At 42.0% G+C, this 229583-nt stretch carries 223 protein-coding genes, 2 tRNA genes, 5 pseudogenes and 3 riboswitches (2 of these 233 cut by a window edge); of the genes and pseudogenes, 180 read left to right on the top strand and 50 right to left on the bottom strand.

Translation table 11 applies throughout. The annotated features are described in order from the left end of the window. From HMPREF9189_RS09050 to HMPREF9189_RS09035, 4 genes are all read left to right on the top strand, one after another. On the top strand, window positions 1-320 hold the 3' end of the coding sequence (locus HMPREF9189_RS09050) for an endonuclease MutS2 (protein ID WP_001092931.1). Its footprint begins 2017 nt before the window's first position; 320 of the gene's 2337 nt are visible here — the last part of the coding sequence; its start codon lies beyond the left edge, outside the window; it ends in the stop codon at window positions 318-320. Between the two features lie 168 nt (window positions 321-488). Then, window positions 489-577, top strand: a riboswitch (glycine riboswitch). An 89-nt stretch (window positions 578-666) separates the two neighbouring features. Further along, the gene (locus tag HMPREF9189_RS09045) at window positions 667-1989 is read left to right on the top strand and encodes a sodium:alanine symporter family protein (protein ID WP_000891454.1); all 1323 of its coding nucleotides are present in this window, start codon (window positions 667-669) and stop codon (window positions 1987-1989) included. Between the two features lie 130 nt (window positions 1990-2119). Next, complete coding sequence (locus HMPREF9189_RS09040; RefSeq protein WP_000206769.1) at window positions 2120-2668, top strand: carboxymuconolactone decarboxylase family protein; 549 nt, start codon at window positions 2120-2122, stop codon at window positions 2666-2668. 109 nt (window positions 2669-2777) lie between these two features. Then, window positions 2778-3677: a TDT family transporter gene (locus tag HMPREF9189_RS09035; RefSeq protein WP_000735945.1), complete on the top strand. Its 900-nt coding sequence runs from the start codon at window positions 2778-2780 to the stop codon at window positions 3675-3677. A 23-nt stretch (window positions 3678-3700) separates the two neighbouring features. Here the strand turns inward: HMPREF9189_RS09035 and serS are convergent, their stop codons facing one another. The 3 genes from serS to HMPREF9189_RS09020 all read right to left on the bottom strand — a co-directional run bounded on the left by serS (window position 3701) and on the right by HMPREF9189_RS09020 (window position 6927). Next, complete coding sequence (serS, locus tag HMPREF9189_RS09030; protein WP_000884211.1) at window positions 3701-4975, bottom strand: serine--tRNA ligase; 1275 nt, start codon at window positions 4973-4975, stop codon at window positions 3701-3703. 213 nt (window positions 4976-5188) lie between these two features. Further along, window positions 5189-5560, bottom strand: a complete 372-nt coding sequence (locus HMPREF9189_RS09025) for a DUF956 family protein (protein ID WP_000079373.1) — start codon at window positions 5558-5560, stop codon at window positions 5189-5191. A 2-nt stretch (window positions 5561-5562) separates the two neighbouring features. Further along, the gene (locus tag HMPREF9189_RS09020) at window positions 5563-6927 is read right to left on the bottom strand and encodes an aspartate kinase (protein ID WP_000864452.1); all 1365 of its coding nucleotides are present in this window, start codon (window positions 6925-6927) and stop codon (window positions 5563-5565) included. A 282-nt stretch (window positions 6928-7209) separates the two neighbouring features. On the opposite strand from HMPREF9189_RS09020, the gene HMPREF9189_RS09015 reads away from it, so the two are divergent. From HMPREF9189_RS09015 to HMPREF9189_RS08950, 15 genes are all read left to right on the top strand, one after another. Further along, a complete protein-coding gene (locus HMPREF9189_RS09015) occupies window positions 7210-7995 on the top strand; it encodes an enoyl-CoA hydratase (RefSeq protein ID WP_001015589.1) in 786 nt (261 codons plus the stop codon). A gap of 90 nt (window positions 7996-8085) precedes the next feature. Next, window positions 8086-8520, top strand: coding sequence for a MarR family winged helix-turn-helix transcriptional regulator (locus tag HMPREF9189_RS09010; RefSeq protein WP_000386336.1), 435 nt, complete (start codon window positions 8086-8088; stop codon window positions 8518-8520). Then, window positions 8520-9494, top strand: a complete 975-nt coding sequence (locus tag HMPREF9189_RS09005; protein ID WP_000852966.1) for a beta-ketoacyl-ACP synthase III — start codon at window positions 8520-8522, stop codon at window positions 9492-9494. The genes HMPREF9189_RS09010 and HMPREF9189_RS09005 overlap by 1 nt, the downstream gene beginning before the upstream one ends. A 56-nt stretch (window positions 9495-9550) precedes the next feature. Next, complete coding sequence (locus HMPREF9189_RS09000; RefSeq protein ID WP_000257840.1) at window positions 9551-9775, top strand: acyl carrier protein; 225 nt, start codon at window positions 9551-9553, stop codon at window positions 9773-9775. 117 nt (window positions 9776-9892) lie between these two features. Beyond that, complete coding sequence (gene fabK / locus HMPREF9189_RS08995) at window positions 9893-10867, top strand: enoyl-[acyl-carrier-protein] reductase FabK (protein WP_000857448.1); 975 nt, start codon at window positions 9893-9895, stop codon at window positions 10865-10867. Then, a complete protein-coding gene (gene fabD / locus HMPREF9189_RS08990; RefSeq protein WP_000167616.1) occupies window positions 10860-11780 on the top strand; it encodes an ACP S-malonyltransferase in 921 nt (306 codons plus the stop codon). The genes fabK and fabD overlap by 8 nt, the downstream gene beginning before the upstream one ends. Before the next feature lie 44 nt (window positions 11781-11824). Continuing rightward, complete coding sequence (gene fabG, locus HMPREF9189_RS08985) at window positions 11825-12556, top strand: 3-oxoacyl-[acyl-carrier-protein] reductase (protein ID WP_001176204.1); 732 nt, start codon at window positions 11825-11827, stop codon at window positions 12554-12556. A gap of 28 nt (window positions 12557-12584) precedes the next feature. Beyond that, window positions 12585-13820, top strand: coding sequence for a beta-ketoacyl-ACP synthase II (fabF, locus tag HMPREF9189_RS08980; protein ID WP_000774048.1), 1236 nt, complete (start codon window positions 12585-12587; stop codon window positions 13818-13820). A 2-nt stretch (window positions 13821-13822) separates the two neighbouring features. Then, window positions 13823-14311, top strand: a complete 489-nt coding sequence (gene accB / locus HMPREF9189_RS08975) for an acetyl-CoA carboxylase biotin carboxyl carrier protein (RefSeq protein ID WP_001052307.1) — start codon at window positions 13823-13825, stop codon at window positions 14309-14311. Then, window positions 14308-14730 carry a 3-hydroxyacyl-ACP dehydratase FabZ gene (gene fabZ, locus HMPREF9189_RS08970; RefSeq protein WP_000565511.1) on the top strand — a complete coding sequence of 141 codons (423 nt, stop codon included), beginning with the start codon at window positions 14308-14310 and terminating at the stop codon, window positions 14728-14730. The genes accB and fabZ overlap by 4 nt, the downstream gene beginning before the upstream one ends. Before the next feature lie 11 nt (window positions 14731-14741). Beyond that, on the top strand, window positions 14742-16109 hold the full coding sequence (accC, locus tag HMPREF9189_RS08965) for an acetyl-CoA carboxylase biotin carboxylase subunit (protein WP_000488663.1): 1368 nt from the start codon (window positions 14742-14744) through the stop codon (window positions 16107-16109). A gap of 35 nt (window positions 16110-16144) precedes the next feature. Next, the gene (gene accD / locus HMPREF9189_RS08960) at window positions 16145-17011 is read left to right on the top strand and encodes an acetyl-CoA carboxylase, carboxyltransferase subunit beta (RefSeq protein WP_001173374.1); all 867 of its coding nucleotides are present in this window, start codon (window positions 16145-16147) and stop codon (window positions 17009-17011) included. Continuing rightward, window positions 17008-17775, top strand: coding sequence for an acetyl-CoA carboxylase carboxyl transferase subunit alpha (locus tag HMPREF9189_RS08955; protein WP_001017377.1), 768 nt, complete (start codon window positions 17008-17010; stop codon window positions 17773-17775). Before accD ends, HMPREF9189_RS08955 begins: the two co-directional genes overlap by 4 nt. Window positions 17776-17929: 154 nt before the next feature. Beyond that, entirely contained in the window at window positions 17930-18115 is a 186-nt protein-coding gene (gene briC / locus HMPREF9189_RS0102210) for a biofilm-regulating peptide BriC (protein WP_025168549.1), read from the top strand. Between the two features lie 18 nt (window positions 18116-18133). Then, window positions 18134-18856: a CPBP family intramembrane glutamic endopeptidase gene (locus HMPREF9189_RS08950; RefSeq protein WP_009755420.1), complete on the top strand. Its 723-nt coding sequence runs from the start codon at window positions 18134-18136 to the stop codon at window positions 18854-18856. Window positions 18857-18904: 48 nt separating this feature from the next. Here HMPREF9189_RS08950 and nusB read toward each other — a convergent pair whose 3' ends face one another. The 9 genes from nusB to gatC all read right to left on the bottom strand — a co-directional run bounded on the left by nusB (window position 18905) and on the right by gatC (window position 26231). Further along, the gene (nusB, locus tag HMPREF9189_RS08945) at window positions 18905-19327 is read right to left on the bottom strand and encodes a transcription antitermination factor NusB (protein WP_000203646.1); all 423 of its coding nucleotides are present in this window, start codon (window positions 19325-19327) and stop codon (window positions 18905-18907) included. Then, window positions 19320-19709, bottom strand: a complete 390-nt coding sequence (locus HMPREF9189_RS08940; protein ID WP_000510583.1) for an Asp23/Gls24 family envelope stress response protein — start codon at window positions 19707-19709, stop codon at window positions 19320-19322. The genes nusB and HMPREF9189_RS08940 overlap by 8 nt, the downstream gene beginning before the upstream one ends. 21 nt (window positions 19710-19730) lie before the next feature. Then, window positions 19731-20291, bottom strand: a complete 561-nt coding sequence (gene efp, locus HMPREF9189_RS08935) for an elongation factor P (protein WP_000568633.1) — start codon at window positions 20289-20291, stop codon at window positions 19731-19733. Between the two features lie 81 nt (window positions 20292-20372). Continuing rightward, window positions 20373-21500, bottom strand: a complete 1128-nt coding sequence (locus tag HMPREF9189_RS08930) for an SPFH domain-containing protein (RefSeq protein WP_000505814.1) — start codon at window positions 21498-21500, stop codon at window positions 20373-20375. 8 nt (window positions 21501-21508) lie between these two features. After that, window positions 21509-22465: a zinc-ribbon domain-containing transport protein gene (locus tag HMPREF9189_RS0102205; RefSeq protein ID WP_009729833.1), complete on the bottom strand. Its 957-nt coding sequence runs from the start codon at window positions 22463-22465 to the stop codon at window positions 21509-21511. Window positions 22466-22564: 99 nt separating this feature from the next. Beyond that, entirely contained in the window at window positions 22565-22960 is a 396-nt protein-coding gene (locus tag HMPREF9189_RS08925; protein WP_001031994.1) for a hypothetical protein, read from the bottom strand. A 57-nt stretch (window positions 22961-23017) separates the two neighbouring features. Then, a complete protein-coding gene (gene gatB / locus HMPREF9189_RS08920) occupies window positions 23018-24463 on the bottom strand; it encodes an Asp-tRNA(Asn)/Glu-tRNA(Gln) amidotransferase subunit GatB (RefSeq protein WP_001008633.1) in 1446 nt (481 codons plus the stop codon). Then, a complete protein-coding gene (gene gatA / locus HMPREF9189_RS08915; protein WP_000143683.1) occupies window positions 24463-25929 on the bottom strand; it encodes an Asp-tRNA(Asn)/Glu-tRNA(Gln) amidotransferase subunit GatA in 1467 nt (488 codons plus the stop codon). The genes gatB and gatA overlap by 1 nt, the downstream gene beginning before the upstream one ends. Beyond that, window positions 25929-26231: an Asp-tRNA(Asn)/Glu-tRNA(Gln) amidotransferase subunit GatC gene (gene gatC / locus HMPREF9189_RS0102200; protein WP_000705438.1), complete on the bottom strand. Its 303-nt coding sequence runs from the start codon at window positions 26229-26231 to the stop codon at window positions 25929-25931. Before gatC ends, gatA begins: the two co-directional genes overlap by 1 nt. 165 nt (window positions 26232-26396) lie before the next feature. Between gatC and HMPREF9189_RS08910 the strand changes: the two genes are divergently transcribed. Next, on the top strand, window positions 26397-27089 hold the full coding sequence (locus HMPREF9189_RS08910; protein ID WP_000468958.1) for a TIGR02206 family membrane protein: 693 nt from the start codon (window positions 26397-26399) through the stop codon (window positions 27087-27089). Window positions 27090-27235: 146 nt separating this feature from the next. Beyond that, the gene (locus HMPREF9189_RS08905) at window positions 27236-28780 is read left to right on the top strand and encodes a peptide chain release factor 3 (protein WP_000174857.1); all 1545 of its coding nucleotides are present in this window, start codon (window positions 27236-27238) and stop codon (window positions 28778-28780) included. Window positions 28781-29080: 300 nt separating this feature from the next. Here the strand turns inward: HMPREF9189_RS08905 and HMPREF9189_RS08900 are convergent, their stop codons facing one another. Both HMPREF9189_RS08900 and sstT read right to left on the bottom strand, forming a co-directional pair. Next, a complete protein-coding gene (locus tag HMPREF9189_RS08900) occupies window positions 29081-30034 on the bottom strand; it encodes an aromatic acid exporter family protein (RefSeq protein ID WP_000029014.1) in 954 nt (317 codons plus the stop codon). A gap of 49 nt (window positions 30035-30083) precedes the next feature. Then, complete coding sequence (sstT, locus tag HMPREF9189_RS08895) at window positions 30084-31295, bottom strand: serine/threonine transporter SstT (protein ID WP_000821323.1); 1212 nt, start codon at window positions 31293-31295, stop codon at window positions 30084-30086. A 150-nt stretch (window positions 31296-31445) separates the two neighbouring features. Here sstT and HMPREF9189_RS08890 point away from each other — a divergent pair, with 150 nt between their 5' ends. From HMPREF9189_RS08890 to HMPREF9189_RS08785, 23 genes are all read left to right on the top strand, one after another. Next, window positions 31446-32006 (top strand): mechanosensitive ion channel family protein, encoded by a 561-nt coding sequence (locus tag HMPREF9189_RS08890; protein ID WP_001150568.1) that lies wholly within the window; start codon window positions 31446-31448, stop codon window positions 32004-32006. Between the two features lie 57 nt (window positions 32007-32063). Further along, on the top strand, window positions 32064-32972 hold the full coding sequence (locus HMPREF9189_RS08885) for a magnesium transporter CorA family protein (protein ID WP_000899718.1): 909 nt from the start codon (window positions 32064-32066) through the stop codon (window positions 32970-32972). Between the two features lie 14 nt (window positions 32973-32986). Next, entirely contained in the window at window positions 32987-33514 is a 528-nt protein-coding gene (locus tag HMPREF9189_RS08880) for a YqeG family HAD IIIA-type phosphatase (RefSeq protein WP_000963744.1), read from the top strand. A gap of 2 nt (window positions 33515-33516) precedes the next feature. Continuing rightward, window positions 33517-34623 (top strand): ribosome biogenesis GTPase YqeH, encoded by a 1107-nt coding sequence (yqeH, locus tag HMPREF9189_RS08875; protein WP_000391189.1) that lies wholly within the window; start codon window positions 33517-33519, stop codon window positions 34621-34623. 215 nt (window positions 34624-34838) lie between these two features. Further along, on the top strand, window positions 34839-35150 hold the full coding sequence (gene yhbY, locus HMPREF9189_RS08870; protein WP_000060169.1) for a ribosome assembly RNA-binding protein YhbY: 312 nt from the start codon (window positions 34839-34841) through the stop codon (window positions 35148-35150). A gap of 52 nt (window positions 35151-35202) precedes the next feature. Next, window positions 35203-35832: a nicotinate-nucleotide adenylyltransferase gene (locus HMPREF9189_RS08865; protein WP_000963698.1), complete on the top strand. Its 630-nt coding sequence runs from the start codon at window positions 35203-35205 to the stop codon at window positions 35830-35832. Then, on the top strand, window positions 35832-36425 hold the full coding sequence (yqeK, locus tag HMPREF9189_RS08860) for a bis(5'-nucleosyl)-tetraphosphatase (symmetrical) YqeK (protein ID WP_000331246.1): 594 nt from the start codon (window positions 35832-35834) through the stop codon (window positions 36423-36425). The genes HMPREF9189_RS08865 and yqeK overlap by 1 nt, the downstream gene beginning before the upstream one ends. Beyond that, the gene (gene rsfS, locus HMPREF9189_RS08855; RefSeq protein ID WP_001003014.1) at window positions 36426-36779 is read left to right on the top strand and encodes a ribosome silencing factor; all 354 of its coding nucleotides are present in this window, start codon (window positions 36426-36428) and stop codon (window positions 36777-36779) included. Window positions 36780-37088: 309 nt separating this feature from the next. Then, complete coding sequence (locus HMPREF9189_RS08850) at window positions 37089-37829, top strand: class I SAM-dependent methyltransferase (RefSeq protein ID WP_000257055.1); 741 nt, start codon at window positions 37089-37091, stop codon at window positions 37827-37829. A gap of 38 nt (window positions 37830-37867) precedes the next feature. Continuing rightward, window positions 37868-38854, top strand: a complete 987-nt coding sequence (locus tag HMPREF9189_RS12340; RefSeq protein ID WP_025168526.1) for a hypothetical protein — start codon at window positions 37868-37870, stop codon at window positions 38852-38854. 22 nt (window positions 38855-38876) lie between these two features. Next, on the top strand, window positions 38877-39974 hold the full coding sequence (locus HMPREF9189_RS08845; RefSeq protein WP_000156362.1) for a nucleotidyltransferase: 1098 nt from the start codon (window positions 38877-38879) through the stop codon (window positions 39972-39974). 203 nt (window positions 39975-40177) lie between these two features. Beyond that, window positions 40178-41791, top strand: a complete 1614-nt coding sequence (locus tag HMPREF9189_RS08840) for a ribonuclease Y (RefSeq protein ID WP_000404964.1) — start codon at window positions 40178-40180, stop codon at window positions 41789-41791. A gap of 129 nt (window positions 41792-41920) precedes the next feature. Continuing rightward, window positions 41921-42547: a guanylate kinase gene (gene gmk / locus HMPREF9189_RS08835; protein ID WP_000775041.1), complete on the top strand. Its 627-nt coding sequence runs from the start codon at window positions 41921-41923 to the stop codon at window positions 42545-42547. A 24-nt stretch (window positions 42548-42571) separates the two neighbouring features. Continuing rightward, the gene (rpoZ, locus tag HMPREF9189_RS08830) at window positions 42572-42886 is read left to right on the top strand and encodes a DNA-directed RNA polymerase subunit omega (protein ID WP_002875802.1); all 315 of its coding nucleotides are present in this window, start codon (window positions 42572-42574) and stop codon (window positions 42884-42886) included. A gap of 65 nt (window positions 42887-42951) precedes the next feature. After that, window positions 42952-45348, top strand: coding sequence for a primosomal protein N' (locus HMPREF9189_RS08825; protein ID WP_001262249.1), 2397 nt, complete (start codon window positions 42952-42954; stop codon window positions 45346-45348). Between the two features lie 12 nt (window positions 45349-45360). Further along, entirely contained in the window at window positions 45361-46296 is a 936-nt protein-coding gene (gene fmt / locus HMPREF9189_RS08820) for a methionyl-tRNA formyltransferase (RefSeq protein WP_000163666.1), read from the top strand. Next, window positions 46289-47602, top strand: a complete 1314-nt coding sequence (gene rsmB / locus HMPREF9189_RS08815; protein ID WP_009755415.1) for a 16S rRNA (cytosine(967)-C(5))-methyltransferase RsmB — start codon at window positions 46289-46291, stop codon at window positions 47600-47602. The genes fmt and rsmB overlap by 8 nt, the downstream gene beginning before the upstream one ends. A 15-nt stretch (window positions 47603-47617) precedes the next feature. Then, complete coding sequence (locus tag HMPREF9189_RS08810) at window positions 47618-48358, top strand: Stp1/IreP family PP2C-type Ser/Thr phosphatase (protein WP_000401531.1); 741 nt, start codon at window positions 47618-47620, stop codon at window positions 48356-48358. Further along, entirely contained in the window at window positions 48355-50235 is a 1881-nt protein-coding gene (gene pknB, locus HMPREF9189_RS08805) for a Stk1 family PASTA domain-containing Ser/Thr kinase (RefSeq protein WP_000614518.1), read from the top strand. The genes HMPREF9189_RS08810 and pknB overlap by 4 nt, the downstream gene beginning before the upstream one ends. An 85-nt stretch (window positions 50236-50320) precedes the next feature. Further along, window positions 50321-51079, top strand: coding sequence for a threonine/serine exporter family protein (locus tag HMPREF9189_RS08800; protein ID WP_000344546.1), 759 nt, complete (start codon window positions 50321-50323; stop codon window positions 51077-51079). Window position 51080: 1 nt separating this feature from the next. Then, window positions 51081-51536 (top strand): threonine/serine exporter family protein, encoded by a 456-nt coding sequence (locus HMPREF9189_RS08795; RefSeq protein ID WP_000176910.1) that lies wholly within the window; start codon window positions 51081-51083, stop codon window positions 51534-51536. 118 nt (window positions 51537-51654) lie between these two features. Continuing rightward, complete coding sequence (locus HMPREF9189_RS08790; protein WP_025168525.1) at window positions 51655-52827, top strand: hydroxymethylglutaryl-CoA synthase; 1173 nt, start codon at window positions 51655-51657, stop codon at window positions 52825-52827. Beyond that, a complete protein-coding gene (locus HMPREF9189_RS08785) occupies window positions 52827-54101 on the top strand; it encodes a hydroxymethylglutaryl-CoA reductase, degradative (protein ID WP_000831269.1) in 1275 nt (424 codons plus the stop codon). The genes HMPREF9189_RS08790 and HMPREF9189_RS08785 overlap by 1 nt, the downstream gene beginning before the upstream one ends. A 34-nt stretch (window positions 54102-54135) precedes the next feature. On the opposite strand, the gene HMPREF9189_RS08780 is transcribed toward HMPREF9189_RS08785, so the two are convergent. Together HMPREF9189_RS08780 and HMPREF9189_RS08775 are read right to left on the bottom strand one after the other, a co-directional pair. Beyond that, on the bottom strand, window positions 54136-55101 hold the full coding sequence (locus HMPREF9189_RS08780; protein ID WP_000225982.1) for a LacI family DNA-binding transcriptional regulator: 966 nt from the start codon (window positions 55099-55101) through the stop codon (window positions 54136-54138). Beyond that, window positions 55082-56536 carry a sucrose-6-phosphate hydrolase gene (locus HMPREF9189_RS08775; RefSeq protein WP_000455330.1) on the bottom strand — a complete coding sequence of 485 codons (1455 nt, stop codon included), beginning with the start codon at window positions 56534-56536 and terminating at the stop codon, window positions 55082-55084. The genes HMPREF9189_RS08780 and HMPREF9189_RS08775 overlap by 20 nt, the downstream gene beginning before the upstream one ends. Before the next feature lie 376 nt (window positions 56537-56912). On the opposite strand from HMPREF9189_RS08775, the gene HMPREF9189_RS08770 reads away from it, so the two are divergent. After that, window positions 56913-58850 carry a sucrose-specific PTS transporter subunit IIBC gene (locus HMPREF9189_RS08770; protein ID WP_000386626.1) on the top strand — a complete coding sequence of 646 codons (1938 nt, stop codon included), beginning with the start codon at window positions 56913-56915 and terminating at the stop codon, window positions 58848-58850. Window positions 58851-58998: 148 nt separating this feature from the next. Continuing rightward, complete coding sequence (scrK, locus tag HMPREF9189_RS08765; protein WP_000164291.1) at window positions 58999-59886, top strand: fructokinase ScrK; 888 nt, start codon at window positions 58999-59001, stop codon at window positions 59884-59886. A 322-nt stretch (window positions 59887-60208) separates the two neighbouring features. On the opposite strand, the gene HMPREF9189_RS08760 is transcribed toward scrK, so the two are convergent. After that, window positions 60209-60826, bottom strand: a complete 618-nt coding sequence (locus tag HMPREF9189_RS08760; protein WP_000076172.1) for a TVP38/TMEM64 family protein — start codon at window positions 60824-60826, stop codon at window positions 60209-60211. A 232-nt stretch (window positions 60827-61058) separates the two neighbouring features. Between HMPREF9189_RS08760 and HMPREF9189_RS08755 the strand changes: the two genes are divergently transcribed. The 20 genes and pseudogenes from HMPREF9189_RS08755 (at window position 61059) to dtd (ending at window position 86231) form a co-directional block, all read left to right on the top strand. Continuing rightward, on the top strand, window positions 61059-64121 hold the full coding sequence (locus HMPREF9189_RS08755) for a type I restriction endonuclease (protein WP_001129120.1): 3063 nt from the start codon (window positions 61059-61061) through the stop codon (window positions 64119-64121). Next, the gene (locus tag HMPREF9189_RS08750) at window positions 64121-65725 is read left to right on the top strand and encodes a class I SAM-dependent DNA methyltransferase (protein ID WP_001006416.1); all 1605 of its coding nucleotides are present in this window, start codon (window positions 64121-64123) and stop codon (window positions 65723-65725) included. The genes HMPREF9189_RS08755 and HMPREF9189_RS08750 overlap by 1 nt, the downstream gene beginning before the upstream one ends. Beyond that, a complete protein-coding gene (locus HMPREF9189_RS08745; RefSeq protein ID WP_000005891.1) occupies window positions 65718-66944 on the top strand; it encodes a restriction endonuclease subunit S in 1227 nt (408 codons plus the stop codon). Before HMPREF9189_RS08750 ends, HMPREF9189_RS08745 begins: the two co-directional genes overlap by 8 nt. 116 nt (window positions 66945-67060) lie before the next feature. Beyond that, window positions 67061-68473 carry a hypothetical protein gene (locus HMPREF9189_RS08740; protein WP_001175898.1) on the top strand — a complete coding sequence of 471 codons (1413 nt, stop codon included), beginning with the start codon at window positions 67061-67063 and terminating at the stop codon, window positions 68471-68473. Between the two features lie 124 nt (window positions 68474-68597). Then, entirely contained in the window at window positions 68598-68936 is a 339-nt protein-coding gene (locus tag HMPREF9189_RS08735) for a type II toxin-antitoxin system RelE/ParE family toxin (protein ID WP_000767873.1), read from the top strand. Next, on the top strand, window positions 68929-70014 hold the full coding sequence (locus HMPREF9189_RS08730) for a HigA family addiction module antitoxin (RefSeq protein WP_000066248.1): 1086 nt from the start codon (window positions 68929-68931) through the stop codon (window positions 70012-70014). Before HMPREF9189_RS08735 ends, HMPREF9189_RS08730 begins: the two co-directional genes overlap by 8 nt. A gap of 152 nt (window positions 70015-70166) precedes the next feature. Further along, entirely contained in the window at window positions 70167-70571 is a 405-nt protein-coding gene (locus HMPREF9189_RS08725; RefSeq protein WP_000438474.1) for a YbgA family protein, read from the top strand. After that, window positions 70555-70917: a TIGR02328 family protein gene (locus HMPREF9189_RS08720; protein WP_001241794.1), complete on the top strand. Its 363-nt coding sequence runs from the start codon at window positions 70555-70557 to the stop codon at window positions 70915-70917. The genes HMPREF9189_RS08725 and HMPREF9189_RS08720 overlap by 17 nt, the downstream gene beginning before the upstream one ends. Window positions 70918-71160: 243 nt before the next feature. Beyond that, entirely contained in the window at window positions 71161-73410 is a 2250-nt protein-coding gene (metE, locus tag HMPREF9189_RS08715) for a 5-methyltetrahydropteroyltriglutamate--homocysteine S-methyltransferase (RefSeq protein WP_000108234.1), read from the top strand. A 92-nt stretch (window positions 73411-73502) separates the two neighbouring features. Next, entirely contained in the window at window positions 73503-74369 is an 867-nt protein-coding gene (gene metF / locus HMPREF9189_RS08710) for a methylenetetrahydrofolate reductase [NAD(P)H] (RefSeq protein WP_000089958.1), read from the top strand. A 654-nt stretch (window positions 74370-75023) separates the two neighbouring features. Next, window positions 75024-77237 (top strand): polyribonucleotide nucleotidyltransferase, encoded by a 2214-nt coding sequence (gene pnp / locus HMPREF9189_RS08705; RefSeq protein ID WP_000166419.1) that lies wholly within the window; start codon window positions 75024-75026, stop codon window positions 77235-77237. 15 nt (window positions 77238-77252) lie between these two features. Further along, window positions 77253-77870, top strand: a complete 618-nt coding sequence (gene cysE, locus HMPREF9189_RS08700; RefSeq protein ID WP_000539967.1) for a serine O-acetyltransferase — start codon at window positions 77253-77255, stop codon at window positions 77868-77870. 11 nt (window positions 77871-77881) lie between these two features. Beyond that, window positions 77882-78748 carry a GNAT family N-acetyltransferase gene (locus HMPREF9189_RS08695; protein ID WP_000613616.1) on the top strand — a complete coding sequence of 289 codons (867 nt, stop codon included), beginning with the start codon at window positions 77882-77884 and terminating at the stop codon, window positions 78746-78748. 4 nt (window positions 78749-78752) lie between these two features. Next, window positions 78753-79515: pseudogene (locus HMPREF9189_RS08690) on the top strand (nucleoside phosphorylase). A 43-nt stretch (window positions 79516-79558) separates the two neighbouring features. Then, window positions 79559-80902 carry a cysteine--tRNA ligase gene (gene cysS, locus HMPREF9189_RS08685; RefSeq protein WP_000591102.1) on the top strand — a complete coding sequence of 448 codons (1344 nt, stop codon included), beginning with the start codon at window positions 79559-79561 and terminating at the stop codon, window positions 80900-80902. Next, window positions 80895-81281 carry a Mini-ribonuclease 3 gene (locus HMPREF9189_RS08680; protein ID WP_000567907.1) on the top strand — a complete coding sequence of 129 codons (387 nt, stop codon included), beginning with the start codon at window positions 80895-80897 and terminating at the stop codon, window positions 81279-81281. The genes cysS and HMPREF9189_RS08680 overlap by 8 nt, the downstream gene beginning before the upstream one ends. 2 nt (window positions 81282-81283) lie before the next feature. Next, entirely contained in the window at window positions 81284-82153 is an 870-nt protein-coding gene (locus HMPREF9189_RS08675) for a helix-turn-helix domain-containing protein (RefSeq protein WP_000879849.1), read from the top strand. A 113-nt stretch (window positions 82154-82266) separates the two neighbouring features. Continuing rightward, a complete protein-coding gene (locus HMPREF9189_RS08670) occupies window positions 82267-83397 on the top strand; it encodes an ABC transporter ATP-binding protein (RefSeq protein ID WP_000229942.1) in 1131 nt (376 codons plus the stop codon). 144 nt (window positions 83398-83541) lie between these two features. Continuing rightward, complete coding sequence (locus HMPREF9189_RS08665; protein WP_001123783.1) at window positions 83542-85758, top strand: bifunctional (p)ppGpp synthetase/guanosine-3',5'-bis(diphosphate) 3'-pyrophosphohydrolase; 2217 nt, start codon at window positions 83542-83544, stop codon at window positions 85756-85758. Between the two features lie 29 nt (window positions 85759-85787). After that, a complete protein-coding gene (gene dtd / locus HMPREF9189_RS08660; protein WP_000691414.1) occupies window positions 85788-86231 on the top strand; it encodes a D-aminoacyl-tRNA deacylase in 444 nt (147 codons plus the stop codon). A 31-nt stretch (window positions 86232-86262) separates the two neighbouring features. Here dtd and HMPREF9189_RS12570 read toward each other — a convergent pair whose 3' ends face one another. The 6 genes from HMPREF9189_RS12570 to HMPREF9189_RS08630 all read right to left on the bottom strand — a co-directional run bounded on the left by HMPREF9189_RS12570 (window position 86263) and on the right by HMPREF9189_RS08630 (window position 90662). Beyond that, on the bottom strand, window positions 86263-86676 hold the full coding sequence (locus HMPREF9189_RS12570) for a hypothetical protein (RefSeq protein ID WP_009755410.1): 414 nt from the start codon (window positions 86674-86676) through the stop codon (window positions 86263-86265). Window positions 86677-86782: 106 nt separating this feature from the next. Further along, window positions 86783-87433, bottom strand: a complete 651-nt coding sequence (locus HMPREF9189_RS08650) for a metal-dependent transcriptional regulator (protein ID WP_000188545.1) — start codon at window positions 87431-87433, stop codon at window positions 86783-86785. An 83-nt stretch (window positions 87434-87516) separates the two neighbouring features. Next, window positions 87517-88011 (bottom strand): thiol peroxidase, encoded by a 495-nt coding sequence (gene tpx / locus HMPREF9189_RS08645; protein ID WP_000206533.1) that lies wholly within the window; start codon window positions 88009-88011, stop codon window positions 87517-87519. A gap of 121 nt (window positions 88012-88132) precedes the next feature. Beyond that, window positions 88133-89062: a metal ABC transporter substrate-binding protein gene (locus HMPREF9189_RS08640; RefSeq protein WP_000733090.1), complete on the bottom strand. Its 930-nt coding sequence runs from the start codon at window positions 89060-89062 to the stop codon at window positions 88133-88135. Window positions 89063-89094: 32 nt separating this feature from the next. Then, on the bottom strand, window positions 89095-89943 hold the full coding sequence (locus HMPREF9189_RS08635) for a metal ABC transporter permease (RefSeq protein WP_000559797.1): 849 nt from the start codon (window positions 89941-89943) through the stop codon (window positions 89095-89097). Further along, entirely contained in the window at window positions 89940-90662 is a 723-nt protein-coding gene (locus tag HMPREF9189_RS08630; protein ID WP_000618096.1) for a metal ABC transporter ATP-binding protein, read from the bottom strand. Before HMPREF9189_RS08630 ends, HMPREF9189_RS08635 begins: the two co-directional genes overlap by 4 nt. Window positions 90663-90840: 178 nt before the next feature. Here HMPREF9189_RS08630 and HMPREF9189_RS08625 point away from each other — a divergent pair, with 178 nt between their 5' ends. Further along, window positions 90841-92733 (top strand): M13 family metallopeptidase, encoded by a 1893-nt coding sequence (locus HMPREF9189_RS08625; protein WP_000199234.1) that lies wholly within the window; start codon window positions 90841-90843, stop codon window positions 92731-92733. Window positions 92734-92772: 39 nt separating this feature from the next. On the opposite strand, the gene HMPREF9189_RS08620 is transcribed toward HMPREF9189_RS08625, so the two are convergent. Together HMPREF9189_RS08620 and HMPREF9189_RS08615 are read right to left on the bottom strand one after the other, a co-directional pair. After that, on the bottom strand, window positions 92773-93402 hold the full coding sequence (locus tag HMPREF9189_RS08620; protein ID WP_000690833.1) for an MBL fold metallo-hydrolase: 630 nt from the start codon (window positions 93400-93402) through the stop codon (window positions 92773-92775). 63 nt (window positions 93403-93465) lie between these two features. Continuing rightward, window positions 93466-94560, bottom strand: coding sequence for a DUF2974 domain-containing protein (locus tag HMPREF9189_RS08615; RefSeq protein ID WP_001273840.1), 1095 nt, complete (start codon window positions 94558-94560; stop codon window positions 93466-93468). Between the two features lie 156 nt (window positions 94561-94716). Here HMPREF9189_RS08615 and HMPREF9189_RS08610 point away from each other — a divergent pair, with 156 nt between their 5' ends. The 4 genes and pseudogenes from HMPREF9189_RS08610 to HMPREF9189_RS08600 all read left to right on the top strand — a co-directional run bounded on the left by HMPREF9189_RS08610 (window position 94717) and on the right by HMPREF9189_RS08600 (window position 97908). Then, complete coding sequence (locus tag HMPREF9189_RS08610; RefSeq protein ID WP_000548975.1) at window positions 94717-95394, top strand: response regulator transcription factor; 678 nt, start codon at window positions 94717-94719, stop codon at window positions 95392-95394. Further along, complete coding sequence (locus tag HMPREF9189_RS08605) at window positions 95387-96361, top strand: sensor histidine kinase (protein WP_000887937.1); 975 nt, start codon at window positions 95387-95389, stop codon at window positions 96359-96361. The genes HMPREF9189_RS08610 and HMPREF9189_RS08605 overlap by 8 nt, the downstream gene beginning before the upstream one ends. Before the next feature lie 75 nt (window positions 96362-96436). Then, window positions 96437-96715, top strand: a pseudogene (locus HMPREF9189_RS12115) (ABC transporter permease); the annotation flags it as partial. 143 nt (window positions 96716-96858) lie between these two features. After that, complete coding sequence (locus tag HMPREF9189_RS08600) at window positions 96859-97908, top strand: DUF389 domain-containing protein (RefSeq protein ID WP_000147511.1); 1050 nt, start codon at window positions 96859-96861, stop codon at window positions 97906-97908. 212 nt (window positions 97909-98120) lie between these two features. On the opposite strand, the gene thrS is transcribed toward HMPREF9189_RS08600, so the two are convergent. From thrS to HMPREF9189_RS12440, 3 genes and pseudogenes are all read right to left on the bottom strand, one after another. Further along, a complete protein-coding gene (thrS, locus tag HMPREF9189_RS08595; RefSeq protein ID WP_000591034.1) occupies window positions 98121-100064 on the bottom strand; it encodes a threonine--tRNA ligase in 1944 nt (647 codons plus the stop codon). A 10-nt stretch (window positions 100065-100074) separates the two neighbouring features. Further along, window positions 100075-100700: pseudogene (locus HMPREF9189_RS08590) on the bottom strand (AAA family ATPase). A 262-nt stretch (window positions 100701-100962) separates the two neighbouring features. Continuing rightward, on the bottom strand, window positions 100963-101337 hold the full coding sequence (locus HMPREF9189_RS12440) for a hypothetical protein (RefSeq protein ID WP_001246985.1): 375 nt from the start codon (window positions 101335-101337) through the stop codon (window positions 100963-100965). A gap of 197 nt (window positions 101338-101534) precedes the next feature. On the opposite strand from HMPREF9189_RS12440, the gene HMPREF9189_RS08575 reads away from it, so the two are divergent. The 3 genes from HMPREF9189_RS08575 to HMPREF9189_RS08565 all read left to right on the top strand — a co-directional run bounded on the left by HMPREF9189_RS08575 (window position 101535) and on the right by HMPREF9189_RS08565 (window position 103977). Then, window positions 101535-102377, top strand: a complete 843-nt coding sequence (locus tag HMPREF9189_RS08575) for a metallophosphoesterase (RefSeq protein WP_000161101.1) — start codon at window positions 101535-101537, stop codon at window positions 102375-102377. 72 nt (window positions 102378-102449) lie between these two features. Further along, window positions 102450-102887, top strand: a complete 438-nt coding sequence (locus HMPREF9189_RS08570) for an Rrf2 family transcriptional regulator (protein WP_001167382.1) — start codon at window positions 102450-102452, stop codon at window positions 102885-102887. Between the two features lie 67 nt (window positions 102888-102954). Next, window positions 102955-103977, top strand: a complete 1023-nt coding sequence (locus HMPREF9189_RS08565; RefSeq protein ID WP_000273639.1) for a YdcF family protein — start codon at window positions 102955-102957, stop codon at window positions 103975-103977. Window positions 103978-104263: 286 nt separating this feature from the next. Here the strand turns inward: HMPREF9189_RS08565 and HMPREF9189_RS08560 are convergent, their stop codons facing one another. The 5 genes from HMPREF9189_RS08560 to HMPREF9189_RS08540 all read right to left on the bottom strand — a co-directional run bounded on the left by HMPREF9189_RS08560 (window position 104264) and on the right by HMPREF9189_RS08540 (window position 108099). Continuing rightward, window positions 104264-105046: a DUF4037 domain-containing protein gene (locus HMPREF9189_RS08560; RefSeq protein WP_000581070.1), complete on the bottom strand. Its 783-nt coding sequence runs from the start codon at window positions 105044-105046 to the stop codon at window positions 104264-104266. A 130-nt stretch (window positions 105047-105176) separates the two neighbouring features. Beyond that, window positions 105177-105836: an amino acid ABC transporter permease gene (locus HMPREF9189_RS08555; RefSeq protein ID WP_000443853.1), complete on the bottom strand. Its 660-nt coding sequence runs from the start codon at window positions 105834-105836 to the stop codon at window positions 105177-105179. 9 nt (window positions 105837-105845) lie between these two features. Further along, window positions 105846-106523 (bottom strand): amino acid ABC transporter permease, encoded by a 678-nt coding sequence (locus HMPREF9189_RS08550; protein ID WP_000131112.1) that lies wholly within the window; start codon window positions 106521-106523, stop codon window positions 105846-105848. A 12-nt stretch (window positions 106524-106535) separates the two neighbouring features. After that, the gene (locus tag HMPREF9189_RS08545) at window positions 106536-107330 is read right to left on the bottom strand and encodes a transporter substrate-binding domain-containing protein (protein ID WP_000726196.1); all 795 of its coding nucleotides are present in this window, start codon (window positions 107328-107330) and stop codon (window positions 106536-106538) included. Between the two features lie 10 nt (window positions 107331-107340). Then, window positions 107341-108099: an amino acid ABC transporter ATP-binding protein gene (locus HMPREF9189_RS08540; protein WP_001229575.1), complete on the bottom strand. Its 759-nt coding sequence runs from the start codon at window positions 108097-108099 to the stop codon at window positions 107341-107343. 176 nt (window positions 108100-108275) lie between these two features. On the opposite strand from HMPREF9189_RS08540, the gene recJ reads away from it, so the two are divergent. The 13 genes from recJ (at window position 108276) to brnQ (ending at window position 122693) form a co-directional block, all read left to right on the top strand. Beyond that, the gene (gene recJ, locus HMPREF9189_RS08535) at window positions 108276-110498 is read left to right on the top strand and encodes a single-stranded-DNA-specific exonuclease RecJ (protein ID WP_025168524.1); all 2223 of its coding nucleotides are present in this window, start codon (window positions 108276-108278) and stop codon (window positions 110496-110498) included. Between the two features lie 174 nt (window positions 110499-110672). Further along, on the top strand, window positions 110673-112334 hold the full coding sequence (locus tag HMPREF9189_RS08530) for a ribonuclease J (RefSeq protein WP_000065623.1): 1662 nt from the start codon (window positions 110673-110675) through the stop codon (window positions 112332-112334). A gap of 68 nt (window positions 112335-112402) precedes the next feature. After that, complete coding sequence (locus HMPREF9189_RS08525) at window positions 112403-113182, top strand: alpha/beta hydrolase family protein (protein WP_000290043.1); 780 nt, start codon at window positions 112403-112405, stop codon at window positions 113180-113182. Between the two features lie 104 nt (window positions 113183-113286). After that, a complete protein-coding gene (locus HMPREF9189_RS08520) occupies window positions 113287-113988 on the top strand; it encodes a M57 family metalloprotease (RefSeq protein ID WP_000498564.1) in 702 nt (233 codons plus the stop codon). A gap of 101 nt (window positions 113989-114089) precedes the next feature. Continuing rightward, window positions 114090-115913, top strand: coding sequence for an excinuclease ABC subunit UvrC (gene uvrC, locus HMPREF9189_RS08515; RefSeq protein WP_001061127.1), 1824 nt, complete (start codon window positions 114090-114092; stop codon window positions 115911-115913). A 24-nt stretch (window positions 115914-115937) separates the two neighbouring features. After that, the gene (locus HMPREF9189_RS08510; RefSeq protein WP_001079520.1) at window positions 115938-116543 is read left to right on the top strand and encodes a hypothetical protein; all 606 of its coding nucleotides are present in this window, start codon (window positions 115938-115940) and stop codon (window positions 116541-116543) included. Continuing rightward, window positions 116540-117385 (top strand): metallophosphoesterase, encoded by an 846-nt coding sequence (locus HMPREF9189_RS08505; protein WP_001015754.1) that lies wholly within the window; start codon window positions 116540-116542, stop codon window positions 117383-117385. The genes HMPREF9189_RS08510 and HMPREF9189_RS08505 overlap by 4 nt, the downstream gene beginning before the upstream one ends. A gap of 154 nt (window positions 117386-117539) precedes the next feature. Further along, window positions 117540-118064 carry a hypothetical protein gene (locus HMPREF9189_RS08500; protein ID WP_000720912.1) on the top strand — a complete coding sequence of 175 codons (525 nt, stop codon included), beginning with the start codon at window positions 117540-117542 and terminating at the stop codon, window positions 118062-118064. 185 nt (window positions 118065-118249) lie between these two features. Further along, window positions 118250-118855, top strand: a complete 606-nt coding sequence (locus HMPREF9189_RS08495) for a nitroreductase family protein (protein ID WP_000670154.1) — start codon at window positions 118250-118252, stop codon at window positions 118853-118855. A 12-nt stretch (window positions 118856-118867) separates the two neighbouring features. Then, window positions 118868-120268 carry a dipeptidase PepV gene (gene pepV, locus HMPREF9189_RS08490; RefSeq protein ID WP_000125269.1) on the top strand — a complete coding sequence of 467 codons (1401 nt, stop codon included), beginning with the start codon at window positions 118868-118870 and terminating at the stop codon, window positions 120266-120268. Window positions 120269-120321: 53 nt separating this feature from the next. Beyond that, window positions 120322-120912 carry a uracil-DNA glycosylase family protein gene (locus HMPREF9189_RS08485; protein ID WP_000078138.1) on the top strand — a complete coding sequence of 197 codons (591 nt, stop codon included), beginning with the start codon at window positions 120322-120324 and terminating at the stop codon, window positions 120910-120912. Next, window positions 120909-121196: a rhodanese-like domain-containing protein gene (locus HMPREF9189_RS08480; protein ID WP_000659136.1), complete on the top strand. Its 288-nt coding sequence runs from the start codon at window positions 120909-120911 to the stop codon at window positions 121194-121196. Before HMPREF9189_RS08485 ends, HMPREF9189_RS08480 begins: the two co-directional genes overlap by 4 nt. A 171-nt stretch (window positions 121197-121367) precedes the next feature. Beyond that, the gene (brnQ, locus tag HMPREF9189_RS08475; protein ID WP_001074571.1) at window positions 121368-122693 is read left to right on the top strand and encodes a branched-chain amino acid transport system II carrier protein; all 1326 of its coding nucleotides are present in this window, start codon (window positions 121368-121370) and stop codon (window positions 122691-122693) included. Window positions 122694-122752: 59 nt separating this feature from the next. Here brnQ and HMPREF9189_RS08470 read toward each other — a convergent pair whose 3' ends face one another. Continuing rightward, a complete protein-coding gene (locus HMPREF9189_RS08470; RefSeq protein WP_000844327.1) occupies window positions 122753-123292 on the bottom strand; it encodes a DUF1307 domain-containing protein in 540 nt (179 codons plus the stop codon). Window positions 123293-123431: 139 nt separating this feature from the next. On the opposite strand from HMPREF9189_RS08470, the gene HMPREF9189_RS08465 reads away from it, so the two are divergent. From HMPREF9189_RS08465 to HMPREF9189_RS08380, 18 genes are all read left to right on the top strand, one after another. Next, window positions 123432-124469, top strand: a complete 1038-nt coding sequence (locus HMPREF9189_RS08465) for a M42 family metallopeptidase (RefSeq protein WP_001077275.1) — start codon at window positions 123432-123434, stop codon at window positions 124467-124469. Window position 124470: 1 nt separating this feature from the next. Then, complete coding sequence (locus tag HMPREF9189_RS08460; protein WP_000335641.1) at window positions 124471-124932, top strand: HIT family protein; 462 nt, start codon at window positions 124471-124473, stop codon at window positions 124930-124932. Between the two features lie 15 nt (window positions 124933-124947). Continuing rightward, on the top strand, window positions 124948-125664 hold the full coding sequence (ldcB, locus tag HMPREF9189_RS08455; RefSeq protein WP_000747747.1) for an LD-carboxypeptidase LdcB/DacB: 717 nt from the start codon (window positions 124948-124950) through the stop codon (window positions 125662-125664). Between the two features lie 122 nt (window positions 125665-125786). Next, window positions 125787-126212: a 50S ribosomal protein L11 gene (gene rplK / locus HMPREF9189_RS08450; protein WP_001085808.1), complete on the top strand. Its 426-nt coding sequence runs from the start codon at window positions 125787-125789 to the stop codon at window positions 126210-126212. A gap of 206 nt (window positions 126213-126418) precedes the next feature. Next, complete coding sequence (gene rplA / locus HMPREF9189_RS08445) at window positions 126419-127108, top strand: 50S ribosomal protein L1 (protein WP_001085676.1); 690 nt, start codon at window positions 126419-126421, stop codon at window positions 127106-127108. 174 nt (window positions 127109-127282) lie between these two features. Then, on the top strand, window positions 127283-127795 hold the full coding sequence (locus HMPREF9189_RS08440) for an adenine phosphoribosyltransferase (protein WP_001049314.1): 513 nt from the start codon (window positions 127283-127285) through the stop codon (window positions 127793-127795). 186 nt (window positions 127796-127981) lie between these two features. Then, a complete protein-coding gene (metA, locus tag HMPREF9189_RS08435; protein ID WP_001122747.1) occupies window positions 127982-128926 on the top strand; it encodes a homoserine O-succinyltransferase in 945 nt (314 codons plus the stop codon). Window positions 128927-128934: 8 nt separating this feature from the next. Continuing rightward, entirely contained in the window at window positions 128935-129612 is a 678-nt protein-coding gene (locus HMPREF9189_RS08430; RefSeq protein ID WP_000220749.1) for a DnaD domain-containing protein, read from the top strand. Between the two features lie 96 nt (window positions 129613-129708). Then, window positions 129709-130467 carry a triose-phosphate isomerase gene (gene tpiA, locus HMPREF9189_RS08425; protein ID WP_000087901.1) on the top strand — a complete coding sequence of 253 codons (759 nt, stop codon included), beginning with the start codon at window positions 129709-129711 and terminating at the stop codon, window positions 130465-130467. Between the two features lie 179 nt (window positions 130468-130646). Further along, window positions 130647-132383, top strand: a complete 1737-nt coding sequence (locus HMPREF9189_RS08420) for an ABC transporter ATP-binding protein (RefSeq protein WP_000965833.1) — start codon at window positions 130647-130649, stop codon at window positions 132381-132383. An 8-nt stretch (window positions 132384-132391) separates the two neighbouring features. Continuing rightward, a complete protein-coding gene (locus HMPREF9189_RS08415; RefSeq protein ID WP_000857076.1) occupies window positions 132392-134173 on the top strand; it encodes an ABC transporter ATP-binding protein in 1782 nt (593 codons plus the stop codon). A gap of 149 nt (window positions 134174-134322) precedes the next feature. Then, entirely contained in the window at window positions 134323-134841 is a 519-nt protein-coding gene (locus tag HMPREF9189_RS08410) for a Dps family protein (protein ID WP_000229891.1), read from the top strand. A gap of 208 nt (window positions 134842-135049) precedes the next feature. Next, window positions 135050-135388, top strand: coding sequence for a zinc ribbon domain-containing protein YjdM (locus HMPREF9189_RS08405; protein WP_001061600.1), 339 nt, complete (start codon window positions 135050-135052; stop codon window positions 135386-135388). 2 nt (window positions 135389-135390) lie between these two features. Beyond that, window positions 135391-136014: a Pr6Pr family membrane protein gene (locus tag HMPREF9189_RS08400; protein ID WP_000775198.1), complete on the top strand. Its 624-nt coding sequence runs from the start codon at window positions 135391-135393 to the stop codon at window positions 136012-136014. 120 nt (window positions 136015-136134) lie between these two features. Beyond that, the gene (locus tag HMPREF9189_RS08395) at window positions 136135-137286 is read left to right on the top strand and encodes an MFS transporter (protein WP_000816266.1); all 1152 of its coding nucleotides are present in this window, start codon (window positions 136135-136137) and stop codon (window positions 137284-137286) included. A 99-nt stretch (window positions 137287-137385) separates the two neighbouring features. After that, complete coding sequence (gene truA / locus HMPREF9189_RS08390) at window positions 137386-138135, top strand: tRNA pseudouridine(38-40) synthase TruA (protein ID WP_000199149.1); 750 nt, start codon at window positions 137386-137388, stop codon at window positions 138133-138135. Then, window positions 138125-138898, top strand: coding sequence for a bifunctional hydroxymethylpyrimidine kinase/phosphomethylpyrimidine kinase (locus HMPREF9189_RS08385; RefSeq protein ID WP_000794792.1), 774 nt, complete (start codon window positions 138125-138127; stop codon window positions 138896-138898). The genes truA and HMPREF9189_RS08385 overlap by 11 nt, the downstream gene beginning before the upstream one ends. Beyond that, window positions 138876-139337, top strand: a complete 462-nt coding sequence (locus HMPREF9189_RS08380) for an ECF transporter S component (protein WP_000814991.1) — start codon at window positions 138876-138878, stop codon at window positions 139335-139337. The genes HMPREF9189_RS08385 and HMPREF9189_RS08380 overlap by 23 nt, the downstream gene beginning before the upstream one ends. A 208-nt stretch (window positions 139338-139545) precedes the next feature. On the opposite strand, the gene HMPREF9189_RS08370 is transcribed toward HMPREF9189_RS08380, so the two are convergent. From HMPREF9189_RS08370 to HMPREF9189_RS08355, 4 genes are all read right to left on the bottom strand, one after another. Continuing rightward, entirely contained in the window at window positions 139546-140628 is a 1083-nt protein-coding gene (locus HMPREF9189_RS08370; RefSeq protein ID WP_000040898.1) for a Xaa-Pro peptidase family protein, read from the bottom strand. A 127-nt stretch (window positions 140629-140755) separates the two neighbouring features. Next, the gene (gene gatD / locus HMPREF9189_RS08365; RefSeq protein ID WP_000263166.1) at window positions 140756-141538 is read right to left on the bottom strand and encodes a lipid II isoglutaminyl synthase subunit GatD; all 783 of its coding nucleotides are present in this window, start codon (window positions 141536-141538) and stop codon (window positions 140756-140758) included. Next, window positions 141538-142881 carry a lipid II isoglutaminyl synthase subunit MurT gene (murT, locus tag HMPREF9189_RS08360; RefSeq protein WP_000770022.1) on the bottom strand — a complete coding sequence of 448 codons (1344 nt, stop codon included), beginning with the start codon at window positions 142879-142881 and terminating at the stop codon, window positions 141538-141540. Before murT ends, gatD begins: the two co-directional genes overlap by 1 nt. A 98-nt stretch (window positions 142882-142979) precedes the next feature. Further along, the gene (locus HMPREF9189_RS08355; protein WP_000958903.1) at window positions 142980-144296 is read right to left on the bottom strand and encodes an FAD-containing oxidoreductase; all 1317 of its coding nucleotides are present in this window, start codon (window positions 144294-144296) and stop codon (window positions 142980-142982) included. Window positions 144297-144645: 349 nt separating this feature from the next. Here HMPREF9189_RS08355 and HMPREF9189_RS08350 point away from each other — a divergent pair, with 349 nt between their 5' ends. From HMPREF9189_RS08350 to HMPREF9189_RS08270, 18 genes and pseudogenes are all read left to right on the top strand, one after another. After that, entirely contained in the window at window positions 144646-146202 is a 1557-nt protein-coding gene (locus HMPREF9189_RS08350; RefSeq protein WP_000671065.1) for a DEAD/DEAH box helicase, read from the top strand. Between the two features lie 281 nt (window positions 146203-146483). Next, window positions 146484-147272, top strand: coding sequence for a GTP-sensing pleiotropic transcriptional regulator CodY (gene codY / locus HMPREF9189_RS08345; protein ID WP_000940727.1), 789 nt, complete (start codon window positions 146484-146486; stop codon window positions 147270-147272). Continuing rightward, a complete protein-coding gene (locus tag HMPREF9189_RS08340; RefSeq protein ID WP_001029644.1) occupies window positions 147272-147847 on the top strand; it encodes a cysteine hydrolase family protein in 576 nt (191 codons plus the stop codon). Before codY ends, HMPREF9189_RS08340 begins: the two co-directional genes overlap by 1 nt. Before the next feature lie 80 nt (window positions 147848-147927). Next, window positions 147928-148013: transfer RNA gene (locus HMPREF9189_RS08335), tRNA-Leu, on the top strand. 402 nt (window positions 148014-148415) lie between these two features. Next, window positions 148416-149693 (top strand): ABC transporter permease, encoded by a 1278-nt coding sequence (locus tag HMPREF9189_RS08330; RefSeq protein WP_001068263.1) that lies wholly within the window; start codon window positions 148416-148418, stop codon window positions 149691-149693. Window positions 149694-149705: 12 nt separating this feature from the next. After that, on the top strand, window positions 149706-150353 hold the full coding sequence (gene vex2, locus HMPREF9189_RS08325; RefSeq protein WP_000173736.1) for an ABC transporter ATP-binding subunit Vex2: 648 nt from the start codon (window positions 149706-149708) through the stop codon (window positions 150351-150353). 50 nt (window positions 150354-150403) lie between these two features. After that, window positions 150404-151783 (top strand): ABC transporter permease subunit Vex3, encoded by a 1380-nt coding sequence (gene vex3 / locus HMPREF9189_RS08320; protein ID WP_000903001.1) that lies wholly within the window; start codon window positions 150404-150406, stop codon window positions 151781-151783. Between the two features lie 142 nt (window positions 151784-151925). Next, complete coding sequence (gene vncR / locus HMPREF9189_RS08315; protein WP_000697932.1) at window positions 151926-152582, top strand: response regulator transcription factor VncR; 657 nt, start codon at window positions 151926-151928, stop codon at window positions 152580-152582. After that, window positions 152579-153907 (top strand): sensor histidine kinase VncS, encoded by a 1329-nt coding sequence (gene vncS, locus HMPREF9189_RS08310; RefSeq protein WP_000831383.1) that lies wholly within the window; start codon window positions 152579-152581, stop codon window positions 153905-153907. The genes vncR and vncS overlap by 4 nt, the downstream gene beginning before the upstream one ends. A 138-nt stretch (window positions 153908-154045) precedes the next feature. Continuing rightward, window positions 154046-154927, top strand: a complete 882-nt coding sequence (locus HMPREF9189_RS08305; protein ID WP_001019007.1) for a class II fructose-bisphosphate aldolase — start codon at window positions 154046-154048, stop codon at window positions 154925-154927. 232 nt (window positions 154928-155159) lie between these two features. After that, on the top strand, window positions 155160-157382 hold the full coding sequence (locus HMPREF9189_RS12640) for an N-acetylmuramoyl-L-alanine amidase family protein (RefSeq protein ID WP_000654315.1): 2223 nt from the start codon (window positions 155160-155162) through the stop codon (window positions 157380-157382). A 396-nt stretch (window positions 157383-157778) separates the two neighbouring features. After that, the gene (locus HMPREF9189_RS08295) at window positions 157779-158771 is read left to right on the top strand and encodes an ATP-binding cassette domain-containing protein (protein ID WP_001240782.1); all 993 of its coding nucleotides are present in this window, start codon (window positions 157779-157781) and stop codon (window positions 158769-158771) included. 1 nt (window position 158772) lies between these two features. Beyond that, window positions 158773-159591 (top strand): ABC-2 family transporter protein, encoded by an 819-nt coding sequence (locus HMPREF9189_RS08290; RefSeq protein WP_000240151.1) that lies wholly within the window; start codon window positions 158773-158775, stop codon window positions 159589-159591. 1 nt (window position 159592) lies between these two features. Beyond that, a complete protein-coding gene (locus HMPREF9189_RS08285; RefSeq protein ID WP_000760728.1) occupies window positions 159593-160378 on the top strand; it encodes an ABC transporter permease in 786 nt (261 codons plus the stop codon). Continuing rightward, window positions 160374-160445, top strand: a pseudogene (locus HMPREF9189_RS12320) (GNAT family N-acetyltransferase); the annotation flags it as partial. The gene HMPREF9189_RS08285 and the pseudogene HMPREF9189_RS12320, both read left to right, overlap by 5 nt. A 49-nt stretch (window positions 160446-160494) precedes the next feature. After that, window positions 160495-160567: transfer RNA gene (locus HMPREF9189_RS08280), tRNA-Thr, on the top strand. 294 nt (window positions 160568-160861) lie between these two features. After that, window positions 160862-161761, top strand: a complete 900-nt coding sequence (locus HMPREF9189_RS08275; RefSeq protein WP_001034433.1) for a DUF6287 domain-containing protein — start codon at window positions 160862-160864, stop codon at window positions 161759-161761. A gap of 227 nt (window positions 161762-161988) precedes the next feature. Further along, window positions 161989-162306 carry a hypothetical protein gene (locus HMPREF9189_RS08270; protein WP_000734664.1) on the top strand — a complete coding sequence of 106 codons (318 nt, stop codon included), beginning with the start codon at window positions 161989-161991 and terminating at the stop codon, window positions 162304-162306. Window positions 162307-162336: 30 nt separating this feature from the next. Here HMPREF9189_RS08270 and HMPREF9189_RS08265 read toward each other — a convergent pair whose 3' ends face one another. Then, window positions 162337-164136 carry an N-acetylmuramoyl-L-alanine amidase gene (locus tag HMPREF9189_RS08265; RefSeq protein WP_000722527.1) on the bottom strand — a complete coding sequence of 600 codons (1800 nt, stop codon included), beginning with the start codon at window positions 164134-164136 and terminating at the stop codon, window positions 162337-162339. Between the two features lie 39 nt (window positions 164137-164175). After that, window positions 164176-165084, bottom strand: coding sequence for a LysR family transcriptional regulator (locus HMPREF9189_RS08260; RefSeq protein ID WP_001222588.1), 909 nt, complete (start codon window positions 165082-165084; stop codon window positions 164176-164178). Between the two features lie 41 nt (window positions 165085-165125). Between HMPREF9189_RS08260 and HMPREF9189_RS08255 the strand changes: the two genes are divergently transcribed. The 3 genes from HMPREF9189_RS08255 to HMPREF9189_RS08245 all read left to right on the top strand — a co-directional run bounded on the left by HMPREF9189_RS08255 (window position 165126) and on the right by HMPREF9189_RS08245 (window position 166122). Further along, entirely contained in the window at window positions 165126-165419 is a 294-nt protein-coding gene (locus tag HMPREF9189_RS08255; protein WP_000678349.1) for a YqgQ family protein, read from the top strand. Beyond that, a complete protein-coding gene (locus HMPREF9189_RS08250) occupies window positions 165416-165796 on the top strand; it encodes a rhodanese-like domain-containing protein (RefSeq protein WP_000158122.1) in 381 nt (126 codons plus the stop codon). The genes HMPREF9189_RS08255 and HMPREF9189_RS08250 overlap by 4 nt, the downstream gene beginning before the upstream one ends. An 86-nt stretch (window positions 165797-165882) precedes the next feature. Beyond that, window positions 165883-166122, top strand: a complete 240-nt coding sequence (locus HMPREF9189_RS08245; protein ID WP_001088137.1) for a hypothetical protein — start codon at window positions 165883-165885, stop codon at window positions 166120-166122. Window positions 166123-166162: 40 nt separating this feature from the next. Here the strand turns inward: HMPREF9189_RS08245 and HMPREF9189_RS08240 are convergent, their stop codons facing one another. Continuing rightward, the gene (locus tag HMPREF9189_RS08240) at window positions 166163-166888 is read right to left on the bottom strand and encodes a 16S rRNA pseudouridine(516) synthase (protein WP_001235071.1); all 726 of its coding nucleotides are present in this window, start codon (window positions 166886-166888) and stop codon (window positions 166163-166165) included. Window positions 166889-167048: 160 nt separating this feature from the next. On the opposite strand from HMPREF9189_RS08240, the gene typA reads away from it, so the two are divergent. From typA to thiE, 15 genes are all read left to right on the top strand, one after another. Then, on the top strand, window positions 167049-168890 hold the full coding sequence (typA, locus tag HMPREF9189_RS08235; protein ID WP_000164116.1) for a translational GTPase TypA: 1842 nt from the start codon (window positions 167049-167051) through the stop codon (window positions 168888-168890). Between the two features lie 19 nt (window positions 168891-168909). After that, entirely contained in the window at window positions 168910-169164 is a 255-nt protein-coding gene (locus tag HMPREF9189_RS08230; RefSeq protein WP_000262659.1) for a DUF3165 family protein, read from the top strand. A gap of 117 nt (window positions 169165-169281) precedes the next feature. Then, window positions 169282-170634: a UDP-N-acetylmuramoyl-L-alanine--D-glutamate ligase gene (gene murD / locus HMPREF9189_RS08225; protein ID WP_000863069.1), complete on the top strand. Its 1353-nt coding sequence runs from the start codon at window positions 169282-169284 to the stop codon at window positions 170632-170634. Between the two features lies 1 nt (window position 170635). After that, a complete protein-coding gene (locus tag HMPREF9189_RS08220; protein WP_000724794.1) occupies window positions 170636-171694 on the top strand; it encodes a UDP-N-acetylglucosamine--N-acetylmuramyl-(pentapeptide) pyrophosphoryl-undecaprenol N-acetylglucosamine transferase in 1059 nt (352 codons plus the stop codon). 9 nt (window positions 171695-171703) lie between these two features. Then, window positions 171704-172858 carry a cell division protein FtsQ/DivIB gene (locus tag HMPREF9189_RS08215; protein WP_000031186.1) on the top strand — a complete coding sequence of 385 codons (1155 nt, stop codon included), beginning with the start codon at window positions 171704-171706 and terminating at the stop codon, window positions 172856-172858. A gap of 246 nt (window positions 172859-173104) precedes the next feature. Next, window positions 173105-173806, top strand: a complete 702-nt coding sequence (pyrF, locus tag HMPREF9189_RS08210; protein ID WP_001206744.1) for an orotidine-5'-phosphate decarboxylase — start codon at window positions 173105-173107, stop codon at window positions 173804-173806. A gap of 32 nt (window positions 173807-173838) precedes the next feature. Continuing rightward, complete coding sequence (gene pyrE, locus HMPREF9189_RS08205) at window positions 173839-174471, top strand: orotate phosphoribosyltransferase (RefSeq protein ID WP_000170904.1); 633 nt, start codon at window positions 173839-173841, stop codon at window positions 174469-174471. 243 nt (window positions 174472-174714) lie between these two features. Then, window positions 174715-175851, top strand: coding sequence for an L-lactate oxidase (lctO, locus tag HMPREF9189_RS08200; protein WP_000120737.1), 1137 nt, complete (start codon window positions 174715-174717; stop codon window positions 175849-175851). A gap of 148 nt (window positions 175852-175999) precedes the next feature. Next, window positions 176000-176088, top strand: a riboswitch (TPP riboswitch). Window positions 176089-176246: 158 nt separating this feature from the next. Further along, window positions 176247-176807, top strand: a complete 561-nt coding sequence (locus HMPREF9189_RS08195) for an ECF transporter S component (protein ID WP_000915271.1) — start codon at window positions 176247-176249, stop codon at window positions 176805-176807. Continuing rightward, entirely contained in the window at window positions 176808-178196 is a 1389-nt protein-coding gene (locus tag HMPREF9189_RS08190) for an ATP-binding cassette domain-containing protein (RefSeq protein ID WP_000522140.1), read from the top strand. Between the two features lies 1 nt (window position 178197). Further along, window positions 178198-178848 carry an energy-coupling factor transporter transmembrane component T gene (locus tag HMPREF9189_RS08185; RefSeq protein WP_000598428.1) on the top strand — a complete coding sequence of 217 codons (651 nt, stop codon included), beginning with the start codon at window positions 178198-178200 and terminating at the stop codon, window positions 178846-178848. A gap of 10 nt (window positions 178849-178858) precedes the next feature. Next, entirely contained in the window at window positions 178859-179551 is a 693-nt protein-coding gene (gene tenA / locus HMPREF9189_RS08180) for a thiaminase II (RefSeq protein WP_000397225.1), read from the top strand. A gap of 3 nt (window positions 179552-179554) precedes the next feature. Beyond that, window positions 179555-180079, top strand: a complete 525-nt coding sequence (thiW, locus tag HMPREF9189_RS08175) for an energy coupling factor transporter S component ThiW (RefSeq protein WP_001244057.1) — start codon at window positions 179555-179557, stop codon at window positions 180077-180079. Then, on the top strand, window positions 180079-180882 hold the full coding sequence (locus tag HMPREF9189_RS08170; RefSeq protein WP_001170980.1) for a hydroxyethylthiazole kinase: 804 nt from the start codon (window positions 180079-180081) through the stop codon (window positions 180880-180882). Before thiW ends, HMPREF9189_RS08170 begins: the two co-directional genes overlap by 1 nt. Next, a complete protein-coding gene (gene thiE, locus HMPREF9189_RS08165) occupies window positions 180875-181507 on the top strand; it encodes a thiamine phosphate synthase (protein WP_001078564.1) in 633 nt (210 codons plus the stop codon). Before HMPREF9189_RS08170 ends, thiE begins: the two co-directional genes overlap by 8 nt. A 48-nt stretch (window positions 181508-181555) precedes the next feature. Here thiE and thiD read toward each other — a convergent pair whose 3' ends face one another. After that, complete coding sequence (gene thiD / locus HMPREF9189_RS08160; protein ID WP_000221720.1) at window positions 181556-182347, bottom strand: bifunctional hydroxymethylpyrimidine kinase/phosphomethylpyrimidine kinase; 792 nt, start codon at window positions 182345-182347, stop codon at window positions 181556-181558. Between the two features lie 84 nt (window positions 182348-182431). Continuing rightward, a riboswitch (TPP riboswitch) is annotated at window positions 182432-182530 on the bottom strand. A gap of 183 nt (window positions 182531-182713) precedes the next feature. On the opposite strand from thiD, the gene HMPREF9189_RS08155 reads away from it, so the two are divergent. From HMPREF9189_RS08155 to manA, 7 genes are all read left to right on the top strand, one after another. Beyond that, window positions 182714-183109, top strand: a complete 396-nt coding sequence (locus tag HMPREF9189_RS08155) for a CopY/TcrY family copper transport repressor (RefSeq protein WP_001167220.1) — start codon at window positions 182714-182716, stop codon at window positions 183107-183109. Between the two features lie 10 nt (window positions 183110-183119). Beyond that, on the top strand, window positions 183120-183491 hold the full coding sequence (locus HMPREF9189_RS08150; protein ID WP_000935060.1) for a cupredoxin domain-containing protein: 372 nt from the start codon (window positions 183120-183122) through the stop codon (window positions 183489-183491). Between the two features lie 9 nt (window positions 183492-183500). Then, window positions 183501-185723, top strand: a complete 2223-nt coding sequence (locus HMPREF9189_RS08145; protein WP_000136088.1) for a heavy metal translocating P-type ATPase — start codon at window positions 183501-183503, stop codon at window positions 185721-185723. Between the two features lie 326 nt (window positions 185724-186049). Continuing rightward, window positions 186050-187825 (top strand): pyruvate oxidase, encoded by a 1776-nt coding sequence (gene spxB, locus HMPREF9189_RS08135; protein WP_000191820.1) that lies wholly within the window; start codon window positions 186050-186052, stop codon window positions 187823-187825. 110 nt (window positions 187826-187935) lie between these two features. Further along, a complete protein-coding gene (locus HMPREF9189_RS08130; protein WP_001052665.1) occupies window positions 187936-188283 on the top strand; it encodes a VOC family protein in 348 nt (115 codons plus the stop codon). A gap of 217 nt (window positions 188284-188500) precedes the next feature. Beyond that, the gene (locus tag HMPREF9189_RS08125) at window positions 188501-188761 is read left to right on the top strand and encodes a SemiSWEET family transporter (RefSeq protein ID WP_001291473.1); all 261 of its coding nucleotides are present in this window, start codon (window positions 188501-188503) and stop codon (window positions 188759-188761) included. Window positions 188762-189018: 257 nt separating this feature from the next. Beyond that, window positions 189019-189963 carry a mannose-6-phosphate isomerase, class I gene (gene manA / locus HMPREF9189_RS08120; RefSeq protein ID WP_001294303.1) on the top strand — a complete coding sequence of 315 codons (945 nt, stop codon included), beginning with the start codon at window positions 189019-189021 and terminating at the stop codon, window positions 189961-189963. A 41-nt stretch (window positions 189964-190004) separates the two neighbouring features. Here the strand turns inward: manA and HMPREF9189_RS08115 are convergent. Beyond that, window positions 190005-191346, bottom strand: a pseudogene (locus tag HMPREF9189_RS08115) (sodium-dependent transporter). Window positions 191347-191703: 357 nt separating this feature from the next. Between HMPREF9189_RS08115 and HMPREF9189_RS08110 the strand changes: the two are divergent. Further along, a complete protein-coding gene (locus tag HMPREF9189_RS08110) occupies window positions 191704-192444 on the top strand; it encodes a MerR family transcriptional regulator (protein ID WP_000274786.1) in 741 nt (246 codons plus the stop codon). Window positions 192445-192472: 28 nt separating this feature from the next. Here the strand turns inward: HMPREF9189_RS08110 and HMPREF9189_RS08105 are convergent, their stop codons facing one another. From HMPREF9189_RS08105 to HMPREF9189_RS08095, 3 genes are read right to left on the bottom strand one after another with little or no spacing between them, the layout of a single operon-like run. Further along, complete coding sequence (locus HMPREF9189_RS08105; RefSeq protein ID WP_009755388.1) at window positions 192473-192928, bottom strand: 8-oxo-dGTP diphosphatase; 456 nt, start codon at window positions 192926-192928, stop codon at window positions 192473-192475. A gap of 19 nt (window positions 192929-192947) precedes the next feature. Continuing rightward, on the bottom strand, window positions 192948-194123 hold the full coding sequence (locus tag HMPREF9189_RS08100) for an NAD(P)/FAD-dependent oxidoreductase (protein WP_000680039.1): 1176 nt from the start codon (window positions 194121-194123) through the stop codon (window positions 192948-192950). Between the two features lie 57 nt (window positions 194124-194180). Further along, entirely contained in the window at window positions 194181-195026 is an 846-nt protein-coding gene (locus HMPREF9189_RS08095; RefSeq protein WP_000219956.1) for a DegV family protein, read from the bottom strand. A 124-nt stretch (window positions 195027-195150) separates the two neighbouring features. Between HMPREF9189_RS08095 and HMPREF9189_RS08090 the strand changes: the two genes are divergently transcribed. From HMPREF9189_RS08090 to metK, 21 genes are all read left to right on the top strand, one after another. Then, a complete protein-coding gene (locus HMPREF9189_RS08090) occupies window positions 195151-195708 on the top strand; it encodes a TetR/AcrR family transcriptional regulator (RefSeq protein ID WP_000003898.1) in 558 nt (185 codons plus the stop codon). 18 nt (window positions 195709-195726) lie between these two features. Beyond that, on the top strand, window positions 195727-196194 hold the full coding sequence (locus HMPREF9189_RS08085) for a cytidine/deoxycytidylate deaminase family protein (protein WP_000136990.1): 468 nt from the start codon (window positions 195727-195729) through the stop codon (window positions 196192-196194). Between the two features lie 88 nt (window positions 196195-196282). Beyond that, window positions 196283-196912 carry a uracil phosphoribosyltransferase gene (gene upp / locus HMPREF9189_RS08080; RefSeq protein WP_000515976.1) on the top strand — a complete coding sequence of 210 codons (630 nt, stop codon included), beginning with the start codon at window positions 196283-196285 and terminating at the stop codon, window positions 196910-196912. A gap of 173 nt (window positions 196913-197085) precedes the next feature. Next, a complete protein-coding gene (gene clpP, locus HMPREF9189_RS08075; RefSeq protein ID WP_000613469.1) occupies window positions 197086-197676 on the top strand; it encodes an ATP-dependent Clp protease proteolytic subunit ClpP in 591 nt (196 codons plus the stop codon). A 78-nt stretch (window positions 197677-197754) separates the two neighbouring features. Beyond that, entirely contained in the window at window positions 197755-198024 is a 270-nt protein-coding gene (locus HMPREF9189_RS08070; protein ID WP_000462108.1) for a YlbG family protein, read from the top strand. Window positions 198025-198112: 88 nt separating this feature from the next. Beyond that, window positions 198113-199273, top strand: coding sequence for an ABC transporter substrate-binding protein (locus HMPREF9189_RS08065; RefSeq protein WP_000726155.1), 1161 nt, complete (start codon window positions 198113-198115; stop codon window positions 199271-199273). A gap of 120 nt (window positions 199274-199393) precedes the next feature. After that, on the top strand, window positions 199394-200263 hold the full coding sequence (locus tag HMPREF9189_RS08060; protein WP_000941407.1) for a branched-chain amino acid ABC transporter permease: 870 nt from the start codon (window positions 199394-199396) through the stop codon (window positions 200261-200263). Between the two features lie 3 nt (window positions 200264-200266). Beyond that, the gene (locus HMPREF9189_RS08055) at window positions 200267-201223 is read left to right on the top strand and encodes a branched-chain amino acid ABC transporter permease (RefSeq protein ID WP_000856254.1); all 957 of its coding nucleotides are present in this window, start codon (window positions 200267-200269) and stop codon (window positions 201221-201223) included. Next, entirely contained in the window at window positions 201223-201987 is a 765-nt protein-coding gene (locus HMPREF9189_RS08050; RefSeq protein WP_001186021.1) for an ABC transporter ATP-binding protein, read from the top strand. Before HMPREF9189_RS08055 ends, HMPREF9189_RS08050 begins: the two co-directional genes overlap by 1 nt. After that, window positions 201987-202697, top strand: a complete 711-nt coding sequence (locus HMPREF9189_RS08045) for an ABC transporter ATP-binding protein (RefSeq protein ID WP_000062209.1) — start codon at window positions 201987-201989, stop codon at window positions 202695-202697. The genes HMPREF9189_RS08050 and HMPREF9189_RS08045 overlap by 1 nt, the downstream gene beginning before the upstream one ends. A 366-nt stretch (window positions 202698-203063) precedes the next feature. Next, entirely contained in the window at window positions 203064-204842 is a 1779-nt protein-coding gene (locus tag HMPREF9189_RS08040) for a phosphotransferase (RefSeq protein ID WP_000255711.1), read from the top strand. A 1-nt stretch (window position 204843) separates the two neighbouring features. Continuing rightward, window positions 204844-205029 (top strand): hypothetical protein, encoded by a 186-nt coding sequence (locus HMPREF9189_RS08035; RefSeq protein WP_000859101.1) that lies wholly within the window; start codon window positions 204844-204846, stop codon window positions 205027-205029. 1 nt (window position 205030) lies between these two features. Then, window positions 205031-206458: a cytosine permease gene (locus tag HMPREF9189_RS08030; protein ID WP_000041472.1), complete on the top strand. Its 1428-nt coding sequence runs from the start codon at window positions 205031-205033 to the stop codon at window positions 206456-206458. 162 nt (window positions 206459-206620) lie between these two features. Beyond that, window positions 206621-207277, top strand: a complete 657-nt coding sequence (locus HMPREF9189_RS08025; RefSeq protein ID WP_000268646.1) for a CBS domain-containing protein — start codon at window positions 206621-206623, stop codon at window positions 207275-207277. Window positions 207278-207386: 109 nt separating this feature from the next. Further along, a protein-coding gene (gene prfB, locus HMPREF9189_RS08020) for a peptide chain release factor 2 (protein WP_141553778.1) occupies window positions 207387-208482 on the top strand; the annotation gives its coding sequence in 2 pieces (ribosomal slippage) (window positions 207387-207458 and window positions 207460-208482; 1095 coding nt in all). Between the two features lie 17 nt (window positions 208483-208499). Next, on the top strand, window positions 208500-209192 hold the full coding sequence (gene ftsE, locus HMPREF9189_RS08015; protein ID WP_000022271.1) for a cell division ATP-binding protein FtsE: 693 nt from the start codon (window positions 208500-208502) through the stop codon (window positions 209190-209192). Further along, on the top strand, window positions 209185-210111 hold the full coding sequence (gene ftsX, locus HMPREF9189_RS08010) for a permease-like cell division protein FtsX (RefSeq protein ID WP_000625557.1): 927 nt from the start codon (window positions 209185-209187) through the stop codon (window positions 210109-210111). Before ftsE ends, ftsX begins: the two co-directional genes overlap by 8 nt. Before the next feature lie 217 nt (window positions 210112-210328). Continuing rightward, a complete protein-coding gene (locus tag HMPREF9189_RS08005; protein WP_000974084.1) occupies window positions 210329-212515 on the top strand; it encodes a PTS transporter subunit IIBC in 2187 nt (728 codons plus the stop codon). 51 nt (window positions 212516-212566) lie between these two features. Continuing rightward, a complete protein-coding gene (locus tag HMPREF9189_RS08000) occupies window positions 212567-213382 on the top strand; it encodes an endonuclease/exonuclease/phosphatase family protein (RefSeq protein WP_000670867.1) in 816 nt (271 codons plus the stop codon). A gap of 131 nt (window positions 213383-213513) precedes the next feature. After that, window positions 213514-214857 (top strand): DEAD/DEAH box helicase, encoded by a 1344-nt coding sequence (locus tag HMPREF9189_RS07995; RefSeq protein WP_000008638.1) that lies wholly within the window; start codon window positions 213514-213516, stop codon window positions 214855-214857. 344 nt (window positions 214858-215201) lie between these two features. After that, window positions 215202-216392: a methionine adenosyltransferase gene (gene metK, locus HMPREF9189_RS07990; protein ID WP_000003926.1), complete on the top strand. Its 1191-nt coding sequence runs from the start codon at window positions 215202-215204 to the stop codon at window positions 216390-216392. A gap of 72 nt (window positions 216393-216464) precedes the next feature. Here metK and HMPREF9189_RS07985 read toward each other — a convergent pair whose 3' ends face one another. From HMPREF9189_RS07985 to HMPREF9189_RS07970, 4 genes are all read right to left on the bottom strand, one after another. Continuing rightward, window positions 216465-216764 carry a DUF1827 family protein gene (locus HMPREF9189_RS07985; protein ID WP_000767203.1) on the bottom strand — a complete coding sequence of 100 codons (300 nt, stop codon included), beginning with the start codon at window positions 216762-216764 and terminating at the stop codon, window positions 216465-216467. Between the two features lie 58 nt (window positions 216765-216822). After that, complete coding sequence (locus tag HMPREF9189_RS07980) at window positions 216823-217275, bottom strand: NUDIX hydrolase (RefSeq protein WP_000431190.1); 453 nt, start codon at window positions 217273-217275, stop codon at window positions 216823-216825. Between the two features lie 131 nt (window positions 217276-217406). Beyond that, window positions 217407-219668 carry an ATP-dependent Clp protease ATP-binding subunit gene (locus tag HMPREF9189_RS07975; protein ID WP_000882485.1) on the bottom strand — a complete coding sequence of 754 codons (2262 nt, stop codon included), beginning with the start codon at window positions 219666-219668 and terminating at the stop codon, window positions 217407-217409. Between the two features lie 238 nt (window positions 219669-219906). After that, entirely contained in the window at window positions 219907-220137 is a 231-nt protein-coding gene (locus HMPREF9189_RS07970) for a DUF1797 family protein (protein ID WP_000443577.1), read from the bottom strand. A 191-nt stretch (window positions 220138-220328) separates the two neighbouring features. Here HMPREF9189_RS07970 and HMPREF9189_RS07965 point away from each other — a divergent pair, with 191 nt between their 5' ends. The 10 genes from HMPREF9189_RS07965 to HMPREF9189_RS07920 all read left to right on the top strand — a co-directional run. Further along, window positions 220329-221012: an amino acid ABC transporter permease gene (locus HMPREF9189_RS07965; RefSeq protein ID WP_002875953.1), complete on the top strand. Its 684-nt coding sequence runs from the start codon at window positions 220329-220331 to the stop codon at window positions 221010-221012. Beyond that, window positions 221012-221746, top strand: coding sequence for an amino acid ABC transporter ATP-binding protein (locus HMPREF9189_RS07960; protein WP_000140925.1), 735 nt, complete (start codon window positions 221012-221014; stop codon window positions 221744-221746). The genes HMPREF9189_RS07965 and HMPREF9189_RS07960 overlap by 1 nt, the downstream gene beginning before the upstream one ends. 33 nt (window positions 221747-221779) lie before the next feature. Further along, window positions 221780-222100, top strand: coding sequence for a TfoX/Sxy family protein (locus HMPREF9189_RS07955; protein WP_000168529.1), 321 nt, complete (start codon window positions 221780-221782; stop codon window positions 222098-222100). 149 nt (window positions 222101-222249) lie between these two features. After that, entirely contained in the window at window positions 222250-223107 is an 858-nt protein-coding gene (locus HMPREF9189_RS07950) for a bifunctional methylenetetrahydrofolate dehydrogenase/methenyltetrahydrofolate cyclohydrolase (RefSeq protein ID WP_000192092.1), read from the top strand. A gap of 4 nt (window positions 223108-223111) precedes the next feature. Beyond that, window positions 223112-223885, top strand: coding sequence for an HAD hydrolase family protein (locus tag HMPREF9189_RS07945; RefSeq protein ID WP_000673623.1), 774 nt, complete (start codon window positions 223112-223114; stop codon window positions 223883-223885). A gap of 56 nt (window positions 223886-223941) precedes the next feature. Beyond that, a complete protein-coding gene (locus HMPREF9189_RS07940; protein WP_000862999.1) occupies window positions 223942-224793 on the top strand; it encodes an NAD(P)H-hydrate dehydratase in 852 nt (283 codons plus the stop codon). Window positions 224794-224989: 196 nt separating this feature from the next. Continuing rightward, complete coding sequence (locus HMPREF9189_RS07935) at window positions 224990-227482, top strand: bifunctional DnaQ family exonuclease/ATP-dependent helicase (protein ID WP_000980487.1); 2493 nt, start codon at window positions 224990-224992, stop codon at window positions 227480-227482. Between the two features lie 5 nt (window positions 227483-227487). After that, on the top strand, window positions 227488-228711 hold the full coding sequence (locus HMPREF9189_RS07930) for an FtsW/RodA/SpoVE family cell cycle protein (protein ID WP_000830423.1): 1224 nt from the start codon (window positions 227488-227490) through the stop codon (window positions 228709-228711). Window positions 228712-228721: 10 nt separating this feature from the next. Continuing rightward, window positions 228722-229270 (top strand): DJ-1 family glyoxalase III, encoded by a 549-nt coding sequence (locus HMPREF9189_RS07925; protein WP_001140925.1) that lies wholly within the window; start codon window positions 228722-228724, stop codon window positions 229268-229270. An 89-nt stretch (window positions 229271-229359) separates the two neighbouring features. Then, a protein-coding gene (locus tag HMPREF9189_RS07920) for an HAD-IA family hydrolase (protein WP_007520338.1) crosses the window boundary here: on the top strand, window positions 229360-229583 show its 5' portion. It continues 340 nt past the right edge of the window; 224 of the gene's 564 nt are visible here — the first part of the coding sequence; it begins with the start codon at window positions 229360-229362; the stop codon falls past the right edge of the window.

Raw genomic sequence — 229583 nt, 5'->3', positions numbered from 1 at the left:
TTGTTCAGGCTCAGCAAGAAGCCCCAGTCAAGAAAAAACAAGTCAATGTCGTGAAACGTGCTTCTGGTCGTGGTCCGCAAGCCAGACTGGATCTCCGAGGTAAACGATACGAAGAGGCTATGAATGAGCTGGACGCCTTTATCGACCAAGCCCTGCTCAACAACATGGCGCAAGTCGATATCATCCATGGTATCGGAACGGGAGTCATCCGCGAGGGCGTCACCAAATACCTACAAAGAAACAAACATGTCAAGAGTTTCGGCTTTGCTCCACAAAATGCTGGAGGCAGTGGTGCCACCATTGTAACCTTTAAAGGATAGAGAGAAGAAGGATTCGCTCTTTCTGAAAAAAGAAATGAAAAGTCAAAAAGTTTCATAGAATATATTGACAAAGACTAACTTTTCTTGTAGAATAATAAAAAATAAAATACCAACACCGAATGAAGTTTAATAGAAGTGGAGAAAGGTTTGTTTTCCATGACTGTAAATGGACGGAACTCTGGAGAGACCGTAAAGGCACCGAAGGGGCAAGGCAGGCAACTGCTCAAACTCTCAGGTAAAAGGACAGAGCTAAGATAGACCGCTTTCGGCATTTATCTAAGCATTCCAGAGTACATGTATCTTGCATGTGCTCTTTCTTTTGGGGTTGAAAAGATAGGAGTAGGATATGTTAGAGTTGCTTAAAGCGCTTGATGCTTTTGTTTGGGGGCCTCCCCTCTTGATCTTATTGGTCGGAACGGGTATCTATTTGACCATCCGACTAGGCCTTTTGCAGGTTGTTCGTCTTCCTAAGGCCTTTCAGTTGATCTTTACCAAGGATAAGGGGCATGGCGATGTGTCGAGCTTTGCTGCTCTCTGTACGGCTCTAGCCGCCACCGTGGGTACGGGAAATATCATCGGAGTCGCGACAGCCATTAAGGTTGGGGGAGCAGGGGCCCTCTTTTGGATGTGGATGGCAGCCTTCTTTGGGATGGCAACCAAGTATGCTGAAGGCTTGCTGGCCATCAAATACCGCACCAAGGATGCAAATGGGGCTGTAGCTGGAGGACCCATGCACTACATTCTTTTGGGAATGGGAGAAAAGTGGCGTCCCCTTGCTATCTTCTTTGCCCTAGCTGGTGTATTGGTGGCGCTTCTAGGAATTGGTACCTTTACCCAAGTCAATTCGATTACAGAATCCATTCAAAATACGGCTCAAGTGGAACCAGCTATCACGACTCTGATTTTATCCATTTTTGTAGGGATTGCCGTCTTTGGTGGCCTCAAATCCATATCAAAAGTTTCGACAGCAGTTGTTCCATTTATGGCTATTGTCTATATTCTGGGAACTCTTACAGTTATTCTCTTTAATATCGAGAAAATCCCAGCCACGCTTGCCCTCATCTTTACTTCAGCCTTTAGTCCAGCTGCTGCGGTAGGTGGTTTTGCAGGTGCTAGTATTCGGATGGCTATCCAAAATGGTGTGGCGCGAGGAGTCTTCTCTAATGAATCTGGTCTTGGTTCAGCTCCCATTGCAGCTGCTGCAGCTAAGACAAATGAGCCTGTTGAGCAAGGCTTGATTTCTATGACAGGAACATTTATTGATACGTTGATTATCTGTACTCTGACAGGTTTAACCATCTTGGTAACTGGTGTTTGGAGTGGTGAATTGAATGGAGTTGCCTTGACCCAGTCAGCATTTTCTATGGTCTTTTCACACTTTGGATCTGCCCTCTTGACCATCTTCCTTGTACTCTTTGCCTTTACGACTATTCTCGGCTGGAACTACTACGGAGAACGCTGTTTTGAGTTTCTCTTTGGCGTTCGCTTTATCTGGCTCTATCGAGTGGTCTTTGTGCTCATGGTCTTGTTGGGAGGATTTATCGAGTTGGATATGGTCTGGATTATTGCAGATATCGTCAATGCCTTAATGGCTTTGCCAAACTTGATTGCCCTTTTGGTCTTGTCTCCAGTCGTTGTTGCTGAGACTAAGAAGTATTTTAAGAACTAATCCAATCACACTTTTAGTGTGATTTTTTCATTTCATAAACATTTCCTATCAAGGCAATTGAAAATATATATTATCCAAAGAAGAAATTCTATGATAGACTAAATGACAATAAAATGAAAAGAGGTTTCTTATGACAACATTTACCATCCATACAGTAGAATCAGCCCCAGCAGAAGTAAAAGAAGTTCTTGAAACAGTAGAAAAAGACAACAATGGCTATATTCCCAATCTGATCGGTCTCTTGGCCAATGCCCCTACCGCCCTTGAAGCCTACAGAACTGTCGGAGCCATCAACCGTCGCAATAGCCTAACCCCAGTTGAGAGAGAAGTGGTGCAAATCACGGCAGCTGTAACCAATGGTTGTGCTTTCTGCGTCGCAGGTCACACCGCTTTTTCGATCAAACAAATCCAAATGAATGATGATCTTCTCCAAGCTCTCCGCAACCGTACCCCAATCGAGACAGATCCTAAGCTAGATACTCTAGCCAAGTTTACCTTGGCGGTTATCAATACCAAAGGGCGTGTGGGAGATGAAGCCTTGGCTGAATTTTTGGAAACTGGCTACACGCAACAAAATGCCTTGGATGTGGTTCTCGGTGTTAGTCTTGCTAGCCTCTGCAACTATGCCAACAACCTAGCCAATACACCTATTAACCCAGAATTGCAACCGTATGCTTAATTCATATCTGAGAAAAAATGAAGTCTGAAATAATCGAACTTCATTTTTTAAGTCCTCATTTAAGCGCTTTTATGCTATACTAATAATAACATGATTATTGGAGGCTCGAATGAAAAAGCTCCCCTTGGTATTTTCTGGCTGTTTATTAGGTTTAGCAGGTGCAGGAAATCTGATTGCAGATACTTGGCCAGTTCTGTCGCATTTATTGAGTCTGATTGGTTTGGTGTTGTGGATTTTCTTTCTTATTCTTCATCTTTTTAATTGGGAAGAAACCAAGCAAGAATTGACCAAGCCCCCTCTTTTGTCTGGGATGGCCACTTTTCCCATGGCTGGGATGATTTTATCGACCTATGTCTTTCGCATATTTCATGCTCTTCCTTTGCTAGCACAAGGGATCTGGTGGTTTTCCTTTCTCTTGGATTTAGCTTTGATTGCTACTTTTACCATCAAATTTGCCTACCCAGGTCGAAAGACTAATGCGACTCCTAGCTGGACGGTGCTCTATGTGGGGATAGCTGTGGCAGCCTTGACCTATCCTCTGGTAGGCATTATCGAGATTGCCTATGCGACCTTGAGTTTTGGTTTTGTCTTGACCTTCTATCTCTATCCCCTTATTTATAGGGATTTAAAGAAAACTCCACTCCCAGCGGCCTTGCTTGGACAGGAAGGAATCTACTGTGCTCCCTTTTCTCTACTCCTGGCATCCCTAGTTCGAGTTGGAGGAACAGGCCTACCGACTTGGCTCTTGATCGTCATGATTTTGGCATCTCAGTCCTTCTTTTTCTTTGTTTTAACTCGCTTGCCTAATATTTTAAAACAAGGATTTCAACCAGCCTTCTCAGCCCTCACTTTTCCAACAATTATCACAGCTACTTCGCTCAAGATGGCTCAGGGAATTTTGAAACTTCCATTTCTGGATTATCTGGTGTTGGCTGAAACTGTTCTATGCCTAACTATTTTATTCTTTGTATTGGGTGCTTATCTGATTTGGTTACGAAAAAAGGTCTAGCTAGAAATAGCTAAACCTTATTTTTATGGTTTGATAACCTCAGCTCCACCCATATATGGACGAAGAACTTCTGGGATGGTCACAGAACCATCTGCGTTTTGGTAGTTTTCAAGAATTGCAGCCACTGTACGTCCAACTGCAAGTCCAGAACCGTTCAAAGTGTGAAGGAGTTTTACCTTGCCATCGGCTTCATCTCGGTAACGGATTTGAGCACGACGGGCTTGGAAATCTTCTGTATTTGAACAGCTTGAGATTTCACGGTAGGTATTTTGGGCTGGAATCCAAACTTCCAAGTCGTAAGTTTTGGCAGCTGAGAAGCCCATATCCCCAGTAGAGAGGGCAACGACACGGTATGGAAGATTGAGTTTTTGAAGAATATTTTCAGCGTTGGCTGTCATTTTTTCTAATTCTTCATAAGATTCTTCTGGTTTGGCAAATTTGACCATTTCAACCTTGTGGAATTGGTGCAGACGAATCAAACCACGAGTATCACGACCAGCAGAACCAGCCTCAGAACGGAATGATGGGCTCATAGCAGTGAAGTAGATTGGTAGGTCCTTTCCGTCAAGGATTTCATCGCGATAGTAGTTTGTCAAAGGCACTTCGGCGGTAGGAATAAGGACATAATTAGTGTCTTTCAATTCAAAAGTATCTTCCTTGAATTTTGGATATTGACCAGTACCAAACATAGAATCATGGTTAACCATGTATGGTGTGATGACTTCCGTATAGCCTTCCTTGCCATGCTCATCCAACATAAAGTTATAGATGGCACGTTCCAAACGAGCGCCAAGACCTTTATAGAAGAGGAAGCGAGCACCAGTAACTTTTGCTCCACGTTCCCAGTCAAGGATACCGAGGTCTTCACCCAGATCCCAGTGAGCTTTTGGTTCAAAGTCAAACTCGCGCGGAGTTCCCCAACGGCGAACTTCCACATTGTCATCCTCATCAGCTCCAACAGGAACGCTGTCAGCTGGGATGTTTGGAAGAGTAGTGGTAAATTCTGTCAATTTCGCATCGATTTCTGCCAATTCAGCATCCAAGGCTTTTACTTCAGCAGATAGGGTTTGCATAGCAGCAATCTTGTCATCTGCATTTTCCTTGTTACGCTTGGCTTGGGCAATCTCAGCTGAAACTGTGTTACGTTCTGCTTTGAAAGTTTCAACCTTGACCAAGATGTCACGACGTTTAGCATCGATTTCTTTCATCTCATTTAAGATAGCAGCATCTACACCACGTGTAGCCAATTTTTCTGCGACAGCATCAAAGTCTGTACGAATACGTTTAATATCTAACATAAGAACTCCTTTATGAAAAAAACACACCTGACAAAGCGTTGGAGTGGCAGGGCCACGGTTCCATCCAACTTCACAGGTGTGCACTTGATTGTGTATGTAATTGTTACTAACGGTAGAATTTCACCTATCCCTCCTATCTGCTCGCAGCACCCGCAGACTTTCTGAAAGAAGGAGATAACCTACTTATCCGTTGCTATGATTATACTAAAGTTTCTACTTTTTTGCAAATAGATTTTTGAATTTTTGACCAATGGTCTGGAGTAAAGTCGGAAGTTTCACAACCTTGTCATTGCCAAGTTTTTGCCGAGCGATTTTGAGAATAGCTCCAGAGTCTTTGGAAGCAAAGAGGAATTTTCCTCGATCAGTGAAGACTTCAAAGTGGCGACTGATTTTGCGACCAGTTACGTTGGCTCCAATTCGCTGAATACTGGACCAGGGAATTTGGATATATTGTTCGACATTGACATCAGGATAAAACTCTAAGGCTTGATCCCCGACTAGAAATTTTCCGACTTTTCCAGAGATGGAGAGATAGGATGTTCCAGTGGTTTGTAGGTCAATGACTTTATTGAGTGATTGGGCCATGATTAATCTTCCTTACTTTCATCGAAAAAGGCGTGGTAGAGAGCCTTGATAGCTGCCTTTTCTTGCTCTTTATTGACAACAAACATGATGGAAACTTCACTTGAGCCTTGGGACATCATCTGGATGTTGATCTTGTTTTCAGACAGAGCGCGTGTTGCAGTAGCAGTTACACCAATGTGGCTCTTCATCTTTTCTCCGACAATCATAATGATTGAAAGGTCGTGTTCAATTTCAGCATGGTCCACTTCGGCTTTTTGAACTAACTGACGCAGAATTTCTTCCTCCTTGATAGGAGTCAATTCACGGGAACGAAGGATGATTGAAAGATCGTCGATACCTGTTGGCATATGTTCCCAACCAATGTTAAGATCTTCAAGGATCTGAAGAATCTTACGACCGAATCCAACCTCGCGGTTCATAAGGTATTTTGACATGTTGATGCTGACGAATCCAGAATCACCAGCGATTCCAACGACTGGGAATTTATCGCTACTGTGTTTCAGAACGATACGAGTTCCTGGATGATCAGGATTGTTGGTATTCTTGATGACAAGAGGGATTTTTCCGCGGTAAGCAGGTAGAAGGGCTTCATCATGAAGAACAGAAAATCCAGCGTAAGCCAATTCACGCATTTCACGGAAGGTTAACTCAGGAATGGAGTGTGGTTGATGAATAATACCAGGGTGGGCAGCAAAGATACCGTCTACGTCTGTAAAGTTTTCATAGAGATCAGCCTTGACTCCAGCTGCGATAATGGAACCAGTAATATCTGAACCTCCACGTGAGAAGGTACAGATTTGATTTTCCTTAGTTACGCCAAAGAAACCAGGGATGACAAGGACTTCATTGCTATCAGCCAAGCCCTCAATCTTGTCATAACTAGATGGGATGATACGTGCGTTTCCTGGTTCACTTGTGACAATGATTCCAGCTTCTCTTGGATGAACATAGCGTGCGTCAATGCCGTTTTGGTTAAAGTAGGCTGCAATGAGTTTGGCATTGTTATTTTCTCCAGCCGCTAGGAAGGTATCATAGAGAAATTCATTGTCTTCTATAGGAAGAGTTACCAAGGCACGAATGCTTTTAGAAATCTTTTCTAAAACGGCAGGTTTTAGGCCTAGTTCACTAACCATAGCGGCATAACGATCAATGATCCAGCTTTGGCTAGCGTTGATATCATTTCCCACCACATAGTCGCGATAGTATTTAATCAAGGCATCGGTTACCTTGGTATCTTCAGCATTGCGTTTTCCGGGTGCAGAAACGACTACAAAACGGCGTTCATTATCACTTTTAACGATGTTTAAAACTTTTTCTAACTGACCAGCAGAGGCAAGCGAACTTCCACCAAATTTTATAACCTTCATAAGGACTCCTCAAGTAAGTATTTTATACGATTATAGCAGAAAGAGGGGCATTTTTCAATGAAGAAAATAGCTCCCTGTTATAATAGAAGTAAATGCTAACTTATTCTGAAAAGCGACAACAGCTTAAAAGTAAGAGAGTCAAATTTTATTTACATTCATAAACGGTGGGGAAATAATCAGCTGAGACACTTTCCTTTAGTTTTTCCTTGCCTCTTTATCTAAAAAAAGGTATACTTTGATGATAAAACAATTTTATTGCCTTATAAAAGAAAAGGAGAAGCTATGAATCATATCTTATATCAGATCGTAGATGATCTTGCTATCATCACTTTGAATCGTCCCGAAGTGGCAAATGGTTTCCATATCCCAATGTGTGAGGAAATTTTAGAAGCTTTGACCCTAGCAGAGCAGGATCAAGCTGTGCAGTTCATCTTGATTAATGCTAATGGGAAGGTTTTTTCAGTTGGGGGAGACTTGGTTGAGATGAAACGAGCAGTAGACGAAGATGATATCCCTTCTTTGAATAAGATTGCAGAATTAGTCAATACAATTTCTTTTAAAATCAAGCAAATTCCAAAACCTGTTTTGATGGAGGTAGATGGAGCGGTTGCTGGTGCTGCAGCAAATATGGCAGTAGCAGTCGATTTTTGTTTGGCGACTGACAAGGCAAAATTTATTCAAGCCTTTGTCGGAGTTGGCTTGGCGCCAGACGCTGGTGGGATTCATCTCTTGAGTCGTAGTATCGGGGTAACACGAGCTGCACAACTTGCCATGACAGGAGAAGCCTTAACTGCGGAAAAAGCGCAAGAATGGGGCGTGGTTTACCGTGTTTGTGAAGCTGATAAATTAGAAAAAACAAGAGAACAAGTTCTGAAAAAATTAAGACGAGGTTCAGCAAACTCATACGCAGCGATTAAAAAGTTAGTTTGGGAAAGTCAATTTAAAGATTGGCAAGATTATGCCGAATTGGAATTGAAACTACAAGAATCGTTATCTTTAACTGAAGATTTTAAAGAAGGGGTTCGAGCACATTCTGAAAGAAGAAGACCAAAATTTTCAGGAAAATAAAAAAATACTTGCACAAATCTTTGAAGTTTGTTATACTTTTTCTATCAAATGTTTTGATTGTGAAAGTTTTTTGAGGAGGAGGGAAAAAGTTTGGACTACCAACAAGTAAATGATTATTTAACATCTATTTTCAATAACGTCCTTGTGATTGAGGAGGTTAGCTTACGAGGTAGTCGATTCAAAGACATCTCCATCAAAGAAATGCACACGATTGATGTGATTGGGAAGTTCCCTGAGGCGACGCCTAGTAAGGTTTCCAAAGAACTGATGGTGACCCTGGGAACAGTTACGACGAGCTTGAATAACCTAGAAAGAAAGGGTTACATTGAGCGTATTCGTTCTGATCAAGACCGTCGTGTGGTCTATCTGCATTTGACAAAGAAAGGTCGTTTGGTTCACCGCCTTCACAAACGATTCCACAAGGCCATGGTTGAAAGAATCATTGACGGCATGAGTCCTGAGGAAAAAGAAGTTATGGGGAGAGGCTTGACGAACCTTTATCAATTTTTGGAGGATTTGAAATAATGGCCTTTGCTAAAATAAGCCAAGTTGCTCATTATGTTCCAGAGCAAGTGGTCACTAATCATGACTTGGCTCAAATCATGGATACAAGCGATGAGTGGATTTCAAGTCGGACAGGAATTAAACAGAGACATATCTCAAAAACTGAGTCTACAAGTGACTTGGCGACAGAAGTAGCTAAGAGCTTGTTGGCTAAAGGGAGCTTAACAGCGGATAAGATTGATTTTATCATTGTAGCGACGATTACTCCAGATTCGATGATGCCTTCTACGGCAGCTCGAGTTCAGGCGAATATCGGAGCGCATAGAGCTTTCGCCTTTGATCTGACAGCAGCTTGTAGTGGCTTTGTATTCGCTCTCTCAACTGCAGAAAAGTTTTTAAGTTCTGGACAGTTCAAAAAAGGGATTGTTATCGGGGCTGAAACCTTATCCAAGGCAGTTGATTGGTCAGATCGTTCGACAGCTGTTCTCTTTGGGGATGGTGCTGGTGGGGTTCTCTTGGAAGCGAGCGAAACACGTCACTTCCTTGTGGAAAGTCTCTATACGGATGGTTCTCGGAACGAGTGTTTGACCTATGGTCAAACGGTTTTGGCTTCGCCTTTCTCAGATCAAGAAGCAGTTCCTGCTTTTCTGAAGATGGATGGACGAGCAGTTTTCGATTTTGCAAATCGTGATGTTGCTAGATCGATCAAAGAAACCATTGAAAATGGTCCAATAGCAGCATCGGAATTGGATTATCTCTTACTTCATCAGGCAAATATCCGCATTTTGGATAAGATGGCTAAGAAAATCGGTGTAGACCGAAATAAGCTTCCTGCCAATATGATGGAGTATGGAAATACCAGTGCAGCAAGTATCCCGATTTTGCTCTCAGAGTGTGTGGAGAATGGCATGATTCGTTTAGATAGTAGCCAGACGATTCTCCTATCAGGCTTCGGCGGAGGTTTGACATGGGGCACACTCATTCTTACAATCTAGGTAATCATGTGGTAAACACATAGTTATAAAATTTTATATTTTAAAGGAGTCCTATCATGGCAGTATTTGAAAAAGTACAAGAAATTATCGTTGAAGAACTTGGAAAAGACGCATCAGAAGTAACACTTGAATCTACTTTTGATGATTTGGATGCAGATTCATTGGACTTGTTCCAAGTAATCTCTGAAATCGAAGATGCTTTTGATATCCAAATCGAAGCAGAAGATAACTTGAAAACAGTTGGTGACTTGGTTGCCTATGTTGAAGAGCAAACAAAATAATTAACATATTACTAGAAGGAGTAGGGGAGACCCACTCCCTCTTGTTTAGGTAATAGTTTGAAATTCAAATGATAAACTTATCGAACTATTACGTAAGCAAGGAATGATGGAGGCACTATGAAAACACGTATTACAGAATTATTGAACATTGATTATCCTATTTTTCAAGGAGGAATGGCCTGGGTTGCTGATGGTGACTTGGCTGGTGCGGTATCAAAAGCTGGTGGTTTGGGGATCATCGGTGGTGGAAATGCACCCAAAGAGGTCGTAAAGGCTAATATCGATAAAATCAAATCACTTACGGATAAACCTTTTGGTGTCAACATCATGCTCTTGTCACCTTTTGTAGAAGACATCGTTGATCTCGTGATTGAAGAAGGGGTTAAGGTGGTTACAACTGGTGCTGGAAATCCAAGTAAATACATGAACCGTTTCCATGATGCAGGAATTACAGTGATTCCAGTTGTTCCTAGTGTTGCTTTGGCAAAACGCATGGAAAAAATTGGTGCGGATGCCGTCATTGCAGAAGGTATGGAAGCTGGTGGACACATTGGTAAATTAACAACGATGACCTTGGTTCGCCAAGTTGCTGCAGCTGTTTCAATTCCAGTTATTGCTGCTGGTGGTATTGCAGATGGTGAAGGGGCAGCAGCTGGGTTTATGCTTGGCGCAGAAGCCGTTCAAGTAGGAACTCGTTTTGTAGTCGCCAAAGAGTCTAATGCTCATCCAAACTATAAAGCTAAAATTTTAAAAGCTCGTGATATTGATACAACGATTTCAGCACAACATTTTGGACACGCAGTTCGTGCCATTAAAAACCAGTTGACTCGTGATTTCGAGCAGGCTGAAAAGGATGCCTTTAAACAAGAAAATCCAGATTTAGAAATCTTTGAGCAAATGGGTGCAGGAGCTTTAGCTAAAGCTGTTGTCCATGGAGATGTAGAAGGCGGTTCAGTGATGGCCGGCCAGATTGCAGGTTTGATTTCTAAAGAAGAAACTGTTGAAGAAATCTTAAAAGATATCTACTACGGTGCAGCTGAAAAAATTCAAGAAGAAGCTGCTCGTTGGGCAGGAGTTACAAGAAATGACTAAAACAGCCTTTCTATTTGCGGGCCAAGGTGCTCAGTATATAGGGATGGGACGTGATCTCTATGACCACTATCCTATCGTCAAGGAAACAATTGACCAAGCTAGCCAAGTCTTAGGGTATGACCTTCGTGACTTGATTGACAATGATGAAGCAAAGTTAAATCAGACTCGCTACACGCAACCAGCTATTCTAGCTACATCCGTTGCTATTTACCGATTATTGAAAGAAAAAGGCTATCAGCCAGACATGGTGGCAGGACTGTCCCTCGGAGAATATTCGGCTCTTGTAGCAAGTGGTGCCTTGGACTTTGAGGATGCAGTTGCCTTGGTTGCTAAGCGTGGGGCTTATATGGAAGAGGCTGCACCAGCAGGCTCTGGAAAGATGGTTGCCGTTCTTAATACTCCAGTTGAAGTGATTGAGGAAGCTTGTGAAACAGCCTCTAAAGTTGGAGTAGTGACTCCAGCTAACTACAACACCCCAAGCCAAGTCGTTATAGGTGGTGAGGTGGCTGCGGTTGACCGCGCAGTTGAACTCTTGCAGGAAGCAGGAGCAAAACGATTGATTCCTTTAAATGTTTCTGGTCCTTTCCATACAGCCCTTCTTGAGCCAGCCAGTCAGCAACTAGCTGGAGCTCTTGAGGAAGTGAGTTTCTCTGATTTTACTTGTCCACTAGTCGGCAATACGGAGGCTACTGTTATGGAAAAAGATCGAATCCAAGAGCTCTTGACGCGTCAGGTCAAAGAACCTGTTCGTTTTTATGAAAGTATTGCTGTGATGCAGGATGCTGGGGTGACCAACTTTATTGAAATCGGTCCTGGTAAGGTCCTATCAGGATTTGTCAAAAAAATCGATAAAACTGCTCAGCTAGCTAACGTTGAAGATCAAACAAGCTTGGATGCTTTGCTAGGAAACTAGTGACCCCTTCTCCCAGAAAATACAACAGGAAACAGGAGAATAGAATGCAACTAAAAAATAAAAATATCTTTGTTACAGGTTCAAGTCGTGGTATCGGACTTGCCATTGCTCACAAATTTGCCAAACTAGGTGCGAATGTAGTTTTGAATAGTCGGGGAGCAATCTCAGAAGAATTGCTGGCTGAGTTTTCAAACTACGGCGTCAAAGTAGTACCGATCTCAGGTGATGTTTCAGACTTTGCAGATGTCAAACGTATGGTAGATCAAGCAATTGCAGAACTCGGTTCTGTCGATGTCTTGGTCAACAATGCTGGGATCACTCAAGATACGCTCATGCTCAAGATGACTGAAGAAGACTTTGAAAAGGTGATTAAGATCAACTTGACAGGTGCCTTCAACATGACTCAAGCTGTCTTGAAACAGATGATAAAGGCGCGTGAAGGTGCGATCATCAATATGTCCAGTGTGGTCGGTTTGATGGGAAATATCGGGCAGGCTAACTATGCAGCTTCTAAAGCAGGTTTGATTGGGTTTACCAAGTCAGTAGCACGTGAGGTTGCCAATCGCAATGTGCGAGTAAATGCTCTTGCACCAGGGATGATCGAATCGGATATGACTGCTGTTTTGTCTGATAAGGTCAAGGAAGCGACATTGGCCCAAATCCCAATGAAGTGTTTTGGTCAAGCAGAACATATCGCAGATGCTACAGTGTTCCTGGCTGGACAGGATTATTTGACTGGACAAGTTCTCGCTGTTGATGGCGGACTTAGCATGTAAAAAATAAGGAAAGATATAGGTAAGACAGATGAAACTAAATCGAGTTGTAGTAACAGGTTACGGATTGACCTCTCCTATCGGAAATACTCCAGAAGAATTTTGGAACAGTTTGCAAACTGGGAAAATTGGAATTGGAGAAATCACTAAGTTTGATCACAGCGAATTTGCTGTGCACAATGCGGCAGAAGTTCAAGATTTTCCATTTGATAAATACTTTGTCAAAAAAGATACCAACCGTTTTGATAACTATTCTTTGTATGCCTTGTATGCGGCTCAAGAAGCGGTGACAAATGCAAATCTTGATGTAGAAGCAATCGATAAAGATCGCTTTGGTGTCATTGTGGCTTCTGGTATTGGGGGAATTAAAGAAATCGAAGATCAGGTTATCCGTCTTCATGAAAAAGGTCCAAAACGCGTTAAACCAATGACACTTCCAAAAGCCTTGCCAAATATGGCTTCAGGAAATGTTGCTATGCGTTTCGGAGCAAACGGTATCTGTAAATCAATCAATACAGCCTGTGCCTCATCAAATGATGCCATTGGGGATGCCTTCCGTTCAATCAAGTTTGGTTTCCAAGATGTTATGTTAGTTGGTGGATCAGAAGCTTCTATCACTCCATTTGCCATTGCTGGTTTCCAAGCTTTGACTGCCCTATCAACTACAGAAGATCCAACTCGTGCTTCTATTCCATTTGACAAAGATCGTAATGGTTTTGTGATGGGAGAAGGTTCAGGGATGTTGGTTCTTGAAAGCCTTGAACATGCTGAAAAACGTGGTGCAACTATCTTGGCTGAAGTAGTTGGTTATGGAAATACCTGTGATGCTTACCATATGACTTCACCTCATCCAGAAGGTCAAGGTGCCATCAAGGCAATTAAATTGGCTTTGGAAGAGGCAGAAATTTCTCCAGAGCAAGTGGCTTATGTCAATGCCCACGGAACTTCAACTCCTGCTAATGAAAAAGGTGAAAGTGGTGCGATTGTAGCTGTTCTTGGTAAAGAAGTACCAGTATCTTCAACCAAGTCCTTTACAGGACACTTGCTTGGTGCTGCAGGGGCAGTAGAAGCCATCGCTACAATTGAAGCCATGCGTCATAACTATGTACCAATGACAGCTGGAACAAGTGAGTTGTCGGATTATATCGAAGCGAATGTCGTTTATGGACAAGGCTTGGAGCAAGAAATCCCTTATGCTATTTCAAACACTTTTGGTTTTGGTGGACACAATGCGGTTCTTGCTTTCAAACGTTGGGAGAATAAATAATTATGAATTTAAATGAAATCAAGGACTTGATGGCTCAATTTGACCAATCAAGTTTGAGAGAATTTTCTTATAAAAATGGAACGGACGAATTGCAGTTCAGTAAGAATGAAGCAAGAATGGCTTCTGGAGCACCAACTCAAGTTGCTCCAGTGTCAACTGCAGTAGCTGCAAGTCCAGTAGTTTCTGCCCCTTCAACTCCAGTAGAGAGTGAAGTGGAAGAAGCTCCAGCACCAGCTGAAACGACTGTTGCTCCAGAGGGTGATGTCGTTGAGAGTCCACTTGTAGGGGTGGCTTACTTGGCTGCTGGACCAGATAAACCTGCCTTTGTCACAGTTGGAGACAGTGTTAAAAAAGGTCAGACTTTGGTGATCATTGAAGCTATGAAAGTCATGAATGAAATCCCTGCACCTAAGGATGGTGTGGTGACAGAAATTCTCGTTTCAAATGAAGAAATGGTTGAGTTCGGTAAAGGATTGGTACGTATCAAATGATCGATATTCAAGGAATCAAAGAAGCTCTACCCCATCGTTACCCTATGCTCCTAGTGGATCGTGTCTTGGAAGTGAGCGAGGATACCATTGTTGCCATTAAAAATGTGACCATCAACGAACCTTTCTTCAATGGTCATTTTCCTCAATACCCAGTTATGCCAGGTGTTCTTATCATGGAAGCCTTGGCTCAGACTGCTGGTGTCTTGGAATTGTCCAAACCTGAAAATAAAGGGAAACTGGTCTTCTACGCTGGAATGGACAAGGTTAAGTTCAAGAAGCAAGTTGTACCAGGTGACCAATTAGTCATGACGGCTACTTTTGTTAAACGTCGTTGTACAATTGCTGTGGTTGAAGCAAAGGCTGAAGTAGATGGTAAGCTTGCAGCGAGTGGTACTCTTACCTTTGCAATTGGAAACTAAGGAGGTTCTCCATGTTTCGTAAAATTTTGATTGCCAACCGTGGTGAGATTGCGGTTCGCATTATTCGAGCTGCGCGTGAATTGGGCATTGCGACCGTAGCAGTTTATTCAACTGCTGATAAGGAAGCTCTTCACACACTCCTAGCGGATGAAGCTATCTGTATCGGACCTGGTAAGGCGACAGAGTCTTATCTCAATATCAATGCAATTTTGTCTGCTGCAGTCTTGACAGAAGCAGAAGCCATCCACCCAGGTTTTGGTTTTCTTAGCGAAAACTCCAAGTTTGCCACGATGTGTGATGAAGTGGGGATTAAGTTTATCGGCCCTTCTGGCGCTGTAATGGATACCATGGGTGATAAGATAAATGCGCGAGAGCAAATGATCAAGGCTGGGGTTCCAGTTATTCCAGGATCTGATGGTGAAGTTCATACGGCTGAAGAGGCCCTTGCAGTTGCAGAAAAAATTGGCTATCCTGTCATGCTTAAGGCATCGGCAGGTGGTGGTGGAAAGGGAATTCGTAAGGTTGAAAAGGCAGAAGACCTGGTCGCAGCCTTTGAGACAGCATCCAGTGAAGCCAAGGCCAACTTTGGAAACGGCGCTATGTATCTTGAGCGTGTGATTTATCCAGCTCGTCATATCGAAGTTCAGATTCTTGCAGATCAAGAGGGTCATGTTGTCCATCTTGGTGAACGGGACTGTTCACTTCAACGGAATAACCAAAAGGTCTTAGAAGAAAGCCCATCCATTGCGATCGGCAAAACCCTTCGTCATGAAATTGGTGCTGCAGCCGTTCGTGCAGCAGAGTCTGTAGGCTATGAAAATGCAGGGACGATTGAATTTCTTCTTGATGAAGCGAGTGGCAATTTCTACTTCATGGAAATGAATACTCGTGTGCAAGTTGAACACCCAGTCACAGAGTTTGTTTCAGGTGTTGATATCGTGAAGGAACAGATTCGCATTGCGGCCGGGCAACCCTTACCTTTCAAACAAGAAGATATCGTCCTACGAGGTCATGCTATCGAGTGCCGGATTAATGCAGAAAATCCAGCATTTAACTTTGCTCCAAGCCCAGGGAAAATTACCAATCTCTATCTACCAAGTGGTGGAGTTGGCTTGCGCGTGGACTCAGCAGTTTATCCAGGTTATACCATTCCCCCTTACTATGATAGTATGATTGCTAAAATCATTGTTCATGGGGAGAATCGTTTTGATGCTCTTATGAAGATGCAACGGGCACTTTATGAACTTGATATTGAAGGAGTGCAAACCAATGCAGACTTCCAGTTGGATCTGATTTCAGACCGCCGAGTTATCGCTGGTGACTACGATACTTCCTTCTTGATGGAAACTTTCTTGCCAAAATACCAAGAAAAAGAATAGACTTTCAAACAGTATGAGAACTAAAAGGGGGAGTTATGGCTCTATTTAGTAAAAAGGATAAGTATATTCGGATTAATCCTAACCGTTCCGTAAGGCAGAAACCACAAGCCAAGCCTGAGGTTCCGGATGAACTCTTTTCCCAGTGTCCTGGTTGTAAACACACCATTTACCAAAAGGATCTTGGGAGCGAACGAATTTGTCCCCATTGTAGCTATACTTTCCGTATTTCAGCTCAGGAACGCTTGGATTTGACGATTGATTCTGACAGCTTTGTGGAGATGTTTACAGGTATTGAAACTCAAGATCCATTAAACTTTCCTGGCTACCAGAAAAAACTTGCTACTATGCGTGAAAAGACAGGTTTGGATGAAGCCGTACTGACTGGTACAGCTAGCATCAAGGGACAAAAAGTTGCCCTTGGGATCATGGATTCAAACTTTATCATGGCTTCGATGGGAACCGTTGTGGGTGAAAAAATCACGCGCTTGTTTGAGTATGCAACGGTAGAAAACTTGCCAGTCGTTCTCTTCACAGCTTCTGGTGGAGCCCGTATGCAAGAAGGAATCATGAGTTTGATGCAGATGGCTAAAATTTCTGCGGCAGTTCAACGTCATTCCAAGGCAGGACTTTTTTACCTAACTATTTTAACCGATCCGACAACAGGTGGAGTGACAGCTTCTTTTGCTATGGAAGGTGATATTATCCTAGCGGAGCCTCAGAGTTTGGTTGGGTTTGCTGGGCGTCGTGTTATCGAAAATACAGTTCGTGAGACCTTGCCGGATGACTTCCAAAAGGCAGAATTTTTGCTTGAACATGGATTTGTTGATGCAATTGTTAAACGGAGAGAATTGCCTGAAACAATTGCTAAATTAGTAAGATTGCATGGAGGAAGTCGCGGATGAATATTGCAAAAATAGTCAGAGAGGCACGCGAGCAGAGTCGCTTGACCGCACTTGATTTTGCCAATGGAATCTTTGACGAGTTTATCGAATTGCATGGAGACCGCTCTTTCCGTGATGATGGTGCGGTCATCGGTGGAATTGGCTGGTTAGGTGAGCAAGCAGTAACCGTCGTTGGTATCCAAAAGGGGAAAAGTCTTCATGACAACCTCAAACGAAATTTCGGCCAACCACATCCAGAAGGCTATCGCAAGGCCTTGCGCTTGATGAAACAAGCAGAGAAGTTTGATCGTCCAGTTGTAACCTTTATCAATACGGCGGGTGCTTACCCTGGTGTAGGAGCCGAGGAACGTGGACAAGGTGAAGCAATTGCTCGAAACCTGATGGAAATGAGTGACCTCAAGGTTCCAATCATCGCGATTATTATCGGCGAAGGAGGATCTGGAGGTGCATTAGCACTAGCCGTAGCTGACCGTGTCTGGATGTTAGAGAACTCAATCTATGCAGTACTTAGCCCTGAAGGCTTTGCCTCTATCCTTTGGAAGGATGGGAGTCGTGCTATGGAAGCAGCGGAATTAATGAAAATCACTTCACACGAACTCCTAGAAATGGGAATCGTAGATAAGGTAATCTCAGAAGCAGGCCTCTCCAGTAAAGAGCTACAAGCTCGTGTTAAAAATGAATTGCGTGCAGAACTAGATAGGTTGCAAGAACTACCACTTGACCAACTTATTGAAGAACGTTACCAACGCTTTAGAAAATACTAAGAATGACTAAATGAGACTAGAAAGGTCTCATTTTTTATGGAAAAATGCAATTCAGGACGAAAAATTGTCAGATGAGGAGATGGACTATAAAATAGACAAAAAGATGTATACTGTAGATGTGAGCCTACAACAATATTTTAAGAAGGTACTTAATATGACAGGTACAGAAACATTTACAGTTCTTTCGTCTGAAGACTTAGAGCAAACTTCAGGTAGTCTTGCTGTTTGGGAGGATGGATATGGTAGATGCTTATATTATAGAGAATTTGCTTCCTATATGAGGCAAGGGGCACTTAATTCTTATAGAGATGCTTGGAAGTACGGCTTCCGAGCAGGATAATCTTTCAAAAAAAGTACGATGAGAAACACAAAGAAACTAAGACAATTTGGAATATTTTTGCTTATTATTTTACTATCTACCTATTTACCACAAACAATTGGATTGTATGTGACGATCATTTTAGGGTTAGGAGCTGATGTCTATTCTCTTATTTTAACAATGGGATTAGTGGGAAGTTTCCTTCTATTAATTTGGTGGTTAAAAAAGAAAAAGATGCTCTTTATCTTTGAGAAAAAGAGCTGGAACTGGTCATTTGTCTTCTACTTATTTGCAACTTATGTGGTTTATCAGATTCTCGGTAATTTTTGGACACGCTATGCTCATTTGATTAATCATAGGAATATTCATGATGAGTATTTTACCGTGATTCTTTCAAATGGACAACCAACTTTTCTATCTACAGTTCTTAGTTTTATCTTAACAGTAGTTATTGGTCCTATTTTGGAAGAGATGCTTGATCGTGGATATTTTATGAGCACCTTCTTTCCTAAATCAAAGTACTATTTAGATGTCATCTTATCAGGCCTTATCTTTGGGCTTAGTCATTTGATACTATCTCACAGAGACCCAATTAGTTTATTATATTATAGTCTGATTGGTTTCTTTTTCGCTCTTGTCTATCGTTCTACAGACAATCTTCGATTGACCATTCTCTGTCATAGTTTTTTCAACTTTCTTATTTATGTAAAACCCATCTGGATTTTTGTTTACAATTATATCTATTATCATTTTTTTAGATAGTGGAGGCAAAGAAAAAAGTGTTTGATATTTGTCAAACACTTTTTCTATTTACTGTTCTTCTGTTACAAACTGGCTGAGCAGTCCATTGATAAAACGGGCAGACTTTTGATCTGAGAAGTTCTTTGCAAGCTCGATAGCTTCATTAACAGCAACTAGCTGAGGGGTGTCAAATGAAGTGATTTCAAAGACTCCCAAGCGAAGGAGGTTTCTCTCCACGAGCGTTAAACGCTCAATGGTCCAACCTGCTTTTAAATGCTGTGTGATTTGCTTGTCTAGCTCTTCCTTTTTAGCTTGAACACCAGAAACGAGCCCTGTCAAAAAGGCTGGAAGTTGCACATCCGTATCTTCACGATCGTGTGTGTAGGCGAAACGACAGGCGGTTTCGACATCTGTACCGAACTCAAGGCTCATGAGAGCTTGAAAAGCGCATTTACGGAGCTCACGTCTAGATTCTAATAGTGGACTAGTCATTGAGGAAATCCTCATCAAACAAGTCTTTCAAGTCTGGTTTTGGTGTTTTATCTGGAACGATACCTGCAACGTGGATATTGATAGCAGCGAGTTCTACATCAGCCATATTGCGGACTGCATCTTTGACAGCTTTTTGGATAGCAACAGCTACCTTAGGAACTTTTACTCCGTACTCAAGGTAGAGGTAGATATCTGCTGTGAGTTCTTCGTCCACATTTTTAAGATAAACACCGCGGCCGAGCGAAAGTTTTGAAAGGGTGTCAGATACTGATTTGTTTGAAAAAGAGTGAACACCCTCTACTTTTGCTGTAGCAATAGCAATGATTTTTTCAAGTACACGTGGGGCGATAACGATTTCGCCAAGTTGTTCTTCAATTCCCATAGAATGACCTCTTTCTAGAGATTAGGCACGAGAAACGTAAGTTCCTTCTGCAGTGTTGATAACGAGTTTTTGTCCTGCTTCGATGAAGTCTGGCACGTTTACGACAAGTCCAGTTTCCATCGTTGCTGGCTTGCCAGAACCTGTAACAGTAGCACCTTTGATAGATGGTTGAGTTTCTGCAACTGTCAATTCGACAGTAGTAGGAACGGTAACACCAATCACTTCAGTTCCGTAGAATTGGATCTTCACTTCTGAGTTTTCAAGGATGTAAAGTAATTCGTTTTCAACGTTGACTACAGGGATTTCGTATTGGTCGTAAGTTTCTGTATTCATGAAGTAAGCAGTGTCATCCATTTTGTACAAGTATTGAGCTGGGACAGTCTCGATGATAGCTTGTTCAAATTTTTCCTCTGGACGGTAGCTTGTGTCAAATGTAGAACCAGTACGGACATCGCGCAATTTCATACGCATGATGGTGTTTCCTTTACCTGGTTTGTGGTGGCTAGCTTCCAAAACGCGGATCAATTTTCCGTCAGCTGCTTCAAAGGTCATACCAGCCTTTAATTTACTTGCTTCAATCATGTTTTTACCTCTTTAATAAAATAATTTACTCTTTATTGTACCATAAAAGACAACATTACTCAAATGTCAAAAGGAGCTTAATTAGTTGACTGGTACGATATTTCCATCTTCGTCTTTGGTAACGAGGACGTATTTTCCATCGACTTCGATGTAAAAATTCTTGCTGGCAGTTTGCCCAGTGTTTTGGGCCGGTGCTTGATTTTGGACTTGTTGGCTTAGTTGACCACCGAGAGTTTGGCCAAGATTCATACCCATAAACATGTTCATCCCATTGCCATTCCCTTCATTGGCAGCTGCAGCAATAAGTGCTTCGTTACGAGCACGGCGTTCTTCGATTTCAATCGTGTTGTACTTCATTGCCACGAGCTCACTATCAAGCTTGCGAACGATATCAAGACTTTCTTGGTCGTAGCTGAGGTCTTCAAGCAAGATATTAGTTGCTTCAATTCCGTAGAGGCCTGTCCAAACCTTGTTGACCTCTTGTTTAGCGAGTTCGTTAAAGGTGTCTTGGTTGGCATTGAGGGTATAGATATCTACCTTGTTTTCGTTGGTATACTTGGCAATGGCAATCGCGATTTTCGGTGCGATATTTTGACGGAGCGTTCCTTGAGCTACATCTTGGAGAGTAAATGGCTGTCCGTCAGTAATTTGACGGCTAACAGAACTTACGTAGAAGAGGACTGGGTCTGCTATTTTTACATCAAACAAGCCATAGAAACGGATGTTAAGCAGTTGTTGGTAACGTTCGCTGAAGTATTCGACCGCATTTTGTGTGCCGAACTTATTACCTGCAATAGGTTGCATGCGAATAAAGATGATTTCTTGTTGAGTGATGACTTGTCCACCAAAAGAGAAACGGTTTTTAAAGTTTTCCCAAGTGCCTTTTAAACCACCTTTTTCAAGGAGCCAGGCGTTATCACCAGCTTGCCATTCGTGGCTACCAGCTTCAAGGACCTCACCAAGGAAGGTACCGTTGTTTACCAAAACAGCGGTATAGCCTTGGGGAACGATAACCACACTGCCATCTGACAAGAGGCCTGTATTTTGATTGCTGTGACGAGAACGTCCATCTGGGTCTTTAGTGAGTAATTGCCCCTTGATGGCCAAGGCGTCGCCAGAGACATTATCTGGAAGGACAATGGCTTCCTTGAATTTACTATCATTAAAACTATTTAAGCCTGCTGATAAGGCTGCACGTATAAATCCCATAATTCCTCCTAATTATAAAGCTCGTCTTCATCCACAACATCATAGGTATCAAGTACCCATTGGTTTGGACTGCGAGAGAGATTGGCACCACAGTAGTCACACTCGCTAACTGCAGAGATTTTTAATGGGGCACCACAGTTTGGACAGTGGTCGCTCACAACTTGGTCTGGATTGACTGCTTGCGTTTGGCTACCATGTTGACGGATAAAGTTCAATTGATACACGGTGAAGAGATCTTTTTTAGGATCTCCTTCGAGGACACGACGAGTCTCATCGTCAATGACATAGTCCCGCAAGGTAGATGACAGAATCACCACTAAGGTATCGTTTCCGTCAGGATTTTCAATGAACTCCTTGATGCGAACATTTTCGATACAGACTTTCTCTAAAACATTAGTTGTTTTAGCTCGAATATGGTCCTCAAGTTGGGTACTATGTTGAGAGTAGAGACTGGTACTTTCCAAAGCGCGGACAGAGTTCCAATTTTTCTCAGTCCAGGCAACCTGCAATTTAAGGTAGACTTCCTTAACCCAAGATGTGAAGGCTTCCGCGTCAAAGTTTGGATCCCCGTATTTCACACGGCTAATGGCCAGTGTGTTGTGTTCAACTCGACGATGGAGCGTCTGATAATCATTACTAGTGTAGGTTGAACTCGAATCTCCAGACTTACTCTGCAAGGATTTGACGATAACAACTAGTATGATTCCTCCGACTAATATGAACATAAATCCTAGATCGGGAGAGCTAGTAGAACTGTCAGAGGATGATCCGTATCCAGAGCGGTAGTAGTGATAGGATGAGCCGCCAGAACGACTTCCACCTCCACTTGAGCGGCTACTACTTCTGGAGCTACTGCGGCTGCTCCCTCCACTTCTGGAATGTCCAACACCCGCATCAACGATTTGAGGCACGGATAGAAAAACAAGTAATAAACAGGTCATTAAGAGAGCGTAAAACTTTTTCATGTGTCTCCTAACTATATGATTGAAAAGGTAGAATTCTGAATTTGAATGATTATTAAACTATTTAAGAACCTTTAAAAATCATCTAAGATATACTAGGTGTTATTTACTAGCATTTAGCTTCTTTATGGAATGGCGCTCGATGAGCCATCCCACAATCCATCCTATTGCTAGCAAGTAATTTTCAAAAGCACCGATAGCATTTACAGGAGAGTGATATTCCATATAATTGAGTAAGTGATTTGTTCCTATTCCAATTCCGCCAATAATGAGAGCAAGAAGTGCGATTCGTAGATAGAACCAATCGTATTTAATATTGATAGCGAGAATAATAATCAATACAGCTAAATTCCATATTCCAATTTCTCGTTGCCAACCAGCAGATATTCCGTAACCGGAGTGGCTTCCCATGTATGATGGAAAGAAAATTTGTAGTATAGAAGCGCCTAACATAGCGATGATGACTAAGGCAAATAGCAATCGTAAAAATTTGTTCATTTATTCTCCTTGTCTCATTCTCGGTTTAAAAGTAGAAAAAAGTGTATAAAGAGTAAATTACTCACTGTCTTTCAATTTCGTCAATTCCTGGGCAAGTAGTTTAAGGGCAACTTGTGGGTTGGCTTGACCTTTGGTTGCCTTCATAAGGAATCCTGTGAAGGCCTTGTCTGCGTTTCGTTTTCCTGACTTGAAGTCGGCGACAGCGGCTTCATTATCGGCAAAGACTTGGTGGATGATTGGAATCAAGATAGCTGGATCTGAGATTTGGACCAAACCTGCTTTTTCCACGTATTCACGCGCTCCACCGCCATTTTTAGCCAGATGAACAAAGACTTTTTTGGCAATCTTAGAAGAGATAGTGCCGTCTTCGATGATGGCAATCATTTCTACTAAGTTTTCTGGTGTCAACTCGATTTGTTCGAGTGTTTTTCCTTCGGCATTCAAGAATTGAGCGACTTCCCCTTGGAGCCAGTTAGAGACTTGCTTAGCATCGCCACCGAGGGCAACAGCTTTTTCAAAGAAATCAGAAGTGACTTTGTTTGCAGTTAACTGACTAGCATCGTAGTCTGACAAGCCAAGGTCAGCAACGTAGCGAGCACGGCGTTCTTTTGGAAACTCTGGCAACTCTGTACGCATTTCTTCGATCCACTCATCAGAGATTTCAAAGAGGGGTAGGTCTGGTTCTGGGAAGTAGCGGTAGTCTGCAGCCCCTTCCTTGACACGCATGAGGATGGTTGCTTTGTTAGCTTCATCGTAACGGCGTGTTTCTTGGCGAATTTGACCACCTGAGCGAAGGATTTCGGCTTGACGTTGGACTTCGTATTCAAGCCCCTTACGGACGTTAGAGAAGGAATTCAAGTTCTTCAACTCAGTCTTGGTACCGAATTTCTCTTGACCATAAGGACGAAGGGAGATGTTCGCATCCACACGCATAGAACCTTCTTCCATCTTAACGTCAGAAATGCCAGCGTACTGGATAACTTCCTTGAGGGCGGTCAGATAAGCGTAGGCCTCTTCAGGAGAACGCATGTCCGCTTCAGATACAATCTCAATCAATGGTACCCCTTGACGATTGAGGTCAACATAAGAGTAGCCATCTGTACCGTGGGTGTTTTTACCAGCGTCTTCTTCTAGGTGGGCGCGTTCAATACCGATTTTCTTGGTCGTACCGTCTTCTAGCTCCACTTCAATCCAGCCGTTGTAGCCGATTGGCTCATCAAACTGAGAAATTTGGTAGGCTTTTGGATTATCAGGATAGAAGTAGTTCTTGCGGTCAAAGTGCATGTGCTTGTGGATGTCCATGTTGAGGGCAAGAGCTGCCTTGATACCAGCATCGACAACCCCTTTATTGAGAACTGGCAGAACTCCTGGGAAGGACCAGTCAATCACGTTGGTGTTGGCGTTTTGGTCATTTCCGAAGTGGGCAGAAGTTGGTGAGAAGATTTTTGAATTGGTGTTGAGCTCTACGTGGACTTCAAGTCCAATGACTGTTTCAAAGTTCATTAGTTATCACCTCCAAAAATCACGGGTTGTTGTTTGTGGTAGTCTGTTGTCGCTTCAAAAGCAGCAGCAACTTGGTAAATGGTTTCTTCTGAGTATTTAGGACCGATCAATTGGAGACCAACAGGTAGACCTTGAGAGAATCCAGCAGGAATCGAAATCCCTGGGAGACCGGCCAAGTTGACTGGGATGGTCAATAGGTCAGCTAAGTACATGGCAACTGGGTCATGGTTGAGTGAGTCCAAGTCATATGCAACGCTTGGAGCAGTTGGTCCCAAAATCAAGTCATAATCCGCAAAGACTTTTTCAAAATCTTGGATGATGAGGGTACGGACTTGTCCAGCCTTCTTGTAGTAGGCATCGTAGTAACCTGATGAAAGACTGAAAGTACCCAGCATGATACGGCGTTTCACTTCTTCACCGAAACCTTGGCTACGGCTGTTTATATAGATTTCATCAAGGTTGCTTGCATCTTCTGCGCGGTAGCCGTAACGGATACCGTCAAAGCGTTGCAAGTTTGATGAAGCTTCTGATGAAGCGATGATGTAGTAAACGGCAACACCGTATTTTGAGTGAGGAAGGCTCACTTCTTCGACGATAGCGCCAAGTTTCTCAAAGTGTTTGGCTGCCTTGATAATGGTTTCTTTAACTTCTGGGTCAATTCCTTCGCCAAGGTATTCTTTAGGCAAAGCAATTTTCATGCCCTTGATGTCTTGCCCGATTTTTGAAGTAAAGTCGGCAATACGGACAGGGGCAGAAGTAGAATCTTTGGCATCTTCGCTGGCAATAGCGTTGAGCAAGAGGGCATTTTCCTTAACAGTTGGTGCAAAAGGTCCGATTTGGTCTAGGGAGCTACCGAAGGCAATGAGACCGAAACGAGAAACTGTTCCGTAGGTAGGTTTGAGACCAACGACCCCGTTGAATGCGGCAGGTTGGCGGATGGAACCACCAGTATCAGAACCAAGTGACAAGCGGACTTGCCCTGACGCTACAGCTGCAGCAGAACCACTTGATGACCCACCAGGAACCTTGCTGTGATCCCAAGCATTTTTGGTGGCACCGTAGTAAGAAGTCTCACCAGAACCACCCATAGCAAACTCATCCATGTTGGTTTTCCCAACGACAATCAAGCCCTTGGTTTTTGCATTGGCAACGGCTGTCGCATCAAAGATAGGCTCGTAGTTGTAGAGCATTTTTGAGGCTGCAGTTGTCAGGATGCCGTCCGTAGAGATATTATCTTTAACAGCCAGTGGAATCCCTGAAAGGACATTATCAGCGTCAATTCCAGCTTCATCAATGGCTTTGGCTTGAGCAAGAGCCTGCTCCTCAGCGATTGTAACAAATGAATTGAGGTCTTCCTCACGAGACTTGATATCTTCAAGTGTAGTCTGGGTCAATTCAGTTGCTGAAATCTCCTTAGAGACAAGGAGATTGTGTAACTCTTCAATGGTTTTATGATTAAAAGTCATTAGGCATCTCCTCCATCGTCTAGGATAGCTGGTACCTTGATATAGTAGTTGTCTTTTTCAGGTACGTTTTTAAACAAGCGATCACGGTCAGTTCCTTCTTCGGCCACATCAGGGCGGAGTACGGTCTTGCGGTCAGCCATCGTTGTAGTAGGTGCGACACCAGTTGTGTCGACTTCGCCCAGCAACTCAACCATGTCAACAATTTTAGATAAGGTTGTCGCAAAGGTAGCAGTTTCTTCTTCAGAGAATGTTAATTTTGAAAGATTGGCAACGTGAGTTACCTCTTCTTGCGTAATTTTCATCTTGCATCCTTTCGTGAAATGATGATTTTTAGTCTGTTCTATTTTACCATATTTTCCTATAAATAAGGGAGCCAAACTGAAAAGAAATAGAAATTGAAAAATCGCTTGTAATTCGCTATAATGGTTGAACTAGAGAATAGAGAAAATAAGAGTTAGGATAGAAATATGTTCCATCAATTTATCACCAGAACTCAGACGGTTCCTCCTCCTATTCCGCTTTTTTGGTATGGGATTATGATGCTTGTCTTAGTGCTTTGTATTTATGGGGCGCTTACTTATCACAAGAATCCACGCTTTGTCTACTTGTTTAAGGGGATTCAGATCCTCCAGTTACTAGCTCTTTATAGTTGGTATGTTGGTTTTGGGATTTCTTTGTCAAATAGTCTGCCTTTTTATCATTGCCGTTTAGCTATGTTTGCGGTGGTTTTCTTGCCCGATAAATGGCGGAGCAAGCAGTATTTTGCCCTCTTAGGAGCAAGTGGAGCGGTCTTTGCACTGGTTTACCCCGTTTTTGACCCCTATGATTTCCCCCATATCACCAGCTTTTCGTTTTTGATTGGACATTATGCTCTTTTGGTGAACTCCTTGGTCTACTTGATGAATCACTATGACAAGAGCCTACTCAAGAAATATATGATTGTAGCCTATACCTTTATCCTCAATCTCTTTCTAGTTGGGGTTAATCAGGTGACTGGTGGGAATTATGGGCTCTTAAGAGATACACCATTTATCTCGAATGCGCCTCTATGGATAAAGTACCTCCTTGTGTCGGTTATTTTTTCTCTTGCCTTGCTTCTCTTTGATATCTTGTTCAAAAAACGGTGGAAAAAGAAAAATCAGGTAAAATCAGTACTCTAGCTTACCTTTTTCATCAGACGAGCAATTGAAAAACTCCCTGAAATTCGCTATAATAGGTAAGTTGAAAGGATTGGAATATTCCGATGTAAAAATATAAAATTAAATATAGCATTCACTATTATCCTAAAAGAAAAGAAAGAGAAGATATGACTTTACAAGAAGAAATTAAAAAACGACGCACCTTTGCCATTATTTCCCACCCGGACGCGGGGAAAACAACCATCACTGAGCAGTTGCTCTACTTTGGGGGCGAGATTCGTGAGGCTGGTACGGTTAAAGGAAAGAAAACAGGGACTTTTGCCAAGTCTGACTGGATGGATATCGAGAAACAACGTGGGATTTCGGTCACGTCATCAGTTATGCAGTTTGACTACGATGGCAAGCGCGTGAACATCCTCGACACACCAGGGCACGAGGACTTCTCAGAAGATACCTATCGTACCTTGATGGCGGTGGATGCTGCAGTCATGGTCGTGGACTCTGCTAAGGGTATCGAGGCCCAAACCAAGAAATTGTTTGAGGTTGTGAAGCACCGTGGCATCCCAGTCTTTACCTTTATGAACAAGCTGGACCGTGATGGTCGTGAGCCACTGGACCTCTTGCAAGAATTGGAAGAAGTCCTAGGCATTGCGAGCTATCCTATGAACTGGCCAATCGGGATGGGGAAAGCCTTTGAAGGATTGTATGACCTCTATAACCAACGTTTGGAACTTTATAAAGGGGATGAACGTTTTGCCAGTCTGGAAGAAGGGGACAAGGTCTTTGGAAGCAATCCTTTCTACGCTCAGGTTAAGGACGATATCGAACTGTTGCAAGAAGCAGGAAATGAATTCTCAGAAGAAGCTATCCTTGCTGGAGAATTGACGCCAGTCTTCTTCGGTTCAGCCCTGACCAACTTTGGGGTGCAGACCTTCCTTGAGACCTTCCTTAAGTTTGCTCCAGAACCACATGGTCACAAGAAAACAGACGGCGAAATGGTGGATCCTTATGACAAGGATTTCTCAGGATTCGTTTTTAAAATCCAAGCAAACATGGACCCTCGTCACCGTGACCGTATCGCCTTTGTTCGTATCGTATCAGGTGAATTTGAGCGTGGTATGAGTGTCAATCTACCTCGTACTGGCAAGGGTGCCAAACTATCTAATGTCACCCAGTTTATGGCGGAAAGTCGTGAAAATGTGACCAATGCTGTGGCTGGAGATATCATCGGGGTTTACGATACAGGTACCTATCAGGTTGGAGATACGCTAACTGTTGGGAAAAACAAATTTGAGTTTGAACCACTGCCAACCTTTACTCCTGAGATTTTTATGAAGGTTTCGCCTAAGAACGTCATGAAACAAAAATCCTTCCACAAGGGAATGGAGCAGTTGGTGCAAGAAGGAGCCATCCAACTTTATAAGAATTACCAAACTGGTGAGTACATGCTGGGTGCTGTCGGGCAACTCCAATTTGAAGTCTTTAAACACCGTATGGAAGGCGAGTATAACGCTGAAGTTGTTATGACTCCAATGGGTAAAAAGACTGTCCGTTGGATCAAGCCAGAGGACCTAGACGAACGCATGTCTTCTAGTCGTAATATCTTGGCAAAGGACCGCTTCGACCAACCTGTCTTCCTCTTCGAAAATGACTTTGCCCTCCGCTGGTTTGCGGATAAGTATCCAGATGTAGAGTTGGAGGAAAAAATGTGATTCAGTAAGTCTACTTGATTGCATAGCAATCTAAGTAGGCTACGGCAAGTCCTATTAGACTTGCCTAACTGCCTCACTAACTGAGTTTTACAAATGAAATCGATTTGTAAAACTCAGTGTCGTAATTTAACAATCGGTAACCGCTATGGCAGCTTCCCTAAACACTTCATTAGGACAAGTGCCCGAATGATTTTGATTCGTGGAATTTGGATTTATTTTCATATAGTAAAGGTAATTGAAGTCAAAGGTAAATTAAAAACCTCAGAGAAATCATGTTACATGAATTCTTCTGAGGTTTTTCTAGTTTCCATATTTTTGGTAAAAATCGACCTTAACCTGGATAAAGGTTTCGGCTTCGCGTAGTAGCTGCAGGAGGGTGGCGCGGGTCTCAAACTCCTCACGTGTTTTAGGGAGACTCCGATTGCGGAAGACTCGCAGATAACGTTTGATGTCATCAAGTAGGTCATGAGCAGGATTGGTCTGACTTAGCTGGGCAGCAATCTTCGAAAAGAGCTGGGCCAAAATCAAACTCTCACTTGCGGCCAGATGACAGGTATTGATCTGCTGGGCCATATTTCGCAGGATGCGACTTTGTCTCTGTCTCATCTCAAAGTAGTGGATGTGGTAGTCCGTTTGGTGAAAGAGGTGGTCCGAGTGATCCAAATAAACCAGCTTGAGGGCTTCTTCAAGAAGCTCATCCAATTCGTCAACGAGTTGGGCTTGATTGCGTCCGTCTCCTCTTGACAGATAGTATTTAAAGCGAAGCAGGATGTCTTTTAACTTTTCTTCGACCTGAAGGTGGTAGCTTTGGATGGCTTTCTCACGAGAGGGCATATAAAGGTTGACCAATAGAGCAAAGCTTGTCCCGATGAGAAAGAGGAGTACTTCATTAAGCAAGAGCTCTGGGGAAGTAGACTCCTGTACCAAGAGATGACCGACCAAGACACTGCTAGGGGTGATGCCGATTTCCCAACCCATTTTATAGGCTAGAGGCACATAGAGAGCCAGATAGAGGCCTAGGCTCCATATGTGAAAGCCCGTAAGCTGAAAGGCTAGAACGCCGATAGCGAGCGCTAGGAGCATGGAGAAGAGGCGGTTACGTGCTAATTTCAGTGTGCTTCGGCGCGTGTCAGAAAGGCTTAAGAGGGCGATAATACCAGCTGAAACAGCTGAAGATAAATCCAAAAAATAAGCGAGAAAACAAGCGAGACAGGTCGCCAAGATCAGTTTTGTCGTACGTTGGGTGATAGACATGAGAATTTCCTAAACTAATAGAATCGAGTGTTTAACGAGGAATCAGGTACTAGGGCCGAGGTTTTCGGTTTGTAGCATACTCGGCAACCGCTGTAAAGAGAACATCTGTAGAAGAGTTTAGAGCTGTTTCGCAAGAGTCTTGCACGACACCAATCACAAAACCGACTCCGACAACTTGCATAGCCAAGTCGTTGGAAATCCCAAAGAGGCTACAAGCGACAGGAATGAGGAGAAGCGATCCCCCAGCAATTCCAGATGCCCCGCAGGCAGAAATGGCAGCCACGACACTGAGCACAAATGCTGTCCCAAAGTCTACCGAGATTCCGAGTGTATTGACGGCAGCTAGAGTCAGGACATTTATGGTAACAGCAGCGCCAGCCATATTGATGGTTGAACCAAGCGGGATGGAGACAGAGTAGGTGTCAGGATTCAGCTCCAAGTCTTGACAGAGTTTCATATTGACAGGGATATTGGCAGCAGAGCTACGAGTGAAAAAGGCTGTAATACCACTGACACGTAGGCATTTCAAAACAAGGGGATAGGGATTTTTCCTCATAAAGAGAAAGGCGATGAGTGGGTTGACGATGAGAGCAACAAAGGCCATGGTAGCAATCAAGAGTCCTAGGAGGACACCGTAGTTAGCCAGACTGGCAATGCCCTTGTCAGAGATGGTCTTAAACACCAAGCCTAAAATCCCAAAGGGTGCTAGATTGATAATCCATTCCACGATTTTAGAGGTGACATCCGCCATGGTTTTCAGCAATTCTTTACTGTGTTTACTTGCCTCTCTCATAGCCAGACCAAAGACGACTGCCCAAGAGAGAATCCCGATATAGTTGGCTTCAACAATGGCATTCAAAGGATTGTCCACCAGTTTAAGCAAGAGGTTGCTGAGGACTTGACCAATACCGTCAGGAGCAGCAACTTCTGTATTTGCGCTGGTCAGGGTGATTTGCACAGGCAGTAAGAAACTAGCTAGAACGGCTACCAATGCAGCAGCAAAGGTTCCGAGTAAGTATAGGAAAATAACCGTCTTCATATTGGTATTTTGCCCCTTTTGGTGTTGGGAAAGGGCATTGGCAACAAGGGCAAAAACCAAAATAGGAGCGATGGCTTTCAGTCCGCCTACAAAGAGGTCTCCAAGCAGACCAATTCCTGTAAGGCTTGGAAAGAGCATCCCTAATGTAGCTCCAAAAATCATTCCAATAAGGATTCGTTTGATGAGGCTTGCCTTGGTCCAGGCTCTAATGATTCGTTTCATAGCAGTCTCCTTCAAAATGTATTGTTTATAATTATAGTATAAATATGCTATAGAGGCAAGTGATATTTTGAAAATAGAGACGATAATTGAATAATTATGAAAGAAAAGAGAAGGGCGATTTTATGGTATAATAGGGAAAAGGAGTTTTATATGCAAGATTTTTTTCAACGCTATTTTGATAAACTTGATTTAACAACCATATTAGAGAATCTCTTGACCAAGGTGATTTCTCTTTTGATTTTGTTTTTGCTATTTTATATAGCTAAAAAGATGCTTCATGCGACTGTCCGAAAGATTGTCAAGCCCTCACTTAAATTCTCAAATAGAGATGCAGGAAGGCAAAAGACCATTTCGCGTTTGCTGGAGAATGTCTTTAACTACATTCTTTATTTCTTTTTAATCTACTGCATCCTGTCTATTTTGGGCTTGCCGGTTTCCAGCCTCCTTGCTGGGGCAGGGATTGCTGGGGTAGCCATTGGTATGGGGGCGCAAGGCTTTCTATCCGATGTCATTAATGGCTTCTTCATCCTTTTTGAACGCCAGCTTGATGTGGGTGATGAAGTGGTCCTCACAAATGGACCAATTACCGTTTCTGGAAAGGTCGTTAGCGTAGGAATCCGTACAACACAACTGCGAGGTGATGATCAAGCTCTTCACTTTGTTCCTAACCGCAATATTACCGTTGTTAGTAATTTATCCCGTACTGAATAGTCCGACTATTTTAGCAGATTTGTGGTACAATAGAAGGAGTTTGGTAAAGGAGAGAGTATGCTATTTGTAGAGAAAAAATTAGGTCACGATCGTACTTGGATAGACCTTGATGTGGACAAGATTAAAAATATGGAAGATCTTTCTGACATCTATGGATTGGACAAGGAAACCATCGAGTATGCTCTAGATAGAAATGAACGAGCCCACATGGATTATAACCGTGAAACGGAGACGGTAACCTTCATTTATAATGTTCTTGATTTAGAAAAAGACAAAGAATATTATGAAGCGATTCCGATGACCTTTATCGTTGAAAAACAACGGCTGATTACCATCAGCAATCACAAGAATACTTATGTGATTAAACGCATGGCAACCTACCTTGAAAGCCATGAAATTATTTCAATCTACAAATTTCTTTTTGCCAGTTTAGAGATTATTAGCAATGCTTACTATCCAGTGATCGAAGAGATGGATAAAAGTAAGGATGAAATCAGTGCACTTCTTCGTCAAAAAACAACTAAAAAAAATCTTTTCGCCCTCTCTGACTTGGAAACTGGTATGGTTTACCTGACAGCAGCTGCTAAACAAAATCGTCTCCTCTTGGAACACATTCAAGGGCATGCACTTTATCGCAATCTTAATGAGGTGGAAAGAGAGCAGTTTGACGATGCTATGATTGAAGCCCATCAGTTGGTTTCAATGACAGATTTGATATCTCAAGTCTTGCAACAACTCTCAGCCTCTTACAACAACATCCTAAATAATAATCTAAATGATAATTTGACAACTTTGACAATTATCTCAGTCTTGCTAGCTATCCTTGCGGTTATTACAGGATTCTTCGGAATGAATGTTCCCTTACCGTTTACAGATGAACCAAATGCTTGGATTTATATTTTGATAGCTAGTCTCATTTTATGGGCAGTCTTAGCTCAATGTTTAAAGAAAATTGCTAGAAATTAAAAAAAGGAGCCAGAATGGCGATTGAAAACTATATGCCAGATTTTGCTGTGGAAGCAGTCTATGATCTGACAGTCCCAAGCCTGCAGGCGCAGGGAATCAAGGCTGTTTTGGTCGATCTGGACAATACCCTCATTGCTTGGAATAACCCTGATGGGACGCCAGAGATGAAGCAATGGCTACATGACCTCCGTGACGCGGGCATCCGCATTATCGTGGTTTCAAATAATACCAAAAAACGGGTTCAACGCGCAGTTGAGAAATTTGGGATTGATTACGTTTATTGGGCCTTAAAGCCTTTCACATTTGGGATTGACCGTGCCATGAAGGAATTCCACTATGAGAAAAATGAAGTGGTCATGGTCGGCGACCAACTTATGACAGATATACGAGCAGCTCACCGTGCAGGCATTCGCTCGATCTTAGTCAAACCCTTGGTCCAACATGACTCCATCAAAACGCAGATTAACCGAGCTCGCGAGCGCCGTGTTATGCGAAAAATCACTGAAAAATACGGACCGATTACATATAAAAAAGGAATTTAACTATGGAAGAAATTCTCTGTATTGGTTGTGGAGCAACCATTCAGACGACAGACAAGGCTGGTCTTGGTTTCACTCCCCAGTCGGCACTCGAAAAAGGTTTGGAGACTGGCGAAGTCTATTGCCAACGTTGTTTCCGTCTCCGCCACTACAATGAAATCACAGATGTTCAGTTGACAGACGATGATTTCCTCAAACTCTTGCACGAGGTAGGAGACAGTGATGCCTTGGTGGTCAATGTCATTGATATTTTTGACTTTAATGGTTCTGTCATCCCAGGCTTGCCACGCTTTGTATCGGGCAATGATGTCCTCTTGGTTGGAAATAAAAAAGATATCCTGCCCAAGTCAGTTAAACCAGGCAAAATTAGCCAGTGGCTTATGGAACGTGCCCATGAAGAAGGACTTCGTCCAGTGGATGTCGTCCTAACTTCGGCACAAAACAAGCATGCCATTAAGGAAGTCATTGACAAGATTGAACACTACCGTAAGGGCCGTGATGTCTATGTGGTCGGTGTAACCAACGTTGGAAAATCAACTCTTATCAATGCTATTATCCAAGAAATCACTGGCGACCAAAATGTCATCACGACTTCGCGCTTCCCAGGGACAACCTTGGACAAGATTGAGATTCCGCTTGACGACGGATCTTATATCTACGATACACCAGGGATTATCCACCGCCACCAGATGGCCCACTACTTGACGGCTAAAAACCTCAAGTATGTCAGCCCTAAAAAGGAAATCAAGCCAAAAACCTATCAACTTAACCCTGAACAAACCCTGTTTCTTGGTGGTTTAGGACGCTTTGACTTTATATCAGGAGAAAAACAAGGATTTACTGCTTTTTTTGACAACGAACTCAAACTCCACCGTACCAAGCTAGAAGGCGCTAGTGCCTTTTATGACAAGCATCTGGGAACTCTTCTCACACCACCAAATAGTAAGGAAAAAGAAGATTTCCCAAAACTTGTACAGCATGTATTTACCATTAAGGACAAGACAGACCTGGTCATCTCAGGCCTAGGCTGGATCCGCGTAACAGGCACTGCCAAAGTCGCCGTCTGGGCACCAGAAGGCGTCGCCGTCGTCACACGAAAAGCAATAATTTAAACACAGAAAGGAAAGAGTTGTCAGAATTCGGGCGAGCAGGGCGAGCCCCCATTGAGAATACTTTTCGCCGTGGTGTCAGTTGGTACAAGTGATTGTACCAACTGCGGAAAATTTGAGACCTTAGGCTCAAATTTTAGTCATGAAAGTCCAAAGAACTTTGCTGACGTCCGTCACCACTTCAGAAAAGTATAAAAAGAAACTCTTTTAAACAAATTATGTCATTAACATCAAAACAACGTGCCTTCCTCAACAGCCAGGCACATACCCTCAAACCCATCATCCAAATTGGGAAAAATGGTCTCAACGACCAAATCAAAACCAGCGTCCGTCAAGCACTTGACGCGCGTGAATTGATCAAGGTTACTCTCTTACAAAACACAGATGAGAACATCCACGAAGTAGCTGAAATCTTGGAAGAAGAAATCGGTGTAGATACTGTCCAAAAGATTGGTCGTATTTTGATTTTGTTTAAACAATCCAGCAAGAAAGAAAATCGCAAGATTTCCAAGAAAGTCAAAGAAATCTAAGACTGAAACTCCAAGAAACTGTTTTTACAGAGAATTAAAGGAAGACGAGCCTATGGCAATCGAATTATTGACTCCCTTTACCAAGGTAGAGTTGGAGCCAGAAATCAAGGAGAAAAAACGCAAACAAGTTGGGATTTTAGGGGGGAATTTTAACCCCGTTCACCATGCCCATCTTGTTGTAGCGGACCAAGTACGACAACAGTTAGGACTGGACCAGGTCCTGCTCATGCCTGAATACCAACCACCTCATGTGGACAAAAAAGAAACCATCCCTGAACACCACCGTCTCAAGATGCTTGAATTGGCGATTGAGGGGATCGAAGGTCTGGACATTGAAACTATTGAGCTAGAGCGCAAGGGCATTTCTTATACCTACGACACCATGAAGATTTTGACAGAACAACATCCAGATACGGATTATTACTTCATTATCGGAGCTGATATGGTGGACTATCTGCCCAAGTGGTACCGAATTGATGAGCTAGTCGACATGGTTCAGTTTGTGGGGGTTCAGCGACCACGCTACAAGGCAGGAACTTCTTATCCAGTTATCTGGGTAGATGTGCCTCTTATGGACATCTCGTCAAGCATGGTGCGTGATTTCCTTGCCCAAGGTCGGAAACCCAACTTTCTCTTACCTCAGCTAGTGCTAGACTACATTGAGAAGGAGGGACTCTACTGATGGCCTATCAAGACTATATCAACTGCTCCCGTAAGACTTTGTTGGAAAAAATGGCAGAGCTTCTACCTGAAAAACGCTTAACCCATTGCTTGGGTGTGGAGTGTGCAGCCATAGAACTGGCTCAGCGCTTTGGTGTGGATAGTGAGAAAGCAGGCCTAGCAGGCCTCCTGCATGACTACGCCAAGAAGCTGTCAGATAAGGAATTTCTAAACTTGATTGACCGTTATCAACTAGATCCTGACCTCAAAAACTGGGGAAACAATGTCTGGCATGGGATGGTTGGCATCTACAAGATCCAGGAAGATTTGGATTTGCAAGATTCTGAAATCCTGCGAGCCATTGAGATCCATACAGTCGGGGCTGGTCAGATGACCGACTTAGATAAGGTCATTTACGTCGCAGACTATATCGAGCACAATCGTGCCTTTCCAGGAGTGGACCAGGCGCGTGAGATTGCGAGTTTGTCGCTCAATAAGGCTGTGGCCTATGAAACAGCGCGAACTGTCGAGCATCTAGCTCACCAAGGATTTCCCATCTATCCCCAAACCCTTGAAACCTATAACGCCTATGTGCACTATTTGAAAGAGGACTAAATGAACGAAAAAGAATTACTAGAACTAGTCGTGAAAGCGGCTGATGAGAAACGTGCGGAGGATATCCTTGCACTTGATGTACAAGATTTGACCAGCGTGACAGACTACTTTGTTATCACTAGCTCGATGAATAGCCGTCAGTTGGACGCAATCGCTGATAACATTCGTGAAAAAGTAGCAGAAGCTGGTGTTAAAGGCAGTCATGTCGAAGGCGATGCAGCTGGAGGCTGGGTCTTGCTAGACCTCGGTGGGGTCGTCGTGCATATCTTCTCAGAAGAAATGCGTTCCCACTATAACCTTGAAAAACTATGGCATGAGGCGGATTCTGTAGATATTTCAGAAGCCTTGGCCTAGTAGATGAACTCAGTTGCAGTCAACTGGGTTTCTTTGCTTATTTTAGAAAGGATTAGACCCCGTCCTGTAATTCTCGGAAAATAGACAGCCTTCCTTGGATCTCAGCTCCATCGTCAGGCTCCTAATTTTCTATCGCATTACGGGCGGACTGATTATAGAAATAGAAAGGTAAGAGTGTGGTGTTTTGTTCATTTCAGAACTGAACACGAGCTCAAGTAGTGAGAAAAAGAGTAACTTTCCTTGTATCTGACGCTAGGTCGGTAAGATTCCTATTTTCTCTTAGCTTTTAACGCTCTTTGTATCTTAATTATGGCGACTTATGAAACCTTTGCGGCTGTTTATGACGCGGTGATGGATGATAGTTTATACGACAAATGGACGGATTTTTCTTTGCGACATTTGCCTAAGACCAAGGAGAGAAAGAAACTCTTGGAATTGGCTTGTGGGACAGGCATCCAGTCTGTACGCTTTTCTCAGGCTGGTTTTGATGTGACGGGACTTGACTTGAGCGCGGATATGCTGAAGATTGCGGAGAAGAGAGCAGCATCAGCCAAGCAAAAGATTGCTTTTATAGAAGGCAATATGTTGGATTTATCCAAGGCAGGGAAATACGATTTTGTCACGTGTTATTCGGACTCTATCTGCTACATGCAGGATGAGGTGGAAGTAGGGGATGTCTTTAAGGAAGTATATAATGCCCTCAAGGAAGATGGTGTTTTTATCTTTGATGTGCATTCGACCTACCAGACTGACGAGGTTTTTCCAGGCTATTCTTACCATGAAAATGCAGAAGATTTTGCCATGCTCTGGGATACCTACGAGGACGCAGCACCTCACTCCATCGTGCATGAGTTGACCTTCTTTATCAAGGAGGCTGACGGTTCCTTTAGTCGCCACGATGAAGTGCATGAGGAGCGGACCTATGAAGTCTTGACCTATGATATTTTGCTGGAACAGGCTGGTTTCAAATCCTTCAAACTATACGCAGACTTTGAGGACAAGGAGCCAACAGAAAACAGTAGACGTTGGTTTTTTGTGGCGCAGAAGTAGGATGTCTGAATGATTTGGTAAAATAGATTGAGGTAATAATGTTAGAATTTTTTTTGATTGTGGTTGTGGTCATATTAGAGTATATTATGCTTAAGAACTTTCTTTCAATGAATTTGAAAGAGTATCAAGGATTTAGTACGAGATTTTCTTCTTCTTCTTCTTCTTCTTCTTCTTCTTCTTCTTCTTCTTCTTCTTCTTCTTCTAGTGGAGATAAAATTAGTACGAATAGCATAATCTTTTGGATATTTATTTCGCCATTTTTTTCTATCCTGGGCTATGTTTGTTCTTTGTTTTTGAATTCTGTTTTTAAAACATGCCATGTTTCATATAACTATTTATGGACGATAAGTTTAGTTTTTTGGATAGTTATATATTTGATAATTTTGATATTAGGTCGTCGAAAATTAGTGAATCACTTATTTATTTTAATAATAGCGATAGCTTCAATTGTTTTAAATTGGTATATTGCTCGAATAGCTTTTACAGGAAATGTAAGTGATATTTTACCTGATTCAAGTAATACTGCATTTCAATTCTATTTAGCTATAGGGTTATCTCTAATTTCGATAGTTCAAGTGATATATGAAAGAGAAAACTACAATTTGAAACGTACGCGTTTTATTAGAGAGAAGATTCAGAAGTATCTACGAAAATACAAAGTAATATATTCTTTAAAAGGAAATTTAGAGTTACTTCATTTGTCACTTGCCATTCTAGTACTAGAGGATTTTGAACGGCCTAAATTTATTAGAATTATAGAAAATATTTTGAGAACAAAAACAAGAAATATTGCTCAAAATGATTCTATTGATGACATTGATAGCGTTACTATTCTTGTGAACCAACTTCAAGATTTGGCTATTAATTCAAAAGAAGAGGATGAAAGAAAAAAATTAAGGTCTATTATAAAGAAAATAAATTGTTCTGATCAATATGTTACTAATGTTATGGAATTGTTTAATACAATTTCTCGATTAGACAAAGATTTTAAAATAGTTGAAGCTAATAAATATAATGAGAAGTAATGTCTAGTAGTAGGAGAATATCATGACCATCACCGGTATTATCGCGGAGTTCAATCCTTTTCATAATGGCCACAAATACCTGCTGGATCAGGCGGAGGGGCTGAAAATTGTTGCCATGTCTGGGAATTTCATGCAGCGTGGAGAGCCTGCAATTGTGGACAAATGGGTACGGACCCAGATGGCGCTGGGAAATGGCGCAGACTTGGTAGTGGAATTGCCCTTTTTAGTCAGTGTTCAGGCGGCAGATTTCTTCGGTCAAGGCGCTGTGGATATCTTGACTCGCTTGGGCATTGATAGGCTGGCTTTTGGGACAGAAGAAGTTCTGGACTACCAGAAAATTTCTGACTTATACACAGAGCAAGGTGCTGACATGGAGAAATTTGTGGAAAATTTGCCTGATTCCCTCTCCTATCCCCAGAAAACCCAAGCCATGTGGAAGGAATTTGCAGGTCTTGATTTTTCAGGCAATACCCCCAATCATGTCCTTGCTCTGGCCTATGCCAAGGCAGTTGTAGGATGCAACATCAAGTTGCATCCGATTCAGCGTCAGGGCGCTGGTTATCATTCTGTGGATAAGGATGTGAATTTTGCCTCAGCGACAGCCCTTCGTCAGTACCAGAAGGACAAAGATTTTTTGGAACGTTTTATGCCTTCTGTTGCCCTCTTTGAGCAGGCCAGTAAGGTGAGCTGGGATGACTATTATCCCTTGCTCCGCTATCAAATCTTGTCAAATCCAGACCTAACCACCATCTATCAGGTCAATCAAGAAATGGCAGTGCGTATCAAGGATGCCATCAAGAAAGCCCAGTCTGTTGATGAATTGGTAGAGGCCGTTGCGACCAAACGCTACACCAAGGCGCGTGTCAGACGCCTCTTGACCCATATTTTAGTGCAGGCTAGAGAAAGTGATCTGCCAGAAGGTATTCATGTTCTCGGTTTTACCGAAAAAGGCAGGCAACACCTCAAGTCTTTGAAAGGACAGGTCAACCTAGTCAGTCGAATTGGTAAAGGACCTTGGGATGTAATGACTCAAAAGGCAGACCAGATTTACCAACTGGGAAAACCAAGTATAGCAGAGCAGAATTTCGGCAGAGTGCCTATCAAAATCAAATCAAACTAAGTCTACTGAAAGGTAGGCTTTTTTGCTTCGTTTTTCGTGGAAATTTAAATTTTTAAAGATTCTTAATTTTACTTGAAAATCTAAGGGATTTCTTCTAAAATTCACGCAAAACTCTTCAATTTGGGTTTGTGAAAATCGGTTTTTTATGATAGAATATTAAAGAATGTATGTCATTCAATAAACAAATTTAATGAGGTAAAAACATGGAAATCATGACACTTGCGATTGCTGTTTTTGCCGTCATCATTGGTTTAGTCATTGGATATGTCAGCATCTCAGCTAAGATGAAATCATCTCAAGAGGCTGCAGAGTTGATGCTTCTAAATGCTGAACAAGAAGCAACTAATTTACGAGGACAGGCTGAGCGCGAAGCGGATTTATTGCTAAATGAAGCCAAGAGCGAAAGCAAGTCTCTTAAAAAAGAAGCACTATTGGAGGCCAAAGAGGAAGCCAGAAAATACCGTGAAGAAGTGGACGCTGGATTTAAGTCAGAACGTCAGGAACTCAAGCAAATCGAAAGTCGTTTGACGGAGAGAGCTACGAGTCTTGACCGCAAAGACGACAATTTGACGAACAAAGAAAAAACACTTGAACAAAAAGAACAAAGTATTTCTGATAGAGCAAAAAACCTTGATGCACGTGAAGAGCAATTAGAGGAAGTCGAAAGACAAAAAGAAGCTGAACTTGAACGTATCGGTTCCCTTTCCCAAACTGAGGCTCGAGATATTATCTTGGCTCAAACAGAGGAAAATTTGAGCAAGGAAGTTGCTAGTCGCATTCGTGAGGCTGAGCAAGAAGTCAAGGAACGTTCAGACAAGATTGCTAAAGATATCTTGGTTCAGGCTATGCAGCGTATCGCTGGTGACTATGTAGCGGAGTCAACAAACTCTACAGTTAACCTACCAGACGATACCATGAAGGGACGCATCATCGGACGCGAAGGTCGAAATATTCGTACCTTTGAAAGTTTGACAGGGGTCGATGTGATCATTGATGATACGCCAGAAGTGGTAACCTTGTCAGGATTTGATCCGATTCGTCGTGAAATTGCTCGTATGACCATGGAAATGTTGCTCAAGGATGGCCGTATCCACCCAGCTCGTATCGAGGAGTTGGTGGAGAAAAACCGTCAGGAGATTGACAATAAAATCCGTGAATATGGGGAGGCTGCTGCCTATGAGATTGGTGCGCCAAACCTCCATCCAGACTTGATGAAGATCATGGGACGTTTGCAGTTCCGTACTTCTTATGGACAAAATGTCTTGCGTCATTCGATTGAGGTTGCTAAGTTATCTGGTATCATTGCGAGTGAACTTGGTGAAAATGCAGCTCTTGCCCGTCGTGCTGGATTCCTTCATGACATAGGGAAAGCTATTGACCGCGAGGTTGAAGGAAGCCACGTTGAGATTGGTACGGAGTTGGCTCGTAAGTACAAGGAACACCCAGTTGTGGTGAATACTATTGCTAGCCACCACGGCGATGTCGAAGCCGAAAGCGTCATTGCAGTGATCGTTGCTGCAGCAGATGCCTTGAGTGCAGCGCGTCCAGGTGCTCGTAGTGAATCTCTTGAAAGTTATATCAAGCGTCTCCATGATTTGGAAGAAATCGCTAATGGCTTTGAAGGGGTGCAAAATAGCTTCGCCCTTCAAGCAGGACGTGAAATCCGTATCATGGTTAATCCAGGACAAATCAAGGACGACAAAGTCACAATCTTGGCTCACAAAGTTCGTGAGAAAATTGAAAACAATCTCGATTACCCAGGAAATATCAAGGTAACCGTGATCCGCGAACTTCGTGCAGTAGATTATGCTAAATAAATAAGAAAGAGCAGTTGAAAAATTACTGCTTTTTTGTTACACTAGATAGAAAGACTGTAAAGGATAATCTGGCTTTTTGCCATTATTCTAGAGAAATGTTATTTTACAGACTGACTAAAAGGAGACACAATGGCAGACCGAGGCTTACTAATCGTTTTTTCTGGTCCTTCAGGGGTTGGAAAAGGAACGGTTAGAAGAGAGATTTTTGAGAGTTCTGAAAACCAATTTCAATACTCTGTATCGATGACGACACGCGCACAACGTCCTGGAGAAGTGGACGGTGTTGACTATTTCTTCCGTACTCGTGAAGAGTTTGAAGAGCTGATTCGTCAAGGTCAGATGTTGGAATACGCAGAATATGTCGGCAACTACTATGGAACTCCTCTGACCTACGTCAATGAAACCTTGGACAAGGGAATCGATGTTTTCCTTGAAATTGAGGTTCAAGGTGCTCTTCAGGTCAAGAAAAAGGTTCCAGATGCTGTCTTTATCTTCCTGACACCACCAGATTTGGATGAATTGCAAGATCGTTTGGTAGGACGTGGAACAGACAGCGCAGAAGTGATTGCCCAACGAATCGAAAAAGCCAAGGAAGAAATTGCTCTCATGCGTGAGTATGATTATGCCATTGTCAACGATCAGGTGCCCCTCGCTGCTGAACGTGTCAAGCGTGTGATCGAAGCAGAACACTTCCGTGTGGACCGTGTCATTGGTCACTATCAGGAGATGTTGCCAAAATCTCCAACTACTCGATAAACTATAGGAAACAGGTACAAGCAAATGATGTTAAAACCCTCTATTGATACCTTGCTCGACAAGGTGCCATCAAAATATTCACTCGTAATCTTGGAAGCAAAACGTGCCCACGAACTAGAAGCAGGCGCGCCAGCAACTCAAGAGTTTAAGTCTGAAAAATCAACTCTTCGTGCTTTAGAAGAAATCGAGTCTGGAAACGTTACGATTCACCCAGATCCAGAAGGAAAACGTGAAGCGGTTCGTCTCCGTATCGAAGAAGAAAAACGCCGCAGAGAAGAAGAAGAAAAGAAAATCAAAGAGCAAATTGCTAAAGAAAAAGAAGATGGTGAAAAAATTTAAGGTTGGGGGGACTCAATCTTATTTTTTCTATTGCAAGAATTTACTGACAAGAAGGAGGTGAGAAGATGGCGAACGCAAAGATTATCGTGGATGTTCCCCTGATGCAGACGGACCAGCCCTATAGTTACAAGGTCCCTGAGGAATTTGTAGAGATGCTAGAAGTCGGTATGCGGGTTCATGTCCCCTTCGGCAAAGGCAATCGTTTGATCCAAGGGATTGTTCTTGGCTTGGAGTCCCAGTCGGATGAAGAAGTGGCAGATCAGGACCTGAAAGAGATTGCAGAGGTACTGGATTTTTCCCCGATTCTCACTCAAGAGCAACTCTGGTTAGCTGAGGAGCTACGCAAGTCAGTCTTTTCTTACAAAATCTCCATTCTAAAAGCCATGTTGCCGGGATTTTTAAACTCCAGTTATGATAAGATTCTCTATCCTCTGAAAGGTCTGAGTCAGGCAGACCGAGAGCGTCTGTTTGGTTCAGAAGATTCGCTAGCCTTTTCATCTCTAGATTTGGCCAAGCAGGCAGAAATGATGTGCTTGACCAGAAAAGGTCTGCTCCGCTTAGAGTACCAGGCTGTCGATCAGAAGAAGGTCAAGACCCAGTCTTGGTATGAGGTTGATGCTACTCGACTAGAGCAGATTGAGATTTCTGCGCGTGCTAAGAAAAAGGCAGAGCTGAGAGACTATTTGCTATCTCATCCTGGAAGTGCTCCTCTGGCTAGCTTGTTAGAATCCTACTCACGCGAGCAAGTCAACTTTTTTGTGGAGCAAGGAGCTCTAACCCTAGTACAAAAGGAAGTGCAACGTTCAGCTGCTTATTTTGAAGGCATTGAAGTAAGTAGACCTTTGGAGCTTAACCCAGAGCAAAGACAAGCTCGCGATGCTGTTATCAGTGCTATTGGCAGTCAACAGCCTCCTTTCCTCCTTCAAGGGATTACAGGAAGTGGGAAAACAGAGGTTTACTTACAGATTATACAAGGGGCCTTGGATAATGGTAAGACGGCCATTTTGCTGGTACCTGAGATTTCTCTGACGCCACAAATGACGGAGCGTTTCATTGCTCGTTTCGGCGAGAAAGTAGCTATTCTTCACTCAGGCCTGTCTAATGGTGAAAAGTACGATGAATGGCGCAAGGTCGAGCGTGGAGATGCTCAAGTTGTGGTTGGAGCCAGATCGGCCATCTTTGCACCTATAAAAAATCTAGGTGTTATCATTATCGATGAAGAGCATGAAGCCAGCTACAAGCAAGACAGCAATCCACGTTACCATGCTAGAGAGGTCGCCATTTTACGGGCCCAGTACAATCAAGCGGCTCTGGTCCTTGGTTCGGCGACACCGAGCTTAGAAAGCCGTGCGAGGGCTGGAAAAGGTGTCTATCACCACTTACGTCTAACCCAACGGGCCAATCCTTTAGCCACTATTCCTGAGGTTCAAGTGATTGACTTTCGGGACTATATCGGGCAGAATGAGACATCAAACTTTACGCCCCCTTTGCTAGAGGCCATTCAAGATCGCCTAGATAAAAAAGAGCAGGTAGTCCTCATGCTCAATCGTCGGGGTTATTCTAGCTTTGTTATGTGTAGGGATTGTGGGACGGTGGATACTTGTCCCAACTGTGACATTTCTCTCACCCTGCATATGGATACCAAGACTATGAACTGCCATTACTGTGGCTTTTCTAAGGGAATTCCTCATGTCTGTCCCAACTGTCAGAGTCGCAGTATTCGTTACTACGGGACGGGGACTCAGAAAGCCTATGATGAGCTAGCAGAGCTCTTTCCTCAGGCACGCATTCTGCGGATGGATGTGGATACGACCCGTAAGAAAGGCAGTCACCAAGCTCTTCTTGACCAGTTTGGCCGAGGGGAAGCAGATATCTTGTTGGGAACTCAGATGATTGCCAAGGGCTTGGATTTTCCAAATGTGACTCTGGTCGGAGTTCTTAATGCAGATACGGCCTTGAATCTGCCTGATTTCCGTTCTTCTGAGAGAACCTTCCAACTCTTAACTCAGGTGGCTGGTCGTGCAGGACGTGCGGAAAAAGCTGGGCAGGTCTTGATTCAGTCATACAATCCTGAGCATTATGCCATTCGATTTGCCAAGGAACAGGATTATGAAGGTTTTTACGTTTATGAAATGGGCATCAGACGCCAACTCGGCTACCCGCCTTATTATTTCACTATTGGGATTACCCTCTCTCACAAGAAAGAAGAAGAGGTTGTCAAACGTGCCTATGAAGTCATGGGAATTTTGCGATCAGGTTTATCGGAAACTAGTAAAATCCTTGGACCGACACCAAAACCCATTGCCCGTACCCACAACCTTTATCATTACCAGATTTTGATTAAATACCGTTTAGAAGATGAACTAGGACCAACCCTCAATCGAGTTTTGGCCTTGACTCAAGAACGGGAAAATAGCGAGCTTCGTCTCAGCATTGACCACGAACCGCAGCAATTTTTATAAGAAGGAGAAGAAATGACAAAACTAATCTTTATGGGGACACCCGACTTTTCAGCAACAGTTTTGAAGGGTTTGTTATCAGATGATCGTTACGAGATCCTAGCTGTTGTAACCCAGCCTGACCGCGCTGTCGGCCGTAAAAAAGTGATCCAAGAAACCCCAGTCAAGCAGGTCGCCAAAGAAGCGGGTCTCCCTATCTACCAACCTGAAAAATTATCTGGAAGTCCAGAGATGGAAGCCATTATGAATTTAGGGGCGGATGGGATTATCACTGCTGCTTTTGGGCAGTTTCTCCCAAGTAAACTCCTTTATAGCATGGATTTTGCAGTCAACGTTCACGCTTCCCTTCTTCCCAAACACCGTGGTGGCGCTCCCATTCATTATGCCCTGATTCAAGGGGATGAGGAGGCTGGTGTGACCATTATGGAAATGGTAAAAGAAATGGATGCAGGAGATATGATTTCCCGTCGGAGTATCCCAATTACCGACGAAGACAATGTCGGAACCCTGTTTGAGAAATTAGCAATCGTTGGTCGTGATTTGCTATTGGATACCCTGCCTGCCTATATTGCTGGAGAAATCCAACCTGAACCACAAGATCCTAGTCAAGTCACTTTCTCGCCAAATATCAAGCCAGAAGAAGAGAAACTGGATTGGACTAAAACCAATCGCCAACTCTTCAACCAAATCCGTGGGATGAATCCATGGCCTGTTGCCCATACTTTTCTCAAAGGCGACCGCTTTAAGATCTATGAAGTCCTACCAGTAGAAGGTCAGGGAGCTCCAGGTGAGATCCTCTCAATTGGCAAGAAAGAATTAATCGTTGCAGCGGCTGAAGGAGCTCTATCTCTCAAGCAAGTGCAACCAGCTGGTAAGCCTAAGATGGATATCGTATCCTTCCTCAACGGAGTTGGACGTACATTAACTGTAGGAGAACGATTTGGTGACTAAAGTAGAAACGGCTAGAAGTCTAGCTCTAGCAGTGCTAGAGGATGTTTTTGTCAATCAAGCATACTCCAATATTGCCTTAAATAAACACCTCAAGGGCAGTCACCTCTCAGCAGCAGACAAGGGTTTGGTGACAGAGATTGTCTACGGAACGGTAGCCCGCAAACTGACTCTGGAATGGTATCTGTCCCACTTTATTGAAGACCGAGACAAGCTAGATAACTGGCTCTATGTTCTTCTTCTCATGAGCGTCTACCAAGTCCGTTTTCTAGATAAGGTGCCTGATCATGCCGTTGTAAATGAAGCGGTAGAACTGGCAAAAGTTCGTAAACAAGGCAGTGAAAAGCTAGTCAATGCTGTTCTTCGTCGTATCTTGCGAGAAGGGTGGCCAGATATTGCAACTATCAAACGCAAAAACAAGCGTGATTCCATTGCCTATTCTCTCCCAGTTTGGCTAGTGTCTAAGCTCAAGGAAGAATACGGTGAAGAGCGAGCACAAGCCATCTTTAAAAGTCTTTTGGTGCGTAACAAAGCCAGTATTCGGGTGACTGACTTGAGTCGAAAAGAGGAAATCAAAGCCGTGTTAGAGGCGACTGATTCCCCTTTGGCGGCCACTGGTCTGGTCAAGGAGCAAGGCCACTTTGCAGGACATGATTTGTTCGCAGAAGGGGCTATAACCATCCAAGACGAGTCCAGTCAATTGGTTGCTCCGACTCTTGATTTACAAGGTGATGAACAGGTCCTGGATGCCTGTGCGGCTCCGGGCGGTAAAACAGCCCATATGGCCTCTTACCTCACATCTGGTAAGGTGACAGCTTTGGACTTGTATGACCATAAGTTGGACTTAATCCAAGAAAATGCCCAACGTCTGAGTGTGGCAGATCGAGTGCAAACGCAAAAATTGGATGCCAGAAAAGTGCATGAGTTTTTCGGTCGGGACTCTTTTGATAAGATTTTGGTAGATGCTCCCTGTTCTGGTATTGGGCTCTTACGTCGCAAACCAGACATCAAATACAATAAAGAAACAGCAGATTTCACGTCCTTACAGGAAATTCAGCTGGAAATATTAGGTAGTGTTTGTCAAACACTACGAAAAGGTGGTATAATAACGTATAGTACCTGTACTATTGTCTCTGAGGAGAACTTTCAAGTCGTTGAGGCGTTTTTAGAAAGTCATCCCGAGTTTGAGCAGGTTAAACTAGAACACGAATGCAAAGATATCCTGAAAGATGGCTGCATCCTGATTACTCCTGAATTGTATGGAAGTGATGGATTCTTTATCAGCCAATTTTGCAAGATATCAGAATAGGAAGGAACTGACACAATGGAAATAGCATTATTAACAGATGTTGGTCAGAAACGGACAAATAATCAGGACTATGTCAATCACTTTGTCAACCGAGCAGGACGCACTATGATCATCTTGGCTGACGGGATGGGAGGCCACCGTGCAGGAAATATCGCTAGTGAGATGGCGGTAACAGACCTCGGTGTAGCTTGGGTAGACACCCAAATTAACTCAGTCAATGAAGTTCGTGAGTGGTTTGCCCACTACCTGGAGATTGAAAATCAAAAGATTCATCAACTAGGTCAGGACGAAGCCTACAGAGGCATGGGAACAACGCTAGAAGCTGTTGCGTTTATTGACAATCAAGCCATCTATGCTCACATTGGAGATTCTCGTATCGGTTTGATTCGTGGAGAAGAATACCACCAGTTGACGAGTGACCATTCCTTGGTCAACGAATTGCTCAAGGCTGGTCAATTGACTCCAGAAGAAGCAGAAACTCACCCTCAAAAGAATATTATCACACAGTCTATCGGACAAAAAGATGAAATCCAGCCAGATTTTGGGATGATTACACTGGAGTTAGGAGATTATCTCTTGCTCAATAGTGATGGTTTGACCAATATGATTTCGGCAAGCGAAATTTATGATATTGTAACCAGTGATATTTCCCTAGCAGACAAGGCGGCAACCCTCATTCGTTTTGCTAACAATGCAGGAGGTTTAGACAACATTACGGTTGCCCTTGTTTACATGAACGAGGAGGCGGCAGAATGATCCAAATCGGCAAGATTTTTGCCGGGCGGTATCGGATTGTCAAGCAGATTGGTCGAGGAGGCATGGCAGATGTTTACTTGGCTAAGGATTTGATCCTAGATGGGGAAGAGGTGGCAGTTAAGGTCCTGAGGACCAACTACCAGACGGACCCGATTGCTGTGGCACGTTTCCAGCGGGAAGCGAGGGCTATGGCGGATCTGGACCATCCTCATATCGTCCGGATAACAGATATCGGTGAGGAAGATGGCCAACAGTACCTAGCTATGGAATACGTAGCAGGACTTGACCTCAAGCGTTATATCAAAGAACACTATCCTCTTTCAAATGAAGAGGCGGTTCGGATTATGGGACAGATTCTTTTGGCTATGCGTTTAGCTCATGCTAGAGGAATTGTTCACCGAGATTTGAAACCTCAAAATATCCTCTTGACACCAGATGGAACTGCTAAAGTTACTGACTTTGGGATTGCAGTGGCCTTTGCAGAGACGAGTCTGACCCAGACCAACTCGATGCTGGGTTCGGTTCATTATTTGTCACCTGAGCAAGCGCGTGGTTCTAAAGCGACTTTCCAGAGCGATATCTATGCGATGGGGATTATCTTCTATGAGATGCTGACGGGACATATCCCTTATGATGGAGATAGCGCGGTTACGATTGCCCTCCAGCATTTCCAGAAGCCACTTCCGTCCGTCATTGCTGAAAACCCATCTGTCCCTCAGGCTTTGGAAAATGTTGTCATCAAGGCAACTGCTAAGAAATTGTCTGATCGCTATCAGTCTGTTTCAGAAATGTATATGGACTTGTCAACTAGCTTGTCTTATAATCGTCGGAATGAACCGAAACTGGTCTTTGACGATGCGAGTAAGGCGGATACGAAGACTTTACCTAAAGTCCCACAAAGTACATTGACCTCGATTCCAAAAGCTCCGGCGCAGGAAGAACGTCCTCAGTCAAAGAAATTAACCCCAGAGCAAGCACCTACGCAAAAGCCAACTAAAAAGCGGAAGTTTAAGGCTCGCTATATGATTCTTTTAGCTAGTCTTCTATTAGTTGCAGCCTCTTTGGTCTGGATTTTATCTAGAACACCAGCAACGATTGCTATTCCTGATGTGGCTGGACAAACTGTTGCAGAGGCAAAAGAAGCTCTTAAAAAATCCAAGTTTGAAGCCGGTGAAGAAAAGTCAGAAGCTAGTGATACAGTAGCAGAAGGACGTGTTATTCGAACGGATCCAGAAGCTGGGAGCAGCCGAAAAGAAGGAACCAAAGTTAATTTGATCGTTTCTTCTGGTAAGCAATCCTTCCAATTGAGCAATTATGTTGGACGCAAGTATACGGATGTCGTAGCTGAACTCAAGGAGAAGAAGGTTCCTGAGAATCTAATCAAGATGGAAGAGGAAGAATCCAGCGAAAGCGAACCTGGAACCATTCTCAGACAAAGTCCTGCGGCAGGTACGACTTATGATCTTTCAAAAGCCAGCACAATTACTTTAACGGTTGCTAAGAAAGTAACAAGTGTTTCTATGCCAAGTTATATTGGTTCAAGTCTCGAATTTACAAAGAATAATTTGACTCAGATTGTCGGTGTAAAAGAGGCCAATATTGAGGTTGTCGAGGTTTCGACTGCTCCTGAAGGGACAGCAGAAGGTACAGTTGTAGATCAAACACCAAAAGCGGGTGAACAGGTTGACCTTGCTAGCACGCGTATCAAACTTTCCATCTACAAACCGAAAACACCACCATCAACTTCATCTTCTAGTTCTGCACAACGTGGGAACCAAGGTTCTTCTACAACTCCAAATCAGGGGAACCAACAAGGAAACACTCCTTCAACTAGTCAATCAAATAGTGAAGGAACCCGTGAAAGTTCTCGAGATTAAACGAATCTTTGTCATGATTTCATGACAAAGATTTTTTTTCATTGATTTTTGTGATAAAATATAGGAAGCAGAAAAGGAGGAGAAAATGGACGAATCGAGAGAGTTGAATGCCGTCATTGATGTGATTATGCTAGCTGGAACCATTCTCTTAAAAAGCGGTTCGGAGATTTATCGGGTGGAGGACACCATGATCCGTATCGCTCATTCACAGGGAATAGTGGATTGCAACGTTCTTGCCATGCCAGCAGCTATTTTCTTTTCTATTGAGAATACCAATATTTCTCGTATGAAACGAGTAACTTCTTCCTCCTACAACATCGAAAAAGTCTGCGATGTGAACCAAGTATCACGGGAGCTTGTCGGAGGGCAGATTGATCTCTCTACGGCTTTTGAAAGGCTAAAGGAAATCAGAAATCAAGCTCTTCCTTATACCAAGTTCCAAGTGACTATTGCAGCAACTCTCAGTGCCCCTTTTTTCTCGATTATGTTCGGGGGGAATACCTATGATGCTTTTGGTGCAGCCATTGCGACTTTACTTGGTTTTGCTTTTTCTCTCTATGTAGAGAAGTTTGTCCGCATTCCTTTTGTAACCGCCTTTGCGGGTGCCTTTGTTTTTGGATTGATTGCCCAGTTCTGGGCCCGCTATACAGGATTTCCTTCGACGGCAGACTTGATCATAGCGGGAGCCGTCATGCCTTTTGTTCCAGGGATTGCTCTGACAAATGCAGTTCGGGATATCATGACCAACCATATCAACTCTGGTATGAGCAAGATGTTTGAATCCTTGCTCATTACCCTCGCTTTAGGGGCCGGCACCTCCGTCGCCCTGGTTTTGATGACATAAGATGACTCTAACAAGTATTTTACTCCAAGCAGTGGCGAGTTTACTCGCCATTATCACCTTTCTAATCGTACTAAATGTTCAGCGTTCCATGCTCCTACCTGGTGGTGTTCTGGGAATGGGTGTCTGGCTCCTCTACCTCGTGCTCAAAGAACCAACCAATGTTATTGTTGCGACCTTTATTGCGGCAGTGGTTGGTTCTTGTATCAGCCAGATTCTAAGTATTGTCTATAAGACGCCAGCAGTGGTCTTTGTCTTGGCCATTCTTGCCCCCTTGGTGCCCGGTTATCTATCCTATCGAACGACAGCCTTCTTTGTGACAGGCGATTACAGTCATGCCCTTACCAGTGCAACACTAGTAGTTATGTTGGCCCTGGTCATTTCTATCGGGATGGCAAGTGGAACAGTGATTCTGAAACTTTATTACTATATCCGAAAACAGCGAGGCATATCCTCCTAATGCTGTCAAAGCAAAGACTTGATTTGTTGAATCAAGTCTTTTTTCTCTCATTTGTTCCTATTTGTGATAAAATAGAATAGAACGATTTTTTACAATGAATGAAAAAACAGAGGTAAATATGACAATCGGTATTGATAAGATTGGTTTTGCGACCAGTCAATATGTCTTGAAATTACAAGACCTAGCAGAAACAAGAGGAGTTGATCCTGATAAATATAGTAAGGGTCTCTTGTTAAACGAAATTAGCATTGCACCATTTACTGAGGATGTTGTCACCTTAGCTGCCAGTGCAAGCAACTCTATCCTCACAGATAAAGAAAAAGAAGAAATCGATATGGTCATCGTGGCGACCGAGTCAGGAATTGACCAGAGTAAGGCGGCGGCGGTCTTTGTTCACGGTCTATTAGGTATCCAGCCGTTCGCTCGCAGTTTTGAAATCAAAGAAGCTTGTTACGGAGCAACAGCTGCCCTCCATTATGCCAAGTTGCATGTGGAAAATTCTCCAAAGTCCAAGGTCTTGGTCATCGCCAGCGATATTGCCAAGTATGGTGTAGCGACTCCAGGTGAACCAACTCAGGGAGCTGGGAGTGTGGCGATGTTGATTACGCAAAATCCGCGTACCATGGCCTTTAACAATGATAATGTTGCCCAAACGCGTGATATTATGGATTTCTGGCGTCCGAACTATTCAACCACTCCTTATGTAAACGGTTTGTACTCAACCCAGCAATATCTTGACAGTCTTACGACGACTTGGGATGAATACAAGAAACGTTATGATTGGACTATGGATGACTTTGCGGCTATCTGCTTCCACTTACCTTACCCTAAGTTGGCCCTAAAAGGCTTGCGCAAGATGATGGATAAGACTTTGTCTCAGGAAAAAAAGGATAGTCTGCAAGAAAACTTTGATAAGTCCATTCTCTACAGTCAGATGATTGGGAATATCTACACAGGTTCCCTCTTCCTTGGGCTTCTCTCCCTTTTGGAAAATGCAGAAAATTTGAAGGCTGGAGATAAAATTGTCCTCTACAGTTACGGAAGTGGAGCGGTTTCAGAGTTCTTTAGTGGAGAACTGGTAGAAGGTTATGAAACTTACCTTGATAAGGATCGCTTGAGCAAACTCAAGCAACGTACAGCATTGTCTGTTGCAGACTATGAAAAAGTCTTCTTCGAAGAGGTAGAGTTGGATGAATCTGGTTCAGCCCAGTTTGCAGGCTATGAACATCAAGACTATGCCTTGGTTGAAATTCTCGACCACCAACGTCGTTATAGCAAGGTTGAAAAATAATGAAGAGAAGTTGGAATGGATTTTCTAAAAAGTCATACCATGAGCGTCTTGAGTTACTGAAAGCTCAGGCGCTCCTTAGTCCTGAAAAGCAAACCAGTCTGGAGCAGGATGAACAAATCAGCTTGGCGGTTGCAGATCAGCTGAGTGAGAATGTAGTGGGAACTTTTTCTCTGCCTTATTCTATCATTCCAGAGCTTTTGGTGAACGGTCAGGACTACACAGTTCCCTATGTGACAGAAGAACCCTCAGTGGTTGCTGCGGCCAGCTATGCAAGTAAAATCATCAAGCGAGCAGGTGGCTTTACTGCTCAAGTACATGAGCGCCAGATGATTGGTCAGGTAGCCCTTTATCAAGTTGCTAATCCAGATCTAGCGCAAGAGAAGATTGCCAGCAAGAAGGCGGAGCTCTTAGAACTTGCCAATCAAGCCTATCCCTCCATCGTCAAACGTGGTGGTGGGGCGCGTGATTTGCATGTAGAGCAGATCAAAGGTGAAACAGAATTTCTCGTTGTTTATCTCCATGTCGATACTCAGGAAGCCATGGGAGCCAATATGCTTAACACCATGCTGGAAGCCTTGAAACCAGTCTTAGAAGAACTCAGTCAGGGACAGAGTCTTATGGGAATTTTGTCCAACTACGCGACCGATTCTCTGGTGACTGCAAGCTGTCGTATCGCCTTTCGCTACTTGAGTCCCCAAAGGGACCAAGGACGAGAAATTGCGGAGAAAATAGCTTTGGCTAGCCAGTTTGCACAGGCTGATCCCTACCGAGCAGCTACTCACAATAAAGGGATTTTTAATGGTATTGATGCCATTTTGATTGCCACTGGTAATGACTGGCGTGCCATCGAAGCTGGGGCCCATGCCTTTGCCAGTCGAGATGGACGCTATCAAGGTCTTAGTCAATGGACACTGGACATGGAAAGAGAAGAATTGGTCGGTGAGATGACCCTACCCATGCCGGTAGCGACCAAGGGTGGCTCAATCGGTCTCAACCCGCGTGTAGCCCTCAGTCATGAACTACTGGGAAATCCTTCTGCCAAAGAATTAGCTCAGATTATCGTATCCATCGGTCTCGCCCAAAACTTTGCGGCCCTCAAAGCCTTGGTAAGTACGGGCATCCAGCAAGGCCACATGAAATTGCAGGCCAAATCCCTAGCTCTCCTAGCAGGTGCTAGTGAGTCCGAAGTTGCTCCTCTCGTTGAGCGCCTCATCGCAGATAAAACCTTTAACTTAGAGACAGCCCAGCGTTATCTCGAAAACTTAAGATCATAAAAAACTCAGACGAATTCGTCTGAGTTTTTTGTACTTAAATACTTTTTCCTGGTAATAGGGTGACTGGTAAGAAGTAACCAGTTGTCGCAACTTCCTTGCCTTCAATCTTCTGCAAGAGGAGATCGACAGTGAGGTGGGCAATCTCTTTCATAGGTTGCTTAATCGTTGTCAAATGAGGATAGTAGTTCTCGATAAAGTAGGTCCCATCATAGCCTATGACCTTGAGCTCTTCAGGAACAGAAATTCCCAGCTCCTGAGCGATTTTGATCACCAGAATAGCTGTCAAATCATCCGAAGCAAAAATCGCATCTGGTTTCTGATGGGTCAAGATATTCTTGATTTCCATTTCTTTTCTGACGGGAGAAAAGTCACTGGAAACATTGATAATAGGAGCTTTTGGGAGAACAGAGGCAAAACCAGCATGGCGCAGCCCAGTTGGTGAATTAGAGTTGTCATTTCCTGTAATCATGATGATAGACTTGGCTCCTGTCTTGACCAGAGTTTGGGCTGCGAGGACTCCGCCACCGTAGTTATCAGAGGAGACGACAGGGATGTCTGGTGATAGATTTCGGTCAAAGGAAATAATCGGTGCCGTCACACGATTGTAGTCTTCGATTCCCAAGTTGTGACTTCCAGAAATGATACCATCGACCTGATTGGCCTCCAGCATTTCAATGTACTCCCGTTCTTTTTCAGAGTCATGCTCGCTGTTACAGATGATGGTCTTGTACCCATTTTTGAAGAGTTGGTGTTCCAACTTGTCAATCAACTCCGCATAAAAGATATGACTGATGTTTGGGAAAATAAGTCCAATCAACTTGGCAGATTTTCCTTGGAGGCTTCGAGCCAGATTGTTAGGCTTGTAGCCTAGCTCTCGCATGGCTTCATTGACCTTTTGAATGGTTTTCTCAGATAGATAACCCTTTTTATTGATGACCCGTGAGACGGTAGTGGGGCTGACGCCTGCAAGTTTTGCGACATCAGTTAGTTTTGCGACCATAATCTAATTCATAGTAAGTTCCAGTTGGGTTTCCAGACTTGATGAGGATCCCATTTTGGTCCGCATGTGGGAAGACACGACCAGAAAATACTTTTTCTCCTTTATTGATGAAAATTTCAAAGACTGACTTGTCGATGAAGATAGTAGCAGTAGTAGCCTGATTATCGATAGGGCAAGAACGAGTCGTCCCAAATTCTTGGGCATACTGTTCTCCAGACTGGCTACGATCCACTGTCACTTGACCATTTTCAAGGTCAAAGTTGATTGAAAGTCCCTTGCCTTCTTTATCAGCAAGTAAGACAATCTCGCTCTGACTATTGGCTTCTAAGTTTAGTTCGATTTCGTAGGTGTTATTGGTTTGAGTACGATTCGAGAAGACTTCTTCAGAAGCACGGAGGTCCTTGATAGCTGCGACTGGATATTGGTAGAGTTTGCCGTCTTTGATGGTCAGTTCCTTAACCAGTGAGAGGGCACCTTGATAATCAAATCGATCAGATGGGTAGGCTATATCTGGTAAACCAAGCCAACTTACTGCTAGTGCACGTCCGTCAGGAGCATTGAAGGCTTGAGTTGCATAGGCCTCGAAACCATAGTCTAGATTATGAAGTTGAGACACATCTACCATTTTAGCATTTTCAGGATCAAAGGAAGCCCCAATTTTGTACATATTTGGAAAGATATTATCGTAGTCTAGAACTTTTTTATCCAATCCTTGTGGACAGTAGAGAAGGACAGGTTGCTCGCTTACAAAGACCAGATTTGGGCATTCCATCATGTAGGCAGTGCGATCGTTAGCGAAGTCAAGGTCGCCAACTGCTTGCCAGTTTGTGTAGTCGTTGTCCACAGCCTTGTAGAGACGGACGAAGCCTTTTTTCTCCAAATCCTGTCCACCGACGATAGCATAGTATTGACCTTTGAAGTTAAAAATTTGTGGGTCGCGGAAGTGGTCAGTAGAGTCAGATGGTTGGCCAATCAAGATTTTGTCAATTTTCGTAATCTTACCATCTTTATCCATCAAAGCACCAATCTGGTATGGGTGACGAATCCAGTTTTCATCACGGACATTTCCTGTATAAAATAGGAACAAGTTATCGCCAAACTGCATGGCAGAACCAGAGTAGGCACCGTGACTATCCAATGGAGTATCTGGCAAAATTTTGACTCCAGTTTCTGTGAAGTGCACTAAATCATCACTTTCTAGCTGTGCCCAAGATTTCAAACCGTGTGCTGCACCAAAAGGAAAATTCTGGTAAAAGAGGACCCACTTGCCATCAAAGTAAGAAAAGCCATTTGGGTCGTTGAGAAGTCCTGTTTTTGGCTCAACATGGTAATGAGTATGCCATGGAGATTGTGCCATCTTTTCCTTTATATGTTGAATTTCTTCTTGCGTCCAATCTTCATAGGGTCTATAACGACGCTCAGTTGTCCATTCCATTTTATCTTTCCTCCATAAGTTCTATTCTATTATTAATAGTAAACGTTTTCGGCAAAAAAAGCAAGTCTTTTATGTTAAAAAAAAGAAAAATATGCCAAACGATTACTAGAAATCAAACAAAGGGAATCTGGTAAATTTTCACGAAAAAATGAAAGAAAATGTAAATAAAAGCCTTGATTCCTCAAATATAAAGATATTTTTTTGAGGAAAAAGAAAATTTCCTCAAAAACGAGCAAAAATAATCAGAGAAAAAATAAAGGAAATAAAAAGTTCTGCAAAACGCTTGACATATTTTAGAAACGTGATAAAATAATAGTCGTAGGGCGAATAAAATCGCTTTCAAATAAGAACAAAATTTTATAAGGAGATTTTTGCTATGGATTATAGTAAAGTTGCTGCCGAGGTCATTGAGGCTGTCGGCAAAGAGAATCTTGTAGCTGCAGCACATTGTGCGACCCGCCTTCGTCTGGTATTAAAAGATGAAACAAAAGTAAACCAAGCAGCTTTAGATAACAATGCTGATGTTAAAGGTACATTTAGCACAAACGGACAATACCAAATTATTATTGGTCCCGGAGACGTTAACTTTGTATATGCAGAAATCATCAAAAAAACAGGTTTGAAAGAAGCTTCCACAGATGATTTAAAAGAGATTGTGAATAGAGACAAAAAATTTAATCCATTGATGGATTTGATTAAGCTTTTGTCAGATATCTTCGTTCCAATCATTCCTGCATTGGTTGCGGGTGGTCTTTTGATGGCATTACGTAACTTCTTGACATCACCAGACTTATTTGGACCTCAATCGATTGAAGATATGTACCCTGCTATCAAAGGGATTTCAGCGATGATTCAATTGATGTCTGCTGCTCCATTTATGTTCTTACCTGTTTTAGTAGGGATTTCAGCGGCTAAACGCTTTGGGGCAAACCAATTTCTTGGTGCGGCTATCGGTATGATTATGACCACACCAGATTTGGGTGGTAAAGAAGCTTTTTGGGATATTTTAGGTTACCATGTTACACAAACAAACTATGCTTATCAAGTAATCCCAGTCCTTGTAGCTGTCTGGTTGTTGGCAACTTTAGAAAAATTCTTCCACAAGAAATTGCCTTCTGCGGTTGACTTCACCTTTACTCCGCTTTTATCAGTTATGATTACAGGATTCCTAACTTTTACAGTTATTGGTCCTGTGATGTTGGTGGTTTCTGATGCGATTACTAATGTTATTGTATGGCTATACAATACTACAGGTGCATTTGGTATGGGGCTCTTTGGTGGAACATACTCATTGATTGTTATGACGGGGCTTCACCAATCATTCCCTGCTATTGAAACTCAGTTATTATCGGCATACAATAATAACGGTACTGGATTTGGTGACTACATCTTTGTTGTTGCTTCAATGGCAAACGTGGCGCAAGGTGCAGCCACTCTCGCAATCTACTTCTTGACTAAAAATGCTAAAACTAAAGGATTGTCAAGTTCTGCGGCTGTCTCTGCTTTCCTTGGGATTACTGAGCCTGCCCTATTTGGGGTGAACTTGAAATATAAATTCCCATTCTTCTGTGCTCTTGCTGGTTCAGCAGTTGGTGCCTTTGTGGCAGGTTTGACTCATGTCATTGCAGTTTCTTTGGGAGCGGCTGGATTTATCGGATTCCTATCTATTAAAGCAGGTTCAATCCCTATGTATGTAGTTGCAGAAGTGATTTCATTTGTTGCAGCCTTTGCTTTAACTTATTTCTATGGTAAAACAAAAGCGGCAGGTGTCTTTGCTGATGAGGCTGCAGTAGCAACTGCAGAAATAGTTACTGAAACTACAGTAGAAGCACCAGTAGTGGAAGAGTTTGATACTCTTCAAAATGAAACAATCCAAACTCCTATCGTTGGTGACGTAGTTGCTCTTGAGAATGTTAATGACCCAGTATTTTCAAGTGGTGCAATGGGACAAGGAATCGCTGTAAAACCAAGCCAAGGCGTGGTTTACGCCCCAGCTGATGCCGAAGTATCGATCGCCTTTGCTACAGGTCATGCCTACGGTTTGAAGACAGCCAATGGAGCTGAAATCTTGATTCACGTTGGTATCGATACTGTATCTATGAATGGTGAAGGTTTTGAAGCAAAAGTTGCTCAAGGAGACAAGGTCAAAGCAGGTGACGTTCTTGGAACCTTTGACTCAAACAAAATCGCTGCCGCAGGTCTTGACGACACAACAATGGTTATCGTAACCAACACAGCAGACTACGCTTCTGTGACACCAGTTGCAACTGGTTCAGTTGTCAAGGGTGATGCCGTTATTGAAGTGAAAATCTAATCAATCCTCTCTAAAGTAGAAACGAACAAATGATATGTTTGTTCGTTTTTATTAGATGGTAAGATATACAGAGGAAAATCTAAAATATAGAGAAATTTAGGTTTTCAAAATGTGCTATAATAGAGAAAACAAAGATAAGAGGTTTATCATGACAAAATTATATGGAAGCTTAGAAGCGGGCGGTACAAAGTTTGTCTGTGCTGTCGGAGATGAAAATTTTAACGTTGTAGAAAAAACACAGTTTCCTACAACAACTCCTATCGAGACTATCGATAAAACCATCGAATTCTTTTCAAAATTCGATAATCTTGCAGGTCTTGCTGTCGGTTCATTTGGTCCGATCGATATCGACAAAAACTCAAAAACTTATGGCTTTATCACAACAACTCCGAAACCTCACTGGGCAAATGTAGACTTGCTTGGTGCCCTTCGTCGCGCCCTAAATGTACCCATGTATTTCACCACAGACGTAAACAGCTCTGCCTACGGTGAAGTAGTTGCCCGTAACAATGCTGGTGGCCGTATCGAGAACTTGGTCTACTACACTATCGGTACAGGAATCGGTGCAGGTGTCATCCAACGTGGTGAGTTTATCGGTGGTGTCGGTCACCCTGAAATGGGTCACTACTATGTAGCCAAACACCCAATGGATATTGAAAAAGAATTTAATGGCGTTTGTCCATTCCACAAAGGCTGTTTGGAAGGCTTTGCGGCTGGTCCAAGTCTCGAAGCCCGTACAGGTGTTCGTGGTGAAAATATTGAACTCAACAGTTCTGTCTGGGACGTCCAAGCCTACTATATCGCTCAAGCTGCGGTCAATGCTACAGTAACTTTCCGTCCAGATGTGATCGTCTTTGGTGGTGGGGTTATGGCCCAACAACACATGCTGGACCGTGTACGTGAGAAATTCACAGCTCTTCTCAACGGCTACCTACCAGTACCAGACGTTCGTGACTACATCGTGACTCCAGCAGTCGCAGGCAATGGTTCCGCTACACTCGGAAACTTTGTTCTTGCTAAGAGTGTCGCAAAATAAAACAAAGAAAAAATCCGTTTGGTTGCCCAAGCGGATTTTTTGTTTGAAGACAATTTTTTTGAGCCTTTCCTTAAGTGATTACTGACGGTAACGACTTTCTTCGAAATTCCATACCTAAACTTTGAGCCTAATGTCTCAAAGTTCCCGAACACCTGAAACCATTAGATTTCAGGTGTTTTTATCACGGCGGAAAGGCTAGGTAAGTCCTCGCTTCACTATCGAAAAGAGGCATGATTTCCATACCAAACTATATTTAGTATCAAGCTATAGTCTATCCATGCTCTAAAAATCCGCTTGGGCAACCAAACGGATTTTTCTATTCTCAAAACATCTGCCAGAAGAAATCAATAATATAGGTCAAACCATAAGTGTAAACCACTAGGGTAAAGGGCTTGGTCAAAATGATAATAATCATATAGCGCTTGAAGGTCATCTTGGTGAGGGCAGCCAGCATACACAGAAAGTCAGCTGGGCTAACTGGCCAAATCATCATAAAGATAAAGAAACGATCGAAGCGATTGCCCTTATCTAGCCAACCGATGTATTTGTCATAGGTGCGCTTGCTGACGACGGACTGGACAAAGGCGGCTCCGTAGAGGCGCACGAGGTAAAAGATAATGGCACAGCCAATCACGATGCCGATATAGTTATAGATGGTTCCGATGATGTGGCCGTAAATAAAGACCCCAGCCACTGAGGTCAAAGCTCCCGGAATGATCGGAACAACGGTTTGTAGAATCTGTAAAAAGATAAAGAGTGGTGGCCCCCAAATTCCAGCTTGCTGGATAAAGGCTGATAGGGTTTCCTTGGACTGTAACACTCCTGCCTGATAGGCCCAAATACAGAAAATCAAGGTGCCGACTCCCCCGACGATAGATGAGATATTGATGACTTGCTGTAGAAGGGGAGAAACAGCTTTCATTTGCTTATCCTGTGACATGTAAACTCCTCATAGATAGTATGATTCTACTATACCATATTTTGGGAAGAAAAACTATTTAGATTATTGGGGTGAAGTTTGGTGAGCATAAGGTTTTTTGAAGGGAATATGATATAATAATGAGGATAGTGAACCTGTAAGAAAAGGGTAAATAGGGACATAGCACAGTTGGAACAGCTAAAGTAAAATTGATAACAAAATAGCCTGTTCTAACAACAAAGGAAGGTTTTTTATGGCAAAAAGAAAAGATTTTTCTGAATTAACGAGAGTCCAGATCCCAGCGGCCTTGCATCTCATGCGCCTGGGTTATACTTATCTGCCTCGAAACAGCAAAGAAATGATAGAAAGAGACCCAGATACCAATATTCTCGTATCTATTTTTAGGGAGCAATTTTTTAAATTTAACAACTACTTGACAGAGGATGATTTTGAGAGAGAACTGGCTAATATCAAGTTGGAACTAGACCAAAATGATCTGGGACGTTCTTTCTTTAAACGATTACAAGGTCAGGAAAATACCGTATATATTGATTGGGAACACCCAGAAGCAAACACCTTCCATCTGGCACTGGAAGTAACCTGTCAAAATGGTCAGGATGAGTTCCGTCCAGATATTGTCATCTTTATCAATGGCCTGCCCCTTTCTTATATCGAAGTTAAACAGCCAAATGCGATCCGAGATGGTAAGACAGGCATTCAGTCAGAGCAGAACAGAACCAGATACCGATTTGAAAACCGTAAATTCCGTCGTTTTAACAACATTACCCAGCTCATTGCCCTTTCTGATAACTTGTCCTACATCAGCGGACAGGGGCAACAGAAGCAAGGTTCTTACTATAGTTCAAATGCCTATTCAAAAACAAAATTTAATGCTTTCAAGGAGGAAAGAGAAGAAGATTTCCTTCATTCCCTTGCCATGCTATCCGAGGACCAAATCGACTTTGTCCTAGAAGATATGAAGCGCTTTGCCCTCAAGTCTCAGCCAGAGTTTACAACAAACCTAAACCCTGATACACCTTGCAATGCCTTTCTGTCTTCTTTGTACCAGAAGGAACGTCTGCTCTTTATGCTTCGTTTTGGTCTGGTCTATGTCGAAGAAGAAAGCAAGGACGGGCAGATGCAATTGCAAAAGCACGTCATGCGCTATCCTCAGTATTTTGCAACACGTGCTATCGAAGAAACAATTGCAAAAGGTGTCAAGAAAGGGGTTATCTGGCATACACAAGGTTCAGGTAAGACTGCCTTGGCATATTTCAATATCCGCTATTTAACTCATTATTTTTCAAAACAAGGGATTGTACCTCAGTTTTACTTTGTCGTGGACCGTTTAGACCTAGCTGACCAGGCCTTTAAGGAATTCACCAAACGAGGACTCAAGGTTAAGCGCATCAATAACCCACAAGAACTGAATCAAAAACAAGACGGCTATGACGTAGCTGTGGTTAATATCCAGAAGTTTAAGGATGATTCAGACCTGACTGACCGCTCGGGCTATGACCTCAATCGTCAAAATATCTACTTTATTGATGAAGCCCACCGTTCATACAATGAACGAGGCTCCTACCTGCCAAATCTCTATCAGGCAGATACCAAGGCAATTAAGATTGCCCTGACAGGAACGCCTCTCATCACCTATAAGAAAGATGGCAAGACCAAGGAAAGTCATGCGACGACTCGTGATATTTTTGGAGACTACATCCATAAATACTACTACAACCAGTCTATCGATGACGGCTTTACCCTACGTCTGATGCGAGAGGATATCGAGACTTCTTATAAAGATAATCTCAGATCCATCAACGAAGAAATCCAGCGTGGCGACCTGTCCAAGGAAGATATCTTTGCTCATCCTCATTATGTAGAGCCCATGCTTGATTTTATCATTGAAGATTTTAATCGAGCGCGTGATTTGGTCTTTGATGACCAGAGCATCGGGGGCATGATTGTCTGTGACTCGTCCAAGCAGGCTCGTGAGCTTGAAAAACAATTAGAAGAAAGACGTCAAGCAGGCTTAACCAAGTTGACCTCCGCTCTTATCCTCCATGATGAGGGAGACAAGGAAGAGAAGAAGGACAAGGTAGATGCCTATAAGGAAGGTAAGATTGACCTGATCATCGTATACTCTATGCTCCTGACAGGTTTTGATGCCCCTCGTCTCAAGCGCCTCTATCTAGGGCGTAAGATCAAGGCTCACAATCTCCTTCAGACCTTGACTCGTGTCAATCGTCCTTACAAGGACTATATCTTTGGTTATGTTATTGACTTTGCAGACATCTCAAAGGAGTTCGACAAGACCAACCGCGCCTATCTAGAGGAGTTAAATCAAGAATACGACATTACTCTAACTGGAGAAAATGGGGAAGATGTCTTTGGTTCTCTATTTGTGCCAGCGGATGAGATTGCCCAAGAGTTAAGCAAGACCGAAAAGATTCTCATCGATTATCCGACAGGAAATCTGGAATACTTTTCTCAAGTTATCAATGATATTAAGGATAGAAAGGAGTTAAATGACCTTCGTAAAGCCCTAGAGTCTATCAAGCAGTACTACAATGTCGCTCGTTTACTAGGCTATGAACATCTGCTCCAACAGATTGATATCGTTCAGATAGCAACCTTGCTCAATATCCTCTCCAGGCGCTTGCTAACCTTGTCCTTGATTGACAAACCAGATGAGTTTTCAAGCAGAACCCTTCTAAACTTGGCTATGTCTGAAACTAGCTTTAGCTTTGTCAAGATTGCAGAAGAAGAACTTCGTCTAGCAGCCAATGACCTGGAAGATTTGAAACGTCGAGTGGCAAGTGGAATTAAAAAACAACGTGATGAAAAGGATCCTGAGTGGGTCTCTCTCTACGAAGAATTTCAACGCATCATGAAGAAACACCTCATCCATGGCCAAGAAGGCTTTACCATGGATAATATCAAAGAAACCCAAAAAGACTATGAAGAACTCTTTAAGTCCGTGGAGGAATATCATACTCGTATGAGACGCTTAACTATGAACTTTAACGGAGATGATATGGCGGCTCGTTCCTACAAGCATGTGACCAACTCAACAATGGTAAGCGAGTTTCCTGCTATTTATCATGTCATCAAGGGTTCTAAAGTCAGACTAGACCGTAAAATCGGTCAAAATCAAGGAGTACTCGATAACGAGGACTTTCTCAAGAAAATGATTCGAGAAGAAGCTCGGATTGAAATGAAAACTAACGAATCTGCAAGTAGTTTGACAAGAGAGGATTTTAATTATATCGTCGAGTCACTATTTGAAGGATATGAAGAGGAATACCAACACTAATGAATGAAACATACAAAGTCCAAGTCCAAGGCTTGGTAGATGATTTGAAAGCTGTATTCACCCACGCGGGACTAGGAGGAGAAGCGGGTGAGTACAAACTCCTCACCCAGTCCTTCCTCTACAAGTTTTTAAACGACAAGTTTTTGTATCAAGCCAAGGTCCTAGATGAGTCCAACACTTATGAAAACTTGTTGGCTATGAATGAGGAAGACTATGACTGGCTCTTGGAGGATATCGGTACCAGCACCGCTTGGCTCAAGTCAGACCAGTTGATCGAAACCCTCCACCGTCAGCAAAATGAGCCGACTTTTTACGAAACTTTTGAAAATACCCTCAACCAGATAGCCATTGACAATAACGATATCTTCTCTGTTCACACAGACGGGGATACGGCCATTCGTCTCTTTGACGAGCGTTTGATTACGGATACCATCTCAGATAGCAGTAAACGCAACGAGGTCGCAAAGGCTATCATCAATCTCCTAGCCCGTGTCAAGTTTGACGAGGATATCTTTTCACAAGGCTTTGACTTTTTCTCGACTCTCTTTGAGTATATGATCAAGGACTACAACAAAGACGGTGGTGGCAAGTATGCTGAGTACTACACACCTCACTCAGTCGCTAAGATTATCGCGGATATCTTGGTGGGACATGACCAGCCGTCAAATGTGCGCATCTATGATCCGTCAGCTGGTTCGGGCACCTTGCTGATGAACCTGGCTAGTCGTATCGGCGTGGACAAGACTACTGTCTATAGTCAGGACATCTCGCAAAAGTCCTCCAATCTCCTCCGTCTCAATCTGATCTTGAATGGACTACAGCACTCCATTCATAATATCGTACAGGGAAATACCATTATAGCTAATCGCCATCCTGAAAAGATGGACTATATCGTGTCCAACCCTCCTTTCAAGTTGGACTTTTCAGAGTGGCGTGACCGAGTGGAGATCTTGCCGGAAGCCAGTGAGCGTTTCTTTGCAGGTGTGCCAAAGGTTCCTGCCAAGTCCAAGGACAAGATGGCGATTTATGAGCTCTTTGTCCAACATATCATCTATTCCTTGAAACCAGACGGTCAAGCAGCCGTTGTCTTGCCGACAGGCTTTATCACAGCCCAGTCAGGGATTGACAAGACTATCCGTCAACACTTGGTGGATAATCAAATGCTGGCAGGTGTTGTCTCTATGCCGTCCAATATCTTTGCGACGACAGGTACCAACGTTTCTATCCTCTTTATCGATAAGAAAAACAAGGGTGATGTCGTCCTCATCGATGCCTCAAACCTCGGAACCAAGGTCAAGGAAGGCAAAAACCAAAAGACCGTGCTCTCTCCTGAAGAAGAGCAGAAGATTGTCGAGACTTTTATCAAGAAAGAAGCCGTCGAGGACTTTTCTGTCACTGTCTCTTATGAGGATATCAAGGAGAAAAACTACTCTCTAAGTGCAGGCCAATACTTTGACATCAAGATCGACTATGTAGATATCACAGCAGAAGAGTTTGACGCCAAGATGACCGCCTTTCAAAACAAACTCTCAGACCTCTTCCAGCAATCACATGCCTTGGAGCAGGAGATTGAAGAGCAGATGAAGGGGATTAAGTATGAGTGAATGGATTAAAGCTGAAGAATACTGTATTTCAGTATTTGATGGTACACATGATACCCCTAAAGTTACTGAATCTGGATATAAATTAGTAACGTCTAAAAATATCCTATCAAATACTTTGGATTTAAATTCTGCATATTTCATTTCGGAAGAAGATTTTGTGAATATCAACAAAAGAAGCAAAGTTAAACAATATGATATTTTATTCAGTATGATAGGTACTGTAGGTTCTTTGTATTTTGAAACATCTGATACCATTGATTACGCAATAAAAAATATTGGAGTTTTTTCTTGTTGTGACAAGGAAAAAGCTGAGTGGCTTTATTATTATTTACAGTCAAGCTATGCTCGGAAATATATAAAGAGGTATTTGAATGGAGCGGTACAAAAGTTTCTACCTTTAAGAGGGTTACGAGAGTTTCCTGTTCCTCAATTTAATAAAGAATTACATAATAGGATAAAAATTTTATTAAATATTGACCAAAAAATCCAAACCAACAACCAAATCAACCAAGAGTTGGAAGCAATGGCCAAGACCCTTTATGACTACTGGTTTGTGCAGTTTGATTTCCCAGACCAGAATGGCAAACCCTACAAATCATCAGGCGGGAAGATGGTCTATCACCCAGAACTCAAACGCGAAATCCCAGAAGGGTGGGGAGTGGATTCTTTATGGAATATAGCGAATTTTTATAATGGTCTTGCTATGCAAAAATATAGACCAGATACAAATGAGGATGATTACCTTCCAGTTATTAAAATTCGAGAAATGATGAACAGCTTCTCAAAGGATACAGAAAAAGCGAGATTAGATATTCCCACAGAAGCAGTTGTAGAGAGAGGAGATATATTATTTTCTTGGTCTGCAACATTAGAGGTTATAATCTGGGGGAAAGAAAGAGGAGCTTTAAATCAACATATTTTTAAAGTTACTTCGGATACTTATCCAAAAACCTTTATCTACTTTGAATTGAAAAGCTATTTGAAGGTGTTTAAATCTATTGCTGAGTTGAGAAAAACAACTATGGGACATATTACTCAGGACCATTTAAAGCAAGCTAAGATTGTAGTTCCACCTATTGAACTTATTTCTAAAATAGATGTCCAACTACAACACATAATGTCACAGCAACAGATTTTAGAAAACCAAAACCAAGAACTCACCCAACTTCGCGACTGGCTCTTGCCAATGCTGATGAATGGACAGGTGAAGGTGGAGTAGGGAGATATTATAAATAAACTACTTTTAGTGTGACAGAATTTTTAACTAAAGGAATTAATACGAGATATAAATTTCAAAACACGTGATTATATTGTTTAGAGGAAAGGATATATAATATGCAACTGTTTTCTACAATATTAAATATTCAAAATCTGCTAACTCATGAAAAATTTGTTGATTTGATTATTAGATGGAATCAAGGAAGTCCTCATCCAAATAATAAAATTGAGAATATTGAATGGGACGGAAGCTATAATGTGAAATTTGTTCATAATAATCTTAAACTTGAAATTGAAGAATATCGAAATGAAAATATTATAGCCGCTCGGTTTGAGAAATTAGAAGACGGTGTGATTTGGGATTCTGATTATATTATGAATTTCAATGACATGAAAATGGTGGTTCGTCTAGAGCGAAGTTTTACAGAAGATGCAAAAGAAATTCGTTCTCAATTTGCGACACCTCACTTTTTAAAAATGCTTATTGAAGAAGGATTTGTTGTCCCAGATAATGGATTAGAAGTTAGTTTCATTTCAACAAACATCAATGAAAAAAATGTTAAATTATTAGCTCAAATAATCAATTCAGAAATTAATTTTGCTTTACCAGTTGTCTATGTTTCTAAAACATATGATAATAAGGATCCTCTTGACGTTGATAGATTAGCCAGGTATCTAAGAGGAGTTGCTCATGTATTGGTTCAGGAGAGTAACGATACAAGTAGCATGATACGTCAGATGTGTAATGATAAGAATCCATATTATGGAGCAATTGGAATATATTATCCTACGACCACATATCATAAAAATAGATTCCTGTATAAACCCTTTATGGATCCTGAATATGTATTAAAAACTATCACGAGGACTGTCATCGACTATACAACTTCTCAAGAACACGGGGATTTATATACATGGGAAGGTGTTAGACGAGCATTATTACGTGATAGACTTCATAGTCAATATCAAAAAAGAACGAGTGCTGAGAGAGGTGTTAAGGAAATTGAGGAACTTTTAGAGAGTGTAGATAATGAAATTACTGAGTTACAGAAGGAGAATGAAGAATTAAATCAAAAGATTAGAAATCTCCAATCTGAGAATAATGTTTATAAAAGTACTTTTAATAAGAGCAAAAATAATCCTGTATTAGATTACGGAAATGAGGAAGATTATTATCCAAATGAAATTAAGGAGTTTGTTTTAGAAGAACTGTCTAAATCTCTTGTTGGTATTCAAAGGGATACTAGAAGATATCATATTATTTCAGATGTAATTGAGAAAAATAAGTATACAGGTATACTACGAGATAAGAAAGAAAAGATTAAACAATTGCTGAAGAATTATAGTGGATTAAATCCTAAATTAGAGCAAAACTTAAAAGAATTAGGTTTTACTGTGATTGCGGAGAAGGATCATTATAAACTAATTTATAAAGATGATGCTCGTTATACTTTTACAATGGCAAAAACTCCAAGTGATAATCATGCAGGAGCCAATAATGCTTCAGTAATTAATACAAATGTTTTTTAAGAAATTCTTATAGAAAATTAAATATGATATCTCCAGCCAAATCAACCTTTGGCTGGCTTTTATTTTTTATTTATGCTATAATTAAATTACCTTTTAGGTAATTTAATTTAACGGAAAGGGAACTATGAAGCTTATCTATACAAACAAAACTGTTAAAAAGCAGTGCACAGAGCTGAGGAAGGCGAAAAAGGATTTTTCGGAAAAGGTTGCTGTAAAGTTGCACAAGTTAATCAACTTGTTAGAATCTGTAGATACCTTGGCCAGTGTGACTGCTTTTCCTAAATATCACTTTCACCAACTCAAGGGAAAGAGACAAGGACAGTTTGCTTTGGATATAGATGGTCGAAGGAGTTCCTATCGGTTGATTGTCGGTTTTCGTGAAGAGGACCTAGAAAAGGTCTTTTCAAGTCCCATTGAAATCGAAATCCTAAAAATAGAGGAGGTCAGCAATCACTATGAGTAATAAAATTGTTGAATACAAAGACCTGATTGCTTTTCATCCAGGTCAGTATGTTGAAGAGTTGATTGAAGATTATAACGTAACGCAGAAAGAATTTGCGGAGCGCTTAGGTGTTTCGGCAAAGACTGTCAGCAAGATCGTCAATGCTGAGGAGTCCATCAGTAAAGAAACGGCTCATAAGTTAGCCAAGCTAAGCGGAGTTTCCATGCAAACCTGGCTCAATCTTCAGAATGCTTATGATGTAAAAGTGGCTGAGATTATAGAGGAAAGAGAGCTTGAAGAAGGTAGCGAAAAAGAAATCTGTGAGATGATTGATTTCAAGTATTTTAAGGAAAAAGGCTACGTTCCAGATAAACGCTATAGCTTGAAGGAAAAGATTATTGAGCTTCGCAAGATTTTAGGTGTGGCAAGCATAGAGAACCTTACATCGTTTAACCATCTAGTCAGCTATCGGAATACGCGTGAGTTTACGACTAAAAGTATAGTTAACTCCAATATCATGCTGGAGTTGGCATCTAAAAGAGTACGTGATACAACAACTATCAAGCTCAATCGCAGAAAGTTAGAGAAAAGCTTGCCTGCCTTGAGAGAGTTGACCAGACAGGACCCAGAAATCTTTCCACAGCGCTTGTACGATATCTTACTTGATTGTGGTGTTGTTTTAGTCGGTCTACCTGCTTTGCCAAATGCCAATCTGAATGGAGCGACTAAAAAATTCAGTAATGGCAGTGCCTTGCTTTTACTCACGGATCGAAATAAAGTATCCGATATTTTCTGGTTTTCACTTTTCCATGAGATAGGACATATTCTGGAGAATGATTTTTCATCTGATGATGGAAATAGCGAATCCTACCGACTTTCTGAGGAAGAGGCAGATCAGTTTGCAAAAGATCTTTTAATAAGACCAGAAGACTATCAGGCTTTTGTTGAAAAAGGCAACTTTGATAAGTCTGATATCATACGTTTTGCAGAGGAGATAGATATTCATCCTAGCGTCGTTTTAGGCAGACTACAAAATGAGGGTATTCTCGGCTTTGACCGTTTTCGTGAATTAAAGGAAAATTATTACTTTGTTTCTTGAATCTATGGAAATTTGTAGAAGATGAAAATGTTCCATACAGTTAGTAATGATAGCTTCTTTATTCGCTCATAATTCGCTTATTTTTTGAAATAAGACCAAGATACAATTTTGTTTCCATATTTCCTGGAAACTGATAGAAAGTAAGGAGAAACATGGAACAAACTAATCAAAAATCTCAGTGTCAGCAACTCTGGGCTAGAAATAAATACCTCGTTTTGAGCCATTCCAGCAATATTTACAATGAGATTCGTCAGTATCTCAAGAATGATGTGGTGGAGCTGAGTCATGTTCAGGAACTGATCGACTGTGCCTGTCAAATCCCAGAACATAGGGGTCAGGTTTGCAATGCCTTTCAGCATATTTGGGGCTATTTCAAAAAGAAAGCGACAGATGCTGAGCGCAAGGACTATATGCTCTTGCTGGATCGCTACCGCTTTGGTCAGGCTTCCAAGGAGGACTTGATTACTAAGACGAGAGAGTTGCTTGAACGTTACCCAAATGCTTATCTGCAAAATTCTACCTTACTGAAAGGAGACGCCCATGAGACTTTGGCATGAAGCTTTGATTTCACAACTTCCCCGTCCTCAACTCTTGGGGCAACATCGAGAGTGTTGTGCCCTGCGTGGCAATGGCTGGGGCAGAAAACATGCGACAGTGGACTATGTCTTTACCCATTCGCCCTATCGTCTCTATGCCTACCATGACTTGATCATGAAGGAGATGGCTAACCGAGGCTACAATGTCAGTCCAGAATGGCTGGACAAGAATTATCGTGGTAAGACTTGCCCTCCTTATGAAGACCTAGCAGAGGAGAAGCTGACCAGTCCCATCTATAGTGAGCATGATGCAGGATACTATGAGGAGTGTCTGGCTAATCTCCGAGATAAGGGGATCAACCTATAGTCTTTTCTAATAGCAAGCCATAGTCACTTATAAGAATCGTCAATAGCTTGTTTGAGAATTTCAACTAAAAGACAACATAAAGCAAACTATACAAAGGATTTGAGGCGCTGTTCTCAAGTCTTTTTCTTTTGTCTAAAAGAGAGATATAGTTTCAAACTATATCAAAGCCTAATTTTTTACAATTATACAGACCTTTTCTTTTCTGTTAAGATAGTTTCAACAACAAATTTTGGAGGACACATCATGTCAACTACGATCATCGGTTTCCCTCGTTTGGGCGAATTCCGCGAATTAAAATTTACAACTGAAAAATACTTTAGAAAAGAAATCTCAGAAGAAGAACTCCTTGCAGCAGCAAAAGACTTGCGCGCAAAACACTGGAACATTGTCAAAGAAAAAGGTATCACTGAAATTCCATCAAATGACTTTTCTCACTATGACAACTTCCTAGATGCAGCTTTCCTCTTCAACGTGGTACCTGCTTCTGTTCAAAACTTGGACTTGTCTGAGCTTGAGTGTTACTTTGCTTTGGGTCGTGGTTACCAAGGAGAAAAAGGGGATGTTCGCGCCCTTCCAATGAAGAAATGGTTCAACACCAACTACCACTACATCGTGCCTAAATTTGAAAAAGACACTCAAGTTAAACTTGCAGGTCACAAGATTTTTGATGAATTCCAAGAAGCTAAAGAACTTGGATTGAACACTCGTCCTGTTCTTGTAGGTCCATTCACTTTCCTTCAATTGTCAGACTTTGAAGAAGGCGTGAAAGCGGAAGACTTCGTAGACAGCTTAGTGGCTGCATACCAAGAAGTTTTTGCTAAATTGGCGGAGCTTGGTGCGACTCGTATCCAACTCGACGAGGCTGCTCTTGTAAAAGATTTGACAGCTGAAGAAAAAGCTCTTTTCTTGAACCTCTACAACAAACTTTTGGCTGATAAAAAAGGTCTTGAAGTCTTGCTTCAAACTTACTTTGGTGATGTTCGTGATGTCTACGCTGACCTTGTAAACTTGCCAGTTGATGCCATCGGTCTTGATTTCGTTGAAGGTAAGAAAACTCTTGAACTCGTTAAAGGTGGTTTCCCAGCTGACAAGACTCTCTATGCAGGGATCGTCAATGGTAAAAACATCTGGCGCAACAACTACGAAAAGAGTTTGGCTGTTCTTGAGCAAATCCCAGCTGAAAACATCGTATTGACAAGCTCATGCTCACTTCTTCATGTGCCATTTACAACTGCTAACGAAGAATTTGAACCAGCTATCTTGAACCACTTTGCCTTTGCAGTTGAAAAATTGGAAGAACTTCGTGATTTGGATGCTATCCGCAATGGTCAAGGTGCAGAAGCTCTTGCTGCTAATAAGGAACTCTTTGCGACTGAGCGTGTGGGTGAAAATGCAGAACTTCGTGCACGCATCGCTGGATTGACAGACGCTGACTACACTCGTTTGCCAGCCTTTGCTGAACGTGAAGCCATCCAAGAAGAAGCCTTTAAACTTCCAGCCCTTCCAACAACAACCATCGGTTCATTCCCTCAAACTAAGGAAGTCCGTGCCAAACGTTTGGCTTACCGTAAGGGTGAATTGTCACAAGAAGAGTACGACGCTTTCCTTGCTGAAACCATCGACGAATGGATCAAATGGCAAGAAGAAGTTGGATTTGACGTGCTTGTACACGGTGAGTTCGAGCGTAACGACATGGTTGAGTACTTCGGTCAAAACTTGTCAGGTTACCTCTTCTCTAAGAATGGTTGGGTACAATCATACGGTATGCGTGGGGTGAAACCACCAATCATCTGGGGCGATGTCACTCGTCTCAACCCAATCACTGTGAAATGGTCTAGCTACGCACAAAGCCGTACGGACAAACCTGTTAAAGGTATGTTGACTGGTCCTGTTACCATTCTTAACTGGTCATTCCCACGTGAAGACATCTCTATTAAGGATTCTACTCTTCAAATCGCTCTTGCTATTAAGGATGAAGTTCTTGACCTTGAAGCTGCAGGTGTGAAAATCATCCAAATCGACGAGGCTGCTCTTCGTGAAAAATTGCCACTTCGTCGTAGCGACTGGTACGAAGACTACCTTGACTGGGCTATTCCAGCCTTCCGCTTGGTACACTCTACAGTTGCGCCAGATACTCAAATCCACACTCACATGTGTTACTCAGAATTTACAGATATCATCCCAGCTATCGACAACATGGATGCGGACGTTATTTCCTTTGAAGCAAGCCGTTCAAACCTTGAAATCTTGGACGAACTCAAAGCGAAAAACTTCCAAACAGAAGTGGGACCTGGGGTATACGATATCCACTCACCTCGTGTGCCAAATGAAGGCGAAATCGACCACACAATCGATGCTATTCTTGCCAAAGTTCCAAGCAAGAAAGTTTGGATCAACCCTGACTGTGGTTTGAAAACACGTGGTATTCCAGAAACAAAAGAAAGCTTGATCCGCCTTGTCGAAGCAGCTAAAGCTGCGCGTGAGAAATTGTAAGATCCGATTTCTCTCTTGACACTGTTTGATCAAGGAACTGCTTAGCCCTATCTAGCTAAGCACTATCGAAATCAAAGAAAAGGACAAAGACTATGTCACGCCAAACACCGTCACTCTCATTTGAAGTGTTCCCTCCAAACCCAGCTGTGGGTAATGATAAGATTATCTCTGCTCTTCAAGATATGCAGGAGCTAGCACCGCACTTTATCAGTGTGACGGCTAGCAATAATAAATTTAATATCAAGGAAACGACGGTTCGTTTGGCTGACTTTATCCAGAATGATTTGGCGATTCCAACCATTGCCCACTTGCCAGCCATCTATCTGACCAAGGAAAAGGTTGCTGAAACTATTGCGGACTTGGACAAGGTTGGGGTACAGAAAATCTTGGCCTTGCGTGGAGATATCATCCCTGATGTGGTGCCACAAAAGGATTTCCGCTACGCAACGGACTTGATCGAATTCATCAAGGAACAAGCACCTCACTTTGATATTGTCGGAGCTTGCTACCCAGAGGGACACCCTGACTCACCAAATCAGATATTGGATATCCAAAATCTCAAGAAGAAAGTGGACGCAGGCTGTTCAAGTCTCGTAACGCAACTTTTCTTTGACAATGAGCGTTTCTATGATTTCCAAGACAAGTGTACCTTGGCAGGGATTGATGTTCCTATTCATGCGGGTATCATGCCCATTCTTAACCGTAATCAAGCGCTTCGTCTCTTGAAAACGTGTGAGAATATCCATCTTCCACGAAAATTTAAAGCCATTTTAGACAAGTATGAGCATGACCCTGAGTCACTCAGAGCAGCAGGACTTGCCTATGCCGTGGATCAGATCGTGGACTTGGTAACCCAGGATGTAGCAGGAGTGCATCTCTACACTATGAACAATGCTGAAACAGCAAAATACATCCATCAAGCAACCCATGCCTTGTTTAACCATCAGTCTTTAGGATAATCGATTCTTTTAGCACTTCGTCTGAAGTGGTTAGGCCGCCAGCAAACCTTCGGTTTCATGGCTAAGCTGAAAGCCTTGGTCTTTCAGTTTGCCTGTAACGTTAGCAAAACTAACCTTACTTTAACCACTGAGACGATAGCTTGTCATTCACTTGCTTTTAAATGAAAAATGACAGTTGTGAGAGCTAAAGAATTCGCTAAATAAGATAAACAACAAACCATTCCTCTTTTCATGGGGGAATGGTTCCTTTTTAATAGAAAAGCCCGCACTTTTTAAGAAAAATATGATAAAATAGACTCTGTACGTACTTGATACAAAGATGAGGGTATTGAATAATACAATGCATTCAAACTGCAAGGTTTAGCGACACGAGTGAGTCAAATCGATGTTATTTGACGAGGGAGTTAGTAAAGCATTTAGCTAATCGCCTGATAGCGATTAGCGTGAAAGGCTTAGATGCTTTAGCATCAATCCTTTCTAATGATTTGTATCTTGAGAATTGAACCCGGCCGAAAAGCTGTGTAAAAAAGATAAACTGTCTTGTCTTCATCGAAAACTTCGTCAGTTTCCTATTTTTACTTTGCTTTTAACGTCCTAGGTATCTTGATCTTTGTAGGCAAGGCGTATAATTTCATCAATCCAAAGGGGATTAACATGACAAAACAAGTGTTTCAAACGACTTTTGCGGGTCGTGAGTTAATTGTAGAGACTGGCCAGGTTGCTAAGCAAGCAAATGGCTCTGTTGTCGTACGTTACGGTGAGTCAACTGTCTTGACTGCTGCCGTGATGTCTAAGAAAATGGCGACTGGGGATTTCTTCCCACTCCAAGTCAACTACGAAGAAAAAATGTATGCAGCTGGGAAGTTTCCTGGTGGCTTTATGAAACGTGAAGGACGTCCTTCGACAGATGCGACTTTGACAGCGCGTTTGATTGACCGTCCAATCCGCCCTATGTTTGCGGAAGGTTTCCGTAACGAAGTGCAAGTAATCAACACCGTCCTTTCTTATGATGAAAATGCATCTGCACCTATGGCTGCTATGTTTGGTTCATCCTTGGCGCTTTCTATTTCAGATATTCCATTTGACGGACCTATTGCTGGGGTACAAGTGGGCTATGTCGATGGTCAAATCATCATCAACCCAAGTCAAGAACAAGCAGAGCAATCGCTTCTTGAATTGACAGTTGCAGGAACTAAACATGCTATCAACATGGTTGAGTCTGGTGCCAAAGAATTGTCAGAAGAAATCATGTTGGAAGCCCTTCTGAAAGGGCATGAAGCAGTCAAAGAATTGATTGCCTTCCAAGAAGAAATTGTTGCTGCTGTCGGTAAAGAAAAAGCAGAAGTGGAATTGCTTCACGTAGATGCGGACTTGCAGGCTGAAATCATCGCAGCCTACAACAGTGACCTCCAAAAAGCGGTTCAAGTAGAAGAAAAATTGGCTCGTGAAGCTGCAACTCAAGCAGTTAAAGACCAAGTGACTGCTGTTTATGAAGAAAAATATGCAGACCATGAAGAATTTGAACGAATCATGCGTGATGTGGCTGAAATCTTGGAACAAATGGAACACGCTGAAGTGCGCCGTTTGATCACAGAAGACAAGGTGCGTCCTGACGGGCGTAAGGTCGATGAAATCCGTCCTTTAGATGCGCAGGTTGACTATCTTCCTCGTGTACACGGTTCAGGTCTCTTCACTCGTGGTCAAACTCAAGCCCTTTCTGTCTTGACCTTGGCACCGATGGGGGAAACTCAAATCATCGATGGTTTGGATCCAGAGTACAAGAAACGCTTTATGCACCACTATAACTTCCCTCAATACTCTGTCGGGGAAACTGGTCGTTATGGTGCGCCAGGTCGTCGTGAGATCGGTCACGGTGCTCTCGGGGAACGTGCTCTTGCTCAAGTATTGCCAAGTTTGGAAGAATTCCCATACGCTATCCGCTTGGTGGCAGAGGTCTTGGAATCAAATGGTTCTTCTTCTCAAGCCTCTATCTGTGCGGGAACTCTTGCCCTTATGGCTGGTGGTGTGCCAATCAAGGCGCCAGTAGCAGGGATTGCCATGGGTCTGATTTCAGATGGAAACAACTACACTGTTTTGACAGATATTCAAGGTTTGGAAGACCACTTTGGAGACATGGACTTTAAGGTTGCAGGTACTCGCGACGGGATTACAGCCCTTCAAATGGATATCAAGATCCAAGGAATCACTGCAGAAATCTTGACTGAGGCTCTTGCCCAAGCCAAGAAAGCGCGTTTTGAAATCCTTGATGTGATTGAAGCAACCATTCCAGAAGTTCGTCCAGAATTGGCTCCAACTGCTCCAAAAATTGATACCATCAAGATTGATGTGGACAAGATCAAGATTGTCATCGGTAAAGGTGGAGAAACCATCGACAAGATTATCGCTGAAACAGGCGTTAAGATTGATATCGACGAAGAAGGTAATGTTTCTATCTACTCAAGCGACCAAGATGCTATTAACCGTACCAAAGAAATCATCGCTGGCTTGGTTCGTGAAGCCAAAGTGGATGAAGTTTACCATGCTAAGGTTGTTCGTATCGAGAAATTCGGTGCCTTTGTCAATCTCTTTGACAAGACAGATGCCCTTGTTCACATTTCGGAAATGGCTTGGACGCGTACCAATAATGTCGAAGACTTGGTGGCTATTGGAGACGAAGTCGATGTCAAAGTTATCAAGATTGATGAAAAAGGACGTGTTGATGCTTCTATGAAGGCTCTTCTTCCTCGTCCACCAAAACCAGAGCGTGATGAAAAAGGTGAAAAGTCTGATCGTCCTCACCGCCCACGTCATCACAAGGACCACAAACCTAAGAAAGAATTTACAGAAACACCAAAAGATTCAGAATAAGAAAAGGAGAAATGTATGGGATGGTGGCGCGAAACCATTGATATTGTAAAAGAAAATGATCCAGCGGCACGCAACAGTTTGGAAGTTTTGCTGACTTATCCAGGTGTCAAGGCCTTAGCTGCTCACCGTCTCTCGCATATTCTCTGGAAGCATGGCTTCAAACTACTGGCTCGTATGCATAGTCAGTTTTGGCGCTTTTGGACTCAGATCGAGATCCATCCAGGTGCCCAGATTGATTCAGGTGTCTTTATCGACCATGGTTCTGGCTTGGTGATTGGGGAGACAGCGATTGTTGAAAAAGGCGTTCTGCTCTATCATGGAGTGACTCTCGGTGGGACAGGGAAAGACTGTGGCAAACGCCATCCAACTGTTCGCAAAGGAGCGCTTATATCTGCTCATGCCCAAGTCATTGGACCTGTTGAAATCGGTGAAAATGCCAAGGTCGGTGCTGCAGCTGTTGTCGTGGCAGATGTTCCGAGTGATGTGACAGTAGTTGGTATTCCGGCCAAGATTGTCCGTCTTCATGGTAAGAAGGATGAGCCTGTCATTCATGAAGTTGAAGAAAAACGTGAATACTACGTCAATAAACTCGAACATGCTAGAGAAGCCAGCCACAGGTCGTCTGGTTTGTAGAGGATACCTATATGATTCAAGCAAAAAACAAGTTAAGCCAAGAGGAGTTATCTGAGGCGAAAAAACTAATTAACTATTGCCAAAACTATGACGGTACCTACCGTGATCCCTATCTCTCTAACATGCTTAATTTTGACCCAAACATGCCCGCCTTTTTCCTTTATTATGAAAAAGGCGAACTTATTGGTTTATTAACGGTTTATGCTGATGATCAAGATGTGGATGTGACGATACTGGTTCACCCCAAATATCGTCGCCAAGGCGTTGCGCGGGCTTTGTATAGAAGTTTTGAGAAAGAAACGGCATCTTATCCTATTGAGTCTGTAACGTTTCAGACAGAGCGTGTTTTTCTAGAGCGCCATCCTGATTTTGTCAAAAACTGGGGACTAGTCGAGGATGAAGAGACAGAAACCTGGTTAGGACGTGATCGAACCGCTTATGCATTAGATGCCCGTTCGGATGTCGATGTGCTCTTGGCGGAACCTTCTTATCTTGAAGCCATAGCCAGGCTCCATCATCAAACGTTTTCAGATGAGACGGAATCGCTGGAATTAAGCCACAGATACATTTCTGAGGCCTTGAAGGATCCCGACAGCCTACTTTATATTTTACTCAAGGATGGTCAAGTCATTGGAATTTGTACTGTCGATGTATCTGGAACTAGCAACTACCTCTATGGACTTGCAGTAGTAGAAGATTATCGTGGAAAAGGCATCGGAAGCTATCTAGCAAAATCCCTTATCAACCAACTGATTGAGCAAAATGACAAGGAATTTCAGATTGCCGTGGAAGACAGCAACCTAGGTGCCAAACGCCTATATGAAAAGATTGGCTTTGTCAAACAGACTCAGGTGGTTTATTTAGATAGGAAAGAGTGAATTAATGTTACTAGAAGAATTCGAAAATGTGCCTGCTGTTATCGAGCCAACTGATAGAAGCCTTCTTAGTAGTAGAGAAATTTGTGATACGATTATTTTATCTTTTAATGGAGAAATTGTTGAACGAGTAAAGCAGTTTAAAGATGTTTACGAAGGTGGCTATCTAACCAATCTGAATGGTAGATTTTCATGGTATATCTATGAAAAAGATGGGGAGTAAGGTAGCAGTTGCTATAGCTACGATTGGAGCCCCGATGGTTGTTGGACTCTTAGAAGAACTCAAAGCAAGAGGATTTAAGAACTTTATTGTTTTGGGTTCTTGCGGAGTTCTAGATCAGTCTATTCAGGCAGATAAGATTATCCTACCAAGTTCAGCTCTACGTGATGAAGGTACAAGTTACCATTACGCTCCTGCAAGTGATGAGATAGCTTATGACGAAACTTTGCTCTTAACCATGGAAGAAGCTTTGAACAAATCTGGCATTGAGCACATTCGAACAAAGGCTTGGACCACAGATGCTTTCTATCGTGAAACAGCCGATAAGGTCAAACGTAGATTAGCAGCAGGTGCGACTGTTGTAGATATGGAAGCCTCAGCAATCATGGCTTGGGCACAATTTCGACAAGCAAAAGTTTATCAATTTTTTTATACGGCTGATTATGTTGACCATCACAATCATGAATGGGATGCAAGACACGAAGAAAGAAAAACAGATGCTATGACTTTCTTTGAGATAGCATTAGTAATTGCTAGAGAGTTGGATTGAAACGACTCTTTACGATAAACAAGAAACAGAAAGGAGACAGTGAGTGATTAAAATCTATGACACCATGTCTCGTGATTTGCGAGAATTTGTCCCAATCGAGGACGGTAAGGTTAAGATGTATGTCTGTGGGCCAACCGTCTACAACTATATCCACGTGGGGAATGCCCGATCGACGGTAGCTTTTGATACCATTCGACGTTACTTTGAATACCGTGGTTTTGAGGTTGCCTATATTTCCAATTTTACGGATGTGGATGATAAGATTATCAATCGCGCCAAGGAAGAAGGGATCACGCCTCAGGAGGTCGCGGACAAGTATATCGCTGCCTTTCGTGAGGATGTGACGGCCTTGGGCGTGAAACCTGCGACTCGCCATCCGCGTGTAGTAGAGTTTATGGAGGACATCATTCGTTTTGTCACTGACTTGATTGAAAAAGGTTATGCTTACGAGAGTCAAGGGGATGTTTACTTCCGTGTGGAAAAATCCCACAACTATGCTAGATTGGCCAATAAAACCTTGGAAGATTTGGAGCTAGGTGCTTCAGGTCGTACCGATGAAGAAACGGCTCGCAAGGAAAATCCTGTAGACTTTGCCCTTTGGAAAGCTGCCAAACCAGGCGAGATTTCTTGGGATAGTCCTTGGGGATCTGGTCGTCCGGGCTGGCATATCGAGTGTTCGGTTATGTCGACAGAGATTTTGGGAGATACCATTGATATCCACGGTGGTGGAGCCGATCTGGAGTTTCCGCATCATACCAATGAAATTGCCCAGTCAGAAGCAAAAACAGGCAAGACTTTCGCCAACTACTGGATGCACAATGGCTTTGTCAATATCGACAATGTCAAGATGTCCAAGTCCTTGGGTAACTTTATCACTGTGCATGATGCATTGAAGACTATTGATGGCCAAGTGCTTCGTTTCTTCTTTGCGACACAACACTACCGCAAGCCTATCAACTTTACGGAAAAAGCAGTGCGTGATGCAGAGACCAATCTCAAGTATTTGAAGAACACTTATGAGCAACCGTTTACTGGAATTGTAGATGCAGGGGAGTTGCAGGACTTTAAAGATAAGTTTGTAGCTGTTATGGATGAGGATTTCAACTCTGCTAACGGTATCACAGTTGTCTTTGAAATGGCCAAGTGGATTAACTCTGGCAACTATGATGCAAGTGTTAAGAAATCTCTTGCGGCTATGTTAGAGGTCTTTGGGATTGTCTTTGTTGAGGAAGTTTTGGATGCAGACATTGAAGCCTTAATCCAAAAACGTCAAGAAGCGCGTGCTAATCGTGACTTTGCGACAGCAGACCAAATCCGTGACCAATTGGCGGCTCAAGGAATTAAGCTCCTTGACACCAAGGATGGAGTGAGGTGGACTCGTGATTGATGTCAATCTCATTAACGGGATTGCGCTGGCTTTTGAGGGAGATGCGGTGTATTCTATGTATATACGTCGTCACCTCATTTTAAAAGGTATGACCAAACCCAATAAACTCCATCAAGAAGCGACCAAGTATGTTTCAGCTAAGGCTCAAGCTCGCCTGATTGCTCTCATGTTGGAGGAGCAAATCCTGACGGAAAAAGAAGAGGAAATCTACAAACGTGGTCGTAATACCAATAGTCATACAAAGGCTAAAAATGCGGATGTCGTTACCTATCGGATGTCGACCGGATTTGAAGCGGTCATGGGCTATCTTCATTTGACTGAAAATATGGAGCGTCTAGAGACCTTAATTTCTTGGTGCATCCAAAAAGTGGAGGAGTAGAAATGCTTGCAAAAGAATTACAAGACTGGTTTCCTGAAGCTCAGATTTCAGATCAACCGATTGAGAAACCAGGCTATCTCACTCTCCCTTTAGATTCTCAGCAGTGGATTTTACTAGAGGAAGCTGGGCTCAGCGAGCGTGAAAAGCAGTTGGTTGCTCTTTTGACCCAGCAGGAGCAGGCTCGTTCGCTCAATCCTTGGTATCCCTATCTGATTGAGGGGAAGGGGCAGGCACCGCAAACATTTAAAAAAATTCAGCTGGTTTATTGCCATCTTTCCTATTTCCAACAGGAAAATCTATCCTCTTGGCTAGACATGATGCAGACCCTCTTTCCTAACTGCCAGACAGTGCTACAGGTCGGAGCTCAGGATTATGTATTTGTGCTTCAACAAGATAAGTACAGCTCTGTCCGCTCAATCTTATCCGATACGATTGAGGCAGTTGAGTATGACTTTGGTCTTCGTCTGTCTATCATGTTGGGGCAGGTCTGGTCACAGGCTGGGTATCAGGCTCTGTCCGACTTGATCAAAGCGGAGCGGGATTTGTTTAAGACTTGGTGGCGTCAGGGCCATCAAGGAGTTCACACTTTTTCACAGCTCTATCTTTGGAGTATGGGGGAAAGACTTGTGGACCTGAAGGTAATCAAGGAATGCCTGCACCAGATGATCTTGGATCAGGACCAGATTCAGGAAATCATTCTCTCCCTTTGGGAAAACAGTGCTGTTCTGACTAAAACAGCCCAGCAACTCTATCTGCATCGCAATTCTCTCCAATACAAGATTGATAAATGGGAAGAATTGACAGGGCTTCAGTTGAAGGAGTTGACGGACCTTACCTTGTGTTATCAGTTGATTTTACCAGATATTCTCTAAAGTTTTGTGCAAGTTGCACAGAACTTTTTTATTTTTTTGGTCATCTTGCCATAGAAAAGTAAAGCGTTTTCATATATAATGAAACTATCAAAATACAAAAGGAGTTCACCTCAATGGTAGAATTAAATCTTAAAAATATTTACAAAAAATATCCAAACAGCGAACACTATTCAGTTGAAGACTTCAACTTGGACATCAAAGACAAAGAATTTATCGTTTTCGTAGGTCCTTCAGGATGTGGTAAATCAACAACTCTTCGTATGATCGCTGGTCTTGAAGACATTACAGAAGGTACTGCATCTATCGATGGCGTGGTTGTCAACGACGTAGCTCCAAAAGACCGTGACATCGCCATGGTATTCCAAAACTACGCTCTTTACCCACACATGACTGTATATGACAACATGGCTTTCGGTTTGAAATTGCGTAAATACAGCAAGGAAGACATCGACAAACGTGTACAAGAAGCAGCAGCAATCCTTGGTTTAAAAGAATTCTTGGATCGTAAACCTGCTGACCTTTCAGGTGGTCAACGTCAACGTGTTGCCATGGGTCGTGCGATCGTCCGTGACGCAAAAGTGTTCTTGATGGACGAACCTTTGTCAAACTTGGATGCCAAACTTCGTGTATCTATGCGTGCTGAAATTGCGAAAATCCACCGTCGTATCGGAGCTACAACTATCTACGTAACCCACGACCAAACAGAAGCGATGACACTTGCAGACCGTATCGTTATCATGTCAGCAACTAAGAACCCAGCTGGCACAGGTACTATCGGACGTGTGGAACAAATCGGTACTCCTCAAGAAGTTTACAAAAACCCAGTTAACAAGTTCGTTGCAGGATTCATCGGAAGCCCAGCTATGAACTTCATCAACGTGAAATTGGTTGGTAGCGAAATTGTTTCTGACGGTTTCCGCTTGAAAGTGCCAGAAGGTGCTTTGAAAGTGCTTCGTGACAAAGGCTACGAAGGAAAAGACTTGATCTTCGGTATTCGTCCAGAAGATGTGAATGCAGAACCTGCTTTCCTTGAAACATTCCCAGAATCAGTGGTTAAAGCAACCATCTCTGTATCAGAATTGCTTGGTTCAGAATCTCACCTTTACTGCCAAGTTGGTAAAGATGAGTTTGTTGCCAAAGTGGATGCTCGTGACTACTTGCAAACAGGTGCAACAGTTGAACTTGGATTTGACTTGAACAAAGCACACTTCTTTGATGTAGAAACTGAAAAAACAGTCTACTAAGATAAATAGAATAGCAAAGCACTGCAGAGTTTCTCTTGCAGTGTTTTTTCTTTTAAATGCATAGGCTCGGCATGAAAACAGGCTTTTCTAGTTTTAATATTCTTAAAAAAGTGATAAAATGGTAGGAAGAATTGGAGAGTATAGATGCCGAAAGAAGTGAATTTGACGGGCGATCAGGTAGTCGCTTTAACGAGAGAATATTTAACAAAGGAAGACGTTGCTTTTGTACAAAAAGCATTGATTTACGCAGTTGATTGTCATAGTGGTCAATACCGAAAATCAGGTGAGCCCTATATTATCCATCCTATCCAAGTGGCAGGAATTCTGGCTAAGCTCAAACTGGATGCCGTAACTGTTGCCTGTGGTTTTTTGCATGATGTAGTTGAGGACACAGATGCGACACTGGATGATTTGGAGCGTGAGTTTGGTCATGATGTTCGGATTATCGTTGATGGAGTGACCAAGCTTGGTAAGGTTGAGTACAAATCACTCGAGGAACAATTGGCTGAAAATCACCGCAAGATGCTCATGGCCATGTCTGAAGATATCCGTGTTATTTTGGTCAAACTATCGGACCGTTTGCACAATATGCGGACTCTCAAACACCTGCGAAAGGACAAGCAAGAACGTATCTCCAGAGAAACCATGGAAATTTACGCACCACTAGCTCATCGTCTAGGGATTTCCAGTGTCAAGTGGGAGTTGGAAGATTTATCTTTCCGTTACCTCAATCCAACTGAGTTTTACAAGATTACTCACATGATGAAGGAGAAACGCAGAGAACGTGAGGCTTTGGTCGATGAAGTCGTAACCAAGTTGGAGGACTATGCTACCGAACGCAATCTCAAAGGGAAAATCTATGGTCGTCCTAAGCATATCTATTCTATCTATCGCAAGATGCAGGATAAGAAGAAACGCTTTGAGGAGATTTATGACCTGATTGCCATTCGCTGTATCTTAGATACCCAGAGTGATGTCTATGCCATGCTGGGTTATGTGCATGAACTTTGGAAACCCATGCCAGGCCGCTTCAAAGACTATATCGCTAATCGTAAGGCCAATGGATACCAGTCTATCCATACGACCGTTTATGGACCAAAAGGGCCGATTGAATTCCAGATTCGGACCAAGGAAATGCACGAAGTGGCTGAGTACGGGGTAGCAGCTCACTGGGCCTATAAGAAAGGCATTAAAGGGCAGGTCAACAGCAAGGAATCTGCTATTGGGATGAACTGGATCAAGGAGATGATGGAGCTCCAAGACCAGGCTGATGATGCCAAGGAATTTGTGGACTCTGTTAAAGAAAACTATCTGGCGGAGGAGATTTACGTTTTTACCCCAGATGGTGCGGTGCGGTCCCTTCCAAAAGATTCAGGACCGATTGACTTTGCCTATGAAATTCATACCAAAGTCGGTGAAAAAGCGACCGGTGCTAAGGTCAATGGCCGTATGGTTCCACTAACAACCAAGCTCAAGACAGGGGATCAGGTTGAAATTATAACCAACCCCAACTCCTTTGGACCGAGTCGTGACTGGCTCAACATGGTCAAGACCAGCAAGGCGCGCAACAAGATTCGCCAGTTCTTTAAAAATCAAGACAAGGAATTATCTGTTAACAAGGGCCGTGAGATGCTGATGGCCCAGTTCCAAGAAAACGGTTATGTGGCCAATAAATTCATGGACAAGCGTCACATGGACGAGGTCCTTCAAAAGACCAGCTACAAGACAGAGGAGGCCCTCTATGCAGCTATTGGTTTTGGAGAAATTGGCGCTATTACCGTCTTTAACCGTTTGACCGAAAAGGAACGCCGTGAGGAAGAACGTGCCAAGGCCAAGGCGGAAGCAGAAGAGCTTGTCAAGGGTGGCGAAGTTAAGGTTGAAAATAAAGAAACCCTCAAGGTCAAGCATGAGGGTGGTGTGGTCATTGAAGGGGCCTCAGGTCTCTTAGTGCGGATTGCTAAGTGTTGCAATCCAGTTCCGGGTGACGACATTGTTGGCTACATTACCAAGGGTCGTGGTGTAGCTATTCACCGTGTGGACTGTATGAATCTCCGTGCCCAAGAAAACTACGAGCAACGTCTCCTTGATGTGGAATGGGAAGATCAATTCTCAAGCAAGGAATACACCGCCCACATTGATATTTATGGTCTCAACCGTACAGGGCTCTTAAATGATGTTCTGCAAGTTCTTTCTAACACAACTAAGAATATCTCGACCGTTAATGCTCAACCAACTAAGGATATGAAATTTGCTAACATCCATGTCTCCTTTGGTATTTCCAACCTCTCTACACTCACTACAGTCGTGGATAAGATTAAGAGTGTGCCAGAGGTCTACTCTGTCAAACGGACCAACGGCTAATTCTCCCCTCAGTTACTAGAAAGGCTATTATGAAAATCATTATCCAACGGGTTAAAAAAGCCCAAGTGAGTATCGAAGGTCAGGTTCATGGAAAAATAAATCAGGGGCTCTTATTACTGGTCGGTGTTGGCCCAGAGGACCAAGAGGAAGATCTGGACTATGCTGTAAGAAAGCTTGTCAATATGCGGATTTTTTCAGATGCAGAAGGCAAGATGAATCTGTCTGTCAAGGATATTGAGGGGGAAATCCTTTCTATTTCTCAGTTTACCCTCTTTGCGGATACCAAGAAAGGCAATCGTCCAGCCTTTACAGGTGCAGCCAAGCCGGATATGGCAGCTGCCTTCTATGACGCTCTCAATCAAAAGCTAGTACAAGAAGTACCTGTTCAGACAGGTATCTTTGGAGCGGATATGCAGGTGGAGCTGGTCAATGACGGACCGGTCACCATTATCCTTGATACAAAAAATAGATAAGAAAACCAAGCCTAGCTGGCTTGGTTTTTGTTTAGAAACAATCGCATAAAGAAATGTGTTTGTCGTAAAAGTCTGGATAGTTTTCTCTTAGGTGGCTAGCCGTCAGATAATAAAAAGTAGAATGGCAAGAAGTGACGATTGGCATAAGAGAGGAAAATCGCTGAGAACTAGTGAAGGCTAAAAGGACAAATAATAGAAAGTCAATGGTGAGAACCCCTAAATAGTAGAAGCGAATCTTTTTATTGATTTGAGGATAAATCTCAGGGAAATGATGTTTGAGTCGGAAGACCAAGCGAAATAGCAGTAATCCCTGAGCAAGGATTAAAATGAAGCCAGAGAGTAGGAGCCAGTCCAAAGATGTCTCGGATCTGGTGTAAAAAAATGTAAATAGTAGCAAATCAGAGACTGCAATGGCTGCGAAGTGTAGTCTAAAGAGCTTTTTCATAAGATGACCTCCCTCTTTTATCTTGCTTCATTCTACACCAAATGAATGGGACTTACAACTAAAATGATAAAAAATCCCTGAAAGGAACTTCTTTCAGGAACAAGGGTTAGTTGATTTTTTCGACATAGAGTTGTTTGGCGATATCGATGCTAACTTGGAGATCTTCGCCTTTGTTGACCAGTGTAAAGCTATTGGAAAAACTATCAAACTGCTTGACTTGGAGTTGGTCACCTATATGAATTGCGTGCTTTTCTAAGTATTTGAGTAGTTCAAAGCTATCATGAACCCGAGTCAGGAGATAGGTTCCAGCCTCTTTGGTATCTGCTAGAGGTAGGTTGTTGATCTCAACCAAGAGTTCTCCTTTAACAGGAATAGTTCCACCGTGGGGACAGGTTTGAGGGAAGCCCAGTAGTTTATCCAATCTCTCTACGAAGAGATCGGATACAGTGTGTTCTAGAACCTCAGCTTCTTCATGGATCTGGTCACTGGTATAGTCGAGATGGTGAACTAGAAAGACTTCAATCAACCGGTGTTTGCGATAGAGTTCTGAGACCAGTTTGAGGCCAATATCTGTCAATAGGTAGCCATTCTCCTTGTCCTTGAGGATGAGATTTTCACTTTTCATGCGTTTGATCATCTCTGTTACGGCAGGTGGAGAGACTTGCATACGGGCAGCAATTTCTTTATTGGTGATTTTCTGCATCTCCGTACCGATTTCATAAATACATTTTAGATAATCTTCTTTATTTGGCGTCATTCGTTTCCTCTTGTCTTTTCTCTCCATCTAGTATATCAAAAAAAGCTAGATTTCTCTAGCCTTCTGCCCTAATGGCTTTGATTTTAGTCCAGTTCTTTCACTGCAGCAATAGCAGCTTCAAAGTCTGGTTCCGTGTTGATGTTATCAACGTATTCTACGTAACGGATGACATTGTCAGTATCGAGAACAAAGACGGCACGAGCAAGGAGATGCCATTCGTTGATCAAGAGGGCATAATCACGTCCGAAAGAATGGTCAAAGTAGTCTGAAAGCATGATGGCATTGTCAAGGCCTTCAGCCCCACACCAGCGTCCTTGGGCAAATGGTAGGTCCATAGAAACAGTAAGAACGACGGTATTGTCAAGGTTGGCTAGTTCTTGGTTGAAGCGACGTGTTTGCGTTGAGCAGATACCAGTATCGATAGAAGGGACAACACTCAAGACCTTTTTCTTTCCATCAAAGTCGGCAAGACTTTTTTTAGAGAGATCGGTTGTAGTGAGGGAAAAGTCGAGCGCCTTGTCTCCGACTTGTAGTTGTTTACCTGTAAAGGTTACAGGATTTCCTAGAAAAGTGGTCATGAAACTACTCCATTCTTTTTTCTTTCATTTTACCGAGAATTGTCAGATTTTTCCAATGATTTGACTGAAAAATGAAAGATAAAAAAACGCCAATTCCGTGAGAACGACGTTTTTTAATGGATTACTTAGACAAACCTTCAGCAATCTTGTCAAGGTTGTATTTCATCATGTTGTAGTAGCTGTCACCTTCTTTACCTTCTTCAGCGATTGAGTCAGTAAAGATTTGTGCATAAATTGGGATATTTGTGTCTTGTGAAACAGTCTTCATTGGACGGTCATCGACACTTGATTCAACAAAGAGTGATGGAACTTTTGTTTGGCGAAGTTTTTCAACCAAGGTCTTGATTTGTTCAGGTGTTCCTTCTTCTTCAGTGTTGATTTCCCAGATGTAGGCACTTGGGACTCCGTAAGCTTTAGAGAAGTATTTGAAGCATCCTTCGCTGGTTACGATGAGTTTCTTCTCAGCAGGGATATTGTTAAACTTCTCTTTTGCTTCCTTATCCAGTTTATCTAGTTTTTCAGTATAGTCTTTGAGATTTTTTTCGTAGAATTCCTTGTTGCTAGGGTCTTTTGCAATGAGCTGTTTAGCGATATTTTTAGCATAAATCATCCCATTTTCAAGGTTGAGCCAAGCGTGTGGGTCTTCTTTGCCTTTTTCGTTTTGGCCCTCAAGGTAGATAACATCAACGCCTTCGCTAACTGCAAAGTAGTCTTTGTTTTCAGTTTTCTTGGCATTTTCTACTAATTTGGTAAACCAAGCATTGCCACCTGTTTCAAGGTTGATACCGTTATAGAAAATCAAATCAGCTTGAGAAGTTTTCTTAACGTCTTCAGGAAGTGGTTCGTATTCGTGTGGGTCTTGACCAACAGGAACGATACTGTGAAGATCAATCTTGTCACCAGCGATATTCTTGGTAATATCAGCGATGATTGAGTTTGTAGCAACAACTTTTAGTTTTTGACCAGAAGCTGCATCTTTTTTTCCGCTAGTACATGCGACAAGAGCAATAACAGAAAGAAAGAGAACAAGCAATGTACCTAATTTTTTCATTAGATTCCTCCAATTTATTGGGACTTTGCCCCTTATTTTAACAAATGTTTATTTTTTAGTTTCAAATATCGTTGTTTTGGAGCGATAAAGAAGCTAATGAGAAAGAAACTAGCAGCTGTGAGCACGATGCTCGATCCTGCTGCAAGATTTAAGCTATAGCCGATAAAGAGTCCCACAACAGAAGCAAGGGCTCCGAGACTTGATGAAAGGAAAATCATGCTCTTTAGGCTATTAGCATAGAGATAAGCCGTCGCAGCTGGGGTGATCAGCATGGCTACGATAAGAATAGTTCCAACACTTTGCATGGCGGTGACGGACACAAGAGTCAAGAGCACCATGAGCAGATAGTGGTAGAAATTGACGGGCATTCCCATGGCTTTAGCCAGAAGCTCGTCAAAGGATGTAATCAATAGTTGTTTAAAGAAAATCCCGATAATCAAGAGAATCAATGCCCCCATACCAATGGTAATCCACATGTCTGTATCTTGGACAGCGAGGATATTCCCAAAAAGGATATGGAAGAGGTCTGTCGAACTCTTGGCAACACTAATCAAGATGACACCTAAGGCTAAGAAAGATGAAAAGGTAATACCAATGGCAGTGTCACTCTTGATGATAGAGTTTCCCTTGATGTAGGTAATGATGATGGAAGCCATCAAACCAAAGATGATGGCTCCAATAAAGAAATCAATTCCCAGAATAAAGGAAAGGGCTACGCCAGGCAAAACTGCGTGAGAGATGGCATCTCCCATGAGAGACATTCCACGTAGGATGATAAAACATCCCACGGCTCCAGCAACGACTCCGATGACAATAGCTGTTATCAAGGCGTTTTGTAGGAAATGGAAATTTTGTAATCCATTGATAAATTCTGCTATCATAGGTCACCTCCATTGAAAAAGAGTTTGCTACCATAAGCCTTTTTGAGATTGGCCTCGGTAAAGGTTTCTTCGGTCGGACCAAGGTCTATTAATTCTCGATTGAGAAGCAAAACTTGGTCGAAATAATGGGGGACTTTACTGAGGTCATGATGGACGATGAGAACTGTTTTACCAGCTTTTTTAAGGTCTCTCAGCGTGTTCATGATAATCTCTTCACTAACCGAATCAATCCCGACAAATGGCTCATCTAAAAAGATGTAGTCAGCTTCCTGCACTAAGCAACGGGCAATCAAAACACGTTGGAATTGTCCTCCTGAGAGCTGGCTGATTTGGCGATTAGCATAGTCTGAGAGTCCAACGATTTCAAGTGCATCTGCCACTTTTTTCCAGTGGCTGGCTTTTAAGGTGTGAAAGAGCGGTATGGATGGATAGAGTCCTAGAGAGACACATTCCTTGACCTTGATAGGGAAATTGTAGTCGATATGGATTTTTTGCTCGACATAGGCAACTCGATTTAAAGATTTCTTGACTTCTTTGTCGTCGAGAAAGGCCTGACCTTCATGTGGGATAATTCCCAACATACCTTTTAATAAAGTTGATTTTCCAGCACCATTTGGACCAATAATTCCGGTAATAGTTGGTCCGTGGAGCACTAGTGAAATATCCTTTAGTGCCAGCGCTTCTTTGTAGGAGACGCTGAGGTGTTCAATACGTATCATAACAAATTCCTCCCTCCCGTATTTAATATACATTAAAAAAAAATTAAGTCAAGTTAATTTTTAAAAAATTTAATAAAATAACAATAAAATGAAAGATATAAGAAATTTATTTTTGATTGCATTCCCTAGATTTTTTTGCTAAGCTAGGAATAAGTGAAAATATGAAAGCGAGAACAAGATGACACGTTATCAAGATGATTTTTATGATGCAATCAATGGCGAATGGGAAAAAACAGCTGTGATTCCAGCTGACAAATCTCGAACAGGTGGTTTTATTGACCTTGATGAGGAAATTGAAGAGTTGATGCTGGCGACTACGGACAAGTGGTTGGCGGGTGAAGAGGTCCCAGAGGATGCTATCCTCGCAAACTTTGTTAAGTACCATCGTATGGTACGTGATTTTGACAAGAGGGAAGCTGATGGGATTAAGCCTGTCCTTCCTCTACTCAAGGAATACCAAGATCTGGAGAGTTTTGCAGATTTCACCAGCAAACTGGCAGAGTTCGAACTAGCTGGTAAACCAAACTTCCTTCCATTTGGTGTATCACCAGACTTTATGGATGCCAGAACCAATGTTCTCTGGGCAAGTGCACCAGGAACAATCTTGCCAGATACAACCTACTACGCTGAAGACCATCCTCAGCGTGAGGAACTCTTGACTCTTTGGAAGGAAAGTACCGCGAATCTTCTCAAAGCCTATGATTTTTCAGATGAGGAAATCGCAGACTTACTAGAGAAACGATTGGAATTGGACCGTCGAGTTGCAGCTGTGGTGCTTTCTAACGAAGAAAGTTCAGAATATGCCAAACTCTACCATCCACACGCTTATGAAGATTTCAAGAAATTTGCCCCTGCCCTCCCTCTGGATGATTTCTTCCAAGCAGTGATTGGACAAACTCCAGATAAGGTTATCGTAGACGAGGAACGTTTCTGGCAAGCAGCAGACCAATTCTATAGTGAAGAAGCGTGGCCTCTACTTAAAGCAACATTGATTTTGGGCGTTGTCAATCTCTCAACAAGCTATCTAACAGACGAGATTCGTGTCTTGTCAGGTGCTTATGGTCGTGCTCTTTCAGGTGTTCCAGAAGCTCAGGACAAGGTCAAGGCAGCTTATCACTTGGCCCAAGGACCTTTCAAGCAGGCTCTGGGTCTCTGGTATGCGCATGAAAAATTCTCTCCAGAAGCTAAGGCAGACGTAGAGAAAAAAGTAGCGACTATGATTGACGTTTATAAGGAACGCTTGGCTAAGAACGACTGGCTCACACCTGAAACGCGTGACAAGGCCATTGTCAAACTCAATGTCATCAAGCCTTATATCGGTTATCCAGAGGAATTGCCAGAACGCTACAAGGATAAGGTAGTGGACGAAACTGCCAGTCTCTTTGAGAATGCTCTAGCCTTTGCGCGTGTGGAAATCAAACACAGCTGGAGCGAGTGGAACCAACCGGTTGATTACAAGGAGTGGGGTATGCCAGCTCACATGGTCAATGCCTACTACAATCCTCAGAAGAACTTGATTGTCTTCCCAGCTGCCATTTTACAGGCTCCATTCTATGACTTGCATCAGTCGTCTTCAGCTAACTACGGTGGTATTGGTGCTGTTATTGCCCATGAAATCTCTCATGCCTTCGACACAAATGGTGCTTCCTTTGATGAAAATGGTAGCCTCAAGGATTGGTGGACAAAAAACGACTATGCTGCCTTCAAGGAAAAGACTCAAAAAGTTATCGACCAGTTTGATGGTCAAGAATCTTACGGAGCAAGGATTAACGGAAAACTAACCGTATCAGAAAATGTTGCCGACTTAGGAGGGATCGCTGCAGCCCTTGAAGCTGCCAAGAGAGAACCAGACTTCTCTGCTGAAGAATTCTTCCACAACTTTGCTCGTATCTGGCGTATGAAAGGCCGTCCGGAGTTGATGAAACTCATGGCCAGTGTCGATGTACACGCGCCAGCTAAGCTCCGTGTCAATGTCCAAGTACCAAACTTTGATGACTTCTTTACAACCTATGATGTCCAAGAAGGCGATGGTATGTGGCGTTCACCAGAGGACCGTGTGATTATTTGGTAAAACAAAAACCAAGGATAATTTCCTTGGTTTTTTTGCTTGCTAGAAAAAGGGATTAAAAGTCTTTTCGTGAGCGATAGTCGTAACTGGACCATGCCCAGGATAGACATCGTAGTTAGGAAGGGTGAAGAGTTGAGTTTGGATACTATGGAGGAGTTGTTCCGTGCTACCTGTAGGAAGGTCTGTCCGACCGATGGTTTCTCGGAAAAGAGCATCTCCCGTCAAGACTAGATGAGCATCAGGAAAGACGAGTGAAACGCCGCCGATAGAGTGCCCTGGGGTTGGTAGAACTGTAAAACGAAATTCCTCAAGCTGGTATTCCTCATGAAAGACAAAGGTGTGTTCTGCTGGTTTTGCGACCACATCTGCCATATCATCATGACGAGGGAGACCAGAGAGATTATCGATTGGAGTATAAAGCCAGCTAGCTTCACTCTCTGCTACATAAACTGGGGGATTTCCAAAAGTATCACGAACTAAGTCCAGACTCATAATATGGTCGTAGTGGGTGTGGGTCAGGAGAATCGCGCAGACTGGTTTGTTGATTTTTTCAATAGTCTTGCGGATAGCTTCCCAATGGCTACCTGGGTCAACCACAATTAGGTGTTGATCCCCTTCTAGATAATAAGTGTTTTCATAGGCAACGGGATTCACGGTTTTATGGATTTTCATAAATCTTCCTCTCTCAAAGAATGTATTAAACTAAGTATAGCATAGAAGAGGATACTTAGGGTATCAGAAAGTCTTTTTCGTACCTTGACGATTTTTCCAAGCTTGGTAGCGGGTGTCAATCAAGAGTTGGGTTAAGCGCCCCATGGTTTCTCTTTCTTCGGGAGTAAGGGATTGAGCTTGTACAAAGAGTTGATGAATGTGTTCAATGACATTGAAGGAAGAAAGATCGTTGATAGAGGAGATGCCCGCATCGAGAATGATTCCAAAAAAGAGGTCAAAGTAGAGTTGCAGTTCTTCGTCAGGAACTGTTTCAACCCATTCCTTGAAGGTTGTATCGACTTGCTGGCTGTCACTATTGGTCTCGTCCAGTTGGACAAAGTGTTTGTTTTCAACCTGCCAACTAAAGGTGTCGTGCTGGGCAAGGCCACCTAAGGCGGTGCTTCGAACGACGATTTTTTTATCCGGAATTTCCAGCATCATCCCGATAATAGAACCTTGTGGGATAAATACTTTCGTTCTTTCCATCATATTTTGATAGCCTGGTGTTTCGGTTAGTTCCTTGTGAAGTCCAGGGGCATCAAAAGTATAGACAGCGATAATGTTTTTCTGCAAGTTTGGATTAAGTTGACTGGCAGCATAGACAGCTAAATTGCCCCCTTTTGAGTGTCCTGCTAGGATAACCTTTTGGTTAGGATGTTGGGCAAAAAAGTCCTGTAAATACTGAAGAGCATGTTTTTGAGCTGGGATTTCCTTCATATAGGTCATATGGAAATCTTCTTTCCAGCCAATGATGCTGTCATCCGTCCCGCGAAAAACAAGCAAATAGGTATCGAGACTGATACGATAAGTCATAGCTGCGAACTGTTTTTGCAATTCAGGATCGATATCGTTGATAAAGTCTGAGAGCTTGCAATTTTTAAAGCGTTTGTGCTGAGCGAGTTGATCCAACAACTGGAGACGGTTTTTATTGGTCAGCATCGTCGTTTCTCTAGGAATTTGAGGTGCTAGATCTATGATGCGCTTTGGTTCTTGGGTAACTACATCATCAAAAGCAAGGTAGGTTAATTCAGTAAGGGCAAGAACATCTAACTCATTCACGGGGAGGTCATAAAAGGAATCGTATGCTACATCATTGAGGTAGTCAAAAATATTGGCCATAAAAGCTCCTTTCTCTATGTTTATCCTATCACATTTACCAAGAATTAGCTAGTGGGCTTACTAGATTTTGCTATACTGCTAGCGAGCTGGTTTAAATACAGGTTTACATTTTATCCATGGGGAAAATCTGTTATAATAAGAACAAAGGAGGAGCGCATGCACAAAATTTTGCTAGTAGAGGATGACCAAGTCATTCGGCAACAAGTGGGAAAACTGCTCTCAGAATGGGGCTTTGAGGTTATTTTGGTGGAGGACTTTATGGAAGTTTTGACTCTCTTTGTTCAGTCAGAGCCTCATTTGGTCCTTATGGATATTGGCCTGCCACTCTTTAATGGTTACCACTGGTGTCAGGAGATTCGTAAGATTTCTCAGGTACCTATCATGTTTCTGTCTTCGAGAGATCAGGCGATGGATATCGTGATGGCGATCAATATGGGTGCGGATGATTTTATAACCAAACCTTTTGACCAGCAGGTGCTCCTTGCCAAGGTTCAGGGATTGTTGCGCCGTTCTTATGAGTTTGGCCGAGATGAAAGTCTGCTGGAGTATGCGGGTGTGATCCTCAATACCAAGTCTATGGACCTGCACTATCAGGGGGAAGTCCTGAGTTTGACCAAGAATGAATTTCAGATTTTGCGGATTTTGTTTGAACATGCGGGTAATATCGTGGCGCGTGATGACCTGATGCGGGAACTCTGGAATAGCGACTTTTTCATCGATGACAATACCTTGTCTGTCAACGTTGCTCGCTTGCGCAAAAAGTTGGAGGAGCAAGGCTTGGCAGGATTTATCGAAACCAAGAAGGGAATAGGGTACGGACTGAAACATGCTTGATTGGAAATTATTTTTTCTGGCCTATCTGCGTTCTCGCAGTCGTCTTTTTGTCTATATTTTTTCATTGGGTTTTCTTGTTTTTCTCTTTCAGTTTTTATTCGCTAGTATAGGATTTTATTTCTTCTATTTTTTCCTCCTCAGTAGCTTTTTGACCCTTTTATTTTTGGTTTGGGATATTTTTGCAGAAGCTCAGGTTTACCGACAGGAAGTGCTCTATGCTGAAAGAGACCCAAAGTCTCCTTTGGAATGTGTGCTAGCGGAAAAACTCGAAGAGCGTGAGTCTGAATTGTATCAAAAGAAGTCAGAAGCCCAAAGTAAACTGACGGATTTGCTTGACTACTACACCTTGTGGGTTCATCAGATCAAGACCCCCATTGCGGCTAGTCGACTTTTAGTGGCAGAAGTTTCTGATCGGGAGGTCAAGCAGCAACTGGAACAGGAAATCTTTAAGATTGACTCCTATACCAATCTGGTGTTGCAGTATCTTCGTTTGGAAAGCTTCCACGATGACTTGGTATTTGAAAAGGTTCAAGTGGATGACTTAGTTAAGGAAGTGGTTCGTAAGTATGCTCTTTTCTTTATCCAAAAGGGACTGACGGTCAATCTACATGACCTTGACAAAATCATCGTGACCGATAAGAAGTGGCTGTTGGTCGTCATTGAACAAATCCTCTCAAACAGCCTCAAATACACCAAGAAAGGTGGACTAGAGATTTATATGGAAGGCCAGGAGCTCTGTATCAAGGATACGGGAATCGGGATTAAAAACAGTGATGTGCTCCGAGTCTTTGAACGTGGCTTTTCAGGATATAATGGTCGCCTAACCCAGCAGTCATCTGGACTTGGACTTTACCTATCTAAGAAAATTTCTGAAGAACTGGGTCACCAGATTCGTATCGAGTCTGAGGTCGGAAAAGGAACGATAGTGCGGATTCAGTTTGCTCAAGTGAACTTAGTCCTTGAGTGAGAAGAGTAGATAAGAGCCCAGGATAAGACAACTGGGCTTTTCTATTTTTAACTGTGTATCCTAGTAAATTATTTTATCTACTATAAACAAATCTCTGAGGGATATGAAGACCACGAACGAAAAGGTAGGTCTAGATCAAAAGCAGATTAAGCAAACCATTAACAAGCAAATCTTGACAGTTTTCTTCCTTCCTGTAATTTTTGCATTTCTCCATTGGCCTTTGCTTATCATATGCTTAGTTTAGTTCTCGAGGTCATTGAAGTAGTCGATGATACCATGAGGTTGACGATAACTTTCTCTATCTGTTCAATTGATAGATTTCTTCAGATAAAGACTGTAAAATTTTTGATATAATGTTAAGGATGGACTGACGGATATTTAAAGGATAATTTTCAAAAGAATAACAGGTGAGAATTAAAAATATGTAAGATTGGACAGAAGTTTCTCTACCATCATCCATGCAGAAACAAGATTATATGAAATAAAAGGAGTAACCAATGACCGGAAACTATTCAACACGTGAATACCGTGAGAAATTATATGATGATCTTCATGTTCGATTAAGAGATACAGTGATTTTGATGTGTGCGATTTTTATTGCCTCTATCGGCCTAAATATGAATTCAACAGCTGTCATTATTGGAGCCATGCTGATTTCCCCTCTTATGACATCGATTGTTGGGCTGGGGTTTGGTTTAGCTATTTTTGATACGCGTTTAATCAAGCAATCTCTAGAGGTTTTATTTACTCAAGTATTGGTTAGCTTGCTTGTCTCGGCTCTGTATTTCTGGATTTCTCCCTTATCTTATGAAAGTAGTGAATTGATTGCACGAACCTCTCCAACCATTTGGGATGTTCTCATTGCTATTGCTGGTGGGATAGCAGGCGTAATTGGTTCAAGGAAAAAAGAAGCAAACAATATCGTGCCAGGAGTAGCCATTGCAACAGCTCTGATGCCACCTATCTGTACTGCAGGCTATGGTTTAGCTAATGGAAATGTACGATTTTTATTTGGGGCTCTCTATCTTTTCTTGATCAACTGTGTCTTTATCATGCTAGTCAACATTGTTGGAACAAGAATTTTGATGAGGAAATCTCCCTTAAGTTCATTTAAGGAGCTAAATATTAAAATGAGAATTGGGTTGATATCCTTGATTGTATTATTGGTTCTTCCAGCTAGCTATTCAGCAGTCACTCTGTCGATAGATCAAGCGCGAAAAGAAGGAATCAAACAGTTTATAGCAAAAGAGTTCGCCAATCACACGGTCATTAATCAAGTCTACAAGTCAAGGAACAATGAATTGGTCTTGACGGTTGTTGGAGATCCGATTTCAGAAGAAGAATTAGAAACGCTCCACCAAAAACAAGCCTCTTACGGTATTCAATCTGTTCAATTGAAAGTCAATCAAGTTCATAATTCGACAAAATTAGACAGTGATACGACCAAGGAATTTTATGAAACCATTAACAAGTATATTGATCAAAAACTCTCTGAAAAGGATTCACAAAAAGATCTCGTAAAAGAAAATGAAGCAGATAAGGATTGAGGATATTGAACTGTTCTAACTCTTGAAAGCAAATCTTGGGAGGATATCCTATATCCAAAAACTAGTGGATAGAAAGGATTGTTTATGAGGATACCATTTGTGGTGGTTTAACCAATCACTACTAGCTCAGGTTAAATAAAATATAAAAAAGCAACAACTATTTCGGTTGTTGCTTTTTCTTACTGAAAAATGTTTCTCAGACAGTGATCGTTTTATTTCTCAACACGAGATTTGTTGGCGATATCAGCAAGGATTGCTGCTACAAACTCATCTACTGGGACAGTTTGTGTTTCTTTTTGGCCGTAGCGACGAACGTTGACAGTTCCGTCTTCCATTTCTTTGTCTCCAACGATCAATTGGTAAGGGATCTTGCTGGTTTGAGAAGCGCGGATTTTGAACTGCATTTTTTCATTGCGCTCATCTACGTCTGCACGGACACCACGGTCACGGAGTTTCTTAGCCACTTCCCAAGCGTAGTCCACGTGTTTTTCGTTAGATACTGGGATGAGGGTTACTTGGTGTGGTGCCAGCCATGTTGGGAAGGCACCCTTGTAGTTCTCAATCAAGATAGCTGTGAAGCGTTCCATGGTTGAGATAACCCCACGGTGAATCATGACTGGACGGTGTTCCTCACCATCTGCTCCAACATATTTGAGGTCGAAGCGTTCTGGAAGCAAGAAGTCAAGCTGGATAGTAGAAAGGGTTTCTTCTTTACCGAGGGCAGTTTTAACCTGGATATCCAATTTTGGTCCGTAGAAGGCTGCTTCACCTTCAGCTTCAAAGTAGTCCAGTTCCATATCATCCATAGCTGCTTTCAACATGCGTTGTGCATTTTCCCACATCTCATCGTTGTCAAAGTATTTGTGTTTATCTTCTGGGTCACGATAAGACAAGCGGAAACGGTAATCTGTCAAATTAAAGTCTTCATACACGTCGATAATCAATTGAAGAATTTTCTTGAATTCTTCCTCAATTTGTTCTGGAGCTACAAAAGTATGACCATCATTGAGGGACATTTCACGTACACGTTGAAGACCTGTAAGGGCGCCAGATTTTTCATATCGGTGCATCATGCCAATCTCAGCGATACGGATTGGTAATTCACGGTATGAGTGTACATGGTGTTTATAAACTTCGATATGGTGAGGACAGTTCATTGGGCGGAGGACAAACTCTTCACCGTCTCCCATGTCCATAGTTGGGAACATATCTTCACGGTAGTGATCCCAGTGACCAGAAGTTTTATAGAGTTCCACTGAGGCAATTGGTGGAGTGTAAACATGTTGGTAGCCTGCAGCGATTTCCTTGTCAACAATGTAGCGTTCCAATTCACGACGGATAGTTGCTCCGTTTGGTAACCAGAATGGTAAACCTTGTCCGACTTCTTGTGAAATCATGAAGAGATCAAGCTCTTTACCGAGTTTACGGTGGTCACGTTCCTTGGCTTCTTCACGCATTTGAAGGTAGTTCTTCAAGTCTTTCTTGTCAAACCAAGCTGTACCGTAGATTCGTTGCATCATCGCGTTGTCGCTATTTCCACGCCAGTAAGCACCAGCTACGTTGAGCAGGTGGAAGATTTGGATACGACCTGTTGATGGGACGTGAGGACCACGGCAGAGGTCCACGTATTCGCCCTGACGGTAGATAGTCAAACCGCCTTCGTCTTCTGAGTGTTCTTCAATCAATTCCAATTTGTAAGGGTCGTTCTTGAAGATTTCACGGGCCTCGTCTTTGGTAACTTCTTCACGGATTGATGGGAAGTTTTCTTTAACGATTTTTTTCATTTCTTCTTCGATACGAGGCAGGTCCTCGTTAGAGATTTGACCAGCAGTATTGTCGGTATCGTAGTAGAAGCCATCTTCGATAGCTGGACCGACACCCAAATGAATGTCTGGGAAGAGGCGACGAGCTGCTTGGGCAAACAAGTGAGCAGCTGAGTGGCGCAAGATTGGCAGAGCATCTTCGTGATCAGGCGTCACGATTTCGATGCTTCCATCTTCAGTGATAGCACGAGTTGTATCGATGAGTTTGCCGTTAAATTTACCAGCCAAGGCTTTTTTTGCTAGGGAATTGCTGATAGATTGGGCAATTTCAAAAGTAGTAACGCCAGATTCGAATTCACGAACAGCGCCATCTGGGAAAGTAATCTTAATCATGGTTTTCTCCTTAAATATTTATTCTATTTTTGTTGGACAATTTTAAGAGCCGAGCAACTTCTTCTGCAGTCTGATTTTCTGGTTGACTGCCATTTGTTACGAGACTAGAATAGCCTAATTTCATCGCTTCCTTACGAACCATTTGAGCAAAAAGAATATCTCGTTGCATCCAGTTTTCAAAAGCTTGCTCAGGGTTGGTTGTACCCTCTAAGACATAAGGAACCCATTCTCTCTGTATATAATGCTTTTTTTGAAAATCAGCTGTTGGAGTCAAGCATAGATAGGAAGACGTTGGACATTCAAGCTCCTTTACCAAGTGAGGCAAAAGTCCAGCTCCCTCCACCAAGAGAGGTCTGCTTTGATTTTTTATCAAGTAAGATTTTACATAAGGAAAAATCTTACTTGATAAAAGCGCCATTCTTCATCTGCCATCTCTTCTGGATTTCTCATCCAGATTTGTTCTGGATTTCTATCCTGCCTAAGAAGGCAAATCGGCTGTGAGTCTGCACTTGCTTGACTCATCATCTCTTCTATCAAATCATCCAGTTTGATATGAAGTAGTTGATACTGTCTAGCAAGAAGTGAGGCAATTGTTGACTTTCCACTGCAAGGTGATCCGCCAATCATATAAAGCATCGTTCTTCCTCCTTCTGACAAAACAAAAAGCGACATCCTCGAAAGGACGTCGCAACGTGGTTCCACCTTCATTTATGTTCCTCAAAAAAGAGGGACACCTCAGATTGGCTTTAACGTAGCCACCGTTTTATGTTTGCATAAAAGTCAGTAGAGTAGTATCAGTTTAGGCTTTCTATGCGTTTCCAGCAACCACGCACTCTCTAGTAGAAAGGGACTAAGTGACTTGTCTCTATGCATTATTATAGCATGATTGAGAGAATTTTCAAGGATTTTGTGAAAGTTTTTTGTTTTTTCCTTGCTGGAGCATGTATTTGATACCTGAACCAGAAGCCATACCAAGTAGGGCAAAGAGTTCATAAGCTAGGAAATAAACGAGAATGAATTCATTGAAAGTAATGATGGTAAAGCAATAGAGAAGAGCAATACCAAGCAACCACCACAGTGAGAATTGGAAACGGTAGCTATAAAGAAGGGATACGATAAAGGTTGCCAAAGGTGAAAAGAGGATGATGTTGTAAATGTAAAGCCCCTTCAGTGTATATGGGTCAGAGATGAATAGAGATAGGAGTTCATAGAGTGGCCAGTAAAAAAAGAAAATGACAAGGTAGTATGGGATATACTTAAGATAATTCCGCATGGCAATAGTCCTCCAATCTGGAAAAATTGAGAGAGGTTGAATACCACATAATCCTAAATGAAGGGGAGCTCTCTACCTATATTATAGCACATCTTGGAAGCCTTTACAAGTCAATCCAGTGAGTAGTGATAGTGCTCTTTTTGAGTGTTTTCTGCTATAATACTAACAAAAGAAGTAAGAGGAAATGAGGAGAAAGGATGACGAAAATAGCAGTTCTTTCAGACATACATGGGAATACGACAGCCTTGGAAGCTGTACTGGCTGATGCTAAAAAGGCAAAGGTAGATGAGTACTGGCTTTTGGGGGATATTCTTATGCCGGGAACGGGACGTAGAAGGATATTGAATCTTTTAGCGGCTTTGCCTATTACTGTAAGAGTTCTTGGTAATTGGGAGAATAGTCTCTGGCGAGGTTTGCATCGTAGGCTAGATTTGACAAAAGCTAGTCATCGCTACCTCCTACGTCAATGCCAGTATATATTAGAAGAAATCAGCCCTGAAGAAATCGAAGACCTCCACAATCAACCCATGCAAGTTCATCGTCAGTTTGGTGATTTGATGGTGGGAATCACTCACCATCTCCCTGATAAAAACTGGGGTAGGGAGTTGATTCATACGGGAAAACAAGAAGATTTTGATAGATTAGTGACGGAACCGCATGCCTCCATCGCAGTATATGGTCATATCCACCAACAGTTGCTTCGTTATGGAAGTGATGGACAGTTGATTCTTAATCCAGGGTCCATTGGACAACCCTTCTTTTTAGATGCGGGATTACGTAAGGACCTACGGGCCCAGTATATGATTTTAGAGTTTGATGAAGGAGGTTTGTCTGATGTTGATTTTCGTCGAGTGGATTATGATGTAGAAGCCGAATTGCAGTTGGCCAAAGATTTAAAGCTTCCCTATTTCCAGATCTACTATGAAAGTTTGGTAAATGGGATTCACCACACTCATAACCAGGAACTTCTGTATGAGATTGCCCAAGAACAGGGGCATGATATTGAGTTGGATGCATGGTTAGATAGTAGTAATGATTGACATGACATCAAAAAGGGGTATAATGAGTATGAGAAGAGAGATGATGAGAATCTCAGGTGAAAGGGGAACAAAATGCAAATTTCAAGTCGATTTACCATTGCGACCCATATGCTAATTATCATTGCTATCAAGGGCCGGGAAAGCAAGGTGACCAGTGATTTTCTCGCAGCTAGCGTTGGAGTTAATCCAGTCATTATCCGTAAGACTTTGTCGCAACTCAAAAAAGCTGGATTGATTTCAGTTGCTCGTGGGACGGGTGGTACCGAAATTATCAAAGACCTCCAAGATATTAGCCTTTTTGATGTTTATCAGGCAGTCGAATGTTTAGGAAAATCTGGTAAGCTCTTTAGTTTCCATGACAATCCCAATCCTAACTGTCCAGTAGGGGCTAATATTCATAAGGTCTTGGATCAGAAATTGCTGGATATCCAAGTAGCTATGGAAAATCAACTTCGTCAGATGAGTCTGGCTCAGGTTGTGGCAGATGCAGAAGCAAGAATTGTAAAATAAGAGGGCTAGGCTCCTCTTTTTCTATTGCCACAATTATGGTACAATGTAGTCATCAAAGGAGGAGACTATGTACTTTATCACAGGATTTTTTGTCCTACTTTTTCTCGTTTCGTTTTTAAGGGACAATCGCAGTCTCTGGAATCCAGCTCTCTTACTTTTGTCTCTGCTCTTTTCTTATATGTCCATTGCCAATCTTTTTTACGAAGCTGGACAGAAAGAAGTGCACATGGTTTTCTTTGCAGGGATTTTTCTCCTGCTGCCTCTTTTAGTTTTTCTAAGTGGTTTTTTCCTTATTTATAATGGATTTGTGTTATTGAAAAAAGAAGGAAAATCCAAGGCAAATTATTTGTCTCTAGGATTAGGTTGTGTGATTCTATTCTTTTTTGTGATCATGGCGGTTCGAGTGAGCGATACCAAGGGCTTGTTTTATACCAATCATCTAGTGAATATTATCTTTTTCTTTTTGATTTATTCGTATTTAATTTTTGGTTTTGCCTTTGCAGGATTTCTGCTTTATTCTATTTTGTATCTTTTTATTCCTAAGAAAAAATATTATGATTTTATTATCATTCACGGAGCAGGCTTATTGAATGGAGAAAAAGTGACTCCCTTACTCAAGAGTCGCATTGACAAGGCAGTAGAAGCTTATCACCAGTCTCTCAATCCCAATGTTAAAATCATCGCTAGTGGTGGTCGAGGAGGGGATGAGAAGATTTCCGAGGCTCAGGCAATTTGTAATTATTTGTTGGAAGAGACGGATGTTCCGAGAGAAGCGATTCTCCTAGAGGAAGACTCAACGACGACCTATGAGAATCTTCTCTTCTCAAAAGAAATGGGTGAGAAGCTGGTGGCTAGTCCACGTTTTCTTTTTGTGACCAATGATTACCATGTTTTTCGTACCAGTACCTATGCTCGCCGTATTGGGATGAAGGGAGATGGCCTTGGTTGCCGTACAGCTGCCTACTATATTCCATCGGCCTTTATTAGAGAATATATTGCTCTATGTGTGAAGATGAGATGGCTTTTTATCGCTTTCTATGTTTTGTTGATTTTAGCTCTGATTTTCTCTTATAGAGGTATTCTATGGTAATATGTAAAATTCATATTGTAATTCTTGTTAGAATCTCTAAAAAATCCTGTAGTAACCCTAAGGGAAAAAGTGTCACTAGTAATGAAAGAGCAGGGTAAGTGATTGTGAGTGCGGTTTTTGGAACAGCTTCATGATTGCTCGTCAATCAATTGAACAATTTCTAACCTAGTTACAGATTTTCAGAGAGAGCCAAAAATAGGCAACTGAATATGAGTAGACTAGAATTTTACAGTCAACGACAAATAAAAATGTGAACAACAACAGAGGTTCACATTTTCTTTTTGGTCTATGGCAAAATGGCTTTTAGTTCCTTCAGGATAGTTTGCAAGGTTACGATCGCTTGTTCTCCTTGTTGTGGTTGATAGAGTAGTTGGAAATACTTGCGAATAGTTTCTTCAAATTGTTTAGGGAGGAGGGTACAATTGGTCTTTGCGTACTCCAACATTCGTTTTTCACCAGGATGGGTTTGCTCATTGAGCGCAAATAACAAGTCAAAGTAGGAAGCAAAAAATTCACTTGTACGATGATTCATACTGAGAAAATCTTGGCGTTTGATAGCTTTTTCTATTTGGTGAGAGAAGGCAGGCATGGCTTGTTCTAGCAAAAGGAGTTGCCTTTCAATGATATGCTTTTTGAGTTCCTGTGGATAGGGAATCTGGTAAGTCTTTTGGAGCGAAGCATAGTTTCCATTCGGATCGTATAGAATCTTGCTGTGGAGTAGATTATGCCACATGCAAGTTGTATAAGCATTTTGAGCTTTGTGTTGAAAAACGGTTGAGTTCAATTCTTGTTCAAACGACTCCAGAGAACGATAAATCAACTCGATTTGGATACCGTTGTTTAGTACACAGTCATCCTCTAATTCCCAAAACTGGTTTCCAATTTCCATATAGGAGCAATAGTTGCTAAGAATGATTTGACGAGTTTTCTCGTCAATAGGTGAGTTAAGATAGACATAGACATCATAGTCAGAATTTTGATCATAGTCTTGTCCTGCACGTGAACCACCAAGAGCGATAGCTTCTACTTGTTCCAGTTGAGAGAATTCTTTGCAAAGTTCGTGGATCATGATTTTTCTCCTTGCTTTATGGTTTTAAAGTCATTTTACCAAAAAGTAAAACGTTTGCATAGCATTGAGTTGCCCTTTTTCATTTATAGCAAAAAATGTGAACCCTTGTTTTGAGTTCACATTTCTTTCTTTATTCTGCGGCTTGTTGCCAACGTTTTGCTAGCATATGAGACAGGCTAGAAATGGCAAAGTTAAAGATAAAGTAAATCAAGGCAATCAGGATATAAAGACTGAAGACCTGCTCTGGTTCGAAATAACGTCCCATGAGAATTTGACTGGCGCCAAAGAGTTCTTGTAGAGCGATAACAGAGTAGAGCAGACTGGTATCCTTAATCACGGTTACAAACTGAGAAATGATGGCTGGCAGCATTTTGCGAATAGCTTGTGGGAGAATGATGTGGTAGAGGATTTGCGCAGAGGTAAATCCTTGCGACATTCCTGCTTCGTATTGTCCCTTGTCTACGGCATTGAGGCCGCCTCGGATAATCTCAGCTAGGGCTGCTGAGGTAAAAAGAGTAAAGGCTGTAATGCCAGCTGGTGTCGACTTCATCTTGAAAACCAAAAAGATGGTGAAAATCCAGAGAAGGTTAGGAACGTTACGTACAAACTCGATATAAATGCTGGAGATGATCCGCAAGACAGGATTTTTCCCATTTCTCATGACAGCTAGTACTGTTCCGATAAGGGTTGATAGGACGATAGCAATCAGAGAAATGTAGAGGGTTAAGCCAAATCCTTTAAAGATAAAGATTAGGTTATCTGGGGTCAAAACTTCTAAAATAGATTCCATAGTAACCTCCTAAAGTGAATAGGCTTTTTTGTTGGCTTGCTCCATCTTGCGACCAAATTGGGCGACAGGGAAGCAAAGGGCAAAGTAGAGAAGAGCAGCACCTAAAAAGGCTGGAATGTAGTTTCCGTATAGAGCCGACCAAGACTTAGTCACAAACATCAAGTCCACTCCAGAGATGATGGCAACTGTAGAGGTGTTCTTGATGAGATTAACGATTTGGTTGGTCAATGGAGGGAGAATGATACGGAAGGCCTGAGGCAAGATAATTAAGCGCATGGCACTGATATAGGTAAAACCTTGTGACAAGGCGGCCTCCATCTGACCACTAGGAATAGACTGAATCCCTGAACGAATCACCTCAGCAATATAGGCTCCGTGATAGAGTCCCACGCAGAGTACAGCTGTCCAATAAATCGGAATCATGATGGTGTGATCACTGATAAGAGGCAAACCATAAAAGACGATGACAAACTGCACCAAGAGGGGAGTATTTTGGTAAAATTCGACAAAGATACGAGCTAAAATTCTTAAAATTTGATGTTTGCTAGTTGATAGGACTCCAAAGATGATTCCTAAGACCATAGCTAAGATAAAGGATCCAATCGCTAGGGCAAGGGTGAAGAGGAAACCGTTGAAAAATTGTCCGAAGTCCTGAAAATAGGCTATCCAAGATGATAAATCTGTCATGGGGTGTCCTCCTTAATCTGCGGTATGGCTAGATGGTTTGAGCTTGTAACGGTCATAGAGTTTCTGCAAACTACCATCCTTGATCCATTTAGTGACCAAGGTATCAAGATAGTCGTTTAGCTCGGTGTTTGACTTCTTGGTGACGATACCGTAGTCAGATGGCTTAAAACTATCATCTAGCAGTTCTGTTCGTTTACTAGTGTAGCCAGACAGGATAGAGCGGTCAACGGAAAAGGCATCAATACGGTGAGCGTGAAGGGAAGTAATCAATTCTGGGTAGGAACCAAGTTCGACGAATTTAAAGGTTAGATCTTTCTTTTTGCCCAGTTCAGTAATCAAGCGCTGGGTAATGGATCCTTGGGCAACCCCAATCGTTTTACCGTTTAGGTCTTCAATGCTTTTGATGTTGGCAGATTTGTTGACCAAAAAGCCAGAAGCGTCCGTATAGTAGGGGCTGGTGAAGTTGTAGAGTTTTTTGCGTTCGTCTGTGATGGTAAAGGTTGCGATATCCATATCGACCTGTTCATTGTCTAAAAGGGGTCCACGGGTTTGAGCGGTAACAGGCACATAGCGAACCTTGACCTTGAGCTCATCAGCTACCATCTTGGCTAAGTCAGTTTCAATACCAGAATAGGTCCCTGTCTTGGGGTCCTTGTAGCCGAAATTGGGAACGTCTTGTTTGACACCAACAACTAGCTCGCCTCTTTTTTGAATGTCTGCGACACTGGTATCAGCCTGAACTGGTTTGGCAGCAACAAGGCTGAAAAGGCTAATTAATAATGCGGATAAAAAGAATTTCTTTTTCATAGGCGCCTCCTTATTTGACTTTGTCACTTTCGTGGTTGATAATTTTGCTGAGGAATTGTTGGGCACGGGGTTCGCTTGGATTGTCGAAAAAGTCATCGACATCTGTCGTATCCACCAAAACTTCTCCGTCGGCCATAAAGATGACACGGTCAGCAACTTCACGGGCAAAGCCCATTTCGTGGGTAACGATGATCATGTTCATCCCGTCATGTGCCAGTTTTTGCATAACTGCTAGGACATCTCCGATAGTCTCAGGATCAAGAGCAGATGTTGGCTCATCAAAGAGGAGGAGTTCGGGATGCATAGCGAGTCCGCGTGCGATGGCAATCCGTTGTTTTTGTCCACCAGATAGCATGACCGGATAGGAATCTTTCTTGTCCCACATGTTTACAAATTCCAGATATTTTTGGGCTGTTTTTTCAGCTTCTTTTTTATCAATTCCTAGAACTTTTATGGGTGCAAGTGTCACGTTTTCTAACACTGTTTTATGTGGATAGAGGTTGAAATGTTGGAAAACCATGCCGACTTCCTTACGAAGAGGAACTAAATCTTTCTGGCTGGCACCTGCTACTTGGTGTCCATTGACTAGGAGACTTCCTTTGTCAATAGCCTCTAAACCATTAATCGTACGGATAAGAGTGGACTTCCCAGAACCAGAAGGTCCAAGCAGGACAACAACTTGTCCTTTTTCAAAACGGAGATTGATGTCGCGGAGTGCGTGGTAGTCTCCGTAATATTTTTCGACGTGTTTAAATTCTACTAAAGCCATGAGAGATCTCCTTTGTGTTAGATTTTATAACATGATTCTACACCAAAAGAATGTTCTTGTCAAATCATATCTGAAAAAATTCACTAAAATTTTATAAAAAAGCAATCTGGATAGAGAAAATGCCTAAATCGTGTTATAATGAAACGATAGAATTCTTAGAAAGAGTGGATGTTTTTTTGATAACTCCTACTTATGAATGGCAGTTTGCCCCGCAGGTTGAAGATGCGGATTTTACAAAGATAGCCAAGAAGGCTGGGCTGGGTCCTGAGGTGGCTCGGTTATTATTTGAAAGAGGGATTCAGGATGAAGAAAGTCTAAAGAAGTTTTTAGAACCTTCTTTAGAGGACTTACATGATCCCTATCTGCTCCATGATATGGATAAGGCAGTGGAACGGATTCGTCAGGCCATTGAAGAAGGGGAGAATATCCTCATTTACGGTGACTATGATGCTGATGGTATGACTTCGGCCTCTATTGTTAAGGAAAGTTTGGAACAGCTGGGCGCAGAGTGTCGTGTTTACCTGCCCAATCGCTTTACAGATGGCTATGGTCCTAATACTAGTGTTTATAAATACTTTATCGAGCAAGAGTGGATTTCCTTGATTGTGACGGTGGATAATGGGGTTGCTGGTCACGAAGCCATTGATTTTGCCCAGTCTATGGGAGTGGATGTCATTGTGACCGACCACCATTCTATGCCGGAAACTCTTCCTGATGCCTATGCCATTGTTCACCCTGAGCATCCGGATGCGGACTATCCTTTCAAATGTTTAGCTGGTTGTGGAGTGGCTTTCAAGCTGGCTTGTGCCCTTTTAGAAGAAGTGCAAGTGGAATTGCTTGATTTGGTTGCTATCGGAACCATTGCAGATATGGTGAGTTTGACGGATGAAAACCGTATCATGGTTCAATATGGTCTGGAAATGTTGGGGCATACTCAGCGCATCGGTTTACAAGAAATGCTAGACATGGCTGGGATTGCTGCGAATGAAGTGACAGAAGAAACGGTTGGCTTTCAGATTGCCCCTCGTTTAAATGCCTTGGGGCGCTTGGATGATCCGAATCCAGCCATTGATTTGTTGACTGGATTTGACGATGAGGAAGCGCATGAGATTGCCCTCATGATTCACCAGAAAAACGAAGAGCGCAAGGAAATCGTTCAGTCAATTTATGAAGAAGCTAAGGCCATGGTGGATCCTGAGAAGAAGGTCCAGGTTTTGGCCAATGAAGGCTGGAATCCTGGCGTTCTGGGTATCGTGGCTGGGCGCTTGTTGGAAGAACTAGGGCAGACAGTCATCGTTCTTAATATAGAAGATGATCGTGCCAAGGGTAGCGCTCGTAGTGTGGAAGCGGTCGATATTTTTGAGGCTCTGGATCCCCATCGAGATCTCTTTATCGCCTTTGGCGGCCATGCTGGTGCAGCAGGAATGACGCTGGAAGTTGAGAAACTTTCAGATTTATCTCAGGTTTTGGAAGACTATGTCTGTGAAAAAGGTGCAGATGCTAGTGGCAAGAACAAGTTAAATCTAGATGAAGAGTTGGATTTGGAGACTCTTAGTTTAGAAACGGTTAAAAGTTTTGAACGTTTGGCACCTTTTGGGATGGACAATCAGAAACCTGTTTTTTATATCAGGGATTTCAATGTCGAAAGTGCTCGTACAATGGGAGCAGGCAATGCCCACCTCAAACTAAAAATTTCCAAGGGTGATGCGAGTTTTGAAGTGGTAGCCTTCGGACAAGGTAGTTGGGCGACAGAGTTTGCTCAAACCAAGAATCTAGAATTGGCAGTCACCCTGTCTGTCAATCAATGGAATGGCCAAACTGCCCTCCAGTTGATGATGGTAGATGCGCGTGTGGAGGGTGTTCAACTCTTTAATATTCGTGGGAAGAATGCAGTCTTGCCAGAAGGAGTTCCAGTCTTGGACTTTTCTGGAGACTTGCCAGATTTAGCGACTAGTGATGCTGTGGTTGTGAAAACCATTCCCGAGGATATTACCTTGCTGAAGACCATTTTTCAGGAGCAACATTTCTCTGCCGTCTATTTCAAAAATGACATTGACAAAGCCTATTATCTGACAGGTTATGGGACCAGAGAGCAGTTTGCCAAATTGTATAGGACCATTTACCAGTTCCCAGAGTTTGATATTCGCTACAAGTTGAAAGATTTGGCGGCTTATCTCAATATCCAACAAATCTTGCTGGTCAAGATGATTCAAGTCTTTAAAGAGCTAGGTTTTGTGACGATCAAAGATGGGGTCATGACAGTCAATAAAGAAGCGACGAAAAGGGAGATTGCTGAAAGTCAGATTTACCAAAATCTCAAACAAACCGTCAAAGACCAAGAAATGATGGCGCTGGGGACAGTGCAAGAAATGTATAACTTTTTGATGAGAAAAGAGTAGAAGTTAGGAGAGAGTTGGGCAACCAGCTCTTTTTTGAAAACAAATCTTCATTTTGAAAATCATCAAAAAAATGGTATAATGGTAGGAAAAGATTCGGCTGAGAGTTTGAGAACTTTTAGAATAAGAGGGTGAACCTACCCTATAATCAAGATAAACTAAGGTTTCGGAGGAAAAATGAGTAATATCAGTTTAACAACACTTGGTGGTGTGCGTGAAAACGGGAAAAATATGTACATTGCTGAGATTGACAATTCAATTTTTGTTTTGGATGCGGGGCTTAAATACCCTGAAAATGAACAGCTTGGGGTCGACGTCGTCATTCCAAATATGGAATACCTTTTTGAAAATAGTGATCGTATCGCTGGAGTCTTCTTGACCCACGGACATGCAGATGCCATTGGAGCTCTGCCTTATCTTTTGGCAGAAGCGAAGGTGCCTGTGTTTGGTTCTGAGTTGACCATTGAGTTGGCGAAACTCTTTGTCAAAGGAAATGATACGGTTAAGAAATTCAATGACTTCCATGTGATTGATGAAAACACGGAGATTGACTTTGGGGGAACGGTGGTTTCCTTCTTCCGTACGACTCACTCCATCCCGGAAAGCCTGGGAGTTGTGTTAAAAACACCAAAAGGGAACATTGTTTACACAGGAGACTTCAAATTTGACCAGACGGCTAGCGAATCCTATGCGACGGATTTTGCACGTTTAGCCGAAATCGGCCGTGACGGTGTCTTGGCACTTCTCAGTGATTCTGCGAATGCAGACAGCAATATTCAGGTGGCGAGCGAGAGTGAAGTTGGGGATGAAATTACCCAAACCATCGCTGACTGGGACGGTCGTATCATCGTTGCAGCAGTTGCCAGCAACCTTTCTCGTATCCAGCAGGTTTTTGATGCGGCTGCGGAGACTGGTCGCCGAGTCGTTTTGACTGGATTTGATGTTGAAAATATCGTTCGTACAGCGATTCGTCTCAAAAAATTGTCTCTAGCTAATGAAAGTCTCTTGATCAAACCAAAAGAAATGTCTCGTTTCGAAGACCATGAGTTGATTATCTTAGAGACTGGTCGTATGGGTGAACCCATCAATGGACTTCGCAAGATGTCCGTTGGGCGCCACCGTTATGTAGAAATCAAGGATGGAGACTTGGTTTATATTGTAACAACTCCATCCACCGCTAAAGAAGCAGTTGTGGCTCGCGTTGAAAATATGATTTACCAAGCTGGTGGTGTGGTAAAACTCATTACCCAGAGTTTGCGAGTATCAGGACACGGAAATGCGCGTGATTTGCAGTTGATGATCAATCTTTTGCAACCGAAATATCTTTTCCCTGTCCAAGGGGAGTACCGTGAGTTGGATGCGCATGCCAAGGCTGCCATGGCAGTTGGAATGTTGCCAGAGCGCATTTTCATCCCTAAAAAGGGAACGATCATGTCCTATGAACATGGAGACTTCGTCCCAGCTGGAGCAGTTTCTGCAGGCGATGTCATGATTGATGGGAATGCCATTGGTGATGTTGGGAATGTCGTTCTTCGCGACCGTAAGGTCTTGTCAGAGGATGGAATCTTTATCGTGGCTATCACTGTTAACCGTCGTGAGAAGAAGATTGTGGCTAAGGCTCGTGTTCATACGCGTGGATTTATCTACCTTAAGAAAAGTCGCGACATTCTCCGTGAAAGTTCAGAATTGATTAACCAAACGGTAGAAGAGTATCTTCAAGGGGATGACTTTGACTGGGCAGATCTCAAAGGCAAAGTTCGTGACAATTTGACCAAGTACCTCTTTGATCAAACCAAGCGTCGCCCAGCAATTTTGCCAGTCGTGATGGAAGCTAAATAATAAGCAGAATACCTACGGAAAAAGTCGATATTCGGCTTTTTCTTATAGAATAGTAAAAGGAGAAAATCATGGCAGTTATGAATATTGAGTATTACTCAGAAGTTTTGGATATGGAGTGGGGTGTTACCGTACTCTATCCGGATGCTAGTCGGGTGACTGAACCGGATTGCGCAGATATTCCCGTTCTTTACCTTTTGCACGGAATGTCAGGAAATCAAAATAGCTGGCTCAAACGTACCAATGTCGAGCGCTTGTTGCGTGGAACCAATCTCATTGTTATCATGCCCAATACAAATAATGGCTGGTACACAGATACTCAGTATGGCTATAACTACTATACTGCTCTAGCAGAAGAACTCCCCCAAGTCATGAAACGTTTCTTCCCCAATATGACCAGCAAGCGAGAAAAGACTTTTATAGCAGGCCTCTCCATGGGAGGTTATGGTTCCTTCAAACTCGCTCTATCGACGAATCGTTTTTCTCATGCGGCTAGTTTTTCTGGTGCGCTCAGTTTTCAGGATTTTTCTCCTGAAAGTCAGGATCTGGGATCTCTTGCCTACTGGCGAGGAGTTTTTGGAGAGATTAAAGACTGGACAGCTAGCCCTCATTCGCTTGAAAGTATGGCTGCAAAATCCGATAAAAAGACCAAACTATGGGCTTGGTGTGGGGAACAAGACTATCTTTACTCTGCCAATAATCTCGCAGTGAAAAACCTCAAAAATCTTGGTTTTGAGGTGAACTATAGTCATAGTTCAGGTAAGCACGAGTGGTACTACTGGGAAAAACAATTGGAACGTTTTTTGGCTACTCTACCAATTGACTTTGTCTTGGAAGAACGCTTATCTTAGTTTTAGGTTTCTTTCAGCTTTCTTCAGTAAAATAGAGAATCTATCTTGATCAAGGAAAATGTGATTTCAAGATAGGTTCTTATTTTTATGAAAGGTGGAGCGTCATGTTCTGGATTATTCGATTATTGTTCCGTTTTCTTTTGGGAATTTGGCGTTTCTTCTGGCGTCTGGTTTGGACTGTGGTTATTCTACTTCTCATTGCTTTTGGAGTGGTTTGGTATCTGTCTGGTAATTTTCATTCTGCGGTCAATCAGGTTGAAAAAATGAGTAAGATTGGTCAAGGTGGCTGGAATCAATGGAAAGAGACGGGAACGCTGGAAGTCTTGTCTCAGACAGACAGTCACCAACATGCAGAAGGCAAGTGGGCTCAGGCCTCAGCTCGCATCTATATTGAGCCTCAAATGGATGAGACCTTCCAAGCTGCCTATGCAGAAGCTATAAAAAACTGGAATCAAACGGGAGCTTTTAGCTTTGAGGTGGTAGCGGACTCTAGCCAAGCAGATATTGTGGCAAGTGAAATGAATGATGGATCGACAGCTGTAGCTGGTCAAGCCGAGAGTCAAACCAATCTCTTGACCAATCAATTTATATCTGTAACAGTTCGCCTAAATCACTATTATCTATCCAACTCAAACTATGGTTATTCTTATGAACGGATTGTGCACACGGCGGAGCACGAGCTGGGGCATGCTATCGGATTGGATCATACCAACGAGATTTCTGTCATGCAGCCAGCAGGTTCCTACTATGGGATTCAGCCTCGGGATGTGACAGCTGTTCAAGAACTCTATACCAGTAGCGACTAGATGAAGTCGATACAATCTGAAATGAAATCAAAGCTCCTCCATCAAGTGATAGGTGGGGCTTTTTGTTCGTCCTGTTACAGCCTTTTTGCTATAATGGAACTATGAATAACTTGATTAAATCAAAACTAGAGCTCTTGCCGACTAGTCCTGGATGCTACATTCACAAGGATAAAAATGGCACTATTATCTATGTAGGAAAGGCTAAAAATCTGCGCAATCGCGTGCGGTCCTATTTTCGTGGGAGTCACGATACCAAGACGGAAGCTCTGGTATCTGAGATTGTAGATTTTGAATTTATCGTTACCGAGTCTAATATCGAGGCCCTTCTGCTGGAAATCAACCTCATCAAGGAAAACAAGCCCAAGTACAATATCATGCTCAAGGATGATAAGTCCTATCCCTTTATCAAAATCACCAATGAACGCTATCCACGACTCATCATTACTCGTCAGGTCAAGAAGGACGGAGGACTCTACTTTGGCCCCTATCCAGATGTAGGGGCAGCCAATGAAATCAAGAGACTACTGGATCGGATTTTTCCTTTTCGTAAGTGTACCAATCCGCCGTCTAAGGTTTGTTTTTACTACCATATCGGCCAGTGTATGGCCCATACCATCTGTAAAAAAGATGAGGCCTATTTCAAGTCCATGGCTCAGGAGGTTTCTGATTTTCTAAAAGGACAGGATGACAAAATCATCGATGATCTCAAGGGGAAGATGGTAAAGGCAGCACAAAGTATGGAGTTTGAACGGGCGGCGGAATACCGTGATTTGATTCAGGCCATTGGAACACTTCGGACCAAGCAACGGGTCATGGCCAAAGATTTGCAAAATCGGGACGTCTTTGGCTACTATGTGGATAAAGGCTGGATGTGTGTTCAGGTTTTCTTTGTCCGTCAAGGCAAGCTCATCGAGCGGGATGTCAATCTCTTCCCCTACTACAATGATCCGGACGAGGACTTTTTGACCTATGTAGGACAATTTTATCAAGAAAAATCTCACCTAGTTCCCAATGAAGTATTGATTCCGCAGGATATTGACCAAGAAGCGGTCAAGGCTTTGGTGGATACCAAGATTGTCAAACCCCAGCGTGGAGAGAAGAAACAGCTGGTCAATCTAGCCATCAAAAATGCCCGTGTTAGCCTGGAGCAGAAGTTCAATCTGCTAGAAAAATCTGTCGAAAAGACACAAGGAGCTATTGAAAATCTAGGACGCTTGCTTCAAATACCAACTCCGGTTCGCATTGAGTCCTTCGACAACTCCAATATCATGGGGACCAGTCCGGTGTCTGCCATGGTGGTCTTTGTCAATGGTAAACCAAGTAAAAAAGATTACCGTAAGTACAAAATCAAGACGGTGGTTGGACCAGACGACTATGCCAGTATGAGAGAAGTTATCCGCAGACGTTATGGCCGAGTTCAACGTGATGGTTTAACTCCGCCAGATTTGATTGTCATCGATGGGGGACAAGGTCAGGTCAATATCGCTAAGCAAGTCATTCAAGAGGAGCTGGGCTTGGACATTCCGATTGCTGGGCTGCAAAAGAATGATAAGCACCAAACCCATGAGCTGCTCTTTGGAGATCCGCTTGAGGTGGTGGAGTTGTCTCGTAATTCTCAGGAATTTTTCCTCCTCCAACGCATCCAGGATGAGGTGCACCGCTTTGCTATCACTTTCCACCGCCAACTGCGCTCCAAAAACTCCTTTTCATCACAATTGGATGGGATTGAAGGTTTGGGACCTAAACGCAAGCAGAATCTTATGAAGCATTTTAAATCTCTCACTAAAATCAAGGAAGCCAGTGTGGATGAGATTGTCGGAGTTGGGGTGCCAAGGGCAGTCGCAGAAGCTGTTCAGAGAAAGTTGAACCCTCAGGAAGAAGTGGAATGGGCTCAAGTAGCGGAACCATTAAAAGAATTAGAATAAGTATCTAGATAGAAAGTAGAAGAAATGAATAGGATTGAGATTGACAGAGATATACTCCTTTTTTTACGATTTGCTTACTTTGGGAATTCAAAAGATTTATTTTTAGCTGCAACTACTCGAGCCTATCTTGATTTTAATCGAACCTTGCGATTTCATGGCATGCCAGATGAACAGCGCTTGGAGATGAGAAGTCGAGCTTCTAAGTGTATCAAAGAAGCGATTTTAAATCTCTTGAATCGGGACAAGCTGTGTCAAACTGATTTTGATAGTTGGCATCATAGGATTTGTGATGTTCTGATAGATTGCTATCGCTCAAATGGAATTCGATTCACTTACGGTCATGCTCAAAAGTGGATTAATATGACTTTCAAGTATCTGTATATGCTTGAAGCTGTAACCCTAGACTTCGTTTTTCCTTTTTTACACGTACCGATAGATAACATCGTGTTAGAGAGGGCGAACAAACAGTTGTGTATCCCAAGACCTTCTCAAGCGTGGAGTAGCTGGGGAGATTACGCCTTCTATCTTCAATATCAAGAACATTTGAGGCAAAGAATAGGCAAGGAAGATCCTCTTCGTTGGGAGTTTCACAATTGGCTAGATGAAATAGAAAAAGGAAAACCATCATGAACCATAAAATCGCAATTTTATCAGATATTCATGGCAATGCGACGGCACTAGAAGCAGTGATTGCAGATGCTAAAACTCAAGGGGCCAGTGAATACTGGCTTTTGGGAGATGTTTTTCTTCCCGGTCCAGGCGCAAATGACTTGGTCGCCCTCCTAAAGGACCTTCCTATCACAGCAAGTGTTCGAGGCAATTGGGATGATTGTGTCCTTGAGGCTTTAGATGGGCGATATGGCTTAGAAGACCCACAGGAAGTCCAGCTCATGCGATTAACCCAGTTTTTGATGGAGCGAATGGATCCTGAAACGATTGTCTGGCTACGAAGCTTGCCTTTGCTGGAAAAGAAAGAAGTTGACGGACTGCGCTTTTCTCTTTCTCATAATTTACCTGAAAAAAACTATGGTGGGGACCTGTCTGTTGGGAATGATACAGAGAAATTTGACCAACTCCTAGATGAGGAAACGGACCTGGCAGTCTATGGTCATGTCCACAAGCAGTTGCTTCGTTACGGCAGTAAAGGTCAACAAATCATCAACCCAGGTACGATTGGTATGCCTTATTTTGATTGGCAAGCACTGAAAAATCATCGTGCCCAGTATGCCGTGATAGAAGTAGAAGATGGGGAATTGGTAAACATTCTATTCCGAAAAGTTTCTTATGATTATGAAGCGGAGTTAGAATTGGCCAAGTCCAAGGGCCTTCCCTTTATCGAAATGTATGAGGAACTACGCCGAGATGGCAACTATCGGGGGCACAATCTGGAACTCTTAACTAGTTTAACCGAAAAGCATGGGTATGTAGAGGAGGTAAAGAATTATTTTGATTTCTTGCAAAGTGAGAAATAAAATGGACGCCCTTAATTTGAAGTGAGGTTTGTAGTCGAATCGCTTAGAAAAGAGTTAGACGATGATAAGGAAAAAGAGATAGCTCAGCTAAAGTTTGACATTGAAATTATTTTGTTATACAATGAACTCAATTCTTAATAAAAAGGAGAACATTATGAAGAAAATTATTACAGCCAGTATGGCTCTTTTATCTGTTGTTGTTTTAGCAGCATGTTCAGGGAAAACAACGTCTGATTCTTCGACTAAGGCTTCAAGCTCTGTAGAACAAACTTCTTCTTCAGAGACTTCATCAACAACGTCTAGTTCAAAGACAGAAAATAATGAGGTTGTTTTGATCACCGATGAAGAAATTGACAATGCTAAAACTGTTGGAGATGTGAAGAAAGTCTTTGGTAAACTAGTCGACAATTATAAAAAGCATGCAGTTGAAATTGGGGAAAAAATTCCAGAGAGTGGAAAAGAGGCATATAATGCCCAAGTTGAACCAGCGCTTAAGTCTATGGAGACTGTAAGAGAGTCATTTAACGAAAGCCTTTCAAGTATTGGTTCTGATGATACAGTAGTGCCAGAACAAACTCGTACTCTATTTGTTCAACAGTTGAAAACTGGACGTGACACAATGAAGAAAGCGCTGGAAGCGGCTTATAAAGCAGTTGCTCCATACACATCTGGTCAATAATATGAGAAAGTAGGTGAGTTATCACCTGCTTTTTGATTTGTTTAAATCCAAAACGATACCTACTTAAAGAGCTACAAGTGAATAGTAGAGAGTTTGAAAGAAGTACTAACTCTATGAAAAATCTCTGCAAGCTCTTTCAAAATATGGTAAAATGGAAGCAGTAGAATTAGAAAAGGAAATCGATCATGAAATTTCTTGAATTAAATAAAAAACGTCATGCAACCAAACATTTTACTGATAAGCCGGTGGATCCCAAAGATGTACGTACGGCTATTGAAATCGCAACCTTAGCCCCAAGTGCCCATAACAGCCAGCCATGGAAGTTTGTAGTCGTTCGTGAGAAAAATGCTGAATTGGCAAAATTGGCATACGGTTCGAACTTTGAGCAGGTGTCATCAGCACCTGTAACCATTGCCTTGTTTACAGATACGGACCTTGCTAAACGTGCCCGCAAGATTGCCCGTGTTGGTGGTGCAAAGAATTTCTCAGAAGAGCAACTTCAATACTTTATGAAAAATTTGCCTGCCGAGTTTGCGCGTTACAGTGAACAGCAAGTTAGTGACTACTTGGCCCTTAATGCGGGACTAGTAGCCATGAACTTAGTTCTGGCTTTGACTGACCAGGGAATTGGTTCAAACATTATCCTTGGTTTTGATAAATCAAAAGCCAATGAGGTTTTGAACATCGAAGACCGTTTCCGCCCAGAACTCTTGATTACGGTAGGTTACACTGACGAAAAATTGGAACCAAGCTACCGCTTGCCAGTAGATGAAATCATTGAGAAAAGATAGAAAGAAGAAAAAATGACAGCAATTAATTTTACAGCAGAAGTAGAAAAACGCAAAGAAGACCTCATGGCTGACTTGTTTAGCCTTTTGGAAATTAACTCCGAACGTGATGACAGCAAGGCGGATGCTGATCATCCATTTGGACCTGGTCCAGTAAAAGCCTTGGAAAAATTCCTTGAAATCGCAGACCGCGATGGCTATCCGACTAAAAATGTTGATAACTATGCCGGACATTTTGAGTTTGGTGAAGGAGAAGAAGTTCTCGGAATCTTTGCCCATATGGACGTGGTACCAGCTGGTAGCGGTTGGGATACAGACCCTTATACACCAACTATCAAAGACGGTCGCCTCTATGCGCGTGGAGCATCTGACGATAAGGGCCCTACAACAGCTTGCTATTATGGTTTGAAAATCATCAAAGAATTGGGCCTTCCAACTTCTAAAAAAGTTCGTTTCATCGTCGGAACAGACGAAGAATCTGGCTGGGCAGACATGGACTACTACTTTGAACATGTAGGGCTTGCGAAACCAGACTTTGGTTTCTCTCCAGATGCTGAATTCCCTATCATCAACGGTGAAAAAGGAAATATCACGGAATACCTCCACTTTGCAGGTGAAAATACAGGTGCGGCTCGCCTTCACAGCTTCACGGGTGGTTTGCGTGAAAACATGGTACCAGAATCAGCGACAGCAGTTGTTTCAGGTGATTTGACTGACTTGCAAGAGAAACTAGATGCCTTTGTTGCAGAGCACAAACTTAGAGGAGAACTCCACGAAGAAAACGGTCAATACAAGGTGACTGTGATTGGTAAATCAGCTCATGGTGCTATGCCTGCTTCAGGTGTCAATGGTGCGACATATCTTGCCCTCTTCCTCAGCCAGTTTGACTTTGCGGGGCCAGCCAAAGACTACCTCGACATCGCTGGTAAGATTCTCTTGAATGACCATGAGGGTACAAATCTCAAGGTTGCTCATGTTGATGAAAAGATGGGTGCCCTTTCTATGAATGCGGGTGTTTTCCGCTTTGACGAAGCAAGTGCTGATAATACCATTGCCCTCAACTTCCGTTATCCAAAAGGAACAAGTCCAGAGCAAATCAAATCAGTTCTTGAAAGCTTGCCAGTTGCTTCTGTTAGTCTTTCTGAACACGGTCACACCCCTCACTATGTGCCAATGGAAGATCCACTCGTTCAAACCTTGTTGAATGTCTATGAAAAACAAACTGGTCTTAAAGGTCACGAGCAAGTCATTGGTGGTGGAACCTTCGGCCGTTTGCTAGAACGTGGTGTTGCCTACGGTGCTATGTTCCCAGATTCTATTGATACCATGCACCAAGCCAATGAATTCATCGCCTTAGACGATCTCTTCCGAGCAGCAGCAATCTATGCAGAAGCTATCTATGAATTAATCAAATAAAACGATAGAAGTCTGAGATTTTATGCTTAGACTTCTTTTTGGAGGGAAAACAGATGTCTCAAATCGAAAGAATCAAGCAAGCCATTATGGCGGATCCACAGAATACCAGCTATACAGAACGCGGAATCGAACCTCTCTTTGCGGCGCCAACAACTGCTCGTATCAATATTGTCGGTCAAGCTCCGGGCTTTAAAACGCAAGAAGCTGGAATTTATTGGAAGGATAAGAGTGGTGATCGTCTGCGTGAGTGGCTAGGTGTTGATGAAGACACCTTTTACAATTCAGGGTTGTTTGCAGTTATTCCCATGGACTTTTATTTCCCAGGACATGGAAAATCAGGCGACCTTCCACCCCGTAAAGGCTTTGCCGAAAAATGGCACCCACAACTCCTAAAGGAATGTCCAAATATTGAATTGACCCTTTTGATTGGACAATATGCTCAGGCCTATTATCTTCATGAGAAGGTTAGTGGCAAGGTAACAGAGCGGGTAAAACATTACCAGAACTACTTGCCTGAGTATTTCCCCCTAGTTCACCCTTCTCCTCGTAATCAAATCTGGATGGCTAAGAATCCTTGGTTTGAGTCAGAAGTGGTGCCAGAGTTGCAAAGAAGAATTAAAACGATTTTAGGAGAAAAAGAATGAAAGAAATTTCCTTCGATGAATTTTATCAGCTTTACCAAAATGGTCAGCTTTCTCTAGTGGACGTGAGAGAAATAGAAGAGTTCAAGATGCTTCATTTAGAAGGTGCACACAACTTACCGCTTAGTCAACTGGCTGATACTTATGAGCAGTTGGACAAGGAGCAGTTACATTATGTTATTTGTAAATCTGGGATGAGATCAGCTCGTGCTTGCCAGTTTTTAGAGGAGCATGGATATAAGGTCATCAATGTTCAAGGTGGTATGACGGCCTTTGAAAATCTTTAAAATTTTGCATTTCTCCTACTTGGTGTGTACTAGGTAGGAGGATTTTGTTTTTAGATAATTCTTATTTTTAAAAATATTGAAAACATTCAATATTTACTTCGTGATGCTTTTTTCATACTCTTATTCGTGATATACTAGGTCAGTATTTTAGAAATATGAAGGAGATTCTTTATGGCTAAAAAAGGTGCCCTAACAGGTTTGCTCCTGTTTGGAATATTTTTTGGTGCGGGGAACTTGATTTTTCCGCCTTCTCTAGGTGCCCTATCTGGAGAACATTTTCTTCCTGCCATTGCAGGTTTTGTCTTTTCAGGCGTCGGTATCGCCGTTTTGACTCTCATTATTGGAACTCTCAATCCTAAGGGATACATTTATGAGATTTCTAAGAAAATCTCACCTTGGTTTGCGACGCTTTATCTCGCAGTCCTCTATTTATCGATTGGTCCCTTCTTTGCCATTCCACGTACAGCCACAACAGCTTACGAAGTCGGGATTAGCCCCCTTTTATCAGATGCGAATAAAGGACTTGGATTGATTGTCTTTACCGTACTATATTTTGCAGCGGCTTATTTGATTTCACTCAATCCATCAAAGATTTTGGATCGGATCGGACGTATCTTGACACCAGTCTTTGCTTTGTTGATCGTTATCTTGGTTGTACTAGGTGCCTTCAAGTATGGTGGAACAAGTCCTCAAGCGGCCTCAGAAGCCTATCAATCCTCTGCTTTTGGGACAGGTTTCCTAGAAGGGTATAATACCTTGGATGCTCTTGCCTCAGTGGCTTTCAGTGTCATTGCTGTTCAAACCTTGAAACAACTTGGATTCTCAAGTAAGAAAGAGTACATTTCAACTATTTGGGTGGTTGGTATCGTTGTAGCTCTTGCCTTTAGCTCTCTTTACATCGGTTTAGGATTCCTTGGAAATCACTTCCCGGTACCAGCAGAAGCAATGAAGGGTGGAACACCAGGTGTTTATATCTTGTCGCAAGCTACTCAGGAAATCTTTGGTTCAACAGCTCAACTCTTCCTTGCTGTTATGGTAACTGTAACCTGCTTCACAACGACAGTTGGCTTGATTGTGTCTACAGCTGAGTTCTTTAATGGACGTTTCCCACAAATCAGCTACAAGGTCTATGCAACTGCCTTTACCTTGATTGGATTTGCTATTGCAAACCTTGGTCTTGATGCAATCATTAAGTATTCAGTTCCAGTACTGGTAATCTTGTACCCAATCACCATCGCCATTGTGATGATTGTGATTGTTAATAAGTTTGTCGCCCTATCAAAACCAGGTATGCAGTTAACTATTGGGCTTGTTACAGCGATTGCTCTTGCAAGCGTCCTTGGAAGTTCTTTTAAGATTGAGTTTCTAGCAACTCTCGTCAATGCTCTTCCGTTTGCAGCTGCCTCTCTACCATGGCTAGTGCCAGCTATTATCGGAATCTTGCTTTCACTGGTTCTACCAAACAAACAAGAGAGTGACGTTTTTGAGATGGAATAAAAAATTCTTGGTCATCGACCAAGAATTTTTTGTATGAGCACGACTCATTAGTTGGTTTGTTAAGTATAACCAGCTTCTTTAAGCATTTTTTTCGAGGCAGCAAAGCTTACACGGTTTCCAACACCAGAATATTCGTTCGGCATTGCTTTTTTCAATTCGTCAAGACTCGCGACAGTCATGTCAACCTCTATGTTTTGAATAACTTTTTCGTCTTGAATTTCAACTTTTTGTGTAACCCCTTTGACCCCTTCATAACCTTTATAAGTATCGTCAACAATTTCCTTAATACCTTCCGCGGTATTATTAAGTTTTTCAGGGTCAAGTACATTATGAACAGTTTGTTTTACAACGTCATCTCCCTTCACAGTATAAGTCAAGGTAGAATGAATCCCAGGTTTGCTATTGTGGACAAATGTGTGAGTTTCTGTCTCATCTTTCTTTTCAGATGATTGTTGACTGCTTTGTTTGGTCTCGCTTGACTGAGTTGTTGTGTCTTCTTTGCTACTGTTGCTAGCAGGTGTTGGTGCTTGTTTGGAACATCCGAGTAGGAGGACAAGTGAAGCCACAAGGGCTAGTGATACTTTAAAGTAGGATTTCATATTTTTACTTTCCTTTCATAATCAAAGTATTTGTATTATAACATGGATCTATAGTGAAAGCAACTAAACATAATTTTTCCCCTTTTGAGAAGGAGTCTGACTAGAAAAATGTTATAATGGTAGCAAAAGAGGTGAAGAAATGAATCAAACTGTAAACTATATCAAAGAATTAACCGCCATTGCATCGCCAACGGGTTTCACTCGGGAGATTTCAGACTACCTAGTCCATACTTTAGAAGAGCTTGGTTACCAGCCGGTTCGTACAGCCAAGGGCGGTGTCAATGTGACCATTAAAGGTCAAAATGATAAGCAACAACGTTATGTGACTGCCCATGTGGATACGCTAGGTGCTATTGTTCGTGCAGTCAAACCAGACGGTCGTCTCAAATTGGACCGTATCGGTGGTTTTCCTTGGAACATGATTGAAGGGGAGAACTGTACGGTTCATGTGGCTAGCACAGGTAAAACGGTATCTGGAACCATCCTCATCCACCAGACATCTTGCCATGTCTACAAGGATGCAGGAACTGCTGAACGCACTCAGGACAATATGGAAGTGCGTTTGGACGAAAAAGTGACCAATGAAAAAGAAACGCGTGCTCTTGGGATTGAGGTCGGTGATTTTATCAGCTTTGATCCACGGACAGTCGTGACAGAGACTGGTTTTATCAAGTCCCGTCACTTGGATGATAAAGTCAGCGCAGCGATTTTGCTCAATCTTCTTCGTGTTTATAAGGAAGAGGGGATTGCATTGCCAGTAACAACTCATTTTGCTTTTTCAGTCTTTGAAGAGGTGGGCCACGGTGCCAACTCCAATATTCCAGCTCAGGTAGTAGAATATCTGGCTGTCGATATGGGGGCAATGGGAGATGACCAACAGACAGACGAATATACGGTGTCTATCTGTGTCAAGGACGCTTCAGGTCCCTATCACTACGACTTCCGTCAACATTTAGTGGCTTTGGCAAAGGAGCAAGATATTCCATTTAAGCTCGACATTTATCCATTTTACGGTTCGGATGCTTCGGCAGCTATGTCAGCAGGAGCCGAGGTCAAACATGCCCTCCTTGGAGCTGGTATTGAATCCAGTCACTCTTACGAACGAACACACATTGATTCAGTAGTGGCGACTGAGCGTATGGTCGATGCTTACCTTAAGAGTGCATTGGTAGACTAATATGTGCTTGATTTGTCAAAGAATTGAATGGATCAAGGCAGGGAAAAATCCCTACTTTGTAAAAGAACTAGAAACAGGCTATGTTGTTATTGGAGACCACCAATACTTTAAGGGCTATACCTTATTTCTGGCAAAGGAGCATGTCACAGAACTCTATCAGATGGAGACTTCTGTGAAACTTCGCTTTCTAGAGGAAATGAGTTTGGTCCAAGAAGCTGTTGCCAAAGCGTTTAAAGCTGAAAAGATGAACATCGAACTTCTAGGAAATGGAGATGCCCACGCTCACTGGCACCTCTTTCCAAGACGATCAGGTGATATGAATGGTCATGGTCTTAATGGTCGTGGTCCAGTCTGGTGGGTGCCCTGGGAAGAAATGGCGGCAGAAGATTGCCAAGTGCAATCCCGTGAGTTGGAACAAATGATTAAAGCCTTATCCGATGAATTAGAGAAGCATGTAATTTAAGAGAGGAAGAAAAAAATGAAAAAAAGATACATCGTTTTATCCGGTTTGCTAGCAGTAACCCTAGCAGCATGTTCTCAAGAAACACCTAAAAATGAAGAAAATACTCAAAAAACGGAACAAACTAGTCAACCTGAGGGTACTGTAGGGAGCAAATCTCAAGCTTCTAGTCAGAAGAAGGCAGAAGTTGTCAATAAGGGAGATCACTATAGTATACAAGGAAAATACGATGAAATCGTCGTGGCTAATAAGCACTATCCTTTGTCAAAAGACTACAATCCAGGAGAAAATCCAACAGCCAAGGCGGAGTTGCTGAAACTCATTGCAGCAATGCAAGCAGCTGGCTACCCAATCAGCGATCACTACAGTGGTTTTAGAAGTTATGAAACTCAAACCAAACTTTATCAAGACTATGTGAATCAAGATGGTAAGGAAGAGGCAGATCGCTACTCAGCCCGCCCTGGATACAGTGAACACCAAACAGGTCTTGCTTTTGATTTGATTGGGACTAATGGAGAATTAGTGACAGAGGAGAAGGCAGCCCAGTGGCTATTGGATCATGCAGCTGACTATGGCTTTGTTGTTCGCTATCTCAAAGGCAAGGAAAAAGAGACTGGCTACATGGCGGAAGAATGGCATCTTCGCTACGTTGGAAAAGAAGCCAAAGAAATTGCTGCAAGTGGCCTTAGTTTGGAAGAATACTATGGCTTTGAAGGCGGAGATTACGTCGATTAAAAAAGAAATTTTTCTCTTGCATTTTTAGATAAATAGTGTATAATAGATGGGTATGTGTAAAGCATACTTGTGGGAGGTAAAAATCTTTAATTACCGCCAAAACCACAAAGGAGGATTTAAAAATGGCTAAAAAAGTCGAAAAACTTGTAAAATTGCAAATCCCTGCTGGTAAAGCTACACCAGCTCCACCGGTTGGACCTGCTCTTGGTCAAGCTGGTATCAACATCATGGGATTCACAAAAGAGTTCAACGCTCGTACAGCTGACCAAGCTGGTATGATCATTCCAGTTGTTATCTCAGTATACGAAGACAAATCATTTACTTTCGTTACAAAAACACCACCAGCTGCTGTTCTTTTGAAAAAAGCTGCAGGTGTTGAAAAAGGATCAGGTACACCTAACAAAACTAAAGTTGCTACAGTTACTCGTGCACAAGTACAAGAAATTGCAGAAACTAAGATGCCAGATTTGAACGCAGCAAACATTGAGTCTGCAATGCGTATGATCGAAGGTACTGCTCGTTCTATGGGATTCACTGTTGTTGACTAATCAATAACACAGTAGAAAATCTCACAGCAGTCTATTAGTTGCTTTTCATACTAGGCAAGTGACTGACGCTTGTACTTGGGTACAGCAAAGGAACTGAACGAAGTAGAAAAGGAAAATAATAGACTGAAAACCCGCAAGACTTCATCATTTCGAGAAGTGACGTGGGAGATGAAAATCGATTGAACCACTTACAAGGAGAATAGAAAATGGCTAAAAAAAGCAAACAACTTCGTGCTGCTCTTGAGAAAATCGACAGCACAAAAGCATACAGTGTAGAAGAAGCTGTAGCACTTGCAAAAGAAACTAACTTTGCAAAATTTGACGCAACTGTAGAAGTTGCTTACAACTTGAACATTGACGTTAAAAAAGCTGACCAACAAATCCGTGGCGCAATGGTATTGCCAAACGGTACTGGTAAAACTTCACGCGTTCTTGTTTTCGCACGTGGTGCAAAAGCTGAAGAAGCAAAAGCTGCTGGTGCAGACTTTGTTGGTGAAGATGACCTTGTTGCGAAAATCAACGACGGTTGGTTGGACTTCGACGTAGTTATCGCTACACCTGATATGATGGCTCTTGTTGGACGTCTTGGACGTGTCCTTGGACCACGTAACTTGATGCCAAACCCTAAAACTGGTACTGTAACAATGGATGTTGCTAAAGCAGTTGAAGAGTCTAAAGGTGGTAAAATCACTTACCGTGCTGACCGTGCAGGTAACGTTCAAGCAATCATCGGTAAAGTATCATTTGAAGCTGAAAAATTGGTTGAAAACTTCAAAGCTTTCAACGAAACAATCCAAAAATCAAAACCAGCTACAGCTAAAGGAACTTACGTAACAAACTTGACAATCACAACTACTCAAGGTGTTGGTATCAAAGTTGACGTAAACTCACTTTAATCAGTAGTTTATAAAAGAGAAGACGAGTACGAAAGTGCTCGTTTTTTTGATGAGTATTACCTTTTAGAAAAATCAGTTCATTGATCAGCTTTGTAGCAATAGTGCTTTTCCTCTTCTTCTTTCACAGAAAATATGGTATAATAGAGAGTAAAAAACTTTGAAAGAAAGAAAAAGATGAATTTAAAAGATTATATCGCAACGATTGAAAATTATCCTAAGGAAGGCATCACCTTCCGTGATATCAGCCCATTGATGGCAGATGGAAATGCCTATAGCTATGCTGTTCGTGAAATTGTTCAGTACGCAACAGACAAAAAAATTGACATGATCGTGGGCCCAGAGGCTCGTGGATTTATTGTCGGATGCCCCGTTGCCTTTGAGTTGGGAATTGGCTTTGCACCTGTTCGTAAACCAGGGAAATTACCACGTGAAGTGATTTCTGCTGACTATGAAAAAGAGTACGGTATTGATACTTTGACCATGCATGCTGATGCCATCAAACCAGGTCAACGCGTTCTCATCATAGATGATCTCTTGGCAACAGGTGGAACTGTCAAGGCAACAATTGAGATGATTGAAAGACTTGGTGGAATTGTAGCAGGCTGTGCTTTCTTGATTGAACTGGATGAACTTAAAGGTCGTGAAAAAATCGGAGATTACGATTACAAGGTACTTATGCACTATTAATGAGAAACAGTCCTTGGGGCTGTTTTCTCTTCTTTTGCTATATAAATTAACTATAGCTAGTTAGAGAAAAACTATAATTGAAAACTATATCTTCATACAGTATAATAAGGGGAAGAAGTATTTGGAGGTTTTTGCTTTCAAACAGACAACATCATTCCCGAAATAGAGAACTGTTAGGAGGGTATTATGCCGATTCGACTTGATAAAAAATTACCAGCTGTTGAGATTTTAAGAACAGAAAATATCTTTGTTATGGACGACCAACGGGCCGCTCATCAAGATATTCGCCCCTTGAGGATTTTGATTTTAAATCTCATGCCCCAAAAGATGGTAACAGAAACGCAACTTTTGCGGCATTTGGCTAATACCCCTTTGCAATTAGATATTGATTTCTTATATATGGAAACGCATCATTCAAAGACAACCCGTGCCGAACATATGGAAACTTTCTATAAGACCTTTCCAGAGGTCAAGGATGACTTCTTTGATGGAATGATTATCACGGGAGCACCAGTGGAGCATTTGCCTTTTGAGGAGGTGGATTACTGGGAGGAATTCAAGCAGGTTATCGAATGGTCCAAGACGCATGTTTTTTCAACCCTGCATATCTGTTGGGGTGCACAAGCAGGTCTTTATGTTCGCTATGGCGTTGAAAAGCACCAGATGGAGCAGAAACTTTCAGGTATTTACCCACAGGATACCTTGAAAGAAGGCCATCTTCTCTTTCGTGGTTTTGATGATCGCTATGTAGCTCCTCATTCTCGTCATACTGAGATTTTGAAAGAAGAAATCTTAAATAAGACCAATCTAGAGATTGTGTCAGAAGGTCCTGAGGTTGGGGTTTCTATCTTAGCTAGTCGAGATTTGCGTGAGATTTATAGTTTTGGTCATTTGGAGTATGATCGTGACACTTTGGCAAGAGAGTATTTTCGTGATTATGAGGCGGGGCTCGACCCTCATATCCCAGAGAACTACTTTAAAAATGATGATGTGAATGAGACACCGTGTCTCTGTTGGTCTTCATCAGCTGCCCTCTTTTTCAGCAATTGGGTGAACTATGCAGTTTATCAGGAAACCCCTTTTGACTGGAGAAAGGTAGAGGATGATGCGGCTGCATTTGGATATTTATAAGAGGAATTATGACATATTTTGACGCTTTCAAATCAGGGAACTTGGTTTTGCCAAGTGCCCTGCTCTTGCATTTTAAGGAACTCTTTCCTTCCAGCGAAGATTTTCTGGTCTGGCAATTTTTCTATTTACAAAATACCACAGCCCTAGGAGATGTTTCGCCTAGCCAAATAGCTGAAATCATTGGGAAAGAGGTGGCAGATGTCAACCAATCCATTTCGAATTTGACAGAAAATGGTTTGCTACAATATCGAACTATTGAACTAAATGGGGAAATTGAGCTGATTTTTGATGCTAGTCTGGCTTTTGAACGCTTGGATAGCTTGCTAGATAGCCAAACTTCAGCTGCAACTGCCCCAAACTCCAAAAATCAATTGAAGGATCTGGTTGAAACCTTTCAGCAGGAATTGGGGCGCTTGTTAACACCATTTGAAATCGAAGATCTTTCCAAGACTGTCAAAGAAGATGGAATCAAGGCGGATTTGATCAAGGAGGCTCTCCGAGAGGCGGTTTTTAATGGCAAACCAAACTGGAAGTACATTCAGGCAATCCTTCGTAACTGGCGCCATGAAGGTATCCAGTCTGTGGCTCAGGTGGAGGCCAAACGAGCAGAGCGAGAATCGAACAATCCCAAACAAGTTCAGGCTTCAGCTGATTTCCTCGATGCCATGAATTTGTGGCACGATTAGTCGCTTGGAAAATCATGAAAATTAGAGTAAGGTTTGCAAGCTCCTTATAAATATGATAGAATAATAGTGAATAAAATGAAAAAAGAGGTATGTGAAATGTCACGTAAACCATTTATCGCTGGTAACTGGAAAATGAACAAAAATCCAGAAGAAGCAAAAGCATTCGTTGAAGCCGTTGCATCAAAACTTCCTTCATCAGACCTTGTTGAAGCAGGTATCGCAGCTCCTGCAGTTGATTTGACAGCTGTTCTTGCTGCTGCTAAAGGTTCAAACCTTAAAGTTGCTGCTCAAAACTGCTACTTTGAAAATGCAGGTGCGTTCACTGGTGAAACTAGCCCACAAGTTTTGAAAGAAATCGGTACAGACTACGTTGTGATCGGTCACTCAGAACGTCGTGACTACTTCCATGAAACTGACGAAGATATCAACAAAAAAGCAAAAGCAATCTTTTCAAACGGTATGCTTCCAATCATCTGTTGTGGTGAGTCACTTGAAACTTACGAAGCTGGTAAAGCGGCTGAATTCGTAGGTGCTCAAGTATCTGCTGCATTGGCTGGCTTGACAGCTGAACAAGTTGCTTCAACAGTTATCGCTTACGAGCCAATCTGGGCTATCGGTACTGGTAAATCAGCTTCACAAGACGATGCACAAAAAATGTGTAAAGTTGTTCGTGACGTTGTAGCTGCCGACTTTGGTCAAGAAGTTGCAGACAAAGTTCGTGTTCAATACGGTGGTTCTGTTAAACCTGAAAACGTTGCTTCATACATGGCTTGCCCAGACGTTGACGGTGCCCTTGTTGGTGGTGCGTCACTTGAAGCTGAAAGCTTCTTGGCATTGCTTGATTTTGTAAAATAATCTAGCTTATTCCAGACAGACAGTTAAAAGTACTGAGTGACTTTGACTGCCTGTCTTATTTTTACTTGGAGCATTCTTGTGAAAGAGGGATTTTTCTAGACTAGGAAAGTTCCTTAGGGAAAGAAAGGCGTGCAGATGCGCGCTCTTTTCTATATCAAAAAGTTATGAAAGGGGGAGTTATGCTCTATATTTGGTATTATTTGAAAAAATATCCCAAGTGGTTATTCTTGGATTTCTTTGGAGCGGTTTTCTTTGTTATTGTCAATCTTGGACTGCCAACTGTTCTGGCTCGGATGATTGATGAAGGTGTGAATAAAGGGAATGAACAGCAATTGTATGTTTGGGCTGCAATTATGCTGGTGATTATCCTATGTGGAACCTTGGGGCGTATAGTCTTGGCCTATGCTGCTAGTAAGCTGACGACCAATATGGTCAAGGATATGAGGGATGATCTCTATGCCAAATTACAAGAGTATTCTCATCATGAATATGAAAAGATTGGAGTGTCTTCACTGGTTACTCGTATTACCAGTGATGCCTTTGTTCTCATGCAGTTTGCAGAACAGATCTTAAAACTGGGTGTCATCACTCCTATGATGATGCTGTCTAGTATCTTAATGATTTTCCTGACCAGTCCGTCATTAGCCTGGATAGTGGCCTTTGCAGTACCTTTCTTAGCCGTGGTGGTCATTTATGTAGCGGTCAAGACTCGACCATTATCAGAGAAACAGCAGGCCACCTTAGACAAAATCAATCAATACGCTAGAGAAAATCTGATGGGACTCCGTGTTATTCGTGCCTTTGCTCGTGAGGAGTTTCAAGAGGAACGTTTTGCAGGACAAAATGCAGTCTATGCAGCCAATTCCAATCGTCTGTTTAAACTAACCGGTTTGACGGAACCTTTGTTTGTTCAGATTATCATTGCCATGATTGTAGCTATTGTCTGGTTTGCTCTGGACCCTATCAAACAAGGAAGCTTGCAAATTGGGGATCTAGTAGCCTTTATCGAATATAGTTTTCACGCTCTCTTGTCCTTCCTTTTCCTATCCAATCTATTCACCATGTACCCCCGTACAGCTGTTTCGAGTGAACGCTTGAAAGAAGTCATGGAGATGCCGATTTCTATTGATCCAAATGAAGGAGGTATCAGAGAAACTGAAACTCACGGCTATTTGGAATTTGAAAATGTCACCTTTGCTTATCCAGGTGAGACGGAAAATCCTGTTTTGCACAATATTTCGTTCTGTGCCAAACCAGGCGAAACCATTGCTTTTATCGGTTCGACCGGATCGGGTAAGTCTTCTCTTGTGCAATTGATTCCTCGTTTTTACGATGTTACACTCGGGAAAATCAAGGTTGATGGTGTTGATGTGAGGGATTACCGCCTCAAGTCTCTCCGTCAAAAGATTGGTTTTATCCCGCAGAAGGCCTTGCTCTTTACAGGAACTATCGCTGAAAATATCCGCTATGGGAAGGAAGATGCTAGTCACAAAGACCTACATCAGGCAGCGGATGTGGCGCAAGCCAAAGATTTTATCGAAAGCCGAGACGAAGGATTTGCGACCCATCTAGCTGAAGGCGGAAGCAATCTTTCTGGTGGACAGAAACAGCGTCTTTCAATTGCCAGAGCTGTTATAAAGAATCCTGATATCTATATTTTTGACGATTCCTTTTCAGCCTTGGATTATCGCACAGATGCCATTCTACGCCGTCGTCTCAAGGAAGTCACTCAAAATGCTACAGTCTTAATCGTTGCCCAACGTGTTGGGACTATTATGGATGCGAACCAAATTATCGTTCTTGATAAGGGAGAAATCGTGGGTCGTGGTCGACATGAGGAATTGATGGAGACCAATGACATCTATCGTGAAATTGCTGAGTCGCAGTTGAAAAATGCATCTCTAACAGAAGAATAGGAGGAAATATGAAAACACAATCTAGTTTGGCTCGTTTGTGGAGCTATTTAAAAGCCTACCGTTTTTCTGTCTTCTTTGCAGTCTTTCTAAAAGTTTTGAGTGTGGTCATGAGTGTCTTAGAACCTTTTGTCTTGGGGCTAGCCATTACGGAGTTGACAAAGAATCTCTTAGATATGGCTAATGGACTGGCGGGTGCTGGTATCAATACTGGCTACATCGGAACTGTTTTAATCATTTACCTCTTTAGAGGTCTCTTGTATGAACTTGGTTCTTATTATTCCAACTATTTCATGACTAATGCGGTCCAGTCCATGACACAGGATCTGCGAAATGAAATGACTGAAAAGATCAATCGTATCCCTGTATCTTTCTTTGACAAACACCAGTTTGGTGATTTATTGGGACGCTTTACCAGTGATGTTGAGACGGTTTCCAATGCCCTTCAGCAGTCTTTTCTTCAAATTGTTAATGCCTTTTTGACGATTGTCCTCGTCATGGGAATGGTATTATACTTGAACTTTCAGCTGGCTATAGTGGTGATTCTATCCATTCCAGTGACCTATTTTGGTGCTAGAAGCATCCTGAAACGTTCTCAGCCTTATTTTAAAGAGCAGGCGGCTATTTTAGGAAGGATGAATGGTTATGTGCAGGAAAATCTCACAGGTTTTAATGTTTTGAAACTCTATGGTCGTGAGGAAACTTCGCATAAAGAATTTTCTGAGATTACGGACGACCTCCAACGTGTTGGCTTTAAAGCCAGCTTTATCTCTGGACTCATGATGCCAGCTCTTCATGCCGTATCAGACTTGACCTATTTGATCGTTGCAGTTCTTGGTGGTTTGCAGGTTATTGCAGGCCGTTTGACAGTGGGGAATATGCAGGCTTTTGTTCAGTATGTTTGGCAGGTTAGCCAGCCTATCCAAAACATCACACAACTTGCGGGTCAAATGCAAAGTGCCAAGTCTTCGCTCGATCGTATCTTCGAGATCTTGGATGAGACAGAGGAAGTCGAAGGAGAAGAACTCGAAATCCTTGAACCCTTAACAGGTCAGGTGAGCTTCCAACATGTTGACTTCCAGTATGTTGAAAACAAACCATTGATTCGAGACTTTAATCTGGAAGTTCAACCGGGAGAGATGGTGGCGATTGTTGGTCCTACTGGAGCTGGTAAGACGACCTTAATCAATCTGCTTATGCGCTTTTACGATGTCACAGCAGGCGCAATCTTGGTTGACGGGCAGGATATTCGCCAGTTGTCACGTCAAGACTATCGCAGTCAGTTTGGGATGGTCTTGCAGGATGCTTGGCTATATGAAGGTACGATCAAAGAAAACCTACGTTTTGGAAATCTTGACGCCAGTGACGAGGAAATAATAGAAGCTGCCAAAGCAGCAAATGTAGACCACTTTATCCGAACTCTTCCTGGTGGTTATAACATGGAGATGAACCAAGAGTCGAGCAATATTTCCCTAGGGCAAAAACAACTTTTGACCATCGCGCGTGCCCTCCTAGCCAATCCTAAAATTCTCATTCTGGATGAAGCAACTTCCTCTGTTGACACCCGTTTGGAACTCTTGATTCAAAAAGCCATGAAACGCTTGATGAAGGGAAGAACCAGCTTTGTTATCGCTCACCGTCTCTCTACCATTCAAGAAGCAGACAAGATTCTCGTTCTTAAGGATGGACAGATTATTGAGCAGGGAAATCATGAAAGCTTGCTCCAAGCAAAAGGTTTTTATTATGACCTGTATCAAAGCCAATTTTCAAGTAAATCCGAGCAAGTCGGCTAATTAAAACTGCCCAGACTATTCTTAAATTATCAGTCTATTGCAACTTTTCTCAGATAGTACATTTTCCTTGATATCATTTTCTGGTAGTAGTATACTTGTATTATAGCTACTGTGAAGTGGTTATAAAAAAATGAAAAGAGGTAAGAAATATGGTTGAATTGAAAAAAGAAGCAGTAAAAGACGTTACAACATTATCTAAAACAGCGCCAGTAGCATTGGCAAAAACAAAGGAAGTATTGAACCAAGCAGTAGCGGACTTGTATGTGGCTCACATTGCCCTTCACCAAGTTCACTGGTATATGCGTGGTCGTGGTTTCCTCGTATGGCATCCAAAAATGGATGAATACATGGATAGCCTTGATGGCTATCTTGACGAAATCAGTGAACGTTTGATCACCCTTGGTGGAAAACCTTATTCAACTTTGACAGAATTCCTTCAACACAGTGAAATCGAAGAAGAAGAAGGAGAATTCCGTAACGTTGAAGAAAGCTTGGAACGTGTTCTAGCGATTTATCGCTACCTCATCGCTCTTTTCCAAAATGCTTTGGATGTGACTGATGAAGAAGGCGATGATGTTACAAACGATATCTTTGTTGGTGCTAAGGCTGAACTTGAAAAAACAGTTTGGATGATTGCAGCAGAACTTGGACAAGCTCCTGGTTTGTAAGATATAGTTGCTACCCCTTTTATCGTGAGGTGCTTGATAAGTGCCTATGATCAATCATCTTTTAAAAGTCATGTAACTGTAAAAAGTTGCATGATTTTTTGTCTGCTGGACTTAGGACACATTGTCAAAAGTAGGATTTTACGGTATAATAGTTGCTGTTCAATAACATATGAATTTTAAAGAATAATTGTTAGTTTAAGGAGGACTTATGAACAACTTACCAAATTGCCCAAAATGTAATTCAGAATATGTCTACGAAGACGGAAGCCTCTTGGTCTGCCCAGAGTGTGCCTATGAGTGGAATCCTGCAGAAGTTGCAGAAGTAGAAGAAGGTGTTGTTGCTATCGATGCCAATGGAAATAAATTGGCTGACGGCGATACTGTAACCCTTATCAAGGACTTGAAAGTAAAAGGTGCGCCAAAGGATTTGAAACAAGGAACTCGCGTTAAAAATATCCGTATCGTAGAAGGTGACCACAACATCGACTGTAAGATTGATGGTTTTGGAGCTATGAAACTTAAGTCAGAGTTTGTTAAGAAAATCTAGCCATGAAACTGAACTACAAATTTATCTTTTATAGCCGTGTACTTTTGTTCTTAGCGGCATTTACAGGAGTTTATTTAGAAATTACCAAGCACGGTGGTTTTGGTATGCTCCTTTACTACACGGTGCTGTCTAATCTCTTGGTAATGATTTTCACCGGCTATCTGCTCCGTGTGATGAGCCGTTCAGGTGAAAATTGGCAAAGTCCGACCTTGCTTCGTCTCAAGGGTGGTGTTACCATGAGTATCATGATTACCTGTGTGATTTACCATTTTATGCTTGCTCCGATTGCGACAGACTTTTACCGTGTGGAAAATTTCCTTTGCCACTATATCGTTCCACTCTGGTTTTTAGCCGACACCCTCTTCTTTGATAAACGGGGCCAATACAAAATCTGGGATCCAGTTTTGTGGACCATCTTGCCCTTGGTTTATATGATTTTTGCCTTGTTTAACGGACTGGTCTTAAAACTCAATATTCCGAATTCCAAGGACAATCCCTTCCCATATTTCTTTTTAAATGTGAACAAGGGTTGGGACGTGGTTATCAAATGGTGTTTGATCATTTTTGCGGCGTATATGGTTGCAGGCTTCATCTTCTATATGATCAAGCAAATCAAGCGAAAATAGTCTTCCTATGAGGAAAGTTAGGACGGAGTCTCTAGTTCAATTGGGCTCCTTCTTTTCTTGCCATCTTCCTTTTAAAAGGATCAACAGTGAGAAATATAGAAATATATAGAAAGAAAATCCATGAAACAATATCTAGAACGGGCTAGTATTTTGGCCCTCTCCCTCGTTTTGATTACCTCCTTTTCCATCTCAAGTGCTCTGCCAGCCATGTTTGACTACTATCAAGGCTACCCCAAAGAACAAATTGAGCTTCTCGTTAGCCTTCCTTCTTTTGGGATTATGATTATGCTGGTCTTAAATGGGGTTTTGGAGCGTTTGCTGCCTGAACGTCTTCAGATTAGTCTAGGGCTTCTCATCCTCTCTATCGGTGGAACAGCTCCCTTCTGGTATCAGGATTATAACTTTGTCTTTGCGATGCGGATTTTATTTGGCTTGGGTGTGGGGATGATAAATGCCAAGGCCATTTCCATCATCAGCGAACGCTATCATGGGAAGACACGGATTCAGATGCTGGGTCTCCGCGGATCAGCAGAAGTTGTCGGGGCGTCGATTTTGACTCTAGTGGTTGGTCAACTCTTATCCTTGGGATGGACAGTGACTTTCTTGGCTTATAGCGCTGGATTTTTAGTATTGCTCCTTTATTTGCTCTTTGTCCCTTATGGGAAGGAAAAGAGGGAAACAAGGAAAAAAGAGGCCGAAACGACTCGTTTGACAGGACAGATGAAAAGCTTAATTTTTCTATTGGCTGTCGAAGCAGCAGTTGTTGTCTGCACTAATACAGCTATCACCATTCGTATTCCTAGTCTGATGGTGGAAAGAGGTCTAGGGGACGCCCAGTTATCGAGTTTGGTTTTAAGTATCATGCAGTTGATTGGTATCTTGGCAGGTGTTAGTTTTTCTTTCTTTATCTCTCTGTTTAAAGAAAGGTTGCTCCTTTGGTCAGGTATCACCTTTGGATTGGGGCAGATTGTGATTGCCTTGTCTCCGTCATTGGGTGTGATGGTAGTTGGAAGTATTGTGGCAGGTTTTTCCTACAGTGTGACCTTGACCACTGTCTTTCAGCTTCTTTCCGAAAGAATCCCAGCGAAACTCCTTAACCAGGCAACGTCTTTTGCAGTGCTAGGATGCAGCTTTGGAGCCTTTACGACACCTTTCATTCTTGGGGCGATTGGCTTGGTGACTCAAAACGGTATGTTGGTCTTCACCATTCTAGGATGCTGGTTGATTGTCACTTCTATCTTTGTTATGTACGCACTTCAAAAGAGAGCTTAGGATTGGTTTCCTAAGTTTTTCTTTTCGGGAATTTTGTACCCAGACAATTTATATTCTTTAAACTTGTTTGCAGGATTATTTCTTGATAAAATAGAAGTTATGACAAGATATAAAGCAATCATTTCCTATGACGGGTATGCATTTGCTGGTTTTCAGCGCCAGCCTCATGCGCGGAGCGTTCAAGAGGAAATCGAAAAAACCTTAACGAGACTCAATAAGGGGCATGCCATCACTGTTCACGGTGCTGGTCGGACGGATAGTGGGGTTCATGCTCTGGGACAGGTTATTCATTTTGACCTGCTCTATCAGATGGATGAGGAAAAACTCCGTTTTGCTCTGGATACCCAGTCTCCTGAAGATATCGATGTGATTTCAATGGAGCTTGTGGCGGATGATTTTCATTGCCGTTATGCAAAACATAGCAAGACCTATGAGTTTATCGTGGATAGAGGGCGCCCCAAAAATCCTATGCGCCGTCACTATGCTACTCACTTTCCCTATCCGCTTGATGTGGAGCGGATGCAGATGGCAATCAAAAAGCTAGAGGGAACCCATGATTTCACTGGTTTTACAGCATCTGGAACCAGTGTAGAGGACAAGGTTCGGACCATTACAGAAGCTAACCTTACAGTTGATGAGACAGGGCAGTTTTTGACCTTTACCTTTTCAGGAAATGGTTTCTTGTATAAACAGATTCGCAATATGGTGGGGACGCTGCTCAAAATTGGAAATAATCGAATGCCAGTTGAGCAGATTGACCTAATTTTGGAGAAGAAGGACAGGCAACTTGCAGGTCCCACGGCGGCACCAAATGGCTTGTATTTAAAGGAGATTCGTTATGAAGAATAATCGTATTTTGGCACTTTCTGGAAATGATATTTTTAGTGGTGGTGGTTTGTCAGCCGATCTTGCTACCTATACCTTGAACGGTTTGCATGGCTTTGTAGCAGTGACTTGTTTGACAGCCTTGACAGAAAAGGGTTTTGAGGTCTTCCCAACAGACGACGTTATTTTTCAACATGAGTTGAATAGCTTGCGTGATGTCGAGTTTGCAGGGATTAAGATTGGTCTTCTCCCTACTGTCAGTGTGGCTGAGAAGGCACTGGACTTTATCAAGCAACGTCCTGGAGTGCCGGTGGTATTGGACCCCGTCTTGGTCTGCAAGGAAACGCATGATGTGGCAGTCAGCCAACTCTGTCAAGAGTTGATTCGCTTTTTCCCTCATGTCAGTGTGATTACGCCTAATCTCCCAGAAGCAGAATTGTTGGCGGGTCAAGAGATCAAAACCTTGGAAGATATGAAAGCTGCGGCACAGAAATTGCATGATTTAGGAGCACCAGCAGTCATTATCAAGGGAGGCAATCGCCTTAGTCAGGACAAGGCTGTAGATGTCTTTTATGATGGGCAAAATTTTACAGTTCTAGAAAATCCAGTCATTCAAGGCCAAAATGCTGGTGCAGGTTGTACCTTTGCCTCAAGCATCGCCAGTCACTTAGTTAAAGGTGATGAACTTTTACCAGCAGTAGAAAGTTCTAAAGCTTTCGTTCACCGTGCTATTGCACAAGCAGATCAATATGGAGTAAGACAATATGAAGCAAACCAAAACAACTAAAATCGCCCTTGTATCTCTATTAACCGCCCTTTCTGTAGTTCTAGGTTATTTCTTAAAAATTCCAACGCCAACAGGTATTCTAACTCTTTTAGATGTAGGTATCTTCTTTGCGGCCTTCTACTTTGGTAGTCGTGAAGGGGCTGTAGTCGGAGGTCTAGCAGGTTTCTTGATTGACCTCTTATCAGGCTACCCCCAGTGGATGTTCTTTAGCTTGATCAACCATGGCTTGCAGGGATTTTTCGCAGGATTTAAAGGAAAATGGCAATGGCTAGGACTTATCTTAGCTACTATTGCGATGGTAGGGGGCTACGCCTTGGGTTCAACTTTGATGAATGGATGGGCAGCAGCCCTACCAGAAATCCTACCAAACTTCCTGCAAAATATCGTGGGAATGGTTGTAGGGTTTGTGCTTAGTCAAAGTATTAAGAAAATTAAGTAAAGCGGCTGGAGAAAAGTTCTAAAAATCAGAAAAACGCATAATATCAAGTGTTGAAAAACCTTGATACTATGCGTTTTATTGTGGGAAGATTTTATACTCTTCGAAAATCAAATTCAAACCGCGTCAACGTCGCCTTGCCGTACTCAAGTACAGCCTGCGGCTAGTTTCCTAGTTTGTTCTTTGATTTTCATTGAGTATTAGATGAATATTAATCAAAATAAAGCAAGTCTTTGCTGGTGCTTGTAAAGAGGTCAAAGCCATCCTTGGTAACAACACCACAGTCTTCGATACGAACGCCGACTTTACCAGGGATATAGATACCTGGTTCAACAGAGAAGCACATGCCTTCTTCGATGACCATATCATTTCCTTCCATGATAGATGGGAATTCGTGGACATCCATACCGATACCGTGACCGAGACGGTGGTTGAAGTACTCACCGTAACCAGCTTTTTCGATGACTTCACGGGCAGCGCGGTCTACTTCATGAGCAGTCACACCAGGTTTGATAAGGTCAAGAGCAGCTTGTTGGGCTTCAAGGGTCAAGTTGTAAATATCTTTCTTGAATTGGTCTGGTTTGCCGACAGCGACTGTACGAGTCATATCTGATGCGTAGCCATTGACCATAACACCCAGGTCAAAGAGGAGAAGGGCGTCTTTTTCAACCTTGTTTGCACCAGGAATTCCGTGTGGATTTGCAGCATTGTCACCAGTCAAGACCATGGTATCAAAACTCATTTCATAGCCTTCACGTTTTAAGGCAAAGTCGATTTGGGCGATGATATCTGTCTCTGTTTTATCAAGAGAGATATTGTCAAAACCAACTTTTACAGCTTTATCAGCATAGAGACCTGCAACCATCATTTTTTGCACTTCGTCAGCTGATTTGATGAGGCGCATGCGTTGGATGAGAGGAGTGAGATTTTCAAACTCAGCAGTTTCAAAAACTGTTTTCAAGCCATGGTATTTGGTCAAGATGAGATTGTCAAACTCAACAGCGACACGTTTGAAGTCGTGCTGTGGCAAGGCATTTTTGATTTTTTGCCATGGATTTTCAGAATCCACATAACCCACTACTGGGAAGGAAACAGTGCTGGTTGCACGCTCCACTTCAAGGGCTGGGACAAAAAGGAGAGGTTCCTGGTCCGCTAGGACAAAAAGGAACATTTGGCGTTCATGAGGGTCACTGTAAAAATCAGTGAGATAATTAATAGTGACGGGGTCAGATACGACAGCGACGTCTAGTTTTTCTGATTCAAGATATGTTAGGATTTGTTGTAATTTAGACATATGCTACCTTCTTTCTACCCCTCTATTTTGGCAAAAAAAGAGAGAAAATGCAAGAGAGAAGGGTAAAAGAACAGGCAAAAAGAACTCCGATATGATAGCGGAGTTCTTTTATCTAATTTTCCTTAGTTTAAGAAAAGTCAGCCTTGCTTTTCACGTCGCTGTATTCTTCAGCGATTTCTTGACTGAGAATATCCTCATAGGCAGGAAGTTGGATGTCCTGACCGTATTTTTTTCGGAGGGCAGTAGTGACTAGGCGATAAGCCAGATTGGCATTGCGTGAGAGGATAGGTCCGTGGAAGTAGGAACCAAAGACATTCTTATAATGAACCCCTTCGCCGATCTTTTCTTCGTTATTTCCATTTCCATAGATAACCTGACCCAGTGGTTTTTGGTCATCTGAGAGGAAGGTACGTCCCTGGTGATTTTCAAAGCCATAGTAGGTTTCATCGAATTCGTCATTATGAATCTTGATGTCACCGATAAAGCGGTTATTGGTCTGGTTGAGCGTATAGTGGCCCATGACACCGAGCCCTTCGATGCGTTTACCTGAAGCTTCAACATAATATTGCCCCAATAGTTGAAAACCACCGCAGATAGCCAGAACTACACCGTCGTTTTGAATGTAGTTGTCAATGCTCTCTTTTTTAGCAGGTAGGTCTCCTGCGATAATACTTTGTTCAAAGTCTTGACCGCCACCGAAAAAGGCGATATCGTAGTGATTTTCGTCAAAGTCATCATGGAGAGAAACGATGTCAACTGTTACATGAGCCCCCAGCTTTTCAGCCACATACTTGAGCATAAGGATGTTTCCATTGTCTCCATAGGTATTCATGAGGTTCCCATAGAGGTGGGCGATGTTGAGCTGATAAGGGTAGTTGCCAGCTTTTGAGGAAAGTGAAGTATAAACCATTAGTTCATCTCCTTTCTAACAATCTGACGACTAGCCAGCAGTTCGCGGAATTCCAGCATGGCAGTATAGGTAGCCAGGATATAAGCATGCTTGCAGTCTTGCTTCTCAATGGTTTTGAGAACTTGCTCCAGATTACTTGTCTCAGTGATTTTATCAGCTGAGTAACCAGTCACTCGTAAACGACGTGCGATTTCAGAATGACGAACACCGCCAGCGTTGATTTCAGGAATGTCCATGTCAGTGATTTGTTCAAAGTCAGCATCCCAGATCCAGCTAGTGTCAATTCCGTCTGCATAGTTGGCATTTAGGAGGACAGATAGGCTAAATGGGTAAGGAGCCAGTTTGATCATTTCGATAGCTTGAGTCGCACCAACTGGATTTTTAATCAAGACAAGGGTGCATTCCTTATCACCGATATGGAAGGTTTCCTGGCGTCCAAAGACAGCACGGCTCTTGTCAAATCCTTGCTTGATCCGTTGCGAATCTGCGCCAAGGAAACGGGCAATAGCAACCGCAGCAAGGGCATTGTAGATGTTGTAAAGTCCACCGACTTGGATTCCGTATTCTTGTCCGTCAATGACAAAGCGGGAGCGATTGTTGGTCAACTCAACCAAGTCTGTCAGACGGTAGTCCAAGTCAGGACGTTTGCAGCCACAATTTTCACAGATATAGGCACCCAAGTTGGCGTAGGTATTGTGCTCGTATTTGAGGATGCCTTGGCAGTCAGGACAGAGAATCCCTTCGGTATTGTAGTGAGCCAGTTGGGCTGGCCCTTTTTCCAAGTCAAAACCAAAATACTGTACTGGGTTTGGAATAGCTGGCTTGTAGAAAAGTGGACTGTCACCATTGAGGAGAACAGTAGCCGTAGGCACCTTACGAATGGCATCCAAAATCATCTTATAAGTCGTGTAAATCTCACCATAGCGGTCCATCTGGTCACGGAAGATATTAGTGATGACAAAAAGGCTAGGATGGATATAGTCACAGATACGAGAAAGACTGGCTTCGTCAATTTCAAGGACTGCAATATTTTTTCCAGTTTTAGAGGATTTGGCCGTCAAGAAGGTTGTCGTAATCCCTGTAATCATATTGGCACCGCTTTGATTAGTCAGAACCCGACCATAAACCTCTTTTAAAATGCCGACAGTGAGGGCAGTTGTCAGGGTTTTCCCGTTGGTTCCAGTGACCACGACAATCTCGTAGTTCTTAGCTAGGTTTTGTAAAATATCTTTATCGAATTGAAGGGCGAGTTTTCCTGGGAGCGTACTTCCTCGGCCAAGACGGCTCAAGATGAAGTGAGAAGAACGCCCAGCTAGGAGGCCCAAAGTAGTTTTTAATTTCATGTTTCTATTATATCATAAAAGAGAGAAAAGATAGATTTGAGATTTCGCAGAAACAAAAACAGCCCAAAGAGGGCTGTGAGATAAGATAAGACTTCAACTTAAATCGCAAACAAGTCATTCAAGTTCTCAGCCAAGGTTGGGTGAGTGAAGATTTGTTTTGTGAAGTAAGTGTAAGGGATCTTGTTGTCCATAGCAACAGTGATGATGTTGATGATTTCTTGAGAACCTTCTGAGAAGATAGTTGCACCGAGAATCTCTTTTGTTTCAGTATTGACAACAGCTTTGAAGGCTCCGCGAAGGTCTCCATTTACGTGACCACGAGGCATAGTAGCAACAGGGATTTCCTTAACAGCGTAAGGGAGTTTCAAATCAGCTGCTTGGCTTTCCGTCAAGCCAACTTGAGAAAGAGCTGGTGTGATGAACATGGTGTTTGGTACATTGAGACGGTCTTCAAGTGTGTAGCTGCCATCTCCAGCAAGGTAGCTGTAGACAACACGGAAGTCATCAAGTGAAATGTAGGTGAATTGAAGTCCACCATTGACGTCTCCAACTGCAAAGACACCAGGAACGTTTGTTTGGCAGTGTTTGTCGACCTTGATAGCACCACGCTCCGTTAGTTCAATATCTGTATTTTCAAGTTGAAGTGGTTCTACATTCGGTTTACGTCCAGTTGCGTAGAGAAGGGCATCGAAACGGTAAGTTTCCTTTTCAGTTACGACGAGGACTTGATCACCGTCGTTTTTGATTTCAGTAGTATGGATGTTTTGAAGCAATTCAATACCGTCTTCTTCCATGTATTGTTTAGCAAGAGCTGCGATGGAAGGTTCTGCACGAGGAAGGAATGTATCCAAGGCATCTAGGACTGTGACTTTGCTACCAAGTTTGTTGTAGAGTCCAGCAAATTCAAGACCGATGTTTCCACCACCAAGGACTCCAAGTTTTTCAGGCAATTTGTCCAAGTTTTGGATACCTGTTGAGTCAAAGACATTTTTACTTGTAGCAAGTCCAGGAATTGGCAAGACGTTTGAAACAGCGCCAGTGTTGATGACGATTGTTTCAGCAGTCATTTCTTGTTTTTCGTCACCAGCCTGGATCTCGATCACCTTATTTGACACGAAATGTGCCTCTGCATCAATGACATCAACGCCATTATCGGCCAACATTTTATAATTTTTAGCGTTAAGACGACCAGTCACCGCACCACGCTCTTTCATGGTATCGTCAAATGACCAGCCCTTTTCAGCCGCTACAATCATAGTCTTGGTTGGGATACAAGCAATATTAATGCAAGTACCACCATACATCGCTTTACTGCGCTCGATGACAGCAACTTTTTTTCCAGCCGCATTCATCTTAGCAGCCAAAGTCTTACCGGCTTTACCAAATCCAATGACAATTAAATCGTATGTTAACATTTTTAAATCCTCCTATTTGATTTAATTCTAGCACAAGAAAAAAACTTTTGCACAAATCTGCTACGGGAAATGAAGTACGTTTGAAATGGTCCCTTCAAATCCTTTGATAAACAAGTTTCAGGCTACTTTACAGCTAGAAAATCGTTTACATGTTTTAATCAAGTGGTTAGACTATCTTTTGCCCCGCTCTTGTGTTATACTAGATAGGTTGCAAAGAAACTCGTACTTTTCTTTCGTGGAAAAGAAGCAACACGGTATCTCGTTTTTTAAGAAGATACATCATGAAAAGAAAAGTATAAACTAAAGCCCTATAGGGTGGCTTCGCACCACCTTTAGAAAGAAGAATAACGTGAAATTTAATGAATTTGACTTGTCTGCTGAATTGCTAGCAGAGATTGAAAAAGCTGGATTTGTAGAAGCCAGTCCCATCCAAGAACAGACCATTCCCTTGGCTCTCGAAGGAAAAGACGTTATCGGTCAAGCTCAGACTGGTACAGGAAAAACTGCAGCCTTTGGCTTGCCAACTCTTGAAAAAATCCGTACAGAAGAAGCGACCATCCAAGCCTTGGTTATCGCTCCAACTCGTGAACTTGCTGTTCAAAGCCAAGAGGAATTGTTCCGCTTTGGCCGTAGTAAGGGGGTGAAAGTTCGCTCAGTTTACGGTGGTTCAAGCATTGAAAAACAAATCAAGGCACTTAAATCTGGTGCCCACATCGTGGTAGGAACACCAGGCCGTCTCTTGGACTTGATTAAACGCAAGGCCTTGAAATTACAAGACATTGAAACCCTGATCCTTGATGAAGCGGATGAAATGCTCAACATGGGCTTCCTTGAAGACATCGAAGCTATTATCTCTCGTGTCCCTGACAGTCGTCAAACCTTGCTCTTCTCAGCAACCATGCCAGACGCTATCAAACGTATTGGCGTTCAGTTTATGAAAGAACCTGAACATGTCAAGATTGCTGCCAAGGAATTGACAACAGATCTGGTTGATCAGTACTATATCCGTGTCAAGGAACAAGAGAAATTTGATACCATGACACGTCTTATGGATGTGGAACAACCAGAACTTGCTATCGTATTTGGTCGTACCAAACGCCGTGTAGATGAATTGACTCGTGGACTGAAAATTCGTGGCTTCCGTGCAGAAGGAATTCATGGTGATTTGGACCAAAATAAACGCCTTCGTGTTCTTCGTGATTTTAAAAATGGGAATCTTGATGTTCTAGTTGCGACAGACGTGGCAGCACGTGGTTTGGATATCTCAGGTGTGACCCATGTCTACAACTACGATATTCCACAAGATCCTGAAAGTTATGTTCACCGTATCGGTCGTACAGGTCGTGCTGGTAAGTCAGGTCAGTCTATTACTTTCGTAGCTCCAAACGAAATGGGCTACCTTCAAATCATCGAAAACTTGACTAAGAAACGCATGAAAGGTCTCAAACCTGCAAGTGCAGAAGAAGCCTTCCAAGCAAAAAAACACGTAGCTCTCAAGAAAATCGAACGCGATTTTGCGGATGAAACTATTCGTGGGAATTTTGAGAAATTTGCTAAAGATGCTCGTAAGTTAGCTGCTGAATTTAGTCCAGAAGAATTGGCTATGTATATCTTGAGTCTGACAGTCCAAGATCCAGACAGCCTTCCTGAAGTGGAGATTGCGCGTGAAAAACCACTGCCGTTCAAATCGTCAGGAAATGGACGTTCTGGAGGTAATCGTGGACGCGACAATCGTCGAGGAGATAACCGTCGTGGTGGTCGCCGTGATGACTTCAAGAAAGGCAACCGCGGGAACGATCGTTTTGATAAAGACAGACGTTATCGTAATAAAGACAATAAAAAACCTCACAACACTTCAAGCGAAAAGAAAACCGGCTTTGTTATTCGTAACAAAGGAGACAAATAGAAAAAAGCGATTCACAGTGTGAATCGCTTTTATATATAAGGAGACCGATAGTAAAAGAAGATGGTGATAGTAAAGGATAGGTGAAACGGAAAGGGATTTATCATGTCATCTTCTTATAATATTATAATATCAAAAATAAAATAGGATATCAATAAAAAAATCGCTTTTTTCTAAAATATTTTTGCTGTTCAAAATTGCAATTAAATAAGCAATTTTCAGATAATAATTGAAAATTCACGCTCTTTATGTTATAATGGTAGCGATTAAATGCGAGGTAAAAAATGGCACACTTATTAGAAAAAACAAGAAAAATTACTTCTATTTTGAAACGCTCAGAGGAGCAACTTCAAGATGAACTTCCTTACAATGCGATTACACGCCAGTTGGCAGATATTATTGATTGTAACGCTTGTATTGTGAATAGCAAGGGACGCCTTTTAGGCTACTTCATGCGTTATAAAACGAATACAGATCGTGTAGAGCAGTTTTTTCAAACTAAGATTTTTCCAGATGATTATATTCAAGGTGCAAACATGATCTATGATACGGAAGCCAACCTTCCTGTTGAACATGATTTGACCATTTTCCCTGTAGAGAGCCGTGCAGATTTTCCAGATGGTTTGACGACCATTGCTCCGATTCATGTATCAGGGATTCGCCTAGGTTCGTTGATCATTTGGCGCAATGATAAGAAATTTGAAGATGAAGATTTGATTCTTGTTGAGATTGCGAGCACGGTGGTAGGGATTCAACTGCTGAACTTCCAACGTGAAGAGGATGAGAAAAATATTCGCCGTCGTACTGCTGTTACCATGGCGGTTAATACCCTTTCCTATTCAGAACTTCGTGCCGTATCAGCTATTTTAGCTGAGTTGGATGGAAATGAAGGGCAGCTGACTGCATCAGTTATTGCAGATCGTATTGGAATCACGCGTTCTGTGATTGTCAATGCGCTTCGTAAACTGGAGTCAGCAGGAATTATTGAGAGCCGTTCACTCGGAATGAAGGGGACTTATCTCAAAGTTTTAATTGGTGATATTTTTGAGGAAGTGAAAAAGAGGGACTACTAATGGCAAAGGCTTTAATCTCGATTGACTATACAGAGGATTTCGTAGCAGACCATGGAAAGCTGACTGCAGGAGCACCTGCTCAAGCCATATCAGAGGCAATTAATCGAGTAACCAGATTAGCTTTTGATCGTGGAGACTATGTCTTTTTCACCATTGATGCTCATGAAGAGAAGGATACATTCCACCCAGAAAGTAAGCTCTTTCCACCGCACAACATCATCGGAACTAGTGGTCGTAACCTCTATGGTCCCCTAGCTGACTTTTATGCTGAACATGAGGGGGATAGCCGTGTCTTTTGGATGGACAAGCGTCACTATTCAGCATTTTCAGGAACGGACCTAGATATCCGTTTGCGGGAACGTCGTGTAGATACAGTCATCCTAACTGGAGTCCTGACTGACATTTGTGTTCTTCATACGGCTATTGATGCCTATAATTTAGGTTATCAAATCGAGATTGTCAAGCCTGCAGTTGCCTCTATTTGGCCAGAAAATCATCAGTTTGCTCTTGGTCATTTTAAGAACACTCTGGGAGCCAAGTTGCTGGATGAAAATTTGGCTGAAATCCAAGAATAATTCCCTTGGAAAAATGAAAAAAATCTGAAAAAAGTGTTGACAAAGATTTTGAAAGTTGATATACTAGTAAAGTAATCGACGCGGGGATGGCGGAATTGGCAGACGCGCAGGACTAAGGATCCTGTGACCGCTTTAGGTCGTGAGGGTTCAAGTCCCTCTCTCCGCATAGGGTAAGAGTTAGCTTTGGCTAGCTCTTTTTGTTTTTACAAAGAAGACTAGAGGCCACGTTTCGTATATCGAAAAATATTGGCATCAAGAACTATCATCAGAATAGTTGAATCGATTTTCTCCATTTTCCTTATCAAGAATTTCCTCAAACACAAGCCAGGAAATTAAAAGCCGAAGAAATTAAAAAATACTTAGTTGAAAGATGATGCCCGACATTTATAGAATGGTGTGGATTTTAGATTAGTAAATTATTTATCTATAGTTTATCTATATAAGAAGGAAAGTTAGCGGATGCTAGCTTTTTGTTTTTTTAAAAAAAGATAAATCAAAAATTGTTTTCGATTTCATAAACATTTCATATTTGGATTTTATAATAGTCTTACAAATATGGAGGTGACAAATGAATCCAATTCAAAGAGCTTGGGCTTATGTCAGCAGAAAACGACTGAGAAGTTTTATTTTATTTCTGATTTTATTTGTCCTTTTAGCAGGAATTTCAGCCTGTTTGACTCTGATGAAGTCCAACAAAACAGTAGAAACGAATCTTTACAAATCTCTCAATACCTCTTTTTCTATTAAGAAGATAGAGAATGGTCAGACCTTCAAGTTATCGGACCTCGCATCCGTTAGCAAGATTAAGGGGCTGGAGAATGTCTCTCCTGAACTCGAGACGGTCGCAAAACTAAAAGACAAGGAAGCAGTGAGTGGTGAGCAGAGCGTCGAACGTGATGACTTGTCAGCTGCGGACAAGAACTTGGTTAGCTTAACGGCTCTTGAGGATTCATCCAAGGATGTCACCTTTACCAGTTCGGCTTTCAATCTAAAGGAAGGCCGACACCTTCAAAAAGGGGATTCCAAGAAAATCCTTATCCACGAAGAGTTGGCTAAGAAGAACGGTCTTTCGCTTCATGACAAGATTCGCTTGGATGCTGGTCAATCCGAAGCTGGGAAAGGGCAAACAGTTGAGTTTGAAATTGTCGGCATCTTTTCTGGTAAAAAACAAGAGAAATTCACAGGCTTGTCTTCTGACTTCAGTGAAAACCAAGTCTTTACAGACTATGAAAGTAGCCAAACCCTTTTGGGAAATAGTGAACCTCAAGTTAGTGCAGCGCGCTTCTATGTAGAAAATCCTAAGGAAATGGACGGACTCATGAAGCAGGTGGAAAACTTGGCCTTGGAAAATCAAGGCTATCAAGTCGAAAAGGAAAACAAGGCCTTTGAACAGATCAAAGACTCAGTTGCAACCTTCCAAACCTTCCTCACTATCTTCCTTTATGGGATGTTGATAGCTGGAGCTGGATCCTTAATTTTGGTCTTGTCTCTCTGGTTGAGAGAAAGGGTCTACGAAGTAGGGATTTTACTGGCACTTGGAAAAGGCAAGAGCTCAATCTTCCTACAGTTCTGTTTAGAGGTGGTGTTGGTATCTCTTGGAGCTTTGCTTCCATCCTTTATTGCTGGGAAAGCCATTACATCCTATCTGCTACAAACTGTACTAGCGAGTGGAGATCAGGCAACCTTACAAGATACGCTAGCTAAAGCAAGCAGTCTATCAACCAGTCTCCTATCCTTTGCAGAATCCTATGTCTTTCTGCTACTGATTGGTTGCTTGTCTGTAGCCCTTTGTTTCCTATTCTTATTTAGAAAATCGCCGAAAGAAATTTTATCATCTATTAGTTAAGAAGGAGAAATCATGACTTTATTACAATTGCAAGATGTTACCTACCGTTATAAGAACACTGCTGAGGCAGTTTTATATCAGATCAAGTATAATTTTGAACCCGGAAAGTTTTATAGTATCATTGGTGAGTCAGGAGCAGGAAAATCCACTCTCTTGTCCCTACTGGCTGGTCTAGATAGTCCTGTTGAAGGTTCTATCCTTTTCCAAGGAGAGGACATTCGGAATAAGGGATATTCCTATCATCGCATGCACCATATTTCCCTGGTCTTTCAAAATTATAACTTGATAGATTATCTTTCTCCGCTGGAAAATATCCGCTTGGTCAACAAAAAAGCAAGCAAGGATACACTTCTTGAACTTGGTTTGGATGAAAGTCAGATCAAGCGGAACGTTCTCCAGTTATCAGGTGGTCAACAGCAACGTGTTGCTATTGCTCGCAGTTTGGTCTCAGAAGCTCCAGTTATTCTAGCTGATGAGCCAACAGGAAATCTGGACCCTAAAACTGCTGGAGATATTATCGAACTGCTCAAGTCACTTGCTGAGAAAACAGGTAAATGTGTGATTGTCGTCACCCACAGTAAGGAAGTGGCACAAGCGTCAGATATTACACTTGAATTGAAGAATAAGAAACTGACTGAAACTCGCAACACTACTAAATAAGATGAGCTTGTTTTGATAGAATTATTAAATCAAATCTAGAAAGGGAACCTATGTTACACAACGCATTTGCCTATGTTACAAGGAAGTTTTTCAAATCGATTGTTATCTTCCTGATTATTCTCCTCATGGCGAGCTTGAGTTTGGTCGGCTTGTCGATCAAGGGAGCTACAGCCAAGGCTTCTCAGGAGACCTTTAAAAATATCACCAATAGCTTCTCCATGCAAATCAATCGTCGCGTTAATCAAGGAACGCCACGTGGTTCTGGGAATATCAAGGGTGAGGATATCAAAAAAATCACCGAAAACAAGGCCATCGAGTCTTATGTTAAACGCATCAATGCTATCGGAGATTTGACTGGATATGACCTGATTGAAACGCCAGAAACCAAGAAAAATCTCACTGCAGACCGTGCCAAACGGTTTGGAAGCAGTTTGATGATTACAGGTGTTAATGACTCCTCAAAAGAAGATAAGTTTGTCTCTGGCTCATATAAGCTGGTTGAAGGTGAGCACCTAACCAACGACGACAAAGACAAGATCCTCATGCACAAGGACTTGGCTGCTAAACACGGCTGGAAAGTCGGAGATAAGGTCAAACTAGACTCCAATATCTACGATGCAGACAATGAAAAAGGTGCCAAGGAAACAGTCGAAGTGACAATCAAGGGACTCTTTGATGGTCACAATAAGTCGGCAGTAACCTACTCACAAGAGCTCTACGAAAACACAGCTATCACAGACATTCACACTGCTGCAAAACTTTATGGATACACAGAAGACACAGCTATTTATGGGGACGCAACCTTCTTTGTAACAGCAGACAAGAACTTGGATGACGTCATGAAAGAGTTGAATGGTATAAGTGGTATCAACTGGAAGAGCTACACACTTGTGAAGAGCTCCTCTAACTACCCAGCTCTAGAGCAATCCATCTCTGGTATGTACAAGATGGCCAATCTCCTCTTCTGGGGTAGCTTGAGCTTCTCAGTCCTTCTCCTTGCACTCTTGCTTAGTCTTTGGATCAACGCCCGTCGCAAGGAAGTGGGAATTCTCCTCTCTATCGGTCTCAAGCAGGCAAGTATCTTGGGACAATTCATCACCGAATCTATCCTGATTGCCATCCCTGCTCTTGTTTCTGCTTACTTCCTAGCCAACTATACAGCCCGTGCAATCGGAAATACTGTTCTTGCCAATGTCACTTCAGGTGTTGCCAAGCAAGCCAGCAAGGCTGCTCAAGCCTCTAATCTTGGTGGTGGTGCAGAAGTAGATGGCTTTAGCAAGACCTTGTCGAATCTAGACATTTCCATTCAGACATCAGACTTTATCATCGTCTTTGTCCTTGCCTTGGTTCTAGTCGTTCTTGTTATGGCGCTTGCTTCAAGCAATCTCCTTAGAAAACAACCAAAAGAGCTCTTGCTCGATAGTGAATAAAAAACTTGCTACCTATTCTCCCCTAAATGGGGTATAATATAGGTAGCATTTTTATCTATTTTGCCTTGATAGGAAGAGGTCTTATCAAGGCAAAATAGAAAGATTAACAAGAAATTTAAAGGAATGTGAAACGTTTTTTTCTATGAAAATTTTAATTGTAGAAGATGAGGAGATGATCCGTGAGGGGATCAGTGACTATTTGGCGGATTGTGGCTATGAAACCATTCAGGCAGCGGACGGCGAGGAAGCCCTAGAACAATTTTCCAGCTATGAAGTAGCCTTGGTTTTACTGGATATCCAGATGCCCAAGCTCAATGGTTTAGAAGTCCTAGCTGAGATTCGTAAGACCAGTCAGGTTCCTGTCTTGATGCTGACTGCCTTTCAGGATGAGGAATATAAGATGAGTGCTTTTGCTTCGCTAGCAGATGGCTATCTGGAAAAACCCTTCTCCCTCTCCCTCTTAAAAGTGAGGGTAGACGCGATTTTCAAGCGCTACTACGATACGGGACGAATCTTCTCCTATAAGGATACCAAGGTGGATTTTGAGAGCTATAGTGCAAGCATAGCAGGTCAAGAAATAGCCATCAATGCCAAAGAGTTGGAAATTTTGGACTATCTGGTAAAAAATGAAGGACGGGCTTTGACTCGATCTCAGATAATCGATGCCGTTTGGAAGGTGACAGATGAGGTTCCCTTTGACCGTGTTATTGATGTTTATATCAAGGAACTACGGAAAAAGCTAGACTTGGATTGTATCCTCACTGTGCGCAATGTTGGTTATAAATTGGAGCGAAAATGAAACGAACAGGTTTATTTACAAAGATATTTATCTATACCTTCTCAATTTTTAGTGTTCTGGTTATTTGCCTTCATTTAGCTATTTATTTTCTTTTTCCTTCGACTTATCTGAGCCATCGTCAGGAAACCATTGGTCAGAAAGCGACAGCCATTTCCCAGTCCCTAGAAGGAAAGGATAGGCAAAGTATCGAGCAAGTGTTAGAATTGTATTCCCAGACTAGTGATATCAAGGGGGCCGTCAAGGGAGAGATGACCGAGGACAAGTTAGAAGTCAAGGACAGTCTTCCTCTGGATACAGACCGCCAGACTACCTCTCTCTTTATCGAGGAGCGTGAGGTGAAAACGCAAGATGGTAGCACCATGACTCTGCAATTTCTAGCTTCGATGGATTTGCAAAAGGAAGCAGAGCAAATTAGCCTCCAGTTTCTTCCCTATACCTTGCTGGCATCGTTTTTGATTTCCCTCTTGGTAGCCTACATCTACGCTCGAACCATTGTTGCCCCGATTTTGGAAATCAAGCGGGTAACCCGTCGGATGATGGATCTGGATGCTCAAGTGCGATTGCGCGTGGATTCCAAGGATGAGATTGGTGATCTCAAGGAACAAATCAATAGCCTTTACCAGCATCTCTTAACAGTTATTGCCGATTTGCATGAGAAAAATGAAGCCATTCTCCAGCTGGAAAAGATGAAGGTCGAGTTCTTACGAGGGGCCTCTCATGAATTGAAAACACCTCTGGCTAGTTTGAAAATCCTAATCGAAAATATGAAAGAGAATATCGGTCGTTACAAGGATAGGGACCACTATCTGGGAGTAGCTTTGGGGATTGTGGATGACCTCAGTCACCACGTTCTTCAGATACTTTCTCTTTCTTCTGTTCAAGAATTACGAGAGGAGAAGGAGAACATTGACCTACTCCAGATGACGCAAACTCTGGTTAAGGATTATGCTTTGTTAGCTAAGGAAAGAAAAGTTCAGATAGAGATTAGCCTGACCCATCAGCAGGCTTACATAAACCCATCTGTGATGAAACTGATCCTATCTAATATCATCAGCAATGCTATCAAGCACTCCATTCCAGGGGGCTTGGTTCGTATCGGAGAGAGAGAAGGGGACATCTATATCGAGAATAGCTGTAGTCCAGAAGAACAAGAAAAATTGGCCCAGTCTTTTTCTGGCAATGCTAGTCGCAAGGCCAAGGGTTCAGGAATGGGACTCTTTGTGGTCAAAAGTTTATTAGAACACGAGAAATTATCTTATCATTTTGAGATGCAAGATGATCGTTTGACCTTCTTCATGTCTTATCCTAAAATAGCCCAAGATTAAGAGAAGAAAGGGTTTGCATATATTGAGCTATAAGAAATTCAATCTAAAGCATGGGAAAAACTAGCTTTTTTTGTCAAAAAGTGATAAAATGAACAATGTAAATGGGATGTCCCAAAAAATATATAGGAGGCCTGACAAATGGCAATCGTTTCAGCAGAAAAATTTGTCCAAGCAGCTCGTGACAACGGTTATGCAGTTGGTGGATTTAACACAAACAATCTTGAGTGGACTCAAGCTATCTTGCGTGCAGCAGAAGCTAAAAAAGCTCCAGTTTTGATCCAAACTTCTATGGGTGCTGCGAAATACATGGGCGGTTACAAAGTATGTAAACTTCTCATCGAAAACCTTGTAGAATCAATGGGAATTACTGTACCAGTTGCTATTCACCTTGACCATGGTCATTATGAAGATGCACTTGAATGTATCCGAGTTGGTTATACTTCAGTTATGTTTGACGGTTCACACCTTCCAGTTGAAGAAAACCTTGAAAAAGCTCGTAAAGTTGTAGAATTTGCCCATGCAAACGGCGTATCAGTAGAAGCTGAAGTTGGTACTATCGGTGGTGAAGAAGACGGAATCATTGGTGATGGCGAATTGGCTCCAATTGAAGATGCTAAAGCAATGGTTGCAACTGGTATTGACTTCTTGGCAGCTGGTATCGGTAACATCCACGGTCCTTACCCAGCAAACTGGAAAGGTCTTCACCTTGATCACTTGCAAAAATTGACAGAAGCAGTTCCAGGCTTCCCAATCGTATTGCATGGTGGTTCAGGTATTCCTGATGACCAAATCCAAGCAGCTATCAAACTTGGTGTTGCGAAAGTTAACGTTAATACTGAATGCCAAATCGCATTTGCTAACGCAACTCGTAAATTTGTTGCTGAATACGAAGCAAACGAAGCAGAATACGATAAGAAGAAACTCTTTGACCCACGTAAATTCTTGAAACCAGGTTTCGAAGCAATTACAGAAGCTGTTGAAGAACGTATCGACGTATTCGGTTCAGAAGGTAAAGCTTAATCTAGCTGAACAATACATACAGAACCTGCCCATTGGGTGGGTTTTTTGTGTGGTAAAAATAAATGATATAGACTTTGTATTATGCCTTTGATATAATTAATTTAGCTTAAAGGTAAATATCAAGTTTTTTTATAAATTTCGACTTTTAATGTGTGGTACTATATAGTTTTAAAATTTGATAAAGTTACTAGCTAGTTTTAGTATATTAAAATTATTGGAGTTTAGGTTAGAGATGAAAGATAATATCGTAAGTTTTTTTCAGTATTTTTTTTGGAAAAGAAAAATTAAAGAGATTCATACTCACAGTGAGGATAGTGTTAGACGAGTGTTTAGGTCTATTGCACAGAATGGATTTGATTATTATGGTGAGTCAGTACCTTATGGACGGGCTAAGTGGTTTATTGAGTCAGAAAAAGAATTTTATAATGAATTCTCTAATACTGAATTTGAATATTTTGGTTATTCTCCGGTTAGAAGTTTAAAGGAAGAAGATTTCAAAGAATATGGTTTACTCTTGACCCAGTATGGAATTTTCGAAAAAATGCAAATCATGGATCAAGAAAGGTGTAATGTACAATTTTTTCCATTTTCTAATTTATGGAAAGTAGAGGTAGATGATAATGAACAGTTAGCATTTTACTATCCATATGGGATTATTAAACGTTTGAATGTCTCGAATAGTTTGAACTATGTTGTTAGAGAATTGAATGAATTAATTGCCTCTGGTTATACAAATGATGTACAAGTTGAAAATTTAAACTCACAGTTATTGAAAATTGGTAAAAAGAATGTTAATTCAACTACCTTTAGAAGAGGAACTGAAATAGGAGTTGTTTCTTGGATTCTTTTAAAAACTCGTACAGTATTTAAAGATATTCAATTAAATCGTATTGTTAACAATGATAAGGGAGGACATGGCTTTGCGGCTGAGTATGCCAACAATACAATTGATAAACTAAGATATCCTTTTAAAAAAGTGGAACTGGTGGGGCAAGGAAATGAGTTAAATGGAGCGGATAGAAGAGTTGGGAATCAATTAATCCAAACCAAATATTATAAAGATGCAAGGGAGAGTGTAAATGCGGCATTTGATTCTAGTAATAATGGAATGTACAAATATAAAGATATGCAACTTGAGGTCCCTAAGGATCAATATGATAGAGTGCTAGAAATATTTGGAGAAAAAATTAGACAAGGAAAAGTTGAAGGAGTAACTAACCCAGCTGAGGCTAAAAATATCGTCAGAAAAGGACGTATTACCTATGATGAGGCAAAGAATATAGCACAATCAGAAAAATTAACATCACTTAAATATGATGCAATTAATGGAGCTATTAATTCATTACCTGGTGTAAGTATTAGTTTTGTAATTGTTTTTGCTCATGCTAAATGGTCAGGAGCAGAAACCAAGGATGCTGCATTGATGGCTGGTAAAGCAGGATTACGAACCCTAGCTATGGGAACGAGTATCTATGTTGCGTCACAGCAATTTGCAAAAATATTTACAAAACAAATTAATGATTATTTTGGAAAAAAAATTACAGCTGAAGTAGTTGCAAGAAGAGCTGCACCGGTTATATCGTTTGCTGTTATTATCACACCAGATATCTTTAATGCCCTAGTAGGAAAAATTTCCTCACAACAACTCTTAAAAAATGTAGCAGTCGCTGGAGGTGGAATGCTTGCAGTTGCAGGTGCAGGTGCAGTTGGTGGTGCAATTGCTGGACCTTTTGGAGCAGCTGCAGGAGCAATTATTGGTGGTATTGCAGGAGAATTTGGTGTTAAACTCATTGCGGATCAATTTATAGAAGACGATCGTGTGGAAATGTTTGCTCAATTAAAAGAAGAATTTATTGATCTTGTGATGGTAATTTCTTTATCTCAGGAAGAATTTAATAAAATACAAGAAGCTGTCTTTAATGAACATTTAGAAGGTTTATTAAAAAATATGTTCCAGAAAAAAGAGAACAGTCGAAATTTTGCTAAAGAATTTGTTGAGGAAAAAGTTAAATCTGTCATAAAAGATAGAAAACGAGTTGAATTGAAGGAAATTATTGAGGCAGTTCAAGTAATAAATGATGTTCAAAACTCATCGGAATCAGGATGGACACAAAATGATGGTGCTTGGTACTATCTAAATAATAGCGGTTCTTTAGCAAAGGGTTGGATTCAAGATAATGAACATTGGTACTATCTAAGTGAAGATGGAGCCCTAGTAACAGGTTGGTTTCAATATAATGATGTCTGGTATTACTTGAAAGATAATGGAGCTATGGCGACAGGTTGGATTCAAGATTTAGGGAAATGGTATTATTTAAATGAAGACGGATCAATGGTAACAGGTTGGTACCAAGTTGGCGAAACATGGTATTATTCATATTCTTCAGGAGAACTCGCAGTTAATACTACCATAGACGGGTATAGAGTCAATGAAAATGGGGAATGTGTTGATTAAATTGAATATTTGAGGTAAAATCATTTTTAATACTAGCCTGCCAATTAGGCAGGTTTTTTATGTTTTAAGGAGACTATTAAGCCAGAATTTTGGACTAATACTATTCGAAAATCTCTTCTAAGCAGGTCAGCTTCGCCTTGCCGTACTCAAGTACTGCCTACGGCTAGCTTCCTAGTTTGCTCTTTGATTTTCATTGAGTATAAAAATACCACTTTAAGAGAAAAATCTCTAATTTCATAATCTGTAGGCAAACGCTTGCATTCTATTTTTTATTGGACTATAATAGGTTGGTATAAAGCCTTCTGTAATAATATTGAGAAGATGTAGAAAGTAAGGATTTAGAATATCTGTAGTTATAAATACAATGTTGCTATTCCTTGCTATAGGGAGAGATTTATGGCAATGATAGAAGTGGAACATCTTCAGAAAAATTTTGTGAAGACAGTTAAGGAACCGGGGTTGAAGGGGGCTTTGCGCTCCTTTATTCATCCTGAAAAGCAGATCTTTGAAGCGGTCAAGGATTTGACCTTTGAAGTTCCAAAGGGGCAGATTTTAGGATTTATCGGGGCAAATGGTGCTGGGAAGTCAACCACCATCAAAATGCTGACAGGGATTTTAAAGCCGACATCTGGTTTTTGTCGGATTAATGGCAAGATTCCACAGGACAATCGCCAAGACTATGTCAAGGATATTGGGGTTGTCTTTGGACAACGCACCCAGCTATGGTGGGATTTGGCACTGCAAGAGACCTACACGGTTTTGAAAGAGATATACGATGTGCCAGACTCGCTCTTTCATAAGCGCATGGACTTTTTAAATGAAGTCTTGGATTTGAAGGAATTTATCAAGGACCCCGTGCGCACTCTTTCACTGGGTCAACGGATGCGGGCGGATATTGCGGCTTCCTTACTTCATAATCCCAAGGTTCTCTTTTTAGATGAACCGACCATTGGTTTGGATGTGTCGGTCAAGGACAATATTCGTCGGGCAATTACTCAGATCAATCAAGAGGAAGAAACAACCATTCTCTTGACCACTCACGACCTGAGCGACATTGAGCAACTTTGTGATCGGATTTTCATGATTGACAAGGGGCAAGAGATTTTTGATGGAACGGTTAGCCAGCTCAAGGAGACCTTTGGCAAGATAAAGACTCTTTCTTTTGAACTGGTACCAGGTCAAAGTCATCTCCTTTCTCACTATGAAGGTTTTTCGGATATGACCATTGATAGACAAGGAAACAGCCTCAATATTGAATTCGATAGTTCCCGCTACCAGTCGGCTGATATTATCAAGCAAACCCTGTCTGATTTTGAAGTCCGTGATTTGAAGATGATGGATACAGATATCGAGGATATTATCCGTCGCTTCTATCGAAAGGAGCTCTAAGATGGTCAAATTGTGGAGACGTTATAAACCCTTTATCAATGCAGGGATTCAGGAGTTGATCACCTATCGAGTCAACTTTATTCTCTATCGGATTGGCGATGTCATGGGGGCTTTTGTGGCTTTTTATCTCTGGAAGGCTGTCTTTGATTCTTCGCAAGAGTCTTTGATTCAGGGCTTTAGTATGGCAGATATCACCCTCTACATCATTATGAGTTTTGTGACCAATCTTCTGACTAGGTCAGATTCGTCCTTTATGATTGGGGAGGAGGTCAAGGATGGTTCCATTATCATGCGCTTGTTGAGACCAGTGCATTTTGCGGCTTCTTACCTCTTTACCGAGCTTGGGTCCAAGTGGTTGATTTTTGTCAGTGTCGGACTTCCTTTCTTGAGTGTGATTGTCTTGATGAAAATCTTATCTGGGCAAGGGATGGTAGAAGTGCTGGGATTACCTGTCCTTTATCTTTTTAGCTTAACTCTGGCTTATCTGATTAACTTTTTCTTTAATATCTGCTTTGGATTTTCAGCCTTTGTGTTTAAAAATCTATGGGGTTCCAATCTACTCAAGACTTCCATAGTGGCCTTTATGTCTGGAAGCTTGATTCCCTTGGCTTTCTTTCCAAAGATTGTTTCAGATATTCTGTCCTTCTTGCCTTTCTCATCCTTGATCTACACTCCGGTCATGATCATTGTTGGAAAATACGATGCCAGTCAGATTCTTCAGGCGCTTTTGCTACAGTTCTTCTGGCTCTTGGTGATGCTTGGCTTATCTCAGTTGATCTGGAAACGAGTCCAGTCATTCATCACTATTCAGGGAGGTTAGTATGAAAAAATATCAACGCATGCATCTGATTTTTATCAGACAATACATCAAGCAAATCATGGAGTACAAGGTTGATTTTGTGGTTGGTGTCCTGGGAGTTTTTCTGACCCAAGGCCTGAACCTCTTGTTTCTCAATGTCATCTTTCAACACATTCCATCCCTAGAAGGCTGGACCTTTCAAGAGATAGCTTTTATTTATGGATTTTCTTTGATTCCCAAGGGACTGGACCATCTCTTTTTTGACAATCTCTGGGCATTGGGGCAGCGCTTAGTCCGAAAGGGAGAGTTTGACAAGTATCTGACGCGTCCTATCAATCCTCTCTTTCACATCCTCGTCGAGACCTTTCAGATTGATGCCTTGGGCGAACTATTGGTCGGTGGAATCTTGCTAGCGACTACGGTATCTAGCATTGCTTGGACTCTTCCCAAATTCCTGCTTTTCCTAGTTTGTATTCCTTTTGCGACATTGATTTATACTTCCTTGAAAATCGCGACTGCCAGTATCGCTTTTTGGACCAAGCAGTCAGGCGCCATGATTTACATTTTCTATATGTTTAATGATTTTGCTAAGTATCCGATTTCTATTTACAATTCGCTTCTTCGCTGGTTGATAAGCTTTATCATCCCCTTTGCCTTTACAGCCTACTATCCTGCCAGCTATTTCTTGCAGGATAAGGATGTCTTTTTTAATATCGGTGGTTTGATTCTGATTTCCCTTGTCTTCTTTATCATTTCCTTGAAACTATGGGACAGGGGTTTGGACGCCTATGAAAGTGCGGGTTCGTAAGTTAGAAATCTTTCCTGAACTTTGGGATAAAAGCAATCCTTGCTTGATTTGGGTTAAGAAATTGTGAAATTTTCTCTTGACAATCGTTCTCAGAGTGCTATACTAAAAGGGTAATCGCCGATTTAGCTCAGTTGGTAGAGCAACGCACTCGTAACGCGTAGGTCACAGGTTCAAGCCCTGCAATCGGCAGAATCAAGAAGTCCAAACGGGCTTCTTTTTTTGTAACTATAGGAAAGGTGGAACGTTTGAGATAGGTTCTATTTAACGTCTGAAACTCCTGCTTATAAATAAAAACTAAAATTTATATTTTGTGGTATAATATATATTAATAAGCACTTGTTTTCGTTCCGTTTTAGAGGACTATAGGCTGTTAATCATTCTAGAATTTTTTGCATAGGTTTTCTAAAAATTATAAAAATCCATGGATAATAACGAATGAAGTCTCGCAAGCTTGGCTGAATATAAATCAAAAAGGAGAAAATTATGAATAAGAAAGAATGGGTAAAACAATTTGAGGAGGCGAATGGCCGCAAGCCGACTGCATCAGAATTAGCAGAGGCGCAGTCAACTAAAAAGTTTGCGAGAGGAACTATAAACATTAAAATCTATATTGGGTTAGTCCTCGGTATTTTGGTTGCTATAATCCTAGTAAGTGTTTTCTCGCATTCTCTGATTGGAAAGAAAGAGTCAAATCAAGCATCGTCTGCTGTTTCAACTACAGAGTCAACAAGTCAATCGTCTACAAGCCAAGGAAAAACAGATGAGACTGATAAGGATAAACAAGAGGAAATTCAGAAACTCAAGAATCAACTGACTGCTTTAGATACCAAAATTACGGAAGCAGAAGCACTTGTTAGCAAGTTGAAGAAAGAAACTACCGTTCCAAAACTAGATATTGAAGCAATCAAGAACAATGATCTGTCTAGTTTAGAAGGTACTTGGCGTAGTCAATCTGGTAATGAATACATTATCAATGATTCTGGAGAAGTACGTGCGACTTGGTTTACAAATGATCAAAAGTACGAATCTGTAGTTGGATTAAAGGTATCAAAAGGACAAGATATTCGTAATCCTGAGACAGCTTCTATCAGTGCATGGGTAAAAGATTCTGTTGCTGGAGGATTTGTAGTAGTAGCTGTGCCAAGTGGAGTAGTTATGCAACCTGCTGATGACGGAAAGATTACGGATAAAAGCAATCATGCTGAGGAAAGACTACTTTCTGGGCAAGAGTATGGATCGATGTTAATGAAACCAGAAAAGGTTTATTATCGTGTGAAACCAGATACCAGCAAACTTGAGGAAGCAGAAAAGAACTTAGCTCAACTACAAGCAGACCGTGAATCAATCAAATCTTCTCTAGAGTCAAAGGAAAAGAAAAACTAGATGGTATTCGTTCAAAAATACTGTTACAATCGGCAGAATCAAGAAGCCTTAATTAGGCTTCTTTTTTTGTTGTCGGTAATATTCAACCACTTAGACTGAGATAGAGACCAGATAGGCAAAAGAGGTTGTTCTGGGGGAAAACCTCTGCTATAATGATTTTTGTAAGGGGCGTGAAGGGTTGGTGCCAGACAACTCAAATTCCTAAAAAAAGAAAATGGAGACAAAAAATGAAAAAATTATTGGGGCTTGTATTTTTAGTAGCAGCAGCGCTAGTATTGTATTTCGGATCTGTTGGCTGGCCAAGTTTGGATGTCAACCTCTGGTCACTCATTCCAGTGGGATTGTTCCTCTATTTCACTCTAGAAAATCTTTTGAAAAAAGACTACAAGGCTAGTCTTATGTGTCTAATCATTGCTTTTATTATTGCAAATGCTATTTTTGATATTTTACCAATCTCAAGTGGTTTGGTAATTGGTGCCGGTGTTCTAACATGTGTAGGGCTTGGCTACCTCTTTCCTGATAAAGATAAACAAGAAGATAAATAAAAAGTCTCGAGAAACCTCGAGACTTTGTTTTTATGTACCAGCGTAATATTTTTGGATTCCTTTCACAATACCTGCGACTAGTCTATCTTGGTATCGATCATCACGAATACGTTGATTCTCAGTGAAATTATCCATATAGCCAAGCTCCAGTAGGACGGCTGGTTTAGCTGTTTCGCGTAGTACGGCAAAGCTACTTTCCAATAAGCCAGCATCCTTGGCTCCTGTTTCTGCTAGGAGAGAGGAGTGGATAGCAGCAGCGAGGCGTTTGCTTTCACTCACACGATCAGGATGGTTGTGCCAGTATGGATTAATCTTACTTGGATAATCAGGTTCATCTTTATAGGAGTAGGTTTGAATACCGCTCGCTTTTGAGTATGCGCTACCAGTTGCATTGAAGTGAATACTGATAAAGATGTCAGAGTTGGTTTTATTAACCATACGAGAACGTTCGGTAACAAAATCAACGTCAATATCACTATCACGTGATGTGAGGACAGTATAACCTAATTCTTCTAGTTTCTTACGCAGTTTGCAATAGATTTGCATATTGAGATCTTTTTCGGCTACATTGTAGTAGAAGGCGCCAGAATCTCGACCACCGTGTCCAGGATCTAGGAAGATAGTTTTACTGTATTGACCTTTTACAAATCCACCCTCAGTTGAAACTTCAGAAATCCATTGGCCGTATTTTTGGAACAAATGTTCCTTTCCATCTATCTTGTAGGTTCCTGAAACATAATGTCCGCTATCGTCCAAATAGTAACGAGCCTTGTAATAGTCGTCGTAAATCCACTCATTCTTGGCCATATAGCCACCAGACTTGAGGTAGTATGCCCCAATCCACTCCTGATTTGCATAACGGCCATCCGCTTTTAGATAGAACCAGCTATTGTAGGATTTATCAAAAATCCACTCTTTTTCCGCCATGGTTCCACTGGCTTTGAGGTAGTAGCTTCCTTTCCATTTATTGGAAAGCATGACTCCATTTTGTTTAAAAGCATACCAAGAACCATTGATTTTCTCCCATTTGTCTTGGCTATATTTCCCATATTCATTAGCATAATACCAATTTTCATTGATTTTCACCCAAGAGTTTTCTGCCATGGCCCCGCTACTGTCAAGCAGGTAGGCACCAATGGTTGTCTGGCTGAGCATCACGCCGTTTTTATCAAAGTAGTACCAAGAACCGTTGATTTTCTCCCACTTGTCTTGCGAGATTCTGCCAGATGGTGTGACATAATACCAATTTTGGTCTAATTTAATCCAACCCTTTTCTGCCATAGCTCCGCTTTTTGTGAGAAGATAGCCGTCAACGGAGGTGTTGCTGAGCATGCTTCCAGTTTGGTCAAAATAGTACCAAGAGCCGTTAATTTTTTTCCAACTGTTCTGAGCTAGTCGTCCAGAGGAATCAGCATAGTACCATTGATTGTCCAGTTTGGTCCAGCTATTTTCTATCATAACCCCATCTTGGCCAAAGGCATAACCTTTGTAGATAGTAGAATGAAGACGATTACCATCTTGATCGAAGTAGTACCATTTGCCTTGGATTTGTTTCCAGTTCACTGCTGGTTGATCATCTTGGTAAAAGCGCCAGTTTTGATTTTCTTGGTACCACCCTTCTTTTTGGGGCTTGTCTTCTTGCACATCTACTTTCGGAAGAGTTTCTGATTTAGAGTTTTCCTCAACACTCGATTCTTTCTTTTCTTCTTTGGCAATTGATTCCTTGACAGCAGATGTGGATTGAGTTGTATTTTCTTCTCCTAAGACGGATGCGGGTGCTAATCCTGCGATTGAAAGGATTAAAGCACTGGTCAGTAGTATCTTTTTCACTTTCTATTCCTAACTTTTTCTTTTTCTCTTTATTTTTTATCAATTATCAAACTGAACTTCTTCTAGTAGATACTCGATAAAGCGTTCGCCCATCTTAGACAGGCTGGTTTTTTCATGCTGGATATAGACCAGCTCAATGGGATCATCTATGTCCAGCGGAATGGAAACGATATTGTCTCCGTTGAGGTTGCTGTTCAAAATCCCTGTTGCAATCGTGTATCCGTCCAAACCAATCAAGAGATTAAAGAGGGTAGCACGGTCACTGACTACGATGGATTTCTTGTGGTGCTCTTGTGAAAGAATCTCCTCTGAAAAGTAGAAGGAGTTGTGAGTCCCTTGGTCATAGCTCAGGTAAGGGAAGTTCTCCAAATCTTCTAGTTTAACCTTATCTTTCTTTGCCAGAGGATTGGTCTTGCTGACAAAGATATGCGGTTGTGCTGTAAAGAGATGGTGGGCCAAGAGGTGGTTGTCATCCAGCATTTTCGTTAAAACATCACGGTTATAACTGTTCAAAAAGAGGACACCGACTTCACTACGAAAGTTCTTGACATCGTCGATAATCTCCCAAGTCCGAGTTTCACGAAGGAAGAGCTCGTATTTTTCCATATCACTTTTCTTGAGCAAGGAGACAAAGGCATTAACTACAAAAGCATAGTGCTGAGAGGAAACGCTGAAAAGTTCGCGGTGGGCGACAGGATTTTTATAGCGTTCTTCCAGAAGCTGAGTTTGCTCGACAACTTGACGGGCATAGGAAAGAAACTCCATCCCATCCCGGGTCAAGGTAATGCCCTTGGGATTACGAATAAAAATTTCAATACCCATTTCATTTTCCAAGTCTCGAACGGCATTAGAGAGACTGGGTTGGGTGATAAAGAGTTGCTTGGCTGCTTCATTCATAGAGCCAGTTTCGACGATTTTGATAATATAGTGTAATTGTTGAATTCTCATGCTTTTATTGTACCACACTTGGTGAAGAATGAGCAAAGAAGATGAAGGGAAGAGAGGAAAGCACCAAACTGGTATTGAAAAAAAGTCTAAAATCTGTTAGAATGAAAGCTATGAAAACATTCTATGATGTGCAGCAATTTCTCAAACAGTTTGGCATTATTGTCTATGTGGGGAAGCGCTTGTATGATATTGAACTGATGAAGCTTGAACTCTCTCGGATCTATGATGCCGGTCTGATGGACAAGCTAGATTACCTAGAAGCGGAAGCTGTTCTCCGCAGGGAGCACAAGATAGAATTAGACTACATAGAGAAAAATGGAGATAAGAACTTATGACAATTTGGATTGTTTGGGGAATCGTATTGGCAATGGTGGCATGGATGGGTTATAACTACCTTCGTATTCGTCGTGCGGCTAAGATTGTGGACAATGCAGAGTTTGAAGCCTTGATTCGGAAAGGACAGTTGATTGATGTCCGTGATGCAGCAGAATTTCACAGAAAACACATTCTTGGTGCGCGCAATATTCCTTCAAGTCAATTGAAGTCAAGCCTTGCAGCCCTTCGTAAGGATAAACCTATCCTTCTCTACGAAAACCAACGCGGACAACGAGTGACCAATGCAGCACTTTATCTGAAAAAACAAGGTTTTTCTGAGATTTATATCCTTTCTTATGGGTTGGATTCTTGGAAAGGGAAAGTGAAGACTAGCTAAGATTCTTTAAAAAACTGTCGAATGATAGATAAAGCTAGTATCTTAAGGTATCATCATTTATAATAAATTTAAGGAGATTTTATAATATGAATTCACAACAAAAGAAAAAACCTTCACTTATTTTAGGTATCTTATCTATCGTCCTTGGTTTGCTATTTCCAATAGTAGGTCTGATTTTGGGGATCATAGGATTGGTCTTGGCTTTTTCATATCAAAAAGAATCTCAATTAGCCTATAAAACAGAAAAAATTCTGAATATTGTAGGACTTGTGGTTTCTGTACTTAACTGGATTGTAACCGTCGCAGTATTTTTAATTTTAAGATAAGCAATAAACAAAAAGCTTTAAACATAAAGCTTTTTTTGTTTTATCGACTCATCTCTAAATAGATTTTAATAATTTCTAATTCTTCTTGGTTTAAGAATCGGTATTGCCCTTCTGCAAGCTCTGAATCTAACGTAAAATCACCGAACTGAACTCGTTTGAGAGAGACAACTTTGACACCAACCGAGAAAAACATTTTTTTCACCTGATGAAATTTTCCTTCTGAAATGGTGATGGTGGCTTGACTAGAGGAAGGACTTGAGGACAGAATTTCTAGCGTTGCAGGTTTACAAGTGGTTCCGTCTAAAAAGACGATTCCTTCCTTAAACCGCTGGATATGGTCTGGGGTGAGCGGTCCGTTTACCACCACTTGATAGGATTTATCGACATGGTACTGGGGATGGAGGAGTTGGAATCCTAAAGGTCCATTGTCTGTCAAAAGCAGCAGTCCCGTCGTATCGCGGTCTAATCTGCCGATAGCATAGATCTGGTCAGACTGAATGTCAGGTGAAAGGAGGTCCATGACGGTTGGTAGGTTCTTATCCCTGCTAGCTGTAACGACTCCGTTTGGCTTATGAAGCATGAGGTAGTTGTGCTCGTATCCTTGAATCTGCCGTCCTTGAAAGACTAATTTCTGTAATCCAGTGTCAACATTTTGAGAGAGGAAGCGAGCTGGACACTCATCCACTAGGATTTCTTTTTTCAGAAGTGCCTGTTTCATAGCCTTGCGACTGATCTTTTCTTGGGCTAATAATCTATCTAAACGCATACCAGCTTATCTTATCATAAGTCTCTGACTTTGAAAAGAGTTGCCTTGACTATAAAAGCGGAGTGAAAACATTTACACTTGCTTGAATTATGTTATTTACTTGAAAATATGGTATAATTGCTCAGTTAGAAAATAAATTTTGAATATTATAGAGGAAATCATGACAAAATTAAGAGAAGATATCCGTAACATTGCGATTATCGCCCACGTTGACCACGGGAAAACAACCCTCGTTGACGAATTATTGAAACAATCTGAAACTCTTGATGCACGTACTGAATTGGCAGAGCGCGCTATGGACTCAAATGATATCGAGAAAGAGCGTGGAATTACCATCCTTGCTAAAAATACAGCCGTTGCCTACAACGGAACTCGTATTAATATCATGGACACACCAGGACACGCGGACTTCGGTGGAGAAGTTGAGCGTATCATGAAAATGGTTGACGGTGTTGTCTTGGTCGTAGATGCCTACGAAGGAACCATGCCACAGACTCGTTTCGTATTGAAAAAAGCCTTGGAACAAGACCTTGTTCCAATCGTGGTTGTCAACAAAATAGATAAACCATCAGCTCGCCCAGCAGAAGTAGTGGACGAAGTCTTGGAACTCTTCATCGAGCTTGGCGCAGATGATGACCAGCTTGATTTCCCAGTTGTTTATGCTTCAGCTATCAACGGAACATCTTCCTTGTCAGATGATCCAGCTGATCAAGAAAAAACAATGGCGCCAATCTTTGACACCATCATCGACCATATCCCGGCTCCAGTGGATAACTCAGATGAGCCTTTGCAGTTCCAAGTGTCACTTTTGGACTACAACGACTTCGTAGGTCGTATCGGTATCGGTCGTGTCTTCCGTGGTAGTGTGAAAGTTGGGGACCAAGTTACCCTTTCTAAGCTAGATGGTACAACGAAGAACTTCCGTGTAACAAAACTCTTCGGTTTCTTTGGTTTGGAACGTCGTGAAATCCAAGAAGCTAAAGCAGGTGACTTGATTGCCGTATCCGGTATGGAAGATATCTTTGTTGGTGAAACTATTACTCCGACGGATGCCATTGAACCTCTTCCAATCCTACATATCGATGAACCAACCCTTCAAATGACCTTCTTGGTAAATAATTCACCATTTGCAGGTCGTGAAGGGAAATGGGTGACTTCTCGTAAGGTAGAAGAACGCTTGCAAGCAGAATTGCAAACAGACGTTTCCCTTCGTGTTGACCCAACGGACTCACCAGATAAATGGACTGTTTCAGGACGTGGAGAATTGCACTTGTCAATCCTGATTGAAACCATGCGCCGTGAGGGTTATGAACTTCAAGTATCTCGTCCAGAAGTTATCGTAAAAGAAATTGACGGTGTTAAATGTGAACCATTTGAACGTGTTCAAATCGATACTCCAGAAGAATACCAAGGATCTGTTATCCAAAGCCTTTCTGAACGTAAGGGTGAAATGTTGGATATGATTTCAACTGGTAATGGTCAAACTCGTTTGGTCTTCCTTGTTCCAGCGCGTGGTTTGATCGGATACTCAACTGAGTTCTTGTCAATGACTCGTGGTTACGGTATCATGAACCATACCTTCGACCAATACTTGCCACTCATTCCAGGTGAAATCGGTGGACGTCACCGTGGTGCTCTCGTTTCTATCGATGCTGGTAAGGCAACAACTTACTCTATCATGTCGATTGAAGAGCGTGGTACGATCTTTGTCAACCCAGGTACTGAGGTTTACGAAGGAATGATCATCGGTGAAAATTCTCGTGAAAACGACTTGACAGTTAACATCACTAAGGCCAAACAAATGACCAACGTTCGTTCAGCTACCAAGGACCAAACAGCTGTTATCAAGACACCTCGTATCTTGACCCTTGAAGAGTCTCTTGAATTCTTGAATGACGATGAGTACATGGAAGTAACGCCTGAGTCTATCCGTTTGCGTAAGCAAATCCTTAACAAGGCAGAGCGTGAGAAAGCCAACAAAAAGAAAAAATCAGCTGAATAAGAGCTAGAAAGAGATAAAGATGGTCTATTTAATCATAGGGATACTCTTATTACTACTCTATGTATTTGCGACACCCCAAAGTATCAAAGGAACAGTCAACATCGTTATCTTGGTCTTTGTAGTTGTTGCACTCTTGATTTTGCTGATGTTGTCCATCTTGCAAATCTTCCAATTACCGACAGAATTCTTTGTCACAATAGCCATGCTTGCCCTCGCCTACTTTAGCTTGAGAGACATTACGCTCATGCCTGTAAAAAAGGGTAAAAGAAGATAAATAGAAAGAGAGCTTCGGCTCTCTTTTTTAATGTCAGAATGAGGACTAGAGCATTTTCGCTTAGTATTATTTCCATAAAAATGGTAAAATAGTAGGAGTAGAAATGGAGTTTGAGACATGAAAGTAATCGATCAATTTAAAAATAAGAAAGTACTTGTTTTAGGTTTGGCTAAGTCTGGTGAGTCTGCAGCCCGTTTGTTGGACAAGCTAGGTGCCATTGTGACAGTAAATGACGGCAAACCTTTTGAGGAAAATCCTGCTGCGCAAAGTTTGCTAGAAGAGGGAATCAAGGTTGTCACTGGTGGGCATCCTTTGGAATTGTTGGATGAAGATTTCGCTCTGATGGTGAAAAATCCAGGTATTCCGTATAGCAATCCCATGATTGAAAAGGCATTGGCAAAGGGAATTCCAGTCTTGACTGAGGTGGAATTAGCTTACTTAATTTCAGAAGCGCCAATTATCGGTATTACAGGTTCAAATGGGAAAACGACCACAACGACTATGATTGGAGAAGTTTTGACTGCTGCTGGACAACATGGTCTCTTGTCAGGGAACATCGGTTATCCTGCTAGCCAAGTGGCTCAAACTGCAACAGCCAAGGACACACTTGTCATGGAACTTTCTTCTTTCCAACTGATGGGCGTTCAAGAATTCCATCCTGAAATTGCGGTTATTACCAACCTCATGCCCACTCATATCGACTATCATGGTTCTTTTGAGGCCTATGTGGCGGCTAAGTGGAATATCCAAAATAATATGGCAGCAGCTGATTTCCTTGTCTTGAACTTTAACCAAGACTTGGCAAAAGAATTGGCTACCAAAACACAGGCTACTGTTGTACCATTTTCAACAAAGGAAAAGGTTGATGGAGCTTATCTTGAAAATGGTCAACTCTACTTCCGTGGGGAAGTGGTCATGGCAGCTAGTGAAATCGGTGTTCCAGGTAGCCACAATGTAGAAAATGCCCTTGCGACCATTGCAGTAGCCAAGCTACGTGGTGTAGATAACCAAATCATCAAGGAAACTCTTTCAGCCTTTGGTGGTGTCAAGCACCGTCTCCAGTTTGTGGATGAAATCAAGGGGGTCAAATTCTATAACGATAGCAAGTCAACCAATATCTTGGCTACTCAAAAAGCCTTGTCAGGATTTGACAATAGTAAGGTCATTTTGATTGCAGGTGGTTTGGACCGTGGCAATGAGTTTGACGAATTGGTTCCAGATATTACTGGGCTCAAGAAGATGGTCATCCTCGGTCAGTCTGCAGAACGTGTCAAACGGGCGGCAGAGAAGGCTGGTGTGACTTATGTAGATGCGACAGATATTGCTGATGCGACCCGCAAGGCCTATGAGCTTGCGACTCAAGGAGATGTAGTCCTTCTCAGTCCTGCAAATGCTAGCTGGGATATGTATGCTAACTTTGAAGTACGTGGAGACCTCTTTATCGACACAGTAGCGGAGTTAAAGGAATAATATGAAAAAAATTGTCTTTACAGGTGGGGGGACGGTTGGACATGTCACCCTCAACCTTTTGTTAATGCCTAAGTTCATCGAAGACGGCTGGGAAGTTCACTACATTGGTGATAAACACGGAATCGAACACCAAGAAATCCTCAAGTCAGGTTTGGATGTTACTTTCCATTCTATTGCGACTGGGAAGTTGCGTCGCTATTTTTCTTGGCAAAATATGCTGGATGTCTTCAAAGTTGGTTGGGGAATTGTCCAATCCCTCTTTATCATGTTACGACTGCGTCCACAGGCTCTTTTTTCTAAAGGAGGATTTGTCTCAGTACCGCCGGTTATCGCAGCGCGTGTGTCAGGAGTACCTGTCTTTATTCACGAATCGGACCTATCTATGGGCTTGGCCAATAAAATTGCCTATAAATTCGCAACCAAGATGTATTCAACATTTGAGCAGGCTGCTGGTCTCGCAAAAGTCGAGCATGTGGGAGCAGTAACAAAGGTTTCAGAGCAAAAAACTTCAGAACCAGATGAATTGGTGGATATCCAAACCCACTTTGATCCTAAATTGCCAACTGTATTGTTTGTGGGTGGTTCTGCAGGAGCTCGTGTATTTAACCAATTAGTGACAGATCATAAGCAAGAACTGACAGAGCGCTACAATATTATCAATCTCACTGGAGATTCTAGCCTGAACGAGTTGAGTCAAAATCTCTTTCGTGTTGATTATGTGACAGATCTCTATCAACCCTTGATGGAGATGGCAGATGTGGTGGTAACGCGTGGCGGTGCCAATACGATTTTTGAGCTCTTGGCCATGGCGAAACTCCATCTCATCGTACCATTGGGTCGTGAAGCAAGTCGAGGAGACCAGATTGAAAATGCAGCCTACTTTGTTAAGAAAGGCTATGCAGCAGAACTTCAAGAAAGTGACTTGACCTTGGAAAGCTTGGAGGAAAAACTCAGTCACTTGCTTAGTCACAAGGATCAGTACCAAGCTAGCATGAAAGCTTCGACTGAATTGAAATCTCTTGCAGATTTTTACGATCTACTAAGAAAAGACCTAGCATAAGGAATATCAATGTCAAAGGATAAGAACAAAGAATCAAACCAGAAGCAAGAATTGTCTGAATGGCAGAAACGAAACCAGGAATACCTGAAAAAAAAGGCTGAGGAAGAAGCTGCCCTAGCTGAGGAGAAGGAAAAGGAAAAACAAGCTCGAATGGGGAAAAACTCTAAGTCGTTAGAGGAAAGTAAGAAGTCATCAAGTGATTCCGACCAGAACGAAACTGTTCCAGACGAAGAATCATCCGAAAAAGAAGAAAAATCTAAAAAAGATGATCCTAAAGTCAAAGAAGAAAAAGAAAAGAAGAAAAAAGAAAAACCAGAGAAACCAGCCAAACCTAAAATTGCGCCTGTTCATATTTGGCGAGCTGTGAGTATCTTGGTACCCAGTGTCCTAGTCCTCCTTTTTTCAGTCTATCTGTTGACTCCACTTTCGACCATCAAAAATATCGAGGTTAAGGGAAATAGTAACACGCAGGCGGATGACATCAAACAGGCTTCTGGAATTCAAGATAGTGACTATACTTTAGCTCTATTGTTGGATAAGGAAACATACGCTGAGCGAATCAAGTCCAACCATTGGATAGAATCAGCGAAGATTAACTATCAATTTCCGACTAACTTTACGATTGAGGTTAAGGAGTTTGATATTGTCGGTTATTATGTGTCTGGTGAAGAGTATTATCCAATTCTTTCTAGTGGTGCGGTTGAGTCAACTCCTGTAAATCGCTTAAACTTGCCTGAGACTTATCTGACAGTTACCTTTAACGATGAGCAGCAGGTGAAGGATTTGATCGCGGGTCTTTCTAGCGTCAGTGAGGATATTAAGAGTCAAATCCAGAAAATCGAATTAGCGCCAAGCAAGGCAACAGCAGATCTTTTAAAAATTACCATGCTGGATACAGATGAAATATTGGTTCCCTTGTCAGAATTGAGCAAGAAATTGCCTTATTACAGCAAAATCAAGCCACAATTGACAGAACCGAGTGTAGTCGATATGGAGGCTGGAGCATACAGCTATACTATAGCGGATAAGCTGATAGAAGAAGCAGAAGAAAAAGCCAAGCAAGAGGCTAAGGAAGCTGAGAAGAAAAAACAGGAAGAAGAAAAGAAAAAACAAGAAGAACAGGGAAGTCCAAGTCAAACGAGCCAGCAGTCACAGAGTCGTTAGATTAACTTTTTCTCTTGATTTTTGAATGGTATAGAAGTCCAGTTTCAAGTTTTTGCTTGACAAGTCCTACTATAAATAATAGAATAGAAAAAAACCTTTAAAGCAGTCCAGAGAGGCAGCTAAGGTTAGACGGTGAAAGGGTGGAGACTACCCATTTTTCGTGGAACCTTGCTGTTGGCAGGTTCCTTTTTTCGTGGTTTATTTTTGACCATCCTCTCTTGCTAGCTAAGGTAAAAGGAGAAAGGTATGCGTGAACATCGTCCAGTTATTGCTCTTGATTTTCCTAGTTTTGAGGCGGTCAAGGAATTTTTATCTCTTTTCCCAGCAGAAGAAAGTCTTTACCTAAAAGTAGGAATGGAGCTTTATTATGCGGAGGGCCCGGAAGTTGTCCGTTATTTGAAGTCATTGGGGCATAGTGTCTTTCTGGATCTCAAGCTACATGACATTCCAAATACAGTCAAATCTGCCATGAAGGTCTTATCTCAGCTTGGTGTAGACATGACCAATGTTCATGCTGCTGGTGGTGTGGAGATGATGAAGGCTGCGCGTGAAGGTCTTGGGACACAAGCCAAATTGATCGCTGTAACTCAGCTCACATCAACGTCGGAAAGTCAGATGCAGGATTTTCAAAACATCCAAACCAGCCTGCAAGAGTCTGTCATTCATTATGCCAAGAAGACTGCTGAAGCAGGCTTGGATGGTGTCGTTTGCTCAGCTCAGGAAGTGCAACTCATCAAGCAGGCCACCAATCCAGATTTTATCTGTCTGACACCGGGAATTCGTCCAGCAGGAGCTGCGGTTGGAGACCAAAAACGCGTTATGACACCAGCGGATGCTTATCAAATTGGTAGTGACTATATCGTGGTGGGACGTCCCATTACCCAAGCTGAGGATCCTGTTGCAGCTTATCATGCCATCAAGGATGAATGGATACAGGACTGGAATTAAAGAAATAGATTACAAAATAAAAGGAGAATACCATGACACTTGCTAAAGATATCGCTAGCCACCTCTTGAAAATCCAAGCCGTTTACCTCAAACCAGAGGAGCCTTTCACTTGGGCATCTGGTATCAAATCGCCGATTTATACTGACAACCGTGTGACGCTTGCCTATCCAGAAACTCGTACCCTAATTGAAAATGGTTTTGTGGAAGCTATTAAAGCAGAATTTCCAGAAGTAGAAGTGATTGCAGGAACTGCGACAGCAGGGATTCCTCACGGAGCTATCATCGCTGACAAGATGAACTTGCCTTTTGCCTACATCCGCAGCAAACCAAAAGACCACGGAGCTGGTAATCAAATCGAAGGCCGTGTAGCTCAGGGGCAAAAGATGGTTGTTGTTGAAGACCTCATTTCAACGGGCGGTTCAGTTCTTGAAGCCGTAGCAGCCGCTAAACGTGAAGAAGCCGATGTTCTTGGTGTCGTAGCGATTTTCAGCTATCAATTGCCAAAAGCAGATAAGAATTTTGCGGATGCTGGTGTCAAACTTGTGACGCTTTCTAACTACAGTGAACTAATCCACCTAGCCCAAGAAGAAGGTTATATCACGCCAGAAGGACTCGCTCTCCTAAAACGCTTTAAAGAAGACCAAGAAAATTGGCAAAACGCTTAAAAGTAGAAAATCAGGTAGTCACTAGGATTATCTGATTTTTTATATATGGGCAATAAAACAAAGCTCCCTAAAGGTAAAGAAGAATATAGGATAATGGTAGAATGAGAGTCCTCTCTTTTTTGGGGGCATATTCAGATAATCAGTTTGAAATTTCCAGACAAAATTTTTGAAAGGATTCTGAAAAAGAGGTAAGATAGTTAATGTAAGAAAAAGTAAACGCTTACTTAACAAGGAGGACACTTTATGTCATATAAAACAAGCAATGCAGAAGGACCTGTAGATTTTATTAACACTTATGATTTGGAGCCAATGGCGCAACAAGTTATTCCTAAAGCTGCCTTTGGTTATATCGCTAGTGGAGCAGAGGATACTTTCACTTTACGCGAGAACATCCGTGCCTTTAACCACAAACTCATCGTTCCACATACGCTTTGTGATGTTGAAAATCCAAGTACAGAGATTGAATTTGCAGGTGAAAAATTGTCTTCACCAATCATTATGGCGCCTGTTGCGGCTCATAAATTAGCAAATGAACAGGGTGAAGTGGCGACTGCGCGTGGTGTGCATGAGTTTGGTTCTCTTTACACAACTAGCTCTTACTCTACTGTAGATCTTCCAGAAATTACAGAAGCCCTTCAAGGGACACCTCACTGGTTCCAATTTTACTTTAGTAAGGATGACGGTATCAACCGCCATATCATGGACCGTGTGAAGGCTGAAGGTTATAAAGCGATTGTTTTGACAGCAGATGCTACTGTAGGGGGCAATCGTGAGGTCGACAAGCGCAATGGTTTTGTCTTCCCCGTTGGTATGCCAATTGTTGAGGAATACCTGCCAGAAGGTGCTGGTAAATCAATGGACTTTGTTTACAAATCAGCCAAACAACGCTTGTCTCCACGTGATGTAGAATTTATCGCTGCTTACTCAGGTCTTCCTGTCTATGTCAAGGGGCCACAATGCCGTGAGGACGTTGAACGTTCGCTTGCCGCTGGTGCTTCTGGTATCTGGGTAACCAACCACGGTGGCCGTCAAATCGACGGGGGGCCAGCCGCATTTGACTCACTTCAAGAAGTTGCTGAAGCAGTTGATAAACGTGTGCCAATCGTCTTTGACTCTGGTGTTCGTCGGGGTCAGCATGTCTTTAAAGCCTTGGCTTCAGGAGCAGATTTGGTAGCTATTGGCCGCCCTGTGATCTATGGTTTGGCTCTTGGTGGTAGTGTGGGTGTACGTCAAGTCTTTGAACACTTGAATGCAGAATTAAAGACAGTCATGCAGTTATCTGGAACTCAGACTATTGAAGATGTTAAACGCTTCAAACTGCGTCACAATCCATACAATCCATCCTTCCCAGTTGATTCACGCGATTTGAAGTTGTATTGATAAAGTAGAAAGTCTCCATTTGATGTGGAGGTTTTTCTTCGTGTATAGAAAGATTAAATCGTTATCAGAAACTATATAAATATATTTTCCAGTCAAATATCTTGCTAGGGCTTTCAAATTCTGTTATACTGGTCCAGTAATAAAATAATAAAGACATTTGGGGTGCCTTAGGCTGAGATGATACCCATTGAACCTGATACAGTTAAGACTGGCGAAGGGAAATGTGAAAAGGTTTTTTTCGTATGTTGAAGGAAACTGTCTAATCTTGTAAGGTAAACTCTAATTCTCGTTTGTAATTGGAGTTTTTTTGTTTATCAAAAGAGGATAGGCTTGACGGCAAGCCTTTCGGTAGCTCTCCTTGAATGCCCCACTTTTCTTTAAAAAAGGAGTTTTTTATGTTGAAAAAATGGCAGTTAAAAGATGTTATCTTGCTTGCTTTCTTGTCTATCTTTTTTGGTGGCGTTTTTGTGGGTTCAGGCTATCTGTTTGATATCCTCACTCTGATTTTAGCCCCTCTTGGTTTGCAGGCCTTTGCCAATGAAATCCTCTTTGGTCTCTGGTGTATGGCTGCGCCTATTGCTGCTATCTTTGTTCCAAGAGTGGGAAGTGCGACGATTGGAGAAGTGTTAGCTGCACTTGCTGAAGTTCTTTATGGTAGCCAATTCGGTCTAGGTGCTCTTTTGTCTGGCTTGGTTCAAGGTTTGGGAAGTGAATTTGGCTTTCTTGTGACCAAGAATCGCTATGAAAGTTGGCTCTCTCTAACTGCTAATAGTATTGGGATTACCCTTTTTAGCTTTGTCTATGAATACATTAAGTTAGGTTACTACGCCTTTTCCCTTCCTTTTGTCCTTTCCTTGCTTGTGGTGCGTTTTATTTCTGTCTTTTTCTTCTGTGCCATCTTGGTTCGTGCCATTGTCAAGCTCTATCATCAGTTTGCATCTGGAGGTAAGGCATAGATGGGGCTGGAACTACGGGGGATTCAGTCACCAATCTTTTCGGAACCGATTGATTTTACTTTTCATGCGCAAGCTTTTACCTTGTTAGTTGGGAGCAGTGGTTCAGGAAAATCCAGTCTCTTTCAAATCATTGCCCAGGTCACTTCCTTACCCTATAGTAGTCAAGTCCTGATAGATGGGAGCCAGGTCAGTCAGCTTTCTATCGTTGAACGTGTCCAGACGGTTGGTATTCTCTTTCAAAATCCCAATCATCAATTTACCATGGAGAACTTGTTTGAGGAGCTGATTTTTACCCTGGAGAATATTGGGCATCCCCTTCAAGAGATTGATGCTAAAATAGCTGAGGTGGTCCGGCAATGTCGCTGCAAGGCGATCTTGCACCGTCCCATCCATCACTTATCAGGTGGGGAAAAGCAAAAGGCTGCGCTAGCTGTTCTCTTTGCCATGAATCCTAGAGTCTATCTCTTGGATGAGCCCTTTGCTTCTATTGACCGCAAAAGTAGGATAGAGATATTGGAGATTCTAAAAGAGTTGGCCTCTAATGGGAAGACAGTCATCCTGTGCGACCATGATTTATCAGACTATGAAGCCTATATCGACCATATGGTTGAGCTAATAAGATACGGACAGCTAAGGGAAGTGTTTCAAATCCCTTCCTCTGAGATGATACAGGTTTCTTCAAAGGAAGTTGCTTCTAGCCCAGAACTATTCCATATGGATAGAACGACTTGTGAGCTGGATAAGCGCTCCCTCTTTTCAATTGCGGATTTTACATTCTACCAAGGAATTTCCTGTATCTTGGGTGACAATGGTGTCGGGAAATCAACCCTCTTTCGCTCTATTCTTCAATTTCAAAAGTATAAAGGGTACATTACTTGGAAGGGGAAAGTCCTGAAAAAGAAAAAGAGTCTGTATCGTGATCTGACAGGTGTTGTTCAGGAAGCTGAGAAGCAATTTATCCGAGTTAGTCTGAGAGAGGAACTGCAATTAGATAGTCCAGACTCTGAAAGAAATCAACGGATTCTCCAAGCTTTACGATATTTTAATCTGGAGCAGGCGCTTGATAAGAGTCCCTATCAATTAAGTGGTGGCCAGCAAAAGATTCTTCAGCTATTGACCATCTTGACCAGCAAGGCGTCTGTGATTTTGCTAGATGAACCATTTGCTGGTTTGGATGATAGAGCTTGCCATTATTTTTGTCAGTGGATGTTGGAGGACAGAAATCAAGGAAGAAGTTTTTTGATCATTAGCCATCGTTTAGATCCCTTGATTTCTGTGGTCGATTATTGGATTGAGATGACTAGTGAGGGGCTCAGTCATCTCAAAGACGTGACCATCAGCAAACCTCTCCCATCTCTGAATAATGATACTCTAGGGGAGGTGTGGTAGTATGATCAAAGTAGCAACCAAGACACCAGTTATCAGCCTCTTCTTTTTAATTTTATCCTTGGAAACATCCTTCACTCCTTCGATTGCTCTGAATCTTTCAGTAGCTGCATTTTGCATACTCTTCATGCTCTATTACCGTCGATTTAAAATGTTGGCTTGGATGCTCTTGCTCGCCATTTTGCCCTCCTTTGCTAACTATTGGGCAGTACAGTTACATGGGGATGCTTCGCAGGCAGTGATACTTGGAACGAGGGCTTTTGTGACGGTTTGTATTGGTCTTGTTTTTGTTTCCAGTGTTTCCCTAAAAGAGCTTCTCTTGTACTTGGCTCAAAAGGGGTTATCGCGTTCTTGGGCCTATGCCTTGATTGTGGTATTCAATTCCTTTCCCCTCATTCAGCGGGAAATCAAGTCCCTCAAGGAAGCTTGCTTACTGCGTGGCCAAAAACTGCATGTTTGGTCGCCCTTGATTTACAGTAAGGTTCTGATGACAGTTTTTAGATGGCGCCATCTCTATTTGAGAGCCCTGTCTGCACATGGATATGACGAACATGCACAGGTGGAGAATAGTTATCGGACTTTTTATATTTCTAAAAAAACAAAATTAATCTACCTACTTTTCTTTTTATTGATTCAAACCGGTTTATTTTTATAAAGGAGTTATTATGGAATTTACAGATATTGCGATGGAATTATCCAGGGAAGTTTGGCAGGCTTCCTTTCATCACCCATTTGTATTACAGTTACAAGAGGGAACGTTAGAACCTTCTATTTTCCGCTATTACCTGATTCAGGATGCCTACTATCTGAAGTCTTTTTCAGAAGCCTATCACCTCTTGGCTGATAAGACTTCAAACGAGGAAATGAAAAAACTCTTGAAACAAAATGCCCAGAGTCTAGTGGATGGTGAGTTGTTTATCCGCCAACAATTTTTCAAGGAATTAGGAATCAGCGACCAGGAAATGGACGAGCAACCGATCGCTCCAACCTGTTATCATTACATTTCGCATATTTATCGACAGTTTGCAGAGTCAAACTTGGGCATTGCTTTTGCTAGTTTGCTTCCATGTCCTTGGTTATACCATGATTTGGGCAAGGCACTTAATCGCAAACCATCCCCAAATCCTCTTTATCAACAGTGGATTGAAACCTATATCACCGATGAGTTAGAACAACAGATTAAAGAGGAAGAAGAGCTGGTTAATCAACTCTATCGAGAAAGCAATGAGACGGACAAACAAAAAATGCTAGAGGCCTTCCATCGAAGTGTCCATATGGAAGCCAAGTTTTGGGAGATGGCTTACCAACATCAAACCTGGACAAGTGATTTGCAGTCCTTAGAAAAAGAGAAGAAATAGAAAATGAGAAACCACCAACTACAAGTTCACAAATTAACCATTTTATCCATGATGATTGCTCTTGACGTAGTTCTTACACCCATCTTTCGAATTGAAGGGATGGCACCGATGTCCAGTGTAGTCAACATTCTTGCAGGAATTTTGATGGGACCTGTTTATGCCTTGGTCATGGCTACAGTCACAGCCTTTATCCGTATGTCTACTCAAGGCATTCCGCCTTTGGCCCTAACAGGAGCTACCTTTGGAGCCCTCCTTGCAGGTCTCTTTTATAAGTACGGTAGAAAATTTTACTTTTCTGCCCTAGGAGAAATCTTGGGAACGGGGATAATCGGTTCCATTGTTTCCTATCCTGTCATGGTTCTCTTTACCGGATCTGCGGCCAAGCTCAGCTGGTTTATCTACACCCCTCGATTTTTCGGAGCAACCTTGATCGGTACAGCCATAGCTTTCCTCGCCTTTCGATTTTTGATCAAGCAGGAATTCTTTAAAAAAGTGCAGGGATATTTCTTTGGAGAAAGGATAGAATGATGCAGAAATTGACAAATCCTTTCCCTCTGGCAACCAGTTCCTTGATTCACTGTATTACCAATGAGATTTCTTGTGAGATGCTGGCCAATGGCATTTTGGCTCTGGGATGCAAACCTGTTATGGCAGATGATTCCCGTGAGGTCCTTGATTTTACTAAGCAAAGTCAGGCTCTCTTCATCAATTTGGGGCATTTGTCAGCTGAGAAGGAAAAAGCAATCCGTCTGGCAGCTACTTATGCAGCTCAAGCTTGTCTCCCAATGGTAGTAGATGCGGTTGGCGTAGCAGCATCACCCATTCGTAAGGGACTAGTCAGAGATCTTTTAGAATACAAGCCCACGGTCCTTAAAGGAAATATGTCAGAAATCCGAAGTCTTGTTGGCTTAAAGCACCATGGAGTTGGAGTTGATGCTAGCCATAAAGACCAAGAAACGGAGGATTTGCTTCAAGTCTTGAAAGACTGGTGTCAGCTTTATCCTGGTATGTCATTTTTAGTCACTGGACCCAAGGACCTCATCGTTTCAGAAAATCAAGTTGCTGTATTGGGAAATGGCTGTGCAGAATTAGACTGGATAACAGGGACAGGAGACTTAGTTGGAGCCTTGACAGCCGTTTTTCTTAGCCAAGGAAAGACTGCCTTTGAAGCTTCTTGCCTAGCGGTCTCTTATCTCAATATCGCTGCTGAGAGAATAGTTGTCCAAGGAATGGGATTGGAAGATTTTCGTTGCCAAGTTCTCAATCAACTCTCTCTCCTAAAAAGAGCCGAAAATTGGCTAGAAGCCATCAAAGGAGACTTTTATGAATAGAGAAGTACTTAAACTGTATCTAGTAACCAATCGCTACCAAGATTCCTTGGAAAACTTTCTTGAAAAAGTCGAGACGGCCTGCCGTTCAGGTGTTACCATCATCCAATTACGAGAAAAAAATCTCACCACCAATCAATACTATCAACTGGCAAAACAAGTCAAGGAAATAACAGATGCCTATCAGGTACCCTTGATAATCGATGATCGATTGGATATCTGTCTAGCAGTCGATGCTGCAGGTTTGCATATTGGCGACGATGAACTACCCGTTTCGGTTGCCCGCAAAGTCTTGGGTCCTGAAAAAATCCTCGGTGTCACTGCTAAAACGGTTAAAAGAGCTCTCGAAGCAGAAACATCGGGTGCGGATTACTTGGGGACAGGAGCTATTTTCCCGACTACGACCAAGGAAAATGCGCCTATCACCCTGATTTCAACCTTGAAAACAATTTGCCAAACGGTCGCCATTCCAGTAGTTGCTATCGGAGGCCTGACGTCAGAGAATATTGACCAACTTATCGGCACGGGTATAGCTGGAGTAGCTGTCGTACGTGATTTGATGCAGGCAGAAGATATTGAGGCGAAAACACAAGCCTTTTTAACAAAGCTAGATGACATTGTTTCCTAATCAAAAACTCTCTAATTCCCTTAAAGTAGGAGCTAGAGAGTTTTTTTCTTAATCTTTAAAAGTTGTATGATTGACTGGTCCAGAACCATGTCCGAGTTGAGGAGCGTCTTGGATGGCTTTTGTGATAAAGGCCTTGGCCTTATCAACTGCCTGGTAAAGACTTCTGCCCTTGGCTAGTTCAGCTGTAATCACTGCAGCAAAGGTACATCCAGTACCATGGGTGTGACAGGTTTGAATTCTTGGGCTTTCCCAGACAAATTGCTCCTCCTTGGTAAAGAGGAAATCCTTTGCACCACCTTCAAGATGGCCACCTTTGATAACAACAGACTGAGGACCAAATTCTTTTAAAATCAGGCGACCAGCACGCTGCATGTCTTCTGGATCATGAATCGAAAAACCAACAATCTCTTCTGCCTCAGGAAGATTCGGAGTGATAATGGTTGCAAGGGGAAGCAGATTTGTTTTTAGGTAGTCTCTGGCACTAGAATCAATCAGGGTGTCCCCGCTTGTTGCGACCATAACAGGGTCCAGCACATAGGGACAGTCCAGCTTTTTAAGATAGGGTTGGATGATCTCCATGATCTCAGTAGTTGCCAACATCCCTGTTTTTACAGCCTGAGGCTTGATATCCGAAAAGACACTATCCAATTGAGCTTCCAGCATTTGGTTGGAGACGTGTTCGATTAATTGAACGCCTCTGGTATTTTGAGCGACAAGGCTGGTCACAACGGCCATTCCATAGACATCTCTAGCTTGGAATGACTTTAAATCAGCCATAATGCCAGCACCGCCACTAGGGTCAGTCCCTGCAATGGTTAGAGCAACGGGTAAATAAGTCATCTAAAACCTCCCAACCAACTGAAGTTTGTATTCTTAAGAACAAGCTAGTCTGTTTGAGGAAAGTAATAGAAGACCAGCTAGTCCTCATCATCATTTCCACTTCCATCAGCTAGCATTACCTAGATTGAGTCAAAGGGATCTAACAGTTGTTAATCTCAGCTTTACGCACCCCTAGTGGTTGTTTTCTTTTTTCTACAGTATAGCATATTTTTATAGTTTATATAGTGAAATTTGACTGCAAATCTCTCATCAAATGCTTAAAATTCTATTTTTCAAAGAAAAGATTAATTTTATAATTGACAAATGTAGATTTTCGGAGTATACTAATAACTGTAATCGACGAATGTAGATTTTGGAGGTGTGCTAATGCAGATTTCAGATGCAGAATGGCAAGTTATGAAGATTGTTTGGATGCAGGGGGAACAGACCAGTAGGGATTTGATCAGGGTTCTGGCAGAGCGGTTTGACTGGTCCAAGTCCACGGTTCAGACCCTTTTGGCTCGTCTGGTTGAGAAAGAGTGCTTGACCAGGAAAAAAGAGGGCAAGTCCTTTATTTATTCAGCCCTTTTAACTCTAGACCAAAGTCGAGACTTGCTTGTCCAAGATATCAAAGACAAGGTTTGTTCTCGTAGGATTAAGAGCTTGCTGGCTGATTTGATTGTGGAATGTGATTTCACTCAGGCTGACTTGAAAGACTTGGAAGTTGTGATTTCTGAGAAAAAAGCTAGCGCAGTTGCGGAAGTAAAATGTAATTGTATGTAAAGGAGACGCCATGTTAAATAGTATTGTAACCATTATTTGTATTGCCCTTATCGCGTTTATCTTGTTTTGGTTTTTCAAAAAGCCTGAAAAATCTGGACAAAAGGCCCAGCAAAAAAACGGCTACCAAGAGATTCGAGTGGAAGTCATGGGGGGCTATACGCCTGAGTTGATTATTCTTAAAAAATCAGTGCCAGCACGTATTGTCTTTGACCGTAAGGACCCTTCACCCTGTCTGGATCAGATTGTTTTTCCAGACTTTGGTGTACATGCGGACCTGCCTATGGGGGAAGAGTATGTAGTGGAAATCACACCTGAACAGGCTGGGGAGTTTGGCTTTGCATGTGGCATGAACATGATGCACGGTAAGATGATTGTAGAGTAGGAGGAAATGATGACTGAAATTATGAAAGCAAACTTAGAAAATGGCATTCAAAAAATCCGTATTCGAGCTGAAAAAGGTTATCATCCTGCCCATATCCAGCTTCAAAAGGGAATTCCAGCTGAGATTACCTTTCATCGTGCTACTCCTTCAAACTGTTATAAGGAAATTCTGTTTGAAGAAGAAGGCATCTTGGAACCAATCGGCGTAGATGAAGAGAAGACAATTCATTTTACACCTCAAGAGTTGGGTGAGCATGAATTCTCATGTGGTATGAAGATGCAAAAGGGAAGCTATACCGTAGTTGAGAAGACTCGAAAATCTCTATCCCTCTTGCAACGTTTTTGGATTACTAGTATCTTTACTGTGCCTCTTGTTTTCCTCATGATTGGGATGTTGACAGGGACTATCAGTCATCCAGTTATGCATTGGGGCACCTTTTTAGCCACAACGCCTATCATGTTAGTAGCAGGTGGTCCTTATATCCAGAGTGCTTGGGCCAGCTTTAAAAAGCACAATGCCAACATGGATACCTTGGTTGCTCTGGGAACCCTAGTGGCCTATCTCTATAGCCTAGTTGCCCTCTTTACTGGGCTTCCTGTTTACTTTGAAAGTGCTGGATTTATCCTCTTCTTTGTTCTTTTGGGAGCCGTTTTTGAGGAAAAAATGCGGAAAAATACTTCCCAAGCTGTGGAGAAACTACTGGACTTGCAAGCTAAAACAGCAGAAGTCTTGCATGATGATAGCTATGTCCAAGTTCCTATGGACCAAGTCAAGGTAGGTGATCTGATTCGAGTGCGTCCTGGTGAAAAGATTGCGGTTGATGGTGTTGTAGTGGAAGGTATGTCCAGTATTGACGAATCCATGGTAACAGGTGAGAGTCTGCCGGTAGACAAAACAGTTGGAGATACCGTCATTGGCTCCACCATCAATAATAGTGGAACGCTTGTTTTTAGGGCAGAAAAAGTTGGTTCAGAGACTGTTTTGGCACAGATTGTGGACTTTGTGAAGAAAGCCCAAACCAGCCGCGCACCGATTCAGGACTTGACGGATAAGATTTCAGGAATTTTTATCCCAGCAGTTGTCATTTTAGCGATTTTAACTTTTGGGATTTGGTTTGTCTGGCTTGAGGCTAGCTTTGTGGCCTCTCTTCTTTATGGGGTGGCAGTTTTGATTATCGCCTGCCCTTGTGCCTTGGGACTTGCAACACCAACAGCCCTCATGGTGGGGACAGGTCGCAGTGCCAAGATGGGGGTTCTCCTCAAGAATGGAACCGTCTTACAGGAAATCCAGAAAGTCAAAACTCTCGTCTTTGATAAGACAGGAACTTTGACGGAAGGAAAACCAGTAGTCACTGATATCATTGGCGACGAGGCAGAAGTACTTGGCTTAGCTGCCTCTTTAGAAGAAGCCTCTCAACACCCATTGGCTCAAGCTATTGTCAAGCGAGCGAGTGAAGCAGAACTTGAGCTTCATACTGTAGAAAATTTCCAAGCTATGCACGGAAAAGGTGTTTCAGGGCAAATCAATGGGAAACAAGTCTTGCTTGGAAATGCCAAAATGCTAGATGGAATGGATATTTCTAGTGCTTATCAGGAAAAACTTGAAGAACTTGAAAAAGAAGCTAAAACAGTTGTGTACTTGGCTGTTGACAATGAAATCAAAGGCTTGCTTGCCTTGCAAGATATTCCCAAGGAAAATGCCAAGCTCGCCATCAGTCAGCTGAAAAAACGTGGTCTCCGAACAGTTATGCTGACAGGAGATAATGCTGGCGTGGCGCGTGCCATTGCAGATCAGATCGGCATTGAAGAGGTTATTGCGGGTGTCTTGCCAGAAGAAAAAGCCCATGAAATCCATCAACTGCAAGAGGCTGGTAAAGTGGCCTTTATCGGAGATGGTATCAATGATGCGCCAGCTCTCAGTGTGGCGGATGTGGGGATTGCCATGGGCGCAGGAACCGATATTGCTATTGAGTCGGCAGGGATTGTTCTTACTCACAATGATTTGACAGGAGTTGTTCGTGCCTTTGATATGAGCAAGAAAACCTTCAATCGAATTCTTCTTAACCTCTTCTGGGCCTTTATCTACAATGTCATCGGAATTCCGATTGCAGCAGGAGTCTTTTCAGGAATTGGTCTCGTTCTCAATCCAGAACTGGCTGGTCTAGCTATGGCCTTTAGTTCTGTATCTGTTTTAACCAGTTCACTCATGCTAAACTTTAGTAAAATAGACTAAAAGCGAGCTTGCTCGCTTTTTATACTCTTCGAAAATCTCTTCAAACCACGTCAGCTCTATCTGCAACCTCAAAACAGTGTTTTGAGCAACCTGCGGTTAGCTTCCTAGTTTGCTCTTTGATTTTCATTGAGTATTATTATAAAACAGATATTAAAAACGTTTTCAAACTGTACTGTAATAGAGAATAAAAACTTCTGAGCACATTCTTAGGATACCCAAAACAAATGTGGTAAAGTAGTAGAGTAAAAATTTGCTGAAACGTTTCCAATTAGTATATGAAAACGGATTTATCAAGTTTTAAAAATATTTGAAGGAGAGTTATCATTATGACTCAAGGGAAAATTACTGCATCTGCAGCAATGCTTAACGTATTGAAAACATGGGGCGTAGACACAATCTACGGTATCCCATCAGGAACACTCAGCTCATTGATGGACGCTTTAGCTGAAGACAAAGATATCCGCTTCTTGCAAGTTCGCCACGAAGAAACGGGTGCTCTTGCAGCGGTGATGCAAGCTAAATTCGGCGGATCTATCGGTGTTGCAGTTGGTTCAGGTGGACCTGGTGCAACTCACTTGATCAACGGTGTTTACGATGCAGCTATGGATAACACTCCATTCCTTGCTATCCTTGGATCACGTCCAGTTAACGAATTGAACATGGATGCCTTCCAAGAATTGAACCAAAACCCAATGTACAACGGTATCGCTGTTTACAACAAACGTGTAGCTTACGCTGAACAATTGCCAAAAGTTATTGACGAAGCTTGCCGTGCTGCAGTTTCTAAAAAAGGTCCAGCTGTTGTTGAAATCCCAGTAAACTTCGGTTTCCAAGAAATCGACGAAAATTCATACTACGGTTCAGGTTCATACGAGCGTTCATTCATCGCTCCTGCTTTGAACGAAGTTGAAATCAACAAAGCTGTTGAAATCTTGAACAATGCTGAACGTCCAGTTATCTATGCTGGTTTCGGTGGTGTTAAAGCTGGTGAAGTGATTACTGAATTGTCACGTAAAATCAAAGCACCAATCATCACAACTGGTAAAAACTTTGAAGCTTTCGAATGGAACTATGAAGGTTTGACAGGTTCTGCTTACCGTGTTGGTTGGAAACCAGCCAACGAAGTGGTCTTTGAAGCAGACACAGTTCTTTTCCTTGGTTCAAACTTCCCATTTGCTGAAGTTTACGAAGCATTCAAGAATACTGAAAAATTCATCCAAGTCGATATCGACCCTTACAAACTTGGTAAACGTCATGCCCTTGACGCTTCAATCCTTGGTGATGCAGGTCAAGCAGCGAAAGCAATCCTTGACAAAGTGAATCCAGTTGAATCAACTCCATGGTGGCGTGCAAACGTGAAGAACAACCAAAACTGGCGTGATTACATGAACAAACTCGAAGGTAAAACTGAGGGTGAATTGCAATTGTATCAAGTTTACAATGCAATCAACAAACATGCTGATCAAGACGCTATCTACTCAATCGACGTAGGTGACACTACTCAAACATCTACTCGTCACCTTCACATGACACCTAAGAACATGTGGCGTACATCTCCACTCTTTGCGACAATGGGTATTGCCCTTCCTGGTGGTATCGCTGCTAAGAAAGACAATCCAGATCGCCAAGTATGGAACATCATGGGTGACGGTGCATTCAACATGTGCTACCCAGACGTTATCACAAACGTTCAATACGACCTTCCAGTTATCAACGTTGTCTTCTCAAATGGTAAATATGCCTTCATCAAGGACAAATACGAAGACACAAACAAACACTTGTTTGGTTGTGACTTCCCTAATGCTGACTATGCGAAAATCGCTGAAGCGCAAGGTGCTGTAGGATTTACAGTTGACCGTATCGAAGATATTGATGCAGTTGTTGCAGAAGCTGTTAAATTGAACAAAGAAGGTAAAACTGTTGTGATCGATGCTCGCATCACGCAACATCGTCCACTTCCAGTAGAAGTACTTGAACTCGATCCAAAACTTCACTCAGAAGAAGCAATCAAAGCCTTCAAGGAAAAATACGAAGCAGAAGAACTCGTACCATTCCGCCTCTTCTTGGAAGAAGAAGGATTGCAATCACGCGCAATCAAATAATTCCTCTCGTCGAAAATCAAATTTTAAATTTGTAGACTTTATTCTTTGATTTTCATAGAGTGGAACTTGAAAAGATCGGAGCAATCCGGTCTTTTTCTGGAGGATAATCAATGAATTTAAATCAATTAGATATTATCGTTTCAAATGTTCCCCAAGTCTGTGCTGACTTGGAGCGTCTTTTGGATAAAAAGGCTGATTATGCTGATGATGCTTTTGCTCAGTTTACGATTGGCAGTCATTGTCTCATGTTGTCCCAAAATCACCTGATTCCTTTGGACAATTTTCAGTCAGGAATCATTCTTCACATCGAGGTTGAGGATGTAGACCAGAACTATCAACGGTTGAAAGATCTTGGTATCACAGTTTTAAACGGCCCAGCTGTAACCGATTGGGGGACAGAATCCTTGCTTGTAAAAGGCCCTGCTGGCCTAGTGATTGATTTTTATCGTATGAAATAGGGCGCGTAGTCATTTGACGTTAACCATAATGATTCTTAATACAGAATGTGAGAATAGGAACTATTGAAAGATCGGAGCAATCCGGTCTTTTTCTGTTTCCTCTTTCTTATCACAAGATTGTGATAGTTTACATCTTCATAACAAAAGCTTCAAAGTCTTGATTGTTTTGAAGAAAGATTATAAAATATGATTCATAAAAATGAAAGAGGTTTTGAAAATGTCTGAAAAACAAATGAAAATTTTGGGCTGGGTAGCGACCTTCATGTCCGTTATGATGTATGTGTCTTACTTCCCACAAATCATGAACAACCTGGCTGGTCAAAAAGGAAACTTCATCCAACCCTTGGTCGCAGCCATCAACTGTAGCCTATGGGTTTACTACGGTCTTTTCAAGAAAGAAAGAGATATTCCCCTTGCGGCTGCTAATGCACCGGGTATCGTTTTTGGCCTAGTAACGGCTATCACGGCATTGATTTAAAAATAAGACTGGTTTCAGTCTTTTTTTGTACATAAAAATAGATTCTCAAGTAAAGGAAGTCTAATGAGAGTTGAGGAAAAAAGCCGTTGACAGCGAGCTTTCTGAGTGCTGCTTTAGAGGTTCCTCCATAAAGTAAAAGATTATTTCGTTACTATTTTTATAAAATCTTCTCCCTACTTTATAAGATGTGAAAAAGAGTTCAATTCGAACTCTTTTTTTGCTATAATGAGGGGAGAAAAATCAGACAGGAGATCGACATGTCAGAACCATTATTTTTACAATCAGTTATGCAAGAAAAAATCTGGGGTGGTACCAAGCTACGTGATGAGTTTGGTTACGACATTCCAAGCGAAAAAATCGGGGAATACTGGGCTATCTCAGCTCACCCAAATGGAGTTTCTAAGGTTGCAAATGGACGCTACGAGGGAACAGACCTTGCTACATTGTATGCGGAGCACCGTGAATTGTTTGGCAACCGTCCAGAGCCTGTATTTCCACTCCTGACTAAAATTCTCGATGCCAACGACTGGCTCAGTGTCCAAGTTCATCCAGACGATGCCTATGGACTCGAGCATGAAGGAGAACTTGGAAAAACAGAGTGCTGGTATATCATTGCAGCGGATGAGGGATCAGAGATTATCTATGGCCACAATGCCAAGTCAAAAGAAGAACTCCGTCAGCAAATTGAAGCTAAAGACTGGGATGGTCTATTAACAAAAGTCCCTGTTAAGGCTGGAGATTTCTTCTATGTACCAAGTGGAACTATGCACGCTATTGGCGCAGGTATCTTGATTCTTGAAACCCAGCAGTCTAGTGATACCACCTATCGTGTCTATGACTTTGACCGCAAGGATGACAAGGGCAACTTGCGTGAACTTCACCTTGAAAAATCCATCGATGTCTTGAACATTGGTGAACCCGCAAATAGCCGTCCTGTAACTATCAAAGCTGATGATTTACGCTCAACTCTCCTTGTATCCAATGACTTCTTCGCCGTTTACAAGTGGGAAATCACTGGGAAAGTTGACTTTGAAAAGACAGCTGACTATAGCTTGTTTAGCGTCTTGGCTGGTCAAGGTCAGCTTACTGTTGACGGAAAAAACTATCCAATCCAAAAAGGCAGCCACTTTATCTTACCTAGTGATGTTGAAGCTTGGACTCTGGAAGGACAAGATTTAGAATTGATTGTCAGCCATCCATAAAAAAGAAAGGGCCTGAGTTCATTACTCAAGTCCTTTTTTGATTACATAAATTGGGCGATAAAGACCACAATGATGATAATTGGAATGACGAAACGAAGGAGGAAGAGCCAGACTTGGGAAAGTCCTTGTTTCCAGGCTCTTTCATCGAGATGGAGTTCCTCCATAGCAAGAGCCTTTTTAAAGATATAGCCTGTAAAAAGTGAAAGGCAGAGAGCTCCAAATGGCATGAGGAGATTGGAAACCAAGAAGTCCATGGCATCAAAGAAGGTTTTCCCAAAGATGTGAACATCTGCCATAACACCGTAGGATAGGGCTGAAGGAATTCCAAAGACGAAGGTCAAGATTCCTAAAATGACACTCCACTTAGCCCGCTTGCTGTTGTCCTGATTGGTGATATTTCCCACATTGATTTCCAGCATCACGACAGATGAAGTGACTGTCGCAAAAGGGAAGAGCAAGAGGAAGAGGATGTAGAAAATGGTTCCAAAGGGCATCTTGTCAAAGAGTTGAGGCAAGACGATAAAGAGCAGGCTTGGTCCCCCTTCAGACTGGATATTGAAGGCTGACATGGCTGGGAAAATGGCTAGACCTGCCATGATGGATACCGAGATGTTCATGGATACGATGGAAATCCCTGACTGGACCAGATTGGTTTTCTTGTCTAAGTAAGAAGCATAGGTCAGCATGGCTGTAACCCCTAGTGAGAGAGCAAAGAAAGATTGTCCCAGAGCATAGAGGAGACCAGCACTGGTCAGTTTTGAAAAAGTCTGGTTTTAGGAAGTAAAGAACCCCTTCCATAGCATTTGGCAAGCTGAGAGAGCGCCCGATGATCACGACAAAGATGATAAAGAGCAGGGGCATCATGACTTTCGAAGCTCTTTCGATCCCTTTTTGAACCCCACGTGATACAATAAAGATATTCAGTAAGATAAAGGCAGCTTGAGCTCCTAGGGCAATGGCTGGATTTGAAATGATTGAAGTAAATAACTGAGCATAATCACCCGTTCCACCAAGTTGGAACAATTTCCCAAACTCAATACTCAGATAGACTAGAATCCATCCTCCAATAACACTGTAAAAGGAGAGAAGGATAAAGAGGGCAAAGGCACCAATCCAACCGATAAAGTTGTACTTGTTATTCTTGCCAAGTTTTCCAAAGGTTTTGATAGCGGAAACGCCAGCACTACGGCCAAGGGCAAACTCAGCCAGCAGGAGAGGGAAACCGATTAAAATAGTGGAAATGAGAAAGACTAGTAAAAAGCCTCCCCCGCCGTTGGCAGCAGTCATGTAGGGAAACTTCCAAACGGCACCAAGCCCGATGGCCGAGCCAGCAGATGCTAGAATAAAGCCAAGTTTTGAACCCCATTGTGATTTTTCTGACATAGTTAAACTCTGATCTCCTTTTTCAAAATAAGAAAAGGCTACTTGAGTTGTCAAATAGCCCTCTCTCAATGGCTCTTTATGAGCCTTCTGTTTGATTGATAGACTTGACTATCCTATCATGTTTTCTAAGGCCTGTCAAGAAAACCATTTTCAAGTTTTCACACCTTTCTCAAAAAGTTAAAAAATTTTCGCAAAAATACTTGACTCTGACCTAGGGGGAGGGAATATACTATCAATGTAATACTCTTCGAAAATCAAATTCAAACCACGTCAGCGTCGCCTTACCGTACTCAAGTACAGCTTGCGGCTAGCTTCCTAGTTTGCTCTTTGATTTTCATTGAGTATAAGGAGGAAATCATGTATCATATCAAAGAAGCTGCGCAGCTTTCGGGTGTCTCTGTCAAGACCCTGCACCACTATGACAAGATAGGACTCTTGGTTCCGTTAAAGTCGGAAAACGGCTATCGAACCTACAGTCAAGAGGATTTGGAACGCCTTCAGGTCATTCTTTACTACAAATATCTAGGCTTTTCTTTAGAGAAAATAGCGGAGCTATTAAAGGAAGAAAGGACAGATTTATTGCCTCATTTGACCAGGCAGTTGGACTATTTGACTCGAGAAAGGGAACATCTGGATACCTTGATTTCAACCTTACAAAAAACCATTCAAGAACAAAAAGGAGAAAGAGAAATGAGCATTCAAGAGAAATTTGCTGGATTTAACTACCAAGACCATCAAAAATACCACCAAGAGGCGGTAGAGAAATATGGTCAAGAAGTCATGGGACAAGCGCTTGAACGCCAAAAAGGTCACGAAGACGAGGCTACGGCTGCCTTCAACCAAGTCTTTCAAACTTTGGCGCAAAATCTTCAAGCTGGTTTACCTGCAACAGCAACTGAAAACCAAGAGCAAGTAGCCAATCTCTTGCAAGCCCTTCGTACTTATGGATTTGACTGCTCTATTGAAGTCTTCGGACATATCGGTAAAGGATACGTCTATAACCCAGAGTTTAAGGGAAACATTGACAAGTTTGGTTCTGGAACAGCCCAGTACACATCAGATGCCATTGCAGCTTACGTTCAGACAAATGCAGAATAAATAGGCTAGGAATTTCCTAGCCTATTTTTTACTTCAAATCATAAAGCCAGTTTTCGCCGTCTTTATAGTAGAAGAACTCACTGAGATCCTCCTCTACAAATATACGAAGCATATCAGACATATCATTGGTTGCAAGTTTTAGACGAGATAGATTTTCAAAGTCCTCCCACCAAACTTTCCCTTCGTCTGAAGATTGGAGCTCGCCAGTAAAGTGTTCGGTCTTGTAAAATAGGACGACATAACGGTAATCCTCATCGTCGTACCAGTCCTTGATGCCACAGAGTTGGGGTTTGGAAATGGTTAGACCCGTTTCTTCTTTCACTTCACGAATGACAGCATCGACAAAGGATTCGCCACGTTCAACATGACCACCAGGAAAAGTAATGCCGGGCCAGTCGGGACTAACTCGATCTTGAACCAGAACCTTGTCTCCGTTTTGAATCATACACATGTTGACAAATTCGACGGTTTCTCTTCTGTTCATTTTTCACAACCTTTGATCTTTAATCATAATGCAGACTTCCTGCCACCCAGCCAGTACAGAGGGCAGAAGTGATGTTAAAGCCACCCGTGTGGGCATTGATATCCAGTACCTCGCCAGCAAAGTGGAGACCAGGTACTAGCTTACTTTCAAGGGTTTTAGGATTGATTTCCTTAAGACTGACGCCTCCTTTGGTGACAAAGGACTTAGCCAATGACATTTTACCAGTAACAGGAATTTTGAGAGCCTTGATGGACTGGAGAAGTTGCTCGCGTTCTTTTTCAGTTAGCTGTTTAACTTTGTCAGGATATTCTTGAACAAAAAATTCTGCCAAGCGTTCTGGCAACAAGGTTTTTAAAGCATTTTTCAAGGATTTTTCCCGATTTTTTTCTAGAAATGCAGCCAAGTCTTTCTCAGAAAGTTGAGGCAAAACATCCAGTGAGAGAACTTCCCCACCCTTGACAAGACTAGACATACGCAGAGCAGCTGGACCAGATAAACCAAAGTGGGTAAAGAGCAAATCATGAGTGATGACATGCTTGCCGTAGCTTAAGGTCACATCGTCTAGTGAAATTCCCTGCAAGGCCTTATGCGGAAAATCAGTCAACAAAGGACTCTCAGCAGCTTCAAGATCGGTAATGGTGTGCTTAAAATGGCGGGCAATCTCGTGACCAAAACCAGTCGAACCAGTGGAAGGGTAGGATTTTCCACCAGTTGTGACAATGAGTTTATCGCAAGTGAAGATTTGGTCTGCGGACTTGAGGACAAACTGGTCGTCTATCTTTTTAACCGAAACAATCTCCGTTTGAGTAGCAACTTGTCCGCCGAGTTCAGTGATTTTCTTTTCCAAGGCTTCGATAATGGTCCGAGACTTGTCGCTGGCAGGAAAGACGCGGCCGTGGTCTTCAACCTTGAGTTTAACACCGTTTTCCGTGAAAAAGTTGATGATATCATGGTTATCAAACTGGGAAAAGACACTGTATAGAAAGCGTCCATTTCCAGGGATACCAGCTAGTAGGTCATCTAAGCTTCCGTTATTGGTCACATTGCAGCGACCACCGCCCGTTCCAGCTAATTTTTTCCCAAGTTTGCGATTTTTCTCGATGAGAAGGGTTTTCTGACCATAAAAGCTACTGGAAATCGCAGCCATCATACCAGCAGGTCCACCACCGATGACAATAGTATCAAAATGTTTCATAGCTCTATTGTACCACAAAAAACAAGAGATGCTTGGCATCTCTTGTTGCTCATGATCTTAGTTAATTTCATATCCCATCAACAAACCGCCATCTTCTGCATAGAAACTGCAGAGACCAGATGTTGGAATGATTTTGATATTGGCTTGAGGGAAGGTTTCCAGCAAGCGTTCCGACAATTGCTGACAGAATTTTTCATTGCTGCGATGAGCCATGACGATACGGCCACCAGTATAGCCAGCCTTGATGAGTTCTTCATAGGCTGCTTGAAGGGATTTTTTTGGTCCACGCGCTTTCTGGAGCAGTTCTAAGGTTCCAGTTTCACTTGCTTCCCCAACCATACGGATGTTGAGAAGGCCAACGACTGTACCGATAAGCTTACTCAAACGGCCATTTTTTACCAAGTTATCGACTTTAGCGAGGACAAAGAGCAACTTGGTTTTTTCTTGGTAGGCTGTGATAGCTTCAACAATCTCCTCATAAGAAAGTCCTTGATCAATCAATTCATTGATTTTTTCGACAATCAAGTCAACTTCCCCACCCGCAGATAAACTATCAATAACATGAATCTGAGTGTCAGGATGTTCTTCAAGGTAGATATTCTTAGCAAGCTGCGCACTATTATGACTGCCAGAAAGAGCACCAGTGATGGTAACGACAAAGATATGCTTGGCACCTTCGAATGCACGCAAGTAATCATCAGGGCTAGGACAGGCTGATTTTGAAGCCTCAGAAGTCGCATACATGGTTTCCATCATGTGGTCAATGTCGAGATTGGCATCATCAATAAAGACCTCATCAGCAACTTGAATGGTTAAAGGAACACTCACAAATTCAGTATCGATAGCAAGAGTAGGCAGTTGACGATAATCACAACCAGAGTCAGCTACAATCTTCCAAGTCATAGAAATTCTCCATCTTTGTCACTTATACATTGACAAAGGTTCTGTCTTTTTTTACAATTATATCATGAAAGCCCTTGAAACAAAAGTACCACCTCTCTGTTGTCACAAGTAGAAAGAAATTGTTATGTCTGAACGTAAAATATCTGAAAAATCTCTTGAAAATCTCAGAAAATCAAATCAAGAATCCAATTTTTTAACCAGAGAAGCAATCGAGACGGCTCTTTTGCAACTTCTAGAAAAAAAAGATTTGGCTAAGATCAGCATTTCGGAGCTGGTCAAAAGGGCGGGAGTCTCTCGTGCCGCCTTCTATCGCAACTATGACTCCAAAGAAGAGATTTTGGAAAGCGTTTTTAAACGCAGTGTCCATAACATTATGGAACAGTTGAGCCACTACGATGTCAAAACCGATCTTTATCTGGTCTGGGTACACCTTTTCCGCGCAGCCAAGAAAGAAGCCAGGGTTATCCAACTTGCTCTGGACTACCACTTGGAAAAGATTTTCGTCCAAGCCATGCAGGAATTTCTGGAAAAATACCACGGAAAGTCAAAAGGTGTCAGCAGCTACCTTCATTCCTTTTGGAGTTCTGCCATCGTATCGGTTTTGCTCAAATGGATCAAGGATGGCATGAAGGTTCCAGCAGAAAAGATTGCGGATTTACGCTTGCCATTTTTCAAAAAATAGGGGATAAGGAGAAGACTTATGACAGAAAAAAGACTGGCTTGGGATGAGTACTTTGCTGCCCAGGCCTTACTGATTGCCAATCGTTCGACATGTAAACGTGCCAAGGTGGGAGCTGTCCTAGTCAAGGATAATAAGGTGATTTCAACAGGCTACAATGGTTCCGTATCAGGAACAGAGCACTGTATCGATCACGAATGTTTAGTCATTGAAGGCCACTGTGTCCGTACCCTTCACGCTGAGGTCAATGCTATTCTCCAGGGGGCTGAACGAGGGGTTCCTAGAGGATTTACAGCCTATGTGACCCATTTCCCTTGTCTGAACTGCACCAAACAACTGCTTCAAGTTGGTTGCAAGCGCGTGGTTTATATCAACCAGTACCGAATGGATGACTATGCCCAGTACCTTTATCATGAAAAAGGCACCGAGTTAACCCATTTACCATTAGAGACTGTTCAGACAGCTCTTCAAGAGGCAGATTTGATTTAAAAATTAATTAAAATAAATGGTTTAGAAAGCTTTTTAAACCGTTTTTTGATATAATAAGAAGAATAAATTGAAAGAAGGAACTCAGAAAATGGGAAAAATTGAAGTCATTAATCATCCACTTATTCAACACAAATTGTCAATCTTGCGTCGTACAGACACTTCCACAAAGGCTTTTCGTGAACTAGTAGACGAGATTGCAATGTTGATGGGATATGAAGTACTTCGTAATCTTCCACTTGAAGACGTGGAAATCGAAACACCTATCACAAAGACCGTTCAAAAACAATTGGCTGGTAAAAAATTGGCGATTGTCCCAATCTTGCGTGCAGGTATCGGGATGGTAGATGGTCTCTTGAATCTGGTTCCAGCAGCAAAAGTTGGACACATCGGTATGTACCGTGATGAAGAAACCCTTCAACCAGTTGAATACTTAGTGAAATTACCTGAGGATATTGACCAACGTCAAATTTTTGTCGTTGATCCAATGTTGGCAACAGGTGGCTCAGCAATCTTGGCAGTAGATTCCCTTAAAAAACGTGGCGCTTCAAATATCAAGTTTGTCTGCCTAGTATCTGCTCCAGAAGGAGTGAAAGCCCTCCAAGAAGCACACCCAGATGTAGAAATTTTTACTGCAGCCTTGGATGAACACTTGAACGAACACGGTTATATCGTTCCAGGTCTTGGAGATGCTGGAGACCGCTTGTTTGGTACTAAATAAAATTCCAAAGTAAATATTGAAACTAGAAGTTCGTTTTTGACTTGAAAGGAGGTTGAGTTTTTGTTTCTGTTTAGAGGATAGAGCAAAAATTTGACCTTTTTTGACCAAAAAGATATAATAGTTCTGTATTGAGTCGTATGACTAAGAAAATTTAACATTAAAAGGAGAAATGAATGATTCCTGTAGTTATTGAACAAACAAGTCGTGGAGAACGTTCCTATGATATTTACTCTCGCCTTCTGAAAGACCGCATCATCATGCTAACAGGTCCCGTTGAAGACAACATGGCCAACTCTGTTATCGCCCAATTACTTTTCTTGGATGCCCAAGACAGCACAAAAGATATTTACCTTTATGTAAATACTCCGGGTGGTTCTGTTTCAGCTGGTTTGGCAATCGTTGATACCATGAACTTTATCAAGGCAGATGTCCAAACAATCGTTATGGGGATGGCTGCATCCATGGGAACTGTCATTGCATCAAGTGGCGCAAAAGGCAAACGTTTCATGCTTCCAAATGCAGAGTACATGATTCACCAACCAATGGGTGGTACAGGTGGTGGTACCCAACAGACAGATATGGCAATCGCTGCAGAGCACTTACTTAAAACTCGTAAGACTTTGGAGCAAATTCTTGCAGATAACTCTGGTAAAACAGTTGAGCAAATTCATGTAGACGCAGAACGTGATTACTGGATGAGTGCCCAAGAAACACTTGAGTATGGTTTTATTGATGAAATCATGGCCAACAACTCTTTGAGCTAACCAACCTAAAAAGCAAACTCGACGGGGTTTGCTTTTTTTGGTATAATAGGGGAAGATTTCTTAGAAAGAGGATTCCTCATGTTTGAAAAAACAAATCGATCAGGATTAATCATCTATCTCTACTATAATCGGGATGCAAAAAAACTTCAGGAATACGGTGATATCTGTTACCATTCCAAAAAACATCGTTACTTGCAGCTCTATGTTCCAACTGAGGAGCTAGATGACTTAGTTGAGAGATTAGGTAAGGAAAGATATATCAAGAAAATTAGACGGTGTCACATTCAAGAGTTAGAAACTCCTTTTGTTGGGAATCTCTATCGAAATGAAGAAAACGTTATCATTTAAAAAAGTGAATAAAAAGGTTGACAATTTTCTGATAATTCGGTATATTCTTAACATACTATTTTGGAACAACATTATAAGGAGATTAAAAATGAAGAAAAAATTTGCCCTATCTTTTGTGGCCCTTGCTAGCGTAGCCCTTCTCGTTGCTTGTGGAGAGGTCAAATCAGGAGCCTCAAACGCTGCTGGTAACTCAGTCGATGAAAAGACAATTAAGATTGGATTTAATTTTGAAGAAACAGGTGCCGTAGCAGCCTACGGAACATCTGAACAAAAAGGGGCCCAACTTGCCGTTGATGAAATCAATGCAGCAGGTGGTATCGATGGAAAACAAATCGAAGTTGTAGACAAAGACAACAAGTCAGAAACTGCCGAAGCAGCTTCTGTTACAACGAACCTTGTAACCCAATCAAAGGTGGCAGCTATTGTAGGACCTGCGACATCTGGTGCAACTGCTGCAGCTGTAGCTAACGCTACCAAAGCAGGAGTGCCATTGATCTCACCAAGTGCTACTCAAGATGGATTGACTAAAGGTCAAGATTACCTATTTATCGGAACATTCCAAGATAGCTTCCAAGGGAAGATTATTTCAAACTATGTGACAAACAAATTGAATGCTAAGAAGGTTGTTCTTTATACTGACAATGCTAGTGACTATGCTAAAGGTATTGCTAAATCTTTCCGTGAAACCTACAAGGGTGAGATTGTAGCAGATGAAACGTTTGTAGCAGGTGATACAGACTTCCAAGCAGCCCTTACTAAAATGAAAGGGAAAGAGTTTGACGCTATCGTTGTCCCAGGCTACTACACAGAAGCAGGTAAAATCGTAAACCAAGCCCGTGGTATGGGAATTGATAAACCAATCGTTGGTGGTGATGGATTTAACGGTGAAGAATTTGTTCAACAAGCAACAGCTGAAAAAGCATCAAACATTTACTTCATCTCAGGATTCTCAACTACAGTTGATGTTTCTGAAAAAGCTAAAGCCTTCCTTGAAGCATACCGTACTAAATACAATGAAGAGCCTTCAACCTTCTCAGCCTTGGCCTATGACTCAGTTTACCTAGTAGCAAATGCTGCAAAAGGTGCTAAAAACTCAGGTGAAATCAAGGACAACCTTGCTAAAACCAAAGATTTTGATGGTGTAACTGGTCAAACAAGCTTTGATGCTGATCACAATACAGTGAAAACTGCTTACATGATGACTATGAACAATGGTAAAGTAGAAGCAGCAGAAGTTGTAAAACCATAACATTAGAATAGTAGTTGAAATAGGGAATGAGCCTTTGACTCACTCCCTGTTTCGGTGTTTATGAACTTGTGAAAATGATGAAAATTTTCTAAAAAATAACGATAGAAAAGAGTGAATGCTATGCTCCAACAACTTGTGAATGGTTTAATTCTGGGTAGTGTTTATGCACTTTTGGCCTTGGGTTATACCATGGTTTATGGAATTATCAAACTCATCAACTTCGCCCACGGTGATATTTATATGATAGGTGCCTTTATTGGTTACTTTTTGATTAATTCCTTCCAAATGGATTTCTTTTTAGCTTTGATTATTTCAATGGCAGGAACCGCACTACTTGGTGTTGTGATTGAATTTCTTGCCTACCGTCCTTTGCGACACTCTACACGCATTGCTGTATTGATTACTGCCATCGGGGTGTCTTTCCTACTGGAATACGGAATGGTTTATCTCGTGGGCGCCAATACTCGTGCCTTCCCTCAAGCAATTGAAACCGTCCGTTTTGATTTCGGGCCAATTAGCTTGACAAATGTTCAATTGATGATTTTAGCAGTTTCTGTACTCTTGATGGTTTTATTGCAATTGATAGTCCAAAAAACAAAAATGGGGAAAGCCATGCGTGCGGTATCAGTTGATAGTGATGCTGCTCAATTGATGGGAATTAATGTAAATCGTACAATCAGCTTTACCTTTGCTTTGGGTTCAGCCCTTGCTGGTGCAGCAGGTGTCCTCATTGCCCTTTACTACAACTCTCTTGAACCTTTGATGGGTGTGACTCCAGGTCTGAAATCATTCGTTGCGGCCGTACTCGGTGGTATCGGGATTATTCCTGGTGCAGCTCTAGGGGGATTTGTGATTGGCTTGTTGGAAACTTTTGCAACTGCCTTTGGTATGTCTGATTTCCGTGATGCCATCGTTTATGGAATCTTGCTTCTGATTCTGATTGTTCGACCTGCGGGTATCCTTGGTAAGAATGTGAAAGAGAAGGTGTAAACAATGAAGACAAATCTTAAAGTAAATATTCTCTGGTTATTCCTTCTGTTAGCGGGTTATGGATTAATTAGCGTACTGGTTTCTGCTGGTATTCTCAATCTATTCCATGTTCAAATTTTAGAACAAATTGGGATTAATATCATCCTTGCAGTAGGTCTGAACTTAATCGTTGGTTTTTCAGGACAATTCTCACTCGGCCATGCAGGCTTTATGGCGATTGGGGCTTATGCAGCAGCGATTATTGGTTCAAAATCACCAACCTATGGTGCCTTCTTTGGAGCAATGATCTTGGGTGCCTTGATTTCTGGTGCAGTCGCTTTGCTCGTTGGGATCCCAACACTACGCTTGAAGGGTGACTACCTGGCTGTTGCAACACTAGGTGTCTCAGAAATCATTCGTATCTTTATTATTAATGGTGGAAGTTTGACCAACGGTGCTGCTGGTATCTTGGGTATTCCAAACTTTACCAATTGGCAAATGGTTTATCTTTTTGTGGTGGTCACAACTATTGCAACTCTCAACTTCCTACGTAGTCCAATCGGACGCTCTACTCTATCTGTTCGTGAGGATGAGATTGCTGCAGAATCCGTTGGGGTAAACACTACAAAGATCAAGATTATCGCTTTTGTCTTTGGTGCCATTACAGCAAGTATTGCTGGTTCACTTCAGGCTGGTTTTATCGGATCTGTTGTGCCAAAAGATTACACCTTTATTAATTCCATCAACGTGTTGATTATCGTTGTATTTGGTGGACTTGGATCTATTACTGGTACCATCGTTTCAGCGATTGTTTTAGGAATTTTAAATATGCTCCTTCAGGATGTTGCTAGCGTACGTATGATCATCTACGCCTTGGCTCTTGTATTGGTGATGATTTTCAGACCAGGTGGACTTCTTGGGACATGGGAATTAAGTCTATCACGTTTCTTTAAAAAATCTAAGAAGGAGGGACAAAACTAATGGCACTACTTGAAGTTAAACAGTTAACCAAACATTTTGGCGGTCTAACAGCTGTTGGAGATGTCACTCTTGAATTGAACGAGGGAGAATTGGTTGGTCTGATTGGACCGAACGGGGCTGGTAAAACAACCCTTTTCAATCTCTTGACTGGTGTTTATGAACCAAGCGAAGGTACTGTGACATTAGATGGTCACCTCCTCAATGGGAAAACTCCCTATAAGATTGCTTCACTTGGACTCAGCCGTACTTTCCAAAATATTCGTTTGTTCAAGGACTTGACAGTTTTGGAAAATGTTTTGATTGCATTTAGTAATCATCATAAACAACATGTCCTTGCGAGCTTTCTACGTCTACCAGCTTTTTATAAGAATGAGGAAAAATTAAAAAGCAAAGCTTTGGACTTGCTGAAGATTTTTGATTTGGATAGTGACGCAGATACTCTTGCTAAGAATCTGGCCTATGGTCAACAACGTCGATTAGAAATCGTTCGTGCTCTGGCAACTGAACCTAAGATCCTCTTTTTGGATGAACCTGCAGCTGGTATGAATCCACAAGAAACAGCTGAATTGACAGAATTGATCCGTCGTATCAAAGATGAATTTAAAATTACCATCATGCTCATCGAACACGACATGAATTTGGTTATGGAAGTCACTGAGCGTATCTATGTTCTTGAATATGGTCGCTTGATTGCTCAGGGAACTCCTGACGAAATTAAGACGAATAAACGTGTTATCGAAGCTTATCTAGGAGGTGAAGCCTAATGTCTATGTTAAAAGTTGAAAACCTCTCTGTGCATTACGGTATGATCCAAGCAGTTCGTGATGTAAGTTTCGAGGTTAATGAAGGTGAAGTTGTTTCCTTGATAGGTGCCAATGGTGCTGGTAAAACAACCATTCTTCGTACCCTTTCAGGTTTGGTTCGTCCAAGTGCTGGTAAAATTCAGTTTTTAGGAAAAGAAATTCAAAAGTTGCCAGCTCAAAAAATCGTGGCAGGTGGCCTTTCACAAGTTCCTGAGGGACGCCATGTTTTCCCAGGCTTGACTGTTATGGAAAATCTAGAAATGGGAGCCTTTCTAAAGAAAAATCGTGAAGAAAATCAAGCTAACTTGAAAAAAGTTTTCTCACGCTTCCCTCGTCTGGAAGAACGTAAAAACCAAGATGCAGCAACTCTTTCAGGCGGTGAACAGCAGATGCTGGCTATGGGACGCGCTCTCATGTCTACACCTAAGCTCCTCCTCTTGGATGAGCCGTCAATGGGACTTGCCCCTATCTTTATACAAGAAATTTTTGATATCATTCAAGATATTCAGAAGCAAGGAACAACAGTTCTTCTAATTGAACAGAACGCTAACAAGGCCCTCGCTATCTCTGACCGTGGTTATGTCCTTGAAACAGGAAAGATTGTCCTATCAGGAACGGGAAAAGAACTCGCCTCATCAGAAGAAGTCAGAAAAGCATATCTAGGTGGCTAAAACAATCCAGTGGATTGTTTTAGTCGGCAGATAAGGATTGCGTAAGCAATTCTCCTCTAGTCTGGGAGACTAGTTTAGGTTGCGGATGGAGATTGCATAAGCAATTTCCCTATAGTCCGGGGGCGTTTCAATCGTTAGATGAAGATGGTCAAACAATCATCATATAACAGGGACTTACTTTCCTAATCATCAGATGATAAAATGTTCTGGAGCTCCAACTTAGGAGCTTTTTCGTTTATATTTGGATTTTGGAAATAAATGAAATGGTGTCTTAATTTTAACTAGATGATTTCGTGTTTGAATTGACAGTCCTTTTTGTTCATATTATAATATGGGTAAGTGGAAATTGAACAGGAGAACTGAGAAATGGTAACAGAAAAACAATTTAAACTTTTGCGTTTTATGTTGACACATAAAGAAAAGACCTTTACTCAGAGACAGTTAGCTGAAGAGCTAGATTTATCTTTAGGGACAGTTAACACATTGTTGAAAAAACTGAAAGAAGAGAAGTGGGTTGATGAGGAGCTTCACTTAACAGAACTAGGCCAGAAAGTTTTAGAGCCCTATCGAGTAGAAAATGCTATTATAATGGCTGCTGGAATGAGTAGTCGTTTTGCTCCTTTGTCTTATGAGATTCCTAAAGGATTGCTTCAAGTTAAGGGGGAACGCTTGATAGAGAGGGAAATCAGACAACTGCAAGAAGCAGGAATAGAAGATATAACCGTTATCGTAGGCTATCTTCAAGAAAAAATGTTCTATCTTGCTGAGAAATTTGGTGTAAAAATTGTAGTGAATAATGACTACTACAAATACAATAACTGTTCATCTCTCATGTTGGTTAAAAATCAACTTTCCAACACTTATATTTGTTCATCGGATAATTATTTTGTGGAAAATCCGTTTGAGCAATATATTTATAGAGGTTATTACTCGACCATATTTGCAGAAGGTCAAACGGACGAATATTGTGCTATAGAGGATTCGAATCACACGATCATTGATATCCAGATTGGTGGAGAAAATACTTGGGCCATGGTGGGGCACGTTTATTTCGACCGTGCATTTAGCGAGAAATTCAAGGAAGTTTTAGAAACCGAGTTTAAGCACGAACCTTATCGGGAACAGCTTTGGGAGGATTATTATAGTCGGCATGTCAAGGAACTCCTTTTAGAAGCTCGTCACTATTCAGCGGATATTGTTAAAGAATTTGATTCACTAGATGAACTTCGTCAATTTGATGAACGTTATTTGGTAAATGCAGATTCGGCCATTATTGATAATATCTGCAAGACATTAAAGTGTGTGGCTTCAGATATTGTCAATATTAAACCCCTAAAAGACGGTTTGACCAACACTTCGTTTTCATTTGACTGTCTAGGGAAAAAATATGTTTACCGACATCCGGGCAGGGGAACTGAAAATTATATCGATCGAGCTAGTGAAGCAGCTTCTATGGAAATTGCCGCAAAATTAAAGATTGACCGTACCTTTGTAGCTATGAACAAGGATGAGGGCTGGAAAATTTCAGAATTTATTCCCAATGCTAAGCAACTTGACTATGAAAATTGGGATGATGTGACAAAAGCAATGGACCTCTTGAGACGGTTGCACCAATCTGGAGAAAAAACGGGACATTCCTTTGACCAATTTGAGGGAATTGATGATTTTAGAGAAAAATTGAAGGCTAGAAATCGATTTGAGTTTGATGGTCTCGAGGAATTGGATGAAACTGTTTCAATTCTCAAAAACTATTTACAGAATGATCCGAAACAGGTTGTCCTTTGTCATGGAGATTCCTATAGTCCTAATTTTTTGTTAAATGAAGCAGGTGAAATGAGCTTGATTGATTGGGAATATTCTGGAATGGGAGAGCCAGCAGGAGATTTAGGAACCTTTATCGCTTGTTCCAATTATTCCGTAGAGGATGCTGAAAAAGTACTGGAATTGTATCTACAAGAAGTACCAGATAGGAAAACCAAACGTCACTACTTGGCTTATGTAGCAGTGACCTCATATTATTGGTTCTTGTGGGCTTTGTTCCAGGAGAGTGTCGGAAAACCAGTCGGTGAGTTTCTCTACATCTGGTATCGCTATACCAAACAATATGGACAACTGGCCCTTGACTTGTATTTGGAGGAAAACTAAGATGAAAACGACATCCGAAATTGAAGAATTAGTAGCAGCTGAAACAAAGAGAAGATTGGAAGAAATGGAGTCACCAAACTACGAGTTTGTTCAACCCTTCCTAAAAAGTGATTTCATTTTAATCATCTCCATAGTCCTAATCAACCTTGTTTTGATTATCTTAGCAATGACGGGAGGAATTCAATAACATGTCTAAAATGAATGACTATATCCAACAAGAAACCATAACAGGAATTGTCCCCATGACCAATAAGGATCGTCAGTATTCTTTTTGGGATCTATTTCTATCGACAAGTGGTTTTGCCATTGCTACTTGGTGTTACACCCAAGGGGCTTATGTAGCTCAATATTTGACCTTTAATCAAATGTTGATAAATATTTTTAGCTTTAACATTATCTGGGTCTTTATTGAATGTCTTCCTATTTTGTTTGCGGTTAAGTATGGAATTGATTTGTGGATTTGGTTGAGAGCTGTTCTAGGAAAAAGAGGTGTAGCCCTGTTATCAACCATTATTAGCTTGGCTAACTTTGGCTGGTATGCTGTTGCGGCCAATCTTTTTGCCAGTTCCATGATCCATTTGGCAAATAATTTTGGTCTTGGTTTGGGCAAGGGAGTATGGGCACCTATTCTTGGTACCCTCTGTGTTCTGCTTGGGACTCTCATCGCTCTTGGAGGCCCGGAAGTGATTAAATGGACCAATCGCTTCTTGGTTATCGCCTTGTTGATTGTCGGTCTGATCATCGTTGGAATCTGCTTTGTCGCTGTTCCTATAACTGATATTATGAATATCCAACCAGCCACTCAAGGAGATTTGACGCCATTAGAACGCTTCATGCTCTCTGGAGAAGGAAATGTTGCCTTCGCTTTTTCTTGGTCTACACAGGCGTTGGTTTTACCGCGTTTGGCAAAATCAGAACGCAGTGGTTATTGGGCTACAGCCTTATCATACGGAGTTGTGGCTCCATTCTTCGTTGCGACAGGTGGAGTCATGGCTCTAGCCATGTTTGTCAAAACAGGTGTTTATGAAAGTGATCCAACAACCATGCTATCAACTCTAAGCACCCCAGCCTTTGCTCTCTTAAGTCTCCTACTAGTAGCCTTTGCCAATATTGGAACCCAGGGGACAGGATCGTATGTGAACTGTATGATTGTAAAAAGTGGGATGCCCAAAGTAAGCTATAAACTAATGGTTTGGATTGCCATGGTTTACGTGAGTCTACTCACTATCTGGGGAGGAGTAGAAGAGTATTTCGGATCCTTCATCTCCCTAGCCGCCTATATCCAGGGACCAATTATTGGTATGATAGTTGTCGATTATTTTATCTTAAGAAAACGAAAACTCGACTTGCGTTCAGCCTATTTCCTTGAAGAGCATGACGCCTACGAATTTACTAAAGGATTTAACTTAGTTGGCTTGTCTTGCGTATTTATCTCCTTATTGGTAGCGGTACTTTTTGTCTACAACCCTGTAACTGCACAAATTCAAAGTCCAATCTTTTTAATCACAACGGGTAGTGGTTTTACGGCGATATTCGGTGGCCTATTATACTGGCTAGCTAGTCTTACCCCATTGAGACATTATATGATGAAAGATCGAGATACAATTACGATTTAAGAAGAGAGGGGACTAAGGTTCCCTCTTATTTTATACTATTTTATACTGGCATTTTATGCAAACTTATCAGATTGTTCAAAATCTTGAAAAAGAGATGAAAGCGTTTGATAGATTTTCTAAGAAAGTGTATAATAAAAGTAGCAATATAGAAGGAGAAGTCCCATGGCAGTTAAAGATTTCATGACCCGTAAGGTAGTTTATATCAGTCCAGATACGACTGTAGCACACGCAGCAGATTTGATGCGCGAGCAAGGTTTGCACCGTTTACCTGTTATCGAAAACGATCAATTAGTCGGATTGGTAACAGAAGGAACCATTGCGGAAGCCAGCCCATCTAAAGCAACCAGTCTCTCTATCTATGAGATGAATTATCTTCTGAATAAAACCAAAGTAAAAGATGTAATGATTCGAGATGTCGTGACTGTTTCTGGCTATGCAAGTCTAGAAGATGCGACCTACCTGATGCTGAAAAATAAAATTGGGATATTACCAGTCGTAGACAATCATCAGGTCTACGGCGTAATTACAGACCGCGATGTTTTTCAGGCTTTCTTGGAAATCGCCGGATACGGAGAAGAGGGTATTCGTGTTCGTTTCATTACAGAAAATGAAGTAGGAGTACTGGGAAAAATTGTAGCTCTAATCGTAGAAGAAAATCTAAATATCTCGCACACAGTTAATATTCCGCGTAAGGATGGGAAGGTCGTCATTGAAGTTCAAATTGATGGAAAAATCGATTTGACTTCATTAAAGGATAAGTTTGAAAAAGAAGGAATTCAAGTGGAGGAGATCACTCATACCTCTGCCAAAGTCCTTTAAACCAGAGGCTTTAGGGCCTCTTTTTTCTGCCACAAAAAGCGGTGAAAAGCAAAATATGGAAAGAAATGAGAGATTATGGTATAATAAAACGATATGAAAAGGAGTATCTATGGACATTTCAGAAATTCGTCAAAAAATTGACGCAAATCGTGAAAAATTAGCTTCTTTCAGGGGGTCTCTTTGACCTCGAAGGCTTAGAGGAAGAGATTGCCATCTTGGAAAACAAGATGACAGAACCTGATTTTTGGAACGATAATATCGCGGCCCAAAAAACGTCGCAAGAATTAAATGAATTAAAAAATACCTACAATACCTTCCGTAAAATGGAAGAGTTGCAGGATGAAGTTGAGATTTTATTGGACTTCTTAGCAGAAGACGAGTCAGTCCATGATGAACTGGTCGAGCAGCTAACCGAGTTGGATAAGATGATGGCCAACTACGAGATGACCCTTCTCTTGTCAGAACCTTATGACCATAATAATGCCATCTTGGAAATTCATCCAGGATCTGGTGGTACTGAGGCTCAGGACTGGGGTGATATGTTGCTTCGCATGTACACTCGTTATGGAAATGCCAAAGGCTTTAAAGTAGAAGTTTTGGATTATCAGGCAGGTGATGAAGCAGGTATCAAGTCTGTGACCTTGTTTTTTGAAGGACCGAATGCTTATGGCCTACTTAAATCAGAAATGGGTGTTCACCGTTTGGTTCGTATTTCACCATTTGACTCTGCCAAACGTCGCCATACTTCATTTACATCCGTAGAGGTTATGCCTGAACTGGATGATACTATCGAAGTGGAGATTCGTGAAGATGATATCAAAATGGATACCTTCCGTTCAGGTGGTGCTGGTGGACAAAACGTCAATAAAGTTTCAACAGGTGTGCGTTTGACACACATTCCTACAGGAACTGTCGTCCAATCAACGGTCGATCGTACCCAGTATGGAAATAGAGATCGTGCCATGAAGATGTTGCAGGCTAAACTCTATCAGATGGAGCAAGAAAAGAAAGCTGCGGAAGTTGATTCCCTCAAAGGTGAGAAAAAAGAAATTACATGGGGAAGTCAGATTCGTTCTTATGTCTTCACACCTTATACTATGGTAAAAGATCACCGTACAAGCTTTGAAGTTTCCCAAGTAGATAAGGTTATGGATGGAGACCTTGATGGTTTCATCGATGCCTATCTCAAGTGGCGAATTAGCTAAGAAAGAAAGGAACTCATATGTCAATCATTGAAATGAGAGATGTTGTCAAAAAGTATGACAATGGAACGACTGCCCTGCGTGGTGTCTCTGTTACCATTGAACCAGGAGAGTTTGCCTATATCGTAGGACCTTCTGGGGCAGGTAAGTCAACCTTTATTCGAGCTTTATACCGAGAAGTAAAGATCGAAAAAGGAAGCCTATCAGTTGCAGGCTTTAATCTAGTTAAAATCAAGAAGAAAGATATCCCGCTTCTACGTCGTAGTGTCGGGGTTGTCTTTCAAGATTACAAACTCTTGCCTAAGAAAACGGTTTATGAGAATATTGCCTACGCAATGGAAGTTATCGGAGAGAATCGCCGTAACATCAAAAAACGTGTTATGGAAGTATTGGACCTAGTAGGTTTAAAACACAAGGTTCGTTCTTTCCCGAATGAACTCTCAGGTGGAGAACAGCAACGGATTGCGATTGCCCGTGCGATTGTCAACAATCCTAAAGTATTGATTGCTGATGAACCAACAGGAAACTTGGACCCAGATAATTCGTGGGAAATTATGAATCTGTTGGAACGCATCAATCTTCAAGGTACAACTGTTTTGATGGCGACCCACAACAGCCAAATCGTAAATACCTTGCGCCACCGTGTCATTGCCATTGAAAATGGCCGTGTCGTTCGTGACGAAGCTAAAGGAGAATATGGATACGATGATTAGTAGATTTTTTCGCCATTTATTTGAATCATTAAAAAGTTTAAAACGAAATGGCTGGATGACAGTAGCAGCAGTGAGTTCGGTTATGATTACCTTAACACTCGTTGCCTTGTTTGCATCTGTAATTTTTAATACAGCAAAACTGGCTACCGATATTGAAAACAACGTTCGTGTTATGGTCTACATTCGTAAGGATGTAGCAGATAACAGTGAAACGATTGAAAAAGAAGGTCAGACAGTTACCAATAATGACTACCACAAGGTCTATGATGCTTTGAAGGCGATGCCTGCTGTAAAAAGTGTTACCTTCTCAAGTAAAGAAGAACAATACGAGAAACTGACGGAAACCATGGGTGACGATTGGAAGGTCTTTGAAGGGGATGCAAATCCTCTCTATGATGCCTATATCGTCGATACAAATTCTCCAAGTGATGTTAAAACAGTAGCTGAAGAAGCGAAGAAAATTGAGGGAGTATCAGAAGTTCAAGATGGTGGAGCCAACACTCAACGACTTTTCGAACTGGCTTCCTTTATCCGTGTTTGGGGATTGGTTATTGCAGGACTCTTGATTTTTATCGCAGTCTTCCTCATTTCCAATACCATCCGTATTACCATTATTTCACGTAGTCGTGAGATTCAGATCATGCGTCTTGTTGGAGCGAGAAATGGTTATATCCGTGGCCCATTCTTGCTAGAAGGTGCTTTTATTGGCTTGCTTGGCGCAGCGATTCCCTCAGTTCTTGTATTCTTTGTTTACAATATCGTTTATCAATCGGTCAATAAATCCTTGGTAGGTCAAAACTTATCAATGATTACGCCAGATGTGTTTGTCCCTTTGATGACAGTTCTACTATTTGTAATCGGAATTTTCATTGGTTCAATTGGTTCAGGAATTTCGATGCGTCGATTCTTGAAAATCTAATTGGATATAAATGCAAATTGCAGAACAAATCAGAAAAATGATACATTTTTAAAAGAGAAGTTTTCGTAAACTTCTCTTTTTTCTTCTAAAAATTAAAAAAAGTAGACAATTTTTTTATAAAAGCCTTTACAAAAAAAATAAAGTGGTATAATTGAATTATAAATAAGTGCAAACGTTTTCGTAAAACGTTTGCCTAAAAAATATAAAGGAGATTTGAATGATGAAAGATACATTCAAAAATGTCTTGTCTTTCGAATTTTGGCAAAAATTCGGTAAGGCATTGATGGTGGTTATCGCTGTTATGCCAGCGGCTGGATTGATGATTTCAATCGGTAAGTCGCTTGCATTGATTGACCCAAATCTTGCCCCACTTGTTATTACAGGTGGAATTCTTGAGCAAATCGGTTGGGGAGTTATCGGTAACCTTCATATTTTGTTTGCTCTTGCTATCGGTGGTAGCTGGGCTAAAGAACGTGCAGGCGGTGCATTTGCAGCAGGACTTGCCTTTATCTTAATCAACCGTATCACTGGTACTATCTTTGGAGTTACAAGTGATATGCTGAAAAACCCTGAGGCTATGGTCACTACCCTCTTTGGAGGCTCAATCAAAGTTTCTGATTACTTCATCAGTGTTCTTGAAGCACCAGCATTGAACATGGGTGTTTTTGTAGGGATTATCTCTGGTTTTGTAGGGGCAACTGCCTTTAACAAATACTACAACTACCGTAAACTTCCTGATGCGCTTTCATTCTTCAATGGGAAACGCTTCGTACCATTCGTTGTCATCCTTCGTTCAGCTATTGCAGCAATTGTACTTGCAGCTTTCTGGCCAGTTGTTCAAACAGGTATCAACAACTTTGGTATCTGGATTGCCAATTCACAAGAAACAGCACCTGTTCTTGCACCATTCTTGTATGGTACTTTGGAACGTTTGCTCTTGCCATTTGGTCTTCACCACATGTTGACTATCCCAATGAACTATACAGCTCTTGGTGGTACTTATGACATTTTAACTGGTGCAGCTAAAGGTACTCAAGTATTCGGTCAAGACCCACTATGGCTTGCATGGGTAACAGACCTTGTAAACCTTAAAGGTACTGATGCTAGTCAATACCAACACTTGTTAGATACTGTTCACCCAGCTCGTTTCAAAGTTGGTCAAATGATCGGTTCATTCGGTATCTTGATGGGTGTCATCGTTGCTATCTACCGCAATGTTGAAGCAGACAAGAAACACCAATACAAAGGAATGATGATTGCAACAGCTCTTGCAACTTTCTTGACAGGGGTTACTGAACCAATCGAATACATGTTCATGTTTGTTGCAACACCTCTTTATCTTGTATATTCTGTTGTTCAAGGTGCTGCCTTCGCTATGGCTGATATTGTTCACCTTCGTGTGCACTCATTCGGTTCAATTGAATTCTTGACTCGTACTCCGCTAGCTATCAACGCTGGTCTTGGTATGGATATCATTAACTTTATCTGGGTAACTGTCCTCTTTGCAGTCATCATGTACTTCATTGCCAACTTCATGATTAAGAAATTCAACTATGCAACTCCAGGACGTAACGGAAACTATGAAACTGCTGAAGGAGCATCAGAAGATGCAACTCCAGGAGAAACAAAAGTTGCAGCAGCTTCTCAAGCTGTAAATATCATTAACCTTCTTGGTGGTCGTGCAAACATCGTAGATGTAGATGCATGTATGACTCGTCTTCGTGTAACTGTTAAGGATGCAGATCGTGTTGGTACTGAGGAACAATGGAAAGCAGAAGGCGCTATGGGTCTTGTCATGAAAGGACAAGGTGTCCAAGCTATCTACGGACCAAAAGCTGACGTATTGAAATCTGATATCCAAGACATCCTTGACTCAGGTGAAGTAATTCCTGAAACTCTTCCAAGCCAAATGACAGAAGCTCAAAAAAATACTGTACATTTTAAAGGTGTAACTGAGGAAGTTTACTCAGTAGCTGACGGTCAAGTTATTGCCTTGGAACAAGTGAAAGATCCAGTCTTTGCTCAAAAAATGATGGGTGATGGTTTTGCAGTAGAACCAGCAAATGGAAACATTGTATCTCCAGTTACAGGTACTGTATCAAGTATCTTCCCAACAAAACATGCACTTGGACTTGTTACTGAATCAGGTCTTGAAGTACTTGTTCATATTGGTTTGGATACTGTAAGCCTTGAAGGAAAACCATTTACTGTTCACGTTTCTGAAGGACAAAAGGTTGCAGCAGGTGATCTTCTTGTTACAGCTGACTTGGATGCTATCCGTGCAGCAGGTCGTGAAACATCAACAGTGGTTGTCTTTACAAATGGTGATGCTATCAAATCAGTTAAATTAGAACAAACAGGTTCTCTTGCAGCTAAAACAGCAGTTGCTAAAGTAGAATTGTAATATACTCGAGGTTGGAAGCTGTTTTCCAACCTCTTGTTTTAGGAGAAAAGCATGAAATTTTTAACACTCAATACTCATAGTTGGATGGAAAAAGAAGCAGAGGAAAAATTCCAGCTCTTGCTCCAAGATATTCTTGACAAAGATTATGATTTGATCTGTTTTCAAGAAATTAATCAAGAAATGACTTCGCCGGAGGTAGAGGTTAACAATCACTATCAAGCTTTGCCATCAGCAGAACCTATTCATCAGGATCACTATGTACGACTTCTGGTTGAAAAATTGGCTGAGAAAGGGAAAAACTACTACTGGACTTGGGCTTATAATCATATTGGCTATGACCGCTACCATGAAGGTGTAGCTATCTTATCCAAAACACCTATTAAGGCGCGTGAGATTTTAGTATCAGATGTAGATGATCCAACGGACTACCATACTCGCCGTGTTGTCTTAACTGAGACAGAGGTTGAAGGCAAAGAACTTGCAGTTGCAAGTGTCCATCTCTCTTGGTGGGATAAAGGTTTCCAAGAAGAATGGGCACGATTTGAGGCTGTATTAAAAGAGTTGAACAAACCTCTGATTTTAGCAGGTGATTTTAATAATCCAGCTGGTCAGGAAGGCTATCAAGCGATTTTAGCTAGCCCATTAGGATTACAAGACGCGTTGGAAGTTGCGAAAGAAAGAAGTGGTAGCTATACCGTTCCACCAGAAATTGATGGCTGGAAAGGCAATACCGAACCACTACGAATCGACTATGTCTTTACGACAAAAGACTTAGAAGTGGAAAGTTTGCATGTAGTTTTTGATGGCCAAAATGGTCCACAAGTCAGTGACCACTATGGTTTGAATGCTGTATTGACCTGGAAATAATGAAAGAGGTTGGAATCAGAGGTTCCAACCTTTTAAGCTACTTGAATCTTTAATACAGGACTGAGATTCAAATGAAGCTACTGAAATAGGACAAAATATGGTATAATTGAAAGGATAGAATCGAGGATAGTATGTCATTTAAGAAATTTCAATTTAAAAATTATATAGCAGAAGCCTTGGAGGAGTTGAAGTTTACGACTCCTACCGAAGTTCAGGAAAAGTTGATTCCTATTGTCTTGGCAGGTCGTGACTTGGTGGGCGAGTCAAAAACAGGTTCAGGAAAGACCCACACTTTCTTACTGCCCATTTTTCAGCAATTAGATGAAACTAGCGATAGTGTGCAGGCGGTCATTACTGCACCAAGTCGTGAGTTGGCTACTCAAATTTACCAAGCAGCTCGTCAGATTGCAGCTCACTCAGATGTCGAAGTTCGTGTGGTTAATTATGTGGGTGGTACGGATAAGGCGCGTCAGATTGAAAAACTTGCCAGCAACCAACCACATATCGTTATCGGAACGCCAGGTCGTATCTATGACTTGGTCAAATCTGGTGATTTAGCTATTCACAAGGCTAAGATATTTGTAGTTGATGAAGCCGATATGACCTTGGATATGGGATTCTTGGAAACCGTTGATAAGATTGCAGGGAGCCTTCCAAAAGACTTGCAATTCATGGTCTTTTCAGCGACAATTCCACAAAAATTGCAACCGTTCTTGAAAAAATACTTGTCAAATCCTGTCATGGAGAAAATCAAGACTAAAACAGTCATTTCTGATACCATTGATAACTGGTTGATTTCGACCAAGGGCCGCGATAAGAATGCTCAGATTTATGAATTGACTCAGTTGATGCAGCCTTATTTGGCAATGATCTTTGTTAACACAAAAACGCGTGCTGATGAGTTATATGCCTACTTGACTGCTCAAGGATTGAAGGTAGCAAAGATTCATGGAGATATTGCCCCTCGTGAACGCAAGCGGATCATGAATCAGGTGAAAAATCTTGATTTTGAGTATATTGTCGCAACGGACTTGGCAGCGCGTGGAATTGACATTGAAGGTGTCAGCCATGTTATCAATGACGCCATTCCGCAAGACTTGTCCTTCTTTGTTCACCGTGTTGGACGAACTGGGCGCAACGGACTGTCTGGTACGGCTATTACCCTTTACCAGCCTAGTGATGACTCGGATATCCGTGAGTTGGAAAAATTAGGTATCAAGTTTACTCCTAAGATGGTCAAAGACGGAGAGTTTCAAGATACCTATGACCGTGATCGTCGTGCCAATCGTGAAAAGAAGCAGGATAAGCTTGATATCGAAATGATTGGCTTGGTCAAGAAGAAAAAGAAAAAAGTCAAACCAGGCTACAAGAAGAAGATTCAATGGGCGGTGGATGAAAAACGTCGCAAAACCAAGCGTGCTGAAAATCGTGCTCGTGGCCGTGCCGAGCGTAAAGCCAAACGCCAAACATTTTAAGGACAAAATTGGAGCTGCATAGCTCCTTTTTTTAACTTCTTTTAATGAATTTTCAAAAACACTGCAAAAAAAAGTAAAAAGTGGTATAATGATAAGGTTATATAGTCCCGATAAGATGGTAGAAATATCTATCAGTACTTTGTAACTCGCAAAGAATGATGGCTCCAAAGTCGCTCGTCATTCTACGGTTGCCGCTATCATGCGGTCACCCTATGCGCCTTACTAGCTTCAGAAATAAAAAAGTATCGTTTTTATTTCTTTCGCGTCGTAACTCTTAGACAATAGAAAATTTCTATCAGTACTTTGTAACTCTATAACAATATTTTTTAAGGGGGGACATTTTTATGTCAGAACGTAAATTATTCACGTCTGAATCTGTATCTGAGGGGCATCCGGATAAGATTGCAGACCAAATTTCAGATGCGATTTTGGATGCTATTTTAGCAAAGGATCCAGAGGCGCACGTTGCTGCTGAGACAGCTGTATACACTGGTTCTGTCCATGTTTTTGGTGAAATTTCTACAAATGCTTATGTGGATATCAACCGTGTGGTTCGTGATACCATTGCAGAGATTGGTTATACGAATGCAGAATATGGTTTTTCTGCGGAAACAGTTGGAGTTCATCCATCGCTTGTTGAGCAGTCGCCGGATATCGCCCAAGGTGTTAACGAAGCCTTGGAAGTCCGTGGAAGTGCAGATCAAGATCCGCTTGACTTGATTGGTGCTGGTGACCAAGGTCTCATGTTTGGATTTGCAGTGGATGAGACAGAAGAACTCATGCCATTGCCAATCTCACTCAGCCACAAGTTGGTTCGTCGTTTGGCAGAACTTCGTAAGTCTGGTGAAATCAGTTATCTTCGTCCAGATGCCAAATCACAAGTTACAGTTGAGTACGATGAAAATGATCGTCCAGTACGTGTGGACACAGTCGTTATTTCAACTCAGCACGATCCAGAAGCTACTAATGAACAAATCCATCAAGATGTGATTAACAAGGTTATCAAAGAAGTTATTCCAGCTTCTTACTTGGATGAGCAAACAAAATTCTTCATCAATCCGACTGGCCGCTTTGTAATCGGTGGACCTCAAGGAGACTCAGGTTTGACTGGTCGTAAGATCATCGTGGATACCTATGGTGGCTATTCTCGTCATGGTGGCGGTGCCTTCTCTGGTAAGGATGCGACTAAGGTGGATCGTTCTGCGTCATATGCAGCTCGCTACATTGCCAAGAATATCGTGGCAGCAGGTCTTGCTAAGAAAGTAGAAGTGCAATTGGCCTATGCCATCGGTGTGGCACAGCCTGTTTCTGTTCGTATCGATACTTTCGGTACAGGAACAGTAGCTGAAAGCAAACTTGAAAAAGCAGCGCGTCAAACCTTTGATCTTCGCCCTGCAGGAATTATCCAAATGCTGGATCTTAAACGTCCAATTTACCGTCAAACAGCGGCTTATGGACACATGGGACGTACAGATATTGACCTTCCATGGGAACGTTTGGACAAGGTAGAGGCTTTGAAAGAAGCTGTGAAATAAAATAAAAAAGATTGGTAGTACACAACTACCAATCTTTTTTGCAAGTGAAAACCAGCTTAAAAGCTGGTCTTCTTATTTTATAGGGATTGAGATCTCAATCAATTTATCCGAATAGAGGGTTTTGATATTTGCTTCATCGATACTTTCTTTGTCGATTTTACGTTTCAAGAAGAAGTCTTGGATGGTTTCAATTTCGGGTTCACGAATAGCACGGTGTTTGTTCGAAATGAGGATTTCATAGTGAAGCGGGGCTTGTGTGAAAACCACATCTGTATTTCCGGCCGAATAGACCTCAACAAGAGTTGCGTCAGTACTTTCTAATTGGCTTTTAACAAGTTGCGAGTGTGAATTAGTCGTGTTGATAAGCTTCATAACAGTTCCTCCGATTTTCTAACTCTATTATAGCACTTTTTGGATAAAATCGTGCAATTTAGTCAATTCCATGTTGGATTTTCCAAGCTTCAATTCCCCATTTATGGCTACCACGTTTGAGTTTTTCAATTGCTTCATCAATAGGAAACCAAGCAATATGATTAAAATCTTCCAATGGTTTTTGTACTTCTTGGAAAGAAGTAGCTTCATAGAGATAAGCTGGGTTGTAGTAGTAGGTATCACGGTGGCGAGAGTAGAAATACTCATCAGCTTGCCCATAATAGGTTCCAATCTCAGCTGTAAAGCCTAGTTCTTCGATTAGTTCTCTCTTCAGTGCTTCTTGATGATCTTCGCCTGCTTCAATTTCTCCACCTGGCAAGAACCAAGCACCATTGGGAGCTTGAACTAGGACAATTTGTTTTTTTTCTGCATCCGGAATAACTGCGTACACACCATAGCGGGGCTGGTAGGTTACATTCTCTTTTTTTTCACCAAAAGTGGGGTTTTCCATTGCTTTTTCCTCATTCTCTAGTGTCTTTATTATTATCATAATGGACGAGGGGCTAGCTGTCAAGAATTTACAGTTATTTTAGTAAAAAAAGGTGCAGAAAATGATAGACTTCCTGCACCTGTTAGGTCGTTTTATTCTTCTTTTTCAGAAGTAACCTCTTCTGTTTTTTCAGTTTTTTTGGCAGATTTGATTTGAATCTTACCATTGCTTGTCATGACTGCCTTGAGGTCTTTTTCGCTTGGATTTTCAAGGTAGTAGTCTGTAATAGCATCCTCGATATGGTCTTGAATGGTACGACGGAGTGGGCGTGCTCCCATTTTGGGATCATAACCTAGGTCAACCAACTTTTCCTTGACCTTGTCTGTCACATCGAGGTGGATGTTGTTGCTAGAGAGGCGTTTGTTGACATCCGCTAGCATGAGTTCGACGATTTGGAGAAGGTTGTCCTTGCTGAGAGGTTTAAATTCGATGATGCCGTCAAAACGGTTCATAAACTCAGGACTAAAGAAGTTGCCGAGTTCACCGAGAACAGAGTTGGTTCGACCTTCACGAGCAGCTCCAAAACCAACACTGGCTTCGGCCTTACCGGTACCGGCATTTGAGGTCATGATAATGATAGCATCCTTAAAGCTAACTGTTCGTCCTTGTCCGTCTGTCAAACGGCCATCGTCTAAGACTTGAAGGAACATGTGCATCACATCTGGATGGGCTTTTTCGACTTCATCGAGAAGGATGAGTGAGTAAGGATTACGACGAACTTTTTCCGTTAACTGACCCGCTTCATCGTAGCCAACATAACCTGGAGGGGCTCCGACCAATTTAGCCACACTGTGTTTTTCCATGTATTCACTCATATCAAAGCGAATCATGCTGTCAGCAGAACCAAAGAGTTCAATGGCTAGTTGTTTGGACAGTTCTGTCTTACCGACACCAGTTGGTCCGACAAAGAGGAAACTTCCGATTGGGCGGTTAGGAGTTCCAAGACCAACACGATTACGACGGATGGCTTTGGCAATCTTATCGACAGCTTCATCTTGACCAATGACATGAGCTTTGAGGTCGTCTGCTAGATGGATAAGCTGAGACTGTTCTTTTTCTTTGAGTTCTCCGACAGGAATATTGGTTTTCTGCTCAATGATATGCTCAATGGTTTTCTCGCTAATGATAGGAGTATCCTGGTCAGTCACCTTGTTTTTCTGCATTTCCTTGTATTTGGCAATCTGATCGCGGAAATAGGCAGCCTTTTCAAAGTCTTCCTCTCGAGTAGCCTGAGCCTTGAGATTCTCAGCTTCAATTAAACGCTGGTCAATCACTTTGGGATCAACAAAGTTCAGCGTCAGATTCATTTTTGAACCGGCTTCGTCCAAAAGGTCAATAGCCTTGTCAGGTAAGAAGCGGTCTTGAATGTAACGATTGGACAGATTTGCAGCAGCTTCTATAGCCGCATCAGTATACTTGACGTGATGGTAGTCTTCGTATTTCTTTTGAACCCCTTTGAGGATGGTAATGGTTTCTTCGACAGTTGGTTCATCTACCTTGACAGGTTGCATACGGCGTTCGAGGGCAGCATCTTTTTCAATGATACGGTATTCATTGAGAGTAGTGGCGCCGACCAGTTGCAATTCACCACGGGCAAGGGCTGGTTTGAGGATATTTCCTGCATCCATATTGCCATCGCCTGCTGACCCTGCACCAACAATTTCATGGATTTCGTCGATAAAGAGGATGATGTCCTCGCGTTTGCGAATTTCTTCCATGAGCTTTTGCATGCGTTCTTCAAATTGGCCTCGAATCCCTGTTCCTTGAACTAGACTAACCACATCCAGACGGATGACCTGCTTGCCTTGGAGTTTATGGGGAACATCACCATCGACAATCTTCTGAGCTAGACCTTCAACAACAGCTGTTTTACCAACACCTGGTTCTCCGATAAGGACAGGATTGTTTTTGGTTCGACGGTTGAGAATTTCTATAACGCGGATAATCTCCTCGTCTCGGCCGATAACAGGGTCAATATCTCCTCGACGAGCTATTTCAGTCACGTTGATACCATATTCCTCTAGGAGCCCTCTTTCTTGGCTAGGAGGAGGTGTTTGAATAGGTCCGCGGTTTTGAGGTCCGTATCCCCCATTGCCTCCGTATCCCCCACCGGATTGAGTTGGAGGGACGTTATTTGAAGAAGCCCTGAAATTGTTCAAATCATTGAAAAAGTCTCCAAAAGGATCAAAGTCATGATTGTTTAAATCAGTCATTCCTTTAAAGAGGGTATTATTTGGATCTGTTTTGATAATTTTATAGCAATTTTGACAGAGATCAATTTGCTTTTGCTGTCCATTGATATTGGTATACAGATGAATTGTTGAGTCGTTAATTTTACAGTTTTGACAGAGCATACATCTACCTCATTTCATTCTCATTCTTGGTCTAAGAAAAAGGTCAAGAATAGTCAAAGTTTTATACTTTCATTATAGCATGATTAAGGTGTAAAGCAAGTAAAAAGATTGGGAAGTGGTCATTTTTAAAAGAAGGATTTATGGAGGATTAAGCGACTTGAAGGTAAGAAAAAATCCCATTTGTGGTGACAAAAAGGATTCTCATTCATCAAGCAGGGGTCTCTCTGCTGTTTGTATATTAGTAAAGGAGTTCGTAGATCTCCATTGCAATCAAATCAATGCTATCAAAGGTATAAGTTTCACGAGCCTCTACATCGCGAAGGGTGAAGAGTGATCCGTTTTCTTCGTCGTGGCTGTAGGCAACTTCTGCGACAACAACACCTTCACGTTCAAAATTACGTTTTAGATTTCCACCATCTTTTGTCATTGCTTCTAGGCGGTTAATGATTCTAACCAAATGTGATTCCATTTTGATTCTCCTCCATTTCTTATCGTTTCTATTTTACCATAAACAAGAGGTAGTTGACTAGAAAAAAACTGTAATTTCTCTCTATTTCTCCATTCTATCAGGTTAATTGTTAAAATTAGAGAAAAAGGATTGCATTTTAATTCAGTTTATGTTATAATCATACAATCTAATATATAGAAAGTTGATTGAATATGAATTTTTCTTTTTTACCAAAGTATTTACCGTATTTTAACTATGGTGCTCTGATTACCGTGTTAATTTCCATCTTTGTTGTCTGCTTAGGAACTATTATAGGTGTGTTACTGGCCTTTGCTCAGCGATCACGCTTTAAACCGCTCGTTTGGTTTGCAAATGTGTATGTTTGGATCTTCCGTGGAACTCCGATGATGGTTCAGATTATGATTGCCTTTGCTCTTATGCATATCAATGCTCCGACTATTCAAGTGGGAATTTTAGGAGTTGATCTTTCTCGTCTGATTCCTGGTATTCTGATTATTTCTATGAATAGTGGAGCTTACGTTTCAGAAACTGTTCGTGCGGGGATCAATGCGGTTCCTAAAGGGCAGTTAGAGGCCGCTTACTCTCTTGGTATTCGTCCGAAAAATGCCATGCGTTATGTCATTTTGCCACAAGCTATCAAGAATATTCTTCCAGCGCTGGGAAATGAGTTCATTACCATTATCAAGGATAGTTCCCTCTTGTCGGCAATTGGAGTGATGGAGTTGTGGAATGGTGCAACGACAGTAGCAACAACAACTTATTTACCGTTGACTCCCCTTTTATTTGCAGCCTTTTACTATTTGATTATGACCTCTGTTTTGACAGTAGCGTTGAAAGCATTTGAAAAACATATTGGACAAGGAGACAAAAAATAATGACAGAAACCTTGATTAAAATTGAAGAATTACATAAGTCTTTTGGGAAAAATGAAGTTTTAAAAGGCATCAATCTTGAGATTAAACGAGGAGAAGTTGTGGTCATTATCGGTCCGTCAGGGAGCGGGAAATCAACTCTCCTTCGTTCGATGAATCTCCTTGAAGAAGCAAGTAAAGGTAAGGTTATCTTTGAAGGAGTTGATATCACTGATAAGAAAAATGACCTTTTTGCTATGCGTGAAAAGATGGGCATGGTATTTCAACAATTCAACCTCTTTCCCAATATGACAGTGATGGAAAATATCACTTTGTCACCAATTAAAACCAAAGGAGAAAGCAAGGAAGTTGCGGAGAAAAGAGCACAGGAACTGTTAGAAAAAGTTGGTTTGCCAGATAAGGCGACGGCCTATCCACAGAGTTTGTCAGGTGGTCAGCAACAACGGATTGCCATTGCACGTGGACTTGCTATGGAACCAGATGTTTTGCTTTTTGATGAGCCGACTTCAGCCCTAGACCCTGAGATGGTTGGAGAAGTTCTGGCTGTTATGCAAGACCTTGCCAAGTCGGGGATGACCATGGTGATTGTGACTCATGAAATGGGCTTTGCGCGTGAGGTAGCAGACCGTGTTATCTTTATGGCAGATGGAGTTGTTGTCGAAGATGGAACGCCAGAGGAGATTTTCGATCAAACAAAAGAGCAACGGACCAAGGAATTTTTGAGTAAGGTTTTGTAATACCTCATTTTTGGAAGAAATGGAGTAGGAATCATGGCTTCCAGTAAAGAATATTTAGATTTTATTCTCGAACAGCTATCAGAGCTAGAGGAGATGAGTTATCGTCCAATGATGGGAGAGTATATCCTTTATTATCGTGAGAAGATTATTGGGGGAATCTATGATAATCGTTTGTTACTGAAGCCTGTGAAGGTGGTCATGGATCAACTGGGACAGACTAGGCTTGAACGTCCTTATGAAGGAGCTAAGGAGATGATTTTGATAGAAGACATTGAAGATAAGTCATTTCTAACGAGATTAATCAAGGATATGTATGAAGTCTTACCAGTTCCAAAAGTTAAAAAGAAAGCATGACAGATTTACCTAATATCAATAGGCACTAAAAGCTCGACAAGAGCTTTTTCTTATAGTTTCAAACTATAAGGTCTATTAGTCAAGAAGTGTTAGAATGGCAAGGTATTTTTTGATATAATAGAGGATATTTGACAGAAAAGAGAAGTGATATGACACAGATTATTGATGGGAAGGCTCTTGCAGCTAAGTTACAAGGACAGTTGGCTGAAAAGACGGCCAAACTAAAAGAAGAAACTGGTCTAGTTCCAGGATTGGTAGTGATTTTGGTGGGGGACAATCCTGCCAGCCAAGTCTACGTTCGCAACAAGGAACGGTCGGCTCTTGCTGCAGGATTACATAGTGAAGTAGTGCGAGTTCCTGAAACCATTACACAAGAAGAATTGTTAGACTTGATTGCTAAATACAATCAAGATCCAGCTTGGCATGGGATTTTGGTTCAGTTACCTTTACCCAAACATATCGATGAAGAGGCAGTTTTATTAGCCATTGACCCTGAAAAAGACGTGGATGGTTTCCACCCGCTAAACATGGGTCGCCTCTGGTCTGGTCATCCAGTTATGATTCCTTCGACACCTGCAGGAATTATGGAAATGTTTCATGAGTATGGGATTGATCTAGAAGGTAAAAATGCGGTTGTTATCGGTCGCTCAAATATTGTTGGAAAACCGATGGCTCAGCTTCTTTTGGCTAAAAATGCAACTGTGACCTTGACCCACTCACGCACCCATCATCTTGCCAAGGTGGCTGCTAAGGCAGATATTCTGGTGGTTGCAATCGGTCGTGCTAAGTTTGTGACTGCTGACTTTGTCAAACCAGGGGCAGTTGTCATTGACGTTGGGATGAACCGAGATGAAAATGGCAAGCTTTGTGGAGATGTTGATTATGATGCTGTTGCACCACTTGCTAGTCACATCACACCTGTACCTGGTGGAGTTGGTCCTATGACTATTACCATGCTGATGGAGCAAACCTATCAGGCAGCGCTTCGTACACTGAACAGGGACTAGGAAAATGAAATTCGTATTTGACCTAGATGGGACGCTGTCTTTCGACTATATGACCATAGATGAGGAGATTCAGCAGGTTCTTTTAAAGGCTGAAGATTATGGGCATGAGCTTGTGTTTGCCTCAGCCCGCTCTTATCGGGATTGCTTGGGTTTATTAGGCCCTGAACTCAGTCAGCGTTTGGTCATAAGTTTGAATGGTGGCGTAGCCTATCATCTGGGGCAGACTATCTTTGAAAGGAATCTCGATGCTAGAGTTTATCAGGCGCTAGTGGATTATTGCCAGACTTATAATCTCCCTTTCTTTGCAGATGATTGCTTTGACTATAGTGGTCAGATTGTAGAGAAGATTCCATTTATTTTCAGTGTGGATCCCCTAAAGGTCGCTCGTCATCAGAAACTCGAGGACTTGGGTACTCCGATTAAGGTAGTCGTTTATATGGGTGACCATGAGAATTTGCTTGATGACCTGCTTGGTCAGTTAGAAAGACTGGGACAGGCTCATCTATCCTATCATGCGCATGAAAAGTGTCTCTATGTCAACCCCTTGGATACTCATAAGGCGACAACTGTTGAAAAGTTATGTGGGGAGAACTTCATCGCTTTTGGAAATGACCAAAACGATATTGAACTGTTTAAAACGTCTCTCTATTCAGTTCAGATAGGAGATTTTGCTGGTCTTACTCCATATGCAGATGACACGTTAGAGATAAAAGGAGAACCTTCTCCAGCAGTGGCAGCTAAAATCTTACAGACTTTTGCGGAATTTAAGGGAAAATAGATTGAAGGAGGTTTGCCCCTCCTTTTGTAGTATAATGAAGTGAGAGGGAAAAAACGATGAAAGTGATTGATCAAGCTTTATTAGAAAAAGTCATTATTGAACGTTCTCGTCACAGTCATAAGGGAGATTACGGTCGTCTGCTCTTGCTGGGAGGGACCTATCCTTATGGAGGAGCTATCATCATGTCAGCCATTGCAGCTGTCAAAAGTGGGGCAGGGTTGGTGACTGTTGGCACGGATAAGGAGAACATTCCGGCTCTGCACAGTCATTTACCTGAGGCCATGGCATTTTCTCTTCAAGACCAGCAATTGTTAAAAGAACAGTTAGAAAAGGCAGAGGTTGTCTTGTTAGGTCCGGGTTTGCGAGAGGATGCATTCGGAGAAGAACTCGTAAAATGGGTTTTTAACAACCTCAGAAGTGACCAGATTTTGATTGTAGATGGTGGTGCTTTGGGCATCTTAGCAAAAGGCCAGTTACCACTTCCTTCCAGTCAGCTCATCCTAACTCCCCACCAAAAGGAATGGGAAAGACTGTCTGGTATAGTTCTTGACCATCAAAATACAGAGGCGACTGCCAGAGCTCTTTCTGCTTTTCCTCAAGGAACGATTCTTGTCGAGAAAGGTCCAGCGACTCGTATCTGGCAAGCTGGTCAGTCTGAATATTATCAGTTACAGGTTGGAGGACCCTATCAAGCAACTGGTGGGATGGGAGATACTCTGGCTGGGATGATTGCAGGTTTTGCAGGTCAGTTTGACCAAGTCAGTCTCTATGAGAGAGTGGTGGTAGCGGCTCACCTTCATTCAGCTATCGCGCAAGAACTAGCTCAAGAAAATTACCTTGTCTTGCCTACCGAAATTAGTAAAGCTCTTCCGAAAACAATGAAAAAAATATCTCAAAAAGGTAGTTAATACCTTGGTTGTCTTTTTATGTTGATGTAGGTTTGTTGATAAGGTTTTCAAATACCTCAGAACCAGCAATCAACTGCTGAACTTACGAGGAATTCTCACTTTTAAGGTCTTGATTTTTACTCAAACTCAAAAGAAAAGCGAGGTTGTTATCAAAGTTGAGGGGTGTCAAATCATGCTTTTTTTGATATAATTTTTAATGATGAATGCAAGAAATGATCGGTATGTGGTCGTTGATTTAGAGGCGACCAGCACCGGAAGCAAGGCAAAAATTATTCAAGTAGGCATTGTGGTGATTGAGAATGGTGAAATCATCAATCAGTATGCGACTGATGTCAATCCCCACGAACCCTTGGATTCTCATATCAAAGAATTAACGGGTCTGACCGATCGGCGTTTGGCTGCGGCACCAGAGTTTTCTCAGGTGGCCGGAAAAATTTTTGAATTGGTTAAGGACGGTATTTTTGTTGCGCACAATGTACAGTTTGATGCCAACCTTCTTGCGGAATTCCTCTTTTTTGAAGGATATGAATTGCGCACACCGCGGGTGGATACAGTTGAGCTTGCTCAAGTTCTGTATCCTCAGTTTGAAAAGTATAACTTAGGTATCCTTTGTCAAGAGTTGGGCATTGAGCTGGAACATGCCCATACTGCCCTGTCAGATGCTCAGGCAACAGCTGAACTCTTGCTTTACATGCGTCAAAAACTATTTGAGTTACCAAAAGGGCTCTTAGAAAGCTTGTTAAACCTTGCAGACAACCTTCTCTATGAAAGTTATTTGGTGATTGAGGAGGTCTATCAGCAACAATCGCTCTTATCTTCGCCAGACTTGATGGAGCTTCATGGGCTTTTTCTCAGAAAGGAAAGCAAAGCCTTAGTCCCACGAAAGTTATCCAAAGATTTTGCTAAAAATATTTCTTTATTGGGGCTGGAGGAGCGTCCGCAACAGTTGGAATTTGCGGAGAAGGTTGAGCAATTATTGGAAGAACACCAGACTTCCTTTATCCAAGCTCAAACGGGACTCGGCAAGACATACGGCTATATCCTCCCAGCTTTGAACTCGGAGAGTCAAGCAGGGATTCTAGTGAGTGTTCCGACCAAAATTCTTCAAAATCAAATCATGCAAGAAGAAGGTCAGCGCTTAAAAGAGGTCTTCCATCTGGAAATTCATAGTCTCAAGGGGCCTCAAAATTATTTAAAACTGGATGCCTTTCACCGAGTTCTCCATCGACCGGAGTCCAATCGCCTTTTCACACGCTTTAAAATGCAACTGCTCATCTGGCTAACAGAGACAGAGACTGGCGACTTGGACGAAATCGGGCAACTTTATCGCTATCAGCACTTTCTGCCTGAACTAGTCCACGATGGTAAGCTTTCAAAGAAAAGCCTATTTGCTACAGAGGATTTTTGGAAACGAGGGCAGGAAAAGGCCAAGACCAGTCGTGTTCTCTTGACCAATCATGCCTATCTGATCACTCGTTTGGAAGACAATCCAGAGTTTGTCGACAACCGTTTGCTGATCTTGGATGAAGCTCAAAAAATGCTACTAGCTCTCGAAAATTTAGCCCAGCAGGCTTATCGCCTTGAGGAACTTGTAACCCAGCTTGATAAGTCCTTGGAGACAGATGAAGATTTGGTTCAGAAACGCTTGCTTGAGAGTATCGGCTTTGAATGTCGTTACTTGATGGAGCACTATCAGTCGGGCCTTAGGAATGGAAAGTGGTTGGATTCTCTTGAACAGTTGCGCCAGCATTTTTCGGAGCTAGCTCTCCCAGAGTATAGAGAGCTTGCAAACTTTTTCACCTCGGACCGTGAATTTTGGCTTGCTACAGCAGAGAAATCTAGCAAGGATGTCTTGATTTGTTCAAGCAAAAAAGGTCGCTTTATACTAGCAGACTTATTGCCAGAAGATTGTAGGCTCCTAGGAGTATCAGCTACTCTTGAAATCAGCAATCGAGTTTCCCTAGCAGATCTATTGGGCTTTCCAGATGCTCCGCTTGTTAGGCTTGATGTAGCAAAACAGGAGCAACAAGAAGTCTTTCTAATTGATGACTTTCCTCTTGTGACGGAAGTTTCACCTTTTGACTATGCTAGTGAAGTGGCTTCTGTTATCCGAGGTTTACAAGCCTTCCAAGAACCTTTATTGGTTTTGTTTACCTCAAAAGAAATGTTGCTGGCAGTTTCGGACCTGCTCGACCAACCGCATCTAGCTCAGTATAAAAATGGGGAACCAAGTCAACTGAAAAAACGTTTTGAAAAGGGTGAACGCCAGATCTTGCTTGGAACAGGCAGTTTCTGGGAAGGAGTTGATTTTTCAACCCATCCTTGCGTGATTCAAGTGATTCCGAGATTGCCTTTCCAAAATCCCCAAGAGCCGTTAACCAAAAAGTTAAACCAAGAACTGCGTCAAGAAGGGAAAAATCCTTTCTATGATTATCAGTTACCGATGGCGATCATTCGGCTAAAACAAGCCCTTGGTCGTACTGTTAGACGGCCCAACCAAGGTTCGGTTGCTGTAATCTTAGACAGTCGTGTTGTCAGCAAGCGTTATGGTAAACAAATCGCCCAGACCTTGTCAAAAGAAAGGGCTGTTCAAGTTCTTTCTAGAGAACAGCTAGAGCCTGCTGTAGCTGATTTTCTCCAATCTCGTCGCAATAGAATGAAAGAAAAATCCAAGAAAGAGAAAAGGTAAAAAATATGAAACGTTCCTTCGACTCTCGAGTCGATTATAGCCTCCTTCTACCAGTGTTTTGTTTACTGGTGATTGGAGTAGTGGCCATTTATATAGCAGTTAGTCATGACTATCCAAATAATGTGTTACCAATACTAAGCCAGCAAATCGCTTGGATTTCCTTGGGCCTTGTCATTGGTTTTGTGGTCATGTTCTTCAATACGGAGTTTTTATGGAAGGTGACTCCTTATCTCTATGGTTTAGGCCTAGCCTTGATGGTCCTCCCTCTTGTTTTCTACAATCCAAATCTTGTAGCATCAACAGGTGCCAAGAACTGGGTATCGATTGGTGGAACGACACTCTTTCAGCCATCTGAGTTCATGAAGATTTCCTATATCTTGATGTTGGCTCGAGTCATCGTACAATTCACTCAAAAACACAAGGAATGGCAACGGACTATTCCCTTGGATTTCCTATTGATTGGTTGGATGATTGCCTTTACCATCCCAGTCTTGATCCTCTTAGCCCTACAAAGTGACTTGGGGACTGCCTTGGTCTTTGTAGCTATTTTTGCAGGTATGGTTCTCCTTTCAGGTGTTTCGTGGAAGATTATCATTCCGGTTTTTGCGACAGGAGTGACTGCGGTTGTAGGATTCATGGCCATCTTTATAAGCAAGGATGGACGTGCCTTCTTGCATCAGATTGGAATGCCAACCTACCAGATTAACCGTATTTTGGCCTGGCTCAATCCCTTTGACTTTGCGCAAACAACGACTTACCAACAGGCGCAGGGGCAAATTGCGATTGGAAGTGGTGGCTTGTTTGGACAGGGTTTCAATGTGTCCAATCTCCTCATTCCAGTACGTGAAAGTGATATGATTTTCACCGTAATTGCTGAAGACTTTGGCTTCATTGGTTCAGTCTTTGTCATTGCCCTGTACTTGCTTCTTATTTATCGGATGTTGAAGATTACGCTCAGGTCAAATAACCAGTTCTACACCTACATTTCGACTGGATTTATCATGATGTTGCTCTTCCATATCTTTGAAAATATCGGTGCCGTGACAGGCTTACTTCCTTTGACAGGGATTCCTCTGCCTTTCATTTCTCAAGGGGGCTCCGCAATTATTAGTAACCTCATCGGTGTCGGTCTCCTCTTATCTATGAGTTACCAGACCAACCTAGCGGAGGAGAAAAGTGGAAAAGTTCCATTCAAACGAAAGAAAGTCGTCCTAAAACAAATCAAATAAGGAGGCCACTATGGCAAAAGTAGCAGTTATCTTAGCCCAGGGTTTTGAAGAAATTGAAGCCTTGACAGTAGTTGATGTCTTGCGTCGAGCAAACATTTCATGCGATATGGTAGGATTTGAAGAGCAGGTGACAGGATCACATGGCATTCAGGTAAAAGCCGACCGTATCTTTGATGGCGATTTGTCCGACTATGACTTGGTAGTTCTTCCAGGTGGTATGCCAGGCTCAGCTCACCTACGGGATAATCAAGCCCTCATTTCTGAAATTAAAGCCTTTGACCAAGCTGGAAAGAAAGTTGCAGCTATCTGTGCAGCTCCAATCGCCCTCCATCAAGCAGGTGTCCTGAAAGACAAGCACTTTACCTGTTATGACGGTGTTCAGGAAAACATCAGTGACGGTATTTACCAAAAGGAAACAGTAGTTGTGGATGGCAATCTAACAACCAGCCGAGGACCGTCAACTGCCCTTGCCTTTGCCTATGAGCTGGTAGAGCAGTTGGGAGGAGATGCAGAAAGTTTACGAGTCGGCATGCTCTATCGAGATGTCTTTGGAAATTAACAGTAAGACGAGAGTTCGGCTCTCGTTTTTGCTTGGAAAAATCTAGGAAATCATCACTTTTTTCGTAAAAAAATGGTATAATGAAAGGTATGAAATATCGTGACTATATATGGGATTTAGGTGGTACCCTATTGGATAATTATGAGACTTCTACAGCGGCCTTTGTAGAGACCTTAGCCCAATACGGAATAGAGCAAGAACACGACCGTGTTTACGAAGCCTTGAAGGTTTCGACAGCTTTTGCCATTGAGAAGTTTGCCCCAGCCATCGAGAATTTTTTAGAAAACTACAAAGAGAATGAAGCGCGTGAGCT

The organism is Streptococcus sp. oral taxon 071 str. 73H25AP (genome assembly GCF_000146755.1).
In the GTDB taxonomy this organism is placed as follows: Bacteria; Bacillota; Bacilli; order Lactobacillales; family Streptococcaceae; genus Streptococcus; species Streptococcus oralis_T.
This window is presented reverse-complemented; position numbering and strand designations above follow the sequence as displayed.

What these genes read in the sequence shown, in the direction of transcription:
- HMPREF9189_RS08415 (WP_000857076.1), top strand. Translation starts at nt 132,392, where the DNA reads ATGAAAACACAATCTAGTTTGGCTCGTTTGTGGAGCTATTTAAAAGCC.
- HMPREF9189_RS08040 (WP_000255711.1), top strand. Translation starts at nt 203,064, where the DNA reads ATGGTAACAGAAAAACAATTTAAACTTTTGCGTTTTATGTTGACACAT.
- HMPREF9189_RS08825 (WP_001262249.1), top strand. Translation starts at nt 42,952, where the DNA reads ATGGCGAACGCAAAGATTATCGTGGATGTTCCCCTGATGCAGACGGAC.
- yqeH (WP_000391189.1), top strand. Translation starts at nt 33,517, where the DNA reads ATGGAAGAAATTCTCTGTATTGGTTGTGGAGCAACCATTCAGACGACA.
- fmt (WP_000163666.1), top strand. Translation starts at nt 45,361, where the DNA reads ATGACAAAACTAATCTTTATGGGGACACCCGACTTTTCAGCAACAGTT.
- HMPREF9189_RS08255 (WP_000678349.1), top strand. Translation starts at nt 165,126, where the DNA reads ATGAAGGGAAGAGAGGAAAGCACCAAACTGGTATTGAAAAAAAGTCTA.
- HMPREF9189_RS08955 (WP_001017377.1), top strand. Translation starts at nt 17,008, where the DNA reads ATGAATATTGCAAAAATAGTCAGAGAGGCACGCGAGCAGAGTCGCTTG.
- HMPREF9189_RS08720 (WP_001241794.1), top strand. Translation starts at nt 70,555, where the DNA reads ATGAGACTTTGGCATGAAGCTTTGATTTCACAACTTCCCCGTCCTCAA.
- HMPREF9189_RS08405 (WP_001061600.1), top strand. Translation starts at nt 135,050, where the DNA reads ATGAACAACTTACCAAATTGCCCAAAATGTAATTCAGAATATGTCTAC.
- HMPREF9189_RS08670 (WP_000229942.1), top strand. Translation starts at nt 82,267, where the DNA reads ATGGTAGAATTAAATCTTAAAAATATTTACAAAAAATATCCAAACAGC.
- pyrE (WP_000170904.1), top strand. Translation starts at nt 173,839, where the DNA reads ATGACACTTGCTAAAGATATCGCTAGCCACCTCTTGAAAATCCAAGCC.
- rplK (WP_001085808.1), top strand. Translation starts at nt 125,787, where the DNA reads ATGGCTAAAAAAGTCGAAAAACTTGTAAAATTGCAAATCCCTGCTGGT.
- fabK (WP_000857448.1), top strand. Translation starts at nt 9,893, where the DNA reads ATGAAAACACGTATTACAGAATTATTGAACATTGATTATCCTATTTTT.
- HMPREF9189_RS08370 (WP_000040898.1), bottom strand. Translation starts at nt 140,628, where the DNA reads ATGTCTAAATTACAACAAATCCTAACATATCTTGAATCAGAAAAACTA.
- HMPREF9189_RS08510 (WP_001079520.1), top strand. Translation starts at nt 115,938, where the DNA reads ATGAATAGGATTGAGATTGACAGAGATATACTCCTTTTTTTACGATTT.
- HMPREF9189_RS08240 (WP_001235071.1), bottom strand. Translation starts at nt 166,888, where the DNA reads ATGCGTTTAGATAGATTATTAGCCCAAGAAAAGATCAGTCGCAAGGCT.
- HMPREF9189_RS08460 (WP_000335641.1), top strand. Translation starts at nt 124,471, where the DNA reads ATGTGCTTGATTTGTCAAAGAATTGAATGGATCAAGGCAGGGAAAAAT.
- HMPREF9189_RS08570 (WP_001167382.1), top strand. Translation starts at nt 102,450, where the DNA reads ATGCAAATTTCAAGTCGATTTACCATTGCGACCCATATGCTAATTATC.
- HMPREF9189_RS08385 (WP_000794792.1), top strand. Translation starts at nt 138,125, where the DNA reads ATGAAGAATAATCGTATTTTGGCACTTTCTGGAAATGATATTTTTAGT.
- HMPREF9189_RS08295 (WP_001240782.1), top strand. Translation starts at nt 157,779, where the DNA reads ATGGCAATGATAGAAGTGGAACATCTTCAGAAAAATTTTGTGAAGACA.
- HMPREF9189_RS09005 (WP_000852966.1), top strand. Translation starts at nt 8,520, where the DNA reads ATGGCCTTTGCTAAAATAAGCCAAGTTGCTCATTATGTTCCAGAGCAA.
- HMPREF9189_RS08190 (WP_000522140.1), top strand. Translation starts at nt 176,808, where the DNA reads ATGGGGCTGGAACTACGGGGGATTCAGTCACCAATCTTTTCGGAACCG.
- fabG (WP_001176204.1), top strand. Translation starts at nt 11,825, where the DNA reads ATGCAACTAAAAAATAAAAATATCTTTGTTACAGGTTCAAGTCGTGGT.
- vex2 (WP_000173736.1), top strand. Translation starts at nt 149,706, where the DNA reads ATGACTTTATTACAATTGCAAGATGTTACCTACCGTTATAAGAACACT.
- HMPREF9189_RS08610 (WP_000548975.1), top strand. Translation starts at nt 94,717, where the DNA reads ATGCACAAAATTTTGCTAGTAGAGGATGACCAAGTCATTCGGCAACAA.
- HMPREF9189_RS08930 (WP_000505814.1), bottom strand. Translation starts at nt 21,500, where the DNA reads ATGGGATTTATACGTGCAGCCTTATCAGCAGGCTTAAATAGTTTTAAT.
- HMPREF9189_RS07950 (WP_000192092.1), top strand. Translation starts at nt 222,250, where the DNA reads ATGACACAGATTATTGATGGGAAGGCTCTTGCAGCTAAGTTACAAGGA.
- HMPREF9189_RS08775 (WP_000455330.1), bottom strand. Translation starts at nt 56,536, where the DNA reads ATGGAATGGACAACTGAGCGTCGTTATAGACCCTATGAAGATTGGACG.
- HMPREF9189_RS08250 (WP_000158122.1), top strand. Translation starts at nt 165,416, where the DNA reads ATGACAATTTGGATTGTTTGGGGAATCGTATTGGCAATGGTGGCATGG.
- scrK (WP_000164291.1), top strand. Translation starts at nt 58,999, where the DNA reads ATGACAAAATTATATGGAAGCTTAGAAGCGGGCGGTACAAAGTTTGTC.
- lctO (WP_000120737.1), top strand. Translation starts at nt 174,715, where the DNA reads ATGTCATATAAAACAAGCAATGCAGAAGGACCTGTAGATTTTATTAAC.
- HMPREF9189_RS08480 (WP_000659136.1), top strand. Translation starts at nt 120,909, where the DNA reads ATGAAAGAAATTTCCTTCGATGAATTTTATCAGCTTTACCAAAATGGT.
- HMPREF9189_RS08850 (WP_000257055.1), top strand. Translation starts at nt 37,089, where the DNA reads ATGGCGACTTATGAAACCTTTGCGGCTGTTTATGACGCGGTGATGGAT.
- HMPREF9189_RS08865 (WP_000963698.1), top strand. Translation starts at nt 35,203, where the DNA reads ATGGCAATCGAATTATTGACTCCCTTTACCAAGGTAGAGTTGGAGCCA.
- HMPREF9189_RS08770 (WP_000386626.1), top strand. Translation starts at nt 56,913, where the DNA reads ATGGATTATAGTAAAGTTGCTGCCGAGGTCATTGAGGCTGTCGGCAAA.
- HMPREF9189_RS12570 (WP_009755410.1), bottom strand. Translation starts at nt 86,676, where the DNA reads ATGAAAAAGCTCTTTAGACTACACTTCGCAGCCATTGCAGTCTCTGAT.
- HMPREF9189_RS07945 (WP_000673623.1), top strand. Translation starts at nt 223,112, where the DNA reads ATGAAATTCGTATTTGACCTAGATGGGACGCTGTCTTTCGACTATATG.
- HMPREF9189_RS08780 (WP_000225982.1), bottom strand. Translation starts at nt 55,101, where the DNA reads ATGGTCGCAAAACTAACTGATGTCGCAAAACTTGCAGGCGTCAGCCCC.
- vncR (WP_000697932.1), top strand. Translation starts at nt 151,926, where the DNA reads ATGAAAATTTTAATTGTAGAAGATGAGGAGATGATCCGTGAGGGGATC.
- HMPREF9189_RS09035 (WP_000735945.1), top strand. Translation starts at nt 2,778, where the DNA reads ATGAAAAAGCTCCCCTTGGTATTTTCTGGCTGTTTATTAGGTTTAGCA.
- HMPREF9189_RS08060 (WP_000941407.1), top strand. Translation starts at nt 199,394, where the DNA reads ATGCTCCAACAACTTGTGAATGGTTTAATTCTGGGTAGTGTTTATGCA.
- HMPREF9189_RS08230 (WP_000262659.1), top strand. Translation starts at nt 168,910, where the DNA reads ATGGTCTATTTAATCATAGGGATACTCTTATTACTACTCTATGTATTT.
- HMPREF9189_RS08070 (WP_000462108.1), top strand. Translation starts at nt 197,755, where the DNA reads ATGTTTGAAAAAACAAATCGATCAGGATTAATCATCTATCTCTACTAT.
- thiD (WP_000221720.1), bottom strand. Translation starts at nt 182,347, where the DNA reads ATGACTTATTTACCCGTTGCTCTAACCATTGCAGGGACTGACCCTAGT.
- gatD (WP_000263166.1), bottom strand. Translation starts at nt 141,538, where the DNA reads ATGGTTTATACTTCACTTTCCTCAAAAGCTGGCAACTACCCTTATCAG.
- HMPREF9189_RS09015 (WP_001015589.1), top strand. Translation starts at nt 7,210, where the DNA reads ATGAATCATATCTTATATCAGATCGTAGATGATCTTGCTATCATCACT.
- gatB (WP_001008633.1), bottom strand. Translation starts at nt 24,463, where the DNA reads ATGAACTTTGAAACAGTCATTGGACTTGAAGTCCACGTAGAGCTCAAC.
- HMPREF9189_RS08555 (WP_000443853.1), bottom strand. Translation starts at nt 105,836, where the DNA reads ATGGAATCTATTTTAGAAGTTTTGACCCCAGATAACCTAATCTTTATC.
- HMPREF9189_RS08900 (WP_000029014.1), bottom strand. Translation starts at nt 30,034, where the DNA reads ATGTCTATCACCCAACGTACGACAAAACTGATCTTGGCGACCTGTCTC.
- HMPREF9189_RS08285 (WP_000760728.1), top strand. Translation starts at nt 159,593, where the DNA reads ATGAAAAAATATCAACGCATGCATCTGATTTTTATCAGACAATACATC.
- HMPREF9189_RS07960 (WP_000140925.1), top strand. Translation starts at nt 221,012, where the DNA reads ATGACAGAAACCTTGATTAAAATTGAAGAATTACATAAGTCTTTTGGG.
- serS (WP_000884211.1), bottom strand. Translation starts at nt 4,975, where the DNA reads ATGTTAGATATTAAACGTATTCGTACAGACTTTGATGCTGTCGCAGAA.
- murD (WP_000863069.1), top strand. Translation starts at nt 169,282, where the DNA reads ATGAAAGTAATCGATCAATTTAAAAATAAGAAAGTACTTGTTTTAGGT.
- HMPREF9189_RS07940 (WP_000862999.1), top strand. Translation starts at nt 223,942, where the DNA reads ATGAAAGTGATTGATCAAGCTTTATTAGAAAAAGTCATTATTGAACGT.
- HMPREF9189_RS08355 (WP_000958903.1), bottom strand. Translation starts at nt 144,296, where the DNA reads ATGTTAACATACGATTTAATTGTCATTGGATTTGGTAAAGCCGGTAAG.
- HMPREF9189_RS08145 (WP_000136088.1), top strand. Translation starts at nt 183,501, where the DNA reads ATGACTGAAATTATGAAAGCAAACTTAGAAAATGGCATTCAAAAAATC.
- HMPREF9189_RS08150 (WP_000935060.1), top strand. Translation starts at nt 183,120, where the DNA reads ATGTTAAATAGTATTGTAACCATTATTTGTATTGCCCTTATCGCGTTT.
- thrS (WP_000591034.1), bottom strand. Translation starts at nt 100,064, where the DNA reads ATGATTAAGATTACTTTCCCAGATGGCGCTGTTCGTGAATTCGAATCT.
- HMPREF9189_RS09045 (WP_000891454.1), top strand. Translation starts at nt 667, where the DNA reads ATGTTAGAGTTGCTTAAAGCGCTTGATGCTTTTGTTTGGGGGCCTCCC.
- HMPREF9189_RS09020 (WP_000864452.1), bottom strand. Translation starts at nt 6,927, where the DNA reads ATGAAGGTTATAAAATTTGGTGGAAGTTCGCTTGCCTCTGCTGGTCAG.
- HMPREF9189_RS08100 (WP_000680039.1), bottom strand. Translation starts at nt 194,123, where the DNA reads ATGAAACATTTTGATACTATTGTCATCGGTGGTGGACCTGCTGGTATG.
- fabD (WP_000167616.1), top strand. Translation starts at nt 10,860, where the DNA reads ATGACTAAAACAGCCTTTCTATTTGCGGGCCAAGGTGCTCAGTATATA.
- pyrF (WP_001206744.1), top strand. Translation starts at nt 173,105, where the DNA reads ATGCGTGAACATCGTCCAGTTATTGCTCTTGATTTTCCTAGTTTTGAG.
- HMPREF9189_RS08330 (WP_001068263.1), top strand. Translation starts at nt 148,416, where the DNA reads ATGAATCCAATTCAAAGAGCTTGGGCTTATGTCAGCAGAAAACGACTG.
- HMPREF9189_RS07965 (WP_002875953.1), top strand. Translation starts at nt 220,329, where the DNA reads ATGAATTTTTCTTTTTTACCAAAGTATTTACCGTATTTTAACTATGGT.
- HMPREF9189_RS08035 (WP_000859101.1), top strand. Translation starts at nt 204,844, where the DNA reads ATGAAAACGACATCCGAAATTGAAGAATTAGTAGCAGCTGAAACAAAG.
- HMPREF9189_RS08600 (WP_000147511.1), top strand. Translation starts at nt 96,859, where the DNA reads ATGACCGGAAACTATTCAACACGTGAATACCGTGAGAAATTATATGAT.
- codY (WP_000940727.1), top strand. Translation starts at nt 146,484, where the DNA reads ATGGCACACTTATTAGAAAAAACAAGAAAAATTACTTCTATTTTGAAA.
- ftsX (WP_000625557.1), top strand. Translation starts at nt 209,185, where the DNA reads ATGATTAGTAGATTTTTTCGCCATTTATTTGAATCATTAAAAAGTTTA.
- HMPREF9189_RS08400 (WP_000775198.1), top strand. Translation starts at nt 135,391, where the DNA reads ATGAAACTGAACTACAAATTTATCTTTTATAGCCGTGTACTTTTGTTC.
- HMPREF9189_RS08185 (WP_000598428.1), top strand. Translation starts at nt 178,198, where the DNA reads ATGATCAAAGTAGCAACCAAGACACCAGTTATCAGCCTCTTCTTTTTA.
- HMPREF9189_RS08465 (WP_001077275.1), top strand. Translation starts at nt 123,432, where the DNA reads ATGAATCAAACTGTAAACTATATCAAAGAATTAACCGCCATTGCATCG.
- HMPREF9189_RS08880 (WP_000963744.1), top strand. Translation starts at nt 32,987, where the DNA reads ATGGCGATTGAAAACTATATGCCAGATTTTGCTGTGGAAGCAGTCTAT.
- accD (WP_001173374.1), top strand. Translation starts at nt 16,145, where the DNA reads ATGGCTCTATTTAGTAAAAAGGATAAGTATATTCGGATTAATCCTAAC.
- HMPREF9189_RS08260 (WP_001222588.1), bottom strand. Translation starts at nt 165,084, where the DNA reads ATGAGAATTCAACAATTACACTATATTATCAAAATCGTCGAAACTGGC.
- HMPREF9189_RS08735 (WP_000767873.1), top strand. Translation starts at nt 68,598, where the DNA reads ATGAAGCTTATCTATACAAACAAAACTGTTAAAAAGCAGTGCACAGAG.
- HMPREF9189_RS08950 (WP_009755420.1), top strand. Translation starts at nt 18,134, where the DNA reads ATGAGAAACACAAAGAAACTAAGACAATTTGGAATATTTTTGCTTATT.
- fabF (WP_000774048.1), top strand. Translation starts at nt 12,585, where the DNA reads ATGAAACTAAATCGAGTTGTAGTAACAGGTTACGGATTGACCTCTCCT.
- uvrC (WP_001061127.1), top strand. Translation starts at nt 114,090, where the DNA reads ATGAATAACTTGATTAAATCAAAACTAGAGCTCTTGCCGACTAGTCCT.
- fabZ (WP_000565511.1), top strand. Translation starts at nt 14,308, where the DNA reads ATGATCGATATTCAAGGAATCAAAGAAGCTCTACCCCATCGTTACCCT.
- HMPREF9189_RS08520 (WP_000498564.1), top strand. Translation starts at nt 113,287, where the DNA reads ATGTTCTGGATTATTCGATTATTGTTCCGTTTTCTTTTGGGAATTTGG.
- pnp (WP_000166419.1), top strand. Translation starts at nt 75,024, where the DNA reads ATGACAAAACAAGTGTTTCAAACGACTTTTGCGGGTCGTGAGTTAATT.
- HMPREF9189_RS08340 (WP_001029644.1), top strand. Translation starts at nt 147,272, where the DNA reads ATGGCAAAGGCTTTAATCTCGATTGACTATACAGAGGATTTCGTAGCA.
- HMPREF9189_RS08105 (WP_009755388.1), bottom strand. Translation starts at nt 192,928, where the DNA reads ATGAACAGAAGAGAAACCGTCGAATTTGTCAACATGTGTATGATTCAA.
- HMPREF9189_RS08245 (WP_001088137.1), top strand. Translation starts at nt 165,883, where the DNA reads ATGAATTCACAACAAAAGAAAAAACCTTCACTTATTTTAGGTATCTTA.
- accB (WP_001052307.1), top strand. Translation starts at nt 13,823, where the DNA reads ATGAATTTAAATGAAATCAAGGACTTGATGGCTCAATTTGACCAATCA.
- HMPREF9189_RS07930 (WP_000830423.1), top strand. Translation starts at nt 227,488, where the DNA reads ATGAAACGTTCCTTCGACTCTCGAGTCGATTATAGCCTCCTTCTACCA.
- HMPREF9189_RS08890 (WP_001150568.1), top strand. Translation starts at nt 31,446, where the DNA reads ATGCAAGATTTTTTTCAACGCTATTTTGATAAACTTGATTTAACAACC.
- metA (WP_001122747.1), top strand. Translation starts at nt 127,982, where the DNA reads ATGCCGATTCGACTTGATAAAAAATTACCAGCTGTTGAGATTTTAAGA.
- HMPREF9189_RS08305 (WP_001019007.1), top strand. Translation starts at nt 154,046, where the DNA reads ATGGCAATCGTTTCAGCAGAAAAATTTGTCCAAGCAGCTCGTGACAAC.
- HMPREF9189_RS08275 (WP_001034433.1), top strand. Translation starts at nt 160,862, where the DNA reads ATGAATAAGAAAGAATGGGTAAAACAATTTGAGGAGGCGAATGGCCGC.
- HMPREF9189_RS08550 (WP_000131112.1), bottom strand. Translation starts at nt 106,523, where the DNA reads ATGACAGATTTATCATCTTGGATAGCCTATTTTCAGGACTTCGGACAA.
- HMPREF9189_RS08910 (WP_000468958.1), top strand. Translation starts at nt 26,397, where the DNA reads ATGTTCCATCAATTTATCACCAGAACTCAGACGGTTCCTCCTCCTATT.
- HMPREF9189_RS08215 (WP_000031186.1), top strand. Translation starts at nt 171,704, where the DNA reads ATGTCAAAGGATAAGAACAAAGAATCAAACCAGAAGCAAGAATTGTCT.
- HMPREF9189_RS07985 (WP_000767203.1), bottom strand. Translation starts at nt 216,764, where the DNA reads ATGAAGCTTATCAACACGACTAATTCACACTCGCAACTTGTTAAAAGC.
- HMPREF9189_RS08575 (WP_000161101.1), top strand. Translation starts at nt 101,535, where the DNA reads ATGACGAAAATAGCAGTTCTTTCAGACATACATGGGAATACGACAGCC.
- HMPREF9189_RS08810 (WP_000401531.1), top strand. Translation starts at nt 47,618, where the DNA reads ATGGAAATAGCATTATTAACAGATGTTGGTCAGAAACGGACAAATAAT.
- yqeK (WP_000331246.1), top strand. Translation starts at nt 35,832, where the DNA reads ATGGCCTATCAAGACTATATCAACTGCTCCCGTAAGACTTTGTTGGAA.
- HMPREF9189_RS08090 (WP_000003898.1), top strand. Translation starts at nt 195,151, where the DNA reads ATGTCTGAACGTAAAATATCTGAAAAATCTCTTGAAAATCTCAGAAAA.
- HMPREF9189_RS08750 (WP_001006416.1), top strand. Translation starts at nt 64,121, where the DNA reads ATGAATGAAACATACAAAGTCCAAGTCCAAGGCTTGGTAGATGATTTG.
- HMPREF9189_RS08650 (WP_000188545.1), bottom strand. Translation starts at nt 87,433, where the DNA reads ATGACGCCAAATAAAGAAGATTATCTAAAATGTATTTATGAAATCGGT.
- vncS (WP_000831383.1), top strand. Translation starts at nt 152,579, where the DNA reads ATGAAACGAACAGGTTTATTTACAAAGATATTTATCTATACCTTCTCA.
- HMPREF9189_RS08130 (WP_001052665.1), top strand. Translation starts at nt 187,936, where the DNA reads ATGAATTTAAATCAATTAGATATTATCGTTTCAAATGTTCCCCAAGTC.
- HMPREF9189_RS08745 (WP_000005891.1), top strand. Translation starts at nt 65,718, where the DNA reads ATGAGTGAATGGATTAAAGCTGAAGAATACTGTATTTCAGTATTTGAT.
- HMPREF9189_RS08050 (WP_001186021.1), top strand. Translation starts at nt 201,223, where the DNA reads ATGGCACTACTTGAAGTTAAACAGTTAACCAAACATTTTGGCGGTCTA.
- HMPREF9189_RS08110 (WP_000274786.1), top strand. Translation starts at nt 191,704, where the DNA reads ATGTATCATATCAAAGAAGCTGCGCAGCTTTCGGGTGTCTCTGTCAAG.
- HMPREF9189_RS0102205 (WP_009729833.1), bottom strand. Translation starts at nt 22,465, where the DNA reads ATGAAAAAGTTTTACGCTCTCTTAATGACCTGTTTATTACTTGTTTTT.
- HMPREF9189_RS08045 (WP_000062209.1), top strand. Translation starts at nt 201,987, where the DNA reads ATGTCTATGTTAAAAGTTGAAAACCTCTCTGTGCATTACGGTATGATC.
- HMPREF9189_RS09000 (WP_000257840.1), top strand. Translation starts at nt 9,551, where the DNA reads ATGGCAGTATTTGAAAAAGTACAAGAAATTATCGTTGAAGAACTTGGA.
- HMPREF9189_RS08800 (WP_000344546.1), top strand. Translation starts at nt 50,321, where the DNA reads ATGGACGAATCGAGAGAGTTGAATGCCGTCATTGATGTGATTATGCTA.
- HMPREF9189_RS08885 (WP_000899718.1), top strand. Translation starts at nt 32,064, where the DNA reads ATGCTATTTGTAGAGAAAAAATTAGGTCACGATCGTACTTGGATAGAC.
- thiE (WP_001078564.1), top strand. Translation starts at nt 180,875, where the DNA reads ATGAATAGAGAAGTACTTAAACTGTATCTAGTAACCAATCGCTACCAA.
- brnQ (WP_001074571.1), top strand. Translation starts at nt 121,368, where the DNA reads ATGGCTAAAAAAGGTGCCCTAACAGGTTTGCTCCTGTTTGGAATATTT.
- HMPREF9189_RS09040 (WP_000206769.1), top strand. Translation starts at nt 2,120, where the DNA reads ATGACAACATTTACCATCCATACAGTAGAATCAGCCCCAGCAGAAGTA.
- HMPREF9189_RS08640 (WP_000733090.1), bottom strand. Translation starts at nt 89,062, where the DNA reads ATGAAAAAATTAGGTACATTGCTTGTTCTCTTTCTTTCTGTTATTGCT.
- rsfS (WP_001003014.1), top strand. Translation starts at nt 36,426, where the DNA reads ATGAACGAAAAAGAATTACTAGAACTAGTCGTGAAAGCGGCTGATGAG.
- HMPREF9189_RS08530 (WP_000065623.1), top strand. Translation starts at nt 110,673, where the DNA reads ATGAGTAATATCAGTTTAACAACACTTGGTGGTGTGCGTGAAAACGGG.
- HMPREF9189_RS08055 (WP_000856254.1), top strand. Translation starts at nt 200,267, where the DNA reads ATGAAGACAAATCTTAAAGTAAATATTCTCTGGTTATTCCTTCTGTTA.
- yhbY (WP_000060169.1), top strand. Translation starts at nt 34,839, where the DNA reads ATGTCATTAACATCAAAACAACGTGCCTTCCTCAACAGCCAGGCACAT.
- HMPREF9189_RS08725 (WP_000438474.1), top strand. Translation starts at nt 70,167, where the DNA reads ATGGAACAAACTAATCAAAAATCTCAGTGTCAGCAACTCTGGGCTAGA.
- HMPREF9189_RS09025 (WP_000079373.1), bottom strand. Translation starts at nt 5,560, where the DNA reads ATGGCCCAATCACTCAATAAAGTCATTGACCTACAAACCACTGGAACA.
- HMPREF9189_RS08380 (WP_000814991.1), top strand. Translation starts at nt 138,876, where the DNA reads ATGAAGCAAACCAAAACAACTAAAATCGCCCTTGTATCTCTATTAACC.
- HMPREF9189_RS08940 (WP_000510583.1), bottom strand. Translation starts at nt 19,709, where the DNA reads ATGGGAATTGAAGAACAACTTGGCGAAATCGTTATCGCCCCACGTGTA.
- HMPREF9189_RS08755 (WP_001129120.1), top strand. Translation starts at nt 61,059, where the DNA reads ATGGCAAAAAGAAAAGATTTTTCTGAATTAACGAGAGTCCAGATCCCA.
- HMPREF9189_RS08025 (WP_000268646.1), top strand. Translation starts at nt 206,621, where the DNA reads ATGGCAGTTAAAGATTTCATGACCCGTAAGGTAGTTTATATCAGTCCA.
- pknB (WP_000614518.1), top strand. Translation starts at nt 48,355, where the DNA reads ATGATCCAAATCGGCAAGATTTTTGCCGGGCGGTATCGGATTGTCAAG.
- cysE (WP_000539967.1), top strand. Translation starts at nt 77,253, where the DNA reads ATGGGATGGTGGCGCGAAACCATTGATATTGTAAAAGAAAATGATCCA.
- HMPREF9189_RS08125 (WP_001291473.1), top strand. Translation starts at nt 188,501, where the DNA reads ATGTCTGAAAAACAAATGAAAATTTTGGGCTGGGTAGCGACCTTCATG.
- HMPREF9189_RS07970 (WP_000443577.1), bottom strand. Translation starts at nt 220,137, where the DNA reads ATGGAATCACATTTGGTTAGAATCATTAACCGCCTAGAAGCAATGACA.
- upp (WP_000515976.1), top strand. Translation starts at nt 196,283, where the DNA reads ATGGGAAAAATTGAAGTCATTAATCATCCACTTATTCAACACAAATTG.
- HMPREF9189_RS08220 (WP_000724794.1), top strand. Translation starts at nt 170,636, where the DNA reads ATGAAAAAAATTGTCTTTACAGGTGGGGGGACGGTTGGACATGTCACC.
- metK (WP_000003926.1), top strand. Translation starts at nt 215,202, where the DNA reads ATGTCAGAACGTAAATTATTCACGTCTGAATCTGTATCTGAGGGGCAT.
- truA (WP_000199149.1), top strand. Translation starts at nt 137,386, where the DNA reads ATGACAAGATATAAAGCAATCATTTCCTATGACGGGTATGCATTTGCT.
- HMPREF9189_RS08030 (WP_000041472.1), top strand. Translation starts at nt 205,031, where the DNA reads ATGTCTAAAATGAATGACTATATCCAACAAGAAACCATAACAGGAATT.
- HMPREF9189_RS08545 (WP_000726196.1), bottom strand. Translation starts at nt 107,330, where the DNA reads ATGAAAAAGAAATTCTTTTTATCCGCATTATTAATTAGCCTTTTCAGC.
- HMPREF9189_RS08540 (WP_001229575.1), bottom strand. Translation starts at nt 108,099, where the DNA reads ATGGCTTTAGTAGAATTTAAACACGTCGAAAAATATTACGGAGACTAC.
- metE (WP_000108234.1), top strand. Translation starts at nt 71,161, where the DNA reads ATGTCAACTACGATCATCGGTTTCCCTCGTTTGGGCGAATTCCGCGAA.
- HMPREF9189_RS08495 (WP_000670154.1), top strand. Translation starts at nt 118,250, where the DNA reads ATGAAATTTCTTGAATTAAATAAAAAACGTCATGCAACCAAACATTTT.
- vex3 (WP_000903001.1), top strand. Translation starts at nt 150,404, where the DNA reads ATGTTACACAACGCATTTGCCTATGTTACAAGGAAGTTTTTCAAATCG.
- murT (WP_000770022.1), bottom strand. Translation starts at nt 142,881, where the DNA reads ATGAAATTAAAAACTACTTTGGGCCTCCTAGCTGGGCGTTCTTCTCAC.
- clpP (WP_000613469.1), top strand. Translation starts at nt 197,086, where the DNA reads ATGATTCCTGTAGTTATTGAACAAACAAGTCGTGGAGAACGTTCCTAT.
- rplA (WP_001085676.1), top strand. Translation starts at nt 126,419, where the DNA reads ATGGCTAAAAAAAGCAAACAACTTCGTGCTGCTCTTGAGAAAATCGAC.
- HMPREF9189_RS08790 (WP_025168525.1), top strand. Translation starts at nt 51,655, where the DNA reads ATGACAATCGGTATTGATAAGATTGGTTTTGCGACCAGTCAATATGTC.
- HMPREF9189_RS07975 (WP_000882485.1), bottom strand. Translation starts at nt 219,668, where the DNA reads ATGCTCTGTCAAAACTGTAAAATTAACGACTCAACAATTCATCTGTAT.
- ldcB (WP_000747747.1), top strand. Translation starts at nt 124,948, where the DNA reads ATGAAAAAAAGATACATCGTTTTATCCGGTTTGCTAGCAGTAACCCTA.
- HMPREF9189_RS08095 (WP_000219956.1), bottom strand. Translation starts at nt 195,026, where the DNA reads ATGACTTGGAAGATTGTAGCTGACTCTGGTTGTGATTATCGTCAACTG.
- briC (WP_025168549.1), top strand. Translation starts at nt 17,930, where the DNA reads ATGACAGGTACAGAAACATTTACAGTTCTTTCGTCTGAAGACTTAGAG.
- HMPREF9189_RS08505 (WP_001015754.1), top strand. Translation starts at nt 116,540, where the DNA reads ATGAACCATAAAATCGCAATTTTATCAGATATTCATGGCAATGCGACG.
- HMPREF9189_RS07980 (WP_000431190.1), bottom strand. Translation starts at nt 217,275, where the DNA reads ATGGAAAACCCCACTTTTGGTGAAAAAAAAGAGAATGTAACCTACCAG.
- HMPREF9189_RS08395 (WP_000816266.1), top strand. Translation starts at nt 136,135, where the DNA reads ATGAAACAATATCTAGAACGGGCTAGTATTTTGGCCCTCTCCCTCGTT.
- HMPREF9189_RS08795 (WP_000176910.1), top strand. Translation starts at nt 51,081, where the DNA reads ATGACTCTAACAAGTATTTTACTCCAAGCAGTGGCGAGTTTACTCGCC.
- nusB (WP_000203646.1), bottom strand. Translation starts at nt 19,327, where the DNA reads ATGACTAGTCCACTATTAGAATCTAGACGTGAGCTCCGTAAATGCGCT.
- HMPREF9189_RS08925 (WP_001031994.1), bottom strand. Translation starts at nt 22,960, where the DNA reads ATGAACAAATTTTTACGATTGCTATTTGCCTTAGTCATCATCGCTATG.
- HMPREF9189_RS08615 (WP_001273840.1), bottom strand. Translation starts at nt 94,560, where the DNA reads ATGGCCAATATTTTTGACTACCTCAATGATGTAGCATACGATTCCTTT.
- HMPREF9189_RS07925 (WP_001140925.1), top strand. Translation starts at nt 228,722, where the DNA reads ATGGCAAAAGTAGCAGTTATCTTAGCCCAGGGTTTTGAAGAAATTGAA.
- HMPREF9189_RS08635 (WP_000559797.1), bottom strand. Translation starts at nt 89,943, where the DNA reads ATGATAGCAGAATTTATCAATGGATTACAAAATTTCCATTTCCTACAA.
- HMPREF9189_RS08085 (WP_000136990.1), top strand. Translation starts at nt 195,727, where the DNA reads ATGACAGAAAAAAGACTGGCTTGGGATGAGTACTTTGCTGCCCAGGCC.
- HMPREF9189_RS08695 (WP_000613616.1), top strand. Translation starts at nt 77,882, where the DNA reads ATGATTCAAGCAAAAAACAAGTTAAGCCAAGAGGAGTTATCTGAGGCG.
- gatA (WP_000143683.1), bottom strand. Translation starts at nt 25,929, where the DNA reads ATGACTTTTAATCATAAAACCATTGAAGAGTTACACAATCTCCTTGTC.
- ftsE (WP_000022271.1), top strand. Translation starts at nt 208,500, where the DNA reads ATGTCAATCATTGAAATGAGAGATGTTGTCAAAAAGTATGACAATGGA.
- HMPREF9189_RS08665 (WP_001123783.1), top strand. Translation starts at nt 83,542, where the DNA reads ATGCCGAAAGAAGTGAATTTGACGGGCGATCAGGTAGTCGCTTTAACG.
- HMPREF9189_RS12640 (WP_000654315.1), top strand. Translation starts at nt 155,160, where the DNA reads ATGAAAGATAATATCGTAAGTTTTTTTCAGTATTTTTTTTGGAAAAGA.
- HMPREF9189_RS08430 (WP_000220749.1), top strand. Translation starts at nt 128,935, where the DNA reads ATGACATATTTTGACGCTTTCAAATCAGGGAACTTGGTTTTGCCAAGT.
- tenA (WP_000397225.1), top strand. Translation starts at nt 178,859, where the DNA reads ATGGAATTTACAGATATTGCGATGGAATTATCCAGGGAAGTTTGGCAG.
- rpoZ (WP_002875802.1), top strand. Translation starts at nt 42,572, where the DNA reads ATGATGTTAAAACCCTCTATTGATACCTTGCTCGACAAGGTGCCATCA.
- HMPREF9189_RS08195 (WP_000915271.1), top strand. Translation starts at nt 176,247, where the DNA reads ATGTTGAAAAAATGGCAGTTAAAAGATGTTATCTTGCTTGCTTTCTTG.
- HMPREF9189_RS08565 (WP_000273639.1), top strand. Translation starts at nt 102,955, where the DNA reads ATGTACTTTATCACAGGATTTTTTGTCCTACTTTTTCTCGTTTCGTTT.
- gmk (WP_000775041.1), top strand. Translation starts at nt 41,921, where the DNA reads ATGGCAGACCGAGGCTTACTAATCGTTTTTTCTGGTCCTTCAGGGGTT.
- HMPREF9189_RS08785 (WP_000831269.1), top strand. Translation starts at nt 52,827, where the DNA reads ATGAAGAGAAGTTGGAATGGATTTTCTAAAAAGTCATACCATGAGCGT.
- efp (WP_000568633.1), bottom strand. Translation starts at nt 20,291, where the DNA reads ATGATTGAAGCAAGTAAATTAAAGGCTGGTATGACCTTTGAAGCAGCT.
- HMPREF9189_RS08625 (WP_000199234.1), top strand. Translation starts at nt 90,841, where the DNA reads ATGACACGTTATCAAGATGATTTTTATGATGCAATCAATGGCGAATGG.
- metF (WP_000089958.1), top strand. Translation starts at nt 73,503, where the DNA reads ATGTCACGCCAAACACCGTCACTCTCATTTGAAGTGTTCCCTCCAAAC.
- pepV (WP_000125269.1), top strand. Translation starts at nt 118,868, where the DNA reads ATGACAGCAATTAATTTTACAGCAGAAGTAGAAAAACGCAAAGAAGAC.
- HMPREF9189_RS08760 (WP_000076172.1), bottom strand. Translation starts at nt 60,826, where the DNA reads ATGTCACAGGATAAGCAAATGAAAGCTGTTTCTCCCCTTCTACAGCAA.
- accC (WP_000488663.1), top strand. Translation starts at nt 14,742, where the DNA reads ATGTTTCGTAAAATTTTGATTGCCAACCGTGGTGAGATTGCGGTTCGC.
- HMPREF9189_RS08845 (WP_000156362.1), top strand. Translation starts at nt 38,877, where the DNA reads ATGACCATCACCGGTATTATCGCGGAGTTCAATCCTTTTCATAATGGC.
- HMPREF9189_RS08485 (WP_000078138.1), top strand. Translation starts at nt 120,322, where the DNA reads ATGTCTCAAATCGAAAGAATCAAGCAAGCCATTATGGCGGATCCACAG.
- HMPREF9189_RS08420 (WP_000965833.1), top strand. Translation starts at nt 130,647, where the DNA reads ATGCTCTATATTTGGTATTATTTGAAAAAATATCCCAAGTGGTTATTC.
- HMPREF9189_RS08840 (WP_000404964.1), top strand. Translation starts at nt 40,178, where the DNA reads ATGGAAATCATGACACTTGCGATTGCTGTTTTTGCCGTCATCATTGGT.
- dtd (WP_000691414.1), top strand. Translation starts at nt 85,788, where the DNA reads ATGAAAATCATTATCCAACGGGTTAAAAAAGCCCAAGTGAGTATCGAA.
- HMPREF9189_RS08470 (WP_000844327.1), bottom strand. Translation starts at nt 123,292, where the DNA reads ATGAAATCCTACTTTAAAGTATCACTAGCCCTTGTGGCTTCACTTGTC.
- HMPREF9189_RS08290 (WP_000240151.1), top strand. Translation starts at nt 158,773, where the DNA reads ATGGTCAAATTGTGGAGACGTTATAAACCCTTTATCAATGCAGGGATT.
- HMPREF9189_RS08065 (WP_000726155.1), top strand. Translation starts at nt 198,113, where the DNA reads ATGAAGAAAAAATTTGCCCTATCTTTTGTGGCCCTTGCTAGCGTAGCC.
- manA (WP_001294303.1), top strand. Translation starts at nt 189,019, where the DNA reads ATGTCAGAACCATTATTTTTACAATCAGTTATGCAAGAAAAAATCTGG.
- typA (WP_000164116.1), top strand. Translation starts at nt 167,049, where the DNA reads ATGACAAAATTAAGAGAAGATATCCGTAACATTGCGATTATCGCCCAC.
- HMPREF9189_RS08005 (WP_000974084.1), top strand. Translation starts at nt 210,329, where the DNA reads ATGATGAAAGATACATTCAAAAATGTCTTGTCTTTCGAATTTTGGCAA.
- tpx (WP_000206533.1), bottom strand. Translation starts at nt 88,011, where the DNA reads ATGACCACTTTTCTAGGAAATCCTGTAACCTTTACAGGTAAACAACTA.
- spxB (WP_000191820.1), top strand. Translation starts at nt 186,050, where the DNA reads ATGACTCAAGGGAAAATTACTGCATCTGCAGCAATGCTTAACGTATTG.
- HMPREF9189_RS07955 (WP_000168529.1), top strand. Translation starts at nt 221,780, where the DNA reads ATGGCTTCCAGTAAAGAATATTTAGATTTTATTCTCGAACAGCTATCA.
- HMPREF9189_RS08630 (WP_000618096.1), bottom strand. Translation starts at nt 90,662, where the DNA reads ATGATACGTATTGAACACCTCAGCGTCTCCTACAAAGAAGCGCTGGCA.
- HMPREF9189_RS12340 (WP_025168526.1), top strand. Translation starts at nt 37,868, where the DNA reads ATGTTAGAATTTTTTTTGATTGTGGTTGTGGTCATATTAGAGTATATT.
- HMPREF9189_RS08525 (WP_000290043.1), top strand. Translation starts at nt 112,403, where the DNA reads ATGGCAGTTATGAATATTGAGTATTACTCAGAAGTTTTGGATATGGAG.
- HMPREF9189_RS08410 (WP_000229891.1), top strand. Translation starts at nt 134,323, where the DNA reads ATGGTTGAATTGAAAAAAGAAGCAGTAAAAGACGTTACAACATTATCT.
- HMPREF9189_RS08605 (WP_000887937.1), top strand. Translation starts at nt 95,387, where the DNA reads ATGCTTGATTGGAAATTATTTTTTCTGGCCTATCTGCGTTCTCGCAGT.
- HMPREF9189_RS12440 (WP_001246985.1), bottom strand. Translation starts at nt 101,337, where the DNA reads ATGCGGAATTATCTTAAGTATATCCCATACTACCTTGTCATTTTCTTT.
- tpiA (WP_000087901.1), top strand. Translation starts at nt 129,709, where the DNA reads ATGTCACGTAAACCATTTATCGCTGGTAACTGGAAAATGAACAAAAAT.
- HMPREF9189_RS07935 (WP_000980487.1), top strand. Translation starts at nt 224,990, where the DNA reads ATGATGAATGCAAGAAATGATCGGTATGTGGTCGTTGATTTAGAGGCG.
- gatC (WP_000705438.1), bottom strand. Translation starts at nt 26,231, where the DNA reads ATGAAAATTACGCAAGAAGAGGTAACTCACGTTGCCAATCTTTCAAAA.
- HMPREF9189_RS08620 (WP_000690833.1), bottom strand. Translation starts at nt 93,402, where the DNA reads ATGAAAATCCATAAAACCGTGAATCCCGTTGCCTATGAAAACACTTAT.
- HMPREF9189_RS08905 (WP_000174857.1), top strand. Translation starts at nt 27,236, where the DNA reads ATGACTTTACAAGAAGAAATTAAAAAACGACGCACCTTTGCCATTATT.
- HMPREF9189_RS08730 (WP_000066248.1), top strand. Translation starts at nt 68,929, where the DNA reads ATGAGTAATAAAATTGTTGAATACAAAGACCTGATTGCTTTTCATCCA.
- HMPREF9189_RS08440 (WP_001049314.1), top strand. Translation starts at nt 127,283, where the DNA reads ATGAATTTAAAAGATTATATCGCAACGATTGAAAATTATCCTAAGGAA.
- HMPREF9189_RS08740 (WP_001175898.1), top strand. Translation starts at nt 67,061, where the DNA reads ATGCAACTGTTTTCTACAATATTAAATATTCAAAATCTGCTAACTCAT.
- HMPREF9189_RS07995 (WP_000008638.1), top strand. Translation starts at nt 213,514, where the DNA reads ATGTCATTTAAGAAATTTCAATTTAAAAATTATATAGCAGAAGCCTTG.
- HMPREF9189_RS08000 (WP_000670867.1), top strand. Translation starts at nt 212,567, where the DNA reads ATGAAATTTTTAACACTCAATACTCATAGTTGGATGGAAAAAGAAGCA.
- HMPREF9189_RS08560 (WP_000581070.1), bottom strand. Translation starts at nt 105,046, where the DNA reads ATGATCCACGAACTTTGCAAAGAATTCTCTCAACTGGAACAAGTAGAA.
- HMPREF9189_RS08675 (WP_000879849.1), top strand. Translation starts at nt 81,284, where the DNA reads ATGCTTGCAAAAGAATTACAAGACTGGTTTCCTGAAGCTCAGATTTCA.
- HMPREF9189_RS08155 (WP_001167220.1), top strand. Translation starts at nt 182,714, where the DNA reads ATGCAGATTTCAGATGCAGAATGGCAAGTTATGAAGATTGTTTGGATG.
- thiW (WP_001244057.1), top strand. Translation starts at nt 179,555, where the DNA reads ATGAGAAACCACCAACTACAAGTTCACAAATTAACCATTTTATCCATG.
- HMPREF9189_RS08270 (WP_000734664.1), top strand. Translation starts at nt 161,989, where the DNA reads ATGAAAAAATTATTGGGGCTTGTATTTTTAGTAGCAGCAGCGCTAGTA.
- HMPREF9189_RS08500 (WP_000720912.1), top strand. Translation starts at nt 117,540, where the DNA reads ATGAAGAAAATTATTACAGCCAGTATGGCTCTTTTATCTGTTGTTGTT.
- sstT (WP_000821323.1), bottom strand. Translation starts at nt 31,295, where the DNA reads ATGAAACGAATCATTAGAGCCTGGACCAAGGCAAGCCTCATCAAACGA.
- HMPREF9189_RS08170 (WP_001170980.1), top strand. Translation starts at nt 180,079, where the DNA reads ATGCAGAAATTGACAAATCCTTTCCCTCTGGCAACCAGTTCCTTGATT.